Consider the following 229,013-nt stretch of genomic DNA (forward strand, 5'->3'; position numbering starts at 1 on the left):
CCTTTTAAGGGGCGCGGGACTGTATCGATTTGCGGCTCCGCCGCGTGGGCGCGACCAGCCACGATGGCGCCGCAGCCAACCCGCCACAGTCAGCTCACGTATCGCACTCCAACACGGTGCGACACAACCCGCACCGCGCCCGAACCCGCCCCCGCACCGGCACCCTGATCTTCTGATGACAGGTAGGACAAGGAAAGGAGACCCGCAGCCCCCCGGCACCCCCATCAGGCGTGAACGCGTAGGACGAGCCGGCCTGCGGAACATGAGCCCGCCGGTCACGGGCATACCGCCGCCGCCCAGCCCACCCCGCCGCGGTCAGCGGAGGCTGCTGCTCATCCTCCCGAGCCTTCGCCATCCCCTTCACATACGCCGTATAGGCCTGCGCACTGGTGAACCACACCGACGGATCCTCACCGAACACCAGCGACCGCTTCGCCAGCACGTACCCGAACTCCTCCGGCGTCAGATACCCCAGCTTCTGCGAGGACGCCGCGTCCTCCCGGTACGCGTCAAGGAGCAGCCACCCAGCGCCCAGATACGTCGACGCCGTGTCCGTGAGGATCTCGTTCTCCCTGATCCCCGGGAACGACAGATCGAGCCGGTGCAGATAGACATGCATCACCTCGTGCGCCAGCGCCGCCCCGATGTCCCGGCGATGGGTACGGAAACGGTCGTTCAACTCCACGAAGTACTCGGGCCCCGCGGCCAGTTCGACGTTCGCCGCATGCGTCATCTCCCGGAAGCCGACGATCATCCGCGCGTCGGGGAGCCGGTAGTGCCGCACCAGCTCACGGGCCACCCGCTGCGCCCCCAGATGGAGATCGTCCGTGTCGCAGAACGCCACGTCGGCGGGGGCCACGCTGGTCGAGAACGTCTGGACGGTGTCGTACGACAGCCGTTTCCAGAGCGCGGTGATCGAGGCCCGCACCGTCTCCAGATGCGGGTAGCCGTGCTCGACCGGTCCGTCGTTCGCCACGCCGGTACCCCCAAGACGCCCTGAACCCGACTCCACTCTACGAGGGTGCGGGCGGATTTTCCCCGGCGGACGGCCGCCCTGGCATACTCCCGGCCGTGACCATCGAACCCGGGACCTCCCTGCAGGTCGGCGACAAGGACGACGTCCTGGAGCAGCGCCTCGACGACGAACTCACCGCCTTCAACGCCGAGGCGACCGGCGCCGGAACCCCGGCGCCCCTCACCGTCCGTGCCACCGACGCCGACGGAGAGCTGGCCGGCGGCCTGACCGCGTGGATCTGGGGCTCCTGCTGCGCCGTCGACATGCTGTGGGTGCGCGCGGACCAGCGCCACGCGGGCTGGGGGACCCGGCTCATGGGCGCCGCCGAGGAGGAGGCCGTGCGGCGCGGCTGCACCGAGATGATCGTCTCCTCCTTCACCTTCCAGGCCCCCGGCTTCTACAAGGGCCTCGGCTTTCGCGAGACCGGCCGCACGGAGGGCATCCCCGGGGGCCACCAGGACGTGCACCTGCACAAGGTCATCGGCTCCTGAGCCGTGGCGCCCGGTCGGGCGCCGCCTTCTCGAACTCCAGCACCCATACGTCGTTGACGCCCTCCCGCAGCACCGGGCCGGGCACGTACAGCGCCTGCTGCGGGCCCGCGGACCAGTAGCGGCCCAGGTTGAAGCCGTTGACCCACACGAACCCCCGTGTCCAGCCCGGCAGTTCGAGCAGCGCGTCCCCCGCGCCCCGCACGGTGAGGGTGCCCCGGTAGAGACCCGGGGCGCCTTCTTCGGGAAGCGGCCGGAAAGGCACCCCGTCCACGTCCTCCAGAGCGTCCAGGCGCAGCCCACGCGCGCGTACCCCGTGCAGATACTGCCGTTCGTGCAGCAGCCCCCCGGTGATCCCTTTCGCCTCCCCGGTCCGCGGCCCGTAGTTGACCCGCCCCAGGGACTCCACCCACAGCTCCACGCGCGCGTGCCCGGCCACGGGCTCCTTCAGCCGCTCGTCCTCCTCGGTGAGCACCCCGGCCCGCTCCCCGTCGACGTACACCACCGCCAGATCCCGCAACCCGCGCGCGATCAGCGGATACGGCTGCCGGGGCCCCGGGACCGTCACCTCGTAACGCACCAGGCCCCGGTCGACGTCGAGTTCCTCGAAAGTCGGCGGCACAGGGGACGTGGTCTCCGGACCGCCGAGCGTCTCCAGTACGTCGCTCAAGGGCGCCCAGCCGGTGAGGTGGGCTTCGATACCCGCCCCCAACTGTGCGGGCATCGGCGGAAGTTCCGGCAGCGGGCCGTCCGCGTACTCGGCCAGCACCTCACGGAAACGCCAGAACTTGTCCGTCGGACATCCGAACTCATCGATCGGCGCGTCATAGTCGTACGACGTCACATCCGGCTCGAGCACACCGTCGTGCAGATCGCCACCGCCCCGGTTCGCGCCCGACCACCCCGCGAAGCTCGTCCCGCCGTGCGCCATGTAGAGGTTCACGGAGGCCCCGCACTCCAGGATCTCCCGCAGGGCCGCCGCCGCGTCCCGGGGGTCCCGTACGACGTGCTCGGCGCCCCAGTGGTCGAACCAGCCGCACCAGAACTCCATGCACATCAGCGGCCCGTCAGGGCGGTGCCGGCGCAGCGTCTCGAAGGCCACGCGCGCGTGGGAGCCGAAGTTGACCGTGGCGAGGACACCGGGGAGCGAGCCGCCGGTCAGCATGTGGTCCTCGGGGCCGTCGGAGGTGAACAGCGGGACCGTGACGCCCGTCTCGCGCAGGAGAGCGGCCAGCCGGCGCAGATACTCCGCGTCCGAGCCGTAACTGCCGTACTCGTTCTCGACCTGCACCATGATCACCGGGCCGCCGCGGTCGATCTGCCGGGCCACGACCTGGGGCAGCAGCCGACAGAACCAGCGCTCCACGTGCCCCAGATACTGCGCGTCGCCGGTGCGCGGCCGCCCCGTCAGCCAGTGCGGCAGCCCGCCGTTCTCCCACTCGGCGCAGATGTACGGCCCCGGCCGCACGATCGCCCACAGCCCCGCCTCCCGCGCCGCGTCCAGGAAACGACCGAGGGCCTCCACATCGTCGTAGGAACCCGGCCGCGGCTCGTGAAGATTCCACGGGACGTACGTCTCCACGCAGTTCAGGCCCATCGCCCGCACCATCGCCAGCCGGTGCCCCCACTGCGCCTCGTGCACCCGGAAGTAGTGCAGCGCACCGGACAGCAGCCGCACCGGCCGCCCGTCCAGCAGAAAGTCCTTTTCCCCCGCCGTGAACTCGCTCATACGCCCCACCCTCACCTCTGGCGCAGGTCAGGGTCCATGGACAAAGATCGGCGCAGCTTGGACGGACGAAACGGGGCCTGTCGATGTACCACACCTGGATGCGGTTCCTCACGCCCGGCCCCGCCCACCACCGCCTCGGCCTCGTCTGCCTCGGCGTCGGCCTCCAGTACGGCGCCCTGCCCACCGTCGGCCCCCGCACCCTCGACCACCACGTCGCCGTCGTCATCAGCACCGGCGGCGGCTGGTACGAGGACGCCCGCGGCCGCCGTACGACCGTCACCGCGCCCGCCCTGCTGTGGCTCACCCCCGGCGTCCCCCACCACTACGCGCCCGACCCCGGCACCGGCTGGGACGAGGGCTTCGTCGACTTCACCGGACCCGCCACCGCCACCTACACCGAACTCGGCTACATCGAACCCGACCGGCCCGTCGTCCCCCTCACCGACGCCACCGGACCCCGTGCCGTCATCGGACGCATGGCCCGCGCCGCCCGCCGCGACAACCCCCTCCTGGAGGTCGAGACCGGCGCCGCCGTCCACGAACTCCTCGTCGCCCTGCGCCGCGCCCGCGCCGACCTCACCCCCGACGGCCACCAGGTCCTCAAGGCCCTCGCCCGCGACGCCTTCACCCCCCTGTCCGTCGCCGACCACGCCGCCCGGCACGGCATGACCCTCGCCGAACTGCGCACCGCCGTGCGCCGCGGCGCCGGCTGCAGCCCCAAGGACTACCTCCTCGGCATCCGCCTGGGCCGCGCCAAGGAGCTCCTCGCCGCCACCGAACTCCCCGTCGCCGCCGTCGCCCGTCGCGTCGGCTACGACGACCCCGCCTACTTCTCCCGCCTGTTCACCCGCCGCGTCGGCACCGCACCCGTCCGCTTCCGCGCCCAACAGGGCCGCGCCGTCCCCGGCGGCTGGAGCGACCAGGTCCCCGACCCCGACGACCCGCCCCGACTCCCCGGCACCACGTAGGACCACGACGCCCGCCTCCGTCCCCACCGACGCGACTCCGGCGAATCCCCCGGATGACGAGGCCCACGCCACAAGGCGCCCCGGGCTGGCCTGACGATCGGGTTGGCCTGACGCCCGACCCGGCCCGACGATCGAGCCGGCCTGACGCCCGAGCCGGCCTGACGCCCGACCCGGCCCGACGATCGAGCCGGCCTGACGATCGAGCCGGCCTGACGCCCGGGCTGGCCTGACGCCCGCGCCGACCCGACGATCGGGCTGACCGATACCCGGGCTGGCCTGACGCCCGCGCCGACCCGACGATCGGGCTGACCTGACGATCGGGCTGGCCGATACCCGGGCTGGCCTGACGCCCGACCCGGCCTGACGCCCGACCCGGCCTGACGCCCGACCCGGCCTGACGCCCGACCCGGCCTGACGCCCGACCCGGCCTGACGCCCGACCCGGCCTGACGCCCGACCCGGCCTGACGCCCGACCCGGCCTGACGCCCGACCCGGCCTGACGCCCGACCCGGCCTGACGCCCGACCCGGCCTGACGCCCGACCCGGCCTGACGCCCGACCCGGCCTGACGCCCGACCCGGTCCGACGAGCCGGCCCGACGCCCGGGCTGGCCGACGACCGACCCGGCCCGACGACCGGCCGGAGCCGCTCCCGTGCGCCTTCGTGGGCGGCCGGCCGCACGCACCGGGCCCGAGCGCGGACACCTCGACGGCGTTGCCGCGCTGCCACGTAGGGTGGTCGCCCATGACCACCAGCACCAACGGAACCGGTGACGTCGACCCCGCCGTGCGCGAGGAGCTCGCCCGGCTGCGCGACAGCATCGACAACATCGACGCCGCCGTCGTCCACATGCTCGCCGAACGCTTCAAGGCCACCCAGCAGGTCGGCCACCTCAAGGCCCAGCACCAGCTGCCGCCCGCCGACCCGGCCCGCGAGGCCCGCCAGATCGAACGGCTGCGGACCCTCGCCGAGAACGCCAAACTCGACCCGGCCTTCGCTGAGAAGTTCCTGAATTTCATCATCGCCGAAGTGATCCGCCACCACGAGCGGATCGCCGAGAGCGTGGAGAACACGATCAACGGCACCTCGTCACAGGCCAACTGACCTCGGCCGACACCAAAAGGGCGTGACACGCGCGCCCGCGCGAGGCACGCTGCGCTGTGCACCCCTTGTCAGCTGGCGAGCACTCCCCGTCAGCTCCTCGGACATAAGCTGGTTGTCCCACGCGGGAGGGACGTCGGGCCATGCCGTCGGATGCCAAGATCCTCATCGTCGACGACCACGAGGACACGCTGTACGCCCTGGAGAGCACCCTCGCCCCGCTGGGGTACCGGCTCAGCCGCGCCACCAGCGGCGACGAGGCCCTCAAGCAGGTACTCCGCGGGCAGGTCGGCCTGCTCCTCCTCGACGTCCGCATGCCCGGCGTCAGCGGCCTCGACGTCGTGCGCTACATGCGCCGCCTGGAACAGACCCAGCACATCCCCGTCGTCCTGCTCACCGGCTTCGGCACCGACCACGAACTCACCTCCACCGCCTTCGGACTCGGCGTCGCCGACCTGATCACGAAACCCGTCGACCCCTGGGCGCTGCGCACCAAGGTCCGCTACCTCTACGACGCCCACCGGCGCCAACTCCTCCTCCAGGAGGAGATCCGCGAACTGCGCGCCCTCGTCAAGAACCACGGCGAGACCCACGACCGCCCCGCACGCCCCGCCCTGCCCCACCCGGACACCCGGGTCCCGCTCCAGCGCGCAGAAGGGGCGCACCACGGCAGTCTCGAACAGGACCGGACATAGGCCGCGTACCGATCCGCCCCTGTGCCCGGCCGGTCCCATCAGGCAGCATGTCCTGCATGTCCGTACTGACGCGCGACGAAGCGCAGACCCGTGCCAAGCTCCTCGACGTCCACCGGTACTCGATCGCCCTCGACCTGACGACCGGCGACGACACCTTCGACTCCCGCACCGTCATCCGCTTCACCCTGCGTACGGACGGCGACACCTTCGTCGAGCTCAAGCCCGCACAGCTGCGTTCCGTCGCCCTCGACGGAGAGCCCCTCGACCCGGAGTCCCTGGACGGCGACCGGCTGCCCCTGAAGAACCTCACCGCCGGCGAACACGAACTCCACATCGGCGCGAGCATGCGCTACTCCCGCACCGGCGAAGGCATGCACCGCTTCACCGACCCCGCCGACGGCGAGACCTACCTGTACACGAACCTGTGCATGGACGACGCCCCCCGCGTCTTCGCCGCCTTCGACCAGCCCGACCTCAAGTCCGTCTTCGAGCTGACCGTGAAGGCCCCCGAGCACTGGACCGTCCTCGCCAACGGCATCGCCGAACACCTCGGCGACGGCCACTGGCAGACCGCCCCCACCCCGCGGATCTCCACCTACCTCGTCGCCGTCGCAGCCGGCCCCTACCACTCCGTCACCACCGAACACCGCGGCCTGCCCTTCGGCCTGCACTGCCGCCGCTCGCTCGCCCCCTACCTCGACGCGGACGCCGACGAACTCTTCGAGGTCACCAAGCAGTGCTACGACCGCTACCACGAGAAGTTCGAGGAGCCCTACCCCTTCGACTCCTACGACCAGGCATTCGTCCCCGAGTTCAACGCCGGCGCCATGGAGAACCCCGGACTGGTCACCTTCCGCGACGAGTTCGTCTACCGCTCCGCCGTCACCGACACCGAACGCCAGACCCGCGCCATGGTCATCGCCCACGAAATGGCCCACATGTGGTTCGGCGACCTCGTCACCCTGCGCTGGTGGGACGACATCTGGCTCAACGAGTCCTTCGCCGAGTACATGGGCTACCAGACCTGCGCCGAAGCCACCCGCTTCGCCGACACCTGGACCGATTTCGGCGTCGCGCGCAAGGCCTGGGGCTACGAGGCCGACCAGCGCCCCTCCACCCACCCCGTCGCCCCCGACCCCGAGCTGGTGCCCGACACCGCCTCCGCCATGCTCAACTTCGACGGCATCTCCTACGCCAAGGGCGCCTCCGCACTACGGCAACTGGTGGCCTGGCTCGGCGAGAAGGACTTCCTCGCCGGCATCAACACCCACTTCGCCCGCCACAAGTTCGCCAACGCCACCCTCGCCGACTTCATCGACTCCCTCGCGAGCAGCACCGAACGCGACGTCCACGCCTGGGCCGAGACCTGGCTGCGCACCACCGGCGTCGACACCCTCAAGCCCCAGGTCACCCCCGGCGACGAAGGCACCTACACCCTCCAGGTCGAGCACACCGGCAGCCGCCCGCACCGCATCGCCGTAGGCCTCTACGACCGGACCCTGGCGGAAGGCGCGACCGACGAGGGCCGCCACCTCGTCCTGCGCGAACGCCTCGACCTCGACATCCCGCAGACCGCACCCCAGCCCATCGGCAAGCGCCCCGCCCTCCTGCTCCTCAACGACGGCGACCTCAGCTACGCCAAGGTCCGCTTCGACGCCGACTCCTTCGACACCGTCCGCGCCGCCCTGTCGGGCCTGCCCGACCCACTCACCCGCGCCGTCGTCTGGAACGCCCTGCGCGACGCGGTCCGCGACGGCGAACTGGCGGCCACCGCCTACCTCGAGGCGGCCCGCACCCACCTTCCGCACGAGACCGACCTCGCCCTCGTCCAGGGCGTCCTCGCCTTCGCCTCCGTCCAGGTCGCCGGCCGCTATGTGACCCCCGAGGAGCGCCCCGCCGCCCTCGCCACCCTCACCTCCCTGTGCCGCGACCTCATCCGCCGCACCGAGGACGGCGACAACCCCGGCCTGCGCCTGATCGCCGTACGCCACTTCATCGACGTCGCCGCCCACCCCGACACCATCGCCGCCTGGCTCGCCGACGGCACCGTCCCCGGCGGCCCCGAACTCGACCCCGAACTGCGCTGGCGCGTCCTGGCCCGCCTCGCCGCCCTCGACGCCACCGACGAGACCGCCATCGCCGCCGAACTCGACCGCGACCCGTCCGCCACCGGCCAGGAGGGCGCCACCCGCTGCCGCGCCGCCCTGCCCGACGCAGCCGCCAAGCGCACCGCGTGGGAAGCCATGTTCGCCCACGACGACCTGTCCAACTACCTGTTCACCGCCACCGCCCAGGGCTTCTGGCAGCCCGAACAGGCCGAACTCCTCCAGGAGTACGTCCCGCGCTACTTCGAGGACGCCGTCGCCCTCGCCGCCCGCCGCGGCCCCGCCATCGCCGACGCCGCCGGCCGCTACGCGTTCCCCGCCCACGCCGTCGACGCCGACACCCTCAGCCACGGCGAACGATGCCTGCGCAACGCCGACCCCATCCCGGCCCTGCGCCGCAAGCTCGCCGACCAACTCGACGACCTGGCACGCGCATTGCGAGTGAGGGAGGCCTAGGACCTCAGACGTAGGCCGCGGTTGCTCCCGGGAGACGACGCGGGAAGGCGATCGTCCGCTCTAGGCTACGGACAGTCAAGGACGATCAACCCTGGGAGACAGACCCGTGATCTTAGTAACCGGCGCCACCGGAAACGTCGGCCGTGCCCTCGTCGACCGCCTCGTCGCCGCAGACCGACCCGTACGCGCCCTCACCCGCGACCCCCAGAAGGCCGCACTGCCCGACGGGGTGGAGGTCATGCGCCTCCACCCCGACAAGGCCGTCTTCGAAGGCGCCACCAAACTCTTCCTCTACGTCCAGGCCGCGAACGCCGACCTCCTCACGGCCGCCCGCGAAGCCGGCGTCCGCCACGTCGTGTTCCTGTCCGCCGGATACGTCAAAGAAGACGCCGACGACAACAACCCCCTCCGGGTCATGCACGCCGACGCCGAACGCGCCATCCGCGACAGCGGCCTGGAATGGACCTTCCTGCGCCCCCACGCCTTCGCCGTCAACGCCCTCTCCTGGGCGGGACAGATCCGCGCCGGCGACACCGTCCGCGGCGTCTTCGCCGACGCGATGAGCGCACCCATCCACGAGGACGACATCGCCGCCGTCGCCGAACGCGCCCTCCTCGACGTCGGCCACGAAGGCGCCGTCCACGTCCTCACCGGACCCGCGGCGACCAGCAACGCCGACCAGATCGCCGCGATCGGCCGAGCCCTCGGACGCGACCTGGAGTACGTCGAACTCCCGCCGGAACAGGCCGCCACCGAACTCTTCTCCCACATGCCGCCCCACCTCCTCCAGTTCCTGCTGAAGAGCTGGGCCGCCACCGTCGGCGCGACCCCGGAGATCACCGGCACCGTCGAGAAGATCACCGGCACCCCGGCCCGCACCTTCGAGCAGTGGGCCCGCGACCACGCCGAGGACTTCCGGGGCTGACCCCCGCCACGTTTCCCCCGCACGGAAGTACCCCCTTTCGGGTCTGAATCGCTGAACCTCTCGGGCGCGCCCACGCAACCGCGTACAAGCTGGCACCATGCGCACCCCGCCACTGGCCTCAGGACCCGAAGGCCCCCGCGCCCTGCGCCCGTTGCTCGACACCGTCCTCGAAGCGCTACGAGACGGCGCACAGGAGCGCGGGGGACCACTTCCGGCGGGAGGCCCGGAGACGGTCGCAGCACGAGTACGGGACGCGCTGGGCGACGTACTCCCGGACGAGGGCGACCCGGAGGCCCTACGGCACCTGGTCCGGTCCTTGGCGCAAGGCTCAGCAGATCCGGCGGACCCTTTGTGCGCCGCCCACTTGCATTGCCCACCCCTCGCGGTAGCGGCGGCAGCCGACCTGGCGGCGTCAGTCCTCAACCCGTCCCTGGACTCCTGGGACCAGGCACCAGCAGCGTCGGAGCTGGAGCGACTGCTGATCCGGGTACTTGCAAACGAGGTCTACGGGGACCCACGTAGGGGCGCGGGGAACTGCGCGACAAGCCACAACGGCGCCGCAGCCGACAACGCACCCGATGCCCTGGTGACAACGGGCGGCACCGAATCAAACCAACTGGCCCTCCTCCTGGCCAGAGAAGCCTTCGGCGCCGGTGTCCGGCTCATCCACGGAGCCAACGCCCACCACTCACTCCCGCGGAGCGCCTGGCTCCTCGGCCTCCCCGACCCGGTGACCGTCCCCGCCCCCACAGGCACCCTCGACCCCGCCGCCCTGGACGCCACACTCACCGACCTCCCCGGCCCCCACCTCGTCGCCGCCACCGCAGGAACCACCGACGCGGGCCTCATCGACCCCCTCCCCGAGATCGCCGCGGTCTGCCGAACCCACGGCGCCCGCCTCCACATCGACGCGGCATACGGCGGAGGACTCCTCTTCAGCACCCGGCACCGGGACAAGCTCACCGGCCTGAGCTCCGCAGCCACCGTCACACTCGACCTGCACAAACTCGGCTGGCAACCGGTCGCCGCCGGCCTCCTCGCCGTCCAGGACGCCCGCGACCTCGCAGCCCTCCGACAGCGCGCCGACTACCTCAACGCCGACGACGACACCGAAGCCGGCCTCCCCGACCTCCTCGGCCGCTCCCTGCGCACCACCCGCCGCCCCGACGCCCTCAAGATCGCCGTCACCCTGAAAACCCTCGGCCGCACCGGACTAGGCCGACTCGTCGACCAAGTCTGCGCACGGGCAACGGACTTCGCCGAACTCATCCAGGACCACCCCGGGTTTGAACTCCACGACGCGCCCACCATCAGCACGGTCCTGTTCCGGCCGGTCCACGCCACCGACGACGACATCGCCGCCGTACGCCGAAAACTCCTCACCGACGGCCGCGCCGTCCTCGGCCGGGCCCGCCTCGACGGCCGGCTCTGGCTCAAGGCCACCCTCCTCAACCCCCACACCCGGCCCGACGACCTGGCCGCACTCCTGAAAGTCGTGGAAGGAACCACCCGCAGATGACCCCCACCCCGCCCCACCAGCAACCCGACGCACCCCGCGACCTCGTCGGCATCGGCATCGGCCCCTTCAACCTCTCCCTCGCCGCCCTCGCCCACCCCCTCGCCGAACTCGACACCGTCTTCTACGAACAACGCCCCGCCTTCGACTGGCACCCCGGACTCCTCATCGACGGCGCCAGAATCCAGGTCCCCTTCCTAGCCGACCTGGTCACCCTCGCCGACCCCGCCAGCCCCTGGACCTTCCTCAACTACCTCAAGAGCCGCGACAGACTCTTCCCCTTCTACTTCGCCGAGCGCTTCCACATCCAGCGCGCCGAATACGACGCCTACTGCCGCTGGGTCGCCGAGAACCTCCCCGGACTCCGCTTCGGCCACCAGGTCGACGCCGTCCGCTGGAACCCCGAACGCGACCTCTTCGAAGTCGACTTCACCCAGCTCGACACCGACGGAGAAGCCGACGCCCTCGGCCGGACGTACACGAAGAACATCGCCCTCGGCGTCGGCACCGAGCCCTACATCCCCGAACCCCTCAAACCCCTCGTCGAAGCCACCGGCGTGCCCGTCATCCACGCCGCCGACTACCTCGCCCACCGCGACGCCTTCCAGCGCGCCGCACACGTCACCGTCGTCGGCACCGGACAGACCGGCGCCGAGGTCTTCCTCGACCTGCTCCGCACCCGCCCCGCAGGCCGCGAAGGCCTCCACTGGCTCGGCAGCACCAAGGCCTTCGCCCCCATGGAGTACTCCAAACTCGGCCTGGAACACTTCAGCCCCGACTACACCCGCTACTTCCACGCCCTCCCCGAAGCCGAACGCGACCGCCTCGTCACCTCCCAATGGCAGCTCCACAAAGGCATCGACGCCGACACCATCGCCGCCATCCACGACGAGCTCTACCGACGCACCCTGCACGGCGGCTGGCCCGACACCGTCCTCACCCCCGGCGTCCGCGTCCGCACCGCGGGCCGCGTCGCCACCACCAAGGTCGAACTCCACCTCGAACACACCGAGCAGCGCACCCGCTCCCGCCTCACCACCGACGCCGTCGTCCTCGCCACCGGCTACCGCGAACGCCCCCTGAACCGCATCCTCGCCGGACTCGACCCCTACCTGCGCCGCGACAGCCGCGAACGCCCCCGCGTCGACGAACAGTTCCGCCTCGTCCTCGACCCCTCCGTCACCGGCAGCCTCTACGTCCAGAACGCCGAACGCCACACCCACGGCGTCGGCACCCCCGACCTCGGCCTCGCCGCCTGGCGCAGCGCCACCATCCTCAACTCCCTGACACAAAAGGCCCCCTACCCCCTCCCCACCCGAACGGCCTTCACCACCTTCGGCCTCGACCAGCAGCCCCAGATCCCCGCCGCACGCCAGGCCCAGACACTCACCCCCCTCGTCGAGGGACGCTAGGAGAAGAGCACGCACGCCAACGGCGCCGACGTGAAAACCCCGCCGACGCCGTGGACACAACTCTGCTGAGCCTTTCGAAGGCTGGACCTAGAAGACCGGCGTACCGTTCCGCGTCAGCTTCCAGTCCACCGACGCGAAGTCCGCCGGGTTCAGCACACCCTTCGCCGTCACCCACTCCGCGATCCGCGTACGGATCTCCGTCGACTCCGCCCACAGCTCCTTCGCCGAAGCCACATGCGGGAACGCACCACCACCATTGGCACGGTAGTTGTTCACCGCGAACACGAACTGCTGCGCGTCATCCAGCGCCGCACCGTTGTAGGTGAGGTTCTTGATCCGCGAACCCGCCGCCTGCGCGATGTCGATCTCGTACGACAGCCCCGACACATAGTCGTAGTTGTAGTCCGGACGGCTCTCCGCGTTCGTCAGCTTCTCCACGTCCACCGCGGCATCCGCCGCGGTCCGCACGAAGTACTGCGCCGAGTACTCCAGGTACGCCCTGACCTGCGCACCCGTCAGCAACTTCGCGACCAGCGTGTTGTCGTACACATACAGGCTCGACAGGCCCCGGATCGTCACATCGCCCGCCGGGATCTCCGACGTACGGGAAAACGGCGAGGCCTGCGAGAGGACCGGCAGCGCGGCGTACTCGGTGCCCGCCAGCGCCGCCTTGACCACGTCCTCCTGGACCTTCGTGATCAGGTCGATGATCGGGGCGTCCTTGTAGCGCGCCTCGACCGTCGTCAGCGTCTCCGTCGCCGTACCGACGACCTGGTTCACGTACTCCACCACGATGTCGTGGTCGGCCTTCAGCAGCTTCGTGATCTTCGGGTCGTCCGCGACCGTCTTCGAGTCACGCACCGTCGCCTTCACCGACTCGACCGTCCAGCGACCCTTCGCGAAGACCAGCTCGAAGTCGAACAGGGACAGCCGCTGCGCGTACGCCAGCGGCTCCGACAGCACGACCGTCTTGCCGGTCTTCTCGTTGGTGACCAACAGCTCCGCGATCTCGATGTGCGCGTGGCCGACCAGGATCGCGTCGATGCCCGGCACCTGCTGGGCCACCAGCGCCGCCGAGTTCTCGATGTATGGCAGCTGATCACCGTACGAGGAGGTGCCCGAGGAGCCCGAGTGCGCCGACACGACCACCACGTCCGCACCCATCGACCGCAGCTTCGGCACCCACTTCGCCGCCTGCTCCTCCAGACCCGGGAACACCAGCTTGCCCTCGACATACGCCTTGTCCCAGATCGCGATGCCCGGGTTCGTCAGACCGAGCACGGCCACCTTGACCGGCGGGAGACCGGGCGGGCAGATCTTCTTGATGAAGTAGGGCGGGAAGGCCGGCTTCAGCGTCTTCGCGTCCAACGCGTTCGCACCGAGCAGCGGGAAATGGCACTGGTCCTCGAACTTGCGCAGCGTCTCGATGCCGTAGTTGAACTCGTGGTTGCCCAGCGCCACCGCGTCATAGCCGATCGCGTTCATCGCCGCGGCCATCGGATGGACCGGACCGCCCTTGGCGGTGATCGGGTCCACCTTCGCGTAGTAGTACGTCAGCGGCGTGCCCTGGATCGTGTCGCCCGCGTCGATGAGCAGCGTGTTGCGGCGGCCCTTCTCCGCACGGACCTGATCGACCAGGGTCGAGACCCGGGCCAGACCCTTCGCGTTGCCCTTGGCGTCCGTGTACTCCGTGTCCTTGAAGTAGTCCCAGTTGAAGATGTTGCCATGCAGATCGGTGGTGCCCATCACCGTGAAGGAGTACCGCTTCGCCGGCTTCTGCCCCTTCTTGGCCTCCGCCGCCTCGGCCGCCGGAGCCCCCACGGCACCGGCCAGCGCGACGCCCGCACCGGTCACGGCGGACTTCTCCAGGAACTTCCTGCGGTTCAACGGCATGTCTTGATCTCCTCGGGGAACGGTCAACAACGCGCGTAGATTCTGACCCGCACACGCCGAACCGCAACACCCCCTACAGGTTTCGATCTGATGACCCAACCCGTCACCCGACCAGCCGACAACACGCCACAAAGTGACAGAGTGGGTCGTATGACCACACCAGCTGCGGACGACGCCCAACACTTCCTGCCCTACGGCACCCCCGACGCACCCCGCATCGCCGTCCGCGGCGAAGCCCGCCTCGAAGTCGACCCCGAAATCGCCCGCATCGGCGTCAGCGTCGCCGCCCGCGGCAAAGACCGCCGCACCGCCCTCGACGACCTCACCCGCCGCAACGCCACCGTCCTCGACCTCATCAAGACCTACGGCGACGCCGTCGAACGACTCGAGACAGGCGCCTTCTCCATCACACCCCAACTCAAGGAGAAAAGCCGTGGCGAACGCGTCCACGCCTACCACGGCCGCGTCCACGTCACCGCCGAACTCACCGACTTCACCGCACTGGGCGAACTCACCACCCGGCTGGCCGACTTGGACCTGACGCGAGTGGACGGCCCGTGGTGGGCCCTACGACCCACCTCCCCGGCCCACCGCCAAGCCCGCCAGCAGGCCGTCAAGGAAGCCGTCCAGCGAGCCCGCGAATACGCCGAGGCGCTGGGCACCACACTCGCCGCCCTCGTCGAGCTCGCCGACATCGGCGCCGAGAACGCCCAACCCCTCGCCCCCGCCGCCCCCGGCAGCCGCATGCGCTCCATGTCCTACGCCGCAGCCGAGGACACCGCCGCCGCCCCCCTCGACCTCGAACCCCAACGCCAACGCGTCTACGCCCAGGTCAACGCCCGCTTCACCATGGCACCGCCGAAGCTGTGAAACCGCGCGTAATTCGCACAAGGAAACGCTCATCAGAGCCCCCCGGCGCACAAGTCAACTCTTGTCAATAACCCGTCACCCAAAGGTTGTTGAGTAGTCACCGCCCACCAAATCCCTACCCACCGGTAAGCCCTAGGGTCAAAACATGCGCCGAGCAAAGATCGTCTGCACCCTGGGCCCCGCCACCCACTCATACGACCAGATCAAGGCACTGGTCGACGCCGGAATGGACGTAGCCCGCTTCAACCTCAGCCACGGCGGCTACGCCGAACACGAGGAGCGCTACCACCACGTCCGCAAGGCCTCCGACGAGACCGGCCACAGCGTCGGCATCCTCGCCGACCTTCAAGGCCCGAAGATCCGCCTCGGCCGCTTCACCGAAGGACCCGTACTCCTTGAACGCGGCGACACCTTCACCATCACCGTGGAAGAAGGCGCCGAAGGCGACCAGCACTCCTGCGGAACGACCTACGCAGGCCTCGCCGACGACGTCAGCGCGGGCGAGCGCATCCTCGTCGACGACGGCAAAGTCTGCCTCGAAGTCACCGCCGTCGACGGTCCCCGCGTCCACACCACCGTCATCGAAGGCGGCGTGATCTCCGACAACAAGGGACTGAATCTGCCGGGCGTCGCGGTATCGGTGCCGGCCCTGTCGGAGAAGGACGAGGCCGACCTGCGCTGGGCCCTACGAACAGGCTTCGACGTCATCGCCCTGTCCTTCGTCCGATCCGGCCACGACATCGACGACGTCCACCGCATCATGGACGACGAAGGCCGCCGCCTCCCCGTCATCGCCAAGGTGGAGAAGCCCCAGGCCGTCGACGCGATCGAGGACATCGTCGCCGCCTTCGACGGCATCATGGTCGCGCGCGGGGATCTGGGCGTCGAAATGCCCCTCGAACAGGTCCCCATCGTCCAGAAACGCGCGATCAAGCTGGCGAAGCGCAACGCCAAGCCGGTCATCGTCGCCACCCAGATGCTCGACTCGATGATCGAGAACTCCCGCCCGACAAGGGCCGAGGCGTCGGATGTCGCGAACGCGGTCATCGACGGCACGGACGCGGTCATGCTCTCCGGCGAGACCAGCGTCGGCAAATACCCCATCGAGACCGTCCGCACCATGGCGAAGATCGTCACCGCCGCAGAGGAGGACATCCTCGCCAAAGGTCTCCCGCCCCTGACCGAACGCAACAAGCCCCGCACGCAGGGCGGTGCGGTCGCGCGAGCGGCGGCGGAGATGGGCGACTTCCTGGGAGCCAAATTCCTGGTCGCCTTCACCCAGTCGGGAGACACCGTCCGCAGGCTCTCCCGCTACCGCTCCCCGATCCCCCTGCTCGCCTTCACCCCCGAGCCGGCGACCCGCTCCCAGCTGAGCCTGACCTGGGGAGTGGAGACCTTCCTCGGCCCCCAGGTCGACTCCACGGACGCGATGGTCGACCAGGTGGACGAGCTGCTTCTGAAGTACGGCCGCTGCGAGAAGGGCGACATCGTCGTGATCACCGCGGGTTCGCCGCCCGGGGTTGCCGGGTCGACGAACCTCGTCCGCGTCCACCACATCGGGGAGGACGACAGCCCGAAGTAGTCAGTGTTTTGGGCCTACGTGGGTGTCCATGAGGGCGACTGAGGCTTTGCGGGCGATCGAGATGTTGCGGAGGTTCGCCTGCCGCCATTCGACGCCTACGTGGTCGAGGGTCGTGGTGAAGAGGCGGATGATGTCGCCGGACAGGTTGGTGAAGAAGTACCGGGGGTATTCGTAGCGTTTCCGTTCACCTGCCACGAGGCGAGTTGCCCAGTTGGTGATGCGGCATCCGTCGGAGTGGATGAGGCCGCGGATGAATTCCCAAGGCTGGGCGTCGACGATTTCCTGCTGCCAGGGTTCGAGGGCGATGAGGCGTTCGTGCTTCTTGCCGGGGCCGTGCTGCGGGAAGAGGCAAGGCCAGTGCTTGCTGTGAGAGGTGACGTACTGGCAGCCCTGGCTCTGGACGCGGGACACTTTGTTGCCGGGGCTCACTGCATGCACGGCTTCTGCGCAGGCGTCGATGAGGCCGGGCCAGGCGTCGGCGCATGCGATTCGAAGGAAGTGCACGTCTCGCCGGGACGTACTGATGCAGCCGTCCCCGAGGTAGAGGCCGAGCAGGTAGGCGTAGGCGACGTGATCGAGAGGGCGGTCGTCGCATCGGGGGCACTTCGGGGGTTTCCTGCCGGGGCACTCGCCGCGCCTTGATCGGTCCAGGTGTAGCCATTTGCCGATTGTCCCGGCGGGGATGTTGAGCTGGCGGGCTACGTCTGCGTTCCTCGCTCCGTTACGCAGCAGCGTGAGTGCCTTCTGTCGAACTTCAGTGCCGTGAGCGTTCATATGAACACCCTGAGTCACTCATCGTTCCTGTGTGTAGCAAAAAGCGGATGTTCACGAGAACGTGAGCATCCGCTTCTTCCTGATATGTGCCCGGTGTGGGATTCGAACCCACATGCCCTAAGGCACGGTGGTTTGAGCACCGCGAGTCTGACCAGTTCCTCCAACCGGGCAGGCTGGTGAGCTGTCGGGAAGTGTACCGGGTGACCGCAGGTCCCCGCCTCTAGGTAGGCTTCCTTACGCAGCAGTACCTGCCCGGCCCGCAACAAGGAGCCCCCGTGACCGCCCCCGAGTCGCCCCAGCCCGTAGACGCGCCCGACGACGACAAGTCGCACGTGCCTCCGCTGACGACCCGTGTCGTCATCGCCGAGGACGAGGCCCTCATCCGGCTCGACCTCAAAGAGATGCTGGAGGAAGAGGGCTATAGCGTCGTCGGCGAGGCCGGTGACGGTGAGCAGGCCATCGAGCTGGCCCGTGAGCACAAGCCGGACCTCGTGATCCTCGATGTGAAGATGCCGAAGATGGACGGCATCTCCGCGGCCGAGAAGATCGCCGAGGAGCGCATCGCCCCCGTCCTCATGCTGACCGCCTTCTCGCAGCGCGACCTCGTGGAGCGCGCTCGTGACGCCGGTGCGATGGCCTATCTGGTGAAGCCGTTCAGCAAGAGTGACGTCGTACCGGCGATCGAGATGGCCGTGTCCCGGTTCACCGAGTTGAAGGAGCTGGAGGCCGAGGTCGCCGACCTCACTCTGCGTCTGGAGACCCGCAAGCTCGTCGACCGGGCGAAGTCGATTCTTCAGACCGAGTACGGGCTGACCGAGCCGGCCGCGTTCCGTTGGATCCAGAAGACGTCGATGGACCGGCGTATGTCGATGCAGCAGGTGGCCGAGGCTGTCATCCAGGACGCCGATGAGAAGAAGGCGGGGAAGGGCTGACCTTCCCCGGCCGCGTTCATGCGAGAGGCCCGCGTCCCCAGCTGGGGGGGCGCGGGCCTCGTCGTAGAGCCGTAGCGGCAGGGACTCAGTCCTCGCCGAGGTACGCCTTGCGTACCGACTCGTCGTGCAGCAGGTCCTGGCCGGACCCTGACAGCACGATCTTACCGATCTCCATGACGTGGCCGTGGTCGGCCAGCGACAGTGCCGCTTGGGCGTTCTGCTCGACGAGGAGGATCGTCGTGCCCTGGGACTTGAGTTCGGCGATGGTCGCCATGATCTTCTGCATCATGATCGGCGAGAGGCCCATGGACGGCTCGTCCAGCATGAGTAGCTTGGGCTGGGACATGAGCGCGCGGCCCATGGCCAGCATCTGCTGCTCGCCGCCGGACAGGGTGCCGGCGGCCTGCTTGCGGCGCTCTCCGAGGATCGCGAAGAGGTCGTAGGCGCGCTGGATGTCCTTCTCGATGCCCGCTTTGTCGTTGCGGAGGAAGGCGCCGAGGCGGAGGTTGTCCTCGATCGTCATGCGCGGGAAGATGTGCCGCCCCTCGGGGGAGTGGGCGAGGCCGAGCGAGACGATCTGGTGGGCCGGGGTCTTCTTGAGGGACTTGCCGTCGAACTTGATCTGGCCGCCGACCGGCTTGAGCAGGCCCGAGAGGGTGCGCAGGGTCGTGGTCTTGCCGGCGCCGTTGGTGCCGATGAGGGTGACGACCTCGCCGGCCTCGACCTTGAACGAGATGCCCTTGACGGCCTCGATCTTGCCGTAGGCGACCCGGAGGTCCTCTACTTCTAGCAGTGCGGTCATCGGTCGTTCTCCTTGCCCGGCGCGGCGTCGGTCGTGGTGTCGGCCTGGGCCTCGGCTGCCTGGACCTCCGCGATTTCTTCGTCGCCGGGGGCGTCCTCGAAGGGTTCTCCGAGGTAGGCGGCGATGACGCGTTCGTCGCCCTGGACGGTGGCGCTGTCGCCTTCGACGAGTTTTTCGCCTTGGACGAGGACGGCCACGCGGTCGCAGAGGTTGAAGATGAACCGCATGTCGTGCTCGATGACGAGGACGGCGATGCCCTTGTCGCGGATGGCGAAGACCAGTTCTTCGGTGGCTCGCGTTTCCTGGGGGTTCATGCCGGCGGTGGGCTCGTCGAGGAGGAGGAGTCCGGGTTCGCTCGCGAGTGCTCGGGCGATTTCCAGCTTGCGCTGTTCGCCGTAGGGCAGGTTGCGTGCGAGGTGTTCGGCCTTGTTGGCGAGGCCGATGAACTCCAGGAGTTCCATGGCGCGTTCGCGGGAGGCCTTTTCGGCGCGGTGGAAGCCGGGGCCGCGCAGGAGTGCGGACCAGAGGCCTTCCTTCGTCCTGGTGTGGCGGCCGACGAGGACGTTTTCCAGGACCGTCATGTTGGCGAACAGGCGGATGTTCTGGAAGGTGCGGGCGACGCCGGCGGCGGTGACCTTGAAGGACTTGGGCGGCAGGATGTTGCCTTTGTAGCGGACCTCTCCCTCGGTGGGGATGTAGAGGCCGGTGAGGCAGTTGAAGAAGGTGGTCTTGCCGGCGCCGTTGGGGCCGATGAGTCCGACGATCTCGCCGCTGTTGACGGTGAGGTCGACGTTGCGTACGGCGGTGAGGCCGCCGAAGCGCATGGTGACGCCGCGGGCGTCGAGGACGGTGGTCCCGAGGGTGGTGGTGTCGGTGGTCATGTGTCAGGCCCCTGTCTTGCCGAGGACTGTGGGCGCTTCGGCCTCTTCGTGGAATTCGAGCTGGCGGCGCCGGTTCGGGATGAGGCCCTCGGGGCGGAAGCGCATGAGGAGGACGAGCGCGAGTCCGAAGGCGAAGAGCTGGTAGTCGCCGAGGAACTGGAGCTTGGCCGGGATGAGGTAGAGGAGTGCGGCGCCGACGAGGGGGCCGGCGATGGTGCCCATGCCGCCGAGGACGACCGCTGCGAGGAGGAAGGCCGAGTTGGGCGGTACGACGTGGGCGAACTGGTATTGCTCGGGGGTCACGGTGTAGGTGACGTGGGCCTGGACTGCGCCGGCGAGGCCGGCGAGGGAGGCGCCGAGGGCGAAGGCGATGAGCTTGACGCGGAAGCCGTTGATGCCCATGGCGAGGGCGGCGGTCTCGTCTTCGCGGATGGCGATCCAGGCGCGGCCGATGCGGGAGTCGCTGCTGCGCTGGAAGACGACTACGACGATCAGCGTGATGAGGAGCATCAGCAGGAAGTAGTTGGCGAAGCGCGCGATGGTGAACCCGAGGAAGGTGTGTTCGGCGCCGAAGTCGAAGCCGAGGATGTTGAGGTTCGGGATCGAGGAGATGCCGTTGGAGCCGTTGGTGATGTCGGGTCCGGAGGTGCCGTCCATGTTGAGGACGGTGATGCGGAAGATCTCACCGAAGCCGAGGGTGACGATGGCGAGGTAGTCGCCGCGCAGTCGGAGGGTGGGGGCGCCGATGAGGACGCCGAAGACCATGGCGACTGCGGCGCCGAGGATCGCGGAGAGCCAGAACGGCAGGTGGACGTCGAAGGGTGAGGAGGGGGAGCCGGAGACCATGGCCGCGGTGTAGGCGCCGACGCCGAGGAAGGCGACGTATCCGAGGTCGAGGAGGCCGGCGAGGCCGACGACGATGTTGAGGCCGAGGGCGACGGTGGCGAAGATCAGGATGTAGACGCCGATGGTCGCGTACTGGTCGTCGGACTGGGTGAAGGGGAAGAGCGCGGCGGCGATGAACGCGCCGAACATGGTGATGGTGCGGTGCTTGCCGGTGATGGCCGAGACTCGGGCCACGAGCCCGGCCTTGGCGAGGGCGGCGAAGCCGAAGCCGACGATGATGAGGAAGCCGACGAATTGTTCGTCGTATTCGGTGCCGATGCCGTAGGTGAAGACGATCAGGCCGACGGCCATGGCGGCGACGATGACGAGGATCTCGGCGAAGGCGGGGAGCGTGGGTGCCTTGCTGGGGGTGCCGGAGGCGATGGACGCCTTGAAGACGGTCCACTTGTGGCGTGCGTTGTGCTTGGACTGCTCCCAGCCGGTGTCATCGGGGTCGATGGGGTCGGGCTCGGGTCGTACGAAGGGCAGGGAGAAGGCACCGAGGACGCCGGCCAGGGTCACGATCGCGACGATGTAGCCGCCGGGTTCCAGGTTGACGATGCCGCCGAGCTCGACGGTGATCGCGATGACCGTGTACCAGGCGGTGGTGAAGGTGCCGAGCGAGGCGAGTTTGAGGGCGCTGTCGGCGCCGGCGGGGGTGAGCCAGCCCAGGCCCGGGACGCCGTAGGAGGCGAGGCCGAAGAGGGCGGTGAGGGCGCCGCCGATGAGGACGAGGACCTGGAGGCCGCCGGGGTAGCCGGTGACGGTGAGGTCGCCGGGGAACTCGCTGGTCCAGGTCCAGGCGAGGAAGGTGGAGACGATGGCGAGGACGCCGCCTGCGGTGGCGAGGGCGCGGCCGACGTTCTCGGGGAGGCCGATGAGGCCCTTGGCGTTGCCGTCCTTGTTGACGGGGGCGCTGGGGGTTTCGGTGGTCTGTGTGGTCATCGGTGTCACGCCCTGTCAGCGACGCGCTCGCCGAGCAGGCCTTGTGGCCTGACGAGGAGTACGAGGATGAGGAGTACGAAGGCCCAGACGTTGGCCCAGGACTGGCCGCCGAGCAGGTCGAAGCCGGGGACGTCGGAGATGTAGGCGGTGGCCATGGTTTCGGCGAGGCCGAGGACGAGGCCGCCGAGCATGGCTCCGTAGATGTTGCCGATGCCGCCGAGGACGGCTGCGGTGAAGGCCTTGAGGCCGAGGATGAAGCCCATGCGGAACTGGACCTGGCCGTACTTGAGGCCGTAGGCGACGGCTCCGACGGCGGCGAAGACGGCGCCGAGGGCGAAGGCGACCACGATGATGCGGTCGGTGTTGATGCCCATGAGCTTCGCGGTGTCGGGGTCCTGGGCGGTGGCCTGCATGCCGCGGCCGGTGCGGGTCTTCATGACGAAGTAGGCGAGGATCGCCATGCTGATGGGGGCGGCGATGAGCAGGAAGACGTCACCGGTCTGGATGGTGACGCTGCCGATCTCGAAGGGGCCGCCGGGGATCTCGGGGAAGTTGATGGATTCCTTGGCCCCGGGGTACCAGGCCCATACCGCCTGCTGGAGGGCGAGGGAGAGGCCGATGGCGGTGATGAGGGGGGCGAGGCGTGGCGCGGTGCGCAGCGGGCGGTAGGCGAACCGTTCCGCTCCTACGGCGACGAGGACTGCGGCGATGATGGCTCCGAGGAGCATCAGTGGCAGTGCGAGCCACATGGTGGTGCCGTCGGGCAGTACGTACAGGTAGACCGTGAGGGCGCCGAACCCTCCGATCATGAAGATCTCGCCGTGGGCGAAGTTGATGAGCTGGACGATGCCATAGACCATCGTGTAGCCGATGGCGACCAGCCCGTACATGGATCCCAGTAGCAGGCCGTTGACCAGCTGCTGCGGCAGTTCGTTCACCGCATGTCCTCCGAGACTTCGGATTGGTTTCGACGGATGTGTGGCCGGATGCGAGTCCGCGCGGGGCGCCAGTGGAACAGCGCCCCGCGCGGCTCGTTCAGGTGGTGCTGCGGGTCTCGGTCAGCCGGTGTAGGTGCCGGACTTGACGGCCTTCCAGGCGCCGTTCTCGACGGCGTAGACGGTGAGCTGCTTGTTGGTGGCGTCACCGTACTCGTCGAAGGAGACCTTGCCGGTCACACCGTCGAAGGACACGTTCTGGACGGCGGCGGTGATCTTCGCGCGGGCGTCGGACGGCAGCTTGCCGTCGTTGTCGTCGACGACCTTCTTGACGGCGAGGATGATCGCCCAGGCGGCGTCGTAGGAGTAACCGCCGTAGGCGGCGTACTCCTCCTTGTAGTTGGCCGCCTTGTAGTCGGCGACGAACTGCTTGGCGGAGGGGAGTTCCTCGACGGGGGCGCCGACGGAGGTGGCGAGGTCACCGGCGCTGCCGGCGCCGGCCAGTTCGACGAAGGTCGGGTCGAAGATGCCGTCACCGCCGACGAGCGGGATCTTGGCGCCGGACTGCTTGATCTGCTTGCTGAGCGGGCCGGCCTGCGGGTACTCGCCGCCGTAGTAGACGACGTCGGCGCCGGAGTTCTTGACCTTGGTGGCGACCGCGGAGAAGTCCTTGGTGTCCGGGTCGATGTGGTCGGTGCCGACGACCTTGCCGCCGAGCTTCTTGAACTCCGCGGTGAAGGTGGAGGCCAGGCCGGCGCCGTAGGTCTTCTTGTCGTCGATGACGAAGACCTTCTTCTTCTTGGCGTCGTTGAAGACGTACTGCGCGGCGAACGGGCCCTGGATGGCGTCCGTGGTCGCGGTGCGGAAGTACGACTTGTAGGTGCGGACCTTCTCCTTCTGCCAGTTGACGCCCTGGGTGAGGCCCGGGCCGGTGTTGGCGGGGGAGATCTGGACGAGCTTGGCGTCGTCGAAGACCTTCTGCATGGACTCGGCCACGGAGGAGTTCAGCGGGCCGACGGCGCCCAGGACGGACTTGTCGCTGACGAGCTGGACGGCGTTGGCCTGGCCCGAGGAGGGCTGGGCCTGGTCGTCGAGGGCTTTGATCTCGAAGGTGACGCCGTCTACGAGCTTCTGCTTGTTGGCGGTCTTCGCGGCGAGGTCGACGGAGTTCTTGATGCCGAGGCCCAGTGCGGACAGGTCGCCCGTGAGGGGGGCGTCGACGCCGATGACGACCTTGGTGCCGTCCGCGGAGTCCGAGCCGCCGTCGTCGTCGCGCGAGCCGCAGGCGGTGAGGGTGAGTGCTCCCGCCGCCAGCGCGGCGGTGATGCTGATGAGCGAACGTTGACGCACGATTCGTCCTTTCACTGGCGCGGCGCTTCCCCCTGGAAGCGGCCGAGTCGTTGCGCTGGGTCCCTGACGTGACAATCCGGTGGCGCGGTGACTGGCCGTGACTCTAGGCGGGTGTGGGGATCGTGGAGGAGGGTCCGGGCCAGGCTGTGACGCTCTTGTTATGACACGTCGTAATGCAGAGCGGTACTGAGTGGGCGGAACAGTGGAATTAAGCCCGATTCGCCCGGTCCGCATTGTGAGAACCCGCAGGACCCGACCTGGACGGTTCAGGTGTCTCAGCGGTTTTGGTGATTACTCAGAATTGTTGCTGCAGGCGACTTGTAGCGACTCTGAGAGCTGCTGTGCATAGCGCTGTCCGAGGATGAAACTGTGGACTTCTATTGCACGCGTATTACGTAGAGTTACGTCGAGGAAAGGGAGTCCGGCGTTCCACGGCACTTTTCTGCATTGCGTCACGTGCATGGTCACGATGATCTTGCGGCTTGAGCCCGCTGTCGTCCGGAAAGGGGCCATTGGGGTCGATTTCACGGACAGGCCGGCGTACGGCTGGGAGATCCGGGTCACGGTGACCGGAGGGCCGGCCAGCACGGTCAGCTCCACCCCCAGGCTGAAGCTCCGCCTCGGCGCACCCTCGGGCGTCGGCTCCCAGCTCAGGTAGTGCACATCGGTCACCTGGGAGGGGTACGGCGGGGGGAGTGCCGCCGGCGGCTGGGGGCGGGTGGCGTAGAGGTAACCGCCGCCCGCGACGAGTACGGCACACGCGAGACTGCCGAGGGCGGCACGCCGGTGCCTGCCGTACCACTCGACGACCCGGCCTCGCGGACGCCGTACGACCGGCAGGGCCTCGAGAGCGTCCCACGCGTGCGTGCCTTCCCCGGGCTCGACGGGCCCTACGCCACTCACCGGCGGCCCCTTTCGCCGACGACGGGCGGGGGGCTCACGCCGATGGGCGGCCGGGGTTTCACCTCGACGGGGCACGCGGACCTTGAGCGGCGGCCCGACGTGAGCCTCGCGCCGACGATCAGCGGGGGCGTCGGGCCGGTGGGAGGACTGGGCATCGCGTCGACGGTCTGCGGTGGGTCCCTGTCGACGGTCGGTGAGGGCGTTGCGGTGGCTGTCGGGGTGGGCCTTGCGTCGGCGGGCGCGGTGGGCTTCGCGCCGACGGTCTGCGGAGAGCCCGCGTCGACGGTCGGCGAGGGCGTTGAGACAGCTGTCGGCGAGGGCCCTGCGCCGGCGGTCGGCAGAGGCGTTGCGCCGGTCGGCGGCGTGGGTGTCGCATCGACGGTGGGTGAGGGCTTTGAAGCGGTGGGACGCGTGAGCCTTGCACCGGCGGTGGGTGGGGGCGTCGCGTCGGTGGGCGCGGTGGCCTTTGAGCCGGTGGGTGGCGTGGGCTTCGTGTCGGCGGTGGGTGAGGGCTTTGAAGCGGTGGGACGCGTGAGCCTTGCACCGGCGGTGGGTGGGGGCGTCGCGTCGGTGGGCGCGGTGGCCTTTGAGCCGGTGGGTGGCGTGGGCTTCGTGTCGGCGGTGGGTGAGGGCTTTGAAGCGGTGGGACGCGTGAGCCTTGCACCGGCGGTCGGTGAGGGCGTCGCGTCGGTGAGTGGCAGGGGCCTTGCGTCGGCGATCTGCGGAGGGGGCGCGTCGACGGTCGGCGAGGGTGTCGCGTCGGTGGTCGGCGGGGCCGTTCCGCGTCGGAGCTTCGGGGGTCCTCCCGTTCTCATGCCCCGACGCTAGGCCCTGGGGGGTGGGTCGGGCCAGAGTCCGTTGGGGCGGGGGGAGTTGGGTGTGGCCTCGTGGGGCGCGGAGGTGCGAGGGTTCCGGGGGCGTGTGGCCCCGGGGCGGCGGGGGCTGGGGTGTGGGGCCCGGGGCGGTCCCGGGCCGGTGTCCCGGCGGGGTCAGTTGGCCGCCACGATGTGGGCCGCGTCGCCGGGGTTCACGTCCCGCAGCAGACACGTCAGCCGTGCGCTGCACACCCGCCGTCCCTCCTCGTCGCTGATCACGATCTCGTACGTCGCCGTCGACCGCCCCCGGTGCACGGGCGTGGCCACGCCGGTCACCAGGCCCGAGCGCGCCCCGCGGTGGTGGGTGCAGTTGAGGTCGACGCCCACGGCGATCTTGGAGCTGCCGCCGTGCAGCATGGAGCCGACCGAGCCGAGCGTCTCGGCCAGGACGGCGGAGGCGCCGCCGTGCAGCAGCCCGTACGGCTGGGTGTTGCCCTCCACCGGCATCGTCCCGACGACCCGGTCCGCGGACGCCTCCACGATCTCCACGCCCATGCGGGTGCCGAGGTGACCCGCGGAGAACAGTGCCGGCAGGTCGACGCCGAGCGCGGCGTACTCGTCGATGACCTCTTGCGGGAACTTCACGTGCTGCTGCTCGCCCATGGGGCCCGGCTCCGTTTCGTCGGGATCACTGCTCGGCTGAGCAAACGCTCAGTCGGTCGCCGATTGTTCCAGACGGACGACGACGGACTTGCTGGCCGGGGTGTTGCTGGTGTCGGCGGTGGCGTCCAGCGGCACCAGGACGTTGGTCTCCGGGTAGTAGGCCGCCGCACAGCCCCGTGCTGTCGGGTAGTGCACGACCCGGAAGCCGGGCGCCCGCCGCTCCACGCCGTCCTTCCACTCGCTCACGAGGTCGACGTAGGAGCCGTCGGCGAGCTTCAGCTTCCGGGCGTCCTCGGGGTTGACCATGACGACCCGGCGGCCGTTCTTGATGCCCCTGTAGCGGTCGTCCAGGCCGTAGATCGTGGTGTTGTACTGGTCGTGCGAGCGCAGCGTCTGCAGCAGCAGCCGGCCCTCGGGCAGCGCGGGGTACTCCACGGGCGCGGCGGTGAAGTTGGCCTTGCCGGTGGCGGTCGGGAAGCGGCGCTCGTCGCGGGGGGCGTGGGGGAGGGCGAAGCCGCCCGGGTGGGCCACGCGCGCGTTGAAGTCGTCGAAGCCGGGGACCACGCGCGCGATGCGGTCGCGGACGGTGGCGTAGTCCTTCTCGAACTCCTCCCACGGGGTGCGGGAGGCGGTGCCCAGCACGCGGCGTGCGAGGCGGCAGACGATGGCCGGCTCGGACAGCAGGTGCCTGCTCGCGGGCTCCAGGCGACCGCGGGAGGCGTGCACCATGCCCATGGAGTCCTCGACGGTCACGAACTGCTCGCCGCTGCCCTGGAGATCGCGCTCGGTGCGGCCCAGGGTGGGCAGGATCAGGGCACGCGCGCCCGTGACCGCGTGCGAGCGGTTGAGCTTGGTCGACACGTGCACGGTCAGCCGGGCGCGCCGCATGGCCGCCTCGGTGACCTCCGTGTCGGGGGAGGCGGAGACGAAGTTGCCGCCCATCGCGAAGAAGACCTTCGCCTTGCCGTCGCGCAGCGCCTGGATGGCCCGTACGACGTCGTAGCCATGCTCGCGCGGCGGCGCGAAGCCGAACTCCTTCTCCAGGGCGTCCAGGAAGGCGGGCGCGGGACGCTCGAAGATGCCCATCGTGCGGTCGCCCTGGACGTTGGAGTGACCGCGGACCGGGCAGACGCCCGCCCCGGGGCGGCCGATGTTGCCGCGCAGGAGAAGGAAGTTGACCACCTCGCGGATGGTCGGCACGGAGTGCTTGTGCTGGGTGAGGCCCATGGCCCAGCAGACGATGGTGCGCTGCGAGGCGAGGACCATGCCCAGGGCCTGCTCGATCTCCTCGCGGGTGAGGCCGGTCGCGGTGAGTGTCTCGTCCCAGTCGGCGGCGCGGGCCTGGGCCGCGAACTCCTCGAAGCCGTGGGTGTGTTCGTCGACGAAGGCCTGGTCGATCGCGCCCTCGGTCTCCAGGATCAGCTTGTTGAGGAGGCGGAAGAGGGCCTGGTCGCCGCCGATGCGGATCTGCAGGAACAGATCGGTAAGGGCGGTGCCCTTGAGCATCCCCTGGGCGGTCTGGGGGTCCTTGAAGCGCTCCAGGCCCGCCTCGGGCAGCGGGTTGACGCTGATGATCTTCGCGCCGTTGGCCTTGGCCCGGTCCAGGGCGGAGAGCATGCGGGGGTGGTTGGTGCCGGGGTTCTGGCCGGCGACGACGATCAGGTCGGCCTTGTAGAGGTCCTCCAGCAGGACGCTGCCCTTGCCGATGCCGATCGTCTCGTTCAGGGCCGAGCCGGAGGACTCGTGGCACATGTTGGAGCAGTCCGGCAGGTTGTTGGTGCCGAGTTCGCGCGCGAACAGCTGGTAGAGGAAGGCGGCCTCGTTGCTGGTACGGCCCGAGGTGTAGAAGAGGGCCTCGTCGGGGGTGCCGAGGGGGGCGATCTCCTCGGCGACGATGTCGAAGGCACGCTCCCAGGTCACCGGTTCGTAGTGCGTGCCCCCTTCGGGGAGGTACATGGGGTGGGTGAGCCGCCCCTGCTGCCCGAGCCAGTAGCCGCTGCGCGTGGCGAGGTCGGTGACCGGGTGCGCGGCGAAGAACTCGGGGGTGACCCGGCGCAGGGTGGCCTCCTCGGCGACCGCCTTCGCGCCGTTCTCGCAGAATTCCGCCTTGTGCCGGTGGTCCGGCTCCGGCCAGGCACAGCCCGGGCAGTCGAAGCCGTCCTTCTGGTTCACGCGCAGGAGGGTGAGCGCGGTGCGCTTGACGCCCATCTGCTGCTGGGCCATCCGCAGCGTGTGTCCGATGGCCGGCAGCCCCGCCGCCGCGTGCTTCGGCTCGGCGACCTGCGGAGCGTCCTGAACCGGATCACCCTTGGGCGGCTTGGTGGCCATCGCACACTCTCCTTCGCGCACACATGTGAGGTACGTCTCCGATCCTCGCACGCGGGGGTGACAACGGCGTTCGCCGGGCGTGGGACTCGGTGAACACGGCCTGCCGGCACCCGACCGCGGAGGGTCACGGAGGCGCCCAACTCCTCGTCCCGGTCAACCTTTCGCCATGGCCGCCGCAGGCTCGCGCCGGCGGGAGGGCGGTGCCGAACCAGCCCGGGCCCCGGATGGCGGCCGACTGTCAGTGCGGCGTGGCAGGATCGGGGTCGTGGCAGAGACAGCAGCGAAGCAGACCGACAACAGCCCCGGCGGCAGCCGCCCGCGCCTGATGCTCATGGACGGGCACTCGCTTGCCTACCGTGCGTTCTTCGCGCTGCCCGCGGAGAACTTCACGACCGCGACGGGCCAGCCGACGAACGCGATCTACGGCTTCGCCTCGATGCTGGCCAACACCCTGCGCGACGAGGCGCCCACGCACTTCGCGGTGGCCTTCGACGTGTCCCGCAAGACCTGGCGCTCCGAGGAGTTCACGGAGTACAAGGCCAACCGCTCCAAGACCCCGGACGAGTTCAAGGGCCAGGTCGAGCTGATCGGCGAGGTCCTGGACGCGATGCACGTCTCGCGGTTCGCGGTCGACGGCTTCGAGGCCGACGACGTCATCGCCACGCTCGCCACCCAGGCCGAGGCCGCGGGCTTCGACGTGCTGATCGTCACCGGTGACCGCGACTCCTTCCAGCTCGTCAGCGAGCACACCACCGTGCTCTACCCGACCAAGGGTGTCTCGGAGCTGACCCGGTTCACCCCGCAGAAGGTGTTCGAGAAGTACGGTCTGACGCCCGCCCAGTACCCGGACTTCGCGGCCCTGCGCGGCGACCCGTCCGACAACCTGCCCGGCATCCCCGGCGTCGGCGAGAAGACCGCCGCGAAGTGGATCAACCAGTTCGGTTCCTTCGCGGACCTCGTCGAGCGCGTCGAGGAGGTCAAGGGCAAGGCGGGCCAGAACCTCCGCGAGCACCTGGAGTCGGTCAAGCTCAACCGCCGCCTGACGGAGATGGTCCGCACGGTCGAGCTGCCGAAGACGGTCGCCGACCTGGAGCGGGCGCCGTACGACCGCAAGAGCCTCGCGATGATCCTCGACACGCTCGAGATCCGGAACCCGTCCCTGCGCGAGCGCCTGCTCGCCGTCGACCCGGGCGCCGAGGAGGCCGAGCCGGCCCCCGCCGCGACGGCCGGCGTGGAGCTCGACGGCACCGTGCTCGGCACCGGCGAGCTGGCGGGCTGGCTCGGCGAGCACACCACCGGCACGCTCGGCGTCGCCACGGTCGACACCTGGGCGCTGGGCACCGGCTCGGTCGCCGAGATCGCCCTCGCGGCGTCCGGGGGAGTGGCCGCCTGGTTCGACCCCACCGAGCTCGACGAGGCCGACGAGACGGCGCTCGCCGCCTGGCTGGCCGACGCCGGCAAGCCCAAGGTCTTTCACAACGCCAAGGCCGCGATGCGCGTCTTCGCCGAGCACGGCTGGAGCATCGCCGGCGTCTCCATGGACACCGCGCTCGCCGCGTACCTCGTCAAGCCGGGCCGCCGCTCCTTCGACCTGGACGCCCTGTCCCTGGAGTACCTGCACCGGGAGCTGGCGCCCGCCGCCTCGGCCGACGGCCAGCTCGCCTTCGGCGCGGACGACGGCGCCGAGGCCGAGGCCCTCATGGTGCAGGCCCAGGCCATCCTCGACCTCGGCGAGGCCTTCACCGAGCGCCTCGAAGAGGTCGGTGCGACGGACCTCCTGCGCGACATGGAGCTGCCCACCTCCGCGCTGCTGGCCCGCCTGGAGCGGCACGGCATCGCCGCCGACCGGGCGCACCTGGAGGCCATGGAGCAGATGTTCGCCGGCGCCGTCCAGCAGGCCGTGAAGGAGGCCCACGCCGCCGCCGGACACGAGTTCAACCTGGGCTCGCCCAAGCAGCTCCAGGAAGTCCTCTTCGGCGAGCTCGGCCTGCCCAGGACGAAGAAGACCAAGACCGGCTACACCACCGACGCCGACGCTCTGGCCTGGCTGGCCACGCAGACGGACAACGAACTGCCGGTGATCATGCTCCGCCACCGCGAGCAGGCCAAGCTCCGCGTCACCGTCGAGGGCCTGATCAAGACGGTCGCGGCGGACGGCCGTATCCACACCACGTTCAACCAGACCGTGGCGGCGACCGGCCGGCTCTCCTCCACCGACCCGAACCTGCAGAACATCCCGGTCCGCACCGACGAGGGCCGGGCGATCCGCCGCGGGTTCGTGGTCGGCGAGGGCTTCGAATCCCTGATGACCGCGGACTACAGCCAGATCGAACTGCGCGTGATGGCCCACCTGTCCGAGGACGAGGGCCTCATCGAGGCGTTCACCTCCGGCGAGGACCTGCACACCACGGTCGCCTCGCAGGTGTTCGCGGTCGAGCGCGCGGACGTCGACGCGGAGATGCGCCGCAAGATCAAGGCGATGTCGTACGGGCTGGCGTACGGCCTGTCCGCCTTCGGCCTCTCCCAGCAGCTGAACATCGACGCGGGCGAGGCACGTGCCCTGATGGACACGTACTTCGAGCGCTTCGGCGGTGTGCAGGAGTATCTGCGCCGGGCCGTGGACGAGGCCCGGGCGACCGGCTACACGGCGACCCTCTTCGGCCGCCGCCGCTATCTGCCCGACCTCAACAGCGACAACCGTCAGCGCCGCGAGGCCGCCGAACGCATGGCCCTCAACGCGCCCATCCAGGGCACGGCGGCCGACATCGTCAAGATCGCCATGCTCAACGTCGACAAGGCCCTGCGGGAAGCAGACCTCACCTCCCGCATGCTGCTCCAGGTCCACGACGAAATCGTCCTGGAGATCGCCCCGGGCGAGCGCGAGGCGGTGGAGGAACTCGTCCGCAGGGAAATGGCGGACGCGGTCCAGCTCACGGTCCCGCTGGGCGTCTCGGTCGGGGTGGGCCCGGACTGGGAGTCGGCAGCGCATTAGCCTCCGGCGGCCGGGTGTGGGGGTGGGCGAATGCCGGGCGGCTGGCCATCGGCGGCTACGCCAGCTGCCCCAGGGGCGCGGGGAACTGCGAAATAAGCCCCCACACACCCGGCCGCTGGGCGTCTCGGTCGGGGTGGGCCTGAGCTGGGAGTCGGCGGCGCACTAGCCTCCGGCGGCCGGGCGTGAGGGTGGGCTGAATGCCGGGCGGTTCGCCATCGGCGGCTACGGCGGCCGACCTAGGGGCGCGGGGAACTGCGCGACCAGCCCCCACACACCCGCACCCGCCCACGAACCCGCCCCGGCCACCTGTTTGTGGCGGGGGTGAAGGGGGCGCAGCCCCCTGGAGATGGGACGGGCAGGGGCGGCGGGGGCGAGAACAGGCCCCCCGCCCCGTCACCCACGTGGTCCCCGACAACACGCTCCCCATCCCCCGGCCCGTGAAGATGCGGACATGGGTATACGCACGCTCCACCGCCACACGGCTCCGGCGCAGGCGACCACCGATGCGACCGCGTCCACCCCACCGCCGTCGGTCCCGCCCTTCGCGGCAACGGCCAGTACCGTCCGCATCCCGGCCGACCTCGCGACGGCCCTGCGCAAAAGGGCCGCGGACCTGCGTCACCGGCTCACCCGGAGGGACTGGCGGCGCACCGCCGACCGGGCCCGCGGCCGTCTCGCACTGCTCCTCACGGCACTGCCCCGCTCCCGCCGGGTCCGGACCGCCACCGTGTTCCGCGTGACCGCCGCCGCGGTCAGCGACCGCCTCGACGGCTCAGCTCCCGGCCAGGACCGGGCACCGGGACCGGACGCCACACCCTGACGCCCACGGCGTACACCAGCACCCCCAGCACGAGCCCGGCGCCCACCCCGAAGCACAGCGTCGGGATCAGCTCCCACGGCTTCGCGGTGGACCCCCAGTAGGCCCACCACCGCGAGGCCCGCTGCACCGCCCCGACCAGCGCACAGCCACCGATGACGACAGCGGCCCACCACCGGTCCGCGCCGATCAGCACAGGCACCCCCACCGGCTCGGCGACAGCGCCCCGCACCCGCCGCAGGGCGTACCCCAGGAACACCGCGATCACGACCGCGGCCACCGCCGAACTGCCGTACTGCAGGTACCAGTACAGCGGCGAGCCCGCGATCGTCTCGCCCAGGACGGGGAACACCCGCATCCCCCACCGGTCGAAATGGGTGAACGCGTCCCACACGACATGCGTCAGCGCACCGAGCGCCGCCGACACATACCAGCGCGCCACCAGCGACGGCCGGACACGCGCGCGTGGCACCCCGCAGCGCAGCAAGGTCGCCGCCCGTGCCTGCCGGCGCCGGGGCAGCAGCGCCACCAGTGGCTCGCGGATCAGCAGCCACAGTCCCACCAGCGCCCACGCGACGAGCACGTCGACGGTGAAGACGCCCGCGAAGGAGTGGGTGAAGGTCCCGAACTCCATCGCCTCGGACAGGACACTCGCCGCGAAATAGGTCATGTCGGGGGCGAAGGAACCCGCCACCAGTACCGCCGGCACCAGCGAGGCGCGGCCGGTTCCATCGGTGCGTAAAGCGGGCAGTACAGCGGCCGCGTGGCTCAGCGTGAACGGCAAGAAGGCCCCCGGGTTCGGTGTGGTCGGACCGGCCCAGTATGGCCAACTGGTGAAAACCGGGCACGAACGGGTGCCCGCGCAAAGCAAGTTGTCGTAGGGTCGCCTGGGTCGCCGTGCCGGGGAGCGCGGTCGAACAGAAGTACACGGCACTGAATGGGTCCACGAGGGCAACCTGCACCGCGGGTCGATCGTCACACCATGGCGAGCACGTCGAACGGAGACGGGCGCTCGGGCGTCCACGGGAGGGATTCACTTTATGTCGGCGCAATTCGGCAGGAGGCTGCGCAAGGGAGCGGTGGCCACCACCGTCGCCGCGGCGGCTGTCGCGGCACTCTCAGCGTCCCAGGCACCCGGCGTGACGGTCGACGACAGTGGCAGATCGACCGCGGCCGACGCCCAGCCCTCTCCCGACGCGACCGGCGACGACAGCGGTGCGACCGGCAACTCGCCGTACTACACGGACCTGCCGCCGCTCAACAGTCCGAGCCCCGCACCGACCGTCGGCACTCCCGCCGCCACCGGTTCGACCGAGGCCGGCATACCCGCGACCGTGCTGGACGCCTACAAGCGGGCCGCGTCCTCGCTCCAGTCGTCCAAGCCCGGCTGCAACCTGCCCTGGGAACTCCTGGCCGCCATCGGCAAGGTGGAGTCCGGCCAGGCCCGCGGCGGCCGCGTCGACGCGGACGGCAACACCATCGGCAAGATCCTCGGCCCCAAGCTGAACGGCGTCGGCTTCGCGCACATCAGCGACACCGACGGCGGCGCGTACGACGGTGACAGCGTCTACGACCGGGCCGTCGGCCCCATGCAGTTCATCCCCTCCACCTGGGAGTGGGCCGGCCGCGACGGCAACGACGACGGCAAGAAGGACCCCAACAACATCTACGACGCGGCGCTCGCCGCCGGCCACTACCTGTGCCGCTTCGGCTGGGACCTGTCCACCCAGTCCGACCTCAACAGCGCGATCCTCAGCTACAACAACTCGCAGGACTACCTGAACACGGTCCTGTCGTGGCTGGAGTACTACCGCAAGGGCACCCACGAGATCCCCGACGGCACCGGCTCCATTCCGGACAACCGCAGCGACGAGAACGACAGCGCGAGCCCGACGCCGTCGCCCACCCCGCCGTCGACCCCCGGTACGCCCAGCACGCCCGGCAGCAACACCCCCAGCCCCACACCGCCGCCTTCGGACAACCCGAGCACGCCGGGCACCCCCACGCCGAAGCCCACCCCCACCGACACGGTCGACCACCTCGAGGACGCGGGCACCGCCAAGCTCACCGCGCAGGCCGGCGACACCTTCACCAAGAGGATCAGCACCCGCGCCGAGACCTCGGCCGGCAAGGCCGTCGGCAAGGTCCGGATCCGCTTCACGATCGTCGGCGACACCGACACCACCTTCACGGGCGGCGAGAGCGTGGCGACGGTGGTCACGAACAGCTCCGGCGTGGCCGTCGCGCCCACTCTCAAGGCGGGTGAGACGACGGGCGAGTTCACCGTCCGCGCCACCGTCGTGGGCCGCTCGGTCACCGGCCTCGACTACAAGGCGTCCGTCACCGAGCGCGTCGCCGACACCCTGGCCCGCACCAGCGACACCGCGCTGACCTGCACCCCCGGCGGCGAGTTCGCCGACCAGGTCGTGGTGAAGGCGACCTACGCCGGTGCCGTCGCGGACCGGGTCGCCGCCACCGCCACCCTGATCACCTCGGCGGACGACGCGACCGCGAACACCAAGGGCCCCTACTTCAAGGACGCGGACGGCAAGACCGTACGCACCCTCACGGGCCTGGAGACGGACGCGGACGGCCTGCTCAAGCTGCCGAAGCTGTACGCGGACGACACCACCGGCACGTTCCTGCTCCGCATCAACACCTCCGGCGGCGCGACCCTGACCGTCGAACTGACCGTGGCTGCGGCCGCCGAGACGTCGGAGTCCCCGAGCCCGTCGGCCAGCCCGAGCGCGTAACGGCTCGTTCCTGTCGTACGACCATGGCGGCGCCCCTCGTGAGGAGGGGCGCCGTCGTCGTGTGCAACGTGTTCTCATCTCGCCCACCCGTTGCTACGGTGCCGAACCTGACGACCTATCAGTTCCAGTCCGTCGGGAGGCCCGCATGCGTGCTCTGATCGCCGCCGCGATCGGCCTGGCCGTCGCGTTCGCCCTGGTCCTCACGATCACCGCGATGGGGTCGCCGGCCGGCGAGACATCCCCGAAGCCGCTGCTGACGACGGTCCCGTCACACCCGTAACCACCCGGGAGGGAGGCCGAGATGCGCCGCAAGACCAGCCTGATCCTGCTCGCTCTCGCCGTGTTCTTCGCCGCGCTGTCCCCACTGCTGCGCTGGTACGCCTTCCCGCGCCTGGCCAAGATCCCGGCCGGCCAGTACCAGGACATGGTCCTGGAGGCGAAGGACGCCACCCTCATGAACAACGCGATGCAGGTCGAGAAGGTCTCCAAGGTCACCATCGTGCAGACCCTCAAAGGCAACGTCGAGGCCTCCGAGAAGATCGAGAAGACACTCGGCCGGGACGTCGTCGTCTGGGACGGACTGTCCTACGCCCAGGGCCCCGACGGTCAGCAGGTCGCCTACATCCCCGAGCGGTACATCTTCGACGCCCACACCCAGGAACCGATCCACGCCACGGGCGAGATGGTCGACGGCGACCCGGTGAAGCGGGAAGGCCTCGAATTCAAATGGCCCTTCCTGACGGAGAAGCGGGACTACGAGTACTTCGACGCCCAGACCCGCACCTCATCCCCCATCCACTACAAGGGCACGCAGGACTTCCGCGGCCTGGAGGTCTACTACTTCGAGCAGACCGTCCCCTGGACCCAGGTGAAGTGGCCCAAGAAGCTGCCCATCGCGGGCGTCACCCCCGAGCAGCTCGCCAAGACCGGCACGACCCGCTGGTACACCACGGTCCGCAAGTTCTGGGTCGAACCCGTCACCGGCGCCCCCGTCTACGGCGAGGAGATCCACAAGGAGGAACTCCGCGGCGGCACCCTCCTCGGCGACCGCGACAAGGTGACGGCGTTCGCCGGCCACGTGAAGATGCGCGAGGACTACATCGAGCACACCGTCGACCTGGTCAAGTCCAACCGCACCCTGGTGCTCCTGATGACCTCGTACCTCCCCTGGGGCTTCGCGACCCTGGGCGTGCTCCTGCTGGCCCTCGCCCTGTACCTGGAGGCCCGCGGCCGCCGCCCCGACGAACCGGAACCCGCCACGGACTCCGCGCCCGAACCGGTCACCGCCTGAGCCGCGCGTTCGTATACCGCGTCGGCTCGGCATCTGCCGGATCCTCGGGCCACGGATGCTTCGGATACCGGCCCCGCAGCTCCGCCCGCACGCCCTTGTAGCCGTCCTTCCAGAACGACGCGAGATCGGCGGTCACGGCGGCCGGGCGCCCGGCGGGGGAGAGCAGATGGACGAGCAGCGCGACCCCGGCGACCGTTGGCCCCTCGTGCAGCCCGAACATCTCCTGCAACTTCACCGCGAGAACGGGCTGCTCGGGGTTCGCGTAGTCGATCCGGATTCTGGACCCACTGGGCACGGTGATCCGCTCGGGAGCGAGTTCGTCGAGCCGCGCGGCATCCCCCGAGGCCCACGGCAGCAGTCGGCCCAGCGCGTCCCCGGCGTCGATCCGCGCCAGATCGGCCCGCCGCCGGGCACGACCGAGCTCCGGCTCCAGCCACTCGTCCACGCGCGCGTGCAGTGCTGCGTCGGAGACGTCCGGCCACGGCTCCCCGAGGTGCAGCCGCAGAAAGGCGAGCCGCTGCCGCAGCACGTCGGCCTCGGGCGACCAGCGCAACAGACGCAGCCCGTCCTGCCGCAGCCCTTCAAGAAGAGCGTCGCGTACGAGAACGGGGTCCGGGTTCCGGAGCGTGCGCACCGCCAGCTCCACGGCTCCCAGCCGCTCCACACGCCGCGCCACGACGTCGCCGTCGGCCCAGTGGACCTCGTCCCGCTCGTCGAGCAGCGCCCCTGCCGCCTGCCGCGCGGTCTCCTCGTCGACGACCGCACCGAGCTGCACGCGTGCGTGGCCCTTGCCGACGGGGCGGTCCGCCACGGCGACGGCGATCCAGGGCGCCCCGCGCAGAGCGGTGGCGTCACGGACCTCGGCGCGGGTCCCGGACACCATGAGATAGGAACCGCCGTCGGCCCTGGCGACCCGCTCGGGGAAGGCGAGGGCGGCGACGAGCCCGACGAGGGCGTCCTCCGTGAGAGAGGACGCGCGGGCCGGCTCGTCGGCGAGGCCCTGCAGGCGTCGCACCTCGGTACGCCAGCGCCCCGCATAGGCATCACCCCCACGCCGGGCCGTGCGCACGGCGGCCGCCAGATCGTCGCCGTACTCCCGCGGCGGCTCCTCACCGAGCAGCGCGACCACCTCGGCCACCTCCCGCGAGGGTCCCGCGTCCAGCAGGGCCCGCCCGAGGCGGGGATGCAGTCCCAGCCGGGCCAGCCGCGCCCCCCGCTCGGTGGCCCGCCCGGCGGAGTCCACCGCGCCGATCGCCGACAGGACACTCCGCGCGGCGGCCATCGCCCCGGTCGGCGGCGGATCCAGCAACGCCAGCCCGGAAGCGTCCGGATCGCCCCAGCAGGCCGCCTGGAGGGCGAACGCCGTCAGGTCGGCCACCTTGATCTCCGGGGCCGGGAAAGCCGGCAGCCGGACGTCCTCCGCCTCCGTCCAGCAGCGGTAGGCCACACCCGGCGCCTCACGCCCGGCCCGCCCCAGCCGCTGATTGCCCACCGCACGGGAGGCCCTGACCGTCGTCAGCGCGCTCAGCCCGCGCGCGTGGTCCACCCGCGGCTCCCGCGTCAGCCCCGAGTCGACGACGACCCGCACCCCGGGCACCGTCAGCGACGACTCGGCGACGGAGGTCGCCAGCACCACCCGGCGCCGCTCGCCGGGCGCCAACACCGCGTCCTGCACGGCGGCCGGCGCCCGCCCGTGCACCTGGAGCACGTCCACGTCGCCCAGCCCGCCCAGCTGCCCGGCCACCCGCGCGATCTCGCCCACACCCGGCAGGAAGCACAGCACGTCCCCCTCCCGCTCGGCCAGCGCCCGCCGCACCACCGACGCCACATGCGTCAGCAGCGCGGGATCCACCCACATGCCGTGCGAGGGCCGCACCGGACGGGCCGGGGGAGCCCAGACCACCCCGACCCCGTACGCCCTCCCGTGCGCCTCGACCACCGGCGCCGCGCCCAGCAGCCCCGACCAGCCCTGCGCATCGGTCGTCGCCGACGCGGCCACCAGCCGCAGCTCCGGCCGCAGCGCCTGCCGCACGTCCCACAGGAACGCCGCCGCCGTGTCCGCGTCCAGATGCCGCTCATGACACTCGTCCAGGACCACCACGTCGACGCCCGCGAGCTCTTGGTCCCGCTGAAGCCGCTGCAGCAGGACACCCGTCGTCACGACCTCCACGCGCGCGCGGCGCCCGACGACCCGCTCCCCGCGCACGGTGTAGCCGACGCTCCCACCGACCTTCTCGCCCAGCAGCCACGCCATCCGCCGGGCCGCCGCACGGGCCGCGATCCGCCGCGGCTCGGCCACCACCACCCGCCGCGCGGGAGCGTCACCGCCCAGCAGCCCGGCCAGCGCCAGCGGTACGAGGGTGGTCTTGCCGCTGCCGGTCGGCGCGACCAGAACGGCGGTGCCGTGCGCGTCCAGGGCGTCGGACAGGGCGGGCAGGGCACCGCGTACGGGAAGGGCGTCCAGAGCGTCGTAACGGATCACGCCCCCAGTGTCGTACGGCCGCGCGCACGCCCCGCCACGCGCGCGTGCTCTTCTTTTCAGCCACGCACGCGCGTGTGCGTGGCTGTCAGTCCCGCTCGCACACGAAGATCGCCGACCCCGGGATCAGATTCCCGCGCAGCGGCGACCAGCCGCCCCACTCCGAGGTGTTCCAGGACGGCCACTCCGGCTCGACGAGGTCCACCAGGCGGAAACCCGCGGCGACGATGTCCCGGACGCGGTCCCCGATGGTCCTGTGGTGCTCGACGTACACCGCGCTGCCGTCCTCGGCCTGCTCGACGTACGGCGTGCGGTCGAAGTACGAGGCGGAGACGGTCAGCCCCTCCGGGCCGGGCTCGTCCGGGAACGCCCAGCGGATCGGGTGGGTGACCGAGAAGACGAAACGTCCGCCCGGCCGCAGCACCCGGCGCACCTCCGAAAGGACCAGCACCGGGTCCGCCACGAACGGCATCGCCCCGTAGGCCGAGCACGCCAGGTCGAAGGAGGCGTCCGCGAAGGGCAGCGCACCGGCGTCCGCGCAGATGAGGGGAAACGATCCGCCGATGCGCAGCGCGTGCTGGAGCTGGCGGTGGGAGAGGTCCAGGGCGACCGGGCGGGCCCCCTGCTCGGCCAGCCAGCGCGAGCACTGGGCCGCGCCGGCGCCGATCTCCAGGACGTCCTTGCCCTTCAGCTCCTCCGGCGGGCCGAGCAGCTCGGCCTCCACCTCGTCCAGGCCTTCGGGGCCCCATACGAAGCGGTCGTCGCCGAGGAACGTGCCGTGCTCGACCTGGTACTCGTCCGCGTTGCGGTCCCACCAGCCCCGGTTGGCCCGGGAGCTCTCCGCGACATCGGCGTCACGCCGGGTGGCCTCGGACTCGGAGTCCGATGTGACGTTGGGCTCGGACGCTACGGGCTCTTGGATGATCGGCTCCCTCGTCGTACTCTTCCCTCCAATCCGTCCCCTCGGGGGTGTCACGGAGGAGGTGTCTCGGGGCCCGGATGGCCTCCAGAGACAGTTCTTGTGCCGGGTATGCGGCGATCCGCCCCGGGTGTGCGCCTTCGCGCATTGACCCTGTCCGGCTGCCCCCGTATGCTACAAGTTGCGCTGTGGGCCTGCGCACCTCAGACGTAGCAGGCTGCGCTCGCATCTGTTGTATGTCCCCTCGGTTTCCGAGGCGCCACCGGCATTTTGCCTGGTGTGGTGCTTCCTTGGCTGTCCGGCTTCTTCAGAGCGATACGGGCTCCCGGCGTAGCAGTACCTACGACTTTCTGTCCGTAACCGGAGCCCTTTCCCACATGACGAGCAGCACCGAGACCACCGCCACCACCCCGCAGGTTGCGGTCAACGACATCGGTGACGAGGAAGCATTCCTCGCCGCTATCGACGAGACGATCAAGTACTTCAACGATGGTGACATCGTCGACGGCGTCATCGTCAAGGTTGACCGGGACGAGGTTCTCCTCGACATCGGTTACAAGACCGAAGGTGTCATCCCGAGCCGCGAGCTCTCGATCAAGCACGACGTCGACCCCAATGAGGTCGTCGCCGTCGGTGACGAGATCGAAGCCCTTGTTCTCCAGAAGGAGGACAAGGAAGGCCGCCTGATCCTCTCGAAGAAGCGCGCCCAGTACGAGCGCGCCTGGGGCACCATCGAGAAGATCAAGGAAGAGGACGGCATCGTCACCGGTACCGTCATCGAGGTCGTCAAGGGTGGTCTCATCCTCGACATCGGCCTCCGTGGCTTCCTGCCGGCTTCCCTTGTCGAGATGCGCCGCGTCCGCGACCTTCAGCCCTACGTGGGCAAGGAGCTCGAGGCGAAGATCATCGAGCTGGACAAGAACCGCAACAACGTGGTCCTGTCCCGCCGTGCCTGGCTGGAGCAGACCCAGTCCGAGGTGCGTCAGACGTTCCTCACGACCCTCCAGAAGGGTCAGGTCCGCTCCGGCGTGGTCTCCTCGATCGTCAACTTCGGTGCCTTCGTGGACCTGGGTGGCGTCGACGGTCTGGTCCACGTCTCCGAGCTGTCCTGGAAGCACATCGACCACCCCTCCGAGGTTGTCGAGGTCGGCCAGGAAGTCACCGTCGAGGTCCTCGATGTCGACATGGACCGCGAGCGTGTCTCCCTGTCGCTGAAGGCGACCCAGGAAGACCCGTGGCAGCAGTTCGCCCGGACCCACCAGATCGGCCAGGTCGTGCCCGGCAAGGTCACGAAGCTGGTTCCGTTCGGTGCGTTCGTCCGCGTGGACGAGGGCATCGAGGGTCTGGTCCACATCTCCGAGCTGGCCGAGCGCCACGTGGAGATCCCGGAGCAGGTCGTCCAGGTCAACGACGAGATCTTCGTCAAGGTCATCGACATCGACCTCGAGCGCCGTCGCATCAGCCTCTCGCTGAAGCAGGCCAACGAGGCCTTCGGTGGTGACCCGGCCTCGGTCGAGTTCGACCCGACGCTGTACGGCATGGCCGCGCGTCGTACGACGACCAGGGCAACTACATCTACCCCGAGGGCTTCGACCCCGAGACCAACGACTGGCTCGAGGGCTTCGAATCCCAGCGTGAGGTGTGGGAGACCCAGTACGCCGAGGCGCAGACCCGCTTCGAGCAGCACCAGCAGCAGGTCATCAAGTCCCGCGAGGCCGACGCCGCTGCTGCGGCCGAGGGCGGCGACGCCGCGGGCGCGGCTCCGGCCGCGGGTGGCGGCGGCGGTGGCGGTTCGTACTCCTCCGAGGGTGCGGACACCTCCGGTGCCCTCGCTTCGGACGAGGCGCTTGCCGCGCTGCGCGAGAAGCTGGCCGGCGGCCAGAGCTGAACGGCTGCCGCTGAGGCTTAGCGACTGACTGAGGGGCCGTACCTTTCGAGGTACGGCCCCTCAGCCTTTTGCGCCGGGTGCCCGCCGGGTATGCACAGGGGGACGTCGACCACTCCACCACTCCATCGTCGTGTAAGAGGTGCCTGATCAGAGGCGTGGGCGGGAATGCCCACGTGGCAAAGGGCGTTGTGCAGTACGAACACGAGGAGGAGCGGTCACTGTGCTTGATCCGCAAGGTTTGTACGCATGGGAGCCGAAGGGCCTGGCTGTCGTCGACATGGCGCTCGCCCAGGAGTCGGCCGGCCTGGTCATGCTCTACCACTTCGACGGATACATCGACGCGGGCGAGACCGGCGACCAGATCGTCGACCGGCTGCTGGACACGCTGCCCCACCAGGTCGTCGCCCGGTTCGACCACGACCGGCTCGTGGACTACCGCGCCCGCCGTCCGCTGCTGACGTTCAAGCGCGACCGGTGGACGGAGTACGAGGAGCCCACCATCGACGTGCGGCTCGTCCAGGACGCCACCGGGGCGCCCTTCCTGCTGCTGTCCGGACCCGAGCCGGACGTGGAGTGGGAACGCTTCGCCGCGGCCGTCCAGCAGATCGTGGAGCGGCTCGGCGTACGCCTGTCCGTGAACTTCCACGGCATCCCGATGGGCGTCCCGCACACCCGTCCCGTCGGCCTCACCCCGCACGGCAACCGCAACGACCTCGTGCCGGGCCACCGCAGCCCCTTCGACGAGGCGCAGGTCCCCGGCAGTGCCGAGGCGCTCGTCGAATACCGCCTCATGGAGGCGGGCCACGACGTCCTGGGCGTCGCCGCGCACGTGCCGCACTACATCGCCCGCTCCCCCTACCCGGATGCGGCGCTGACCGTCCTGGAAGCCATCACGGCGGGGACCGGCCTCGTCCTGCCGGGCATCGCACACGCCCTGCGCACCGACGCCCACCGCACCCAGACCGAGATCGACCGCCAGATCCAGGAGGGCGACGAGGACCTGGTCGCGCTCGTCCAGGGCCTCGAGCACCAGTACGACGCGGCGGCGGGCTCCGAGACACGGGGCAACATGCTCGCCGAGCCGGTCGACATTCCCTCGGCGGACGAGATCGGGCTGGAGTTCGAGAAGTTCCTGGCGGAGCGGGAAGGCGACAACTGACCTCCGCCGGGTGCGCTGTCCGTGGCAGGCCCTAAGCTTCCGGTCATGCTGAAGGTTGGCCTGACCGGCGGGATCGGCGTCGGCAAGAGCGAGGTGTCGCGGCTGCTCGTCGAGCACGGGGGCGTGCTGATCGACGCGGACCGTATCGCACGCGAGGTCGTCGCGCCGGGCACGCCGGGGCTGGCGGCCGTCGTCGAAGCCTTCGGCCGGGACGTGCTCGCCGAGGACGGCGGTCTGGACCGGCCGAAGCTGGGCTCGATCGTGTTCGCCGACCCCGACAAGCTCGCCGTACTGAACGCGATCGTGCACCCGCTGGTCGGCGCCCGCTCCCGCGAGCTGGAGGCGGCAGCCGCCGCGGACGCGGTCGTGATCCACGACGTCCCGCTCCTCGCCGAGAACGCCCTCGCCCCGCTGTACGACCTCGTGATCGTCGTCGACGCGAGCCCCGAGACCCAGCTCGACCGGCTGGTGCGGCTGCGCGGCATGACCGAGGAGGACGCACGCGCGCGTATGGCCGCCCAGGCCACGCGCGAGAAGCGCCTGGAGATCGCGGACATCGTCATCGACAACGACGTACCCCTCGACGACCTGCGGCGACGCGTGACGGACGTATGGGCCGATCTCGCACGAAGAGCCCGCGCCCCGCACGGCTCGTCCCGGCCGCCGCAGGAATAGCAGGCCCCGGTCCGGGCGTTGAACCCTTCCAGTGAGGGAAGGACTCTGCCGTGCCCCAGACCAGCGGTTCGACCGGACGTACCCCGGAGACGCATGTCATCGACTTCCGTGCCGCCGAGCAACTGCTCGCCGCACGGGACCCGCAGGGCGCGGTGAAGCTGCTCGACCAGGTCATCGCCGCGCACCCCGAGAACACCGCCGCCCGCCTGCTGCGCGCGCGTGCCTTCTTCGCGGCCGCGCAGCTGCGTCCCGCGGAGCTGGAGTTCACGATCGTGCTGGAGCGCGAGCCGGACAACGCGTTCGCGCACTTCGCGCTCGCCCGCACCTACGAGCGACAGGCGCGCCCCGACCAGGCCAAGCGCCACTTCCGGCTGGCCGCCGCACTCGACCCGAATCCGCAGTACCTGAAGGCGGCGCGGTTCGAGTCGTGAGCCGGCACTAGGGGCGCCGGCGCCGGTTCTCCGGCGGCCGGTACGGCGGGATGTCCGGGCCCGGCTGGTAGTGCGGGCCCTGGCGGATGTGCCGGACGATCAGCGTCAGATCCACGGTGATCACCAGCCACAGCACTCCACAGGCGATGGCCCAGCCGGGACGTCCCGCGAGGGCGAACGCCGCTGTGCCGAAGACCGCCCAGACCAGCCCCCACACGCTCAGCCAGAAGCGCGTGCGCAGCGCACTGCGCGCGGTCGTCGGCTCACTGCCCGTACGCATCGGGATCACCACTCCTTCTTGAAACGTACTCTTCGGTGCGACGTTCACCAAAGGCTCCGAGCAGGGGGAGGACCACGTGCTTCCGGATACCGACGAGCTGGCCGAGGTGCTTCTGGACCTCGCTGTACCCCACCAGGACATCAATGAACTGATCGCGTCGCGCCGGACGCTGACGGCGGACTCCGGGGCGATGCGGCTCCTGGCGGAGTGCACCGAGGAACTGGTCCGCGACATCGGGAAGATCGTCGACTACGGCGACGGACTCCAGCTGGGCGAAAGGGTCGCCGAGGCGCCGGCGGCGCTGCGCCGCTTCTTCGCCGCGTACGTGTGCGTCGCGGCGCTTCCGCACACGCGCGCGTACCACCGCGCACTCGGCATCCCCGCGGACGTCTCCCGGCGCACCCTCGCCGACCTCGGGCGGAACATGGTCGTCCACCGCCGACGGCACGGCAGGGCAGGCGTGCAGTCCCCGCAGTGGCTCACGCTCCATTTCCGCGGCGAGCTGTACCAGTTGGGGCGGTTGCAGTTCCAGCGGGCGAACCTCTGGACGGGCGCGCAGTCGGTGCTCGCGCGGGCCGGGTTCGACGGGGCTCCGGGCACGCCCTGTCTGGACATCCACATCCCCGAGTTCCTCGGTGGGCTGACCCCGGCGGCCTGCGACCGGTCCGTGGCGCTGGCCCGGGAGTTCTTCGCCCTGCACCATCCCGAGGAGCCGTATCGGGCGGCGATGTGCCATTCCTGGCTGCTCGACCCGCAGTTGAAGCGCTATCTGAGCGCCGACTCCAACATCGTCCGGTTCCAGGAACGGTTCCGGATCGCCCGCCGGGGCGGCGAGCCCGCCGACACGGAACCGGTCCAGTTCGTGTTCGGGGACCCGGAGCTGGCGGTGGCGGGGCTGCCGCGGCGGACGTCGCTGGAGCGGGCCGTGGGGGACCACCTGCGGGCGGGTGGGCACTGGTACATGGGGCACGGCTGGTTTCCGTTGTGACGCAGGGCCGGGCGGCCGGTAGCCATGGGTCTGCTGTCGATGGAGGTCTGCTGTCGATGGAGGTCTGCTGTCGCTCGGACGGGTGAATCTGTGCGAGGGGGGAACGGGCGTGCGGAGGTGGGCCGTTGGACGGGCATGGAGCTGAGAATGCGTGAGGGGTACGAGGGGACCGGGCCCGGTGCGATCACTCCCGACGGCTGTGCGGTGGAGCTGTACGCACGGCTGCCGGTGAGGGACGAGCCGGACATCATCGCCGCGGCCGTGCCGGCGGGGGCGCAGATCCTGGAGCTGGGCTGCGGTGTGGGGCGGATGACCCATCCGCTCCTGGAGCGGGGCTTCACGATGACCGCGGTGGACGAGTCGCCGCAGATGCTGGAGCGCGTCCGCGGGGCCCGCACGATATGCGGCCCGGTCGAAGACCTCGACCTGGGCGAGACGTTCGACGTGGTCATGCTCGCGTCGTTCCTGGTGCACGCCGGGGACGTCGAGGTGCGGCGGGGGCTGCTGCGCGCCTGTGCGCGGCATGTCGGGGAGGGCGGGTGCGTGCTGATCCAGCGGGAGGGCGCGGACTACCACACCGACCTGCCGCGCGAACGGGTCGATCCCAGCGGCTTCACCGTCCGGATGGTGTCGGCGGAACCGGTCGGGGACGGGGTGAACTCGGTGCGCGCGGAGTACGAGTTCCCGGACGCGGTGTGGACCCAGACGTTCCTGGCACGTCCGCTGACGAAGAAGCAGTTCGAGGAGGCGCTGGGGGAGGCGGGTCTCGCGGTGGACAAGTACCTGACGGAGGACGGGACATGGGTGAGGGCGGTGCGAGTGGACTAGATCGGGAATTCGGTCCCCGCGCGGCGATGAATTTCGGAGTGGGCCCCGGTCTACCTCTCTGACAGCAGCACGGACCGCTTCCCACAGGAGACCCCGATGTCCGAGACCACCCTCCCCGTCACCGCCACCGCGTCCGCTCAGTCCGGCACCGTCGTCGCCGAGTCCGCGACCGTGCGCGGACGCCGTGCCCGGATCGCCCTGCGCACCCTCCAGGTGGTGCTCGCCCTGTTCTACGCCGTCGCGAGCGCGCTGCCCAAGCTGATCGCCCACCCCTCGGCCTCCGAGGGCTTCGCGGAGATGGGCTGGGGCGACGCCGGGATGTACACCATCGGCGTGCTCGAACTGGCCGGTGCCGTCGCCCTGTTGATCCCGGTGCTGCAGTCGGTGTCCGCGATGGCGCTGAGCGCGCTCATGGTGGGTGCGTTCGTCGTCCAGGTCTCCGTCTTCGACGGGGAGAACGCCGCGACACCGCTCATCCTGATCGTGCCGCTCGCCCTCATCGCCTGGGCCCGGCGGGACCAGAACGCGCGACTGCTGGGACTGGTACGCCGGCGCGCCTGACCCCCGCCGTGCGACGACGCACGGTGAGGTCGGGTATCAGCACCGGCGCACAGGGCGGTGGCGTCCGGAGAGCCTTGAGGGCTTGCCCCGGACGCCACCGCCGTGTGCGTCGGTGGGATGTGTGGTCAGTGGCCGCCGGGGCGTCCGCCGGCTCCTCGCAGGCGTTCCATTTCGCGTCGGTCCCGTTTGGTGGGGCGGCCTGCGCCGCGGTCGCGGATGCCGGCGGGGGCGACGGCCTCGCGGGGCGGGGGCGGGGGGCTGTTGTCGACGTAGCACTGGACGGCGACCGGGGCGCCGACCCGCTTGCGGATGAGGCGCTTGACGATCACGATCCGCTCGCGGCCCTCGTGGACCAGGCGTACCTCGTCGCCGACGCGGAGGGAGTGGGCGGGCTTGACCCGGTCGCCGTTGACTCGTACGTGGCCGCCCTTGCAAGCGGTGGCGCCGGCGGAGCGGGTCTTGACCAGGCGTACGGACCAGATCCAGCTGTCGACGCGGACGGTCTCGCCGTTCTGCGGCCCTGCGGCCTCGGCGGCGGCCACCGCGGCGGCGACCTTCGGATCGACGGCCACGGCTGCCTTCGCGTCTTTGCCGGCCGCGTCCTCGCCATTGCCGTCGGCGGAGGAGCCCTCGGCGCCGGCCGCGCGGCCGGCGGGCGCCTCGGACTCCGTCCCCGGCACGGCGGTCCGAGCCCGGGGGTTCGTGTCCGCAGCCTCACCCACACCGTCATCAGCACGTTCAGCAGCCATGCCCCGACGATAGTCGCCGCGCACACCAGACCCGACAGGATTTCCACGGGGAGCCCGCCTCCCGCGCGGTTCGTGCGGCCGCTGCTCGCACGGGGGGCGGCCTGGACACCGTCGTACGGTTGAGGCGTGGACCCTCTCGCTGAGCTCGACCGGCGCATCGCGGACTGCCGTGCCTGCCCCCGGCTGGTCGACTGGCGCGAGGAGGTGGCCCGTACCAAGCGGGCGGCCTTCGCCGACCAGACGTACTGGGGCCGTGCCGTGCCCGGCTTCGGACCGCCCGACGCCCGCCTGCTGATCGTCGGCCTCGCGCCGGCCGCGCACGGTGGCAACCGCACCGGCCGTATGTTCACCGGCGACCGCTCCGGAGACGTTCTGTACCAGGCGCTGTATGACATCGGCCTCGCCTCCCAGCCCACCGCGGTGAGCGCGGACGACGGCCTGGAGCTGCACGGTGTCCGCGTCACCTCGCCCGTCCACTGCGCCCCGCCCGCCAACAAGCCTACGCCGGGGGAGCGGGACACCTGTCGCCCCTGGCTGGTCCAGGAGCTGAGGCTGCTGCGGCCGACCCTGCGGTCCGTGGTCGTGCTCGGCGGCTTCGGTTGGCAGGCCACGCTGCCCGCGCTGGCGGAGGCGGGGTGGGACGTGCCCCGCCCGCGGCCCGTGTTCGGGCACGGGGTGCGGGTGCCGCTCGACGGGATCGACCTCTTCGGGTGTTTCCACGTCAGCCAGCGCAACACCTTCACCGGCCGGCTGACCCCGGAGATGCTGCGGGAGGTACTGCGTTCGGCGGCAGGTCTCTCTTGAGGGGACCGGTCCGCCGTACGCGGGTTAGGGTCGCCGGATGCCTCTCTACCCGGACATCGAACCGTACGACCACGGCATGCTCGACGTCGGTGACGGCAACCGCGTTTACTGGGAGACCTGCGGGAACCCGCGGGGCAAGCCCGCGGTGGTGCTGCACGGCGGGCCGGGGTCCGGCAGCGGACCGTACTTCCGGCGGCTCTTCGACCCGGACGCGTACCGGATCGTGCTGCTCGATCAGCGGGGCGCCGGGCGTTCGACGCCGCCCGCGAGCGCGTACGACACCGACATGAGCGTCAATACGATGCCGCACCTCATCGCCGATCTGGAGCTGCTGCGGCAGCACCTCGGGATCGAGCGGTGGCTGGTGTGGGGCGTGTCGTTCGGCTCGGTGCTGGGGCTGCGGTACGCGCAGACGCATCCGGCGGCCGTGAGCGAGCTGGTGCTGACGGGGGTCGCGACCGGGTCGGACGCTGAAGTCGCCCTGCTGACCAGGGGACTCGGGCAGATCTTTCCGGAGGCCTTCGAGCGGTTCGTCGGCGAGGTGCCCCTCCTCGAACGGTCCGGAAACCTCGCCGCCGCCTACAACCGGCTCGTCGAGTCGCCCGATCCCGAGGTGCGGGCGCGGGCGGCGCGGGCCTGGACCGACTGGGAGACGGCGACCATTCCGGCGCCGCCCAGGTCGGTCGAGCGCTTCGAAAACCCGGAGTTCCGGATGGGTTTCACCCGCACGGTCACCCACTACTGGGGCAACGGCCACTTCCTGGGCGCGGACGAGGCCGTACTGCGCGACGCGCCTTTGCTGAAGGGCATCCCGGGCACGCTGGTGCAGGGCAGCCTCGACTTCGGGAACCTCGCCGGGATCGTCTGGCGGCTCCATCACGCCTGGCCGGGCAGTGAGTTGGTGGTGATCGACGAGGTCGGGCACAACGCCGGGGCGCCGGGGGTGGCCGAGGCGATGGTGGCGGCGACGGACAAGTACGCGGGTCGGGGGGAGAGCTCGGCCAGGTGAGTCCGGCTAGGTGAGTTCGGCGTCCTCGCCGAACAGCTGGCGGACCGTCGACTCGTAGTTGGTCCGTACGTGCGCGAGCGCGTGCGCGCGGGCCCGCTCCGGGTCGCCGGACGCGATGGCCTCGTACAACTCCCGGTGCTCGACGAGGAGTTGGGGCCACTCCTCGTTGCGTCGGGTCATCCAGCGCAGCCGGCCCGCGACCGGTTCGAGGGCCTGTGTCAGCAGGCTGTTCCCGGCCATGGCCACGATCCGGTCGTGCAGCCGGCTGTTGATGTCCGTGATCGTCTCCGCGTCGCCCGCCTCGGTCGCGGTGGCCGCCTGGTCGAGGAGCTGCTCGACCTCGGCCAGATCCTGCGGGGTCGCGCGGGCCGCGGCCAGGGCGGCTGCGTAGACCTCCAACGCCTCGCGCAGTTCGAAGAGTTCCTTGACGTCCTTCGGGGTCAGCCGTCGCACGACGGTGCGGCGGGGCGTCTCGAAGTGGACGAAGCCCTCGGTCACCAGCGCCCGGATCGCCTCACGGACCGGCACCCGGGAGACTCCGAAGCGCTCTGCCAGCTCCCGCTCGACCAGTCTGTCGCCCGGCCGCAGCTGGCCCGCGATGATCTCCTGCCGCAGTGTGACCAGGACACGCTCACGGACGGCGCCCAGGGGTTCGATCTTCGTCGTGGAGCTCATGGAGCAATCTTCGCCGACTCCGGAGGTGTTTTACGGAGCGTTAACGAAGGCGACATCGGTCGGAACGCTTGACGGGAGGACTATGACCGCAGTTTGGTATACCAAAACTGGTGCCAGGCTACCGCCGCCCTCCCTCCTCCCCGTCCCTGGAGGCCCCCGTGTCCCTCGCCGACCACGCCGAAGCCACCGGCGCGCCAGCGTTCGTCCCCGACCCCCGGCTCACCAACGAAGACCTCGCGCCCGCGGGCAAGCGGAACTGGAAGGTCTTCGACCTCTTCGCCATGTGGATGTCCGACGTCCACAACCTCGGCAACTACACGTTCGCGGCGGGCCTGCTCGTCCTCGGCATGAATGTGTGGCAGGTCTTCACCTCCCTGCTCGTCGGCTTCGTGATCATCTACATCGGCATGAACTGGATGGGGAAGATCGGCCAGCGCCACGGCGTGCCCTTCCCCGTCGTCAGCCGCATCAGCTTCGGCGTGTGGGGCGCGAACATCCCGGCGCTGATCAGGGCCGTCATCGCCATCATGTGGTACGGCATCCAGACCTACCTGGCGTCCGTCGCGGTCAACGTGATGCTGCTGGCCGCCTGGCCGGGCCTGGAGTCCTGGACGCACAGCTCCTTCCTCGGCCTGGACGCGCTCGGCTGGGTCTCCTTCCTCTCCCTGTGGCTCGTCCAGGCGCTGATCATCAGCCAGGGCATGGAGTCGGTGCGCAAGTTCCAGGACTTCTGCGGACCGGCGATCTGGCTGGTGATGATCGCGCTGGCGATCTGGGTCCTGTCCAAGGCCGGCTGGACCATCTCGCTCACCTCGACCCCGCACCCCGTCCCGGTGGGTGAGCAGTGGCGGCAGTGGTTCGGCGCGATCGGCCTGATCCTCGCCACCTACGGCACGCTGATGCTCAACTTCTGCGACTTCTCGCGCTTCGCGCCGGACTATCGCACGGTGCGGCGTGGCAACTTCTGGGGCCTGCCCATCAACTCCACGGCCTTCGTGGTGGTTTCCGTCATCGTCACCGCGGGCTCGCTGGAGGTGTGGGGCGAGGCCATCACCGACCCGGCGGAGCTGGTGGCCAAGGTCGGCAACACCTGGGTCCTGGTCCTCGGCGCGCTGACCTTCGCCATCGCCACCATGGGCGTCAACATCGTCGCCAACTTCGTCTCCCCGGCGTACGACCTCGCCAACGTCTGGCCGCAGAAGATCACCTTCAGGGTCGGCGGCATGATCAGCACGGTGGCGGCGCTGCTCGTGACCCCCTGGAACCTCTTCTCGAACCCGACCGTCGTCAACTACTTCCTCGGCGGACTCGGCGCCTTCCTCGGCCCGCTGTTCGGCGTGATCATGCTCGACTACTACTGGGTCAAGAAGGGCCGCGTGGACGTGAACGAACTGTTCGACGCCACGCCCGGCTCCCGCTACTACTACCGCAAGGGCGTCAATCCCAAGGCCTTGTGGGCGTTCCTGCCTGCGGCGGGGGTCGCGGCGGTGCTCGCGCTGGTGAAGACGTTCAGCGATGTGGCGCCGTACTCCTGGTTCATCGGCACCGCGCTGGCGGCGGGACTGTACGCGCTCCTGTGCCGGAGCGAGCGGACTGCTCCCGAGGCGGCGGGGATCTGAGCGGAGTGCGGATCGTCGTCACCAACTGCAACACCACGCAGGAGATGACCGAGGAGATCGTACGAGGTGCCCGGGCCGCGGCAGGCCCGGGCACCGCCGTGACCGGGCTGACGCCGCGGTGGGGGCCCGAGTCGGCCGAGGGCTGGCTCGACAGCTACCTTTCCGCGGCCGCGGTGATCGACCTCCTGCGGACATACGAGGGTCCCGCGTACGACGCCGTCGTCATGGCCGGCTTCGGCGAGCACGGGCGCGAAGGCGTCCGGGAGCTGGTGGACGTCCCGGTCGTGGACATCACCGAGGCGGCGGCCCATCTGGCCTGCCTCCTCGGCCGCCGGTACGGGGTGGTCACCACGCTGGAACGCTCCTGCGGCCAGATCGAGGACAGCCTGGAACTGGCGGGCGTGGGCCGCAACTGCGCCGCCGTGGTCGGCACGGGACTGAACGTGCTGGACCTCGGGGACGCCGCGCGTACGGAGGCGGCGTTCCTCGCCGCCGCGAAGCGGGCCCGTCGGGCCGGTGCCGAGGTGCTGGTGCTGGGCTGCGCCGGGATGACGGGGCTCCAGCGGGTGGTGGGGGAGAAGCTGGGGCTGCCGGTGGTCGACGGGGTGGGCGCGGCGGTGAAGCTGGCGGAGTCGCTGGTGGGGCTGGGGCTGCGGACCAGCAAGGTGGGAGGTTATGCGGGGCCGCTGCCCAAGGGGCGGGTCTGGGGGCGGGGAGCGGAGTGACCCGGGCGGCGAGACGGCCTCCGCCCGGGTCGCCCTGAGAGCGTCCTGTCCTGTCCGGTGCTGTCGCCGGCCCACACCACCGGCGGCCGAAGCCGCCCGTGCCCTACGGCTGCCAGTCGTACCGGACGTCCGGCTCCCGCTCCTCGTTCCCGCTGCCGTCCGTGTGTTCGACCGCGACGAAGCCGTGCCTCTCGTAGAAGCGGTGGGCGGGCTTGTTGACCTGGAAGGTCCACAGGTGCAGGCCTTGCGGACTGCGCTCCTTGGCCAGCTCGACGAACCGGTCGCCGATGCCGCGCCCACGCCAGTCGGGGGCGATATAGAGCTGGGACAGAAGCTCGCCGTCCAGCACCATCACCCCCACGATCCCGTCCGCGTCCGCCACCCAGGTCTCCCGCAGCGGCACGACGACCTCCCGGAAGTAGTCCCGCACGTCGTCGTCGGACCGGGGCCGGACGACGGTCGGCAGCGCGGCGGCGAAGGAGCGGAGCCAGACGTCGGCTGCCGCCGCGGCGTCGGGGGCGGTCGCCCGCCGCAAGGTGATCGTGGAGTCGTATGAGGTCACCCGACGGGATCCTGCCAGGGCACCGACGGTCACCGCACCGCATTTCCGCGCCGCGCGACTAGGGAACGACGGCCGTCGCCGTGATCTCCACCAGCTGTCCCGAGTACCCGAGGCAGGCCACCCCGAGCAGCGTCGACGAGTGCGGGCCGGTGCTGAGGCCGGACGCCTCCACGACCTCCCAGACGGCGGAGAGCACCGACGTCTCACCGCTCACGACGTACACGTCGGTGTGCAGGACGTGCGCCAAGTCGCTCCCGACCGCGCGCAGTTGCTCCTGGAGGTTCGCCATCACCTGCTCGGCCTGCCGCACCGGGTCCCCCTCGCCGACGATCCTGCCCTCGGCGTCGAGCGGCACGGAACCGGCGAGAAACGCGAGCTTCGTGCCGGCCTCCACGACGGAGGCGTGGGAGTAGGTGGGCGGCGGGAAGAGGGCGGGGACGGTGACGCGACGGATCACGAGGGCTCCCGTGGTGGGCGGAGGACGGTCAACTTCGCGATCATCCAAGCCCTGTTCCAGGGCCGCATCCGATTTTCCCGGCGCGGGATCCTCCCCTCTCCGAGACGCCCGCGAGTGCCTGCGAACGGTCCGGCACCGCTCTTCTCGCCAGGCCGGAGCGGAACTCATGGCTCTGCTCGGCCGCCTCGACCCGCTCCAGCCGGTACAGACGTACCGGGATCGAAGCCCGGACACCCGGATCGACGCTCAGTCGGTGAGGCGGCCCCGAGCAGCCGGTGCACCAAGCCCCCGGCCGCCCACCCCCGCATCCGCAGACCGGCGAGCGAGACATACCGCCGCCCGTCCTCCTCGTACTCCCCGCGACCCCTCACCATCGCTACCTCCCCCATGGCACGCCGCCTCGACCGCGCCATCAGTAACTCTCCGTGCCGGCACATCCCATTGAAGCGCAGCCCATCGACAATCGCCCGCGACGGACTCCGCCTGTGGATAACCACTCGACAGCACGGCCCGCGACTGCCAGCCTCCCGCTATGCGCGACAAACACCTGGGACGTTTCACGGCGGCGGACTTCTAGCACCCCACCGGACACTCCGGTGGGCCGCGGAAGGTCTGCCATGTCACGCACCGTCCACCACGTCCCCAGCCGCCACCGCACCCTGCCCGCCTTCTGGCCACTCGGCCTGCCGGGCCCCTGGACGGGCCACGCCCTCACCGAACTCCGCTACCCCGAAACGGAGTTGACCCGCTCCGGGCGCGAGGGGCGCCGCCCCGCGCCGAGGCTCGTCAGGCGGACCTTCATCTCGTACACGTACTCCCGCGCCGTGAACGAACGTCGGTACAGCCCCTACGAGCGCCGTTCCAGAGCCGCCCTCCAGGTCTTCCGCACCTCCGCCCGACGGCATCTGCGTGCGGCTCCCGCGGGTGCGCTGCCGCTGTGGGCCGAGGATCTGGACCACCCGCCGACCCGTCACCGGCATCGCGATCTGTGGGAGGCGTGACGAATGCCGCACGTCACGCCCGCGGCGGACCGAACTCCCGTTCGCGCAGCTGCCGTTCGCACTCCTGCGCAAGGTCCGGGTACGCCTCGGCGATGGCGGCGTAGACCCTGCGTCGCAGCAGCTCCTCCGCGGCCGCGCGGACGGTGCGTCCACGCACCCCGGCGAGCAGCTCGTCGAGCAGTTCCGCGTGGCGTGGCAGCTGGTGACGCAGATAGTCGACCTTCCACCGGGCCGGCGCTTCCGGTGCGGCGCTCTCGGGCGTGGCGGGACCGGGTGCACGGTCCCGACGCCCTTGCGCTCGTTGCCCTTGCGCTCTTTCCTCGTCCCGTCGACGGCGATGCGCGACGGCCGCCGCCGACAGCCGGTCGGGAGGCAGCCGCGGGACGTCGACGGGCTCCGCGGCGATACGCGCCAGCACCTCCCGCCGCCTGCGCTGCGCGGCGGCCTTCGCCGCGACGGACCGACGGACGGATGCCGCCGCCACCGCTCGGAACTCCTCGCTCGTCTCCACCGCTTCGACCCGCTCGACGCGGTAGAGGCGGGTCTGCGGAGCCGTTCGCACATACGGGTTGGCGCGGAGCAGATCGGGCTCGCCGAGCAGCTGTCGCACCATCCTGGCGGTCCAGCCGCGGGCGCGCAGACCGGCCGCGGAGAGGTGGGTGTCGCGCGGTGGGCATGCCTTGTCGTGCGTCATCGTGAAATCCCCCGTCGTTACACTGAGTGACGAGTTCATTGATAACGCGTGCCACTGACAATCGGGCGCGGCCCGCTTCAGCGCTGGGAGCCCTCCGGGCTCACCCGGCCGGCGGGAGCCGTGGTTTCCGGCGAGCGCGGTGCCGGAAGGTTGATCAGATCGCTGACGTCCGCCACCTCCCGCAGGTTCTCCGCCAGCGAGGCGAGGGTCACGCGCACCTCGGCGATCCGTGCGCGCAGCGCGTCCGCGTGGTCCCACTGCTGTTCCCAGGCCACCGGATCCACTCCTTCCGGGCGCCGGGACTCGTACGCCGTGAGGCGCGGATGCCACGACGAGAGCAGGGGCCGCAGCACGCGGTTGAGGACCGTGACGGCGAGGACGCCGAAGCTGACGTGCCCGGGAGCCAGTGGAGGGGCGACCTCGGGGCCGTAGCGGCGCAGGATCTCGCGGGTGGTGTCGAAGAACGTGTAGAGGGACGACAGTGCCTCTCGCAGGAAGCCCCCCTCGGCGTCCAGCTCCTCGACCGACACGCGCGTGACGAGCTCCAGGTACAACTCCCAGGCCGCACTGCGCTCCGCGTCGGCCGGTTCCCATGTGCCGGTGATGTCGCCGACGAACGGGATCGCCAGCCTGGCCGTGATCTGCGTCGGACCGCCGGGCCGTCGCCGCTTGCGCTGCCTGATTCCCATGATCACTCTCCCCGTACCCACAGTAGGGCAAGTCGCCGTGGGGGACGACGACTTCGGCCGTCGATGTGAGGGCGCGCAATTGCGTGGAGCCACGTCACCCGCCCACCTACGCTGCCGCCCATGCCCACTCTCCCCGACCCGGTCGTCCCCGACCCCGTCTTCCTCGACGCCACCGCCGACCGTCTCGCCGCCCTCCCCACCGTCCACGCCGTGGCGCTCGGCGGCTCGCGAGCCCAGGGCACGCACCGGCCGGACAGCGACTGGGACCTCGCCGTCTACTACCGCGGCCCCTTCGACCCCGCCGACCTCCGTGCCCTCGGCTGGGAGGGCGAGGTGTCGGACGTCGGCGGCTGGGGTGGTGGCGTCTTCAACGGGGGCGCGTGGCTGACCATCGACGGGCGCCGAGTCGATGTGCACTACCGCGATCTCGACGTCGTGGAGCACGAGTTGGTGGAAGCGCAGGCGGGACGCTTCCGGGTGGAGCCGCTGATGTTCCATCTCGCGGGGATTCCCAGTTACCTGGTGGTGGCGGAGCTGGCCGTCAACCAGGTGCTGCGCGGCGAACTGCCGAAGCCCGCCGCGTATCCCGAGAAACTGCGGGCCTCCGCCCCCGAACGCTGGCACGGCACCGCCCGGGCCACCCTCGCCTACGCCAAGTCCGCCCACGCCCCGTCCGGCCGCGTCACCGAACTCGCCGGCGCCATCGCCACGGCCGCCATGCAGGCGGCGCACGGGGTGCTGGCGGGGCGGGGGGGAGTGGGTGACCAATGAGAAACGGTTGTTGGAGCGGGCGGGGTTGCGGGGAGTGGACGGTGTCATCGCCTCACTGTCCAAAGGGAAGGGCCCGGCCGCGCTGCACCAGGCGGCCGATCACGCTCAGGCGCTCTTCGAGCAGGCCGGTGGGCAACAGCGCGCGGATGCCTAGGCGCCCGTTCCTGCCGGCCTCCGCTTGCGAATAACCCTTCGAAATGCGGCCGGTGTCGCTGGTAACGTCCCTGACGTGGCGAAACTCAATCAGATCATCGCAGTCGAGAAAGGCGTCAAGTCCAAGGCGCACCAGGACCTGACGGCAGCTCACCACGGGCTGCAGAAGCCCGCGTTGCTGGCCGGTATCTCGCGTACGTATCAGCCGAAGGACGAGGAGGGCGAGCAGTTGCCGCCCGAGTCGACCCGGGTGCAGGTGAAGGCGGAGGACGTGCTGCGGGACACCGCGGCGACGCTGACGCGGCTGTTCGATGTGACCGCCACCAAGGACTGGGCCAACTGCGACGCGCGGGCGGACGTGAAGGTGGACGGGCGGGTGCTCGTCGCCGATGTGCCGGTGTCGTATCTGCTGTTCCTGGAGAAGCAGCTCGTCGATCTCAACACGTTCGTGCGGAAGTTGCCCGTGCTCGACGCCTCCGAGGGGTGGGTGCAGGACCCGTCCACCGACTCCTGGAAGACCGAGCCGGTGCGGACCCTCCGTACGAAGAAGGTGCCCCGCAACCATGTGAAGGCCGAGGCGACCGAGAAGCATCCCGCTCAGGTCGAGGTCTATTACGAGGACATCCCGATCGGATACTGGACCACCGTGAAGTTCTCCGGTGCGCTTCCGGCGCGGCGCGTCAATGAACTCCTCGACCGGGTCGAGAAGTTGCAGCAGGCCGTGAAATTCGCCCGGGAAGAGGCGAACGGCGTGGATGTCGTCGATCAGCGGGTCGGGGACGGCGTGTTCGGTTACCTCTTCGGGTAATCTCAGAGAATCCCCGGTCCTTTGCGGCCGGGGTGCGCGAGGAGCGCAAGCTGAAGCTGAAGCTTGTCGTGACTGCGCGGTTCCAGTGGAGGTTCGAGTCCTCCCCGCGGCACTATCACGCGCCGCGGTAGCCCAACCGGCAGAGGCAGACCGCGATCAATCTCAGACTCTTGCTCCAGATTCAGTATTCGCCGTCGATCGCCGGATCGACCGGGCCCAGACCCAGGGCGTCGAGATGCTGGTTCAAGTCCAGTCCGCACAGCTCGATGTGCGGTGGTCCAAAGGCAGGACGCGACGACATGACGACTGATCTGGGTTCTCAAGTGTGCCGGCGTGCGAAATGGACGGCATTCACAGGGCCCGGGGGCAGGCTACGCCCTCGGGCCCGCTCCCTTTCCGTCATGCGCCCAGCGGTCCGCCGCGAGTTGTGTTCATAAAGAACCCGCCTCTCCGGCCAACCGTCACATCCCCGAAATACGACGGCCCCATCCTCTCCAAAAACGCGATCTAACGTGGACACCGACAGCCCGGCCACCGTCGCCCGAAGGCAGCCCCCCGCCCTCGACCAGCCGACAGGAGCCCTGTGTCCCGCGCCACCCCGCGATCCCTTCCGCCCTGGCTCGACCACACCCTGCGCGCCCAGCGCGGCCCCGTCCCATGGAGTGCCGTCACGCGGGGCGCGCTGTCCGCCGGGCTGCTCCTCCTCGCCGCCGTGCTCGCCGGCCGTACCTCGCTCGGTGTCGTCGCCGCCATCGCCGCCATGCTCGCCGGCATCAACGACCGCCCCGGCAGCCGACGGACCTCCGTCAAGCGGCTCGGCATGCCGGCCCTGGCCGGAGCGGTCGGGCTGTTCGCCGGGACGTACGCCGGTGATCATCTCGGGGCCGTGACGCTCAGCCTGCTCCTCACCGGCGTCGGGCTCGTCGCGGGCGGGGTGAGCGCCATCGGACCCGTCGCCTCCGGAGCCGGTACGCAGTTGCTCGTCGCGTGCGCCATCGGCGCCGGGATGCCGTTGCCGGACGAGGGGTGGCAGCGCGCCCTCGCCTATCTCGTGGGGGCCGGCTGGCTGCTCGGGCTGCGGCTCGCGCTGCCGACGCCCGGTTCCCTCGCCGGGGACTTCCGGTTCGACGGCGAGCGGGAGGCCGTGGCGGTGGTCTACGACGCCGTCGCAGAGCTGCTCGACGCCGTCGGCACCCCGCACGCCACCACCCGGCGCGTCGCGCTCACCGCCGCTCTCGACCACGCGCAGGACGCCTTCGCCGGACCGCGGCTGCGCCGCTACGCCAGCTCCTCCGCCGAGCGGCGGCTGCACGCGCAGTACACCGCCGCGCTCCCGCTCGCCGAGGCCGCGACCGCGCTCGCGTGGGCGGGAGAGGACGGTTCCGGGCGGGCGGCCGCGGGACCCCGACGGCTCGCCACCGCCGTACGGGAGAACACGCACACCGGACCGCTGCCCGCGCCCACCCGTTCCGCACCCGCCCTGCGGGCCCTCGACGACGCCCTGCTGCGCGCCGCCGAGGCCTTCGACCAGGCCGAGGGGAGCGACCTGCACACCCGCCGGCGTACCGGAAAGGACCTGTTGCGGGCCGTCTTCGGGGCCGGTGGGCGCGAGTACGGGCTGCGGGTCGCCCTCTGCTTCGGGGCCAGCGCGGCCGTCGCACAGGCCCTGCACCACGCCCGCTGGTACGGGCAGCACGAGCACTGGTACTGGCTGCCCGCCACCGCGGTCTTCCTCGTCAAGCCCGACCTCGGACCGCTCGCCTCCAGGGTGCTGTGCAGGGCCGCGGGGACCGTGCTCGGTGCGCTCGTCTTCGCCGGGTTCGCCGCGGTGCTGCCCCGGCCCGAGGGGCTCATCGCGCTCGTCGCCGTCAGCGGGGCCCTGATCCCGGTCGCCACCCGGCACTTCGCCGCCCAGACCGCCGTCGTCACCGTCCTCATCCTGGCCCTGGTCATGGTCGGCGGCGAACCGCAGGCCTCCGCGGGGCGGATCGGCGAGACCCTGCTGGCCTGCGCGATCGTCCTCCTCGTCGGCCACCTCCCGATGCCGGGACAGCGCGGCGGGACGGTGCGCGCCCGGCTCACGGCGGCGAGCCGCGCGGCCCAGGCGTACCTCGACCACGTGCTGCGCGAGGCCCACACCGACCTGCGAGGCGACTTTGACCCCCGCGCCCTGCGCTGGACCCTCCGCCGAGAGGCCTACCGCACGCTCGCCGAGGCCCGTACCGCCATAGCCCTCGCCGCCGCCGAACTCCCCGCCCTCGCCCGGCACTCGGAAGGCGCGGACCACATCGTCACCACCCTCGAACGCCTCGTCGACACCACCACCGCCTGCGCGGTCCACCTCGACGACTCGGGCCGCCTCACACCCCGCCACACCGAACGCCTCAACGAATTGCTGGGCGAACTGGCCGAGGACCGCGAACGGGTGGGACTACGCCTCCCCGAACTGCCCTTGGCTGTATGACACCGGGCCGGGAAACGCACCTAAGGGGCGCGGGGCTGTATCGATGTGCGGCTACCGCCGCGTGGGCGCGACCAGCCACGGCGGGCCCGCACCCGCCAATGTCGAATCGGCCCCACGACGCCTCTGCGCCCCGCCAAAGCCGCGCTACGCGACCCGTACCCACACCGGAGCGTGATCCGACCCCGCCACCCCCGCCGCAGCGACCCCTCACCCGGCAACCCCGTCCCCGCCGCCGTCACCCGGCCGACCAGCCGACGACTCAGCAACAGGTGGTCGATCAACTCCCGCCGCCCGGAGTTGACACGGGAGAAGCGCTGCTCGGCCGGGATCTTCGGAGCCACGTTCCACAGCCGTACCGCATCGCCCCCGTCGGGCCGGTCGAAGGCGGAGGTGCCGAGTTCGGAGCCGGGCGGGCCGAGCAGGATCTGTGTGGTCGCCGCCTGGACCTCGTCGTTGAGGTCGCCCAGCACGACCACGTCCCGCTCACGGCCGTCACCGTCCAGCAGTTCGTCGGCCAGCGCGCGCAGGGACGCCGCCTCCGCCGCCCGCCGGTACAGCGCGTACGCACCGAACCGGGCCCGCTCGCCCTCGTCGCGCGGCTGGAACCGGCCGCCCGGATACGACAGCAGCTTCGACTTGAGATGGCACACCGCCGCCCGCAGCGGCCCGCTCTCCACGGCCGCCTCCACCGCCAGGAAGCCGCGGCCCGCCTCCGCCACCTCGAGCCCCTTGTCGTCCCCCTGCACCGGGCGCAGCTTCACCGGGAACCCCTTCGTGTCGTGCAGCACCTCGAACGGCATGCGACTGAGGAAGCCGACCCGGATGCCCCGGCTGTCCGCGTGCCGGGAGAGCGCGGTGTGCCAGTCGCCGCCCAGCATGCCGACCAGGTCCCGCAGCGCCTCCGGCTCCCCGACCTCCTGCACGCCCAGCAGCGTCGGATCGAGCTCCGTGATCACCTCGGTCAGAGCGGCCAGCTTCGTCTCGTACGCCGCCTTGTCCCTGGGGCCGAACGGGCCGCCGGGCCGGTACAGGTTCTCCAGGTTCCAGGTGCCGATGAGCATGCCGGACCCCCTTCCAGATGCCGTGGTGAGGCCAGGGTGCTCGTCCGGCCGACCTCACGACAGAGTCGGGACAGGATGCGCGGTTCGGCTCACGCGGCGCGAGGACCCCGTCGTACGTTGGCGTGATGACCGACTCTCCCGCCGACCTCGTCATCACCGGATGCACCGTTCTCGTGCACGACGATCAGGAGCGCGTCGGGTTCGAGGAGAACGCCACGATCGTCGTACGAGACGGAGTCATCGAGTCCGTCACGACGTCCCCCGAGAGCCCGCCCGCCGTCGAACACCTCGATGCCCGTGGACAAGTCGCGCTCCCCGGACTTGTCAACTGCCACACCCATGCCCCGATGGTCGCCCTGCGCGGCGTCGCCGAGGATCTGCCCACGGAGGAGTGGTTCAACGACGTCGTCTGGCCGATCGAGTCCAACCTCACCGCGAGGGACGTGGAGTTGGGCGCGCGGCTCGCCTGCGCCGAGATGATCCGCGCCGGTGTCACCTGCTTCGCCGACCACTACTTCTCGATGGACACCGTCGCCTCCGTCGTCGAGGAGTGCGGGATGCGTGCTCATCTCGGCGAGGCCTACTTCTCGTCCCAGGGCCCCCAAGGGCGGGAGAAGTCACTGGAGTTCGCGCTACGCCACCGAGGCGCCGCCGGTGGCCGCGTCACCACCGCCCTCGCCCCGCACGCCCCCTACACCGTCACCGACGACGACCTCGCCGCCACCGCCGCACTCGCCCGCGAGCACGGCCTGCCCGTCCACCTCCACGCCTCCGAGAACCGCGACCAGGCGGAGACCAGCCTCGAACGCCACGGTGTCACCCCCATCGAGGTCCTGGCACGCACCGGCATCCTCGACGCCGACGTCCTGATCGCCCACGGCACCGGCATCCTCGACCGCGACCTGCCCGTTCTCGCCGGTGCCTCCGGCCGCGTCGCCGTCGCCACCGCACCCCGCGGCTACCTCAAGTTCGCCTGGCCCACCACCACACCCGTAGGCGCCCTGCGCGACCTCGGCATCCCCGTCGGACTCGCCACGGACGGCGCCGCCTCCAACAACTCCCTCGACGTATGGGAGTCGATGGCGCTCACCGCCCTCGTCCAGAAGTCCACGACCGGCGACCCGCGGTGGCTGACCTCCCGCCAGGCCCTGCACCACGCCACGCTCCAGAGCGCCCGCGCGGTCGGACTCGGCGACACCCTCGGCACCCTCGCCCCCGGCCGCCGCGCCGACATCGTCCTCGTCGGCCTCACCGGACCGCACACCCAGCCCGTGCACGACCTCGCCGCCACCCTCGTGCACAGCGCCCGCTCCTCCGACGTCCGCACGACGATCGTCGACGGCCGGATCCTGATGCGCGACCGCGAGCTGCTGACCCTCGATGTGGCCGAAGTCGTCCGGGAGTTGGGCCGGCGGATGCCCGCCCTCCTCGACCGCGGCCACGGAAAGCGCATTCAGGACTACGACACGTAAAAAACTTGCGGTACGGCGATGAGTTCCGCCTCCGCCTCCGGTCAGCACTCGGAACGGACCGTCGCAGCAGGAGGGGCCATGTCGCTTCCGGAGGTCGTCTCGCGCGAGCAGTGGCGCGCGGCGCGCGGGGAATTGCTGGTCAAGGAGAAGGCGGCCACGCGCGCGCGTGACGCGCTCAACGCCGAGCGGCGCGGGCTGCCGATGGTGGAGATCGACGCGGAGTACGTCTTCGAGGGCGGGGACGGGAAGGCCACGCTGGTCGACCTGTTCGAGGGCCGGGACCAGCTCGTCGTCTACCACTTCATGTTCGCGCCCGAATGGGACGCGGGCTGCCGCAGCTGTTCGGCGTTCCTGGACCAGATCGGGCATCTCGCGCATCTGAAGGCACGCGGGACGACCTTCGCGGCCGTGTCCCGGGCGCCGTACACCAGGATCCTGCCGTTCCAGGCGCGGATGGGATGGACCGTGCCCTGGTACTCGTCGTTCGGCGGCGACTTCAACCACGACTTCGAGGTGACCCTGGAGCACGAGGGGGAGCCCTTCGAGCGGCCGGGCATCAGCTGCTTCCTGCGGGACCGCGACCGGGTCTTCCACACCTACTCGACGTACGAACGAGGTCTCGACGGACTCGGCTCCACCACCAGCCTCCTGGATCTCACCGCGCTGGGCCGGCAGGAGGAGTGGGAGGAGCCGAAGGGGCGCGCGTCAGCGCTGGGGGCGCCTGCGGGGAGCGAGTGCGTTCGCTATCACGATGAGTACGAGGAATGACACGAACGGTAAGGGAAGTGACCGTTCGGTAACCGACTTCTCACGCTGCGCGCTGAATCCGTGTCAGCTACGTCTCAGTCCCGCAACTCACCGAGCCGTTCAGGCTCTCCAGAGCGTTAACTCCTGAAAGGAACGACGCTCTATCGGAGGTGCAGGATGGTGAACGGGCGAACCGTGCTCGGACGCTTTTCCGCAGGTGGGCCGCGAGGCTCGTGGCCGGCGGAGGAATTCGCGCACGCGCGACGACTTGAAGGACTGGCCGCCGAGGTCGTGATGGACCTGGCGACGGACGCGTTCCTGGTGATCGTGCGGGGCGCCGAGGTCACCGCCGTGGCGTGAGCGTCAGCTCGCCTTCGGCGCGGTGAACTGGTCCGCCTGGAGCGAGTACAGCTCCGCGTAGACCCCGCCTGTGGCCAGCAGCTCCTCCGGTGTGCCGGACTCCACGAGCCGGCCCTGCTCCAGGACGTGCACCAGGTCCGCGTGGCGCACGGACGCCAGCCGGTGGGTGATCAGGACCACCGTCTGTCCCGTGCCCGCCAGGGCCCGGATCTTCTCGAAGACCTCCAGCTCGGCCCGGGCGTCCAGGGCCGCCGTCGGCTCGTCCACGATGAGGATGCGGCCGCGCCGGTACGCGGCCCGGGCGATACCGAGGCGCTGCCACTGCCCGCCCGACAGCTCGTGCCCGCCGCTGAAGTGGCGGGCCAGCAGCGTGTCCAGGCCGCGCGGCAGATCGGCCACCACCTCCTGGGCCCCCGCCTCGGCGACCGCCTCGGCCAGCCGCTCCTCCGTCAGGGGCGCGGCCGAGCGGCCCACCGCCACATTGACCCTGGCCGTGAACGGCCACCTCTTGAAGTCCTGCGCCACCATCGCGATCCGCTCGGCGAGCAGCCGCCGGTCCGCACCGGCCGCGTCCACCCCGTCCCACAGGATCCGGCCCCGGTCGGGCGTGTAGAGACCGGAGAGCAGCTTCACGAGGGTCGTCTTGCCGGAGCCGTTCTCGCCGACGAGCGCGACGATCCGGCCGAGGGGGAGAGCCAGGGTGATGTCGTCGAGGGCGGGCCGGGTGGACTCACCCGGATAGCTGAACGTGACGTTCTCGAAGCGGATCTCCCGGGGATCCTCGGGCAGCTCCCGCCCGCCGACCGGGATCGCCCGCTTCTCCGCCTCGACGTACAGCCGCTGCAGATCGCCCACGAACAGGGCCTCCTGGTGGAGCTGGTTCAGCTCCAGGACGAGACTGTCGAGGCTGGAGGAGCCGGAGCGGATCGCGATCACGGCCGTGCCCGCGACGGACAGTGCCATGGCGCCGGCGAGCAGCAGACCGCCGAGTGTCGCGTACGTCGCCACCGTCGCGATCCCGGTCCAGGACGCCGCGATGAGTCCCGTGCGGGCCGCGAGCCGGGCCAGTCGGGCCTGCTCCGCCTCCGCGACCTCCGACATCGCGCGGTAGTGGTGGAGCAGGAAGGGTCCGACGCCGTGCAGACGGATCTCCGGCGCGGACTCCGGCTCGGTGAGCAGCCCGCTGAGGAGGTGGCCGGCGCGGGCGTGCTGCACCCAGGTGTGGAAGGACTCGTACCGGCGGCGCGCGACGGTCAGGGCGCTCCAGGCGCTGGGCAGCGTCATGGTCACCAGCAGCGGGAGCAGGGCGGGGTGCAGCACGGTCAGGACACCGGCGGCCGCGATCAGGGAGATCGCCGCGTTCATGACCCGGGTAGCGTAGGCGATCATGCGGCGGGCGGAGCTGGCGCCGTACTGGGCGGTGTCCAGCAGCTTGTGGAAGGCGTGGTCCTCGATGGCGGCCAGCTCCACGGCAGCGGCCCGCTCCAGATACCGCTCGGTGGCGACGCGCTCGACCTTGGGTTCGAGGCGGCCGGTGGCGTACGTGGACGCGGCCCGCAGCAGCGCGGCGACCAGCATGACGCAGGCCATGGCGACGAGGGCGGGTACGGCACCGTGCAGCCGCTCCTCGATCGATCCGCCGCCCATCAGCCGGCCCAGCACGCTGTTCACGGCCAGCAGACTCACCGCCTGCGACAGACCCCGGCCCGCCTCGGCGCCGAGCACGATCCGCGCGGCCGTGCGGTCCGCCTGCCAGGCCAGCCGGAAACTCAGCGCGAGCAGCGCCGGCAGCTGGCGCACCATGGCCCGGAAGCTCAGCTGCAACCGGGCCTCGGAGTGACTGTTCCACCCCGTGTCGTACCGCAGGGGCCCACCGAAGAGCAGCCGCTCCGACTCGGACAGCTCGGGCTCCCTGACGTCCCGCTTCTTCCTCACCGTCGACCTCCCCCGCTCGTGGGCCACTATCGCGGGAGGGGGATGCCGGGGGCAGGGCGCAGACGGATGTCCGACGACGCGCGGGCGTACGCCCTGGGCCGGAGAGCCCCCTGGCGGGGCTTGCGCCCCGGACACCTACCTCGGGGGCCCACGCCCCGCAGCGCGAATGCCTGGCGGCGGACCTGCCGAAGGCGTACGGCGATCCCGGGCCGGCCTGCCTCGCAGACTCCCGCGGTCCGCGCCCCGATGCGCGATCGTCCGGCCTAGCGGCGGACCTGCCGGAGGCCTGCGGCGATCCCCGGCTGGCCTGTCTCGGAGGACTCCCGCGGTCCGCGCCCCGATGCGCGATCGCTCCCCCCTCACGGCCGACCGGCCGGAGGCCTACGGCCGGGCCGCCTCGGAGGCTCCCGCGGTCTGCGGCTCGCTGCGCGATTGCTCCACCTAGCGGCGGACGCGCCGGAGGCCTGAAGCGATCCCCAGCAGGCTTGCCTCGGAGACTCTCGTGGTCCGCCCGCGCCCCGATGTGCGATCGCTCCGCCTCACGGCCGACCGGCCGGAGGCCCACGGCCAGCCCCGGCCGGCCCTCTTCGGAGGCTCCTGCGGTCTGCATCCCGATGGGCGATCGTCCGGCCTGGCGGCGGACCTGCCGGAGGCCTGCGGCGATCCCGGGCCGGACTGTCTCGGAGGACGCCCGCAGCCCGCGCCCCCATGCGCGATTGCTCCGCCTCACGGCCGACCCGCTGGAGGCCTGAAGCGATCCCGGCCGACCTGCCTCGGAGGACTCCCGCAGCCCGCGCCCCCATGCGCGATTGCTCCGCCTCACGGCCGACCCGCTGGAGGCCTACGGCGATGCCCGGTCTCGCCTGCCTCGCGGGCTCCCGAGGTCCTCAGTCTTCTCGGTCGACCGTCGGAGACCTACGCGCTGATCGGTCGCGACCAGGTCGGTGTGGTCCCCGTGACCCGGCACAGTGCCAGATACAGCGGTATCGGCGGCGTGTACGGAAGCTTGCCCGCGGGGCGGTGGATGAGGTCGGGGGCCACCGGCGCGTCCGGAACGATCGCGCCGGTGGCGTACTGGGCCGGAGTGGGCCACTCCAGGGCGTAGTCGGAGTCCGACGGGACGAGCCACCACCAGTGCGTGTCATCGGCGTAGACGCACCCCGCACGGGGCAGCCGGGGCATGAGCAGCGGACCGAAGCGGGCGGGTATCGCCACCGCGTCGCAGCCCAAGGGGGTGGTCATCCCGTCGGGGACAGGGAGGCGGTGGGGTGCGGCCGGGGTGTGCAGGCCGCGCCGGAGGCGGACCAGCGTGTCCAGGGTCAGTACCTTGCCGCCGGTCGCGGGCCTCACAGGCATGGACCCCCCGTCCCGTGATGCCGCGCCGTCCCGTCGTGTCGCGCGTCCGCGTCGTCGTGCTCGCCGCCCGAGCCGTCGGCGGGGCCGGGCTTGGGGCGCGCTCCCCAGCCCAGGTCGTTGCAGGGGCCGCAGTCGTGGCGCGGGGCGTCGGCCTTGCGCGGGAGCTCCGCCCAGACCAGCAGACCGGGGCCGTGTTCATGGGCTCCCCAGGCGTGACAGAGGGCGTCGACGAGAAGCAATCCCCTCCCGTGCTCCTCCTCGCCCCGCTGCGCCACGGACGGATGGACCTCGCCCGGCGCGCAGCCTTCGTCACGCACGGCTATTCGCACCAGCTCATCGCCGTCGTGGAGTTCGCACACTATGTGGCTGCTCGCCGTGTGCACGATCGCGTTGGTGACCAGCTCGGTGACCACCAGGGCCGCCGAATCGCAGATGTCCTCGCAGACCGACCAGCCGTTCAGCCGGGCCCGCGTCAGTCGTCTGGCCTGGGCGGGAGAACCCGGATGGGCGGCCAGCTCAAACCGGAACCGGCGCTCGGCAGCGACCCCACCAGGGGTTGCTCCCGGAGCAGCGCCGAGGCTGTGGGGGCCTGCGGCGGCGTCTGTTCCTAAGGGCGCGGACGGAATCACGCTTGCCACTATCGCCCCGCCGTGAACACTTGGCAAGTGTCACTCTGAAAAATGCAGAGTGCTGTGTGACGGTCTGGAAGGCCGTGGCACACTGCTCGCAACAGCATGTCGAGCGGCGCCAGTTGAGATCACCGGAGATCCGACCAGGTCTTCGAATAGGTCTTCGAATGGCGCCGTCCGGCTGCCAGGATTCTTTTGCGCAGGTTTTTACGGGTCTTCGGACCTTCAGGGACGTCCGGGAGGTGGAGGGTGAGCGAGCCGCGGTCCGCGCCGACGGTCGGCCAGGTCGTCCTCGGCCGGCGCCTGCTGGACCTGCGCGAACGCGCCGGTCTCAAGCGTGAGGAGGCCGCCCGCGTCCTGCGTGTCGCCCCCGCCACGGTCCGCCGGATGGAGATGGCCGAGGTCGGTCTCAAGATCCCGTACCTCCAGCTGCTCCTGAAGTCCTACGGCGTCTCCGAGGAGGAGGCCGACGCCTTCGTGGAGCTGGCCGAGGAGGCCAACAAACCCGGTTGGTGGCAGCGGTTCCACGACATCCTGCCCGGCTGGTTCTCGATGTACGTCAGCCTCGAGGGCGCCGCCGGCCTCATCCGGTCCTACGACCCGCACTTTCTGCCCGGACTGCTCCAGACCGAGGAGTACGCCCGCGGTGTCCTGAAGTCGGGGGCCATCGGCCAGACCAGCCCGGACGACATCGAACGGCATGTCGCACTGCGAGTACAACGCCAGGAACTGCTCACCCGTCCCGACGCACCGCGGTTCTGGGCCGTGGTGGACGAGACCGCGCTGCGCCGCCCCGTCGGCGGCCCGGAGGTGATGCGTGCCCAGATCGACAAACTGCTCGAGGCCACGAAGCTGCCCAACGTGACCCTGCAGGTCGCGCCGTTCGCCAACGGGCCGCACCCCGGCACGTACGGGCCCTTCGTGCTGTTCCGATTCGCCGTGCCGGAGCTTCCGGACATGGTTTACAGCGAGTACCTGACCGGCGCCGTCTATCTCGACGCGCGTCCCGAGGTGGCGACCTATCTCGAGGTCATGGACCGCATGGCGGCGCAGGCCGCTACGGCGCATCGCACGAAGGAGATCCTCCGGGATCTCCGCAAGGAGCTGTGAATGGATCGCATCAAACCGCGCATACCGGTCTACAACGGCATGCCCGCGCGGGAGTTGGGCAGCGAGGGCTGGCACAAGCCGTGGAGCGGCGGCAACGGCGGCAACTGCCTGGAGGCGATGAAGCTGGCCGACGGGCGGATCGCCGTCCGTCAGTCGACGGACCCGGACGGGCCGGCGCTGATCTACACCAGCGACGAGATGACGGCCTTCATCGAGGGCGCCAAGGCCGGGGAGGCGGACTTCCTGCTGTCGTGAGGTGTTGCTGTGAAGTAGGCCTGTTTAAGCAATGGTTGAGATCGACACCGGCAGTCTAGAACCAGGACGCGATGCGCCGGGGCGCGTCCACCAGCCGGCTGACCGCCACCACCGGCAGCGGCGGCTGTGCCGCCTCTTTTCGGCTGAGGTTCAGCCCGTAGTAGATCTGCTCGATCGACGGCGGTCCGACCGCGAGATTGCGCCGGACCGCCGCGGCGGACGACTCCTCGCCGGTCTGCACGAGATACGCCGCCGCCATCGTGCCCGTGCGGCCGACTCCCGCGCCGCAGTGCACGAACACGGGTCCTGACGACTTGGCGACGATGTCCAGGAGGCGCCGGACCTGCTCGGGCTTCGGCGTCTGACCGTCACGGATCGGCAGTCGTACGACGTCCAGACCGGCGTCGGCCGGCCCGGCGGCCTGGTGCGCGCTGAGGTCCTCGGCGCGCAGGTCGACGACCGTGGTGAAGCCCATGGCGGCGAGCGTCCGGTACCCGGCGGGGGAGGGGGCGGCGCCGCGCCACAGGTGGCCCGGCGTGTCGACCGGCTGGAAGTTGTGGACGCCCTGCACGGTGCGGGTTCCCGCCGGGGCCGGGGTCTCCTGGCGCGTCCAGTACGACAGGGCCAGGATGCCTCCGGCGCCGGCCGCCCACAGGATGGCGTAACCGAGGAGGAGGGTCAGCAGGATCCGCACGGTGCGGCGCCGGAGCGGGCGCTGGAGGGCGGCAGGGCGGGGGAGGGCGGCGGTGAGGACAGCCATGAGCGACCAGGGGGACTAGGGGACGTAGGCGCCGTGGCAGCGTAACCCGAGGCCCTCTTGGCCGTCTTGTCCGTGTACACAAGCAAATGTGTCCTTCATGCCTGATCAGTCGTCGTCGGAGTCCGCGTCGCCGATGCCCATCACCGTGAGGTGGGCGCGTTCCACGGTCGCGTCCTCCAGGCAGCCCCGCAGCCGCATACGGTCGTGCTCGGTGAGGGCGGGGTGGACGACGCCCGCGAAGAGGCCGTCCCCCAGGTCGTGTATCCGACGACGAGCCCGTCGTACGCCGGCGGGGCGGCCTCGGACCGCTCGGTGCCGGGCGGGCAGCCGCAGGTCTGAACGGCGTGGACGAGCGGAGCCGAACGAGGGAGGGGCCGGCGGGCCGTGGCGCCCGCCGTCGCCGTCCGCGGCTTGGCCCGGCTACACCGTCATCGGCCGGTCGTACGGCCCGATCGGCGCCGGCAGTCGCGAAGTGCCCGTCAGATGGCGGTCGACCGCCGCCGCCACCGCCCGCCCCTCCGCGATCGCCCACACGATGAGCGACTGCCCCCGGGCGGCGTCCCCCGCGGCGAACACCCCGGGAGCGCTCGTCGCGAAGTCGGCGTCCCGGGTGATCGTGCCGCGCGGCTCCATCGCCAGCCCCAGCTGATCGACGAGCCCGTCCTCCCGGTCCGGCCCGGAGAAGCCGAGGGCGAGCAGGACGAGATCGGCGGGGAGCGTCCGCCCGGTGCCCGCCACCGGCCGCCGCTCGGCGTCGACCTCGACCAGATGCAGCGACCGTACCTGCCCGTCCGTGTCGCCGGTGAAGCGGAGCGTGGACGCCGCGAACAGCCGCGCGTCCGCGTGGGCCGCCGGCGCGGTCCTGAGGTCGCCGGCCTCCTCGTGCGCGGCCGACAGCCGGTAGATCTTCGGATACGTCGGCCAGGGTTCGGCGTCCTCGTCGCGCTCGGCGCCCGGCTGGGCGTAGATGTCCAACTGGCTGACGGACGCGGCACCTTCACGCACCGCCGTCCCCAGGCAGTCGGCCCCCGTGTCACCACCGCCGACGATGACGACATGCTTCCCGGCGGCGGAGACAGGGGAGCGCTCCAAGTCCCCCTCGCACACCCGGTTGGCCAGCGGCAGATACTCCATCGCCTGATGGATGCCCGCCAACTCTCGCCCGGGTACGGACAGTTCACGCCACGCCGTGGCCCCGGTCGCGATCACCACCGCGTCGTACCGGGCCCGCAGTTCCGCCGCCCCGATGTCCCGCCCGACCGCCGTCGACGTACGGAACTTCGTGCCCTCGGCCCGCATCTGCTCGATCCGCCGCTCAAGATGGTGCTTCTCCATCTTGAACGCGGGGATGCCGTACCGCATCAGCCCGCCGAGGCGGTCGTCCTTCTCGAACACCGCGACCGTGTGCCCCGCCCGGGTCAGCTGCTGTGCCGCCGCGAGTCCGGTCGGCCCCGACCCGATCACCGCGACCGTGCGCCCGGAGAGCCGGTCCGGCGGTCGCGGTGGTGCGAACCCCAGCTCCCAGGCCTGGTCGGCGATCGCGACCTCGACGTTCTTGATGGTGACCGCGGGCTGGTTGATGGCGAGCACACACCCTGCCTCGCAGGGCGCCGGGCACAACCGGCCGGTGAACTCGGGGAAGTTGTTCGTGGCGTGCAGCCGGTCGGCGGCCTGTCGCCAGTCGTCCCGGCTGACCAGGTCGTTCCACTCGGGGATCAGATTGCCCAGCGGACACGCGTCGTGGCAGAAGGGGATGCCGCAGTCCATGCAGCGGTCCGCCTGCTTGTTGATGATGGGCAGCAACGCCCCGGGGACGTACACCTCGTCCCAGTCCCCGACCCGTTCCTGGACGGGCCGGCGGGGCCACTCCTGGCGGGGGGTGGTCATGAATCCCTTGGGATCGGCCATGGCCGTCTTCCTTGCGTGGGCATCGACGGGCCGTGCGTCATCGGCGGCACCCTTTCGGCCACGATACGTCCCGTCGGCCACTCGCGCAGGGGGGAGGCCAGGGTGAGGGGACAGCGCTTTCGGACGGCTCCTCGGGCTCCTCGGGGCTTTCCCCGTGCCTGCGCCGCTATGTGAGGGCCAGCACGTACGCCAGTGCCGCGGCGCCCGAGGCGACCATGCGGACGTGGTTCCAGACCGTCCACTCGCGCACGTACTCCGGCCAGTACGCGGCCGCTTCGGCCGTCCCCGCGTCCAGCCTCATCAACGTGTCGTTGCGCGGCACGTTCGCGACCATCGTCACCCCGAACGAGCCGAACAGATACAGTGCGCTGCCCAGCAGCAGCTCCACCGTCCCCTCGTCCGGCCACAGCACGAACGTCACCACCGCGATCACCGCGCACAGCACCGCCGACCCGGCGAACACGAGCATGAACGCGGGCCGCAGCGCGGTCACGTTGATCGCCTTCATCGCGGCGACGCCCTGCGACGGCGGCAGCTCGGCGAGCCCCTTCATCACGAAGGTCGAGAAGGCGCAGAAGACCCCGGCCACCAGACCGGTGCCGAGCACACCCAGCACCGTCAGTGCGAAGTACGGTCCCTCGATCATGTCGTCAACTCCCGCATCGAGCCGAGATCCTGCCCGGCACCAACCGTCACCACAAGTGAATTCCCCTACGGGAAGGGTCACCATGGCCGAAGGTCGCGGGGGCATACGCCGGCGTCCAAAGAGGAGAACCTCCCCCTGCCGCCGTCCTCCGCATCACCGGTCTCCTCCCGGGCGCGGCGGCACGGGAGCACAGCCCGGCGGTGCCGTGGGACCGCGGCCTCGCCCTCAACCGGCCTCGGCCTCCGTCGCCCGCCATCCGCCCAGCACCCTCTCCACGGCCGCCGCGATCCGCCTGCGCGCCTCGTGCCGCGGCACCCCGCTCATCAGCAACTGGTCGTACGGCGTGTCCAGATGCCGTACGGACGCCACGACCGCCGAGAACACCGCCCCCTCGGACAACGCCCGCCCCGCCGCACTCCGCCCCACCCGCCCGCTGCCCCGCACCGAGGCGTGCGCCGCGATCCCCTGCGCCCGCTCCGCCGGGCAGCCGGGAAACAGCCGCCGTATCTCCGCAGCGAACGTGTCCGTGAACCGCACGTCCTCCGCCGCCCGTCGCCGCGCGTCCCGCGACCGGCGCCGCCGCCGCGCCTCGGCGTCCGCGAGGCACCGCATCTCCGCCCGCGTGAGCGCCTGTTCCTCGACGAGCACGCCCTGCCGCTCGTATCTCGCCTTGCGCCGGTTGAACCGGACGACCACCGCCGACAGCGCACTCTCCTCCCGCGCCCTGCGCGTCAACGCGGTGTCGCCGCGCGGCAGGAAGACCAGATGCCCGAGATCGGCGCAGTCCAGACACCGCGGCGCCCCCTCCTCCAGCACCAGCAGCGACAACGGCCCGCCCCGGCACTCGGCGCACTGCTTCCGCCTGAGAGGCTGGACGACGAGAAGCCCGGTGCGGCGCGGGGGAGTCGCGAGGCGAGACATACCGGGTTCATTCCCGCGAGCGGGCCGTGAACCACGGCCTTGTCCTCCTCGGCCTCCTATGCGCCGTCCTGCTCGGCGGCGACCACCGACACCCGCGTCCGATGCGCCGTGGGCCGCTCGATCTCGTCGACCACCGCCACCGCGAGGTCCGCGTACGACAGGACACGTGTCCCCACGGGCGCCTGCTCCCCGCCGAGCACATAACGCCCGGTGCGCGGAGCGCTCTCCTCCAGTCCGCCTCCCGGTGTGAGCATCACCCAGTCGACCAGGGCGCCGTCCCCCTGCGCCCGCAGCCGGTTCAGCCCCGCCGTGTGCGCCAGCGCGAACGGCCGGATCTCCGGCGGGAACACCGCGGGGTCGTCCATCACCGGCCGCCCGTCCGCCCCGAGCAGATCCGCGAACAGTCCCACGGCGACCAGCCTCTGCACCCCCGCCGCGGTGAGCCCGCCGAGCAGCGCGTCCGCCGCCTTCACGAAGAAGTCCGGGTCGAGCGCGTCGAAGCCCTGCTCCGGCCCGCTGAACGGCGACACCGCGTGCACGGCGGCCAGGTGCCCGCCCGCCACGGAACCGACCGAACCGGGATCCGTCACATCACCCCGGACCACGCTGACACCGTCCGCCCCGAGTTCCGGGTAGCGCGCCGGATCCCGCACCACGGCCGTCACCTCGAACCCACGCCGCCGGGCTTCCCTCGTGACGGCCCGCCCTGCCCGCCCGCCCGCTCCGAAGACGACGATCCCCCTCATGCCCGACCTCCTTGCCACGCACCGCGGTTCGATGCCTGACCTGGACGCTAGAGGCGCAGGGGCCGGCTACTTCAACGGTATCGGCGCTAACCTCGACCGATGACCGACTCCCCGGACGGCATCCCTTCGGCTCCGCTGGACCCCGACATGTTCGCCCCTGTCTGCCCTTCCTCCGTGATGCCCTTCAGGGTCGGGGAGAAGTGGACCGGTATGGTCATCCGCTGCCTCGAAGGGGGCCCGCGCCGCTTCAACGAACTCCGGGCCCCGCTCAGGGCCGTCACCCCCAAGGTCCTCGCCGAGACCCTGCGCGCGATGGAGCGCGACGGCCTCCTCACCCGCACCGCGTACGAAGAGAACCCACCCCGCGTCGAGTACGCCCTCACTCCTCTCGGCCGCACCCTGATCCCTCTGCTCGACGCCGCCCGCGCCTGGAGCGAGACCCACCTCCCGCAGCTGCTCGCCGCCCGCCGGCTCCATGAGCGGGACGCGTCCTGACCGTCGGCTGACGCATCATGGGCCGTGTGCGACTCGAAGCGATCACCTGGGAGCGGCTCGGCGACGTGCTGGCCGACCGCCTGCTCGACCTGAAGCCGACCGACGACAGTCCCTGGCCGCGTGTCGCCTTCGACGGCCCTCCCGCGGCCCGCCCGCAGGATCTCGCCGAGCGCGTCTCCGAGGCGCTGCGGATACGCGGCCGTCCTTCGCTCGTCGTCGGCACCCAGGGCTTTCTGCGTCCCGCCTCGCTCCGCCTGGAGTACGGCCGCCAGGACGTGGAGGCGTACTACGACGGCTGGTTCGACACCGGTGCCCTGTGGCGCGAGGTCTTCGGCCCCCTCGAACCGGGCGGCGACGGCCGCGTCCTGCCCGACCTGTGGGACCCCGACACCGACCGCGCCACCCGCAGCCCCTATGTCCGGCTTCCGCCCGGCGGCGTCCTGCTGCTGCACGGTCCCCTCCTGCTGCGGCACTGGTTCCCCTTCGATCTGTCCGTCCACGTCCTCCTCTCCCCGGCCGCCCTGCGCCGCCGCACCCCCGAAGCCGACCAGTGGACCCTGGAGGCCTTCGAGCGCTACGCGGACGAGACCGACCCCGCCGGCACCGCCGATGTCCTGGTGAGGGCCGACGACCCCCGGCACCCGGCATGGGGCGGTTGATCCGGGGTGGTTGACCCGGCACTTCCGGCCGTTCTCCGGAGAAGATCCACTAAACCACTTTTACATGCGCGTGCATCTAACTAGGATGGGTGCCATGACGACCTCCCTGAGCGATCACCTCTCTTTCGACGACTCCGTCCGCGCCCTCCTCGACGGCAAGAACTTCGCCAGCGTCGCCACCCTCGGCCCCGACGGCTCCCCGCAGAACTCGGTGGTCTGGATCAAACGCGAGGGCGACACCGTCCTCTTCTCCTCCGTCGACCACCGGCAGAAGGTCCGCAACCTCCGCCGCGACCCTCGGATCAGCGTCTCGGTCTACGACCTCGCCAACCCCTACACCTCGGTCGAGATCCGCGGCACCGCCGAGATCCTCCCGGACCCGGACAAGCGGCTCCCGCACGACCTGTCGCACAAATACCTCGGCATCGACCCGCCCGCCGAGAACGAGGACGAGGTCCGCGTGATCATCCGCATCCTGCCGCGGAAGATCGTCGGATTCTCGGCCTGAGCGGCTCCCCGGCTTCCGGGTGCGGGGGCCCGGCGGCGCGGCGAGAATGTAGGGCGCCGGGACTAGCGGTGCGCCCCGCGCCGCGCCGGCCGTCCGGCACCGGGAGGTACTTCATGACCACCGCCGGAGACATCATGCACCGCGGCGCCCAGTGGATCCCCGCCCACGAGACCCTGGACCGCGCCGCCCAGCTGATGCGTGAGCTCAACGTCGGAGCGCTACCCATCAGCGACGAGAACGAACGGCTCTGCGGCATCCTCACCGACCGCGACATCGTCATCGGCTGTGTGGCCGTGGGACACGACCCCGCCAAGGTCACGGCCGGTGAGATGGCCCAGGGCACCCCGCGCTGGATCGAGGCGGGCGCCGACGTCGGCGATGTGCTCCGCGAGATGCAGGACCACCAGATCCGCCGGCTTCCCGTCATCGAGAACAAGCGTCTGGTCGGCATGATCAGCGAGGCAGACCTGGCCCAGCACCTGACGGAGGACCAGATCCACACCTGGGCGGAGAGCGTCTACGCGAAGAGCCCGATGCGCTGACCCGCGAGGCGCGGTCGGGGGTGGGCGCGCTGGGGTGGGTGAGAGTGCGCCCGCCTCCGACGGGTGGAGTCCGCCCCGTTCGCCCCTGGCTCCCTCTCCGCCCCCGCTTCCTCCTCGGTTTCAGAGCCAGCCGTTGCGCCGGAAGCCGCGGTACAGCGTCAGACACGCGACGGCTATCACGCCGAGGACCAGGGGATAGCCGAACGCCCAGCGCAGTTCCGGCATGTGCTCGAAGTTCATGCCGTACACCCCGCAGACCATCGTCGGCACGGCGACGATCGCGGCCCAGGCCGTGATCTTCCGCATGTCCTCGTTCTGTGCGACCGAGACCTGGGCGAGGTGTGCCTGAAGGATCGAGTTGAGCAGTTCGTCGAAGGCGGCGATCTGGTCCTTGGCCCGCAGCAGGTGGTCGGACACATCGCGGAAGTAGGCCTGTATCTCCGGGGCGACCGCCCGTATCGGCCGGGTGGAGAGCTCCTCGATGGGCCGGGTCAGCGGGACCACGGCCCGCTTCAGCTCCAGGAGTTCGCGCTTGAGCTGGTAGATGCGCCCCGGGTCGAGCCGTGCGCCGTTCTCGGAGAAGACGTCCGACTCGACCTGGTCGAGGTCGGCCTGCACCAGGTCGGTGACGTGCAGATAGTCGTCGACCACATGGTCCGCGATCGCGTGCAGCACCGCGGCGGGGCCCTTGGCAAGCTGTTGCGGGTCGGCCTCCAGTTCCTCGCGCAGCGGGCCCAGCGAGCCGTGCATGCCGTGCCGGACCGTGATCACGAAGTCCTCGCCGACGAACACCATGATCTCGCCGGTGTTCACCACCTCGCTCGTCGCCGTGAGTTCCTCGTGCTCGACGTAGCAGACCGTCTTGAACACCGCGAACAGCACGTCGTCGTACCGCTCCAGCTTCGGCCGCTGATGCGCCTCGACCGCGTCCTCGACCGCCAGCGGATGGAGCTCGAAGAGTTCCGCGATGCCCGCGAACTCCTGGTCCGTCGGTTCGTGGAGACCGAGCCAGACGAAACCGTCGCCGTGCTTGCGCACCAGCTCCACGGCGTCGACCAGATCGCTGCCGCCCTGGACACGTCCGCCGTCCCGGTACGTCACGCAGTTCACCACGGAGGAACCCAGAGGGGATCGGGCCGGGTGGCTCAGGTCGACGCGTCGGCGCCGCCGCGCCAGCCGCGCCACCTTGCGGAGGCCACCGACCCTGCTGAGGCTCGTGACCTTCCGCAGATTCCCTGCCATGGACATCTGGATCTCCTAGCGTGGATCCCCGCTCACCGCATCTCTGCGCCCTGGCCGGCCAGTCTGCCAGCTCGGGGTGAAAGGCGTGCAAGCCTGTGGGAACAGGATGTTCCGCTTTGTTCCCGCCTGTGGATGACGGGCTTCGGTCGCTGTGACGGCGGAGTGAGGGCCGGTGGTTCCGGCGTGCGTCGTACGGTGGCGTCGGGGCGCCGGAGCGTCGACCCGCAGGGACACGACAGGCAAATGGGATGATCGCGGCATGATGCGAACCGACGGGTATCTCCTCGACAACCAACAGGCCGAGGCCGCAGAGCGCTTCGCCGCCTTCGCCGCCCTCTTCGACCCCACGACGTTCCGCCACCTCGAGTCGTTCGGCATCGGACCCGGCTGGCGCTGCTGGGAGGTCGGCGCCGGCGGCACGTCCGTGGTGTCCTGGCTGGCCAAGAAGGTCGGCCCGACCGGACGGGTCGTCGCGACTGACATCGACACCTCGCGGCTCGCCGCGGCCGCCCGCCCGCCGGTCGAGGTCCGGGTCCACGACGTGGGCACGGAGGAGTCGCCGGGGGAGGGCTTCGACCTCGTCCACGCCCGGCTCGTCCTCGTCCACGTGCCCGACCGGGAACGGGCGTTGCGGTCGATGGCAAAGTCCCTGCGCTCCGGCGGCCGTCTCCTGATCGAGGACGCCGACCCCGCCCTCCAGCCTCTGACCTGCCCCGACGATCACGGCCCCGCCGAGCAGTTGGCGAACCGTCTGCGCCAGGGCTTCCGCCGACTGCTCGCCGACCGCGGCGCCGACCTCTCCTACGGCCGCCGCCTGCCGCGCCTGCTCCGTGAGGCGGGCCTGCACCGCGTGGAGGCCGACGCGTACTTCCCGCTCAGCTCACCCGCCTGCGCGGCCCTGGAGTCCGCCACGATCCGCCAGATCCGCGACCAACTCGTCACCGCGGGCCTCGCCACGGACGACGACATCGACCAGCACCTGGCGAACGTCGCGGCGGGCGGCATGGACCTGGCCACGGCGCCGATGATCTCGGCGTGGGGGCGCAAGGCGTAGGGCGGGGCGGGAATCGGCGTGCGGGAGGGGCCGGAAGCCGCAGCCCATTCGGCTGACGGCGGTCGGAAACGGTCGGCGACAGGTAGCGGCGGGTCGGGCGCCGACAGGGGCGGGAGCCGGGCAGTGAGGGCGGCACCGCTCGGGTCCGGGAGCCGGTGTGGACCGGCCCAGGGCACCGGCCCACCACGGGCCACCACCTCGGCACCATGAGGGATCGGCGGTCCGCTCGGGTCCGGGAGCCGGTGTGGACCGGCCCAGGGCACCGGCCCACCGCGGGCCACCACCTCGGCACCATGAGGGATCGGCGGTCCGCTCGGGTCCGGGAGCCGGCGTGAAGCGGCCCACGGCACCGGCCCACCACCGGCCACCGCCCGCCGCCCGCCGCCCTGAGGGATCGGCGGTCCGCTTCCCACGAGCCGCCACCCCGGTGGCCGGACGTCAGCCGGTCACGGTCGGCGGTCTGCCGCCCAGCCGCTCGACCGCCATCGCCCCCGCCCGGCACCCCTCCCGCGCCGCCGCCTCGGGCTCGGCACCCGTGAGGAGAGCGGCGAGGAACGCGCCCGTGAACGCGTCGCCCGCGCCCGTGGTGTCCCTGGGGGTCGCCGGTACGGCCGGGACCTGGGCGAGCACCTGACCCGAGCGGGCCACCAGCGCACCGTCCGCCCCCTGTTTGGCGACCACCAGCGGGACGTGACGGCTCAGCTTGGCCGCCGCGTCAACCGGGTCGGGCAGCCCGGTCAGCAGCCGCGCCTCGTCACGGCTGGGCAGCAGGACGTCGATCCCTTCCACCAGCGCCAGGAAACGGTCGACGCCGAGTTCCACGAGGAACCCCGTCGACGCCGGATCCAGGCTCACCGGCACACCACGCGCGCGTGCGGCGGCCAAGGCCACTTCCACCAGCGCGCGGCTCGGCTCCGAGAACAGCAGATAGCCCGACAGATGCAGGCGGGCCACCCCGTCGAGCAGCGCGTCCGACCAGTCGTCCGGCTCGAACCGCAGGGCCGCGCCGCTGTCCGTGAGGAACGTCCGCTCGGCCGCGGCACCCGTGTCGACGAGGCAGATCACCGTCCCGGTCGGCGCCTGCGTATCGATGACGAGTCGGGGCCGTACCCCGGCGGTCACCAGCTCCCGCTCGTGCCATGCGGCCGCGTCCGCGCCCACCCGCCCGAGCAGCCGTACCTCGACGCCGCCCCGACGAGCCGCCCAGCAGGCCACGTTGGCCCCAGCGCCGCCCGGCAGCGTCCGGATCGCCGCAGCTGTGTCGGTGCTCGGCGCGAGTGGCCCCCGGTGCCGGGCCACGATGTCGGTGACGACGTCACCGACGACCAACAGCGCACCACCCGGCACCGGTTCGGCCCCGGAGCCGTCCGCCGCGACCGTCACGCCCCGGCCCAGGCCGCCGCGATCCGCCCCGCCAGCCGGACGTTGCCCCGCACCGCCGCCAGATTGGCGCTCAGGGAGGCGCCGTCGGTGTGCCGTACGAGGTAGGAGAGGAGGAACGGCGTGACCCCCTGACCGGTGACCCCCGCCTCCTCGGCGGCACGCAACGCGTCCGCGAGTACGCGCGCGTGGAGCTCCGGGTCCAACTGCTCCGCCTCGGGGACCGGGTTGGCGACGATCAGCGCCGACCCGGGTCCGTCCAGGACGTCCTGAGCCCGCATCACCTCCGCCACCTGCTGCGGGGAGTTCAGAGTCCAGTCCACCGGATGCCCCGAATCGGACAGGTAGAAGCCGGGGAAGCGGTCCGTGCCGTACCCGGCCACCGCCACGCCCAGCGTCTCCAGGCGCTGCAGGGTCGCCGGCACGTCGAGGATCGACTTCACGCCCGCGCAGACCACCGTGATCCGCGTGCACGCCAGCAGCCCCAGGTCCGCCGACTCGTCCTGCGTCACCGTCCACTCCCGGTGCACCCCGCCGAGCCCGCCGGTCGCGAACACCCGCACACCCGCCAGCGCCGCCAGCTGTGCCGTCGCCGACACCGTGGTCGCCCCGCTAGCCCCGGCGGCCACCGCGAGCGGCAGGTCACGATGGCCCAGCTTGCGGATCCCGTCCTCGTTGGCCACCCGCTCCAACTGCTGCTTGTCCAGGCCGACATGGGGCCGTCCGTCCAGCACCGCGATCGTCGCGGGTACGGCACCCTCCTGCCGTACGACGTCCTCCAGCTCCAGCGCCACCTGCAGGTTCCGCGGCCGCGGCAACCCGTGGGCGATGATCGTGGACTCCAGGGCCACCACGGGTCGACGCGCGTCGACCGCCTCGCGCACTTCCTCCGACAACACCAGCACCACGCGCCTGCCTCCTGTCGATGGGTCCTCCCTGATCTCTGGCGGGCAGCACACCCGGCCAAACCCTTGCGGGCCGTGGGGGAGGACATCAGCCTGGGGACATGACGGACAACGCCACACGTCTCGACCATGTCGTCCTCTGGGTGCACGACCCGGTGGCGTCGGCCGACTTCTACGAGAAGGCGGTCGGCATGGAACCACTGAGGATCACCGACTACGCCGCGGGAGCGGTGTCCTTCCCCTCCGTACGACTCAATGACGAGACCATCTTCGACCTGATGCCGCTCACCATGACGGAACGCATGACGATGCTCCCCGGCGCCACCGAGAGCTCGGGCCATCCCGTCAACCATGTCTGCCTGGCCCTGCCCGGCGACGACTTCCAGGCACTCCGCGTCCGCCTGGAGGAACAGTCGGTCCCCGTCTCGGACTTCTCCTACGACTCCTTCGGCGCCCGTGGCATGGCCCGCCGCAGCTTCTACTTCCGCGACCCCGACGGGAACGTCTTCGAGGCCCGCCACTACGAGTAGCGAAGCACGGCGAGGGGGCTCACCCGTGCGCGGCCCCCTCAAGAGGTGTCAGACCGCCCGAGCCCGAGCCGCGGCTTTCGCCGGCCTTCGCGCGGGGACGGATCCGTCACGCTCTCCGGTTCAGAACAGCGGTTCAGAACAGCGGTTCCGGAAGCACCCCTTCCAGGGCGAGCAGCTTCCGCTTGGTCTCCAGACCGCCCCCGAACCCGCCGATGCCGCCGTCGCGCTCGACGACGCGGTGGCAGGGCACGACCACCGGCAGTGGATTGGCGCCCATCGCCGCCCCCACGGCCTGGGCCGCCCCCGGCTGGCCGACCCGTCCGGCCAGGTCCCCGTATCCCACGACACTGCCGAACGGCACCCCGGACGCCAGCTCGCGCAGCACCTCACGGTTGAAGCCGGAGATCAGCGACCAGTCCAGCGGCAGCTCGAAGTCGTGCCGCGCGCCCGCGAAGTACGCCTTCACCTGGCGTATCGCCTCGGCCAGCAGCGGGGAGCCGGGTGCTTCCACGGGCTCGGTGCCCAGCCGGGACGCCAGCCGGTCGAGTGCGCGCTCGCGCACCGCCTCGGTGGCGTGGAACACGACGTTGACCAGACCCTCGCGGGTCGCGGCCAGCAGCAGCGGACCGATGTCGGTGTCCATCACGGCCCACACGACCTGCTGCTCGGACTGCCCATGGCTGTTCATGCGACCCACCGTACGACCCGCCACTGACAACGCCCGGCGTGCGCCCGGAGCACGGCACCCCCGGGCGGGACAGCTCTCAGGGCGCTCCCACCGCGTTCCGCACCACGTCCGGCGTGTTCGTGATGATGCCGTCGACGCCGTACCTCGCGACCCGCCTCGCGGTGGTGGCGTCGTTCACGGTCCAGGTGAAGACCTCCAGCGGCTTGCCGTGCGCCCCCGTGAACGCCTGGACGGCGGAGACGTACCCGGTGGAGATGGTGCTGTGCGACGGGTTGATCTGGTCGGTGAACTGCGCGTAGCCGGGCAGGTCCGCCACGTTCGGCGTGCCGAGCAGACCGGTCCTGACGTCGGGCTTCAGCTTGTGGACAGTGCGCACCGTGTCCGCGCTGAAGCTCTGCACGATCAGCTTGGACCGGTGCTGCCGGTCGAGCCAGCTCTCGTTGGCGAGGACCTTGAGGGTCTGCTGCTCGATGCCCGGGTAGAGCTCGGGATTCTTGATCTCCAGCAGCAGCTTCTGGTGGTTGCGGTCGACGCGGCGCACGTACTGCTCCAGGGTCGGCACGCGCGTGCCCGCGTAGGCGGGGCCGAACCAGCTTCCGGCGTCGAGGCGCGCGATCTCGGCCGCTGTGAAGTCCTTCACCTTCCAGGGCGCCCGGTCGGGGAAGACCTCCTCGACGTCGGTGGTGCGCCGCAGGTTGTCGTCGTGGATGACGACGAGCTTGCCGTCCCGGGTGCGCTGGACGTCGTTCTCGACCCAGCGGATGCCCAGCCCGGCCGCCTTGTCGACGGCGGCCAGGGTGTTCTCGGGGGCGTAGGCGGACCCGCCCCGGTGGGCGATGACCGTCGGCGGGTCGCCGACCTCGACGGCGCGGACGTCGGAGGCGGGGAGCAGGAGAGTGGCAGTCCCCAGGAGCGCGGAGGTCGTGGCGGCAACTGCGCGCGCGTGCATGCTGACTCCTTGCGGCGAGCGATCACGGACAGCTCAACTGTGACAGCAGAGGGCCAACAGCAGGGGGGTACAGAATGGCCACAGATTGAATGAGGTTGCCCAACTCCGCTCACTGGTGCCGCACAACTGCGGCAGGGACGTGTTTCTTTGCAGGAAAATCGTTCGACCATTCCGGTGGGGGTCATACTCTCTGCCTCGGCCCTGACCGCTCGGGCGGTCCTGGGAGGGGGCGCATTTCAGCACATTCGGGGACGCAAGAGGGCGGGAAGGACACCGCGCATGCAAGGCACGGTCGACGGATTCAGCTACGGACTCGTCACACCGCTGGTGGCCTACCTCATGGCTTGCCTGGGAGGTGCCCTCGGTCTGCGCTGCACCACCCGGTCCATGCTCGTCTCGAACTCCTGGAGACCCGGCTGGCTGGCCCTCGGATCCGCGGCCATCGGTTCCGGCATCTGGACCATGCACTTCGTCGCCATGATGGGCTTCACGGTCAAAGGCGCGCCGATCCACTATGACAAGCCGACGACCTTCGCGAGTCTCGGCGTCGCCATAGTCATGGTGGGCGTCGGGATCTTCATAGTCGGCTACCGGGGCGCGAGCGGAACGGCCCTGTTCACCGGCGGCACCATCACCGGCCTCGGGGTCGCCTCCATGCACTATCTCGGCATGGCCGGAATGCGGTTCAACGGAAAACTGGAATACAACACGCTCACCGTGGGCGCCTCCGTCGTCATAGCCATGTGCGCCGCCACCGCGGCCCTGTGGGCGGCCGGCCAGGTCAGAGGCTTCCTGTGGAGTGTCGGCGCGAGTCTCGTCATGGGGCTCGCCGTCAGCGGTATGCACTACACCGGCATGGCGGCCCTCAGCGTCCACCTGCACGGCGTCGGCGGCGCCCCCTCCTCGGGCGACTCGCCCGCCGGGCTGCTCGCGCCCATGATGGTCGGCCCCCTGGCCTTTCTGCTGATCGCCGGCGTCGTCGTGATGTTCGACCCGCTCATGGTCATGGGCAAACCCGAGTGGACCCCCACCGAGAACAAGCCGGGCATCCCGGCCCACGCCGACGCCCCGCACCCCCCGCGCGGTGCCGCGATCCGCCCCCGCCGAGGCGTCGGCCACCGCAGCTCCCGCACCCCGCAGAACCGCTGATCGGACCGCGTTGTCAGTGGGGGGTCGTACGGTGGACTCCATGCGGCCCGTTTCCCAGATCGAACGCACGGTGGCGCCTTTCGAGGTCGTCAGTCCCTACCAGCCCAGCGGTGACCAGCCGGCGGCCATCGCCGACCTGGCCAAGCGCATCGAGGCCGGTGAGAAGGACGTCGTCCTCCTCGGTGCGACCGGCACCGGCAAGTCCGCCACCACCGCGTGGATGATCGAGAAGCTCCAGCGGCCCACCCTGGTGATGGCCCCGAACAAGACCCTGGCCGCCCAGCTGGCGAACGAGTTCCGGGAGCTGTTGCCGAACAACGCGGTCGAGTACTTCGTCTCGTACTACGACTACTACCAGCCCGAGGCCTACGTCCCGCAGTCGGACACCTACATCGAGAAGGACTCCTCGATCAACGAGGAGGTCGAGCGCCTGCGCCACTCCGCGACCAACTCGCTGCTCACCCGCCGTGACGTCATCGTGGTCGCCTCGGTCTCCTGCATCTACGGCCTCGGCACCCCGCAGGAGTACGTGGACCGCATGGTCCCCCTCAGGGTCGGCGACGAGATCGACCGCGACCAGCTGCTGCGCCGCTTCGTGGACATCCAGTACACGCGCAACGACCTGGCCTTCAGCCGCGGCACCTTCCGCGTCCGCGGGGACACCATCGAGATCTTCCCGGTCTACGAGGAACTCGCCGTCCGCATCGAGATGTTCGGTGACGAGATCGAGGCCCTGTCCACCCTCCACCCGCTCACCGGCGAGATCATCAGCGACGACCGGCAGCTGTACGTCTTCCCGGCCTCCCACTATGTCGCCGGCCCCGAGCGTCTGGAGCGGGCCGCCAACGACATCGAGAAGGAGCTGGGCGAGCGCCTCACCGAGCTGGAGAAGCAGGGCAAGCTGCTGGAGGCCCAGCGTCTGCGCATGCGAACGACGTACGACCTCGAGATGCTTCGCCAGATCGGCTCCTGCTCCGGCGTCGAGAACTACTCGATGCACTTCGACGGCCGCGAGCCCGGCTCCCCGCCGAATACCCTGCTGGACTACTTCCCGGACGACTTCCTGCTCGTCATCGACGAGTCGCATGTCACGGTCCCGCAGATCGGCGCCATGTACGAGGGCGACGCGTCCCGCAAGCGCACCCTCGTCGACCACGGCTTCCGGCTGCCCTCCGCCCTCGACAACCGCCCACTGAAGTGGGAGGAGTTCCAGGAGCGGATCGGACAGACCGTCTACCTGTCCGCGACACCGGGCAACTACGAGCTCTCCCGCGGGGACGGCGTCGTCGAGCAGATCATCCGCCCGACGGGCCTCATCGACCCGGAAGTCGTCGTCAAGCCCACCGAGGGCCAGATCGACGACCTGGTGCACGAGATTCGCAAGCGCACCGAGAAGGACGAGCGTGTCCTGGTCACCACGCTCACCAAGAAGATGTCCGAGGACCTCACCGACTACTTCCTGGAGCTCGGCATCCAGGTCCGCTATCTGCACAGCGACGTCGACACCCTGCGCCGCGTCGAACTGCTGCGTGAGCTGCGCTCCGGCGAGTACGACGTCCTGGTCGGCATCAACCTCCTGCGCGAGGGCCTCGACCTGCCCGAGGTGTCCCTGGTGGCCATCCTCGACGCCGACAAGGAGGGCTTCCTGCGCTCCGGCACCTCCCTGATCCAGACCATCGGCCGCGCGGCGCGCAATGTCTCCGGTCAGGTCCACATGTACGCCGACAAGATCACTCCGGCGATGGCGAAGGCCATCGACGAGACCAACCGGCGCCGGGAGAAGCAGGTCGCGTACAACACGGCGCACGGCATCGACCCCCAGCCGCTCCGCAAGAAGATCAACGACATCGTGGCGCAGATCGCCCGCGAGGACATCGACACCGAGCAGCTGCTCGGCTCCGGGTACCGCAAGCAGAAGGACGGCAAGGCCGCCAAGGCCCCCGTGCCCTCTCTCGGCGGCAAGGCGGCCAAGGGCACCAAGGGCAAGGCCAAGGAGACCGTGCCCACCGACCGGCCCGCTGCCGAGCTCGCGGGGCAGATCGAGGAGATGACCGAGCGCATGCGCGCCGCCGCCGCCGACCTCCAGTTCGAGATCGCGGCCCGGCTGCGCGACGAGGTCTCCGAGATGAAGAAGGAACTGCGTCAGATGAGGGAGGCCGGCCTGGCCTGACGGGCGCCCCGCTCCCTCTCCCGCCCCGCCGCGAACGCGCTGTGTTGCAAGACCGACACAAAGTGCGGACCTGGGTAGCGGCACTGTCAGTGCCACTGCGTAGGGTTCTGGTCAACCGCGGAGCCCGCGGTAACAGGGGACAGTTCGAGAGGGGAATCAGCGCGTGACCGTCAACATGACCAAGGGTCAGGCCATCAGTCTGCAGAAGAACGATGGCGGCAGCCTGACTTCGGTGCGCATGGGTCTCGGCTGGCAGGCGGCTCCCCGTCGCGGCCTGTTCGGCTCGCGCACCCGGGAGATCGACCTCGACGCCTCCGCTGTCCTGTTCGCGGACAAGCAGCCGGTCGACGTCGTCTTCTTCCGCCACCTGGTGAGCGACGACGGCTCGGTGCGCCACACCGGCGACAACCTCGTCGGCGGTGTCGGCCAGGGTGGCGACGACGAGGCGATCCTCGTCGACCTGGCGCGCATCCCGGTCCACATCGACCAGATTGTCTTCACCGTGAACTCCTTCACGGGCCAGACCTTCCAGGAGGTGCAGAACGCGTTCTGCCGCCTGGTCGACGAGACCAACGGCCAGGAGCTGGCGCGCTACACGCTCGCGGGCGGTGGCGCCTACACGGCCCAGATCATGGCGAAGGTGCACCGCACGGGCCCCGGCTGGACGATGACGGCCCTGGGTACCCCGGCCAACGGCCGTACCTTCCAGGACCTGATGCCGGCGATCCTGCCGCACCTGTAAGCCGCGCGAGCGGTACCCGACACCGAACAGCGACACAGGGGGACGAAGGCATGACGGCCGAGCTGGTGCGGGGGCAGAACCACCCGCTCTCCCAGGCCCGTCTCGAGATCCGGGTCTCGGCCGACAAGCCGATCGTGGCCGGAGCCGCGTTGAGCGACGAGCACGGCAAGGTCCACGGTGCGGAGTGGGTGGCCCACCCGGGCACACCCACCCTGCCGGGCCTGGAGGTCTCCCGGCAGGCAGCCGCCGACCACCGCCTCGCGGTGGACCTCGGCGCCATGCCGGAGGCGGTGCACCGGATCAGTGTGCTGCTTGCCCTGCCCACGGGAGTGGCGGGCCCGGTCCGCTTCGGCGGCCTGGCCGCCCCCTTCGTCGCGGTCACCGGCCTCGACGGCAGCGAGGTCGCCAGCTACACCATCACCGGCCTGGAGGCGGAGTCCGCCGTCGTCGCCCTGGAGCTCTACCGCCGGCAGGGCGCCTGGAAGGTGCGCGCCGTCGGCCAGGGGTACGCCGGCGGCCTCGCCGAACTCCTGGCGGACCAGGGCATGCCGGAGGCCCACACGCTCGCCGGCAGCATCAACGAGGCCGTGGTCCAGGGACTGGCCCGCTCCGTACCGGCCCCGCCGCGCACCGCCGACGGCGACCGTACCCGGCAGACGGCCGCCCCGGCACCCGGCCCGGACCAGGGGGGTACGGCATCTCAGGGCGCCGTACCACCGCAGCCGCCGACATCGCCCTACGGCGCCCAGGGGCCCGGCCAGCCCACCTCTCCCTACGGCGCGCAGGGCGCCCAGCAGGGCTCCACGGACCCGTCCGGGGCCACCCAGCCGTCCACACCCACCGCGGGCGGCCCCGTCGACTACAGCCACCCGAGCCGGCAGACCACCGCACCGCCGCCGCCCCCGCCGATCGCGCCCCCGGCCCAGCCCGGGCAGCCCCAGCAGCCCGTCGCGGGGGACGCGACCGGCTGGTCCATGGACGAGCGGCTCTACAACCAGGTGTGGGGCATGTTCGAGGACCTGGCCCGCAGCATGGCCGCGTACCGCAGCGCCGTCGACTTCGCCGAGTCGCGCATGGAGAAGGAGCTCGACCAGGTCCTGTCCGACCCGCGCAGCCGGATCGGGGGCCAGGGCGACGCCGCGCGCGAGGCGGCCCGCGCCAAGCACGCCCAGCTCGTCGACCAGGCCCAGGCGGTCCTGGACCGCGACCTCGCGCAGCTCGCCGCCGAGGCCGATGTCGTGGAACCCGCACTGCCACCGGCGTACGCCCGCTGGGACAACCCCGTCTGGCACGGCTACCGGGTGCCGATGGAGATCCCCATGGCCCTGCGCCTGGGCGACCTGCACCTTCCCGAGGCCCCGCAGGTGAGCATCCCGATGCTGGTCAGGCTTCCGCTGGAGCGCGGACTGTGGATCGACAGCGGGCGGGCCGGCACGATCGACGGCTCGTACACCGACTCCCACGAAGTGAAGCGTCTGGCCATGGACACCGCGGTGGCGGTCGCGGCGCGGCTGCTCGCCGTCTATCCCGCGCGCGAGTTCACCGTGCATGTCATCGACCCGGCGGGCTCGGGCGGACAGGCGCTGGTGCCGCTGGTGCAGAGCGGTGTGCTCGCGGCCCCGCCCGCCGTCGGCGCGGCGGGTGTGGCGGACGTCCTGGCCCGGCTCACCCAACGGGTCGACCTGGTGCAGATGGCGGTGCGCGGCGGTGCGCCCGACGCGCTCCCGCCCGGCTTCGACACCGCCGAGCAGCTCCTGATCGTCAACGACTTCCCGCACGGCTTCGACGACCGTGCCGTGACCCAGCTGCGCTACCTCGCCGACGAGGGCCCGGCGGTCGGTGTCCATCTGATGATGGTCGCGGACCGCGAGGAGGCCTCCGGGTACGGTCCGCTGCTCGACCCGCTGTGGCGTTCGCTGATGCGACTCACACCTGTTCCCGACGACCATCTCGCCGACCCGTGGGTGGGGCATGCCTGGACGTACGAGCCCTCGCTCGTGCCGGCGGGCAGCCAGGTGCTCCAGCAGGTGCTTCAGCAGGTGTCGGCAGCTCGCACCAAGTACACGTAAAGTCGCCTGACCAGGCACCTTGACCTTTCTTTTGCCAATCGCTTTACCTTTCCTTGGTGATTGGGGTACCGTCTTCCTCACGGAGGGGAGTACTCCCTGTCGATGCGGCGTACCCGTCAATACGGATCGGATCCGATCCCGGGGCGTCGGCCCACCTTGGGTGGAAGAGACCTCCGGCAGCGCGACGACGCTGGTTATTTGCCGTTACGTAATGCCGGAGGCGCAGCAATGGATGTTTCCGTGACCCTGTGGGTCCTGACGATCGTGGGCCTCGCGGCCCTCATCGCGGTCGACTTCTTCATCGGCCGCAAGCCGCACGACGTGTCCATCAAGGAAGCCGGAATCTGGACCGTCGTCTGGATCGCCCTGGCCGGCCTCTTCGGCCTCGGCCTGCTCATCTTCGGCGGTGGCCAGGCCGGCGGAGAGTTCTTCGCGGGCTTCATCACCGAGAAGTCCCTGAGCGTCGACAACCTCTTCGTCTTCGTCCTGATCATGGCGAAGTTCGCGGTCCCGTCGCAGTACCAGCAGCGGGTCCTGCTCGTCGGTGTCCTCATAGCCCTGGTGCTGAGGGCCATCTTCATCGCCGCGGGCGCCGCGATCCTCGCCAGCTTCGCGTGGGTGTTCTACATCTTCGGCGCCTTCCTCATCTGGACCGCCTGGAAGCTCATCCAGGAGGCCCGGGCCGACGAGGATGAAGAGGAGTTCGAGGAGAACAAGCTGCTCAAGGCCGCCGAGCGCCGCTTCGGTGTCGCCGACCGGTACCACGGCACCAAGCTGTGGATCGAGGAGAACGGCAAGCGGGTCATGACCCCGATGCTGGTCGTCATGCTCGCGATCGGCACCACCGATGTGCTCTTCGCCCTGGACTCGATCCCCGCGATCTTCGGCCTGACCCAGGACCCGTACATCGTCTTCACAGCCAACGCGTTCGCCCTGATGGGTCTGCGTCAGCTGTACTTCCTCATCGGCGGCCTGCTGAAGAAGCTGGTCCACCTCAGCTACGGCCTGTCGATCATCCTCGGCTTCATCGGCGTCAAGCTGGTGCTGCACGCCCTGCACGAGTCCGGCGTCCACGTCCCGGAGATCTCCATCCCGGTCTCCCTCGGCGTGATCTGCGCGGTCCTGATCGTCACCACGCTCACCAGCCTCCGTGCCTCCAAGAAGCAGGCGGCGGCCGAGGCGGCGCAGGCGCAGAGCGATGGCGCTCCGAAGGACAGCATCGACGTCTGACCACGTCGGACGTAGGAACAACCAGCACCGGGAGCGCCGCGCGGCCAATTGCCGCCCACCGCTCCCGGTGCTTCCGTTGTGTGCGGAGCGTCTCCCGCCCGGAGACGCCATGACCGGGTGGAGGCACCATGGACGCACCCATGAAGTTCGTGCAGATCATCGACTACGAGACCGACCGCATCGAAGAGATGCAGGCACTGGGCCGGCAGGCGGAGGAGCAGTTCGCGGGCCGCACCGACGGCCCCACCCACCGCATGGTGCTGAGGGACCGCAGCAATCCAAACCGCTACCTCGTCGTGATCGAGTTCGACTCCTACGAGGAGGCCATGCGCAACAGCGGCGACCCGGAGACGGGCAAGTTCGCGGAGCGGATGGCCGCGCTGTGCACCAAGGCACCGACCTTCACGGACTGCGATCTGGTGGACGTCACCGAGCTCAAGTGAGGCCCGCGGGCCCCGTCCCGCCAGGGTGCGGGGCCCCACCCCCTCTGCGACGATCGCCGCATGATCACTCGGCTCAGGTCGCTCACCACCCAGTGGACGATCCTCGTGCCGGTGCTCGCCGTCGTCCTCCTGGCCTTCACCTGGGGGCGCGATCTGCCGGGCGTGATCGTCGCCCTGGTGACCCTGGTCCTCGCGGGCGCCGTCCTGGCCGCCGTCCACCACGCCGAAGTGGTCGCGCACCGGGTCGGCGAACCCTTCGGCTCCCTCGTCCTCGCCGTCGCCGTCACCATCATCGAAGTCGCCCTCATCGTCACCCTGATGGCCGACGGCGGCGGCAAAAGTTCCACGCTCGCCCGGGACACGGTCTTCGCGGCCGTGATGATCACCTGCAACGGCATCGTCGGCATCTGTCTCCTGGTCGCCTCGCTGCGCCACGGCATCGCCGTCTTCAACCCCGAGGGCACCGGTGCCGCCCTCGCGACCGTCGCCACCCTGGCCACCCTCAGCCTGGTCCTGCCGACGTTCACGACCAGCAAGCCGGGCCCCGAGTTCTCCGGCGTCCAGCTGACCTTCGCCGCGCTCTCCTCACTGGTCCTGTACGGCCTGTTCGTGGCGACCCAGACCGTGCGGCACCGCGACTACTTCCTCCCGATCACCCGCCAGGGCGTGGTCGTCACCGTCGACGACCACGCCGACGCGCCGTCCTCCCGCACCGCCCGGATCAGCCTCGGGCTGCTGGGACTGGCCCTGATCGGCGTCGTCGGCCTGGCCAAGGGCGTATCGCCCACCATCGAGTCCGGGGTGTCCGCGGCCGGACTGCCCCATGCCGTCGTCGGCGTGATCATCGCCCTGCTGGTGCTCCTCCCCGAGACCATCGCCGCACTGCGCTCCGCGCGCCGCGACCGCGTGCAGACCAGCCTCAACCTCGCGCTCGGCTCCGCGATGGCCAGCATCGGCCTCACCATTCCCGCCGTCGCCCTGGCCTCCATCTGGCTCGACGGCCCGCTCGTCCTGGGCCTGGGCGCCACCCACATGGTGCTGCTCGCCCTGACCGTGGTGGTCAGCTCCCTGACCGTGGTGCCGGGCCGGGCCACCCCGCTCCAGGGCGGCGTACACCTGGTGCTGTTCGCGGCCTACCTGGAACTGGCGATCAATCCGTAGACCGGCCTGTCGACTGATCCAAGGACCGATTCCCCGGATCAATCCATGGCCGGCTCCGGCTCTGCCGCGGCGGCCACCGGCACCGGACGCGTCTCCGGCAGCAGCGCGAAGCACCCCAGGCTCAGCAGTGCGATCCCCGTCAGATACGCCCCCACGCCCCACGGCACCCGGCCGCTCCGCTCGGCGAGCGCCGTCGCCACGATCGGCGTGAGCGCGCCCCCGAGGACCCCGCCGAGGTTGTAGCCGACCGCGGCGCCCGTGCAGCGCACCCTCGGCTCGTACAGCTCCGGCAGATACGCGGCGATCACGGCGAACATCGTGATGAACGCGAGCATCGCGCCCAGGAACCCCAGGAACATCAGCAGCGGCTCGCCGGTCGCGAGCAGCGCGACCATCGGGAACATCCACACGGCCGCCGCCGCGCACCCCGCCAGACACAGCGGCCGCCGCCCGTAGCGGTCGCCGAGCAACGCCACCACCGGCGTCAGCGATCCCTTCACCACGACCGCGACCATGATGCAGGCCAGCATGACCGTACGGCCCACGCCCAGCCGCTCCGTCCCATACGCGAGCGACCAGGTCGTGACGGCGTAGAAGATCGCGTACCCGACCGCGAGCGCCCCGGCCGTCAGCAGGACGAGCCGCCAGTGGTCGCGCACGACCTCGACGAGCGGCACGCGCGCGTGGTCGTCGATCTCCAGGAAGCTGGGACTCTCGGCGAGCGACGACCGCAGCCACAGCCCCGCCACGGCCAGCACCCCCGCCGCCCTGAACGGCACCCGCCACCCCCACGCGGCGAACTGCGCCTCGGTCAGCGACGCCGACAGGACCAGCATCACGCCGTTGGCGAGCAGAAATCCCACCGCGGGCCCGATCTGGGGGAAGCTCGATCACAGGGCCCGCCGCTCGGGCGGCGCGTGCTCGGCCGTCAGCAGCACGGCCCCGCCCCACTCCCCGCCGAGCCCCAAGCCTTGCAGGAACCGCAGCACGAGCAGCAGCAGGGGAGCGGTCACCCCGATCGATTCGTACGTCGGTACACAGCCGACCGCGACCGTGGCGCCGCCGGTCAGCAGCAACGAGGCGACGAGGACCGGCCGCCGCCCGCGCCGGTCCCCGATGTGTCCGAACAGCACCGAACCCAGCGGTCGCGCCACGAATCCCACACCGAACGTGGCGAAGGCGGCCAGCGTCCCCGCCAGCGGCGAGAACGTCGGGAAGAACAGCGGCCCCAGGACCAGCGCCGCCGCGGTCCCGTAGACGAAGAAGTCGTAGAACTCGATGGCCGTCCCGGCGAGCGAGGCGGCCGCGAGCCGCGGCATGGAGGGCGCCTCTACGGTGGGTACGTCATGCATGCCGCGTCAACTACCCAGGGTGACGACGGGTTACGGGGGCGTGCTGGCGCGTCAGTAGGTGACCGTGATGCGCCGGGCGGGACCGTCGACGCGGACGAGACCGCCGTAGGGGATGACGAGTTGGGGGTCGGTGTGCCCGAAGTCGACGTCGAAGACGATCGTGGTGTCCGGGGCATAGTCCCGCATGGCGCGCAGTACGGCCTCACGCTGTTCGGACCCGTAACGAGCGGCGCCCTCCGGGCTGTTGGGACGCTCGAAGGACCAGGTCTTCGCGCGCCCCATCAGCAGCGCCGAGAAGCGGTGCAGCAGCCCGCGCTCGCCCATGTTCCGGAGCGTCCAGAAGACCTCTGTGGCGCTGGGCATGTCCTCTGAGGTCTCCAGGATCAGCACTGCGCCGTCGTACTCGCTCAGGTCGTGCGAGACCTCGCGGTCGGCCATCAGCAGCCATCCCACGATCTCCAGACAGCCGCCCCACGTCCTGCCCTCGATCACGCGGTCGGCGTTCACCCAGGTCCAGCCGCTGCCGGGCCTGGTCTCCGGCTCCGCTTCGAAGGTCGCCGGGTCCGCCCAGTCGCGGTTGACGTCGTTCCAGCGGTCGGCGGGCCTCAACTCGTACTCGCCCGAGGTGAACAGCGCGGCCCGCAGGGAGTCCGCGGTCTGCGGGTTCATGGCGCCGGGGCGGCCCAGCTCGCACATCACCGTCGCGCCGTGAAAGCCGACGATCCCCGTGTTGCGCAGATACACGAGCAGGTTCGTGTTGTCGCTCATCCCGAAGAACGGCTTCGGGTTCGCCCGGATCAACTCCCGGTCCAGATAGGGCAGCACGGTGATCTGGTCGTCGCCGCCGATCGACGCGATGACCGCCTTGATGTCCGGGTCGGCGAAGGCGGCGTGGATGTCGGCGGCGCGCTCTCGCGGAGTCGTGCCCATCTTGCGGGTCGTCGGGTACTCGACCGGGATGAGGTCGTAGTCCTCGCGCAGTCGCTCCAGGCCCAGTTCGAAGGGGCGCGGGAAGAGCTCGGGCAGGCCGGCGCCGGCCGAGATGACGGCTATGCGGTCGCCGGGGGAGGCCTTGGGCGGGTACGAGATCGTCGTCATCCGTGGAGGGTACGGCTGTCCATGCTCTGGCTGCACCGTGATAAACCGGGGTCTGAGCAGCGGTCTTCAACGGATCGCGCACCCGCCACCGGACCGGAGGAACCGTGCCCCGCACCCTGGCCAACGCCCCGATCATGATCCTCAACGGCCCCAACCTGAACCTGCTCGGCCAGCGCCAGCCGGAGATCTACGGTTCCGACACCCTCGCCGACGTCGAGGCCCTGTGCGCCAAGACCGCGGCCGCGCACGGCGGCACCGTGGACTTCCGGCAGTCCAACCACGAGGGCGAGCTGGTCGACTGGATCCACGAGGCGCGGCTGAACCACTGCGGGATCGTCATCAACCCCGGCGCCTACTCGCACACGTCGGTCGCGATTCTGGACGCACTCAACACCTGCGACGGACTGCCGGTCCTCGAGGTCCACATCTCCAACATCCACAAGCGCGAGTCCTTCCGCCACCACTCCTATGTCTCCCTGCGCGCCGACGGCGTCATCGCGGGCTGTGGTGTGCAGGGATACGCCTTCGGCGTGGAGCGGGTCGCGGCGCTGGCGGGGACGGGACAGACCGAGGCGTAAGCCCCGCCCTCCTGGCGGACGCCTGTTACAGGCGCCCGGCCTCCACGATCCGCCGCAGGAAGCGCTGTGTGCGCTCCTGCTGCGGGTCACCGAAGAACTGCTCGGCCGTCCCGCTCTCCAGGACCACACCTCCGTCCAGAAAACAAACCTGGTCGGCGACATCGCGGGCGAAGCCCATCTCGTGCGTGGCCAGCACCATGGTCATGCCCTCGCCCTTCAGATCACGGACGACGGTGAGCACCTCGCCCACGAGCTCCGGGTCGAGGGCCGCGGTGATCTCGTCGAGGAGCAGCAGCCGAGGACGTACGGCCAGAGCGCGCACGATCGCGACCCGCTGCTGCTGACCGCCGCTGAGCCGGTCCGGGTACTCGCCCGCCTTGCCACCGAGCCCGAGCCGCTCCAGCAGCTCCCTGCCGCGCTCCTCGGCCTCCGCGCGGTACACCCCGTGCACACGGCGCGGGGCGAGCGTGATGTTCTCCAGGACGGTCATGTGCGGGAAGAGGTTGTACGCCTGGAAGACCACGCCGATACGGCGGCGTACCGCGTCCTGGTCGGCCCGCGGGTCGGTGATCTCCTCGCCGTCCAGCCAGATCGCGCCGTCGTCGATCTCCTCCAGAAGGTTCGCGCAGCGCAGCAGCGTGGACTTGCCGGAACCCGAGGCGCCGATCAGCGCGGTCACCGTGTGCGGGGCGACCTCCAGGTCCACGTCGCGCAGGACGACCGAGTCGCCGAACGTCTTGCGGACGGACTCCATCCGCAGCACCGGTGCGTCGGTCATGTGGTCCCTCCCTGGGCCCGCTGACGGTCCATCCGGGCCGTCACCCAGTCCGTGAACCGGGTCATCGGAATCGTCAGCGCGACGAAGACCAGGCCCGCGACGATGTACGGCGTGTAGTTGAGGCTGCGGCCCACGATGATGTCGGCGGCCCGTACGGCGTCCACCGCACCGCCGATCGACACGAGCCCGGTGTCCTTCTGCAGCGACACCAGGTCGTTGAGCAGCGGCGGTACCTGGCGTCGTACGGCCTGCGGCAGCACCACGTGCCGCAGCGCCTGCCGGTTGGAGAGGCCGAGCGAGCGGGCCGCGGCGCGCTGCGAAGGGTGGATGGACTCGATGCCGGCGCGGAACACCTCGGCCACGTACGCGGAGTACGTCAGCGTCAGCGCCGTGCCGCCCAGCAGCACCGGGTCGACGGTCACGCCCTGGAGCCGCAGCGCCGGGACGCCCAGGACCACGATCATCAGGTTGATGATGAGCGGGAGGCCCCGGAAGAAGTCCGTGTAGGCGGCGGCCAGCACCCGCAGCGGGAAGAAGACCGGGCCGCGCAGGGTGCGGGCGATCGCGATGAGCATGCCGAGGACGAGCACGGCCACACCGCAGATCAGCAGCAGCCGGAGGTTGAGCCACAGCCCTTCGAGGACCTTGGGGAACGCCTCGCGCGCGTACTCCCCGTTGAAGAAGGTCTCCTTGGTGCGCTGCCAGCCCGGCGCGTTGACAACGACCAGGTAGAGGACGGCGGCTGTGACGAGCGTCGAGAGCGCGGCGATCGCGGTGGCACGGCGGGAGCGGGTCCGTTTGTGGCGTTCCCGCTCGAGCCGCCGCTCGGAGGGCGTGTACGTGTCGACCGAGACCGGCGACTCCGCGCCGGACTCGTCCTTCGTGAGCGTCACTTGAGCACCGGGGCGTCGACGGCGTCGGACAGCCACTGCTGCTCGATCTTCGCCAGCGTGCCGTTCTCGCGCAGGGTGTCGACCGCGTCGGTCACGCAGGAGGTGAGCGCGCTGCCCTTGTCGAGGACGAGACCGAACTGCTCCGGTGTGCCGCCCTGGTTCTCGAACTGGCCGACGATCTCGGCGTCGGTCACCTCGGCGGCGGTGATGTAGAAGGCGGTCGGCAGGTCGACGACGATGGCGTCCACCTGGCCGTTCTTCAGGGCGGACTTGGCCTGGTCGTTCTTGGCGTAGGCGGCGGCCTGCCGCGTCGGCTTCACCACGTCCTCGATGTAGTTGAGGCTGGTCGTGCCGACCTGGGCGCCCAGCTTGAGGCCCTTCAGGTCCGCGATGCTCGTCGCCTTCGCCGCCTTGGTGCCCTTGAGGGCGATGACGGCCTGGCGCACGTCGTAGTAGCCGGACGAGAAGTCCACGGCCTTCTTGCGCTCGGCACTGATCGACACCTGGTTGATGTCGAAGTCGAAGGTCTTCTCACCGGGCGCGAACGCCTTGTTGAAGGGAACGCTCTGCCAGACGACGGCGCTCTTGTCGTAGCCGAGCTGCTCCGCCACGGCGTAGGCGACCGCGGACTCGAACCCCTTGCCGTTGGCGGGCTTGTCGTCCTTGAACCACGGCTCGTACGCGGGCTCGTCGGTGGCGATCGTCAGCTTGCCGGACGTCTCGGTGGCCAGCTTCCCCTTGGCGCACGTGGTGCCGGTCGAAGACCCCGAAGGCTTGGCGGCCGAGTCCTCCTCCGGCTGCGGTGCGCAGCCGACGGCGGTGGCGAGCAGGGCTATGGTCGCGGCGGCGGCAGCGCGGCGCAGGGCGCGAGGGGCGAGGTGCATGGCGGGAGATTGACAGCAGGGCGCCCTGTTTGTCGAGGTCACGGCGGTATCTGTCCGCATACTGGGAACGGGTGTTGCGTTCTTGTGAACGCCCCCTGTGCAGGTCGCCGGGGCCGCCGGCCGAGGGCGGGGATCGGAAGACCGGCGGCCCTTGCCGCGCAGGAGCCGTCATCCTGTGCGGGGCTGCTACCAGTTGACCGCGCAACCAAGTGCGCGGGGAGCGTGCGTGGGACACCGGCGTGTGTGAACGGTTCACACGGGGCGCGTGCGGAGGCATGCGCGCCGGGGGCGCGAAGACGCGGCGCGTAAAGGTGTGTTGTGCGCGGGGCGCGAGAGGGTCGTTATGCCCCGGGCGGGCACGAGTGGGTCACGCGCCGGTGCGCAGGGATTCGTCGAGCACCCCCTCGTTCACCATCCGCGCGCGTGCCACTCCGGCAACTGCGGACGCTCGGCGCCGAGCGAGGTGTCGTCGCCGTGGCCCGGGTAGACCCACGTCTCGTCCGGCAGGACGTCGAAGATCTTCGTCTCCACGTCGTGGATCAGGCTCGCGAACGCCTCAGGATCCTTGCGGGTGTTGCCCACGCCGCCGGGGAAGAGACAGTCGCCGGTGAACACGTGGGGGTGGCCGTGCGGGTCGTCGTAGACGAGGGCGATCGACCCCGGCGTGTGTCCGACCAGATGGCGCGCGGTCAGCTCCACATGCCCCACCCGGAGGATGGCGCCGTCGTCGACGAGGACGTCGGTCGGAACGGGGATGCCGGCCGCGTCCTCCCGCCCCGCGTACGTACGGGCGCCGGTGGCGGCGACGACCTGGGCGAGGGCCTGCCAGTGGTCGCCGTGCTGGTGCGTCGTGACGACGGACGCGATGCCGTCGTCACCGATCATGCCGATCAGCGTCTGCGCGTCGTTGGCCGCGTCGATCAGCAGCTGTTCGTCCGTGGCCCGGCAGCGCAGCAGATAGGCGTTGTTGTTCATGGGACCGACCGCGATCTTGGTGATCATCAGGTCCTTGAGTTCGTGCACGTCCGCCGGGCCGCCGACCGTGACCTGTCCGCTGTACGTCATGGCGGTCAGTCTAGGGCGCCCCTACAGCGGAGGAAGCTGCGGCAGCCTTCCGCCCTCCACGCTCAGCGCCGATCCGTCGCGGCGCCCGGCGAGCCAGCCGAGCAGGTCCGCGGGGGATCCCGTCACCGTGACCACGATCGCCTCCGCCCCCCGGCCCGTGGTCCACACGCGCGTGTCGTCCGTCAGGCGCGTCGGCGGTACGTCGGGGTGCCCGGTGAACCGCTCGGCGAGGAAGGCGATCTCCCGGCCCGCGAACTCCGCGGGCACGTCCTCCAGCTCGTACCCGATCCCGAGGTCCACATGGTGCAGCTCCACCTCCACCCACCGCCGGAACGGCACCCGGGCCGCCGAGTCGGTGACCCCGTTGCGCAGCTGCACGATGCGCGACCAGTCGGCCGGGGCGGCTCCCGCCTCCTGGAAGCGGGCGGCGCTGTCACGGACGTCCGTGAGCTGGATGTCTAGGGGGCGTGGGGCGTCCCGGTCGATCTCGGCGTCCCGGGCCTCCCCGGAGACGTACATGGGCCGGCCCTCCAGAACGTTCACCAGGGCGTCCGCGTTGCGGGCGAGGTGGGCGAGGATGTGGCCGCGGGTCCACCCGGGGAGCCGTGACGGCTCTGTCACAGACGCGTTGTCCAGTTTGGCGGCTGCGGTGAGCAGCCGCTCCGTCGCGTCACGTACAGACGCCAGGTCATGCGCGTGATCAATCATGCTGCTGACATTAGTCCCGCCACACCTTTGGGTGAAGGTGGTGAAGCAGTGCCGTAAATCGAATGCACGTGCTATATGGTCGACAGTGGCGTCGGGCATGCTGGATAGCCGGGGATTGTTATGCATCCGGGAATCCGACCGGCGTTGTCAGTGGCTCCCCCTAGTCTGAAAAAGCACGGGGGCCCCGCCCCTGTCACTTCTTCTCAAGAAAGGTGCGGACCGGCGTGGCCGACCGTCTCATCGTCCGTGGCGCGCGCGAGCACAACCTCAAGAACGTCTCGCTCGACCTGCCGCGTGACTCGCTCATCGTCTTCACGGGCCTGTCCGGGTCGGGCAAGTCCTCCCTGGCCTTCGACACGATCTTCGCCGAAGGTCAGCGTCGGTACGTGGAGTCGCTCTCCTCGTACGCCCGCCAGTTCCTCGGCCAGATGGACAAGCCGGACGTCGACTTTATCGAGGGCCTCTCGCCCGCGGTCTCCATCGACCAGAAGTCGACCTCTCGCAACCCGCGCTCGACGGTCGGCACCATCACCGAGGTCTACGACTACCTCCGGCTGCTCTTCGCGCGGATCGGCAAGCCGCACTGCCCCGAGTGCGGCCGCCCGATCGCGCGCCAGTCGCCGCAGGCCATCGTCGACAAGGTCCTGGAGCTGCCGGAGGGGAGCCGGTTCCAGGTGCTGTCGCCGCTGGTGCGCGAGCGCAAGGGCGAGTTCGTCGACCTTTTCGCCGACCTCCAGACCAAGGGCTACAGCCGCGCGCGCGTGGACGGCGAGACCATCCAGCTCTCCGAGCCGCCCACACTGAAGAAGCAGGAGAAGCACACCATCGAGGTCGTCATCGACCGCCTCACGGTGAAGGAGTCCGCCAAGCGCCGGCTCACCGACTCGGTGGAGACCGCCCTCGGCCTCGCCGGCGGCATGGTCGTCCTCGACTTCGTCGACCTCCCCGCGGACGACCCCGAGCGCGAGCGCCTGTACTCGGAGCACCTGTACTGCGCGTACGACGACCTGTCCTTCGAGGAGCTGGAGCCGCGCTCCTTCTCCTTCAACTCCCCCTTCGGCGCCTGCCCCGAGTGCAGCGGCATCGGCACCCGCATGGAGGTCGACGCCGAGCTGATCGTCCCCGACGAGGACAAGTCCCTCGACGAGGGCGCCATCCACCCCTGGTCGCACGGGCACACCAAGGACTACTTCGGCCGGCTGATCGGCGCCCTCGCGGACGCGCTGGGCTTCCGGACCGACATCCCCTTCGCGGGCCTGCCCCAGCGCGCCAAGAAGGCCCTCCTCCACGGCCACAAGACGCAGATCGAGGTCCGCTACCGGAACCGGTACGGACGCGAGCGGGTCTACACGACGCCCTTCGAAGGAGCCGTCCCCTTCGTCAAGCGCCGGCACAGCGAGTCCGAGAGCGACGCCAGCCGTGAGCGCTTCGAGGGCTACATGCGCGAGGTGCCCTGCCCCACCTGTGAGGGCACCCGGCTCAAGCCGATCGTCCTCGCGGTCACGGTGATGGGGAAGTCCATCGCCGAGGTCTCCGCGATGTCCATCAGCGACTGCGCGGACTTCCTGGGCGAGCTGAAGCTCAACACCCGCGACAAGAAGATCGCCGAGCGGGTGCTGAAGGAGGTCAACGAGCGGCTCAAGTTCCTCGTCGACGTCGGCCTCGACTACCTCTCGCTCAACCGCGCGGCCGGCACCCTGTCCGGCGGTGAGGCCCAGCGCATCCGCCTGGCCACCCAGATCGGCTCCGGCCTCGTCGGCGTGCTGTACGTCCTGGACGAGCCGTCCATCGGTCTGCACCAGCGCGACAACCACCGGCTGATCGAGACCCTGGTCCGGCTGCGCGACATGGGCAACACGCTCATCGTCGTCGAGCACGACGAGGACACCATCAAGGTCGCCGACTGGATCGTCGACATCGGCCCCGGCGCCGGCGAGCACGGCGGCAAGGTCGTGCACAGCGGCTCCCTGAAGGAGCTGCTCACCAACGACGAGTCCATGACCGGCCAGTACCTGTCCGGCAAGAAGGCGATCCCGCTCCCCGACATCCGGCGCCCGCAGGACCCGTCCCGCCGGCTCACGGTGCACGGTGCCCGGGAGAACAACCTCCAGGACATCGACGTCTCGTTCCCGCTCGGTGTGTTCACCGCGGTCACCGGCGTCTCCGGCTCCGGCAAGTCCACGCTGGTCAACGACATCCTGTACACCCACCTGGCCCGTGAGCTGAACGGCGCCCGGAGCGTCCCGGGACGCCACACACGGGTGGACGGCGACGACCTCGTCGACAAGGTCGTGCACGTCGACCAGTCGCCCATCGGCCGCACCCCGCGGTCCAACCCGGCGACGTACACCGGCGTCTTCGACCACGTCCGCAAGCTGTTCGCCGAGACCACCGAGGCGAAGGTCCGCGGCTATCTGCCCGGCCGCTTCTCCTTCAACGTCAAGGGCGGCCGCTGCGAGAACTGCTCGGGCGACGGCACGATCAAGATCGAGATGAACTTCCTCCCGGACGTGTATGTCCCGTGCGAGGTCTGCCACGGTGCCCGGTACAACCGGGAGACCCTGGAGGTCCACTACAAGGGCAGGTCCATCGCCGAGGTCCTGAACATGCCCATCGAGGAGGCCATGCACTTCTTCGAGGCCGTCCCGGCGATCAACCGCCACCTCAAGACGCTCAACGACGTCGGTCTCGGCTATGTCCGCCTTGGCCAGTCCGCGACCACTCTGTCCGGCGGCGAGGCCCAGCGCGTGAAGCTCGCCAGCGAGCTTCAGAAGCGCTCCACCGGACGCACGGTCTACGTCCTGGACGAGCCGACCACCGGTCTGCACTTCGAGGACATCAGCAAGCTGCTGAAGGTCCTCGCCGGCCTGGTCGACAAGGGCAACACGGTCATCGTCATCGAGCACAACCTCGACGTGATCAAGACCGCCGACTGGGTCGTCGACATGGGCCCCGAGGGTGGCGCGGGCGGCGGTCTCGTCGTCGCCGAGGGCACCCCCGAGGAGGTCGCCGGGGTCCCCGCCAGCCACACCGGCAAGTTCCTGCGGGAGGTCCTCGGCGCCGACCGGATCAGCGACGCGTCCTCGGTGAAGGCCCCGCGCAAGGCGACGGCCAAGAAGACCGTCGCCGCCAAGACCGCGGCGAAGAAGACGGCCACGGCGAGGACGACCGCGACCAAGGCCGCCGGCACCGCGGCGACCAAGAAGGCGGCACCCGCGAAGAAGGCGACGCGGGCCCGCAAGGCCTGAGCCTCATGGGGGACAGGTCCTGAGAAATACGGAAAAGTTCGGCGCCCCGTGGGAACTCCCCGCGGGGCGCCGATCGTTGCAGGATCAGCCGCCCGATCCCTGCGGCCGCGACGCACCTTGACTCCTGAACAGTGGAATCGGCGGAAGGCCGAACGCCCCCTACAAGCCCCCGAGTTCGGAGGCGTACGGCGGTTCCGCCCCCGCCCGGGAGCAGGTGATCGCGGCTGCCCGCGCCGCGAATCGCAGCAGCCTCGTCCAGCCGTCGGCGCCCAGTCCCAGGAGCGCCTCGGCGGACAGGGCGTCCCGGACGGACAGGCCGTGCAGGAGCGCCGCGTTCACCGTGTCACCGGCCCCGATCGTGTCGACGACGTCGACCTTCTCGCCCGGCACGGAGTGCACCGAGCCGTCCCGGGTGAACGCGGTCAGACCGTCACCGCCCCGAGTGATCACGACGGCCGAAGGTCCCGCGGCCAGCCACTCGCGCGGGGTGCCGCCCAGCCACAGTGCGTCCTCCTCGGAGAGCTTGAGCAGGGACACCGACGGCAGCCAGCTCTTGAACCGGGCCCGGTAGGCGTCCGGATCGGGGATCAGCCCGGCCCGGATGTTCGGGTCGAGCGCGGTGAACACGCCCTGCGCGGCCGCGGTCCGCATCAGCTCCTCGTAGGCGCTCGCCCCCGGCTCCAGGACGAGCGAGCAGGTGCCGAAGGACACCGCGCGCGTACCGGCCGGGAGCGCGGCGGGGGCCGCGAACAGCCGGTCGGCGGTGCCCTCGACATAGAAGGAGTAGGCGGCCGAGCCACTCGCGTCGATCGTGGCGACCGCCAGAGTGGTCGGCTCCGGCCCGCGCTGCACCGCCGACACGTCCACCGACGCCCGCCGCAGCCCGTCGAGCAGGGCCTCGCCGAACGCGTCGGACGACGTACGGGAGCAGAAGGCGGCGGGGGAGCCGAGGCGACCGAGGGCGACGGCCGTGTTGTACGGGCCGCCGCCGAGCGCGGGCGTCAGTCCCGCCAGGGCTCCCGTGCCCTGCGGTACCAGGTCGATGAGAGCCTCACCGGCGACGACGATCACGAACGTGTTCCTTTCTCGGACTTGCGGGGCTGTCCCGCGGTTCGGGCACGGGTGGCGGAGGCGAGGGCAACCGCCCCTCGGGCAGCCCCTGTTGGGTGCTCCCGGCCGCTTCGGGCAGCCGCTGCCGTGACACCCCGGCGACTTCGGCCGGCCGCCGGAACACCTCGGCCCCCTCCGGCAGCGGTCATCCGGACACCACCGCCTCCTCGGGGCACCCGCACGACGTGCGATGCACGAGGGCACAGGGCAGGCGGACCGTCCGGGCCGGCCGGTCCGGATCGGCCAGGCGGTCCAGGAGGACCCGCACCGCCCGGGCGCCGATCTCCTTGCTGGGCTGGGCGATCGCGGTGAGCCGGGGGGAGAAGAGGTCGGCCCAGGCGAAGTCGTCGAAGCAGCACAGGGCGATGTCGCCGGGCACGGCGAGACCGTGGTCGCGCAGGGCGCGCAGCGCGCCGATGGTCATCGCGTTGTTGGCGGTGACGAGCGCCGTCGGCGGTTCGGGCAGGGCCAGCAGCGCCGCTGTGGCCCGCTCGGCACCGGCCGACGCGGAGTCGCCGTGGACCACGAGCCGTTCGTCGTACGGCAGCCCGGCGGCAGCGAGCCCGCCACGGTACCCGGCGACCCGCTCACCGCTGGTGCTGAGCCCGGGCAGCCCCGCCACCAGCCCGATCCGCCGGTGGCCGAGCACGGCGAGATGGGCGACCAGCTCGCTCATCGGCGCGGTGTTCTCGGCGCAGACCTGGTCGAAGGGCGGCGCGGCGTCGACGACACGGTCGAGGAGCACCGTGGGGACGGCATGGCGGCCGAGGTAGGCCAGCAGCTCCGCGGGGTCCGCGGAGGGCGCGACGATCATGCCGTCCACCCGCCGCTCGTGCAGCAGCTGGACGACCTTGCGTTCATGGGCGGGGTCGTCGTGCGGATCGGCGATCAGCAGGCTGTAGCCGCGTTCCAGGACCTCCGCCTCGACGCCCTGGAGGATCTCCGTGAAGTACGGATTGGTGATCGCCGACACCGCGAGCCCGATGGAGCGGGTGCGGGAGGTCACCAGGGAGCGGGCCAGGGTGTTGGGGGTGTAGCCGAGCTCGTCGATGGCGTCCAGGACGGCCTGGCGCGTGTGCGGGAGCACCGGCCGGGTGTCGTTGAGCACATGCGAGACGGTCGCCACGGACACGCCCGCACAGCGCGCGACATCGGCCATGGTCGGCATGACGCTCCTCCTGGACAGCCCTCGGGCGACATGCCTCGGCGGACACCGCTCAGGCCAGGAACGTATCCCATCCGACGCCTCACGTAAACGCTTGCGCAAGCGTTTACGTCAGGCGGGCCGCAGGCGGCTCACTCCCAGTCCCAGCCGATCCCCACGATCCCCGTCCGCACCCGCGGCTCGACGATGTGCACCGACCGGTGCGTCCCGGTGAGCGCCAGTTCCTGGCGCCCACTGCGCGGGGCCGCCGCCGAGTGCTGGGTGAACCGGTGGCAGCGGGCCGGCAGCGCGCTCTCGTCGAAGCGCACCTGGAGCGCGTACTGCCCGCCGGACGGGCCGAACCCGCGGATGTACTCGCGGGAGACACCCGCCGTGCCGTCCTCGACGCCGTAGCGGAACAGAAAGGTGTCGCCGGCCCGCAGCCGGGTGTCGAAGAGCAGCTCGGCCACGAACACGCCGGTCCCGTGGTGGGAGCGGACGCGTCCCGTGCGGCAGTTCTCCAGGGCATGCACCTGCATGCGCTCCGGCACGCACCCCGGGTCGCCGTGGTGCACGGCCACGAACCGGTCGACGCCGTCCTGGTGGGCGCGCACGATGTGGTGCGACTCGCGCCCGAGAAGCTCCCGACGTCCCCCTATCCGTACCCGCTCGTGGTGCCCGAGGGTGTGCAGCCCGCCGTCCGGCGGTGAGTCCAGCTCGGCCAGCAGCCGCTCCAGTACGCCGGAGGCCTCGACGAGGGAACGGTAGGAGCGGACGGCGGGGCGCTGGCCGGCCGCGTGTGCGTCGGCCTCGGCGAGCAGCCGGATCAGTGACTCCTCCGGCAGCTGGAGGATCTCCTCCAGGGCCCGCACCGCGCGCAGCGACTCGGGGCGCTGGGGGCGGCGCGCACCCTGCTGCCAGTAACTCAGGCTGGTCACGCCGACCTTGACCCCGTAGCGCGACAGATGGTGCTGCACGCGCTGGAGCGGCAGTCCGCGGGCGGCGATCGCCGCCCGCAGGGCGACATGGAAGGGGCCGCCTCGCAGGGCCGTGTCCAGTTCCGCGTCGGCGACGGCGGAGACGTCCCCGTGCTGTGTGGCGTGCGGCATGCAGGGGCCTTTCTGTGTGGTCACGACGGCTGGTCAGACCGTTCGTGCGGATTCGCACCGGGGCCGGGGCGTCTTCACATCCGTACGCCGTTCTTCACGATCCCGAGTTCCCCCGCATTGAAGCGTGTTGACCAAGTCCCGACAACACCTCATGCCCAACAGTCACGCGCTCCTGGCCGGGATGCGGCCTGGAGAAGTCAAGTCGGCGCGCTTGAGCCGTCGTTGCCCAGTACGTCTCTGATCGCCCGTGCGGAGAGCGCGGACTTGTGAAGGAAGCCGCGCGCCGGGCTGGCGGCCACGAGTTCCTCGAAGTCGTCCAGGGAGTGTGTGGAGATCAGGATGATCACGGACGTGACAGTGCCGGCGAGCTCCACCGCGAGGTCGAAGCCGTTCTCCCCGTTGAGGTCGAGATCCACCAGGACGATGTCCGGGGCCAGCTCGGTGGCCCGTGCCAGAGCTTCCGAACCTGACATGGCGACGCCGACGACGGGTATCCCGTCGCGCTCCAGCAGAGTGCGCGCGGCTTCCAGGAATCGAATGCTGTCATCGACGAGAAGACAGCTCATGGACATGCCCCACAGGGTCCCAACAGGCAGGTGATTGCGCTTTCCGGCTACCCGGAAGGAGTCGACGCGCGTTGCTTCCGGGCAGCTGGAATGTGCTGAAAGTCCCTTGCCGAATCCACCGGTTCCCGCTCACTCAGCGCAGCGGCACGTCACCGGGGGTAGCATATGAGCTGCCCTGGGGAGGCCGCTGAAGCCCGGTCGAGTGGGGGTGCGCGATGCCTGCGTGGCTCAGCAACGTCGGAGCGGATGTGCATCATCGCGCCCTGACCGCAAGGTTGCTGGGGGCCGCCCTGCTGCTGGCCGCGTGCGGCGGGGGAGGCGAGGACGACGGCACGGGTGGCGAGGCGCGCGGTGACACGACCTGCGACGGCAGGATCGAGGGCACCGAGCATCTCACCATGTGGTTCCACGCCGGGCCGAGCGGGGAGCTCAGCACCCTGCAGCAGCAGGTCGCGGAGTTCAACCAGGCACAGAGACAGGTGCGGGTGGAGCTCGTCACCCTGCCCGAGCACCGCCCGTACACCGACCTGGTGAACTCCGCCGCGGCCAGCGGCGACCTTCCGGACCTGCTCGACATCGACGGCCCCAATCTCTACAGCTATGCCTGGTCCGGCAAGCTCAAGCCGATCGACTCCTGCGTCCCCGACAGCGTGCGGAGCGATCTGCTGGCCTCGATCCGCCAACAGGGCACGTACGCGGGGAAGCTGTACGGCATCGGCACCTTCGACTCCGGACTGGGGCTGTATGTGCGCCCCTCGGTGCTGCAGAAGGCCGGCATCCGTATCCCCCAGGGCGTCGACGACGCCTGGACCTCCGACGAATTCACGGACGTGCTGCGCACCCTGCGCGAGGCGGGCCACCAGACCCCCGTCGACATCGGGCTCGTCCACGCGCAGCCCGGCGAGGAGTGGAACACCTACGGCTTCGCGCCCGCGGTGTGGTCGGCGGGCGGTGATCTCATCGAGCCCAGGACGTTCCGCACGGCCGACGGCTTCCTCAACAGTCCTGAGTCGGTCAAGGCGCTCACCACCCTGCAGACCTGGGTCAAGGAGGGGCTCGTCGAGCCCGGCAGGACCGACGACCAGGCGTTCAGCGAGGGCCGTAGCGTCATCTCCTGGACCGGCCACTGGTGGTACCCGGACTACAGCAAGGCGCACCCCGGCGATGTGGCGATCGTGCCGCTGCCCGACTTCGGCCGGGGCACGGTGACCGGGATGGGCTCCTGGCAGTGGGGCGTCACCTCCGGCGCGGCGGACGGGGACGCCGTCTGGCGCTTCCTCGCCTACCTGTTGAGGCCGGACCAGGTCCACCGGATGAGCGAGGCCAACGGCGGGATCCCGGCCACGCACAGCGCGGTGGAGCTCTCGTCCGCCTACGCCACCGGAGGTGCCGAGCGCCTGTTCATCGAGCAACTGACGCGCGGCGTCGCCCGGCCCCGGCCGCGGACGCCCGCCTACCCGGCGGTCACCGACGCCTTCTCCCGGGCCTTCGCCAAGATCATGTTCGACGAGGCGCCGGTGCGGGCCACACTCGACGGGGCGGTGCGGGCCATCGACAAGGACTTGGCGGACCACCAGTACTACCCGCCCACCGGGCGCTGAGGAACGAACATGCGCGGCGTGGGACCGACACGGACGGAGCGCCCCCCGCTCCTGGCCCGTCTGCGCGTCGGACGCAAGCTGATGCTTCTCGTGCTGCTGCCGGTGACCGGACTGCTGGCCTTCATCGCCTTCAGCGGCGTCGCCCAGTGGCAGGAGGCGCGCGACCTGCGGGCCTTCCACACCACGACCGAGGTGTCGTTCGCGCTCACCGAGGTCTCCGACGCCGTCGCCCGGGAGCGGATCGCCGCCGTACAGGCCAGGCTGCGCCCGGGCACGGTCACCCCGGCGGCCCGTACCGCGGCCGAACGGACCACGGACCAGGCCCTGGAGCGGGCCGTCGACCGAACCGCCGGCTGGACCGGGGCCGACGCCGCCGGAGACCTCGACGCCGCCGGACGCCGACTGCACGCGCTGCGCGTCCAGACGGGCACCGCCTCGCTCACCGCCCCCACGGTGGCCCAGGACTACGCGGGCATCGAGGACGCCCTGCTCGACCACGTCGCCGTGTTCGAATCGGGGAGCCCCACCCGGACCTCGGGCCGTGCCGCGGACGCCCACATCGCCCTCGTACGGGCCATCGAGGCCGCCGAACGCGAGCGCGTGGAGCTGGCGATCCTGCTGGACGCACCCGCCGGGCAAGGCCCCACCGCCGCCGGACGCTGGCCCGAGCTGGAGGCGGCCGAACTGGACACGTTCCGGCAGAACACCTCGGACGACCTGCGGGGCGAGCTGTACAGCACCCAGTTCGAGGCGCCCGGCCGGGCCGTCCGCAAGGTCCGCGACACGCTCGCCGCACCCGTCCCCGAGACCGTCCGCCTGCCGTCGTACGAGAGCTGGCTGACCCACTCCACGGCCCGCATCGACTCCCTGCGCGGCATCCAGGACCGGGCCGCACATGCCCTCGAGGTCACCGCCGCGCGCGACCGCCACAGCGCGGAGACCCGCGTACGGCGCGACCTCGCCGTCTCCCTGGCCGTCCTCGGCGTCGTCACCGTCCTCGCGCTGGCCCTGCGCCGCTCCATCACCCGCCCCCTCAGCGAGGTCTCCCAGGGCGCGCGGGCCCTGTCGGACGGCGATCTCTCGTACGACATCCGGTATGCCGGCCGTGACGAACTCGGCGATGTGGCCGACACCTTCCGCGAACTGCGCGTCACCACCGAGCGGCTGGCCGGCGAGATCCGCGCCATGAATACGGCGATCGACGACAACCGGCTCGGACACCGCGCCGACGTCGCCCCCTTCGACGGCACCTGGGCCCAGCTGCTCGGCGGAATGAACGGCACCATGGCGTCCTTCGCCGCGGCCCACGGGCGGCGTGAGAAGGCCGAACAGGAAGTGGCGAGCATTTTCAACCTCTCCCTCGACCTGCTCTGCATCAGCGGCGTCGACGGCTACTTCAAGCGGGTCAACCCGGCCTTCGAGAGGACCCTCGGCCATTCGGGCGAGGAACTGCTGTCCAAGCCCTACCTGGAGTTCGTGCACGCGGACGACCGGGAGGCCACCCGCGTCGCCCTCGACCGGCTCGCGAGCGGCGCCGATGTGGCCGAGTTCGAGAACCGCTACCTGCGTGCCGACGGCACCGAGTGCTGGCTCCAGTGGAGCGCCCGGCCGGTCCCCGAGGAGGGCCTCGTCTACGCCACCGCGCGCGACGTCACCGAGAGCCGCCGGGCCGCACTGGAGCAGGCCGCGCTGCGCCGGGTCGCCACCCTGGTGGCCCGCGGAGCCCCGCCGTCCGAGGTGTTCACGAGGGTGGCGGAGGAGGTCGGGGCCCTGCTGAACACGACCGTGGCCGTGCTGCGGCAGGAGCCCGACGGCAGCCGGACGGTCCTCGGCACCGTGTACGGGATCCCGGAGGAGCTCGAGCGGGCCGGCCACGAGGAGCGTCGGCAGGCGGGCCTCAAGGCGATGCGCGAGGTGTCCGGGACCCGGCGCGCGGCTCATGTCGGACAGGTCGTGGGCGCGCCCATCGTCGTCGAGGACCGGCTGTGGGGCTTCGTCCTCGCGGCCTCCCCGCTGGACGCCCTGCCCGCCGGCACCGAGTCGCGGCTTGCCGACTTCACCGAGCTCATCGCCACCGCCATCGTCAACGCCGACAGCCGCGCCCAGCTGACCGCGTCACGCGCGCGCGTGGTGGCCGCCTCGGACGCCTCCCGGCGCAGGATCGAGCGCGATCTGCACGACGGGGTCCAGCAGCGGCTCGTCGCCCTCCAACTGGACCTGAGACTGGCCGAGTCCCTGCTGACGGACCCGTCCTCCGAACTCGCCGAGCAGCTCGCCCATGTGGGCAAGGGCCTCGACGACGCCTTCCAGGACCTGCTCCAGGTGGCCCGCGGCATCCACCCGGCCATCCTCTCCAAGGGCGGCCTGGGCCCCGCCCTGCGCTCCCTGGCCCGCCGCTCCGCCGTCCCTGTGGAACTCGACCTGAAGCTGCCCGCGTCGCGTCTCCCGGAGCAGCTGGAGGTGGCCGCGTACTACGTCACCTCGGAGTGCCTCACCAACGCGGTGAAGCACGCCCACGCGCGCGTGGTGGAGGTCGGGGCCGAGATCCGGGAGGACCGGCTGGAGATGGTCATCCGCGACGACGGCGTCGGGGGAGCCGAGCCCGGCCGCGGGTCCGGGCTGATCGGGCTCATCGACCGCGTCGAGGCGATCGGCGGCAAGCTGGACGTCAGCAGTCCGCCGGGCGAGGGCACCACCCTGGAGGTACGGCTGCCGCTGAGCCCGCCGCCGACGAACGTGTGACCGCCCGACGCGCACGCGGGGGGAGTTGTCCGGGCGGGGGGACCTCGGACTCGGTGACGTCGCGTACGCGCCGGGCGGTCGTGTCGGACGGAGAGGCTGCCGTCCGGTTCTAGGGGCGGTGGGTACCGCCGCGGTGCGCCGACTGCAGGCGCTTGGCGCGCACTATGTCGGGATCACGGGGGTCGAGGGCCTCGCCGAAGCCGTACGTGTCCCCGGTGCCGGGGCGGGCACGGGTCGACCGCCTCGCCTTCTCGATCCGTGTCCGTCGCATGTCCCGCAACCCTTCGGTCCCGCGACCCGTCGCCTCTCACCCGAAGTGACCGGTCGCTCTGCATCGCACTGGTACGAGAATCGCTCGCACCCGCCCGTGTGTCGTCACGGCAGGACCCCAATTCCGCTTCCGGCTAGCCGTAATCCGGCCGGTGGGGCAGGCTGTTGGGCGCGCAGCAGATCGGTCGGGCAAGGGGGGCCGGGGCCATGGACGACGCATCGCGGCGGCAGGTGCGGGGACGGGTGGTCCTCGCCGACGACGACATCCTGCTCCGGGAGGGACTGGCGAGTCTCTGCCAGAGAGCCGGGTACGAGGTGGCCGGCCAGGCGGGTGACGCGGAGCGGCTTCTGGAACTGGTCCATGAGGAGCGCCCCGACATCGCCGTCGTCGACATACGGATGCCGCCCGACCACTCCACGGAGGGTCTCAAGGCGGCCCGCACCATCCGGGAGCGCCACCCCGGCACCGGCATCCTCGTCCTGTCGGCGTTCGTGGAGGTCGAGGACGCCCTGGAACTGCTGGCCGGCGGGCGCGGGGTCGGCTACCTGCTGAAGAGCCGGGTCACGGTCGTCGACGAGTTCATCGAGGCCCTGGACCGTGTCGGCAAGGGCGGCGCGGTGGTCGACCCCTCCCTGGTCCACGAACTCTTCACGGCCCAGCGCCGCGACGACCCCCTGTCCCGCCTCAGCTCCCGTGAGAGGGAAGTCCTGGCCCTCATGGCGGAGGGCCGCTCCAACGCCGGCATCGGCCGCCGTCTGTGGGTCACCGAGGGCACGGTCGAGAAACATGTCCGCAGCATCCTCGGCAAGCTCGGCCTGACGGAGGACACGGACGACCATCGCCGGGTCCTGGCCGTCCTGACGTTCCTGGAGTCCAGGTAGAGGTCGCCCGGCCCTCGTCCCCGGCTCGTCCCCGGCCCCGTCGGACTGTCAGCCCCCGCCAGTAGGGTGGGAGACATGGCCGACCCCTCCAGCTACCGCCCCAGGCCGGGACAGATCCCGGACTCTCCCGGGGTCTACCGATTCCGCGACGAGCACCGCCGGGTGATCTACGTCGGAAAGGCGAAGAGCCTGCGCCAGCGCCTGGCGAACTACTTCCAGGACCTGGCGAGCCTGCACCCCCGCACCCGCACGATGGTGACCACGGCCGCGTCCGTGGAGTGGACGGTGGTGTCCACGGAGGTCGAGGCCCTGCAGCTGGAGTACTCCTGGATCAAGGAGTACGACCCCCGGTTCAACGTCAAGTACCGCGACGACAAGAGCTACCCGTACCTCGCGGTGACGATGAACGAGGAGTTCCCGCGCGTGCAGGTGATGCGCGGTCACAAGAAGAAGGGCGTCAGGTACTTCGGGCCCTACGGACACGCGTGGGCGATCCGCGACACCGTCGACCTCCTGCTGCGCGTCTTCCCCGTCCGCACCTGCTCCGCCGGCGTCTTCAAGAACGCCGCCCGCACCGGCCGCCCCTGCCTCCTCGGCTACATCGGCAAGTGCTCCGCGCCCTGCGTCGGCCGCGTCTCCGCCGACGAGCACCGCGAACTCGCCGAGGATTTCGGCGACTTCATGGCAGGCCGGACCGGGACGTATCTGCGCCGCCTGGAGAAACAGATGACGGAGGCGGCCGAGGAGATGGAGTACGAGCGGGCGGCCCGCCTGCGCGACGACATCGAGGCCCTGAAGAAGGCCATGGAGAAGAGCGCCGTCGTGCTCGCCGACGCGACCGACGCCGACCTCATCGCGGTCGCCGAGGACGAACTCGAAGCCGCCGTGCAGATCTTCCACGTCCGCGGCGGACGCGTGCGCGGCCAGCGCGGCTGGGTCACCGACAAGGTCGAGGAGATCACCACCGGCGCCCTCGTCGAGCACGCCCTCCAGCAGCTCTACGGCGAGGAGACCGGGGACTCCGTCCCCAAGGAGGTCCTCGTCCCGGCCCTGCCCGACCCCGTCGAGCCGGTCCAGGAGTGGCTCACCGGCCGCCGCGGTGCGAACGTCTCGCTGCGCATCCCGCAGCGCGGCGACAAGAAGGCGCTGATGGAGACCGTGCAGCGCAACGCCCTGCAGACCCTCGCGCTGCACAAGACCAAGCGCGCCTCCGACCTGACCACGCGCTCGCGCGCACTGGAGGAGATCGCCGGGGCCCTCGACCTGGACAGCGCGCCTCTGCGGATCGAGTGCTTCGACATCTCGCACCTCCAGGGCGACGACGTCGTGGCCTCCATGGTCGTCTTCGAGGACGGTCTGCAACGCAAGAGCGAGTACCGCCGCTTCCAGATCAAGGGCTTCGAGGGCCAGGACGACGTCCGCTCGATGCACGAGGTGATCAGCCGCCGCTTCCGGCGCTATCTCGCCGAGAAGGAGAAGACCGGCGAGTGGGTGGAGGACGGCCACGAGGACGGGCTCGCCGGTGAGTCCGGCAACGGCCTCAAGGACGACGACGGCCGCCCCAAGAAGTTCGCCTACCCGCCCCAGCTCCTCGTCGTCGACGGCGGACAGCCCCAGGTCGCCGCGGCCAAGAAGGCCCTGGACGAGCTCGGCATCGACGACATCGCCGTCTGCGGCCTCGCCAAGCGCCTGGAGGAGGTATGGCTGCCCGACGAGGACGACCCGGTGGTCCTGCCCCGCACCAGCGAGGGCCTCTATCTGCTCCAACGCGTCCGCGACGAGGCCCACCGCTTCGCGATCACCTACCAGCGCGCCAAGCGGGCCAAGCGGTTCCGGGCGAGCACCCTGGACGACGTCCCGGGCCTCGGCGAGACACGCAAGCAGGCGCTTCTCAAACATTTCGGCTCGTTGAAGAAACTTCGATCTGCCACCATCGACCAGATCTGCGAGGTCCCCGGCATAGGCCGCAAAACGGCAGAGACCATCGCCGTGGCCCTCGCCCAGGCGGCACCCGCCGCGCCCGCGGTGAACACAGCTACTGGAGAGATCATGGAAGAGGAACCCGACACCATGGGTTCCGGTGGGGAGCCCGTGACGGCGGGCACCCCGGACGAACGACGGGGGCAGGAGACATGAGTGTGAACGAGAACGAAGGCCAACAGAGCCAAGACGGAGACGGAGCACAAGTGAGCACGGGCACGACCGGCGAGCCGGCCGGACTCCCCGAGGCGGCCATCCCCGAGCTGGTGATCATCTCCGGCATGTCCGGAGCCGGCCGGTCGACCGCCGCCAAGTGTCTGGAGGACCTCGGCTGGTTCGTCGTCGACAACCTGCCGCCCGCGCTGATCCCCACCATGGTGGAGCTCGGCGCCCGTTCCCAGGGCAACGTCGCCCGGATCGCGGTCGTCGTCGACGTCCGCGGCCGCCGCTTCTTCGACAACCTGCGCGAATCCCTCGCCGACCTCGAGGCCAAGCACGTCACCCGGCGGATCGTCTTCCTGGAGTCCTCCGACGAGGCCCTGGTCCGCCGCTTCGAGTCGGTGCGCCGCCCGCATCCCCTCCAGGGCGACGGCCGCATCGTCGACGGCATCGACGCCGAGCGCGAGCTGCTGCGCGAGCTGCGCGGCGACGCCGACCTGGTCATCGACACCTCCAGCCTCAACGTCCACGAGCTGCGCGCCAAGATGGACGCCCAGTTCGCCGGCGAGGAGGAGCCCGAGCTGCGGGCCACCGTCATGTCCTTCGGCTTCAAGTACGGCCTTCCGGTCGACGCCGACCTGGTCGTGGACATGCGCTTCCTGCCCAACCCGCACTGGGTCCCGGAGCTGCGCCCCTTCACCGGCCTCAACGAGGAGGTCTCGGCGTACGTCTTCAACCAGCCCGGCGCGAAGGAGTTCATCGACCGCTACTCCGAGCTGCTCCAGCTCATCGCCGCCGGCTACCGGCGCGAGGGCAAGCGGTACGTGACGATCGCCGTCGGCTGCACCGGCGGCAAGCACCGCTCCGTCGCCACCTCCGAGAAGCTCGCCGCCCGTCTCGCCTCCCAGGGCGTGGAGACGGTGGTCGTACACCGGGACATGGGACGGGAATGACAGGACGTTCTCCGCGGCTGAGCAGGCTGCGCCGGGTCGTGCCCGAGGGACGCGCGACCCGCCCCGTGGAGGCCCGCGGCGCCAAGCCGCGCCGCCGCGGTGCCCAGCCCAAGGTCGTCGCCCTCGGCGGCGGCATGGGCCTGTCCGCCTCGCTCGCCGCGCTGCGCCGGATCACCGGCGACCTCACCGCCGTCGTCACCGTGGCCGACGACGGCGGCTCCAGCGGGCGGCTCCGCGACGAGCTGGGCGTCCTGCCGCCCGGAGATCTGCGCAAGGCGCTGGCCGCGCTGTGCGGCGACGACGACTGGGGCCAGACCTGGGCCCGTGTCATCCAGCACCGCTTCCAGTCCAAGGGCGACCTGCACGACCACGCGGTCGGCAATGTGCTGATCGTCGCCCTGTGGGAGCAGCTCGGCGACCCTGTCCAGGCCCTCGACCTGGTCGGCAGGCTGCTGGGTGCGCACGGCCGGGTGCTGCCCATGTCCGCCGTACCCCTGGAGCTCCAGGCCCTGGTCAAGGGGCATGACCCGGAGCGGCCCGAGGACGTGGACACCGTCCGGGGACAGGCGACCGTCGCCCTCACCCCCGGCGAGGTGCAGTCCGTGCACGTCGTCCCGCACGACCCGCCCGCCGTCCCCGAGGCCGTCGCCGCCGTCCTCGACGCGGACTGGGTGGTGCTCGGACCCGGATCCTGGTTCTCCTCGGTCATCCCGCATCTGCTGGTGCCCGAACTCCTGGACGCCCTCACCCAGACGAAGGCGCGCCGGGTGCTCTCGCTGAACCTCGCACCGCAGCCCGGAGAAACCGATGGCTTCTCCCCGCAGCGTCATTTGGAGGTTTTGGGACGACACGCCCCTAAACTCGCCCTGGACGTGGTGCTGGCCGACCAGGCCGCCGTGCCCGACCGCGATTCCCTGACCGATGCCGCCAAGCGGTTCGGTGCCGCGGTCGAGCTGGCGCCGGTGGCCCGGCCCGATGGGACCCCGAGGCACGACCCGGAGCTGTTGGCCGCCGCGTACGACCGTATTTTTCGGATGCATGGAAGGATCGGCCCATGGCGATGACGGCAGCGGTGAAGGATGAGATCTCCCGGCTCCCCGTCACCCGTACCTGCTGCAGAAAGGCGGAGGTCTCCGCCATTCTGCGGTTCGCCGGCGGCCTCCACCTGGTGAGCGGGCGCATCGTGATCGAGGCGGAGCTGGACACCGCGATGGCGGCCCGTCGGCTCAAGCGGGACATCCTGGAGATCTTCGGCCACAGCTCCGAGCTGATCGTGATGGCTCCGGGCGGACTGCGCCGCGGTTCGCGTTACGTGGTGCGCGTGGTCGCCGGTGGTGACCAGCTGGCCCGGCAGACCGGACTGGTCGACGGCCGGGGCCGCCCGATCCGCGGTCTGCCCCCGCAGGTCGTCTCCGGGGCCACCTGCGATGCCGAGGCCGCCTGGCGCGGGGCCTTCCTGGCGCACGGCTCACTGACCGAGCCCGGCCGTTCCTCCTCGCTGGAGGTGACCTGCCCGGGTCCGGAGGCCGCGCTCGCCCTGGTCGGCGCCGCCCGCCGGCTCTCCATCGCCGCGAAGGCCCGCGAGGTGCGCGGGGTGGACCGGGTGGTCGTCCGCGACGGCGACGCGATCGGGGCGCTGCTCACCCGCCTCGGCGCCCATGAGTCGGTGCTGGCCTGGGAGGAGCGCCGGATGCGGCGCGAGGTGCGGGCCACGGCGAACCGTCTCGCCAACTTCGACGACGCCAACCTGCGTCGCTCGGCGCGTGCGGCCGTCGCCGCCGGCGCCCGGGTCCAGCGCGCGCTGGAGATCCTCGGCGACGAGGTCCCCGAGCACCTCGCGGCCGCCGGACGCCTCCGCATGGACCACAAGCAGGCCTCCCTGGAGGAGCTCGGCGCGCTCGCCGACCCGCCGCTGACCAAGGACGCCGTCGCCGGCCGGATCCGCCGGCTGCTGGCGATGGCCGACAAGCGGGCCCAGGATCTCGGCATTCCGGGCACGGAGTCCAGCATCACCGAGGAGATGGCCGACAACTTCGCAGGCTGACTCACCGTCACCACGCCGGTGTCGATACTCCATCGGAGTGTCGGCACCGGCGTTTGCCCGTCCTTGAGGCCCCCTTGACTGGATCATGAACTGTCATGAGCCTGGCAGCTGTTCGCTGCTGTGGCGGACACACGCAAGGGGGGCACATGAGACGAAGAGCGAGACCGATCCTCGCTGTCGGCGCACTCCTCCTGGGCGGTGCGGGAATCGCACCCATCGCCCAGGCGGCGGAGAGCGCGGGCTCTCCCGATTCCGACCAGATCAAGGTCTTCCGGGCCGAGGTCACCAACCAGCAGGTACCCCTGCTGCTGGCGGCCGGGCAGGACGGCCACGAACTGAGCGAGCAGGTACCCGCCAAGGGCACCGCGACCGTCGAGGTCTACCTGACCGACCAACAGGCGGACAAGCTCGAGAAACAGGGCGTCGACCTCACCGAGCACACCCTCTCCGCCAAGGCGGAGAAGCGCGTCGAGGCGGCCGCCGACGGTGTGTACCGCCCGTACAGCGGGGCCGGGAACCTCAAGGAGGAGATCCTCCGTACCGGCCAGCAGAACCCCGGCCTCACCAAGGTCGTCTCCATCGGCAAGACGGTCAACGGCCAGGACATCCTCGCGCTCAAGCTCACCAAGAACGCGAAGAAGACCAAGGACGGCGCCAAGCCCTCCGTGCTGTACATGTCCAACCAGCACGCGCGCGAGTGGATCACGCCGGAGATGACCAGACGGCTGCTCCACCACTACGTCGACAACTACAAGTCCGACAAGCGCATCAAGAAGATCGTCGACTCGACCGAGCTGTGGTTCGTCATCTCGGCCAACCCCGACGGCTACGACTACACCTTCCAGGGCGACGACTCCCGCCTGTGGCGCAAGAACCTGCGGGACAACAACGCCGACGGCACCATCGCCATCGGCGACGGCGTCGACCTCAACCGCAACTTCTCCTACAAGTGGGGCTACGACAACGAGGGTTCGTCACCCACCCCCACCAGCGAGACCTACCGCGGCACGAGCCCGGGCTCCGAGCCCGAGACCAAGGCCATCGACGCCTTCCAGAAGCGGATCGGCTTCACGTACGGCATCAACTACCACTCCGCCGCCGAGCTCCTCCTCTACGGCGTCGGCTGGCAGGTGGCCACCGACACGCCGGACGACGTCCTCTACAAATCGCTCGCCGGAACCCCGGACAACTCCGCGATCCCCGGCTACCGGCCCCAGGTCTCCTCGGAGCTGTACACCACCAACGGCGAGGCGGACGGCCACGCGTCGAACGTCAACGGGCTGGCGATGTTCACCCCCGAGATGTCGACCTGCCAGACCGTGTCGGACCTCTACCCCGACGATCAGTGGAACGCGGTCGACTGCCAGTCGGTCTTCAACTTCCCGGACGACGAGAAGCTGATCCAGCAGGAGTTCGAGAAGAACATCCCGTTCGCGCTCTCCGTCGCCGAGTCCGCGGCCCGGCCCGACCAGCCGAAGTCCTCGCTCGGACTGAAGGCCGCCGACTTCACCCCGAAGACGTTCAGCACGTCGTACTCGCGCGGCGCGGACCAGGAAGTCTCCGTCGTCGCCCGCAAGTCCGTGCGCGACAAGGAGCTCAAGTACCGCGTCAACGGCGGCCGTGTCGAGGACATGGCGCTCAAGGCCTGGAAGGGCGGAGAGACGTTCGGCGGTGAGGACAACCTCTACTTCGACGAGTACCGCGCCAAGGTCGCCGACGGCGACCCGGGCGACAAGGTCGAGGTGTGGTTCACCGGCGAGACGCGGAGCGGAAAGCGCACCTCCAGCGAGCACTTCACGTACACCGTGGCCGCGCGGCCGCGCGCGGACGTGCTCGTGGTCGCCGAGGAGGGCGCGGCCGCCACACAGGCGCAGACCTACGTCGACGCCCTGAAGGCCAACGGCCGCAAGGCGATCGTCTGGGACGTCGCCACCCAGGGCACGCCCGACGCGCTCGGCGTGCTGGACCACTTCAAGACGGTCGTCCACTACACCGGCGCGAGCGTCCCGGGCAACGCCACCCAGCTCCAGCTGCGGGCCTTCCTCAACGAGGGCGGCAAGCTGATCGAGGCCGGCGAGCGGGCCGGCGGCAACGTCGACCTCGGCGGCGGCACCCTGTCGAACGACTTCAGCCAGTACTACCTGGGCGCCTACACCCGTACGTCCCTGCCGGGCACCACCGCCTTCCAGGGCGTCGGCAAACTCGCCGGAGCCGGCGGAGCGCTCGGCGCGGCCCCGGGCAACCCGCTCGACACGGCCGGGTCGTTCAGCGTCACCTCGGACACCCTGCCGGTCGCCACGTTCCCGCAGTTCGCGAGTGCGGGCGGCGGCACCTACCCCGGCACGGTCAACCCGTACGGCCCCTACGAAGGCGCCTCCATGGCGGCCGTCACCCACAGCGACTACGCCTGGAACCGTCTCACCCGCACCATCGACCTCACCTCGGTGACCGCCGCCCAGGCACCCACGCTCAGCACCCGGCTGCTGTGGAGCACCGAGGAGGGCTACGACCACGCCGTCCTGGAGGCCCACACGGCCGGGGCCGACGACTGGACCACGCTCCCCGACAAGAACGGCAAAACCAGCACCACCGTGCCCGCGGAGTGCGACGCCGGGTACTTCATCGCGGCCCATCCCGCACTCAAGCGGTATCTGACCCTCGGCGACGGCGGCTGCACGGCCTCCGGCACCAGCGGCCAGTGGAACAGCTTCACTGGGGCGTCGGCCGGCTGGCAGGCGGTCTCCTTCGACCTCTCCGCGTACGCCGGCAAGAGGGTCGAGGTCTCCCTCAGCTACATCACCGACCCCGGATCCGGCGGCCGCGGCGTCCTCGCCGACAACACGTCCGTGGTGATCGGCGGCAACGCCGTCGAGACCGAGGGCTTCGAGACGTCGCTCGGTGCCTGGAGCGTCCCCGGACCGCCCGCGGGCAGCCCGGCGGTCGTCAAGGACTGGGGGCGCTCCGGAGAGCTGTTCAAGACGTACGGCGCGGTCACCACGGACGACACCGTGCTGCTGGGCTTCGGCCTGGAACACGTCACCGCGGCGGCCGACCGCACGACCCTGCTCGGCAAGGCGCTCGCGGCTCTCGGAAGGTGAACACACCGGTCAACGGTGACTGACTCTCCGTAACCAATTCGAGCGACAGGGCCTTCCGGCCCGGGCGGTCCGTACCCCTACTGGCGGGTACGGACCGCCTGCCCGTGTATGCGGCATCTCGATGTCACTGCGGGAGCTTCCGGGAGGTAGGGTCGTAGGCGGTCGGGGACATCCCAAACAGAGCTCGCCGGCATCGCATAGCCGGCGTACCAACGAGGAGATCGGTTCGTGACGATCCGCGTAGGCATCAACGGCTTCGGTCGTATTGGTCGCAACTACTTCCGCGCACTGCTGGAGCAGGGTGCTGACATCGAGATCGTGGCTGTCAACGACCTGGGTGACACTGCGACCACCGCTCACCTGCTGAAGTACGACACCATCCTGGGCCGCCTCAAGGCCGAGGTCTCGCACACCGCCGACACCATCACGGTCGACGGCCACACCATCAAGGTGCTCTCCGAGCGCAACCCCGCGGACATCCCGTGGGGTGAGCTGGGCGTCGACATCGTCATCGAGTCGACCGGCATCTTCACGAAGAAGGCCGACGCCGAGAAGCACATCGCCGGTGGCGCCAAGAAGGTCCTCATCTCGGCTCCGGCCAAGGACGAGGACATCACCATCGTGATGGGCGTCAACCAGGACAAGTACGACGCGGCCAACCACCACGTCATCTCCAACGCCTCCTGCACCACCAACTGTGTGGCGCCGATGGCCAAGGTTCTGGACGAGAACTTCGGCATCGTCAAGGGCCTGATGACGACGGTCCACGCGTACACCAACGACCAGCGCATCCTGGACTTCCCGCACTCGGACCTGCGTCGCGCCCGCGCCGCCGCCGAGAACATCATCCCGACCACGACGGGTGCCGCCAAGGCCACCGCCCTGGTCCTCCCGCAGCTCAAGGGCAAGCTCGACGGCATCGCGATGCGCGTCCCGGTCCCGACCGGCTCGGCCACCGACCTGGTCGTGACGCTGCAGCGCGAGGTCACCAAGGACGAGGTCAACGCCGCGTTCAAGAAGGCCTCCGACGACGGCGACCTCAAGGGCTTCCTGACCTACACAGAGGACCCGATCGTCTCCTCGGACATCGTCGGCGACCCGTCGTCCTGCACCTTCGACTCCTCCCTGACCATGGTCCAGGAGGGCAACACGGTGAAGATCCTCGGCTGGTACGACAACGAGTGGGGCTACTCCAACCGACTTGTCGACCTCACGGTCTTCGTCGGCAACCAGCTCTGACCGACAGAGCAGGCACGTTGATGTGAGAGCAGGGCTCGGGCGGCGCAACGACGCGCCGCTCGGGCCCTGACTCACGTACAGACCAGCCCTCTTAGGATCACGAGCACCACCAGTCCTCTCGGGAGCCCTCTCAATGAAGACGATCGACGAACTTCTCGCCGAAGGCGTCGCAGGCAAGCGGGTCTTCGTCCGCGCCGACCTGAACGTGCCGCTGGACGGCACCGCGATCACCGACGACGGCCGTATCCGCGCCGTGCTGCCCACCGTCAAGGCACTGGCCGAGGCGGGCGCCCGCGTGGTCGTCGCCTCCCACCTGGGCCGCCCCAAGGGCGCCCCGGACCCGGCCTTCTCCCTCGCTCCCGCCGCCGCGCGCCTTGGTGAACTCCTCGGCGCCGATGTGGCCTTCGCGACCGACACCGTCGGCGAGTCCGCCACGGCCACCGTCGCCGGCCTCGCCGACGGCCGGGTCGCGGTCGTGGAGAACCTGCGCTTCAACGCCGGCGAGACGTCCAAGGACGACGCCGAGCGCGGCGCCTTCGCCGATCAGCTCGCCGCCCTCGCCGACGTGTACGTGGGCGACGGCTTCGGCGCGGTGCACCGCAAGCACGCCTCGGTCTTCGACCTTCCGGCCCGCCTGCCGCACTACGCCGGCTACCTCATCGCCACCGAGGTCGGCGTCCTGAAGAAGCTCACCGACGAGGTGCAGCGTCCCTACGTGGTCGCCCTCGGCGGCGCCAAGGTCTCCGACAAGCTCGCCGTCATCGACCAGCTGCTCGGCAAGGCCGACCGCATCCTCATCGGCGGCGGCATGGCGTACACCTTCCTCAAGGCCAAGGGCCACGAGGTCGGCGCGTCGCTTCTCCAGGAGGACCAGATCCCGGCCGTCCTCGAGTACATCGAGCGCGCGGAGAAGACCGGCGTCGAGCTGGTGCTGCCCGTCGACGCCGTGGTCGCTCCCGGGTTCCCGGACCTGAAGACCAAGGCTCCGGCGGGTGCCACCACCGTCGCCGCGGACGCCATCCCGGCCGACCGGATGGGCCTGGACATCGGTCCGGAGTCCAACAAGCTGTACGCCTCGAAGATCACCGACGCCGCCACCGTCTTCTGGAACGGGCCGATGGGCGTCTTCGAGCACCCCGAATTCGCCGAGGGCACCAAGGCGGTCGCCCAGGCACTCCTCGACTCCCAGGCCTTCACGGTCGTCGGCGGTGGCGACTCCGCCGCGGCCGTCCGCATCCTGGGCTTCGACGAGAACGCGTTCGGCCACATCTCGACCGGCGGCGGCGCCTCCCTCGAATACCTCGAGGGCAAGACGCTCCCCGGCCTCGCCGCACTGGAGGACTGACCCCGCATGACCACTCGCACGCCGATCATGGCGGGTAACTGGAAGATGAACCTCAACCACCTCGAGGCCATCGCGCACGTCCAGAAGCTCGCTTTCGCCCTGGCCGACAAGGACTACGAGGCCGTCGAGGTCGCCGTCCTGCCGCCCTTCACCGATCTGCGCTCCGTGCAGACCCTGGTCGACGGCGACAAGCTCAAGATCAAGTACGGCGCCCAGGACATCTCCGCGCAGGACTCCGGCGCCTACACCGGCGAGATCTCCGGTGCCATGCTCGCCAAGCTGAAGTGCACGTACGTGGCGATCGGCCACTCCGAGCGCCGCCAGTACCACGCCGAGACCGACGAGATCGTCAACGCCAAGGTCAAGGCCGCCTACAAGCACGGGCTGACCCCGATCCTGTGCGTCGGCGAGGAGCTGGACGTCCGCGAGGCGGGCAACCACGTCTCCCACACGCTCGCCCAGGTCGAGGGCGGTCTGAAGGACCTTCCGGCCGAGCAGGCCGAGTCCGTCGTGATCGCCTACGAGCCCGTGTGGGCCATCGGCACCGGCAAGGTCTGCGGCGCCGAGGACGCCCAGGAGGTCTGCGCCGCCATCCGCGGCAAGATCGCCGAGCTCTACACCCAGGAGCTGGCCGACCAGGTCCGCATCCAGTACGGCGGCTCCGTGAAGTCCGGCAATGTCGCCGAGATCATGGCGCAGGCCGACATCGACGGTGCGCTCGTGGGCGGTGCGTCGCTCGATGCCGACGAGTTCGTCAAGATCGTGCGCTTCCGCGACCAGTGAGCCGTAGGGGCGCGGCCGGTGTCGAGAGGCCGAGCGCGCGGAGGCCCGAAGGGCTGAGCACGGTCGGCCTCTCGACACCGGATCGGAGCGCCCCGGAGGCGATCCGGCAAGCGGTGAGTATGCGGTAAGCGGGATCCGTCGTACCCTTGCGGGGGCACAGCCCTGAGGCTGTGCCCCTGTCGTCCATCCAGATCCGAGGAAGTTGGTCCAGCCGTGGTTATGGGGTTCTCGATCGCCCTGATCGTCTTCAGCGGCCTGATGATGCTGCTGGTGCTCATGCACAAGGGCAAGGGCGGCGGCCTCTCCGACATGTTCGGTGGCGGTATGCAGTCCTCCGTCGGCGGCTCCTCGGTCGCCGAGCGCAACCTCGACCGGATCACCATCGTGGTCGGTCTGCTGTGGTTCGCGTGCATCATCGTGCTCGGCCTTCTGATGAAGGTGAACAACTGACCGGCACGCACATTCCGTACGTAAGGCCCCATGTTCGGTACGCGCACCTGAGCGCGGCCTATCATGGGGCTTGCGTCTAGGTGTGAGGGCTGTAACTCCAATCACTGGACGTGCGTTGGGCCTTACGTAGACTGAGGCGCTCGCAACGAAGCGAAAACGCCGACTCGCTTCGCGGCACCATCACGCAGGGAGTTACGACCGTGGCAAGTGGCAACGCGATCCGAGGAAGCCGGGTCGGGGCGGGGCCGATGGGCGAGGCCGAGCGTGGCGAGTCCGCGCCACGGCTGCGCATCTCCTTCTGGTGCTCCAACGGGCACGAGACGCAGCCCAGCTTCGCCAGCGACGCGCAGGTCCCCGAAACCTGGGACTGTCCGCGCTGCGGCTTCCCCGCCGGACAGGACCGGGACAACCCGCCGGACCCACCGCGCACCGAACCGTACAAGACGCACCTCGCGTACGTACGGGAGCGGCGCAGCGATGCGGACGGCGAGGCGATCCTCGCCGAGGCGCTCGCCAAACTGCGGGGCGAGATCTAGGAATTGACAGCCGGCCGGGCACCGAGAGGTGCCTGGCCGGAGCTGTTCTCACGTTATCCACAGGCCCACCGCGATGTCAGTGGTGACCCCTACGGTTTGGGCATGCCGCAAGGCGTGCGAACCGTGAGGGGGAAGCTGTGGTGACGGTCGAGGCTGCGGGTGTGCGGGTGCCCGCGTGGCGTGGGGGGTTCGGGCGGCTGTGGAGTGCCGCCGTGCTCTCCAGTTTCGGTGACGCGCTGCGTACGGCGGCACTGCCCCTGCTGGCCGCCACCCTGACCGACGAGCCCCTGGCCATAGCGGCGGTCACCGCCTGCGGCTATCTGCCCTGGATCGTCTTCGGGCTGCTCGGCGGAGCGGTCGCCGACCGGGTGGACCAGCGGCGCGCGATGTGGACGGTGGATGCGCTACGAGGGCTGCTGGTCGCCGGTTTCGCGGTGGCCGTGGCGCTCGGGCAGGCCTCCGTCGGGCTGCTGATCGCGCTGGCCTTCGCCCTGACCACCCTCCAGACCCTCTTCGACAACGCGTCCACCGCCCTGCTGCCCGCTCTGGTGGACGACGAGGCCCTCGGCAGTGCGAACGCCCGGCTGATGACCGGGCAGAAGATCGCCGGCGGTCTGCTCGGCGCCCCCGTCGTACCCCTGCTGCTGGTGGTCGGCGCTCCCGTGCCCTTCGTGGCCGACGCGGCGACCTTCCTGGTGGCGGCGGCGCTGGTGGCCTCCCTGCGGACCGGCGCGCCCACGCGGAAGCCGAGACCGGCGGGCAGCACCCTGCGCCGGGAGATCGCGGAGGGGCTGCGCGCCCTGGCCGGGGACCGGGCCCTGCGCGGGCTGTGCGCGGCAACCGCCCTGTGCAATGTCGGCGTGGGCGCTCTCATCGCCACCATGGTGCTGCTGGTGACCGACTGGATCGGCGCGGGACAAGCCGGGTTCGCGGCGGCGACGACCGCTTACACCGTCGGTTCCCTGGCCGGGGGAGCGCTCAACCGCCGGCTGGTCTCCCGTATGGGACAGGTGCGGGCGGTACTGCTCGCAGGCACCGTGCAGATCGGCGCGCTCGTCGTGATGGGGACGGTGCGGAGTCTGATCGCGATGGTGGCGGCGATGGCCGTCTTCGGACTGATGGGCATGGTGTGGAACGTCAACACCACGACCCTCATGCAACAGCGCAGCCCCGCCGACATGCTGGGCCGGGTCAGCTCGGCCTTCCGGACCCTGGCGGTCGCGGGAGCGCCCCTGGGCGCGCTCCTCGGCGGTGTCGTCGCCACGGTCTGGGGGCGGGGCACCCCGGCGTTGCTCGCGGCCGGCTTCTTCGTTCTCTCCGTCGCCTCGTTGACACCTGCGCTCAAGCCGGACGTACCTGTTGTCGCACCGCAGGACGGCGCCGCGACAGCTCATGTCACGCGCTGATCAATTAGGTTGGACCAGCTGGCACAGGCACGAAAGAAGGCTGAAGTCGGACATGAACGCAGACGGCCGTACGAGGCTCAACCAGACACCCGAGTGGACCGCTCTGGCCAAGCACCGCGAGGAGCTCGGCGAGGTGCGACTGCGCGAGCTGTTCGCCGCTGACCCGGGTCGCGGCGCCGGATACACGCTCCAGGTCGGGGACCTGCACGTCGACTACTCCAAGCACCTCGTCACCGAGGAGACGCTGCGGCTGCTGCGCGAACTGGCGGCCGCCACCGATGTCTTCGGCCTCCGGGACGCCATGTTCGGCGGCGAGAAGATCAACACCACCGAGGACCGGGCCGTCCTGCACACCGCGCTGCGGGCCGCCCCGGACGCGGTGGTCGAGGTCGACGGGGAGAACGTGGTCCCGGGCGTGCACGCGGTCCTCGACAAGATGGCCGGCTTCGCCGAGCGCGTCCGCTCCGGGGAGTGGAAGGGGCACACCGGCAGGCGCATCAAGAACGTCGTCAACGTCGGCATCGGCGGCTCCGACCTCGGCCCGGCGATGGCGTACGAGGTGCTGCGCAGCTTCACCGACCGCGACCTCACGGTCCGCTTCGTGTCCAACGTGGACGGCGCCGACCTGCACGAGGCGACCCGCGACCTGGACCCGGCCGAGACGCTGTTCATCATCGCCTCCAAGACCTTCACCACCATCGAGACGATCACCAACGCGACCTCGGCGCGCCAGTGGCTGCTGGACGCGCTCGGTGACGAGGCCGCCGTCGCCAAGCACTTCGTGGCGCTGTCGACGAACGCCGAGAAGGTCGGCGACTTCGGTATCGACACGGCCAACATGTTCGAGTTCTGGGACTGGGTCGGCGGACGGTACTCGTACGACTCGGCGATCGGGCTGTCCTTGATGATCGCCATCGGCCCGGACCGCTTCCGGGAGATGCTCGACGGGTTCCGGCTCGTCGACGAGCACTTCAGGACCGCGCCCGCCGAGTCCAATGTGCCGCTGCTCCTTGGCCTGTTGGGCATCTGGTACGGCAACTTCCATGACGCCCAGTCGCATGCGGTGCTGCCCTACAGCCACTACCTGTCCAAGTTCACGGCGTACCTCCAGCAGCTGGACATGGAGTCCAACGGCAAGTACGTGGGCCGGGACGGCGTTCCGGTGGAGTGGCAGACCGGGCCCGTGGTGTGGGGGACGCCGGGGACGAACGGGCAGCACGCGTACTACCAGTTGATCCACCAGGGCACGAAGCTGATCCCGGCGGACTTCATCGGCTTCGCCGAGCCCGTCGCCGAGCTGAGCGACGAACTCAAGGCGCAGCACGACCTGTTGATGGCGAACTTCTTCGCGCAGACGCAGGCCCTCGCGTTCGGCAAGACACCGGACGAGGTACGGGCCGAGGGGGTGGCCGAGGAACTCGTCGCGCACAAGACGTTCCAGGGCAACCACCCGACCACGACGATCCTCGCGCGCGAGCTGACGCCGTCGGTGCTCGGACAGCTCGTGGCGCTCTACGAGCACAAGGTGTTCGTCCAGGGAGCCGTCTGGAACATCGACTCCTTCGACCAGTGGGGCGTGGAGCTCGGCAAGGTCCTCGCCAGGCGCGTGGAGCCCGCGCTGACCGAGGGTGCGGACGTTCCGGGTCTCGACGCGTCGACCAAGGCTCTGGTGGCCAAGTACCGGGAGCTGCGCGGCCGTTCGTGACCGCAGATCGCGGAAAGCGGGCGGCGAGGTGCCGTCCGCTTCCCGTAGAATCCCCGGCGATCATGGAAGCCATGGCTCGGGGGAGTGCACAGTGGCTGGTTCACAAGGAAGCTGGACGGGCGGCGCGCTGACGGCGGGGTCGCTGTGGAAACCGAAGTACGCGGCACGCGCCGTGTTCCATCCGGCGTGGATACCGGAGTCCGTCGACCCGGCGGTGGAACAGCTGAAGAAGATCCGTCTCATCGCCGGGACGGTCGCGGCGATCGGTGTGTACACCTTCGTCGAGGGCGGGTTCGCCTTCGACGAGATGCTGGAGAACATGCTGACGGCCTCCGTCGTCCTGCTCCTCATCACACCGCTGACGGTCGGCATCATGCTCTTCGTGTGGCGGCGGCGCGGCTCGGTGAGCGGGCTGAAGCCCTCGCTGTTCAACTCGCTGAAGCTGCTGCTGCTCTTCGTGGGGACGATCGTGCTCACGGTCGTGCTGCTGCAGTCGGCGGGCGGCGCGGGGTTCTTCATCCTGGTCCTCGGCCCTGCCGTGCTGTGGCTGATCGGTTTCGTGGCCCGCGGGGCCTGGCACGTGGGCGCGAACTTCTTCGGCACCGCGGGCGTGCACCGCTGTCTGCCGCCGCTGCTCGCCGCGGTCACGTCCTGGCTGATGGCCCTCCCCGACCTGCTCACGGGCGACCTGCACGGGCTCAGCCTCGGGATGGGCGTCCTGTTCATCCTGGGCGCACCCCTGACGGTCACGGGGATCGCGCTGCTGGAGATGCGGCGACTGGAGCAGCGCTACGGCATCCGGCTGGCGGCCCACCCGGCCACCCACCCGCACCTCACCCCGCCGCCCCCGCCGATGCCGCCGAACGCCCCTCCGGCGCCGCCGTACCTGCCGCCGCAGGGCAACCCGTACGGGCCGGGCACGGGACAGCCGTACCACCCGGGCAACCCGTACGGGCCGGGCGCAGGGCAGCCGTACCCCCACGGCAACCCGTACGGGCCGTCGGCCGGGAACCCCTACAACCAGGGCAATCCCTACGGGCACTGACGGGCCCCGGCTCCGCCGCGGCAGCGTGCCGTGAACGCGAGACGGCCCCAGGTCATCGACCTGGGGCCGTCCGGCAGTGCGCTCAGGGTGACGCCGGTGGATACAGCGCGCGCGGCAGTTGTGAGGCCGCTGCCGCGTCCAGGAGCCACAGGGTGCGCCGACGGCCCTGTGCGCCGGCCGCCGGAGCCTGGATCTCGCCCGCGCCCGAGAGGGCGATCGCCGCCGCCTGGGCCTTGTCCTCGCCGGCCGCGAGGAGCCAGACCTCACGGGCGGCGCGGATGGCGGGCAGCGTCAGGGTCACGCGCGTCGGCGGGGGCTTCGGCGCGCCGTGGACACCGACCACCGTGCGCTCGGTCTCGCGGACCGCCGGGAGCTCCGGGAACAGCGACGCGACATGCGTGTCCGGACCGACGCCCAGCATCAGCACGTCGAAGGTCGGCACCGAGCCGTGGTTCTCCGGGCCCGCCGCACGGGCGAGCTCCTCGGCGTAGGCGGCCGCCGCCGCGTCCACGTCCTTGCCGTACGGGCCGTCCGAGGCGGGCATGGCGTGCACCCGCTTCGGGTCGAGCGGCACCGAGTCCAGCAGGGCCTCGCGGGCCTGTGTGACATTGCGGTCCGGGTCGCCCTCGGGCAGGAACCGCTCGTCACCCCACCACAGGTCGAGCCGGCCCCAGTCGATCGCGTCCCGTGCGGGAGCCGCCGCCAGCGCGGCCAGCAGGCCGTTGCCGTTGCGGCCGCCGGTGAGGACCACGGACGCGTAACCACGGGAGGCCTGCGAGTCCACGATCTTCGTGATCAGACGGGCCGCGGCGGCCTGCGCCATCAGCTCCTTGTCGCGGTGCACGACCAGCTGCGGAGTGCTCACTTGGCCGCCGCCTTCTTCACCGGGCCGGGCTTGGCCGTCGCCTTCTTCGCGGGAGCCTTCGCCGCCTCCTCCACCGGAACCGCGACCGGTTCCTCGGAAGCGACCGGAGCCGGAGCCGCCGGAGCGGCCGCGCCCTGCGCCGAAGGGTTCAGCCGCTCCACCCCGAACCGCAGCGCCGAAGCGTACGTGTCGTCCGGGTCGAGCCGCCGCAGTTCCTCAGCGATCAGCTCGGCCGTCTCCCGCCGCTTGAGCGCCACCGCACGGTCCGGCTGGCCCTCGATGGACAGCGTCGCCAGCGAGCCGTCCGCGCGGTCCAGGGTGATCGGACCGTGGCTGGTGTCCATGCGGACCGCGGTGAGGCCGGGACCGCCCGACAGTGAACGCTTCACCGGGACGTCCAGCCGGTCCGCGAGCCACATCGCCAGGAGCTCGCAGCTCGGGTTGAACTCCTCGCCCTCCACCTCGACGGCGTTGACGTCCACGGTGACCTGGTCCAGGGCCGCGGCCAGCATCGAGCGCCAGGGCGTGATGCGGGTCCAGGACAGATCGGTGTCGCCCGGCGTGTAGGTGTCGGCGCGGGCGCCGAGGTCCCGTACCGGCTGCTCGGAGGCGTAGGTGTCGGTGACCCGGCGCTGGGCGAGGGCGCCCAGCGGGTCGTTCGCCGGGTCGATCGGTGCCTCCACCGGCCACCAGACGACCACGGGGGCGTCGGGCAGCAGCAGCGGCAGGACGACCGACTGGGCGTGGTGCACGACATCGCCGTACAGCCGCAGGACCACCGTCTCGCCGGTGCCCGCGTCCGCGCCCACCCGCACCTCGGCGTCGAGGCGGGACTGGGTGCGGTCGCGGGGAGTGCGGGAGACGCGCTTGATGACCACGAGCGTGCGCGAGGGGTGCTCGCGCGACGCGTCGTTGGCGGCCTTCAGGGCGTCGTACGCGTTCTCCTCGTCCGTGACGATGACCAGCGTGAGCACCATGCCGACGGCCGGTGTGCCGATGGCCCGGCGGCCCTTGACCAGTGCCTTGTTGATCTTGCTGGCGGTGGTGTCCGTGAGGTCTATCTTCATGGCCGGCGCCAGCTCCGTCCCTCTCGTTCGAGCATTTCGTCCGCCTCGACCGGCCCCCAGGTGCCGGACGGGTACTGGGCCGGCTTGCCGTGCTCGTCCCAGTACTCCTCGATCGGGTCGAGGATCTTCCAGGACAGCTCGACCTCCTCGGTGCGCGGGAAGAGATTCGAGTCGCCGAGCAGGACGTCGAGGATCAGTCGCTCGTACGCCTCGGGCGAGGACTCCGTGAAGGACTCGCCGTAGGCGAAGTCCATCGACACGTCCCGGATCTCCATGGAGGTGCCGGGGACCTTCGAACCGAAGCGGACCGTGATGCCCTCGTCGGGCTGGACGCGGATGACGATCGCGTTGGAGCCCAGCTCCTCGGTGGCCGTCGAGTCGAAGGGGGAGTGCGGCGCCCGCTGGAACACCACCGCGATCTCGGTGACCCGGCGGCCCAGGCGCTTGCCGGTGCGCAGGTAGAAGGGGACGCCCGCCCAGCGGCGGTTGTCGACCTCCAGCTTGATGGCGGCGTACGTGTCCGTCTTGGACTTGGGGTCGATGCCCTCCTCCTGGAGGTACCCGACCGCCTGCTCACCGCCCTGCCAGCCCTCCGCGTACTGTCCGCGGACGGTGTCCCGGCCCAGGTCCTTCGGCAGCTTCACCGCGCCGAGCACCTTGGTCTTCTCGGCGGCCAGCGCGTCCGCGTCGAAGGAGGACGGCTCCTCCATGGCGGTGAGGGCCATGAGCTGGAGGAGGTGGTTCTGGATGACGTCACGGGCGGCGCCGATGCCGTCGTAGTAGCCGGCCCGGCCGCCGACGCCGATGTCCTCGGCCATCGTGATCTGCACATGGTCCACGAAGGACCGGTTCCAGATCGGCTCGAACATCTGGTTGGCGAAGCGGAGCGCCAGGATGTTCTGGACGGTCTCCTTGCCGAGGTAGTGGTCGATCCGGAAGACCTGGTCCGGGGCGAAGACCTCGTGGACGACCTTGTTGAGGTCCTCGGCCGACTTCAGGTCGTGACCGAAGGGCTTCTCGATGACCGCACGTCGCCAGGAGCCGGCGGACTGGTCGGTGAGCCCGTGCTTCTTCAGCTGCTGGATGACCACCGGGAAGGAGCGCGGCGGCACCGACAGGTAGAAGGCGAAGTTGCCGCCCGTGCCCTGTGCCTTGTCGAGCTCCTCGATGGTGCCGCGCAGCCGCTCGAACGCGTCGTCGTCGTCGAAGGTGCCCTGGACGAAGCGCATCCCCTGGATGAGCTGCTGCCAGACCTCCTCGCGGAACGGCGTACGGGCGTGCTCCTTGACGGCGTCATGGACCTCCTGCGCGAAGTCCTCGTGCTGCCACTCGCGGCGGGCGAAACCGACCAGCGAGAAGCCCGGCGGCAGCAGACCCCGGTTCGCGAGGTCGTACACCGCGGGCATGAGCTTCTTCCGGGACAAATCGCCCGTGACGCCGAAGATGACGAGCCCCGACGGCCCCGCGATACGCGGGAGCCGTCGGTCGGCGGGGTCACGCAGCGGGTTGCTGCTCGACAAGGTTTCAGCCCTCCGAGGGGGCGAGGCGCTCCAGCTCTGCCTCGGTCGACTTGAGCAGGTCGTTCCAGGACGCCTCGAACTTCTCGACGCCCTCGTCCTCCAGCAGCTGCACGACCTCGTCGTAGGAGATCCCGAGCTTCTCGACCGCGTCGATCTCGGCACGGGCCTGCTCGTAGGTGCCGGAGACGGCGTTGCCGCGGATCTCGCCGCTCGCCTCGGTGGCCTGAAGAGTGGCTTCCGGCATGGTGTTCACCGTGTTCGGCGCCACCAGCTCGTCGACGTAGAGGGTCGGCTTGTAGGCCGGGTCCTTCACGCCGGTCGAGGCCCACAGCGGGCGCTGCTTGTTGGCCCGCGCCTTGTCCAGCTCCTGCCAGCGGGAAGAGGAGAAGACCTCTTCGTACGCCTCGTAGGCCAGACGCGCGTTGGCGACGCCCGCCTTGCCGCGGGCGGCCTTGGCCGCCTCGGTGCCGAGCGCGTCGATCCGCTTGTCGATCTCGGTGTCCACGCGGGACACGAAGAAGGACGCCACGGAGTGGATCAGGGAGAGGTCCAGGCCCTTGGCCTTGGCCTTCTCCAGACCCGCGAGGTACGCGTCCATGACCTCGCGGTAGCGCTCCAGCGAGAAGATCAGCGTGACGTTGACGCTGATGCCGTTGCCGATCACCTCGGTGATGGCCGGCAGGCCCGCCTTGGTGGCCGGGATCTTGATGAGGGTGTTGGGGCGGTCGACCAGCCAGGCCAGCTGCTTGGCCTCGGCGACGGTCGCCTTGGTGTTGTGGGCCAGGCGCGGGTCGACCTCGATCGACACACGGCCGTCCTGGCCGCCGGTGGCGTCGAAGACCGGGCGCAGGATGTCGGCGGCGTCACGGACGTCCGCCGTCGTGATCATGCGGATGGCCTCTTCGACGGTGACCTTGCGGGCGGCGAGGTCGGACAGCTGCTGGTCGTAGCCGTCGCCCTGGGAGATCGCCTTCTGGAAGATCGACGGGTTGGTCGTGACGCCCACGACGTGCTGCTGGTCGATCAGTTCGGCGAGGTTGCCGGACGTGATCCGCTTGCGCGACAGGTCGTCCAGCCAGATCGCGACGCCTTCTTCGGAGAGGCGCTTGAGTGCGTCTGTCATGGAATTACATCTCCTACGTGTCGTATGTGAGCGTCAGCGCTGGGCAGCGGCGAGGGATTCCCGCGCCTTCGCGGCCACGTTCTCCGCAGTGAAGCCGAACTCCTGGAAGAGGACCTTGCCGTCGGCCGAAGCACCGAAGTGCTCCAGGGAAACGATGCGGCCCGCGTCCCCGACGTACTTGTGCCAGGTGAGACCGATACCGGCCTCCACCGCGACACGCGCCTTCACCGACGGCGGCAGGACGCTGTCCCGGTACCCCTGGTCCTGCTCCTCGAACCACTCCACGCACGGCATCGACACGACGCGCGTCGGCACACCGTCGGCCTCCAGCCGCTCGCGCGCCTCGACGGCGACGTGTACCTCGGAACCCGTGGCGATGAGCACGACCTCGGGGGCGTTGTTCGACGCCTCGAAGAGGACGTAGCCGCCCTTCACCGCGTCCTCGTTGGACTCGTACGTCGGCACGCCCTGACGGGTCAGCGCCAGACCGTGCGGGGCGCCCTTGCCGAAGACCTTCGTGTAGCGCTTGAGGATCTCGCGCCAGGCGATGGCGGTCTCGTTGGCGTCGGCCGGGCGGACCACGTTCAGGCCCGGGATGGCGCGCAGCGAGGCCAGGTGCTCGACCGGCTGGTGGGTGGGGCCGTCCTCGCCGAGACCGATGGAGTCGTGCGTCCATACGTACGTCACCGGCAGGTGCATCAGCGCCGACAGCCGTACCGCGTTGCGCATGTAGTCGGAGAAGACGAGGAACGTACCGCCGTAGATACGGGTGTTGCCGTGCAGCGCGATGCCGTTCATCTCCGCGGCCATGGAGTGCTCGCGGATGCCGAAGTGGATCGTGCGGCCGTACGGGTTCGCCTCCGGCAGCGGGTTGTCCGCCGGTAGGAAGGAACTGTTCTTGTCGATCGTGGTGTTGTTCGAGCCGGCCAGGTCGGCGGAGCCGCCCCACAGCTCGGGGATCACCGCGCCGAGGGCCTGGAGCACCTTGCCGGAGGCGGCACGCGTGGCGACACCCTTGCCGGGCTCGAAGACCGGGAGCTTGTCCTCCCAGCCCTTGGGCAGCTCACCGGCGACGATGCGGTCGAACTCGGCGGCGCGCTCGGCGTTGTTGTTGCGCCACTCCTGGAGCTGCTTCTCCCACTCGGCCTTGGCCTGGCGGCCACGGTCCAGGGCGCCCCGGGTGTGGTTGATGACCTCGTCGGAGACCTCGAAGCTCTGCTCCGGGTCGAAGCCCAGCACCCGCTTGGTCGCCGCGACCTCGTCGTCGCCGAGCGCCGAGCCGTGGGCGGCCTCGGTGTTCTGCGCGTTCGGGGCGGGCCAGGCGATGATCGAGCGCATCGCAATGAAGGACGGCTTGTCCGTCACCTGCTTCGCGGCCTGGATCGCGTCGTAGAGGGCGTGCGGGTCGAGGTCGCCGTCCGGCTTCGGGGCGACACGCTGCACATGCCAGCCGTACGCCTCGTAGCGCTTGGCGGTGTCCTCGGAGACGGCCGTCTCGGTGTCGCCCTCGATCGAGATGTGGTTGTCGTCCCACAGAAGCACGAGGTTGCCGAGCTTCTGGTGGCCGGCCAGCGAGGACGCCTCGGCGGAGATACCCTCCTGGAGACAGCCGTCACCGGCGATGGCGTACACGAAGTGGTCGAACGGGGACTCGCCCTCGGCGGCCTCCGGGTCGAACAGGCCGCGCTCGTAGCGCGCGGCCATCGCCATGCCCACCGCGTTGGCGACGCCCTGGCCGAGCGGGCCGGTCGTCGTCTCGACGCCCTTGGTGTGGCCGTACTCCGGGTGGCCGGGGGTCTTGGAGCCCCACGTCCTGAACGACTTCAGATCATCCAGCTCCAGGCCGAAGCCGGCCAGGTAGAGCTGGGTGTAGAGGGTCAGGGACGAGTGGCCCGCGGACAGCACGAAGCGGTCACGTCCGACCCATTCGGGGTCGGCGGGGTCGTGCCGCATCACCTTCTGGAAGAGGGTGTAGGCGGCGGGAGCCAGGCTCATCGCCGTACCGGGATGGCCGTTGCCGACCTTCTGTACGGCGTCGGCGGCCAGGACGCGGGCGGTGTCGACGGCCCGCTGGTCCAGCTCGGTCCACTCGAGGTCTGTGGTGGTCGGCTTGGTGCTCACCCTGGGTCAGGGCTCCTCTCCACATGTCACGCATGTCGAATGCCGGTGCACGGGGCGCCCCGGCCGTTGTCGAGCCTACCCCCGTAAGTACGTGCGTTTTTTCGCGTCATTCCAGACTGCCGGGAGTCATGACGATCCGCCTCCTGACTGGGCCGATTCGCCATTCGGCAACTGAATACGGACGCGCTCGTTCGAGTGCTCAACCGAGTGTCGAACGGCTCGTCCGGGGGCGCTGGTCCCCTCTTGCGGGGGTGCTGCCCAACACGACCCCACCCCCGCGAATATCGGGGTATGGGCAACGTCTACAGTGGCGTGGTACGCGCGAGCCTTTACCGGGACTTCACACGGGAGGGGTTTGCTGGGATGTCTCTGTAGGGGTGTGCGTGACGGCCGTCGAATCCCGTCCAGCCGGGGTGCTGGGGGAGAGCAAGAGCTCGGGTCACCGGCCGTTCGGGGCCCGTGTCAAGGCATTCGTGGCGCTGACCAAGCCCCGGATCATCGAACTGCTCCTGATCACCACGGTCCCGGTGATGTTCCTCGCCGAGCAGGGGGTGCCCGACCTGACGCTGGTGCTCCTCACCTGCCTCGGCGGCTACCTCTCCGCGGGCGGCGCCAACGCGCTGAACATGTACATCGACCGCGACATCGACGCGCTCATGGACCGCACCTCGCAGAGACCGCTGGTCACCGGCATGGTGTCGCCGCGCGAGTGCCTTGCCTTCGGCATCACCCTCGCGATCGTCTCCACGCTCCTGTTCGGCCTGGCCGTCAACTGGCTGTCCGCCTGGCTGTCGCTGGGTGCGCTCCTCTTCTACGTCGTCGTCTACACGATGATCCTCAAGCGGCGTACGTCGCAGAACATCGTGTGGGGCGGCATCGCCGGCTGCCTCCCGGTGCTCATCGGCTGGTCGTCCGTCACGAACTCCCTGTCGTGGGCGCCGGTCATCCTCTTCCTCGTCATGTTCTTCTGGACGCCGCCGCACTACTGGCCGCTGTCCATGAAGGTGAAGGAGGACTACGCGCGCGTGGGCGTGCCCATGCTGCCGGTGGTCGCCTCCAACAAGGTGGTCGCCAAGCAGATCGTCATCTACAGCTGGGTCATGGTCGCCGTCTCGCTGCTGCTGACCCCGCTCGGCTACACGGGCTGGTTCTACACGCTGGTGGCGCTGCTGGCCGGCGGGTTCTGGCTGTGGGAGGCGCACGGACTGCAGAACCGGGCCAAGGCCGAGGTGACGGGCGGCAAGCTCAAGGAGATGCGCCTGTTCCACTGGTCGATCACGTACGTGTCGATCCTGTTCCTCGCGGTCGCGGTCGACCCCTTCCTGCGCTGAGCGCCCGTGAGGGACGCGGGGGACCGCGCGACCGGCGCGTGGTCAACACCACGTGACCCGGCAGTCGCAGTACCGGCTACCCGTCGGTAGCATCCTGGTCATGGCAGACACCAAGCAGGCGGCCCAGGCCGAGCGCCGAGCGACCCGGCTGGCCAAGCAGATCAGCGCCTTCTCCAAGGCACACGGCGGCGCCGAGGGCCAGGTGGCCTACCTGGGCGACCTCGGCGCACGGATCGCCCTCGTCGGCGAGGACGGCGACTGGGGCAACCTGGTGGCCCCGACCGTCGAGATCGCGCAGAAGGCGGTCGAGAAGGCCGGCATCACCGTCCACGAGGACTTCGACGGCGAGTTCGCCGCGAAGGTGCGCACGGGACCGTACGAGTGGACCCGCATGGCGGGCATCCAGGTGGGCGGCCCGAAGAACGGCTGACGCACACGGCTTTCACACCGGGTGCGCGACAGCAACACCTGACACCCCGTTCACCCGTTAGGCCCCGTAGCAAGGACACGGTCCAGCACGGGAGCCCGGATGATCGAAACGCCGTCCCTCGTGGACCAGTACTGCCACGGCGTACTGAGAACAGAGCTGGGCCTCGGCACCTTCGAGGCCCAGCTGGCCCGTACCGAGGGGCCGCCCGCCCCCGGTACGACCCTCTTCGACACCCAGACCGGTTTCGCCGTACGGCGCCTGTGCCCCCCGCTCCTCGGTCTGGAACCGCACTGCCCGCCCGCCCGCTATCTCGCCCGGCGCCGTGAACTCGGCGTACTGGAGGCGGCCCGCAGACTGCTGCGGGGCAGTGGCATCACGACATACCTCGTCGACACGGGCCTGCCCGGCGATCTGACCGGCCCCGGCGAGATGGCGACGGCGTCGGCCGCCGAGGCCCGCGAGATCGTGCGGCTCGAACTCCTCGCCGAACAGGTCGCCGACACCTCCGGCACGGTCGAGTCGTTCCTCGCCAACCTCGCCGAGTCGGTGCACGGGGCGGCGGTCGACGCGGTCGCCTTCACCTCGGTGGCGGGGGTACGGCACGGACTGGCGCTGGCGCCCGAGCCGCCGGGGCCGGGGGAGGTGCGGGGCGCGGCCGGCCGCTGGCTGGCGGGCCGCCGGGTGGGCGGCGAGCTGTCCGATCCGGTGCTGCTACGGCACCTGCTGTGGATCGCGGTCGCCTCGGGGCTGCCGCTCCAGCTGCACGCCGGGCTCGGTGAGCCAGGGCTGCGGATCGACCGTACGGACCCGGTCCTGCTCACGGACTTCGTCCGCGCCACCGCAGGGCTCGGCACCGACCTGATCCTGCTGCACGGCTACCCGTACCACCGGCACGCAGCCCATCTCGCCGGTGTCTTCCCGCATGTGTACGCCGACTCGGGCGCCGCTCTGGTGCGTACGGGCGCCCGTGCGGCGACGGTCCTGGCGGAGATCCTCGAACTCGCCCCCTTCGGCAAGATCCTCTTCTCCAGCGGTGCCCAGGGCCTGCCCGAACTGCACGTCGTCGGCGCGCGGCTGTTCCGCGAGGCGCTGGCCCGGGTGCTGGGCAACTGGGTCGCCGAGGGGGCGTGGTCGCTGGCGGACGCACAGCGGATCGCGGGCCTGATCGCGGCGGGGAACGCGCGCCGGGTGTACGGACTGGAGTGAGCCGGGGGCGGGCGCCGGTCCGGGTGCGCCCGGACAGGGTGCGGGGAGGGTGTACGGGACGGGTGTACGGGACGGGTGTACGGGACGGGTGTACGGGACCGGGTGAGCTGTACAGGATGGGGGTATGCAGACCGACGCGTTACTCGACCGCTTCCTCACCGGCCTCGAACCGCTCGCGCCGCTCGCCGTCTGGGCCCATGGCTCCCTCGCCGGCGGCGACTACCAGGAGGGCCGCAGCGACCTGGACCTGATCGTCGTCCTGGACCGTCCGATCTCGCCCCGCACGACCTGGCGGCTGGCGAAGGTGCACGCCCGGCTGCGGCACGAACCGCTCGCCCCGCATCTGCACTGCACGTATCTGACGCCGGATGCCGTGGAGAACTCCGCCCGGCCGCACCTGACCTGGGCGCACGAGCAGCTGTTCAAGCGGCCCGTGACGCCGGTGACCCGGCGCGAACTGCTCACGTTCGGGCGGGTGCTGCACGGGAAGGCCCCGGCCGGACTGCTGCCTCCGGTGCCGGACCTCGAACTCGACGAGTTCGTCGTCCGCGACCAGCGCGACTTCTGGCGCCCCACGCTGGAGAAGGCGGAACTCTGGCGGCAGGTCCCCTGGGTCGACGTCGGCCTGACGACCTTCGCCCGCGCGACCGCCACCCTGCGCGACGGGCGGCTCATCACCAAGCGGGAGGCGCTGGAGCTGCTGCCGGAGCTGGGGGCGCCGGCCGAGGTGGTGGAGGACATCAGGCGGCGGCGGTACGAGGACCCCGCGCCGCCCACCGAGGAGTGGACGGCGCGCAGGGGTGAGCTGACCCGGGGCTACCTGGGACCGGCGATCGACCGGCTCGTGGCGGCGTACGCCTGACCGGCCGCTCGCGGTGTTACGGGACGGAGGGTCAGATCCCGGCGGAGAGCGATGACGTGGCCTGCGCCGGGAGCGGCACCTCGGTGTCCGTCTCCGGCCGCTCCCGCAGCGCCAGCAGCACCCGCAGGACCGCGATCCAGACCAGGCACGAGCCGAACATGTGCAGACCGACCAGGAGCTCGGGCAGATCGGTGAAGTACTGGACGTAGCCGATGACACCCTGGGCGAGCAGGACCAGGAAGAGGTCACGGGTGCGGTGCAGGGGGCCCTTCGGCGCGTCGACCGCCTTGAGGACGAACCACAGGGCGAACGTCAGCGTCACCACGATCCAGGCGAGGACGGCGTGCAGCTTGCTGACCGTCTCCCAGTCCAGCGGCATCCGCTCGACCTCGCTGGAGTCGCCCGCGTGCGGTCCCGACCCGGTCACCACCGTGCCCACCGCGATCAGCAGCACGGACGCGGCGACCAGGAACCACACCAGCTGCCGCACCGACGTGCCGACCAGCGGACGCGCCGGCCCGTCGCCCTCCCGGGTGCGCTGCCACATCACCGTGGCCACCGCGATCAGCGCCGTCGACAGCAGGAAGTGCGCGGCGACCGTGTACGGGTTGAGGCCGACCAGCACCACGATGCCGCCGAGGATCGCGTTGCCCATCACGACCCAGAACTGCGCCCAGCCCAGCCGGGTGAGGCCCCGCCGGTAGGGCTTCTCGGAGCGCGCGGCGATGATCGCCCAGCCAACGGCGGCGCACAGCACGTACGTCAGCATGCGATTGCCGAACTCGATCACACCGTGCACGCCCATGGCGCTCGTGGTGGTCAGCGAGTCGTCGGTGCACTTGGGCCAGGTCGGGCAGCCGAGGCCCGAGCCGGTGAGCCGCACCGCGCCGCCGGTGACCACGATGACCACCGACATGACGAGAGCGGCGAGAGCCGCCCGCTGTACCGTCCGGGGGTCCGGGGTCCAGCGTGCGGCGATGAAGGCGAGCGGGTTGCGCACGGCGGCTGCGGCGTCGGCGGGGGCGTCGGCGGGGGTCAGGTTCGGCACGTGTCCCATCGTAGGCCGCCGCTTGTGCACGCTTTCACGAGGGTCCGGCACGGGCCTACTCCCAACGGAAGAACCTGCCCGCCGCGGCCAGCCCCACGACCGCCCACACCGCCAGGATCCCCAGGTCGCCCCACGGCATGCCGGCCCCGTGCTGGAGCACGTCCCGCAGTCCGTCCGACAGGGCGTTGATCGGGAGCAGCGCGAGTACGTCCTGTGCGCCGGGGGGGAACTTGTCCATGGGCACGATGACGCCGCCGCCGACGAGCAGCAGCAGGAAGACGAGGTTCGCGGCGGCCAGGGTGGCCTCCGCCTTCAGGGTGCCCGCCATCAGCAGGCCCAGGCCGGAGAAGGCGGCGGTGCCCAGGACCAGGAGGAGCAGGACGGCCACGGGGTTGCCGTGCGGCTCCCAGCCCAGGGCGAAGGCGATCACCGTCAGCAGGACGATCTGGAGGATCTCCGTGACCAGGACCGACGCCGTCTTGGCCGTCATCAGGCCCCAGCGGGGGAGCGGGGAGGCGGCCAGCCGCTTCAGGACGCCGTAGCGGCGCTCGAAGCCCGTCGCGATCGCCTGGCCGGTGAAGGCCGTGGACATGACGGCGAGGGCGAGGATGCCGGGGGTCAGGAAGTCCACCGCCTCACCCGCGCCCGTGTCGACGATGTCGACCGAGCTGAACAGGACCAGCAGGAGGGTGGGGATCACGACGGTCAGCAGGAGCTGCTCGCCGTTGCGCAGCAGCATCTTCGTCTCGAGCGCCGCCTGTGCCGCGATCATGCGTCCCAGGGGAGCCGCGCCCGGCCTCGGGGTGTACGTGCCGGTCGTGGTCATGAGCGCAGCTCCTTGCCCGTGAGCTCCAGGCTGTGTCTTCCCGGGGGCTGTGACATCAGCGGCTGCCGCCGCGGGCCCCCGGACCCCCAGCAGATCATTGTCCGAGCCGGCGTCATGAGCGCAGCTCCTTGCCGGTGAGCTCCAAGAACACGTCTTCCAGCGTGTGCCGTTCGACCGAGATCTTCTCCGGCATCACCCCGTGCTGCGCGCACCAGGAGGCCACTGTCGCCAGCAGCTGGGGGTCGACCTTGCCGCCGACCCGGTAGGAGCCCGGCGTCAGTTCCGCGGCCGTGCAGTCGGCCGGGAGGGCCTTCAGCAGCGAGCCCACGTCCAGGCCCGGGCGGCCGGTGAAGCGGAGGGTGTTCTCGGCGCCGCCCCGGCACAGTTCCTCGGGGGAGCCCTGGGCGATGACCTTGCCCGCGTCGATGATCGCGACGTCGTCGGCGAGCTGTTCGGCCTCGTCCATGTAGTGGGTGGTGAGAACGACGGAGACGCCGTCGGTGCGCAGATCGCGGATCAGGTCCCAGGTTGCGTGGCGGGCCTGCGGGTCGAGCCCGGCGGTCGGCTCGTCCAGGAACACCAGCTCCGGGCGGCCGACCACGGCCATCGCGAGGGCGAGCCGCTGCTGCTGGCCGCCCGACAGCCGGCGGTACGTCGTTCTGCCGCAACTGCCCAGTCCCAGACGCTCGATGAGCGCGTCCACGTCCAGCGGGTGGGCGTGCAGTGTGGCGACATGGCGCAGCATCTCGTCCGCCCGCGCACCCGAGTACACGCCACCGGACTGCAGCATCACGCCGATCCGGGTGTGCAGCTCGCGGGAGTGCCGAACCGGGTCGAGGCCCAGGACGCGCACCGTGCCGGAGTCCGGCTTGCGGTACCCCTCGCAGGTCTCGACCGTGGTCGTCTTGCCCGCCCCGTTGGGACCGAGTACGGCGGTCACCCCCGCCGTGGCCACCAGGTCGAGGCCGTTCACCGCGGTCTTCGTGCCGTACCGCTTCACCAGGGCCTGGACCTGGACCACGGGCTCGCTTCGCATGGCTCAAGAGTCTAGGTACGCGATGCGCGCCTCAGACGGGCGGGTGCAGGATCTCCTCCTCACGGGGGCGGTGCGCCGCCAGCCACCGCTCGGCGTAGGACACCGCGTCGGCCACCGGGAACAGCCGTGCGTCGGCCGCGCCCACCTTTCCCCGTACGACGGGACGGTCCCGCTCGAAGTCGTGCCCGAGCTCGTCGAACTGGTCCGAGGTGATCGACACCTCGGTCACCGTCTCCCAGCCGGCCGGGCCCGGCCGGCCCACCTTCACCAGGGGCGAGGGGATGCGGTACTCGGCGAGGTGGAAGCTCGTGCAGGTGTCGTAGCCGGCGCCGAGCAGGAGCACGCGCGCGTCCAGGTCCTCGAGGCGGGCGAGGGGGCTGTGCTCGCCGAGGCGGCAGTCGGTGGCGTGTCCGTCGGTGATCTGACGGGCGCGGCGGCCGATCGCCGCGAACGACGTCTGCGGGTGCGCGCTGCGCAGGGCGCCCGGCCAGGTGCGTACGGTCTCCGGGAGCACGCCGACGCCGCGCGAGGGCGTGACCTGGGGGTCGTAGACCGGCATGGAGGTGCGGATCGTGTCCCACCACTCCTCGGGGACCGGCGGGTTTCCCCACAGGGCGGGGTCCGAGAGGTCTCCGGTCTGCGTGGGGACGACGAGGGTGCCGTCCGGGCCGAGAACGTCCAGAAGTCCCTGGACGACGGCTACAGGTCCGCCACAGACCCAGCCGAGCGACTTCAGGGAGGAGTGGACGAGGAGGGCCTCGCCGTCCCGGACGCCCAGCTCGCGCAGCTGTGCGGCCACTGCGCCGCGGGTGACAAGAGGGCCGGTCGGAGGGGGTATGGGCATGGTTGAGGAGTGTCCCGCAAGAGGCCCGGCGATGCCACCGAATTGATCGATCAAAGATCGTTCCCGCAGGTCAGGTTAGCTTTGCCTAAGTGATGCACTGCACCGTCCATCGGCCGGACGCGGGTTGCCCGCCTCTGAGGAATTACGCAACAATGGTGTTGTGAAAAACGTCGGCGAGGCTCAGGAAACCCCCACGGGGGCCCTGCAGGAGCTCACGACCGGGGAGCGGTCAACCCGCAACCGGGTCGCGCGGTCCATCCTGGACCACGGGCCGTCGACCGTCGCCGAGCTGGCGGGTCGTCTCGGCCTGACCCAGGCCGCCGTACGCAGGCACCTGGACGCGCTGGTCGTCGACGACGTCGTGGAGGCACGCGAGCAGAAGATCTACGGCGCGCGGACGCGGGGGCGTCCCGCCAAGGTCTTCGCGCTCACCGACTGCGGCCGTGACGCCTTCGACCAGTCCTACGACAAGCTCGCCGCGGACGCCCTGCACTGGATCGCGGAGCGGTTCGGCGGGGACGAGGCGGTCGTGGCCTTCGCCCGCGCGAGGATCGCCGAGCAGGCCACCGCGTACCGCAGGGCGATCGAGGCCGCCGCCCCCGAGGCGCGCACCGAAGCCCTGGCCAAGGCCCTGAGTGCGGACGGGTACGCTGCTACGGCGCGCAGCGCACCGGTCGGCGAGCAGCTGTGCCAGCACCACTGCCCCGTCGCCCACGTCGCGGAAAAGTTCCCCCAGCTCTGCGAGGCGGAGACCGAGATCTTCTCCCAGCTGCTCGGAACGCACGTCCAGCGACTGGCGACCATCGCGCACGGTGACGGCGTCTGCACGACGTTCATCCCAAAGATTTCCCACACCACACATAACGCATCTGCAAGCACGGCCGGGAGGAACCCCGCATGACTCTCCCCATCGAGGAGACTGCCCACCCCGAGCTCGAGGGCCTGGGTAAGTACGAATACGGCTGGGCGGACTCCGACACGGCTGGTGCTTCCGCGCGGCGCGGCATCAACGAGGACGTCGTCAAGGACATCTCCGCGAAGAAGTCCGAGCCGGAGTGGATGACCAAGCTCCGCCTCAAGGGCCTGCGCCTGTTCGACAAGAAGCCCATGCCGAACTGGGGCTCGGACCTGTCGGGCATCGACTTCGACAACATCAAGTACTTCGTGCGCTCCACGGAGAAGCAGGCGGAGTCCTGGGAGGACCTGCCCGAGGACATCAAGAACACGTACGACAAGCTCGGCATCCCCGAGGCGGAGAAGCAGCGCCTCGTCGCCGGTGTCGCGGCCCAGTACGAGTCCGAGGTCGTCTACCACCAGATCCGCGAGGACCTGGAGGAGCAGGGCGTCATCTTCCTCGACACCGACACCGCGCTGAAGGAGCACCCGGAGCTCTTCAAGGAGTACTTCGGCACCGTCATCCCGGTCGGCGACAACAAGTTCGCGTCGCTGAACACCGCGGTGTGGTCCGGCGGCTCCTTCATCTACGTGCCGAAGGGCGTGCAGGTGGAGATCCCGCTCCAGGCCTACTTCCGTATCAACACGGAGAACATGGGCCAGTTCGAGCGGACCCTGATCATCGTCGACGAGGGTGCCTACGTGCACTACGTCGAGGGTTGTACGGCCCCGATCTACAAGTCGGACTCCCTGCACTCCGCGGTCGTCGAGATCATCGTCAAGAAGAACGCCCGCTGCCGCTACACGACCATCCAGAACTGGTCGAACAACGTCTACAACCTGGTCACCAAGCGCGCCGTGGCGTACGAGGGCGCGACCATGGAGTGGATCGACGGCAACATCGGCTCCAAGGTGACGATGAAGTACCCGGCCGTCTACCTGATGGGCGAGCACGCCAAGGGCGAGACCCTCTCCATCGCCTTCGCGGGCGAGGGCCAGCACCAGGACGCCGGCTCCAAGATGGTCCACATGGCGCCGAACACCTCCTCCAACATCGTCTCGAAGTCCGTGGCGCGTGGTGGCGGCCGTACGTCCTACCGCGGTCTCGTCGAGATCGGCGAGGGCGCCCACGGCTCCAAGTCGAACGTGCTGTGCGACGCGCTGCTCGTCGACACCATCTCCCGCTCGGACACGTACCCCTACGTGGACGTCCGCGAGGACGACGTGTCCATGGGCCACGAGGCGACCGTCTCCAAGGTCAGTGACGACCAGCTCTTCTACCTGATGAGCCGGGGCATGACCGAGTTCGAGGCGATGGCCATGATCGTGCGCGGCTTCGTCGAGCCGATCGCGAAGGAACTCCCCATGGAGTACGCCCTCGAGCTCAACCGGCTGATCGAGCTGCAGATGGAAGGCGCGGTCGGCTGAGACCGGTCTCCCCAAGCAGCTAGCGAAATCTGACGTAGGAAGAGAGCAGACCGACAGCCATGGCTGAGGCTCAGAACATCCCGGTGGGCAGCACGACCGCCGGCCAGATCGCGGTGGCCGCCGAGTCGACCGTCGCCACGCGCATGAGCGCCCCCCCGTCCTTCGACGTCGCGGACTTCCCGGTCCCGCACGGCCGTGAGGAGGAGTGGCGGTTCACCCCGCTGGAGCGCCTGCGCGGGCTGCACGACGGCACCGCCGTCGCCACCGGCGAGGGCCTGAAGGTCGACGTCGAGGCGCCCGAGGGCGTCACGGTCGAGACCGTCGACCGTGACGACGCGCGCCTGGGCAAGGCGGGCACCCCGGTGGACCGCATCGCCGCCCAGGCGTACTCGGCGTTCGAGAAGGCCGGCGTGATCACCGTCCCCAAGGAGACGGTCCTCACCGAGCCGATCCGGATCGCCGTGCACGGCGAGGGCGGCACCGCCTTCGCCCACCAGGTGATCGAGCTGGGCGCCTTCGCCGAGGCCGTCGTCGTCATCGACCACACCGGTGACGCGGTGCTCGCCGCCAACGTCGACTACCTCCTGGGCGACGGCGCCAAGCTGACCGTCGTCTCCGTCCAGGACTGGGACGACAAGGCCGTGCACGTGGCCCAGCACAACGCGCTGATCGGCCGGGACGCCACCTTCAAGTCCTTCGTGGTCACCTTCGGCGGCGACCTCGTACGCCTCCACCCGCGCGTCACCTACGCCGGCACCGGTGGCGAGGCCGAGCTCTTCGGGCTCTACTTCACGGACGCCGGCCAGCACCAGGAGCACCGCCTCCTGGTCGACCACAACGAGGCGCACTGCAAGTCCAACGTCGCCTACAAGGGCGCGCTGCAGGGTGAGGGCGCCCACGCGGTGTGGATCGGCGACGTGCTCATCGAGGCCAAGGCCGAGGGCACGGACACCTACGAGATGAACCGCAACCTGGTTCTGACCGACGGTGCCCGCGTCGACTCGGTGCCGAACCTGGAGATCGAGACCGGCGAGATCGTCGGCGCCGGCCACGCCTCGGCGACCGGCCGCTTCGACGACGAGCAGCTCTTCTACCTGATGGCTCGTGGCATCCCGGCCGACGAGGCCCGTCGCCTGGTGGTGCGCGGCTTCTTCGCCGAGCTCGTCCAGCAGATCCGTGTCGCCGACATCCAGGAACGACTGCTCGCCAGGATCGACGAGGAGCTGGAGGCGTCGGTCTGATGACTGCCTCTTCGACGTACCTGCGCGCCTGTGGGCTGAGCGAGCTGGAGGAGGACACCCCCAAGCGGGTGGAACTCGACGGCACGCCGGTCTCGGTCGTCCGCACCGAGGGCGAGGTGTTCGCGATCAACGACATCTGCTCGCACGCGAACGTCTCGCTCTCCGAGGGCGAGGTGGAGGACTGCCAGATCGAGTGCTGGCTGCACGGCTCCGCGTTCGACCTCCGCACCGGCAAGCCGTCCGGCCTTCCCGCGACGCGCCCTGTCCCCGTATACCCCGTAAAGATCGAAGGGGACGACGTGCTCGTCTCCCTCACCCAGGAGTCCTGAGGAACCCATGGCAACGCTTGAAATCCACGACCTGCACGTCACCGTCGAGGCCGACAACGCCACGAAGGAGATCCTCAAGGGCGTCGACCTCACCGTGAAGCAGGGCGAGACGCACGCCATCATGGGCCCCAACGGCTCCGGCAAGTCGACCCTCGCCTACTCGCTCGCGGGTCACCCGAAGTACACGATTACCAGTGGCACCGTCACCCTCGACGGCGAGGACGTCCTGGAGATGTCCGTCGACGAGCGCGCCCGCGCGGGCCTCTTCCTGGCGATGCAGTACCCGGTCGAGATCCCCGGCGTCTCGGTCTCCAACTTCCTGCGCACCTCCGCCACCGCCATCCGCGGCGAGGCCCCCAAGCTGCGCCTGTGGGTGAAGGAGGTCAAGGAGGCCATGCAGCGCCTCAACATGGACCCCGCCTTCGCCGAGCGCAACGTCAACGAGGGCTTCTCCGGCGGTGAGAAGAAGCGCCACGAGATCCTCCAGCTGGAGCTGCTCAAGCCGAAGATCGCGGTCCTGGACGAGACCGACTCCGGCCTCGACGTGGATGCGTTGAGGATCGTCTCCGAGGGCGTCAACCGCGTCCGCGAGAGCGGCGAGGTCGGCACCCTGCTGATCACGCACTACACGCGCATCCTGCGCTACATCAAGCCCGATCACGTGCACGTGTTCGCGAACGGCCGTATCGCCGAGTCCGGCGGCCCGGAGCTCGCCGACCAGCTCGAGGCCGAGGGCTACGACAAGTACGTGAAGGGTGGCGCATCCGCGTGACACAGCTGCCGGGCCTCCTCGACACAGAGGCGATCCGCAAGGACTTCCCCATCCTGGACCGCCAGGTCCACGACGGTAAGAAGCTCGTGTACCTGGACAACGCGGCGACCTCGCAGAAGCCGCGCCAGGTCCTGGACGCCCTGAACGAGTACTACGAGCGCTACAACGCCAACGTCCACCGCGGTGTGCATGTGCTCGCCGAGGAGGCCACGGCGCTGTACGAGGGCGCGCGCGACAAGGCCGCCGCGTTCATCAACGCGCCGAGCCGCGACGAGGTGATCTTCACCAAGAACGCGTCCGAGTCGCTCAACCTCGTGGCGAACATGCTGGGCTGGGCCGACGAGCCCTACCGCGTGGACCACGAGACCGAGATCGTCATCACGGAGATGGAGCACCACTCCAACATCGTGCCGTGGCAGCTGCTCTCGCAGCGCACGGGCGCGAAGCTGAAGTGGTTCGGTCTCACCGACGACGGCCGCCTCGACCTCTCCAACATCGACGAGGTCATCACGGAGAAGACGAAGATCGTCTCCTTCGTGCTGGTGTCCAACATCCTGGGCACCGTGAACCCCGTCGAGGCGATAGTGCGCCGTGCGCAGGAGGTCGGTGCGCTCGTCTGCATCGACGCCTCGCAGGCCGCCCCGCACATGCCGCTGGACGTGCAGGCGCTGCAGGCCGACTTCGTGGCCTTCACCGGCCACAAGATGTGCGGTCCGACCGGCATCGGCGTCCTCTGGGGCCGCCAGGAGCTGCTCGAGGACCTGCCGCCGTTCCTGGGCGGCGGCGAGATGATCGAGACGGTGTCGATGCACTCGTCGACCTACGCTCCCGCCCCGCACAAGTTCGAGGCGGGCACCCCGCCGATCGCGCAGGCGGTCGGTCTGGGCGCGGCGATCGACTACCTGAACTCGATCGGCATGGACAAGATCCTCGCCCATGAGCACGCGCTCACCGAGTACGCGGTGAAGCGGCTCGGCGAGGTCCCGGATCTCAGGATCATCGGCCCGACGACGGCCGAGGACCGGGGCGCGGCGATCTCCTTCACGCTCGGCGACATCCACCCGCACGACGTGGGCCAGGTTCTGGACGAGCAGGGCATCGCGGTCCGCGTGGGCCACCACTGCGCCCGCCCGGTCTGCCTGCGCTACGGAATTCCTGCGACCACGCGAGCGTCGTTCTATCTGTACTCCACGCCGGCCGAGATCGACGCTCTGGTCGACGGGCTGGAGCACGTACGGAACTTCTTCGGCTGAAGGGCGTGAGCTGAGATCGTGAAGCTGGATTCGATGTACCAGGAAGTCATCCTGGACCACTACAAGCACCCGCACGGGCGCGGTCTGCGGGATGGCGACGCCGAGGTGCACCACGTCAACCCGACGTGCGGCGACGAGATCACGCTGCGCGTGAAGTACGACGGCGAGCAGATCGCCGACATCTCGTACGAGGGCCAGGGCTGCTCGATCAGCCAGGCCTCCGCCTCCGTACTGAACGACCTCCTGGTCGGCAAGGACCTCGCCGAGGCGCGGAAGATCCAGGAGACCTTCCTGGAGCTGATGCAGTCCAAGGGGAAGATCGAGCCCGACGACTCCATGGAGGAGGTGCTGGAGGACGCGGTCGCGTTCGCCGGTGTCTCCAAGTACCCGGCCCGGGTCAAGTGCGCCCTCCTCAGCTGGATGGCGTGGAAGGACGCGACGGCCCAGGCCCTGGGCGGGGCCGACGCCGAAAGGAAGACGGCATGAGCGAGACCCTTGAGATGAAGCCGGCCTCCGAAGAGGAAGTCCGCGAGGCCCTGTACGACGTCGTCGACCCCGAGCTGGGCATCGACGTCGTCAACCTCGGCCTCATCTACGGCATCCACATCGACGACGCGAACATCGCGACGATCGACATGACCCTCACCTCGGCGGCCTGCCCGCTGACCGATGTCATCGAGGACCAGGCCAAGTCCGCCACCGACGGCCTCGTCAACGAGCTGCGCATCAACTGGGTCTGGATGCCGCCGTGGGGCCCGGACAAGATCACGGACGACGGGCGCGAGCAGCTTCGGGCGCTCGGGTTCAACGTCTGAGACCGACCGCGTACGAAGAAACGGCGACGTCCTCGTGGACGTCGCCGTTTTCCGTGCGTGTGCTCAGGTCAGCCCGTCGACCAGCTGGAACGCCGAGTCCGACCGGTACAGGTCGCTGTACTGGTACGGGTCCAGCTTCAGCTGGAAGTTCTGGTGGCGCAGGAAGCGGCCCGGGTAGTTCACCGACTCCAGCATGATCGCGCCGTACACCGACGAGGAGCGGGCGCAGAAGGTCGCGTCCTGCTTGAACAGGGACGAGCCGTCGTTGCGGTCGGCGATCAGGACGAAGCTGCGATGGCGCAGGTAGTTGCCGTCGTGGGTGGCGAAGGAGTAGCAGGAGCTGTCCGCAAGGCCCTTGACCAGTTTGAAGGTGGAGTCCTCGCGGGATTCCGGGCCGCGGACCGCGTCGAGCTTCACGTAACCGCCGCTCACATGCCAGTAGCGCTCGGGGTAGTTCGCCGAGCGGACCGAGCGCCACGTGACCGCCGGCTTCGGGGACGACGGACTCGGCTTGGACGACGGTGACTTGGAGGCCGGATCCGGGGCGGGCGAGGGGGAGGAGCCCTGTTGGCGCGCGGCGGAGGTGCTCTCCTCGGAGGTCGCCAGGCCGCTCTTGCCCTTCGGGGGGACCGTCGTGGTGTCGGACGGACTGGCGTAACCGGCCAGCCCCGGTATCGTCCCGCCGTCCGAGGGGGGCGCCGACTTCGACACGGCGTCAGGAGGGCTGCCCGTCATGGATATCGCCGTGACGCAGGCGACGACCGTGGCCACGGCGAGGACACCTGCGAGATAGAGACGGCGGGTTCCGGGTGCCCGGGTGGTGTCGGGTGCCCAGCCGGTCTCCCACGGTCGGTCATGTGGAGGCTGGGACTTGGTGTCTGGCATGCGCAGTTCCTCTGGCGGAGCCCATGGGGGGAGGCCGCAGCCGTGACGGCGCGGTGGATGAACGGTGAAGCAGATCGCACAGTAGTGGACCTCGCGCTCTTCGAGCAGCCGTTTGTGCGAGCGGTTTCCGCATCGTTCTCTCAGCATCGCGCTCGAGGAGACCCTGCGGCTCTTCCCGGCGCGCGGTTCGTACACCTCGTGACCCGGCACCGGCGTACGCGCGGCGCCGCAGCGTGAGCGCTGTTATGTACACTCGTACACATGGGATATGTGCTGCTCGCCGGAGCGATCGCCGCCGAGGTGGCCGCGACGACCGCCATGAAGTACAGCGAGGGCTTCAGCAAGCTGCTGCCCTCGCTGCTGACCGTCCTCGGGTACGCCCTGGCGTTCGCGCTGCTCGCGCAGACGCTGAAGACCGTGTCCGTCGGTACGGCCTACGCGATCTGGGCGGGCGTCGGCACCGCGGTGATCGCCGCGATCGGGTTCACGTTCCTGGGCGAGGGGATGAGCCCCGCCAAGGCCGCCGGGATCGTGCTGATCATCGCCGGGGTGGTCGTGCTGAACCTGGGCGGTGCGCACTGATGGCCCGCCGCTACGACCCCGAGCGCCGCCAGCGGATCATCGACGCGGCGATCCGGGTCGTGGGCCGCCATGGCCTCGCCGGGCTGAGCCATCGCTCCGTCGCCGCCGAGGCCGATGTGCCGCTCGGCTCGACGACGTACCACTTCAAGACCCTCGACGAGCTGATGGTCGCCGCGCTGCGGCAGGCCAACGAGGGGTTCGCGAAGGTCGTCGTGGCGCGGGGCGGGCTGGAGGACCGGGGCGCGGACCTGGCCGCCGAACTCGCCGGTCTGCTGGGTGAGTGGCTCGCGGGTGACCGTACCGGCGTGGAGCTGGAGTGCGAGCTGTATCTCGCCGCCCTGCGGCGCCCCGCGCTGCGGCCGGTCGCCGCGGAGTGGGCCGAGGACCTCGCCGAGCGGCTGGGCCGCCGCACCGACGCGGTCACCGCGCGGGCGCTGGTGGCGCTGATGGACGGGATCTGTCTGCAGGTGCTGCTGACCGACGGGGTGTACGACGAGGAGTATGCGCGGGAGGTCCTGGGGCGGGTCATTCCTGCGGGCCCTCACTCAGGGGAGGGTGGGGCGGGTGGGGGCTCTTGAGGGTCTTCTTCGCCCCCGCCGCCCCTACCCGTCCCATCCCCAGGGGCTCCGCCCCAGACCCCGATCGGCCCTGAAGGGGCCTCGTCCTCAAACGCCGGACAGGCCGAGTTGGTGGACCGTCGTTGAGAAGCGGGACCGGCGCCCAGGGGCGCAACACCTGTGGGTGGGTGGGGGATGCTCCGAGTCCGTTCTCGCCCGGCGCGGCGGTTCGGTACCTGAGATGGTGTCTTGGCTGGTTGGCCTCTGTGGGTGTGGGGCGGTTAGGTTGCCCTCATGACCGATACGACTGCTTCTCGTACCACCGGCGCCGTGGCCGCCGGCCTCGCCACGATCGCCGCCGACGGCACTGTTCTCGACACCTGGTTCCCCGCGCCCGAGCTGACCGCGGAGGCCGGGCCGTCCGGTACCGAGCGGCTGTCCGCCGAGCGGGCCGTGGAGCTGCTCGGTGAGGGTGCCGCGAAGGCGATCGGGCCGGACGCCCGGCGTGGCGTCGAGGTGGTCGCGGTCCGTACGGTCATCTCCTCGCTGGACGAGAAGCCGACCGACACGCACGACGTCTACCTGCGCCTGCACCTGCTCTCGCACCGCCTGGTCAAGCCGCACGGCCAGAGCCTGGACGGCATCTTCGGCCTCCTCGCCAACGTCGCCTGGACCTCGCTGGGCCCGGTCGCCGTCGACGACATCGAGAAGGTACGGCTCAACGCCCGCGCCGAGGGGCTGCACCTCCAGGTGACCTCCGTCGACAAGTTCCCGCGCATGACGGACTACGTGGCGCCCAAGGGTGTCCGCATCGCCGACGCCGACCGCGTCCGCCTCGGTGCCCACCTCGCCGAGGGCACCACCGTCATGCACGAGGGCTTCGTCAACTTCAACGCCGGCACGCTCGGCACATCCATGGTCGAGGGCCGTATCTCCGCCGGTGTCGTGGTCGGTGACGGCTCCGACATCGGCGGCGGCGCGTCGACGATGGGCACGCTGTCCGGCGGCGGCAACGTCCGTATCGTCATCGGCGAGCGCTGCCTCATCGGCGCCGAGGCGGGCGTCGGTATCGCGCTGGGCGACGAGTGCGTCGTCGAGGCCGGCCTCTACGTCACCGCCGGCACCCGCGTCACCATGCCCGACGGCCAGATCGTCAAGGCCCGCGAGCTCTCCGGCGCCTCGAACATCCTCTTCCGCCGCAACTCGGTCACCGGCACGGTCGAGGCCCGGCCGAACAACGCGGTGTGGGGCGGGCTGAACGAGATCCTGCACAGTCACAACTGACGTCCGACGTCACGGTGAGCGCCCTTCCGCCGAGTGCGGGAGGGCGCTCGCCCATGTCCGCAGTGCCGTGAAGTCGTCCTCGCGCAGGCCGAGTCGGGGGTCGACGTGGTGGAGGAGGGCGGGGGCCGGGTGGTGACCGGTGACGTAGGTGGTGTCCGCCGGGGTCTGCTCGTCGTCGACCCAGGCGAAGGGGCGGCCTTCGGCGTACGCCACGATGGCCTGCGTCTTCCAGTGGATTCCGTCGGGGCGGTGGACGAGCAGGGAGTCGCCGAAGTCGACGTAGGGCAGCCGGGGGAGGCCGATGACCGGGGCGATCCACCGGTTGGCCGCGTCCATCCAGGTCGTCGCCCAGCACAGGTCGTAGGGGAGCGCGAGGAGGGCCGCGCCGTGGGACGGGTTGAGCCACACGCGCAGGGGGCGGCCCGGGTGCACGGACGCCCTGATCGTCGTACAGCCCTCGGGGCGGCGCTCGGGCTTCGCCGCGTACGGGTTGAGGGGGCCGTCGACGTCGAGGAAGAGGAGCGGGCGGGGGCGCGGGCGGCTCATCGGGTCACCGTACGGGAGGGGTCCCCGTGGGGCGGTCGAATTTTCTCGTACGCGCAGACATAGCGGGGTGCGGTCCCGCGCGTCACAAGGGGCACAGGGGGGCGGACATCGGGTCCACCCCGGGGGAAGAGAAGGTGACGATGGATGCCGAAGCGCAGGACAGCTTCCGGGAGTTCGTGGAGCACCGGTCGTCCGCGCTGCTGAAGACGGCCGTGCTGCTCAGTGGCGGGGACCGGCACACCGCCGAGGACCTGCTGCAGAACGCGCTGATCAAGGCGGCGGGCCGCTGGCACCGCATCGACGAACCCGAGGCGTACGTACGGCGGATCCTCTACCGGCAGCAGGTCAGCCGCTGGCGGCTGAAGTGGCCCAGACGTGAGCTGAGTGTCGCCGAGCCACCGGAGGGACGGGCGGACGCGGACGCCTCGTCCGCCGCCGAGCTGCGGCTCGTGATGCGCGGCGCGCTCGCCCGCCTCACCGCCCGGCAGCGCACCGTGCTCGTATTGCGCTATTTCGAGGACCTGCCCGAAGCCGAAGTGGCCCGCGTCCTGGGCTGCTCCGTCGGCACCGTACGGTCCACCGCCCACCGCTCGCTCGCCCGGCTGCGCACCCTCGCGCCCGAACTGGCCGCCCTGAGCGGTGGCGAGGACGTCCGGCAGCCGCCGGCTCATGACTGCACACCCGTGGAGGTACGTCCGTGAACGTCGAGGAACTCGTGCGTGACTCCCTGCGGGAGCTGGCCGTCGAAGAGGCGTCGGCGGGCCCGGGGTTCGCCGACCGGGTGCTGGCCGTCCGCCGGCGCCGCCGCACTCGCCGGCTCGTGGCCGTCGCCGTCGCCACCGCGGCCGTGGTGGCCGTCTCGGTGGCGGTGCCGCTGCTGAACGAAGGACGCGACGACGCACGCCCCGCGGGTGTCACGCAGCAGGACGGGATCAGCGCCCACCCCGACCAGTCGCCGCCGAGCGACCTGATCGCGGCCGGACGGTCCGCGCTCGCCGCGTACTGCACGACGGCGCTCGTGGCGAAGAACAAGAAGGAGGCGACCTACGAGCGGACCTACTGGCTGCTCGATCCCGACACCGGCAAGTACAAGAAGGACACCCGGTGGTCCTTCGTCGCCGTGGCACCGGGTCTGAAGACCGCCGCCGTGCTGGAGCGGACCCTGCCCGCCGCCCGGATCGGACTGCTCGACCTCGCGACGGGGGAGGTCGAGCGGTGGATCCCGGCCGGAAGGGGCGTCGCCGGGCTGGCGTTCTCGAACGGCGGGACCGAGCTGGTCGCCACGACGTACTCCGAGCACCCCGACTCGCTCGAGAAGTTCAAGAACGCCGAAGACAGCGAGGGCGCGTGGATGTCCACGCACAGGGTGAGCCGGACCGGGTTCCTCCTCCTGGACCTGGCTGAGGGGGGCGGGGGTATCTGGCACCGGGTCCCGAGTTCCTCCGCGGGTGGCCGCGCCGACTTCGCCTTCACTCGTGACGACAGGCACCTGTTCGCGGCCGGCGGAGGTCTCAGCACCCTCGTCCGGCCGAAGTTCTACGACCTGTCGGGCAAGGAGACCGCCGCGCCCGTGAACGAGAAGTACCTGCGCTGGGACGTGCCCGCGCGGCTGTCCCCGAACGGCAAGCTGGCCGCCCTCGGTCTGGCGGAGGAGGTCGAACCTGCCATCGCCCCGGGGCACAGGACCACGGCCGGCAAGTCGTACTCCTTCATCAAGGATCCCCTCACCGGCAAGGAGATCACCAAGGTCCGCGGCGCCGAACTGCTCGCCTGGGTCGACAACCAGCGGCTCATCGCCTGGGAGCGGACCAGCGGTCTGGACGAGGCGTACGAGGACCGGCTCGTGCTGGTCACGATCGGCAGCGACAAGGTCGTACCGCTGAGCGGAGTCCGCGAGCATCCGGAGACCGACCCGGAGCCGTGGGAGGCCGTCTTCGCCGAGCGCTGATCAGCCGGCCGTCAGCTCCTCGTAGGCCGCCCGCAGCCCGTCGACCGCATCCCGGCCGGCGGGCAGCAGGGGTGCGCGGACCGGGCCCGCGGGCAGGCCCAGGTCGTTGAGGAGGGCCTTCACGGTGACCGTGCCGGGCAGGCCCGCCGACATCGTCAACTCGACGAGGGGCGTGGCGCGTTGTTGGAGACGGGCCGCCTTCGCCGTTTCGCCCGCGTCGAACAGGTCGAGGACCGCGCGGAGTTGAGCGGGGACGAGGTTCGCGACAGTGCTCACATAGCCCGCACCGCCCACCGCGTACAGGGCGAGGTTGTGTTCGTCGCAGCCCGCGTAGTACGCCAACTCCGTGCGGGAGATGACCTTCTGGGCGGCGAGGAAGTCGTAGGAGCAGTCCTTCACCGCCACGATCCGGGGGTGTTCGGCGAGACGGATCAGGATGTCGGGCTCGATACGGGTGCCGGTCCGGCCCGGGATGTCGTAGAGCGTGATCGGCAGACCGGTGGAGTCCGCGATCTGGCGGAAGTGCGCCTCGATCGCCTCCTGCGGGGGCTTGCTGTAGTACGGGCTGACCACCAACAGGCCGTCCGCGCCCGCCTTTTCGGCCTCCAGGGCGAGTTCGACGGTGTGCCGGGTGTCGAAGGTGCCGACGCCCGCCAGGACCGACGCCCGCTCGCCCACCGCCTCCCGCACCGCCCGGACGAGCTGCGCCTTCTCGGCGTCCGTCGTCGTGGGCGACTCACCGGTCGTCCCGGAGAGCACCAGCCCGTCGCAGCCCTCCGCCACCAGCCGCTCCGCGAGCCGCTGGGCACCGTCCAGGTCGAGGGAGCCGCCCTCGGTGAACGGCGTGATCATGGCGCAGAGGGTGCGGCCGAAGGGAGGGGCGGGGGGAGGGGTGGAGGCAGAGGAGTACGTCATGGGGGTAGTCTCGGCGGAGCCATCGTGAAGCTCCACTTAATTCTTCTACGATGTATTGATAAGCGATACTAAGGGGTTGCTGGTAGTGAGCGATGCCGGGGCCCTATGTCCAAATCGGCACTTCATGGGTCACCATGGCCAGGACGGTCATCGGCCCCTGGTCATGGGAGGCGTCATGAAGCTCGGTAAGGCACTCGCCACCGGAGTCGCGGAAGAGCGGCCGCAGGCGCACGAGCAGGAACCCGAACTCGAACTTCCCGAAGAGATCAAGGAACTGAAGGCGCCCGAAGAGGTCCCGGCCGCCCGATGAGGCTGCGGCTTCCGGAGGAACGCCCGACGGAGCCGCCGACCGGATACAAGATCGCCCACCCGGTGCTGTCCCACGACGGCACCCGGGCCGGGTTCACCGGTGTGTCGCTGGGCGGCGCGCTGCCGTACGGAGTCGTGGCCGACGCGTCCTGCGTCTACGGCCTGCGGCACCAGGCGCCGCACCGTCGCTGCGACTGCGGCTTCCACTGTGTGCACGACCGCTCGACGGCCGAGTCACTGCTGTGCACGGCCGAGCACCGGGCGGCCGTCCTGCTCGAGGTCTCGGTCATCGGCCGCTACCTCCGTTTCGAACGCGGCTTCCGCTATGCCCGCCAGCGGATCCGGGTCGCCACCGTGGGCCCCTGCACCTGCGGCACGGTCGCCTCGGCGCTGGCCGACGCCGGCTGGGGCCGCCCTGGCTGGCGCGCGCTCGCGCCCTCGTGTGCGGGGTGTCTGCGGGGTCGTACGTCCGTCTCGCTCGCGTCGTTCGCGCGGCTGGCGGGGGAGGGGCTGCGGGTGGTGGCGGGGAGTGGGGCTGCGGGGTGTGGGGTGGCGGTGGCGGATGTCGTTGCCGACGGCCTCGGTGTGCCCGAACTCGCTGCGGAGGCGGCCTTGCTGCAGGCGCGGCTGGACTGGTTCCAGAGCCAGCTGGCGAGGCTGGGGGAGCGTGGGAAGGGCGGGGAAGGCTAGAGCGACGGTCCGGTGACCGAACTCGCGAAACAGCGCTTGTGGGGGCCGCAACCGGGTACTCGTCCGCTCCGAACCAGAGAGGAGGCGGACATCGTGACCCACTCCACGGCCCCCGGCCCGACCCAGCACTCCGTGGGTGAACTCGTCGGACAGGCCACCGAACAGCTCTCTCAGCTCGTACGACAGGAAGTGGCCCTCGCCAAGGAGGAGCTGGCCGAGAAGGGCCGGCGCGCAGGCCGCGGCGGCGGGCTGCTCGGCGCCGCCGGCGCATTCGCCTACGCCGGTCTGCTCGCCCTGGCGGGTACGGCGACCGCCGCGCTCTCGCTGGCGCTGGCCGTCTGGGCCGCGGCGCTCATCGTGACGGCGGTGCTGTTCGTGATCGCGGCGGTGCTTGCCGCTCGTGGTCGCGCACAGTTGCGCCGCGCCGCACCCCCCACGCCCGAGGAGACCCTCGGCAGCGTCAGGGCCGATGTCGAGGAGATCAGGGAAAGGGCACACCGATGACGGACAAGACGACGCCGGGCGTGGCGGACGGGGCCAAGAGCCCCGAGGAGCTGCGTCGGCAGATCGAGGAGACGAGGGGCCAACTCGGCGACACGGTCGAGGAGTTGGCGGGCAAGGCGGATGTGAAGGGGCGGGCCATGGCGCGTGCCGCGGATCTCAAGGACAAGGCCGGTGCGATGACCGTGCAGCTGCGCAGCAGTGCGGCTGAGGCCGGTCACGCCGTTCAGGACCGGGCGAGCCGGGCGGGGCATGCCGTGCAGGGCCGGGCGAGCGAGGTCGGGCACACCGTGCAGGACAAGGCGTCGCATGCGGGTCATGCCGTTGAGCACAGTGTGCCGCGGCCTGTTCGTACCGTCGTCCAGGCTGCGCTGCGGAATCCGCGGCCGGTGCTGGTCGTGGGGGCGGTGGTGGGTGCCGTGGTAGTGGAGGAGATGGTACGGCGGCGGAACGGACGCTAGCGGAGCGAGAAGTTGTGTGGCGCTGGCCGGGTGAGTGCAGCCCGGCCGGCGTCGGCGTGCCGGGGTGGCGGTGGGGTGCGCGCCGGGTTCTTCTCGCCCCCGCCGCCCCTACCCGTCCCATCCCTGGGGGCTGCGCCCCCAGACCCCCGCTGTCGGCCCTGAACGGGCCTCGTCCTCAAACGCCGGACGGGCTGGAACACCTGGACCGGCGTTGAGAGGTGAAGCCCCTGTGGGCCTTGGCCTCGGACGCCGGGGATGGTGCGGCCTTGGCCTCGGATGCCGGACCGGCGTTGTGGTCACTGCTCCCGGGCCGCTCGCCACTTCGGGGGCCATTTTCGGGTGTCCCGGGGCTCGACGTACGGTTCCTCCGTCGGGGGGCGGCCGTCGGTGATGGCTCGTTCTCGGGCCAGTTCGGCGTCGAATTCCAGGCCGAGGAGGATGGCGAGGTTGGAGAGCCAGAGCCAGACGAGGAAGACGATGGCGCCTGCGAGGGTGCCGTAGGTCTTGTTGTACGAGCCGAAGTTGGCCGCGTAGACGGCGAAACCGGCGGAGGCCGCGAGCCAGATCAGGGTGGCGAGGCAGCTGCCGGGGGAGATCCAGCGGAAGCCGCGGCCGCGGACGTTGGGGGCGGCCCAGTACAGCAGGCCGATCATCAGCACCACAAGGATCAGCAGGACCGGCCATTTGGCGATGCCCCACAGGGCGATCGCCGCGTCCCCGAGCCCGATCGCCGTGCCCGCCCGTTCCGCCAGCGGGCCGGTGAACACCACGATCACCGCGCTGGCGGCGAGCATGAGCATCAGGGCCACGGTCAGGATCAGCCTGAGCGGCGTCAGTTTCCACACCGGGCGGCCCTCGGGGAGGTCGTACACCGCGTTGGACGTACGGATGAACGCGGCGACGTAACCGGACGCGGACCACAGCGCGGCCAGCAGGCCGAGCAGCGCGAGCACGCTCCCCGTGCCTCCCGAGTCGCTCAGTTGCACCACCGCGTCCCGCAGGATGTCCCGCGCCGGACCCGGGGCCAGGTCCCCGATGTTGTCGAGGATCTTGTCGGTGGCGCTGCGCCCCGCCACCCCCAGCAGGGACACCAGGACGAGCAGCGCGGGAAACATCGACAAGACGCCGTAGTACGTCAACGCGGCCGCGCGGTCGGAGAGTTCGTCGTCCAGGAACTCCTTCACCGTGCGCCGCGACACCGCCCGCCAGGAACGCGCGGGCAATTCGGAGGGGCTGTCCTTGTCGGCCATGAGCAGGCGGGTCTCCTGAAATTCCGTGGCCAAGCACGGGCTTGACCTGAATCTTGGTTGAGGTTGGAGGGTGGGGCCCACACCGATCGCGAGCGATCACAAGCGATCACGAGTGAGGGAGTCCGCCATGACCCGTCGTACCCTCGACCACCCCGCCCTGACCGACCCCCGAGTCGGCGCCCCCTTCTTCAGTACCTGGCGCGTGGGCAGCCCCGAGCGGCAGCGCGACACCGTCGAGGCCATCGCCCGCACCTGGGAGCGCAGGCCCTGGCCGACCCCCGATCTGCGCTCGTACCACGTCTACACCGGCCATGACACGGGCACGCTGCTCCACCACTCGCAGTGGACGAGCGAGGCGGCGTACGAGGCCTTCGTCAAGACGCACCGGCAGGAGCGGGTCGACGAGATCGACACCGCCGTGCCCGGCATCGAGCGCCTGTGGCTCGGCCGCTACCGGCGCTACCGCAGTGCCGTCCGGGAGGGCGACGCGCGGGTGCCGGGGTGCATCGTGATCGTCGACGTGGAGTTCGAGCCGAACCCGCACCCCGGAGGCATCTCCGGCCACTTCCACCTGAGCACCGACGGCACCCGGGTCCTGAACTACGCCGGATGGGAGAGCGCCCGGGCCCACATCGACGCCATGGCCGCCCCCGGGGACGGCATCGGCTCGGCGAGCGCCCTCTGGGAGCGCGTCCAGACCTGGCCGGGGCTCAAGAGCAGCACGGTCAGCCGGTACGACCACGCGCTGGGGCTCGTACCCGAGTGACCCGGCTGACGGGGACCATCACCGAAGACTATTCTCTCCTGGACAAAAAAAGTTTTCGGTGAGACGGTGGACGCATGCTGGACGTGACCGTGATCGAGGACCCCGAGGCCGCAGCCGTCTCGCTGGACCCCATAAGGGCCAGGCTGCTCGCCGAGCTCGCCGCCGGACCCGCGTCGGCGGCGATGCTCGCCGGCAAGGTCGGGCTGCCCCGGCAGAAGGTGAACTACCACCTCAAGGCGCTGGAGCGGCACGGCCTGGTCGAGCTGGCCGGGGAGCGCCGCAAGGGCAACGTCACCGAACGGCTGATGCGGGCGACGGCCGCGTCGTACGTCATCTCGCCGCTCGCGCTCGCCTCCGTGCAGCCGGACCCGGACCGCTTCCGCGACCAGCTCTCCGCGCGCTGGCTGCTCGCGCTCGGCGCCCGGCTGGTGCGGGACGTCGGGCAGCTGATCACCGGTGCGGCAAAGGCGCGCAAGGGGCTCGCCACCTACGCCCTTGACGGCGAGGTGCGGTTCGCGTCAGCCGCCGAACGTGCCGCGTTCATCCAGGAGTTGACCGCAGGAGTCACCGCGCTGATCCGCAAGTACGACGCCCCGGAATCCGAGGGCGGCCGGGACCATCGGATCGTCGTGGCGGTCCATCCCACCCTCAAGCAGACCGAGTTGGAGTAGATCATGTCCAAAGAGTTCGAGATCGTCCGCGAGTTCGAGGTCGACGCCACCCCGCAGCAGGTGTGGGACGCCGTCACCACGGGCACCGACGGCTATCTGTGGCCGATGGAGCCACCAGAGCCCAAGGTCGGCGGCAAGGGACCCTTCGGCTCCACCGTCACCGCCTGGGACCCGCCCCACCGCTACACCAACCGGGTCGAGAACGTGGACGGCATCTCCGAGCAGACCATGAACCAGCTCGACTACACCGTCGAGCCGCGCGACGACGGCCGCCGCGCCTGGGTGCGGTATGTGCACAGTGGGATCTTCGTCGACGACTGGGACAACCAGTACGACGGCGCCGCCAAGCACACCGACTTCTATCTGCACACCCTGCGCGAGTACCTCACCCACTTCGCGCCCCGGCCCGCCGCCTTCGCGACCTTCGACGGACCTGAGGCGTCGAAGGCCGCGGACGCGCTGGAGGCCGTCGCTCGGGCGCTCGGGCTCGGGGAGGGCGTGGCCGCCGGGACCTCGGTGCGGGTCCACGGGCCCGACGAGTTCGACGCCGTCGTCGACTTCCGCAACCCCTACTTCATCGGGCTGCGCACCGAACGGGGACTCACCCGGATCTTCGGACGCAACCACTGGGGATACCCGGTCGGTGTCTCCCTGCACGACTTCACGCCGGGTGACGACATCAAGGAGTGCGAGGCGGCCTGGCAGGACTGGTTGAACGGGTTGTTCAACCAGTCCTGAGCCCTGATGACTTCATGGGCTACGGCGCTTACGGCTGGAAGCGCAGCACCTGCGGGTCGTGGTCGCTGATCTGGTCGTTGAACTCCGAGTTGACGTGCACGCTGTCGTACTCGAAGTCGCAGGACTTCCGGATCGAGGGGCTGACCAGGATCTGGTCCAGGACCTGGGCGTTGCCCTGGTAGACGTACGAGTAACGCTCGCTCTTCGGCAGCGACTTGATCGCCGACCAGAGGGCGCCGTCGCTCTCCAGGATCTTGGCGGTGTCGGAGAACTCGAAGTCGTTGATGTCGCCGAGGGCGATGACGTCCGCGTTCTTCTGGGTGGCCAGGACGTCCTTGACGAACGCGTTCACCGCGGTCGCCTGGAGGTGGCGCTGGGTCTCCGAGCTGCGCGGCACCGGCTGGTACTGCGAGGTCAGGCCGTAGTCGCCGCCCTTGGAGTTGAAGTGGTTGGCGATCACGAAGACCGTCCTGCCACGGAAGACGAACTCGCCGACCAGCGGCTTGCGGCTGTTCGCCCAGGCCGCGTCGGCCGGGTCGATACGGCCCGGGGAGACCGTCAGCGCGGCCTTGCCCTTCTCCTTGGTGACACCGACGGCCGTGGTGGCGTCGCCGCCCGCGCGATCGGTGAAGGAGACCCGCTCCGGGTTGAAGAGGAACACCTGGCGGATGTTGCCGCCGGGCTCGCCGCCGTCGGTGCCGTTCGCCGGGTCGATGGAGCGCCAGTCGTACGCCGGGCCGCCCGCGGCGACGATGGCGTCGATCAGCTTCCGCACCGTCTGGTCGGCGGCGACCGTGCCGTCGTTCGTCGCGCCGTTGTTGTCCTGGATCTCCTCCAGGGACACGATGTCGGGCGACTGGAGGTTGTGCACGATCGCGGCGGCGTGCTCGGCGAAGGTGTTGTCGGACGGGTCGAGGTTCTCGACGTTGTACGTCGCGACCGCCAGCTCGCCCTTCTTCTGCTTCTCGGTCGTCTCACGGGCCACGCCGGCGCTCTTCAGTGTGCCGATCGTGTTGGCGACGAGCGTGTAGCCGCCGAACTGGTTGTAGTCCAGCGGGCCGGAGGTGGCGCCCGTCAGGACGTCACCGACGTTCGCCTTCGGGAAGGCGGAGGTCGCGCCGAGGGACTGGATCTGGATGCGGCCCGTGTTCTGGGAGTCGTAGGAGCCGTAGACAGTGCCGCCGCGGCGGTTGGCGTTCTCGCTCGGCTTCACCGTGACCCAGAGCTCGGTGTACGGGTCGGTGGCGCCGGTCACGCGGGCGTCGGCGACCTGGACGTTCTCGCCCTCCAGGGACTCGTAGTAGTCCAGGGCGTACTTCGACGGCTCCAGGGTCAGGCCGTTGACGGAGTTGTTCGCGGCGCTGTCGCCCGCCGGGGCGTACGCGGCCGGCACCGACTTGGCGCCGATGACCTTCGCGGCCGGGACGGCGTTGCCGCTGGAGACGACGGTGAACGTCGGCTTGGTGATCTCGGTGATCGACTGGTTGCCGGAGGCGGCGCCGGCCGGGACGAACTCCGAGACCGTGCCCGAGACCGTGACGAGGTCGCCGACGGCGACGCCCTTCGGGGTGGAGCTGGTGAAGACGAAGACGCCCTCACTGGTGGCCGGATCGGCGTCGGCGTTCGGGTCCTGGATCCAGAAACCCTTGGAGGAGCCGTAGGTGCGGATGCCGGTGACGATTCCGGACACATCCGTGACGGCCTTGCCCGCGTACGGGGATATGCGCGTGGTGCCCTGAATGTCATGGATGGCCACGGAGTCCGCGTGCGCGGGAGAGGTCAGGACGATGGTGGACGCCGCGGAACATACGGCGGCGACGGTGAGCGCGGCGAGGCGCGCAGAGGACTTGCTCGGCAACGGAATCCCTCCGGGGACGTGCATAGCGCCGGGACGAGGGTGAAACGTGTGTGGAGCCGAACCGGTGGGGCGGTGCGACGCGCGTAGAAAATTACAGTGAACACATGTCCAGCAGATTTCTACGCGCGTAATCTCCTGCCTGGTCAGGCCACTTGTCAAGGTTTCGGCCATGTACGCGGCCCGACGGGTAGATGAACCGGGCGGCATGGGTGGAAATCCGTCTAGGCTGAGCGGCTGAGTGGTCACGCCGCGTCTCTAGGAGAACCAGCCGATGTCAGACAGCTCCCCCTTGCCGCCGGTGCGGCTGCATCCCGAAGCGGAGCTGGCGCGGGACGCGTTGTCCACGCCGTTGCTGTCCCGGGCCGCCCGGCTCGCCCGCTGGGCCGGCCCCGACACCCGCGTCGACGCCGGCGGCGAGCTCGTCGAGGAGCAGCTGCCCGCCGCCGCCGAGCTGCTCGGCCTGACCGGGGACGACGCCGCCGCCTGGGCGAGCGAGGCCTGGCGGGTCGCCCTCGACACCGGGCTGGTCGAGATCACCGACGAGGAAGCGGGCACCGTCGCCGCGGGCGAGGAGCTCGGCCTGCTCACCGGCGGCGCACCGCACGACGTGCTCGCCGTGTGGCAGACGGCGCTGGAGACGGTGCTCGCCGACGCGAGCGTGCCCGACCTGGACGACCTGGTCGACGCGGTGAACCCGGAAGAGGGGGTCACGGAGATCGACTTCTCCTCGCTGGACTGGGACCCGGAGGCGGAGGCCGAGTTCCTCGACGGTGTGCTCGGCAACCTGTATCTGCTGAGCGTCAACGAGGAAGGGCCCGGCGACGGACCCGTGCCGCTGCCCGCGCTCGCCGCCTCGATGATCGTGCCCAGCGACATGGGGGAGCCCACCAACGACGTCCTGGAGCAGGTCTCCGACGCGATGATGCGCCTCGACGACCAGTTCCGGCTCCTGGAGCCGGTCGGTCTGGTCGAGTACCAGCCCGTCGACGAGGCGCTCATGGCCGACGCCGACGAGGAGCCCGCCGCCCCGGTCGACGACACCGACGTGTCCCGGTACGGCATGGTGCGGCTCACCCCGCTCGGCCTGTACGGGCTGCGGGCGCGGCTGCAGGAGGCCGGATTCCCGGCGCCCGCCGTCGGGGACCTCGCCGACAAGGGCGCGGACGCGCTCCTCGACGGCACCGCCCACTTCCCGCCCGCCGCCGCCCAGGCCGAGACCGAACAGTGGCTGGCGCGACGCGAACCCCTCGCCGCGGCACGGGAGTTGCTGGCGGCCGCGCGGGGCGGGGACGCCGGGGCGCCGCTGCGCAGGCTGCGCTGCCAGCAGGCGTTGTCGCTGGTGGGCGCTACTGCCGAGCCCGCCCTGCGGGAAGTGCTCGAGGACGCGGAGCTCGGCGGTCTGGCCCGGGTCTGGCTGAGCGAGCAGGGCGCCTCCGACGTTCCGCCGCCGTCCGAGGCGATGATCTTCTGGCTGACCGTGGACACGGTTGCCGCGCAGCTCGCGGCCGAAGGCAACTCCGATGAACTGAGGGCGCTGGTCGAGGGGCTGGCCCAGCAGCACAGCGGGTTCTTCTCGGCGGCCTGGCGGGTGGATCACCCGGCGACCGCGGATGTGCTGGAGGCGATGGGGCGGCTGCATCCGGACAAGAAGATCGCGAAGGAAGCGCGGAAGGCGGCCTTCAAGGCGCGTTCCCAGCAGGGGAGTTGACGCGGCTGTGGCGGGGAGGTCGCTGACCTCCCCGCCACCGCACTCAGTCGTTCACCGCTTCAGCGGTTCACTGCCTCAGCAGTGGTACCTCGTCGTGTGCTTGAACGACGACGTCGCCCCGTTGAAGCCGTACGTACCCCGGTAGGCGGGCGGGTTCTGGAACTCGCCGACGAGGGTCATCGTGTTGGCGCAGGAGCCCTGGCCGGTGCGCTTCGCGTCCAGGCGAATCGTTTCGCCCACGAAGCCGCCCGTGATGTCCCAAGGGGCGCCGCAGATACCGGAGGTGATCTTGCCGCCGGTCACGACGTGCGGGTAGGTGTTGGGGTTGTACTTCACCTCGATGCCGAAGGTCACCGCCCCGTTGTGCAGTTCCAGCTTGGCGGACGTGGAGACCGCCTCGGCGGACACGTCCTGCGGTGCGGCGAACGCCTCGTCACGCGTCTTGACTTCCGCGCCCTGGGGATTGTGGAAGCGGTGTTCGGAGCCGGCTTGGCTCTTCTGCCGCTTGGCCTGCGTGGTCATGCTGATTCCCTCTTCCCGTACGGGTATTGAGTGACCGTCAGGCCAGCTGCTCGGCGATTTCCACCCGCAGCAGTGCGCGAACGTTCTCGATGTGGTTGGCCACGGTGACGACCGAGGAGCCCGCGAAGAGCAGACCGGTCGCGACGTTGTCGAGGGAGGTCACCAGCGAACCGGAGTCGCCGCCCGCCGAGATGGTCGTCGTCAGGATCTGGTCCTTGAACCGGGCCGTTCCCGCCGTGCCGTAGTTGACGTCGATCGTGGCGTCGGTCGCGATGATCCGGCCGAAGCTGATGTTCGTCGTACGGCCGGTCTTCTTCACCAGATCGCCGACCGCGACGTTGGCCTTGCGCCGCCAGGCGCGCGGCGTACCGCTGAAGTACTGCTCACGGGTGGCGTCCTGGAACTCCACCGCACCGAGCGCGCAGTCCACGACGTTGTTGTGGCGCTCCACCGGGATCTGCGGCGCGAACTGGATCGGGATGAACCGGTCCAGGGTCGCGATCCGGTCCGCCGGGTCCGTGCCGCCGTCGAACGCTCCGGGCTGCAGGATCGAGCTGCCCAGCTGCGCACGGTTGGAGTCGGCCAGCACGTGGTTGTTGGAGAGGATGTAGAACTTCGACGGTGTGCCGAGGCCGGGACCCGGCGGGTCCACGGAGGCGCCCGGCAGGAAGTCGTACACCACGCTGCCCAGCGTGCCCGCGGTCACCCGTACGTTGCCGACCGAGAAGCCGGAAGGGGACGGGCGCATACGGCGCTTGAGAAGCTGCGGTTCGAACTGTCCGAGTCCGCTGAGCTCTTCCAGCAACGGCTGTGAGAGGCCCGCGAGTTGCTCGGCCACGCTGCCGTCGGACCGGTAGGAGGCGCTGCGGTCCTCGGAGCGGCCCGAGGCCCTGCGCTGCTGCTGACGCTGCGCGGCGACATGGCCGACCGCGATCACGTCGGTGGGGGTGCCGTCGTCCATCACCTGCGGGATGACATCCCGCTCGGGAAGCTGGGACTCCGGAACCTTCTGGGTCACGAACACCAGCACGGCTGCCTCGCCCGTGGGCTGTCCGTCGATCCACTTCACGCCGTGACCGAAGCCTACGACGTTGGCCAGCGGCGACTGCGCCCGCAGGAAGTCTGAATTCGCTTGCTGGCGGGAGCTGTCACTCAGCTGACCACCAGTCGGTCCTCGCATCATTTCGGGCTGGCTCACGCCAGGCCACCTCTTCAGTTTTCGTCTCTGGGTTCCTTACGGGCCGGCGGCGCGGTGACTCAGCGCACAAGGCTCACAAGTCCTCTCCCTGGGCGCTCACTTCACCGATCGCGAGCACGCGCACCGGTACGCCGTCGAGCTCGTCCGGAACCACGTCTTCTTGAAGGAGCCGGGCACGGGGCACTTTCCGGGTGACGAAGACGATGATCACGTCCTGTCCCGAGTGCTCGTCCCTCCCGGTGCCGACCCCACTCACATTGGCCAGCTTCATGAGCCGGCCGTCATGGAGGCGACTCACCCGCTTTGCGTCCATCGGGCTCGCCTCCCCTTCGGGTGGTGTGCACTTCCGGTCTATGTCCCGGGGCTTCGAGAGTCAAGGCATTCTGAAATGAATCACGAATTTCGTTACGATTCACCCCTGTTGACCTTTATTACGAAGATTATTCCGCCCATTGGCTCGAACAGAGGCGGTCTGGCGGATTCACGGAAGCGGGGCCCTCGCCGCCGCCCCCTGTTCAGCTTCCGTTCAGACGCGGGCGAAACGGTGGCGCCGACCGAGGTCCCCCACCCTCCAGGCCACCCACCGTCACAGGAGACACCATGTCGCTCACCCGCAGGGACTTCGCCGCGAAATCCGCGCTCACCGGCGCCGGGGTCGCGCTGGCCGGCAGCGTCGGCGCCCTCGCCACCGCGCCCAACGCACTCGCGGCCACCGACATCGAGAGCCAGGGAGCGGAGGCCGCGGGCGGCCACGGCGGTGTCGGCTACGGGCCGCTGATCCCCGACCCCGGCGGCATCCTCGCGCTGCCCGCCGGATTCAAGTACCGCGTCATCACCTACAGCGGGAAGACCAAGCTGGAGTCCGGCGAGACCACGCCCTCCAACCACGACGGCACGGCCACCTTCGCGGGGCCCCGCGGCACCACCCTCCTCGTCAACAACCACGAGCTGAAGGGCCCGCGCGCCAACTGGAAGTACCCCGTGCCGCTCACCGAGGGGCTCGTCTACGACCCCGCCGCGTCCGGTGGCTGCACCGTCGTCGAGGTCCGCCCCGACGGACAGATCGCCGAGTGGGTCGGCATCGCCGGCACCTCCACCAACTGCGCGGGCGGCACCACCCCTTGGGGCACCTGGCTCACCGGCGAGGAGACCGAGGACAAGGCCGGCCAGAACGGCATGACCAAGGACCACGGCTACGTCTTCGAGGTCGACCCCGCCGACCGCCGCGCCAACCGCGACCCCCGGCCCGTCAAGGCGTTCGGCCGGTACGCCCACGAGGCGGTCGTCATCGACCCCAAGCGCGGCCACGCCTACCTCACCGAGGACGCCTCGGGCCCGAGCGGCCTCCTCTTCCGCTGGACCCCGCCGGAGGGCTTCCGGCACGGCCGCGGCAAGCTGCGCACCCTCGCCGACGACGCCGGCGTCCTCCAGGCGTTCAAGTGCTTCGACTCCGGCGGCAAGTTCGTCGACGACCTCTCCCGCGCCACGAAGACCGGCACGGTCTACGGCGTCGACTGGATCGACGTCCCCGACCGCGACGCCAAGGCGGTGCCCGTCCGCAAGCAGTTCACCGACGGCCAGGTCACCCGCGCCCGCAAGCTGGAGGGCATGTGGTGGGGCGACGGCGGCACCTACATCGTCTCCTCCTACGCCCGTGACGAGAGCCCCGTCCAGCACGACGGCCAGGTCTGGTTCTACGACCCCAAGCGCCGCACCCTGATGTTGAAGGTCCTGCTGGGCGTCAACCCCGACCCCGCTGATTCGTCGGCGGTTGGCGCCTTCGACGGCCCCGACAACATCACCGTCTCTCCCTACGGCGGCCTCGTCATCGCCGAGGACGGCGAGGGCGTCCAGCATCTGTTCGGCGCCACCGACAGCGGCCGCACCTACCCCATCGCCCGCAACGAACTCAACATCGGCACCGAAGAGGAGCCCGAGTACAGCGAGTTCACCGGCGTCACCTTCTCGCCCAGCGGCCGGACCCTGTACGCCAACATCCAGACGCCCGGAATCATGCTCGCCATCACCGGACCCTGGAAGCGCCAGAAGCGCGGGTAATTAATTCGCTCGCCCGTTCCGCGGCCGCCCTCCTACAGTGATGAACGTCCAGGTGCGAAGGCAGGACCTACTTCCACTGATAATGGGGCGGCCGCGGGTTCGAGTCCCGCCACCGGTACAACGCGCCGGTGTAGCTCAGGGGTTAGAGCACCTAATGTCGGTTCCGCCGACCTGAACTCTGGACACCACAACTTCATGCACCTCCCGGTGCGAAGCATTTGATCTCGGGGAGGCGCAGCTCAAGGTGGGTGCCCGGTGCGCAGGCAGCGGATACTTCGGGAACTGGTGGGGGCGAGTCCCTCGTGCGGGTTCGAATCCCGTCATCGGCCCAGGGCCGGTGTGGCGGAACGGAAGACGCGCCAGTTAAAGCAACCGCAGTCGACTTCGACCTCGGACACCCTCCTTTTGTTGCGCCTCCCTCCGAAAAGACAATGAATTCGGGGGAATTCACCATGGCGCGATTCAACAAGAAGGCGGCACGAGCTCAGCCCACCTCGCGTGTCACCTCCACCGGACGAGTGCTCCGGTCGTACGAGGGCGGCCGCGGTCATGAGCGGGACGCGCGTTCCGAACTCTTTCTGCTGGCGATCGCCAACTTCGTCTCGCAGCAGACCTTCTACGAGTCCGGCGCCGACCGTGACGACCGTTACGTGCGCCTCGTCCGGCAGCTCGCCGTCGAGGACCCCGCGTGGACGGCCGGCCTGCTCGGCTGGCTGCGCGGCGAGGGCAACCTCCGTACGGCCTCGATCGTGGGCGCCGCCGAGTACGTCAAGGCACGCCTGGACGCGGGCGTCACCGACGGCCCGGCCAACCGGCAGGTCATCGCCTCGGTGCTGCGGCGCCCGGACGAGCCCGGCGAGCTGCTCGGGTACTGGACGGCGACGTACGGCCGCGCGGTGCCCAAGCCCGTCAAGCGCGGAGTCGCCGACGCCGTACAGCGTCTCTACAACGGCAAGTCGCTGCTGAAGTACGACACCGCGTCCAAGGGCTACCGCTTCGGCGACATCCTGAACCTGGTGCACGCGGCGCCCGACGCGGACAAGCCGTGGCAGGGCGAGCTGTTCCGGTACGCGCTCGACCGCCGGCACAACCCGGACACGGCCGTGCCGCCCGCGTCGAACACCGTGCTCACCGCGCACCGCGAGCTGATGGCGCTGCCGGTCGAGCGGCGGCGTGCGGTCGTCACGTCCGAGGGCGGCGCCGAGCGGCTCGCGGCGGCCGGGATGACGTGGGAGGCGCTGGCCGGATGGCTCCAGGGCCCGATGGACAAGGCGGCCTGGGAGGCCGTGATCCCGTCCATGGGCGCCATGGCGCTCGTCCGCAACCTGCGCAACTTCGACCAGGCCGGTGTCTCGGACGAGGTCGCGGCCCAGGTCGCGGCGCGCATCAGCGACCCGGCCGAGGTCGCGCGGTCGCGGCAGTTCCCCTTCCGGTACCTGGCCGCGTACCAGCACGCGCCCTCGCTGCGCTGGTCGTACCCGCTGGAGCAGGCGCTCGGCCACTCGCTGGCCAATGTGCCCGCGCTGGCCGGCCGGACGCTGGTCCTGGTCGACCGTTCGGGCTCGATGTGGGCGCGGCTGTCGGACCGCTCGGAGCTCAACCGGGCCGACGCGGCGGCGATCTTCGGCACGGCGCTGGCGCTGCGGGCCGAGCAGGCGGACCTCGTCGAGTTCGGTACCACGAGCCGGAACCTGGCGTACGACAAGGGCGAGTCGGTGCTGAAGATCCTGGGCCGCTTCGGTGACCTGGGCGGCACCGACACCACCTCGGCGGTCCGTGCGCACTACCGGGGGCAGGACCGGGTGCTGATCGTCACCGACGAGCAGTACACGTTCAACCGGCACGGTGACCCGACCCAGCAGGTCCCCGCCCATGTGCCGGTCTACACCTGGAACCTCGCCGGCTACCGCGCGGGCCACGGCCCCTCGGGCAAGGCGAACCGGCACACCTTCGGGGGCCTGTCGGACGCGGCTTTCCGGATGGTGCCGTTGCTTGAGCGCGGGGTTTCTGGCCGTTGGCCATGGCTTGAATAGAATTTCGTGCGCCCATATGTTCGTGGGCCATGAATAAGAGTGTCTGCTCCATCGCCGGTTGTGTCCGGCCTCGAAAGGCGCGCGGCTGGTGCGGTGCGCACTACCGGCGATGGGCGGTCCACTGAGACCCGAACAAGAAAGTGAAGGCTTGGACGCCGAAGGGGACCCCGTGCGGCTTCGACGGTTGCGAACAAGACCGCCGAGGGGGCGCGCGGGGGGTACTGCCGTAGACACTATGCCCGGCTCATGCGTCGAGGTGAACTGGCAGCTGTCGGAGCGCAACATGGTGGTCAGGAGATGCGACTGTGCAAGCGCGATGACTGCGGAGAGCGCTTCAGTATCCATCGTTCCTCGAACAAGCGCTACTGCTCTCCCGGTTGCAGATGGTCCTGTCCCAAACTGCGCATGCTGCTGCAGCTAGGCACGGCGAAGCACCGGCTGTCGGACGTTGATGAGACTGCACGTAAAACGATCTGCTCAGTATGCGGCCCCACTCCAATTCGGCGGCGGACAGCGATCGAAGGCGCCGAGGTGGAGGCACGTTGGCGATGCCGAACCGCAGAAAGAGCGCGGGAATGGGCTCGTGTACGAGGGGAAGTCCATGGCCGGCCTCGTCGATCTCGTGGAGCGCGGGGAGATCGGGCGGGACTCCACCGTCCTGTACGCCCACCTGGGCGGGCAGCCCGCGCTGAACGCCTACAGCGCGCTCTTCTGAGCCGCGACGGGCTGCGGTGGACCGGATCGGCGGACCGGATCGGCGGTCGGGTCCGGCCGGGGGAGGACGCCGGCCGGACCCGTGACGACTAAAGGGCCTGAGCGGCCGGCTTCACCATTCCGCGGACCGTGCGGGACTTCACGAAGTCGCCCATCGCCGTCATCTCCCACTCGCCGGAGAACTGGCGGATCAGCTTGGCCATCATCACGCCGGTCTGGGCCTCGGCGCCGGTGAGGTCGAAGCGGACGAGTTCCTCGCCGGTCGTGGCGTCCAGCAGCCGGCAGTAGGCCTTGGCGACCTCGGTGAACTTCTGCCCGGAGAAGGAGTTGACGGTGAAGACCAGTCCGCTGACCTCCTGCGGCAGCCGTCCGAGGTCGACGGTGATGACCTCGTCGTCGCCGCCGCCCTCGCCGGTGAGGTTGTCGCCGGAGTGGCGGATGGCGCCGCCCACGATCTGGAGTTTGCCGAAGTAGCAGCTGTCGACGTGGTTGCGCTGCGGGCCGTACGCGATGACCGAGGCGTCCAGGTCGATGTCCTTGCCGCGGTACGCCGGCTCCCAGCCGAGGCCCATCTTGACCGAGGAGAGCAGGGGGCGGCCGCCCTTGACGAGGGACACCGTCTGGTTCTTCTGGAGGCTGACGCGGCCCTTGTCGAGGTTGATCTTCCCCGCGCCGGGCGCGTGCGCGGGCGGCGGCGGGGTCGCCGGAGTGGTCATCGGCGGGGCGGGCGGGGTCACGGGGGTCTGGACGGTGGGCTGCGGCGGGGCGACGGGGGTGACGGGGGCGGCCGGCTGGGGCGGAGCCACGGGGGCCGGTTCCTCCACGCTCACGCCGAAGTCGGTGGCGATGCCGGCCAGGCCGTCGGCGTAGCCCTGGCCCACCGCGCGTGCCTTCCACGCGCCGTTGCGCAGGTAGATCTCCACGACCACCAGCGCGGTCTCGGCGGCGAGCTGCGGGGGAGTGAAGGTGGCCAGGACGGCGTTGTCGTCGGCGCTGCGGATCGTCGCCGTCGGTTCGACGCCCTGGAAGGTCTGGCCGGCGGCGTCCGGGCTGGCGGTCACGACGATCTTCTCGATGCCGGGCGGGAGCGCGGCGGTGTCGACGACGATCGCGTCCGGGGCGGTGCCGCCGCCGGAGCGGTACGTCACGCCCGGGCCGTTGGGCTGGTTGTAGAAGATGAAGTCGTCGTCGGAGCGCACCTTGCCGTCGGCGGTGAGCAGCAGGCCCGATACGTCGAGCCGCACCGGGGCGGCGACGTCCACCGTCACGCGCGCGGTGGAGAGAGGGATGTTCGAGCCGGGGGTCATAGCTGTCATGCCCGGTGAACGATCGAGCCCGCTTTGCCGTTCCCTTACCTGCGACCGATCGGGTCAGCGGCGGTTTCTGGGGTGGTTGCGGGCGGTGCGCTCATTTCCTCGCTTGTAGTTTCCGGTCCAGCGGGCCATCACGAGCTGGGGATCGGAGGAGGACTCGACCTCGGCGAGGAACTGGGCGGCTCTGGGGCCGTGGAGGGTGGTGGCGGGGCGGTGGTGGTGGGTGATGTGGACGGTTCCGTTGGTGTGGGCCTCGTAATGGAATCCCTGGGGGCTTGGCATGCCGGGATGGTAGGGGGCCGGTGGGGGCGGGCCCCAACGGTTTTTCGCCCCCGCCGCCCCTACCCGTCCCGTCCCTGGGGGCTGCGCCCCCAGACCCCCGCTGTCGGCCCTGAACGGGCCTCGTCCTCAAACGCCGGACGGGCTGAAAAACAAAGAACGGCACGCCCCTGGGGCGGGGACGGGTAGGGGCTACGGCACCACCACGATCTTCCTGCCCACGCCCGCCGCGAACTGGCTCAGTGCCTCCGGGTACCGGTCCAGGGGGATGCGGTCGCTGATGAAGATCTCGGGGTCGAGGACGCCGTTCGCGAAGAGTTCCGCCGCGCGTTCGAAGCTGTGCAGGACCGCCATCGAGCCGGTGATGGTGATCTCCTGGTTGTAGATGCGGTACGGGTCGATCGTGACGCGCGTCGCGTAGTCGGCCACGCCGAACTGGAGGAATGTGCCCGCCTTGGCCACCCGCTCCAGCCCGTCCTGGATCGCCGCCGCGTTGCCCGTCGCGTCGACGACCACGTCCCAGCCCTGCGGGCGCTCGAGCTCGTCCGCGTTCGCCGCCGAGGACGAGACGCCCAGCCGGCGGGCCGTCTCCAGGCGGGCCGGGTTCACATCCACCACGTCCACGCTCGCCGCACCGGTCCGCTTCGCCAGCTCCAGCATCATCAGCCCCATGGTTCCGGAGCCGTAGATCAGGACGTGGGCGCCGAGGCGGGACCGCAGGACGTCGTAGCCGCGTACCGCGCACGACAGCGGTTCCACCAGGGCCGCGTCCTGCGTGCGGACATGTTCGGGCAGCTTCACGCAGTTCGCCACCGGGGCCACCGCGTACTGCGCCGCGCCTCCTGCCGTGGTCACACCGATCGCGGCCCACCGTGCGCAGAGGTTGTTGTGGCCCGTACGGCAGTACCGGCACTCGTAGCAGTACAGCGAGGGATCGACCGCTACCCGGTCGCCGACCGCGACCTCCGTGACCTGGGTACCCACCCCCACCACCTCGCCCGCGAACTCGTGCCCCGGCACGATCGGCAGCTTCGGCGCGAACTCGCCCTGGAGGATGTGCAGGTCGGTACCGCACAGACCGCACGCGGCGACCTCGACGACGACCTCGCGCGGACCCGGCGTCGGGTCCGGGACCTCGGCGACGACGGCACGGCCCACGGACTCGATGACGGCGGCCTTCATTTCACGGCTCCCAACGACAGACCCTGGACCAGCTTGTCCTGGGCGGCGAACCCCGCGGCGAGCACCGGCAGGGAGATGACGAGCGACGCGGCGCACACCTTCGCCAGGAACAGGCCCTGGCTGGTGATGAAGCCGGTCAGGAAGACGGGGGCGGTCTCCGCCACCACGCCGGTCAGGACCCTCGCGAACAGCAGCTCGTTCCAGCTGAAGATGAAGCAGATCAGCGCTGTCGCGGCGATTCCCGGGAGGGCGATCGGGGCGACCACGCGCGCCAGGATCGTCGGGAGCCGCGCGCCGTCCACCCTGGCCGCCTCGATGATCGCCACCGGCACCTCGGCCAGGAACGACTGCATCATCCAGACCGCGATCGGCAGGTTCATGGAGGTGTAGAGGATGACCAGCAGCCAGATGTTGTCGAGCATGTCCGTGTTCTTGGCGAACAGGTAGATGGGCAGCAGCCCCGCCACCACCGGCAGCATCTTCGTCGACAGGAAGAAGAACAGGACGTCCGTCCACTTCTTCACCGGGCGGATCGACAGCGCGTACGCCGCCGGGAGCGCCAGGAGCAGGACGAAGGCCGTCGACGCCAGCGACGCCACCGTCGAGTTGATCAGCGAGGGCCAGGGGCTGGCGCCGCCGCCCGTACCGAAGAACTCGCGGTAGCCGTCCAGGGTGAGGGCGGCTCCGAAGGAGGGGGGATTCGTCGCCGCGTCCGTCTCCGAGTGGAAGGACGTCAGGGCCATCCATGCGATGGGGAGGAAGAACGCCACTCCCAGGAACCAGGCCAGCAGGCCCAGGCCAACGCCCTTACGGCGTACGGTCGTTGCACTCATGCCCGACCCGCCTCCTCACGGAACAGGGACGACACCACGCGCAGGGCGAAGGTCGCGATGATGATCGAGCCGATGACCACCAGGACGCCCGCGGCCGAGGCGAGGCCGTTCTCGTGGGCCTGGTAGAAGCTCTGGTAGACGGTGTAGGGGAGGTTGGCGGTGCCGAGGCCGCCCGACGTGATCGTGAAGATCGCGTCGAAGTTCTGGACGATGTAGATCGAGCCCAGCAGAGCGCCGAGTTCGAGGTAGCGGCGCAGGTGCGGGAGGGTCAGGTAGCGGAACATCTGCCACTCGCTGGCGCCGTCCACCTTCGCCGCCTCCATCTGCTGCTGGTCGCGGCTCTGCAGGCCGGCCAGCAGGATCAGCATCATGAACGGCGTCCACTGCCAGACGAGAGAAGCTTCGACGGCGAGCAGCGGGGTGGTGGAGATCCAGTCGGGCTGTGGGCCGCCCACATAGTGCAACAGCCCATTGAGCAGACCGTATTCAGGGTTGTAGAGCACATGCTTCCAGAGCAGTGCCGCGGCCACGGGGACCACCAGGAAGGGGGCGATGAGGAGGGTGCGGACCACGCCACGGCCCCGGAACTTCCGGTCGAGGAGCAGTGCCAGAGCCAGGCCGAGCACCAGGCTGACCAGCACCACGGTGGCCGTCAGCAGGACCGTCGTCCACACCGAGCGGCGCAGGGCCTCGTCGGTCAGGACCTGTTGGTAGTTGTCGAGGCCGGTGAAGTGCCGGGCCTTCGGGTACAGGGCGTTCCAGTCGAAGAACGAGATCACCAGCGTGGCCACGAACGGGAGCTGGGTGACCACGATCATGAAGATCAGGGCGGGCAGGAGCGGGGCCCGGGTGGCCCAGTTGCGCAGACGGGCCGACGGCTGACGGGTGGTGCGTACGGGAGTGGCGGCTATCGGAGCCGTTGTCGTCGCTGTCATCGTCCCTCGTACTCCTCGGAGATCTTCTCGGCGAGCCGCTGGGACTTCTTCAGCGCCGACTCGACGGACTGGCGTCCGGCGATGGCCGCGCTGATCTCCTGGGAGACCTTGGTGCCGAGATCGGTGAACTCGGGGATGCCGACGAACTGGATGCCGGGCGCGGGACGCGGCTGCACCCCCGGGTCGTTGGGCCGCGCGCCTTCGATGGCCTCCTTGGTCATCTCCTGGAAGGCGGCGGCCTCTTTGACGTACGCCGGATTCGTGTACGTCGACGCGCGCTTGCCGGCCGGGACGTTGGACCAGCCGATCTGGTCGCCGACCAGCTGTTCGTACTGTTTGCCGGAGGCCCAGGACACGAACTTCCAGGCCTTGTCGGGGTTGCGGGAGGCGTCCTGGATGCCCCAGGCCCAGGTGTAGAGCCAGCCGGAGGACTGCGTCTCCTCGACGGGGGCGGGGGCGTAGCCGATCTTGCCCTTGACGGGGGAGTCGTTCGCCTCCAGGGAGCCGGCGGCGCTCGTGGCGTCGTACCACATGGCGACCTTGCCCTGGGTCATGTTGTTCAGGCACTCGGCGAAGCCGGACTGCGGTGCTCCCGACTCGCCGTGCTCACGGACGAGGTCGACATAGAACTTGGTCGCCTTCTCCCACTCGGGGGAGTCGAGCCGGGCCTTCCAGTTCTGGTCGAACCAGGTGCCGCCGAAGGTGTTCACGACGGTCGTCAGGGGCGCCATCACCTCGCCCCAGCCCGGCAGTCCGCGCAGACAGATGCCCTTCATGCCGGACTCGGCGCCGTCCGCCTTCGCGGCCAGGTCGGCCACCTGGGTCCAGGTGGGGTGGGCCGGCATCGTCAGGCCCGCCTTCGCGAAGACGTCCTTGCGGTACATCAGGAAGGAGGACTCGCCGTAGAAGGGCTGGCCGTAGAGCTTGCCGTCGTCGCCGGTCAGGGACTGGCGCATCGGCTTGAGGACGTCCTGTTCGTCGTATGCCGGGTCCTTGGCGACGTAGGAGTCCATCTCGTGCAGCCAGCCGTTGCGGGCGTAGATCGGGATCTCGTAGTTGGAGAGGGTGGCGACGTCGTACTGGCCGGCCTGGTTGGCGAAGTCCTGGCTGATCTTGTCGCGGACGTCGTTCTCGGGCAGGACGGTGAAGTTGACCTTGATGCCGGTCTCTTCGGTGAAGCGGGGGGCGAGTTTCTGCAACTCGGTCATCTGGGGGTTGTTGACCATGAGGACGTTGATCGAGTCGCCGCCCGCCCCCGCCCCGCCGGCTCCGACCCAGCAGCCGGAGAGCAGCGGGGTGAGCAGCGTCCCTGCGGCGGCCAGGGCGAGCGTGGCTCGCGGTGGCCGTCGTCGGCTCTGGGTTCGCATGGATCGCTCCTGGACTTATGGGGAGATAAAGGGCACGGCAAGGTGTGGCGTGCCGTATTGAGCGGTGAGTTGGTTTTTCAGACGCGGATGACCTGGGGCCCGAGCAGTGAGTAGCGGTGGGCCTCGGACGTGGGGAGCAGGGTGCTCGTGACGATCGTCTCCAGCGCGCCGATCTCCGCGAACCGGCAGAAGCTGACCGCCCCGAACTTGGTGTGGACGCCCGCGAACACCGTGCGGCGCGCGGCCCGGATCGCCTGTGCCTTGACCTCGCTGACCGCGGGGTCGGGGGTGGTGAGGCCGTGTTCGCGGGAGATGCCGTTGGCGCCGATGTAGGCGAGGTCGAGGACGAAGCCGGCGAGCATCTTCGTCGTCCAGTGGTCGACGGTGGCCAGGGTGCCGGAGCGGACCCGGCCCCCGAGCAGCAGGACCGAGACGCTGTCCGCCTCGGCGAGGGCGCCCGCGACCGGGAGGGACGCGGTGACCACGGTCAGGGGACGGTCCCGGGGCAGGGCCTCGGCGATGAGCTGGGGGGTGAAGCCCTCGTCGACGAAGACCGTCTCGGCGTCCCCGAGCAGTTCGGCCGCGGCGGTGGCGATGCGGCGCTTCTCGGGGACGTGGCTGGTGGCGCGGAAGGCGAGCGTCGTCTCGAAGCCGGCACTCTCCACGGGGTAGGCGCCGCCGTGGGTGCGGCGGATCAGGCCGTGGTCCTCCAGGGCGCGGAGGTCTCGGCGGACGGTTTCCTTTGCCACGCCGAGTTGGGTGGCGAGGGTGTTGACGTCCACGGCGCCTGTGGTGCGGGCGGCCTGCACGATGTGCCGCTGGCGGTCCTCTGCGGTGCCGGTCATGTCGTCACCCGCCTTCCCCGGTGGTGCTGCCCGTTCGGGCCCTATGGAGGAAGTTCTACAGCGGGTGGGTGGCGGTGACCAGGTCTGTTACGGCGGCGATAGTGACCGGGTGTGCCCGTTCGGGCGGAGCGGGCCCACGAGCTCGGAGGGTGCGGCTGGGTGGCGGCCGCGGGCTCGTCGTGGCTGGTCGCGCAGTTCCCCGCGCCCCTTGGGTGGCGCCGGCGTGCCACGTCGATCGCCGCCGCCCTTGCCCGGATACGCCTGCGGGCGGGCCCGTTCGGTGCCCGCCCGCCTCGGAAGTGCGACTTAATACGGCCAGATCGGCGGGTCGCTCACGAAGTGGCCGCCCAGGTAGGCGTGGGCGATGTTCTCCGGGTCGAGATCGCCCTGCTCGGCGATGATCTTCTCGGCGTACTGCTCGGAGTCGTCCTGGGGGTCGTAGCCGATCGCCCGGGCGGTGCTGAGGTCCCACCACAGGCGGGTGTTGGCGGAGGAGCCGTAGACGACGGTGTGCTGGACGTTCTCGGCGGTCAGGGCCGCGTGGAAGAGGCGGGCGCCGTCGGCCGGGCTCATCCACACCGAGAGCATGCGGACGCTGCTGGGCTCGGGGAAGCAGGAGCCGATGCGTACCGACACGGTCTCCAGGGCGTGCTTGTCCCAGTAGAACTGGGCGAGGTCCTCGCCGAAGGACTTGGACAGGCCGTAGAAGGTGTCCGGGCGGTGGGGGGTGTCGATCGGGATCAGGGGGGCGTCGCCCTGGGGACGGGGGGTGAAGCCCACCGCGTGGTTGGAGGAGGCGAAGACGATCCTCGGTACGCCCTCCTCGCGGGCGGCCTCGTACAGGTTGTAGGTGCCCTCGATGTTCGCCCGGAGGATTTTCTCGAAGGAGGCTTCCAGGGAGATGCCCGCGAGGTGGATGATCGCGTCGACGCCCCGGACTGCCTCGCGCACGGCGTCCTTGTCGGCGAGGTCCGCGACGATCGCGTCCGGTTCGCCCTCGATGGGGAGCAGGTCGAGGAGGCGCAGCTCGTAGCCGTACCCGGGAAGCAGGTCCCGCATCAGGGTGCCGAGCCCGCCGGCGGCGCCGGTGAGCAGAACGGTGCGGGGCGTTGCCATCCTCGGTTCTCCTTGAGTCGACGACCGTAAGACTGCTCAGTATTCACATTCGTGGACAAGTTAAGGATCATCACCACTCCTCGTCAAGGGTGGCGCTACGCACGTTCAGAAATGTAAACTCTGATCAGAATCCCGCACACCTCTGTTCATCGACCCCAGGGAGAGCCCGTGACGACTGCCGACCTCGCCACCCGACTCGGCATCCCCAGCGGGCCGCTGTTCTTCCCCGTCACCGCCTACGCGCCCGACGGCTCGGTCGACCTCGACGTCTACCGCGCGCATGTGCGCCGCGGGGTGGAGGCCGGGGCCGCCGCCGTCTTCGCGTGCTGCGGCACCGGGGAGTTCCACGCACTGACGCCCGAGGAGTTCGAGGCGTGCGTGCGGGCGGCCGTGGAGGAGACCGCCGGAAGGGTGCCGGTCGTCGCGGGCGCCGGGTACGGTACCGCGCTCGCCGTGCGGTACGCGAAGCTGGCCGAGGCGGCCGGCGCGGACGGACTGCTCGCGCTGCCGCCGTACCTCGTGATCGCCGGGCAGGAGGGACTGCTGCGGCACTACAAGGAGATCGCGGCGGCCACCGCGCTGCCCGTCGTCGTCTACCAGCGCGACAACGCCGTGTTCACACCGGAGACCGTCGTCGAACTGGCCCGCACCGAAGGGATCGTCGGCCTCAAGGACGGACTCGGCGACCTCGACCTCGTCCAGCGGATCGTCAGCGCCGTGCGCACCGAGGTCCCCGGCGACTTCCTCTACTTCAACGGCCTGCCGACCGCCGAACAGACCCAGCTCGCCTACCGCGCGGTCGGCGTGCCGCTCTACTCCTCCGCCGTGTTCTGCTTCGCCCCCGAGGTCGCCCTCGCCTTCCACCGGGCGCTGGAGTCGGGCGACTCGGGGATGGTCAACCGTCTCCTGGACGGCTTCTACCGCCCGTTCGTCGAGTTGCGCGCTCAGGGCCGCGGTTACGCCGTCGCCCTGGTCAAGGCTGGTGTACGGCTGCGGGGGCTCGACGTGGGGGAGGTGCGGCCGCCGCTGCACGAGCCGACCGAGGATCATGTGAAGCAGCTCGCTCAGATCATCGAGCGTGGGTACGCGCTGCTGGAGGAGGACACCAAGTGAAGGCGTCGATATTCGTCTACCCCTGGGACGTCAACGGGGACCCGGAGGCCGCCGCGCGCATCGCCGCCCTCGGCGTGCGCCAGGTGACGCTCGCCTCCGCGTACCACTCCACGCGCGCGTTGACGCCCCGCCACCCGCGCCACCGCATCGTGACCGCCGAGCACGCGTCCGTGCTCTACCCCACCGACGACCGCTGGCGGGGACGGGAGCTGAGCCCGTACCCGGCCGGCGACTGGGCGCCCGGCGACGCCTTCGGCGAGGCGGCCGCCGCGCTGACGCGGGCCGGTCTGGAGGTGCACACCTGGGTGGTCCTCGCCCACAACTCCCGCCTGGGCGCGGAACATCCGGACACCTCGGTCGTCAACGCCTACGGCGACCGCTACCCGTGGGCCCCCTGTATCGCCCAGCCCGCCACGCGCGCGTACCTCGTCGACCTGGCCGCCGAGGCCGCGGTACGCCCGGGCGCGCGCGGCACCGAACTGGAGTCCCTCGGCTGGTACGGCCTCCAGCATCTGCACGCCCACGACAAGACGGGCGGGGTCGGCCTCGGGGACGCCGGCATGTATCTGATGGCGCTCTGCTTCTGCGCGGTCTGCCGGGAGGGCTACGGCGCCCAAGGCCTGGACGCCGACGAACTGGCCGCCGCGGTACGGGACGCGCTGGAGCCGCTGTGGCAGGGGGCGCCGGACGACGGTGACTGGATGGGGGTCGAGAAGCTCCTCGGTGCCTCGGTGGCGGCGGCCACGCGCGCGTGGCGCGACGAAACCGCCCGCACGCTCCAGGAGGCGGCGGTCGGCGCGGTGCGCGCGGCGGCTCCCGACGGTTTCCAGATCCTGCTGCACGCCGACCCGGTGACGTACCACGTCGGCGCGAACCCCGGCGTGGACCCCGCGCACATCCTCTCCGTCGCGGACGGCGTGGTCGTGCCGTGCGCGGGCGGACCGGGCCTGCTGACGCCGTTCGCCGAGCAGGGCCGGACGGACGCGGTGATTGCCGCCAACTTCGGCGTGGTCTCCGGGATGGGCGGCAGCCCCGGCACGCTCGCGACGGACGCGGCACGCGCGCGGGAGCTGGGCGCCACGGAGATGCGGCTCTATCACGCGGGGTTGGCGTCGGACGGGGATCTGAAGCTGGTACGCGCGGCGCTCGCCGGCCTCTGAGCCGGCCACGCCGCCGTCAGCAGCCACACCCCGCCCAGGACGACCAACAGCGGCTTCTGGTCGACCAGTTCGACCAGGACCGCCCCCGCGGCCAGTCCGAGGACGTTCGGTGCGAACACCAGCGTGTTGGCCGTGGCGACCGTGCGGCCCAGCAGTGCGTCCGGTGTCTCGCGCTGTACGCCGGTGAGCGCGGCGATCAGCACACAGGGCAGCCCCACCCCGCTCGCCGCGCTGCACGCGAGGGCCACCGGATCGGACGGCACGGCCCGCAGCCCCGTCGCGACGGCCGTCAGGGCGATGCCGTACGCCGCGAACCGGCGGGCGCCCAGGAGCCGCAGTCCGGGTCCCGAGAGCAGCCCGAGCACCACGGAACCGGCGCCCTGGACGGCGTAGAGGACACCGGCGTACGCGGGGGAGTGCCCGAGGTCGTCGATGACGGCGTAGAGCATCGCACCGTTCAGACCGGCGAAGAGCATGGTGGTGCCGCCGGCCAGGACGAGGGGGCGCAGGAGCGGGTGGGCCCGCAGATGGCGGACGGCCTCGGCGGCCGGGGCGCGCCGCGACGGCCTCAGCCCGCTCTCCCGGACGCGGAGGGTGGCGTACAGAACCGTGGCCAGCACGAAGGTGAGGGCGTCGAGGAGGGCGACGGCCGGTCCGCCGTACGCGGAGTAGAGTCCCGCGCCCGCCAGCGGGGCCACGAGTTTCATGCCCTCCGTGATCGCCGTCCGCAGCCCGTTGAACGCGCCGAGCAGGGACGGGTCGACGGCGGCGGCGACCAGGGCGGACTCGGCCGAGTCATGGACGACGCCGGCCGCGCCGTAGACGAAGAGGACCGCGTAGAGAAGCCAGAGGCCATCGGCGGAGTCGACGGTGAAGAGGGCGGGCAGCAGGGCGGCCAGAAGCAGGTTCGCGCCGATCAGCAGCGGTTTGCGCCGCATACGGTCGGCGAGGGTGCCCAGGAACGGGCCGAGCAGCGTCGGCGACCACATGACGAGCAGGCACAGCGCGGCGAGGCCGTCCGAGCCGGTGAGCTCCTTGACCCAGACGCCCGAGGCCAGCCAGAGCGCGGAGGTGCCGAAGCCGGAGACGACGACGGCGGTGAGGTAGAGGCCTGCGTCGCGGTCGCGCAGGACGGTCCGAAGAGGTGCCATGCCTGTTGATCGTGGGACTGAGGAGGGGGTGCGGGGATCGGGCAGATGCCCTGGAAGGAGATGCGTTTCCGCGGACGGCGATGAGTTCCGGGAGGCCTGTCGGTCTACCTCCTGAAGGGCACCCATCCCGGAGGAGCACGCATGACTTTCGAGCTCGGCCCCCAGACCCGCACCCTGGCGCGCCTCGCCCAGGCCGTCCGGGACGACCAGCTGACGGACCCGACCCCCTGTCCGGCGATGGCGGTCCGCAATCTGCTGGGCCACCTGCTGGGCCTGTCCGTCGCCTTCCGTGACGCCGCCCGCAAGGACCTCGGCCCCACGACGAACACCGATCCCGCCTCCGCCGTACCGGATATCGGCCCCGGCTGGCGCGAGGAGCTGCCGAAGGTCCTCGACGAACTCGCCGACGCCTGGCGCCACCCGTCGGCCTGGACCGGGATGACCCGCGCGGGCGGCGTCGACCTGCCCGGCGAGGTCGCCGGAGCGGTCGCGATCGACGAACTCGTCGTCCACGGCTGGGACCTGGCCCGCGCCACCGGCCTCCCGTACGACCCGGACCCCGCCGCGCTCCAGGTGTCGTACGACTTCCTGCTCGCGGCCGCCAAGGAGGACGACCAAGGCGGTGGCATCTTCGGTCCCGTGGTCCCCGTGCCGGACGGCGACCCGCTGCTCGACCGGGCCGTCGGGCTGAGCGGGCGGGATCCCGAGTGGCAGCGGCCTTGATCGAACGGCCTTGATCGAACGGCCTTAATCAGAGGCGTGTGCCAGGCACCCGGATCTACGCTCCCCGCATGTCTCTCACCCTCACCGTTCTCGGCACCGCCTCCCCGCACCCCGGCCCGGACACCCCGTGCTCCGGTCATCTGGTGCGGGGAGGCGGTGCCGAGGTGTGGGTGGACGCCGGGACCGGGACCTTCGCCGAGTTGCAGCGGCACACGGACCCGACGCGGCTGAGCGCGATCTGGATCTCGCATCTGCACGCCGACCACTACGCCGACCTCACGGCCGCGTTCTACGGCTTCGCCTACGGCGGGCTCACCCTCCCCGCGCCGATCCCGGTGTACGCGCCGCGCGACTGCGCCGCACGCCTCGCCGGATTCTTCGGCCGACCGGACACCGGGTTCCTGGGCGGTGCCTTCGACTTCCGGCCGCTGTACGACGGGCACACCGTCCGGCACGGCGATCTGACGCTCACCGCCCGCGAGGTCCTGCACGACGTCGAGGCCTACGGACTGCGAGCCGAGAGCGGCGGACGGGCCCTGGCGTACTCCGGGGACACCGGGCCCTGCGACGGACTGCCGCGTCTCGCGGGCGGAGCGGACCTGTTCCTCTGCGAGGCCGACATCGATGTGCATCGCGATGGCGAACAGGTTCATCTGACGCCCGAGGACGCCGGCGGCGTGGCGCGAGCAGCGCGGGCCCGACAGCTGCTTCTCACTCACGTCGGTCCCACCCTCACCCCAGAGAACGCCACCGCCCGCGCCGCCTCCGTCTTCGGCGCTCCCACCGCCGCCGCCCGTGTCGGAGAGACGTACACCGCCTGAACTCTCCGATCGGCAACCTCAACTTCCTTTGTCGGAAGCATTGACGAAACACGGGCCCCCTCCTACGTTCAACCCGTCGTACTTCGTACGTCATATATGAGACGCGATACGTGAGATCCGATACGCGAGATCCGAGAGGCGCGCATGACCTCTGTGCCCACGCCGATCCCCTCCCGCACGCAGTACGTGCTCGAGGAGATCAAACGCCGCATCCTCACCGGCCAGTTGACGCCGGGGCAGGCTCTGGTCGAGACCGAGCTCGCCGCGCAGTTCGGGGTGTCCAAGACCCCGGTGCGCGAGGCGCTCAAGACCCTGGCCGGCACCGGTCTCGTCGTGATGAACCAGTACAAGGGCGTCACGGTGCGCATGGTGGACGCGGACATGGCGCGCGAGGTCTACGACGTCCGGCTGCTCCTGGAGCCCGAGGCCCTGAAGCGGGCGGTGAAGCGCGGCGCCTCCCTCGACGAGGCCCGTGACGCGCTGACCCGGGCCGACCAGGCCACCGACACCGCCGAACGCTCCCTCGCCAACCGGGAGTTCCACCGGTCTCTGTATCTGCCGTGCGGCAACCCGCTGCTCGGCCGGATGCTCGACGAGGTCCGTGACCAGGCGGCCCTCGTCTCCGCCGTCGCCTGGGCGGCCTCGCCCTCGTGGGAGCGGGAGGCCGGTGAGCACCGGGAGATCCTGCGGCTCGCGCTCGACGGTGACGCCGACGGCGCGGCCCGCGCCCTTCACGCGCACATCGCGTCGTTCGTGCAACGGGCTTTCCCGGACGCGGAGTCCGAGGCCCAGGGAGAGGACGGTCAGGCATGACAGCGACGTTCGAGACCCAGCGGGCGGCCCTGGCCGACGTGGTGGCGATCCCGGTGACACCGTTCGCCGAGGACGGCACCGTCGACCAGGACACCCACCGGGCCCTGCTGCGTCGTCTCCTCGACGGTGGGGTCACGACCCTCACCCCCAACGGGAACACCGGCGAGTTCTACGCCCTGACCCCCCAAGAGCGCCAGCTCGTCACCGAGTTGACGATCGACGAGGCCGGCGACCGTGCCGTGATCCTCGTCGGCGTCGGCCACGACGTGCCCACCGCCGTCGCCTCCGCGCAGCACGCCCGTGAGCTGGGCGCGGCGATGGTGATGGTCCACCAGCCCGTCCATCCGTACGTCTCCCAGGGCGGCTGGGTCGACTACCACCGCGCCATCGCCGAGGCCGTGCCCGAGCTGGGCGTCGTGCCGTACATCCGCAACGCGCAGCTCGGCGGTGCCCGTCTCGCCGAACTCGCCGACGTCTGCCCGAACGTCATCGGGGTGAAGTACGCCGTTCCGGACGCGGCGAGATTCGCCGCCTTCGCCCGGGACGCGGGCCTGGAACGCTTCGTGTGGGTGGCCGGCCTCGCCGAGCCCTACGCCCCCTCGTACTTCTCCGCGGGCGCCACCGGTTTCACCTCCGGACTGGTGAACGTCGCCCCGGCCGTCTCGCTGAACATGATCGAAGCGCTGCGGTCCGGCGACTACCCGGCCGCCATGAAGGTCTGGGAGCAGATCCGCCGCTTCGAGGAGCTCCGCGCCGCCAACGGCTCCGCCAACAACGTCACGGTCGTCAAGGAGGCCCTCGCCTCCCTCGGTCTGTGCCGCCGCGAGGTGCGTCCGCCGAGCCGGACGCTGCCCGAGGACGAGCGGGCCGAGGTCGCCGGGATAGCCGCCGGGTGGTCGATATGACCGACAGAGAACGCAAACGCCCCGAGGAGCTCCGGAGCCACCAGTGGTACGGCACCGAGGGCCAGTTGCGCACCTGGTCGCACAACGCCCGGATGCGCCAGCTGGGTTACGAGGCGGAGGAGTACCGGGGCCGCCCGGTGATCGCCGTCCTCAACACCTGGTCCGACATCAACCCTTGCCATGTCCATCTGCGCGAGCGCGCCGAGGCGGTCAAGCGGGGCGTGTGGCAGGCCGGGGGATTCCCGCTCGAGTTCCCGGTCGCCACCCTCTCGGAGACCTACCAGAAGCCGACCCCGATGCTCTACCGCAACCTCCTCGCGATGGAGACGGAGGAGCTGCTGCGGTCGTACCCGATCGACGCGGCGGTGCTGCTCGGCGGCTGCGACAAGTCGACGCCGGCGCTGCTCATGGGCGCCACCTCGGCCGATGTGCCGTCGCTCTTCGTGCCCGCGGGGCCGATGCTGCCGGGGCACTGGCGCGGGGAGACCCTCGGGTCCGGCACCGACATGTGGAAGTACTGGGACGAGCATCGCGCGGGCAATCTGACGGACTGCGAACTCCGCGAACTCCAGGGCGGGTTGGCGCGTTCGCCCGGTCACTGCATGACCATGGGCACCGCGTCCACGATGACCGCGGCGGCGGAGGTCCTCGGCATGACACTGCCGGGCGCCTCCTCGATCCCGGCCGTCGACTCCGGGCACGAGCGGATGGCCGCCGCCTCCGGGCGCCGTGCCGTGGAGCTCGCCTGGACCGCCCTCAAGCCGTCGGAGATCCTGACCCGACAGGCCTTCGAGGACGCCGTCACCACGGTGCTCGGACTGGGCGGCTCCACCAACGCGGTGATCCACCTGATCGCGATGGCCGGTCGGTCCGGGATCAAGCTCGGCCTCGACGACTTCGACCGCATCGCCCGTACCGTCCCGGTGCTGGCGAACGTACGTCCCGGCGGACAGACGTACCTCATGGAGGACTTCTACTTCGCCGGCGGTCTGCCCGCCTTCCTCACCCGGATCACCGACCTGCTGCACCTGGACCGGCCGACCGTCAACGGCACGCTGGGGGAGCAGCTCCAAGGTGCCGTCGTGCACAACGACGACGTCATCCGCACCCGTGAGAACCCGGTCGCCGACGAGGGCGGTGTCGCCGTCCTGCGCGGCAACCTCTGTCCGGACGGCGCGGTCATCAAGCACATCTCCGCCGAGCCGCACCTGCTCAAGCACACCGGTCCCGCGGTCGTCTTCGACGACTACAAGACCATGCAGCGGACCATCAACGACCCGTCGCTGAACATCACCGCCGACAGCGTGGTGGTGCTGCGCAACGCCGGGCCCAAGGGCGGTCCGGGCATGCCCGAGTACGGCATGCTGCCCATCCCCGACCACCTGCTCAAGCAGGGGGTGCGGGACATGGTCCGGATCTCCGACGCCCGGATGAGCGGCACGAGTTACGGCGCGTGTGTGCTGCACGTCGCGCCCGAGTCGTACATCGGCGGACCGCTCGCCCTCGTCCGCAGCGGTGACCGGATCACCCTGGACGTCGAGGCGCGCGCCCTCCATCTCCATGTGGACGACGAGGAGTTGGAGCGCCGCAGGGCGCAGTGGACGCCGCCGCCCGTCCGTTACGAGCGAGGCTACGGCGCGCTCTACAACGAGCAGATCACGCAGGCCGACACCGGCTGCGACTTCGAGTTCCTGGCCCGTCCGGGCAAGGCGACCGACCCGCACGCCGGCTGAGCCGCAGCAGCACCACAGCGCACCCGCATGTCCAGAGAGAAAGCGCTTCCCGCAAGACGTACCAAGACGTACCGAGATCGGAGAACAGTCATGGCCCAAGCCGCAGCCGTGGCGAAACCGCCAGCGCCACCCCGGCGGCGCCGTGCCTCCGCCACCCCACGCAAGCTCCCCTATCTGCTGATCGCACCGGCCGGTCTGCTCATGCTGGGCTTCATCGCCTACCCGGTCATCAGCGTCTTCTACTACAGCCTGCAGAACTACAACCCCACGAAGCCCTGGCGCAACGGATACGCGGGCTTCGACAACTTCGTCCACGCCTTCACCGAGGACCCGATCTTCTGGGACACGTTGATCTTCAGCGCCAAGTGGGTCTTCGTCGAGGTCGGCCTCCAGCTGCTCTTCGGTCTCGCGCTGGCGCTCATCGTCAACCAGAGCTTCGTGGGCCGGGCCATGGGACGCGCCATGGTCTTCTCCCCGTGGGCCGTCTCCGGTGTGCTGACCTCCGCGATCTGGGTCCTGCTCTACAACTCCCAGACGGGCATCACCCGTTACCTCGCGGACATGGGCATCGGCTCCTACGGCACGAGCTGGCTGTCGGACACCTCCACCGTGTTCCCGGCGGCGATCGTCGCCGACCTGTGGCGCGGGGTCCCCTTCTTCGCGATCCTCATCCTCGCCGACCTCCAGTCCGTCTCGAAGGACCTCTACGAAGCCGCCGAGGTCGACGGGGCCAGCCGGTTCAAGCAGTTCCTGCACATCACGCTGCCGCACCTGAAGGACGCGATCATCCTGTCCACGCTGTTGCGGGCGGTCTGGGAGTTCAACAACGTCGACCTGCTCTACACCCTCACCGGCGGCGGACCCGCGGGCGAGACGACGACCCTCCCGCTCTACATCGCCAACACCAGTGTCGACGCCCACAACTTCGGCTACGCATCGGCCCTGACCACGGTGGCGTTCGTGATTCTGCTCTTCTGCTCGATGGTCTATCTGCGCCTGAGCAAGTTCGGAGGCGACGACAAGTGATCACCAAGGAAGCCACCCCGGTCGCCCCGGCCCCGCAGGCCGCGGATCCCGCACCGCCGCGCCCGAAGAAGCACCAGCGTGCCTGGGACGAGGTCCCCCGCTGGCACATCTACCTGCCGCTGTCGATCTATCTGGTCTTCACCCTGATCCCGTTCTACTGGATCCTGCTCTTCGCGCTCCGCCCGTCCGGCTCGACCTCGCTCGTACCGTGGCCGATGACCTTCGACCACTTCGAGAAGGTCTGGACGGAGCGGTCGTTCGGCACCTACTTCGAGAACAGCGTCCTCGTCGGCGTCGCCACCCTGGTGATGACGACCCTCGTGGCGCTGGCCGGCGGCTACGCCCTCGCCCGGTTCAACTTCAAGGTCAAGCGGGCCTTCATGCTCGGCCTGCTGTGCTCCCAGTTCGTGCCGGGCGCGCTGCTCCTGGTGCCGCTGTTCGAGATCTTCGCCGAACTGCAGATGATCAACTCGCTGACCAGTGTCATCATCGCCGAGACGGTCTTCCAGCTGCCGCTGTCGATCATCCTGATCAGCAACTTCATCAAGAACGTGCCGTACTCCCTGGAGGAGGCGGCCTGGGTCGACGGCTGCAACCGCTTCACCGCGTTCCGGATCGTTGTCCTGCCCCTGCTGCGGCCCGGTCTGATCGCGGTGGGTTCCTTCGCCTTCGTGCACTCCTGGAACCACTTCCTGTTCGCCCTGATGTTCCTCAACAACCAGGACAAGCAGACGATCCCGGTTGGCCTCAACACCCTGATGGGCGCGGACAGCGTCGACCTCGGCGCGCTGGCCGCCGGCGGCATCATTGCGGCGGTGCCCGTGGTGATCGTGTTCGCCTTCATCCAGAAGTGGCTGATCACCGGCTTCAGCGCGGGGGCGGTGAAGGGATGAGGCACCGCCAGAGCGTGGAGGAGGGCGCGCGGCCGGATTCCCTCGGGACCGTGGAAGCAGGCGCTGGGCCGGATCTCTTCCGGTGCACCGACCGCGTGGCTGACCGAGACATCCGCCGCGGCATCCCGGCGGCAGCCGAACGGGACGGCCGGGCCCGGACGAGGGTGGCATCCGCTACCAGCGTGAAGGCACGGGAGGTACGAGCGTGAGACTCCGTCACATCGCCGCTTCCGCAGGCGTGCTGGGGCTCCTCTGTGTCCCCGCCCACGCCGAGGCCCGTGACATCAGCCGCGACACGCTGCCGGCGAACGACGGCTGGGCGGCCGAGGGGGCGGGCACCACCGGTGGCTCCGCCGCCGACGACGCCCATGTCTTCACGGTCACCGACCGCGCCGAGCTCGCGGCGGCTCTCGACGGCGGCAGCGCCACCCCGAAGATCATCAAGGTCGCCGGGACGATCGACGCCAACACCGACGACGACGGCGACCACCTGGACTGCGCCGACTACGCCACCGGCGGCTACACCCTGAAGAAGTACCTCGCCGCCTACAACCCCCGCACCTGGGGCCAGGCCAAGCCCAGCGGAGCGCAGGAGGAGGCCCGCCAGGCCTCCGCGGCCCGGCAGGCCGAGCGGGTCACGCTGACCGTCGGCTCCAACACCACGATCGTCGGACTCCAGGGCGCGGTCCTCAAGGGCGCGGGCCTCCAGGTCAAGAACGCCTCCAACGTCATCATCCGCAACCTCGACCTGCGCGACGCCTACGACTGCTTCCCCGTCTGGCAGCCCAACACCGGCGGCCTCGGCGACTGGAAGACCGCGTACGACGCCATCTGGCTGACCGGCTCCCACCACGTCTGGGTCGACCACGTCACCCTCAGCGACAAGGGTCACCCGGACGAGAAGGAACCCACCCTCTTCGGCCGCAACTATCTGCGCCACGACGGCCTGCTGGACATCACCAACGGCTCCGACCTGGTCACCGTCTCCTGGAGCCGGTTCGTGGGCCACGACAAGGCGATGCTCATCGGCAACGGCGACGCGGTGACGGGCGACCGCGGCAAGCTCCGGGTCACCCTGCACCACAACCAGTTCGAGTCGATCGTCCAGCGCGCCCCGCGCGTCCGCTTCGGCCAGGTGCACGTCTACAACAACCGCTACGTCGTCCCCGAGGACGCCCACGACTACCGCTACTCGATCGGCGTCTCCACCGAGTCCGCCATCCACGCCCAGAACAACGCCTTCACCACTCCGGGCCATGTAGAGGTCGCCGACCTGGTCAAGAGCTGGAACGGCACCGCCCTGCATGACGAGGGCACCCTCTTCAACGGCTTCCCGGTCGACCTGCTGCCGATCTACAACGCCTACAACTCCGGCAGCGAGCGTGACCTCACGGCCGACGTCGGCTGGACGCCTACCCTGCACACAAAGATCGACAGCGCCGAGGCGGCCGACCGAGAGGTGGCACGCGGCGCGGGCGCAGGGAGGATCCCATGAGCACCGTAGACATCGTCCTGGCGGGAGCGCGCGGCCACGGCCGCTGGCACCTGGAGAACATCCGCCGGCTCCAGGACAAGGGGATCGTCCGCCTGGCGGGCATCTGCGAGCTGACGCCGCTGACCGCGGGCGAGCTCCCCGAGGGCCTCGGCACGCCCGAGCAGTCCGCCGACTTCGGTGCCCTCCTGGACTCCACGGGCGCCCGGATCGCCGTGATCTGCACGCCGATCCCGACCCACACCGACCTGGCGCTCGAAGCGGCTCGCCGGGGCGTGCACATCCTGCTGGAGAAGCCTCCGGCCCCGTCGTACGCCGAGTTCCGGCGCATGGCCGAGGGGGTCGCCGCGGCCGGGGTCGTCTGCCAGATCGGCTTCCAGTCGCTGGGCTCGCACGCGGTGCCCGCGATCCGGCAGCTGATCGCCGAGGGGGCCATCGGCGAACTGGTCGGCGTCGGGGGCGCCGGTGCCTGGGCGCGGCCGGAGTCCTACTACACGCGGGCCCCCTGGGCGGGCAAGCGGCGCCTGAACGGCGTCGACGTGATCGACGGCGCGCTGACCAACCCGCTCGCGCACGCCGTCGCCACCGGTCTCGCCCTGAACGGCTCCACGCGCGCCGAGGACGTCACCCGCATCGAGACCGAGCTGCTGCGCGCCAACGACATCGAGTCCGACGACACCTCCTGTGTCCGGATCTCCACGGCACAGGGCCGCCCGGTCACCGTCGCGGCGACCCTGTGCGCCGAGGACCCGGACGACCCGTACGTCCTCGTGCACGGCACGCGCGGCCGGATCACCTTCTGGTACAAGCAGGACCGCGTCCTGCTCCAGCGCGCGGACCACGGCCCGGAGGAGTACGACCACGGCCGTACCGACCTGCTGGAGAACCTGGTCGACCACCTCACCGACGGCACCGACCTGCTGGTCCCGCCGGACGTGACCGGCGCCTTCATGAAGGTCGTCGAGGCGATCCGGACGGCTCCCGACCCGGCCCCGCTGCCCGAGAGCGCCTGGCACCGGGTCCCCGGCGAGGACCGCAGGGTCGTCCCCGGCGTCGACGGGCTCGTCGCGGCCTCCGCGGACACCCTCGCCCTCTACTCCGAGCTCGACACGCCCTGGGTCGTGGATGCCCTACCGAAAGAGGTGAGTACCTGATGACGACCCCCGACTCCCCGGTCCTGCGCGTCGCGGGCCGCCCGGTCGGCCGCTATGTCACCCGGCCCGAGCTGCCCGCGCGGCTCTCCCCGCGCCCCTATCTGCACCCCGTCACCACCCTGGCCGGCACGGCGGTCACCGAACTGAGCCCCGCCGACCACCTCCATCACCTCGGCGTCGGTGTCGCCGTTCCCGACGTCGAGGGATTCAACTTCTGGGGCGGACGCACCTACGTCCGCGACCAGGGCCCCACCGAGCTCGACAACCACGGCGCCCAGCGCCACAGCTCCTTCCAGCTCCGCGACCCGGACGGCTTCGTGGAGGAACTGCGCTGGATCGCCGCGGGAGCCGAGCTGCTGCGCGAGCGCCGTACGGTCGCGGCCACCGAACTCACCGACGTCGCCTGGGCGTTGGACTTCACGTTCTCGCTCACCAATGTCACGTCCGGCCCGCTGTCCATCGGCAGCCCGGCCACCAACGGCCGCCCGGGCGCCGCGTACGGCGGCTTCTTCTGGCGGGCCCGCAAGGAGGACCGGGCGCCGGACGTGTTCACCCCGAGCGCCGACGGCGAGTCCGAGGTGCACGCCCACCGCGCCGACTGGCTCGCCCTCGCCGGCTCCACCTGGACGCTGGTCTTCGCCGGGGCCACCGAGCAGACCCGCCGCGACCCGTGGTTCGTGCGCGCCGGCGAATACCCCGGTGTGGGCTCGTCATTGGCGCACACCGAGCGGGTACCGATCGCCCCGGGCGACACCCTCGTCCGCCGTGTCGTCACGGTCGTCGCCGACGGCCGCCTCGACCGCGGCGGGGCCGCAGCCCTGATCCGCAAGGCGGTGAGCCTGTGACCGCAAAGACGTACACCAACCCGGTGCTCGACGCCGACTGGTCCGACCCGGACGTCCTGCGCGTCGGCGACGACTTCTACCTCACCGCGTCCAGCTTCGGCCGCGCCCCCGGCCTGCCGCTGCTGCACTCCCGCGACCTCGTCAACTGGACCCTGGTCGGCCACGCGCTTCAACGGCTGGAGCCCGCGGCCGAGTTCAAGGCACCCCGGCACGACTGCGGTGTCTGGGCCCCGTCGTTGCGCCACCACGACGACCGGTTCTGGATCTTCTGGGGCGACCCCGACCAGGGCATCTTCCAGATCAACGCCCCCGAGATCAGGGGTCCTTGGACCCGGCCGCACCTCCTCAAGGCGGGCAAGGGCCTGATCGACGCCTGTCCGCTGTGGGACGACGAGACCGGCGAGGCCTACCTGGTGCACGCCTGGGCCAAGTCCCGCTCCGGCGTCAAGAACCGGCTCACCGGCCACCGGATGCACCCCGACGGCACCGAACTCCTCGACGACGGCAAGGTGATCGTCGACGGTGACCGGATACCGGGCTGGTTCACCCTGGAGGGCCCCAAGCTCTATCTGCACGACGGCTGGTTCTGGATCCTGGCTCCCGCCGGGGGAGTGGAGACCGGCTGGCAGGGCGCCTTACGCTCACGCGAGTTCTTCGGGCCGTACGAGGAGAAGGTCGTCCTGGAGCAGAAGGACACCGACGTCAACGGCCCCCACCAGGGCGGCTGGGTGCGCACCCCGTCCGGCGAGGACTGGTTCCTGCACTTCCAGCAGAAGGGCGCCTACGGCAGGGTCGTCCACCTCCAGCCGATGCGCTGGGGCGATGGGGGCTGGCCGGTGCTCGGGGACGACGGCGCCCCCGTCGCCGTACACACCAGGCCCGACCTGCCGCCGCAGCCGCCCGCCGCGCCCGCCACCGACGACGACTTCCCCGGCGGACGCTTCGGCCGCCAGTGGAGCTGGACCGCCAACCCGCGGGACGGCTGGGCCACCCATCACTCCGGCGACGGGCTCCGCCTCACCTGCGTCCGCTCGGCCGACGCGCACGACCTGCGCAGACTGCCGAACGTCCTCACCCAGCGGCTGCCCGGCAAGCCCTCCGCCGTCGAGGTGGAGCTGCGCCTGGACAGCGAGGAGCCGGGGGCGCGGGCCGGGCTCGCGGTCCTCGGGGACGCGTTCGGCTGGATCGGGCTCCAGCGGGACGAGGACGGAACCGTTCAGGTGGTGCACCGGTTCGCCGAGGCGGTCGCCGAGCGGGAGCGCGACGCCGCCCACCCCGTGATCGCCCCCGAAGGACGGGTGCGGCTGCGGATCGAGATCGGCGCGGGGGCGCGGTGCCGCTTCTTCTACGACATCGGCGACGGCCCGCGTCCGTCCGGTCCCGTCTTCGCGGCCACACCGTGGCGCTGGGTCGGCGCTCTGCTCGGTCTCGTCGCCCTCGCGCCCACCGGACAAGGTCACGCCGGCGCGGCAACCTTCACGAAGTTCAGGATCGACCAGCTGTAGCACACCTCTTCTTGTACGCCTGTTGGGAGCCGCAATGACGCACCTCCATAGCAAGCGCTTGTCGGGACTCGGTCCCGGCAGAGTCCTGGCCACCGTCGTGGGCCTGCTCGCCGCCCTCGTGCTGGGGGCGAGCGGGGAAGCCGACGCCTCGGCAGGACCCTCGCCGGTGGCCGCCCCGCGCTGGACCGACCAGCCGCACGGCTTCGCCTCCCTCGCCGGCGGCACCACCGGCGGGGCGGGCGGCAGGGTCGTCACCGTCACCGACCAGGCCTCGCTCGCCCGGTACGCGGCGGCCGAAGAGCCGTATGTCATCCGGGTGTCGGGGGCGATAGCCGTCGAGCCGTTCGGCTCGGACATCGTCGTGGCCTCGAACAAGACGATCATCGGCGTCGGCGACACCGGCGAGATCGTCCACGGTGAGCTGCACCTCAACCCCGGCACCAGCAACGTCATCATCCGCAACCTGACGATCCGGGACTCCTACGTCGAGGGCGACTGGGACGGCAAGACCACCGACTTCGACGCGATCCAGATGGACACCGCCGACCACGTCTGGATCGACCACAACCGCTTCACGCACATGGGCGACGGGCTGCTCGACATCCGCAAGGACAGCCGGTACATCACCGTCTCCTACAACCAGTTCACCAACCACAACAAGGCGTTCGGGATCGGCTGGACGACGAACGTCCTGACCGAGATCACCATCGACCACAACTGGTTCACGGGGACGAAGCAGCGCAATCCCTCCGCGGACAACTGCGCCTACGCCCACCTCTACAACAACTACCTCGCGGCCCAGGTCGCCGACGGGGACCCGACGTGGACGTACGGGAACTGGTCCCGCGGCAGGACCAGGATGGTCATCGAGAACAGCTACTACGACGGCGTCCAGCACCCCTACCAGGCCGATGCCACGGCCGAGTTGGTGCAGCGCGGCTCGATCCTGAAGCACACGACCGGGCGTACCGACGCATGGGGTACGGCATTCGACCCCCGGGACTTCTATGCCTACCGGCTGGACCCGGCCGCCGCCGTCCCGGCGCTGGTGACGCGGTTCTCCGGGCCCCAGAAGCAGATCGGCGGGGTCACCCTGCGCGTCCCGGCCGACTACGCGACCGTGCAGGCCGCCGTGGACGCCGTGCCGGACGGCAACACCGTGCCCGTGACGATCGCCGTCGCGCCGGGGACGTACCGCGCCAAGGTCTTCATCCCCGCGAGCAAGCCGAACATCGTGCTGCAGGGGACTGGACAAGATCGGTCCGACACCGTCATCGTCTACGACACGCCCGCCGAGTACGGCGGTTCGACCGGCAGCGCCACCGTGCGCATCGCCGCGAACGACGTCACGGCGCGCAACCTCACCTTCAGCAACGACTTCGACGAGGCCGCGGTCGAGCTGAACGGCGAGCAGGCGCTGGCGATGAAGACGACCGGCGACCGGATCGTCTTCGAGGACACCGCCTTCCTGGGCAACCAGGACACACTGATGACCGACAGCCCCAAGCTGACCACCGTCAGCCGGGTCTATGTCCGCGACTCGTACATCGAGGGCGACGTCGACTTCGTCTACGGACGGGCGACGACGGTGATCGAGCGGTCGGTCATCAAGGCGCTGAGCCGGGGCTCGGCGACCAACAACGGCTACATCACGGCGGCTTCGACCTGGACCGGGAATCCCTACGGGTTCCTGATCACCGACTCCAGGATCGTGAGCGACGCGCCGGCCGGGAGCTTCCACCTCGGCAGGCCCTGGCATCCGGGAGGGGAACCGGAGGCCGTCGCCCAGGTCCTGATCCGCGACACGAAGCTGCCGGCCGCGATCAAGGCCTCCCCGTGGACCGACATGAGCGGTTTCTCGTGGAGGGACGCCCGGTTCACCGAGTACCGCAACTACGGGCCCGGTGCCGAAGTCACCGCGGACCGGCCGCAGATGAGCGACGCGGACGCCCGCGCCCACACCGTCGCCGACTACCTCCGCGGCAGCGACGACTGGGCTCCCCACGCCCGCCACTGACCCCCACAACTTCATAGCTCCACACAGCAGTTCACATCTCGATCCAGCTGAGATTGACCCAGAAGAGAGAGCCGACCAATGAAGATCAGCATCCGCAGAAGCAGGCGAGCCGCCGTGGCGGTCGCCCTGGGCTCCGTCCTCGCGCTGACCGCCACCGCCTGCGGTGACGACGGCAGCAGCACGGGTGACAAGGGCAACGAGGGCACCGGCACGGGCAAGATCGTCTTCTGGGACAACAACGGTGGCGTCCGCACCGACATCTGGAAGGAGGTCATCGCCGACTTCGAGAAGGCGAACCCGAAGATCGACGTCGAGTACGTCGGCATCGCCTCCACCGACTACCAGTCCAAGGTCGACACCGCCATCCAGGCCGACAGCCTGCCGGACGTCGGTGGCGTCGGCGCGGCGATGCTCGCGAGCTTCTCCGCCCAGGGCGCCCTGGAGCCGCTGGACAACCGGCTCGCCAAGTCCTCGCTCAACGGCAAACTCAACGAGGACATGGTCGAGTCGCTGACCGCCGCCGGCGGCGGTGACGGCCGGCTCTACTCGATCCCCACCTCCGCGAACAACGGTGTGCTCTACTACCGCACCGACCTGTTCAAGAAGGCGGGCCTGGACGAGCCGACCACCTGGGACAAGTTCTACAAGGCCGCGGACAAGCTCACCAACGCCGGCAAGAACGAGTTCGGCTACACCATCCGCGGTGGCGCCGGGTCCATCGCGCAGGCACTGGACGCGATGTACGGGCAGTCCGGGATCACGTCGTTCTGGAACGGCGACAAGACCACGGTCAACGACCCGAAGAACGTGGCGGCGCTGGAGAAGTACGCGGCCCTCTTCAAGAAGGTCACGCCGGCCGCCGACCTCAACAACGACTTCACCAAGATGGTCGCCCAGTGGGATTCCGGCACGATCGGAATGCTGAACCACAACCTGGGTTCGTACCAGGACCATGTGAAGGCGCTCGGGGTCGACAAGTTCCGGGGTATTCCGCAGCCGACCGGGCCCGACGGAAAGCGGGTCCAGGTCTCCAACCCCGTTGACGGCATCGGCCTGTTCAAGACCTCCAAGAACAAGGACGCGGCCTGGAAGTTCATCGAGTTCGCGCTGTCGAAGGCGGAGAACTCGAAGTTCAACGAGTCCGCGGGGCAGGTGCCCGCGAACAACGACGCGGCGCAGGACGCGTGGATCTCGAAGGCCGAGCCGACCAAGCTGGCCGCGGCCGCGCTGACCGACGGTTCCACCAGCATCGTCCAGCTGCCGTACTACCTGCCCGACTGGGGCACCATCTCGAAGGCCGACAACGAGCCGAACTTCCAGAAGGTGCTGCTCGGAAAGATGAGCGCGAAGGACTTCCTCGACACGCTGGCGGACCAGCTGAACGAGGCCCAGACCGAGTGGAAGTCGCAGAACGGCTAAGAGCCAAGAGCACGGGTGGTTCGGGTAGTGGGGAGCTGCCGGCCGGTTGGGGCCGGTCGCGCAGTTCCCCGCGCCCCTGGGTTGGTCAACGAAAGGCTTTCCTGTGTCCCTTACCCGCAGACAGATGACCACGGCGGCCCTTGCCGCTGTTCCCCTCACCATTGCGGCCTCCGGTACCGCTTCCGCCGGAATCCGCCGCCCCCGGACGATTTACATCGCCGGTGACTCCACCGCCGCCCAGAAATACGCCGACGCGGCCCCCGAGACCGGGTGGGGCATGGCGCTTCCCTTCTTTCTGCACAGAGACCGGCCCGTCGCCAACCACGCGGTGAACGGGCGCAGTTCGAAGAGCTTCGTCGACGAAGGCCGGCTCGACACGATTCTCGGGCTGATCCAGCCCGGCGACTTCCTCCTCATCCAGTTCGCGCACAACGACGAGAAGTCCGCCGACCCCACCCGCTACACCGAGCCCTGGACGACCTACCAGGACTATCTGCGGCTGTACATCGACGGCGCCCGTGCCCGTGGTGCGCGGCCCGTGCTCGCGACCTCCGTGGAGCGCCGGAAGTTCGACACGGCCGCCAACGCCGTGCCGACCCACGGCGACTACCCGGCGTCGATGCGCGCCCTCGCCGAGCAGGAGCGGGTCGCGCTGCTCGACATCCAGGCGCTGTCCCTCGCCCTGTGGCAGAAGCTCGGGGTCGAGGAGACGAAGACGTACTTCAACTGGACCGCGACCGAGCAGGACAACACGCACTTCAACCCGCCCGGTGCGATCGCCGTGGCGCGGCTCGTGGCGCAGGAGCTGCTGCGCACCCGGGTGCTGCGCCCGCAGGACGTGCGACGGCTCGACCAGGAGATCCCCACGTCCTGGATCACCTGGCCCGAAGCCACCGCGTAACCACCCCTGAACCGGAAGAGAGAGCCGCACCATGAGCACACAGAAATGGCATGGGCATGACATAGCAGCCAAGGTGGCGCGTGCCGCCGCCGTCGTCGGCTGCACCGCCCTCGTGCTGACCGTCACCGGGCCCGGCGCCCAGGCGAGCGATCGTGACGTCGCCCGGCAGAGCCTCCCGGCCGGTGACGGCTGGGGTTCCTACGGGACGGGGACCACCGGTGGCGCCGCGGCCGACGCCGCCCACGTCTACACCGTCTCCACCTGGGCCGAGTTCAAGGCCGCCCTGGCCGCCGGCGGAGACGCGCCGAAGATCATCAAGGTCAAGGGGACGATCGACGCCGTCTCGGAGGGCTGCGACGCCTTCGCCGCCGCCGGGTACGACTTCGACGCCTACCTCGCCAAGTACGCGCCGGAGACCTGGGGGCTCGACACCGACCTCAGCGCCGAGCCCGACGACAGCCCCGAGGGGCTGCGCCGCACCTCCGCCGCCAACCAGGACAAGGCCATCAAGGCCAACGTCCCCTCCAACACCACGATCATCGGCATCGGCAGGAACGCCGGGATCAAGGGCGCCAGCCTCCAGATCAAGGCCGTCGACAACGTCATCATCCGCAACCTCGCCTTCGAGAGCCCCATCGACTGCTTCCCGCAGTGGGACCCGACCGACGGCGCCAAGGGCAACTGGAACTCCGAGTACGACACCGCCGTCGTCTACGGCTCCACCCACGTGTGGATGGACCACAACACCTTCACCGACGGCTCCCACCCCGACAGCGCCGCGCCGACCTACTTCGGCATGCTCTACCAGCAGCACGACGGGGAGCTGGACATCGTCCGCGGCTCCAACTACGTCACCGCCTCCTGGAACGTCTTCACCGAGCACGACAAGACGATCCTGATCGGCAACAGCGACAGCGAGTCCACGGCGGTGGGCGACCGGGGCAAGCTCAAGGTCACCTTCCACCACAACCAGTTCTCCGACCTCGTCGAGCGCGCCCCGCGCGTGCGGTTCGGACAGGTCGACTCCTACAACAACCACTTCGTGGCCAACGAGGACTACGCCTACAGCTTCGGCATCGGCAAGGAGTCCCAACTGGTCGCCGAGCACAACGCGTTCACGCTGCCGGAGGGGGTCAGCGCGGCCAAGGTGCTCAAGCGCTGGAACGTCTCCCCGGTCACCGCCGCCGACAACTACGTCAACGGCCGGCTCACCGACCTGATCGCCGTCCACAACGCCGAGATCCCCGCCGAGACCCTCCAGTCCGGCGCCGGCTGGACGCCGACCCTGCGCACGAAGATCGACCCGGTCAAGAAGGTCCCCGGGATCGTCGGCCGCGGCGCCGGCGCCGGCCGCGTCTGCTGACACCCGCCCCCTGAACGGCCGGGGCGGCCCGCACCGCACTCACCACCCCGAGTGCGCCCGCCCCGGCCCCCCACGGCGAGGAAACACCACGCACATCCCCGCAGAGCCGCACAGCCAAGGAGCATCGCCATGCCCTCGCCCCACCGCCAACTCCCCCTGTCCAGAAGGGGATTCCTGACCGCGAGTGCCGGTGCGGCCGCCGCGCTCGGCCTCGCGTCCGCGCCCGCCTCCGCCGGCGGTCGGCGCCCCTTCGGCCGGTTCGGTTCCCCGGCCGCCCGGCTCACCCCGACCACGCTCTACGTCGACGCCCGGGGCCGCGGCGACTTCACCACCGTCCAGGCCGCCGTCACCACGGTCACCACCACCGGGTACACCCTGGTCCTCGCCCCCGGCGTCTACCGGGAGACCGTCGCCGTCGCGGCCACCGCCACCGAGCTGACCTGGATCGGCGCGAGCGAGGACCCGCGGCACGTCGTCATCGTCTACGACAACGCGGCCGGCACCCCCAAGCCCGACGGCTCCGGCACCTACGGCACCACCGGCTCGGCCACCACCCTGGTCCGCCCCGACGGCTTCACCGCCCGCTGGATCACCTTCGCCAACGACTGGCTGCGCGCCGACCACCCGGGCGTCTCCGGCACCCAGGCCGTCGCCATCAAGGTGCTGGGCGACCGCTCGGCCTTCCACCACTGCCGCTTCCTGGGCCACCAGGACACCCTGTACGCCGACTCCACCTCCCTGGCCGTCTTCGCCCGCCAGTACTTCTCGCACTGCTACGTCGAGGGCGACGTCGACTTCGTCTTCGGCCGGGGCACCGCCGTGTTCGAGCAGTGCCACTTCCGCACCCTGACCCGCACCGACCTGGCCTCCGCCCCGTACGGCTTCGTCTTCGCGCCGTCCACGGCGGGCGCCAACCCGCTCGGCTACCTGGTCACCAGGAGCCACATCAGCAGCGAGGCTCCCGACGCCCACTACAAGCTGGCCCGCCCCTGGGTGCCCAGCTCCGACCCCACTGCCCGCCCCGCCCTCACCGTCCGGGACAGCCGCCTCGACGCGGGCATCGACGCGGTGGCGCCCTACGCCAACATGTCGGACAGCTTCCCCTGGCAGAACCAGCGTTTCGCCGAGTACCGCAACACGGGACCTGGCGCGGTGATCACGGTCCCCGAGAACCGGCCCCAACTCACCGACGAACAGGCCGAGTCGGCGACCCGCGCCGCCTACCTCGGCGACTGGCAGCCGTGGAAGCGGGGGTGCTGAGATGCGCCGACGCACCCTTCTCACCGCCGGTGCGGGCCTGTTCGCCGCAGGGGCCGCCACCCCGGCCTCCGCCACCGGTGCCCGCCGGGTCCTGCACGTCCGCCCCGGCGGCTCCGTCCAGGCGGCCGTGGACGCGGTCGACGGTCCGGGCTGGACGATCGTCGTGCACCCGGGGACGTACCGCGAGTTCGTCGACGTGCCCGCCGACAAAGCCGAGTTGACCCTGCGCGGCGCCTCCCGCGACCCCCGCGACACCGTGATCGTCTACGACAACGCGAACGGCACGCAGAAGCCCGACGGCTCCGGAACGTACGGCACCGCGGGCTCCGCCACCTTCACCTCGGCCGCCCCCGGCCTCACCGTCCGCGACCTGACGCTCGCCAACGACTGGCTGCGCGCCGACCATCCCGACATCACCGGGACCCAGGCGGTCGCCTCCTACACGTACGGCGACCGCACCCACTTCGACAACGTCCGGCTGCTCGCCCACCAGGACACCGTCTTCGTCGAGACGACCGCGCTCACCTCCTTCGACCGGCAGTACTTCCACCGCTGCTACATCGAGGGCGACGTCGACTTCGTCTTCGGCCGGGCCACCGCCGTCTTCGAGGAGTGCCACTTCCACACCCTCCAGCGAGACGTCACCTTCACTCCGAAGGGCATGGTCTTCGCCCCGTCCACCGCCCGCGCCAACCCCCACGGCATCCTCGCCCTGCGCTCCCGCATCACCTCGGGCGCCGAGGAGGCGGCGTACAAGCTGGCCCGGCCCTGGGTCCCGTCGTACGAGACGACCGCCTGGCCGTCCCTCGTCGTGCGGGACACCCGGATCGGACCCGGCATCGACCCCGTCGCGCCCTACACCAACATGCGGGAGGCATACCCCTGGCAGACCATGCGGTTCCGGGAGTACCGCAACTCCGGCCCCGGCGCGGTGATCTCGGTTCCGGAGAACCGGCCTCAACTGACCCGGGACCAGGCCGAGTCGCACACCAAGGCCACGTATCTCGGCGACTGGTGCCCGCGTGCGTAGGGCTGCCGCCGCCCTCCTTGCCTGCGTGTGCCTGGCCTTCGGCTGGGCACCGCAGGCGGCCGCCGCGACCGAGCGCGGTCCCGTCGGCTGGGCCTCCGCCGGCACCGGCACCACCGGCGGGGCGGGCGGCACCGTCTCGACGGTGCACACCCGTGCCGAGCTCAAGGAGGCCCTCGCCAACGCCGGCGATCCCACCGCACCCAAGGTGATCCGGGTCGTCGGCGACATCAACGGCCATGAGGCGGAGGACGGTTCACTGCTCGGCGAACAGGACTACGCGCCCGGATACGACCTCGCCAAGTACATGTCCTGCTTCGGCGAGGACGGCACCACCTGGTCCGACACCCGCCACGACTACTGCAGACAGCAGCGGCAGCTGCGCCAGACCGGGTCGAACAAGGCGAAGGCACAGATCCAGCTGACCGTGCCGAGCAACACGACACTCGTCGGTGCAGGCCGGGAGGCCCGGCTGCTCGGTGTCTTCCTGACGGTCAACACCGGCACGAACATCATCGTGCGCAACCTCCGCCTCGAGGCTCCCGTCGACCACTTCACCAGCTGGTCGCCCGACGACGGCACCCAGGGCAACTGGAACGCCCGCTTCGACGCGATGACCGTCATCACCGGCAAGAACATCTGGGTCGACCACTGCACCTTCACCGACGGCCGCTTCCCGGACCGCGAGGCACCGCTCGGCTTCCACGGCGAGCACGTCCAACGGCACGACGGACTGCTGGACATCGAGGACGGCTCCGACTTCATCACCGTCTCCGACAGCCGGTTCACCGACCACGACAAGGCGCTCCTCATCGGGTCGGGCGACGGACGCGGCGACCGCGACCGGGGGCACCTCAGGATCACCTTCGCCCGGAACCTCTTCACCGACATCATGCAGCGCGGCCCCCGCGTCCGCTTCGGACAGGTGCACGTCGTCAACAACGTCTACCGGGGCCGGGCACCTCTCTACGCGCTGGGCGTGGGCGTGGAGTCGGCGATCTACTCCGAGCGCAACGTCTTCCGATACGACCCGGGCCTCGCCCTGGCCGCCTACGGCGGCGAGCACTTCCACGACACCGGCTCCTGGTCCAACGGCCGCCCGGCCAGGCTCGACGCGGTGGCGAGCGGCCTCGGACTGACCGACGACGTCGGCTGGGACCCGGCCGACGTCTACGACTACCGGCCGCTCAGGTCCCCGGCGGCGGTCGAGCACCACGTCCTGACCCACGCCGGCACGGGGAGACCGTATGGCCACTCCTGACAGCCTGTACCCGGAGTTGAGGAAGGAGCTCACCTTCCCGCTCGCCTGGGGCACGTCGCCGGTCCGGGACTTCAGCGACTGGCGGCTCCTGGCCCGGGCCAAGGTCGAGAAGCACCTCCTGGTGGAGCGGCAGGACGAGACACCGTACGCGCCGGAGTACGGCGTGCCGTCCCGAACCGACTCCTGCACCCGGGAGTTGGTGACGCTCTCCCTCACCCGGTACGAGCGCGTGCGGGGTGCCCTCCTCACCCCGCGCGGCCCCGGCCCCTTCCCCGCCGTGCTCCTCTTCCACGACCACGGGTCCGAGTTCGGCATCGGCAAGGAGAAACTCGTCCGGCCCTGGTACGACGAGACCCGGCTGGCCGCCGCCCAGGCGTGGGCCGACCGGTACTACAGCGGTCGGTTCGTGGGCGACGAACTGGCCCGGCGCGGATATGTCGTGCTGTGCCTGGACGCCCCGGGCTGGGGGGACCGCGGCCCGATCGCCTACGACCAGCAGCAGGCCCTGGCGAGCAACTTCTTCCATCTCGGCTCCTCGCTCGCCGGACTCATGGCCCGCGAGGACGCCCGCGCCGCCGGCTTCCTGGCCGGCCTGAAGCGCGTGCGCCGGGTCGCCGCCCTCGGCTTCTCCATGGGCGCCTACCGCGCCTGGCAGACCGCCGCGCTCAGCCACGACATCGCGGCCACCGCCGCCGTCTGCTGGATGACCGGTCTCAGGGAAATGATGGTGCCCGGCAACAACACGCTGCGCGGGCAGTCGTCGTACTACATGCTCCACCCGGGACTCTCCCGGTTCCTCGACTTCCCCGACGTGGCGAGCATCGCCGCCCCCAGGCCGATGCTCTTCTTCGACGGCGGGCTCGACCCGCTGTTCCCCGCCGACGGCGTCCGAGCCGCGTACGACACGCTGCGCGCCGTCTGGCACTCGTGCCACGCCGAGGAGCGGTTGCGTCTGAAGACCTGGCCCGATCTCGGCCATGTCTTCGTCGACCGCATGCAGGACGAGGTCTTCCACTGGCTCGACCACGTCCTCTGACCCACCGTCCCCCTCCCCATCCGTACGAGAAAAGGACCGCACTCCATGTCTCGTCGTACCGCTCTGATCGCCACGACGGCCCTCGCCCTCGGCACCGCCGTGGCCGTCCTCCCCACCCAGGCCCAGGCCGCGACCGTGGTCGTGGACACCTCGGCCGAGCTGAGCAGCGCCATATCCGGCGCCATCGCCGGCACGGTCATCCAGGTCCGCGGCGGCACCTACTACCCGACGGCCACCCTGCAGTCCACGGCCAACGGCACCTCGTCCTCGCCGGTCCAGCTCACCGCCTACGGCTCGGAGACCGTCAAGATCGACGGCTCGAACCTGCCCGCCGGCGACTGGATCTTCAAGCTGACCGCGGACTACTGGAACGTCTCCAACATCACCTTCCAGAACTCCCCGGACAGCGCCGTCGTCTGCCAGTCCTGCACCGGCACGGTGTGGAACAACATCAAGACCATCAACGGCGGCGACTCCGGCTTCACGCTCACCGGCGACGGGACCGTCAACAACACGGTCAAAAACATCGACTCCTACGGCCACTACGACGCCGCCAACCACGGCGAGAACGCCGACGGCATCGCCGTGAAGTTCGGCTCCGGCACCGGCAACCTGATCACCGGCGCCCGCCTCTACAACAACTCGGACGACGGTCTGGACTTCTGGTCCTTCTCCTCGCCCGTCACCGTCGAGCACACCTGGGCCATGGGCAACGGCGTCAACCGCTGGTCCGACTCGGCCTTCGCGGGCGACGGCAACGGCTACAAGCTGGGCGGCGACGGCGAGGTCGTCGCGCACGTCATCAACAACTCGGCGGCCTGGGGCAACGCCGGCAACGGGTTCACCGAGAACTCCAACAAGGGCGCGATCGTCATCAACCGCACCACCGCCTACGCCAACAGCAAGTGGGGCTACTACTTCGCCACCGGCGCCGCCAAGCTCGGCAAGAACCTCGCCGTCAGCAACAGCGGCGGCTCGGTCAGCAAGGGCTCGTCGGTCACCTCGTCCGGCAACAACTGGGACTCCGGCATCGCGACGCCGGCCTTCATCTCCACGAACGCGTCGACGACGTACAACGCCCGCAGCTCCAGCGGCACCCTGCCGGCCACGACCTTCCTCACCACGGGGTCGACGACCATCGGCGCCACCATGAACTGACCTTCCGGGGTGCTTGACCCGTTTTTTGCCCGGCGGGTCTCGCGCCCACCCGGGTGACGCGCGTAGAACGTTTGTCATGCATAAGCCACTGCGTATCGCGGCGATCGCCGCAGCGTGTGCCGTCACCGGCGCCGCCCTCTACGGCGCCGGTGCGGCCACGGCCGGCCAGTCCACCGCGAACAGCACCCACGAGCCCTACAACATCGGGCTCCTGGTGAAAGACATCGACACCTACTACGGCACCACGCTCGACGCCAACGGCGTCTACCAGGCGTCCACGAGCAGCCAGTACGCCAAGGACCTGGCGAAGCTCGACGCGGCCGCCAGGAAGCAGATCGACAAGTCGGCCCGCAAGGCGCTGAAGAAGGGCGACAAGCCCGCGGTCGTCTTCGACATCGACGACACGCTGCTGCTCAGCCTCGACTACGAGAAGAAGACCAACTACACGTACAACGCCACCACGTGGGCCGACTACGTGAACAAGGCCGACCGCCCGGCCGTCTTCGGCAGCCCCGAGCTGGTCCGGTACGCCGAGTCCAAGGGCGTCGAGGTCTTCTACAACTCGGGTCTGTCCGACGCGCAGCGCTCCGCGGCCGTCGAGAACCTGAAGAAGATCGGCGCCGATGTGAACCTCGACGCCGACCACGTGTTCCTCAAGGACAAGGCCAACCCGCCGTCCTACCTCAGCGCCTGCGCCACGCCGGGCACCTGGACCTGCACGACCGTGCAGTACAAGTCCGGCACCCGCAAGCACATCGAGCAGGACCTCGGGTACGACATCGTCGCCAACTTCGGTGACCAGTACTCCGACCTGGACGGCGGCTACGCCGACAGGACGTACAAGCTCCCGAACCCGACGTACTTCGTCAGCTAGTTCTTCCTGACCGGCTTGATCCCCTCCAGGGTCGGCACCACCGGCAGAATCGATCCGTCGGCCGCGAACTCCATGCGGTCGACGGTCGTCTCCCGGTGCATGCCGTCCCCGCCCGCCTTGCCCGGCCCGTTCAGGGCGAACCGGTGGTAGACGATGTACCAGTCGTCGGTGCCGGGCGTGTTCACCACGGAGTGATGGCCGGTGGCGAGGATGCCGTACTCGGGACGCTTGGACAGGATCGTCCCCTTCTTGGTCCACGGGCCGAGCGGGGACGGTCCCGTCGCGTAGGCGACGTGGTAGTTCTCGCTGCGGGTGTCGTCCTCGGACCACATGAAGTAGTACGTGCCCTTCCGCTTGATCACGAAGGATCCCTCGCGGAAGTTGTCCGGGGTGATGTCCTTGACCTCCGTCGGGTCGTACGAGGTCATGTCGTCGTTCAGCGGCACGACGTATCCGTGGCCGTTGCCCCAGTAGAGATACGACGTCCCGTCGTCGTCCGTGTACACGGCGGGGTCGATCATCTGGCCCTGGAACGATCCGCCCTTGGCCACCAGCGGCTTGCCCAGCGCGTCCTTGAACGGGCCGGCGGGGGAGTCGGCCACCGCCACGCCGATCTGCTGCTCGGCACAGAAGTAGAAGTAGTACCTGCCGTCCCGCTCGGCGATGGCCGGTGCCCAGGCGTACTTGTCCGCCCAGGTGACGTCCGGACCGAGGTCCAGGATGACGCCGTGGTCCTTCCAGTGGACCAGGTCCTTGGACGAGTACGCCTTGAAGCGGGTGCCGCCCCAGCCCTGGAAGCCGTCCGTCGTCGGATAGATCCAGTACTCGCCGTTCAGATAGTGCACATCCGGGTCGGCGTTGAGCCCGGGCAGGACGGGACTCCCGGTCCGTACCGCCTCCACCGTCCAGGTGCGCCTGGTGCCGTCGGCGGCCGTCACGGTGTACGTCTGCGGCTTGCGGAAGTCGCGGCGGGTACCGGACCGGGGGCTGGCGGTGGCACCTGCACCGATCGCGAGCTTCGGTGCCAGGCGCGCGAGGTCCGCGTCCGGCCGCATCGGCAGCACGACCTTCGAGGCGGCCTCCGTGACGATGGCGTACCCCTTCTGGTCCTTCGCCGTCACGTCGACGACCGAGGTGGGGGTCGACGGGTAGGCCGCCAGCAGCCGGTCGTACTCGTCCTGCGTCACCGGAAGTACCGTTCCGTGCCGGGGACTTGCCGGGAGCTGGTAGTCCGTCGACGGCGTCCACCGGCCCGAGTCGAGGTCGGTCGTCTCGAAGGGGACGTACCCGCGACCGCCGTACTCGTCGATGAAGAGGTACCACTTCTCCTCGGTGTTCGACTTGAACACCGTCGGCCCCTCGCCGCGCGACATCGCGCCACTGCCGACACAGTCCGCGACGAAGTCGTACGTCGTCGAGGTCAGGGAGGTCGACTTCTCCGCGGTGATGAACTTCGAGCAGGGGCTGGAGGAGCTGGGGTCCCGCTCGTCCTTGGTGTAGCGGTAGTAGGTGTCCTTGTGCTTCACCACCGTCGAGTCGATGACCGAGTAACCCGGGTCGTCCCAGACCTTCGGCTCGCTGAAGGTGCGGAAGTCCTTCGTGGTCGCGTACAGCATCTTGTTGTACGTCGATCCCGTGTGGTCGGGGTCGTCGTCGGCGTACAGCTTCGACGCCCAGAAGACGACGTACTCGCCGAGGGCGTCGTCCCAGTAGGCCTCCGGCGCCCAGGTGTTGCCCGCGGAGTCGGGGGAGACCTTCACCAGGCGCTGGTCGGTCCAGTGGACCAGGTCGGTGGACTCCCAGACCATGATCGACTTGCTGCCGTGCCGCTGGACGTGGTCCCAACTGCCACTGCTGTTGCGGTACATGCGCAGGTCGGTGGCGATCAGATAGAACTTGTCGCCCTTGGGGGAGCGGATCACGAACGGGTCGCGCAGCCCCTTCTCGCCGGTCGTCGAGGTCAGGACCGGCTTTCCGGCGTTCAGCTCACGCCAGTGCAGCGGGTCGTTGCCACGGCTGAGGGCATAGCGGATCTGCTCGCCGTCGGCGGTGCCCTCGCCGGTGAAGTAGGTGAAGAGATATCCGGCGTACTTGGGCTTGTTCACGGGTGGAGCTCCGGAGTTGGCGGTACTGGGCGGGGCCGACAGCAGGCCGAGCAGAAGGGCGAGGAGGGGGAGCAGGAGCGTGCGAGCGGTGCGGGGGCGCATGACACATCCTGTGTGAGTGTGGGGGTTTGTGTTCGATCGGAGTGTCATCGGTGGGGCGGGACGCGTCAATCGGTGTGCGGGGGATGGGCGACACCGAAACTTTCGATCGATCTTCACGCTCCGCGGCAACTTTTACGGGCGCGGCGGCGACCTGGATGCAGAAACGGGCCGGGGCGGCCCCTCCGGCCCGTTTCGCCTCCATCGCCTAGGAAAGGAACGCCCCGTGCGTCAGAGCACCGGACGCCACCGCAGGACCCGAACGCTCTCCGTCGCCGCGGCGGTGGCCGTCGCCGCGGGGGCGGGCGGCGTCTACCTCGGCCTGTCGAACGGCGACGCCGAGGCCGCTTCGTCGACGGTCACCGTGACCACCACCGCACAGCTCGAAGCAGCCGTGAAGAGCGCCGCCGCGGGCACCACCATCCAGCTCCGCGCCGGCACGTACTACCCGACGGCCACCCTCAAGTCGACCGCGAACGGGACGAGTTCGGCGCGGATCACACTCCAGGCGTACGGCAGCGAGAAGGTCAAGGTCGACGGCTCCAAGCTGGCCGACGGGTCCTGGCTGGCCGGGATCTACGGCGACTACTGGACCGTGCAGAACCTGACCTTCCAGAACTCCCCGGCCCAGGGCTTCGTCGTGACCTCGTCCGTGGGCGGCGTCTTCAAGAACCTCGTCACCGCGAACAACGGCGACTCCGGGTTCACGCTGCGCGGCGACGGCACGACGAACAACCTCGTGCAGAACCTGGACAGTCACGGCAACTACGACCCGGCCGGGCACGGGCAGAACGCCGACGGCATCGCGGTCAAGTTCGGCTCCGGCACCGGCAACAGGATCACCGGAGCCCGTCTCTACAACAACTCGGATGACGGTCTCGACCTCTGGCAGTTCTCCTCCCCCGTCACCATCGAGCACTCCTGGGCCTTCGGCAACGGCAAGAACCGCTGGAACGACTCGGCCTTCGAGGGCAACGGCAACGGCTACAAGCTGGGCGGCGGGGGTGTCACGGTCGCGCACGTCGTCAACAACAACGCGGCCTGGGACAACACGCTGAACGGGTTCACCGAGAACTCCAACCCGGGCGCGATCGTCCTGAACCGCAACACGGCGTACGCCAACGCCGAGGCGGGCTTCTACTTCGCCACGGGCAAGGCCCGCCTGGCGCGGAACCTGGCCGTGGGCAACAAGGGCGGCCTGTCCAAGCTGGGCTCGTCGACGGTGTCCGCCGCGAACAACTGGGACGGCGGGGTCTCGACGCCGTCCTTCAAGTCCACGGACGCCACAACGGCGTACAGCGCGCGGAAGTCGGACGGTTCGCTCCAGGCCACCACCTTCCTCACCACCGGCTCGACCGCCATCGGTTCGACGATGAACTGACCGCGGGAAACGGAACGCCCCGCCTGTCGTCACAGGCGGGGCGTTCTCTGTGCCGGCCGAGGGGGGCTCGGGCCGGCTACTGCTGACCGAGGGGGGCTCAGGTCAGCAGGTCCATGCAGTCGAACGACGTGCCCGGGCTGAGATAGGCCGTGCCCGTCGAACCACTGACGATCTCGAGCTTCAGGACGTTGTCCTGGGAGGTGTCCGTCTGCCACGCACTATTAGGGACGTTGAAGGTGAACGAATGGTTGTTCCCCCGGTATGAACCTGTGGTGAGAGAGCGGGTGTTGGGCTGAGCGGGGGCCGTGGGGACGGCCGAAACCCAGTCGTTCACGGTGACGCGCGGACGGCCGTTGAGGAAGGCGTCAGTGACACCGACCCTGAGAGTGTGCGCGGACGCGGCTTGTGCCTTGGTCAACTTGAAGTAGACCAGGATGCCGTCGTTGACGTCCTTCCAGATGTACGCGGGGAAGGACGCCGCCTCACTGCCGCCGCCGATCGTGACGTTGCCGGTCCACTTGGCCGCGCGGGCGTCGGACGGGTGCGCGTACGTCATCAGCTCGGCGTTCTTGAACTCCCCGGGCGTGCCGTCCCAGTCGCCGAGCCGCCAGATCGCCGAAGCGGTCGACGGGTCGCCCGTGACGGTCAGGCTGTTCAGGGCCGTCGTACCGCCCGCCGTGACCTTCACCGACGCGGTGTGCACGGCGAGTTCGCCCTTGTATACGGTCAGCGTGTACGTCCCCGGCAGCATCCCCTTGCAGGAGAACCCGCCCGTGCCCGCCGCGGCCTTCGCCCAGTACTGGGCGTCCGCGTTGGCGAAGCCCACGGTGTACGGGTACCTGGCGTCCATCCCCTTCAGCCCGACGCCCGCCACCTTGCCGCGGCCGGCCGCGCCGACCCAGCCGGTGATGCCGAGGCCGTCCACCCAGGAGGTGTCGAGCCTGGCGTGGAAGAGGGACGACGGGGGTGTACCGCCGTCGGTGAAGGCCAGCACGTACGGGCCCTGGAGGCCGAAGCGCTGGGGCTCCGTCTGGGCCTGGTTGTAGTGCAGGATCTCGTAGAGCCCGGCGCCCAGGTCGTTGGAGTGGCGCAGCAGCGAGCGGTAGAAGGGGCCGCCCGAGGCCTTCTCGTGGTTGGAGCGCACCAGGTACAGACCGACCGAGCCGGTGGTGAAGCCGACGTGGTCGTAGTCGATGACGCGCTTGCCCGAGTAGTGCTTGGAGTGGGTCGTGCCGTCGCCGCGCTTCCAGACGTCACCGGCCTCGATGACCTTGTCGGAGGCCTCGATCCAGGAGTCCGAGCCCTCGTTGGGGAACATCCCGGGCTTGAGGCGGACGAGGTAGCGGGTCGCGGTGAAGGAGGCGTCCGCCTTGTTCGTCCAGGCGTAGACGTTGTTCTGGCCGCTGCGGGCCGCGTACCACTGGGTGATCGCACCGTGGGCGACCTTCACCAGGATCGTCGACCCGGACCGCTTGATCGTCACGGTGGAGGCGCCGAGGCCGGACTCGACGTGCGAGTGCTTGCCGCCGTAGCCCTCGTACTCCTTGCCCTTGTAGGCGAGGGAGGTGATGTCGCCCGTCGACTTGGAGACCTTGAACACGAGCGAGGCACCGGTGTCGATGACGTAGTTCTTGCCGTCGTCCTGGTAGCCGAAGGCCGCGGCGGACGCCGACGACAGCAGTCCGGTGCCGCCCGCGACGGCGGCGCCGGTGGCGGCGACGCCGATCGCGGATGCCCCGAGCACGCGGCGGCGTGTGAGGTGTCTCTTGTGCGTGCTCAAGGGGATCGCTCCGTCATGCTTGAAGGTTCACTCACTCGTACGAAATGTCAGAGGAAGAGAATTTGCAGAAGGTTCCGTCGGCACCGGTACCGATCTGGGTCGGTTCGGCGCCCGTGTTGTTGCCCTTGAAGCGGACACAGGTCTTGATCTTCTTGCCGCTGTCGCCGTGGATACGGACCTTGCGCAGCGCGGCGGTGTCGCCGTAGTTCGTGTTGATGCCCACGATCGCGTTCATCGGCGCGGTCACGTCCACGTCGTTGAGGATGATCGTGCGCTTGTACTGCGTGGAGCAGTTGCCGCAACTGCGCACCAGCTTGCCGGAGTTCTCGACCTGGAACTTGGAGACGACCAGCTTGCCGGCCCCGTTGAACTGCAGGACCTTGTCCGAGCCGTTCTTCGCGCCGCCGCCGTAGACCGTGTACACGGACGAGGAGGACTTGCCCTTGAAGGTCGCCGCGTCCTCGCCGACATCCGTCCACCACACGTTCTGCAGCGTGCAGCTGCCCAGGCAGTGGACGCCGTCCGCGGCCGGGGTGCCGATGATCACGTTCTTCAGGACGGCACCGTCCGCCAGCTGGAAGACCGGGTCCTGGCCCTCGTCCTGACTGTCGCCGCCGAGGGCGCCGCTGCCGTAGAACTGCTTGTAGCCGCCGTTGTAGGTGCCCGTGACCTTGATGGTGCTGCTCACGGCCTGCTTGCCGGTGGCGGTCGGCCAGGAGGACGCGGCGCTCGCGGAGGACAGCATCGTCGTCGTGACGATCGCCGCACCCGTGAGACCGAGAGCCGAGGCTCCGGCGATCACCGCCCGGCGCTTGGAGGCCTGGCGGCGGTGGCGGACGCGCTGTTCAGCTCGTGCAGTCATGCCCATTCCTCGCGTGGGAGAGGATCCTTACGGCTCCTGGTCGCCACGGGTGAAGGAAAGGGTTGCCGGGTCTGCGGATTTTCTTTACGAATCCCCGTCGGAGGACGCGTCGTCGCCCGAGCGGGAGGCGAAGTCGCCCTTCACCGCGAGCCGTTCGCCGCCCGCGGTGCCGGTCGCGGTGTACCGGTCGTCGGCCGCGTCGCGGCCGCCGCGCTCATGGTCGTACTGCCCCGCGAACACCCACTCGCCCTTGGCGACCTTGCGGCCCTCCTTGAGCGTCCAGGTGTAGACGAGGAAGCCGTCCTTCTCCTCGGTCGTCAGCGTGAAGTCGTCCTCGGGCAGCGAGCGCCAGGCGCCGGTCGAGGTGATGCCGCCGGTCTGCGCGACCTTCAACTGCACGGTGAGCGCGGTCAGTTCCTCGGAGGTCTTCAGGGTGATGTTGCTCTGCGCCCAGAAGTCGTTGCTGTGCGGGTCGACCGAGCCGTCCGACCAGAGGGGGCCGTCCTCCTCGCCGGCGGCGGTGACCGGGGGCTGGGCGGTGGGGGTCGCGGAGGGCTGCTGCCGCGTGGGGGTGCCGTTGGGCTTCCTGGTCTCCTGGGCCTCGCCCGGCGACGGGTCGGCGGGTTCGACCGGCGCCCGGCTCGTCGCGTCCGGCGACGGCTCGGGGGTCGCCGTGGTCGCCACGGTCTGCTGCGGGGCGTCGTCCTTCACCGCCGAGGCCACCGCGTAGCCGCCGACGCCGAGCACACACGCGACCGCGGCCGTGGCGCTGACCACCCGCACCCAGCCGAACACCGGCGGACGGGTCGCCCGGTGGTCCGAGCGGACCTCCTCGGCCATGCCGCGCTCGATCCGCGCCAGGATGCGCGCGCGATCGGGCTCGTGCTGTCCGGCCGCCTCGTGCAGCCGGGCGCGCAGCTCGTCGTGCACGTCCTGCTGCCTCATCGGTTCCGTCCTCCGGTCTCGCCGCCGCGCGCCATCGCCGCGTGCATCCTCTGCGGTACGCCCTGGGAGCCGAGCAGTCGCTGCAGTTCCGCCATGCCCTTGGACGTCTGGGACTTAACCGTACCCACGGAAACACCGAGGGCGAGAGCGGTGTCCTTCTCCGACAGGTCGAACGCGTGCCGCAGGACCACGCACGCCCGTTTGCGGAACGGCAGTCTGCGCAGCGCCCCTTGGACGTCCACGACACCCGCTATGTCCGGGTTCTCGGTCTTCTCCTCGCGCTGCGACCAGAACAGGGCGATCCGTCGGCGCTCACGGACCGCGCTGCGGATGCGGGTGCGGGCCAGATTGGCGACGACACCGCGGGCGTACGCTGCCGGATGGTCGGCCGCTCGCACCCGGTCCCAGCGGTTCCAGAGCGCGAGCAGCGCGTCCGCCGCGAGATCGTCGGCTGCGTCCGACTCGCCGGTCAGCAGATGGGCGAGACGGGACAGTTCGGCGTAGTGACGCTCGAAGAAGGCATGGAACTCCACGGAGGCTGCGTCGTCGACGACCGTGCCCACGGGCGAAACCTCCCTGTGTCTGTCATGTGAATGACATGTGATCATCCGGAGGTGGCCCGGACGAGATCCGGAAGCGTAGCAGTGATCAACCTCGTGGTTCGTACAGGGCTTCGAACGCAGTCTGGCCCACCGGACCTCGTTTCCGTAACACGTTGAAAACCTGAAACGCGTTCAACACGGGAACAATCCAGCCAGCATCCGCGCACAGATCAATCAGGCAACAAGGAGCAACAGCCATGTCCGACACGCAGAAGGTGGCCGACCGGCCGAGCGGCCCGCCATCAGCGGCGAACGGCGTCGACCGGTACTTCAAGATCTCCGAGCGGGGATCCACCTTCGCCCGCGAGATACGCGGCGGCTTCGCCACATTCTTCACGATGGCCTACATCCTTGTCCTGAATCCCATCATCCTGGGCAGCGCCAAGGACAAGTTCGGCGACACTCTCGACCCGGTCCAACTCACCACCGCCACCGCCCTGGTGGCCGCGGTGATGACGATCATCATGGGCGTCGGCGGAAACCTGCCCCTCGCGCTCGCCGCGGGCCTCGGATTGAATGCAGTCGTCGCCTTCCAGATCGCCCCGCTGATGAGCTGGGACGACGCGATGGGCCTTGTCGTCCTCGAAGGCCTGCTGATCTGCGTCCTGGTGGTGACCGGTCTGCGCGAGGCCGTCATGCACGCCATCCCGCAGCCGCTCAAGCAGGCGATCAGCGTCGGCATCGGTCTGTTCATCGCCTTCATCGGCTTCGTCGACGCCGGCTTCGTCAGCCGGATCCCCGACGCCGCGAACACCACCGTGCCGGTCCAGCTCGGCGGCACCGGCACCCTCTCCGGATGGCCGATTCTCGTCTTCTGCCTCGGCGTGCTGCTGACGATCGGACTGCTCGCCCGCAAGGTCAAGGGCGCCATCCTGATCAGCATCGTGACCATGACGATCATCGCGATGATCATCAACTCGGCGGCCGACATCAAGAGCTGGGGCCTGACCACGCCCGCCTGGCCCGACAAGCTCGTCGACACCCCGGACTTCGGGCTGATCGGTCACTTCAGCCTCTTCGGGGCGTTCAGCGCCGCCGACGTCAGTGTCATCACCGTCGTCCTGCTGATCTTCACGCTGATCCTGTCCGACTTCTTCGACACCATGGGCACGGTCGTCGGCATCAGCGCGGAGGCGGGCCTCCTCGACGAGCAGGGCAAGGTCCCGAACCTCGGCCGGGTGCTGCTCATCGACGGTGCGGCGGCGGTCGCGGGCGGCGCGGCGTCGTCGTCCTCCGCCACGTCGTACATCGAGTCGGCGGCGGGTGTCGGCGAGGGGTCGCGCACCGGCTTCTCGAACCTGATCACCGGTGGCCTCTTCGGCCTCGCCCTGTTCCTGGGCCCGCTGCTCACCATCGTCCCGCTCCAGGCGGCCGCCCCCGCGCTGGTCGCCGTCGGCTTCCTGATGATGACCCAGGTCAAGCACATCGACTGGGAGAAGTACGAGATCGCCATCCCGGCGTTCCTCACCATCGCCGTGATGCCGTTCACGTACTCGATCACCAACGGCATCGGTGCGGGTTTTCTCGCCTACGTCGTGATCAAGACGGTTCTCGGTAAGGCGAAGGAGATCCACTGGCTGTTGTGGGGGACGTCGGTGCTGTTCCTGATCTACTTCGCGATCGACCCGATCGAGCAGATCCTCGGCGCGAAGTGACGTGAGGGGTGGCCCTTGCCAGGGCCACCCCTTCCGCTAGTTCTTGAGCGCCGCTTCCATCATCGCCTTGGCCACCGGAGCCGCCAGCCCGTTGCCGCTGACCTCCGAGCGCTCCGCGTTCGACTGCTCCACCAGGACCGCGACGGCGACCTCCTTGCCGTCGGCCTTGCCGTACGAGGTGAACCAGGCGTACGGCGACTTGCTGTTGTTCTCGCCGCGCTGCGCGGTACCCGTCTTGCCGCCGACGGTCGCACCGGCGATCTGCGCGTTGGTGCCGGTGCCGTCCTTGACGACCGTCTGCATCGCGGACTGGAGCTGCTCGGCGGTCTCGGAGCTGAGGACCTCGGTCGTCGACGCCGCGTCGTCGTAGTTCTCCAGCGCATCGCCGCCGTTGTCCGTGATCTGCGACACCATGTGCGGCGAGACCAGCTTGCCGCCGTTGGAGATGGCCGCGGACACCATGGCCATCTGGAGCGGCGTCGCGGTGACATCGAACTGGCCGATGCCCGTGAGGGCCGTCGACGAGTCGTTCATGTCCGACGGGTAGACGCTGGTGTACGCCCGCACGGGCACGTCCTGCGACTCGTCGTTGAAGCCGAACTTCTCCGCCATCGCCCGCAGCTTGTCCTGGCCGAGATTGAACGCCATCTTCGCGAACACGTTGTTGCACGAGTACTGGAGCGCGGTGCGGATCGAGGCGTTCTCGCAGGGCGCGGACTTGTTCTCGTTCTCCAGATCGGTCACCGTGCCCGGCAGCCGGTACGGGTCCGGGCTGTCGGTCTTCTCGTCCACCGACGAGTACAGACCGTCCTCCAGCGCGGCCGCCGCCACGACCAGCTTGAACGTCGAACCCGGCGCCACCGGCTGCCGCAGCGCGCGGTTGGTCAGCGGCTTGTCGGAGTCCGTGGTGAGCTTCTTCCAGGCCGAACCGGCCGTGTTGGCGTCGGTCAGCGAGGACGGGTCGTACGACGGGGTCGACACGACGGCCAGGATCTTGCCGGTCGCCGGATCGATCGCGACGGCCGCGCCCTGCTTGTCGCCGAGCGCCTCATAGGCCGCCTTCTGCACGTCCGGGTCGATCGTGGTGACCACGTTGCCGGGCTCGGCGCGCTGGTTGGTCACCGTGTCCATGACGGACTTCAGCCGGCTGTCCGAGCCGTTGAGAAGGTCGGTGTAGATGCCTTCCAGCTGGGTCGGGGCGTAGGCCTGCGAGGCGTAGCCCGTCACCGCGGCGTACAGCTCACCGTCCTTGTAGGTGCGCTTGTATCTGAGGTCGCTGCCCTTCGTCTGCGCGGAACCGGTGATCGACTCACCGGCCACGATGATGTTCCCGAGCGGCGACGAGTACGTCTCGATCGCATTCCGCCGGTTGTCGTTGTCGTCCGCGAGCGCCTGGCCGTCGTAGAACTGCACCCAGGTCGCCCGCACCAGCAGAGCGAACACCAGCAGCAGCGCGAAGACCGAGGCGCGCCTGATCGTCTTGTTCATCCCGCTCAGGTAGACGAGCAGAGCACCGCGAATCGTTCCCGTGCGTCCGCGTTTCTCATGGGACGTTCATACGCGGCGCCGTCGGCCGTCCAGCGTCAGGACGACCTCGTCGATCTCCTCGCCGCGGGCGTTCGCGTACCCCCGCGCATGGGCCGTCAGCCGGAACCCGCACTTCGCCAGCACGCGCCGGGAACCGGCATTGTCGGCGGCGGCGCGGGCGTACAGCGGGCGCTCGGGCACCTGGGTCACCAGCTCGCGCAGGGCCGCCGTGGCGATGCCGCGGCCCCAGTACGCGCGGTCGATCCAGTACGTCACCTCGCGCTCGTTCGGTTCGCCGTACACCGACGCGCTGCCCACCACGTCCCCGTCCGCCAGGACCGTGCGATGTACGGCGTCGGAGGCCCGGATGCGTTTCCAGTGGGCGTCGAAGGCGTCCCGGTCGGTCGGGTCCTTCGAGGTGAAGGCCGCCATGTGCAGGGCTTCGGGATCGTTCATCTGCCGGAAGAACACCGGCAGATCGCTGTCGTGGACCTCTCGGAGCGTGATCTGCATGCCTCAGAGCCTACGGGTGGCCAGTGTCAGCCGGTCCCGTGCGTCGAACAACGCGTCCTTCACCATCTGTTCGTGCGCCGGCGTGAGCCGGGCCACCGGCACCGAGCAGCTGATCGCGTCCCGCGCGGGGGTCCGGTAGGGGATCGCCACACCGAAGCAGCGCAGCCCCAGCGTGTTCTCCTCGCGGTCCACGGCGAAGCCCTGCTCCCGCACCAGGTACAGCTCCTCGATGAGCTTCTCCCGGTCGGTGATCGTGTTCTCGGTGAGCGCGGGCAGTGTCTCCGGGAGCATCTTGCGGACCTGCTCGTCGGTGTAGGTGCTCAGCAGCGCCTTGCCGAGGGAGGTGGAGTGCGCCGGGAGCCGGCGGCCGACCCGGGTGAAGGGCCGCAGATAGTGCTGCGACTGCCGCGTGGCCAGGTAGACGACGTTCGTCCCGTCCAGACGCGCCAGGTGGATGGTCTCGGTCGTGTCGTCCGACAGCCGGTCCAGCGTCGGACGCGCCGCCGCGACCACCTCGTCGCCGTCGATGTACGACGTGCCGACCAGCAGCGCCCGCACCCCGATGCCGTACCGCGTGCCCGTCGCATCCGTCTCCACCCAGCCCAGCTCCACCAGCGTGCGCAGCAGCATGTAGAGGCTGGACTTGGGATATCCGACGGCCTCCTGGACCGCCGCGAGGGAGTGCATGCCGGGGCGTCCGGCGAAGTATTCGAGCAGTTCAACCGTCCGTACCGCGGACTTGACCTGCGCCCCGCCGCCCGTCTCGCCTGCCGACATCGCCCTTGACCCCTTCGTTGGACGGGAAATAGTCTCCAACAGCATATTCATCATCAGAGACAGCGTTCAGTATATCGAACGACCCTGGTGGATGACCTAGGAACTGTGTGGAGGGACCCGCGGTGGCAGCAGCACCAGTCTGGAGTGTCGACCCCCGAACCGGGAAGCAGCGTGAGCAGGTTGCCGTGGAGGCTACCGCCCAGGAGGTGGACGCCACCGTCCGGGCTGCGCACGACGCCCGTGGCGCCCTCGCCGACCGTACGGTCCGCGCCGCTTTCCTGCGTACCGCGGCCGACAAGCTGCAGGACGCCAAGGACCAGCTCGTCGAGGCCGCGGACGCCGAGACCGCGCTCGGCCCGGTCCGGCTCACCGGCGAACTCGCCCGCACCAGCTATCAGCTGCGGGCCTTCGCCGACATCGTCGACGAGGGCGCCTTCCTCGACGTCGTGATCAACCACCCCGACGACACCGCGACCCCGCCGATCCCGGACCTGCGCCGCTACAAGGTGCCGCTCGGCGTCGTCGCCGTCTACTCGGCCTCCAATTTCCCCTTCGCGTTCTCCGTCGCCGGCGGTGACACCGCGAGCGCGCTGGCGGCCGGCAACCCGGTCGTCGTCAAGGCACACCCCGACCACCCGGGCCTGTCCGAGCTGGTCGCGGCCGTCCTGCGCCGGGCCGCCGCCGAGCACGGCATCCCCGAGAGCGTGCTCGGTCTCGTGCACGGCTTCGAGGCGGGCATCGAGCTGATCAAGCACCCGCTGGTCGCCGCGGCCGGCTTCACCGGGTCCATCCGTGGCGGGCGGGCCCTCTTCGACGCGGCAGCCGCCCGTCCGGTCCCGATCCCCTTCCACGGCGAGCTGGGCTCCCTGAACCCCGTCGTCGTCACCGAGGCCGCGGCCGCCGAGCGCGCCGAGGCCATCGGCACGGGCCTCGCGGGCTCCATGACGCTGGGTGTCGGCCAGTTCTGTGTGAAGCCGGGCCTGGTGCTGGTGCCGTCGGGCGCCGCCGGTGACGGTCTGGTCAAGTCCCTCACGGACGCCGTCAGCGACACCGACGCGGGCGTGCTGCTCGACCACCGGATGCGGGACAACTTCATCGCCGGGGTCGCCGAGCGCGCCGGACTGGCCGACGTGGAGACGCCGGTCACGCCGGGCTCCGGCGGTGACCACACGGTCAGCGCGGGCTTCCTGACGGTGCCGGCGGACAAGCTGGCCGCCGAGGGCGAGCACGATCTGCTCCTGGAGGAGTGCTTCGGTCCGGTGACGGTCGTGGTGCGCTACGACGACGACGCGCAGGCGCGGGCCGTGCTGTCGCGTCTGCCGGGCAACCTCACCGCGACGGTGCATCTGTCGACCGAGGAGACCGAGGGCAAGGGGCGTGGCACGGAGATCCTGGCGGAGCTGACGCCGCTGGCGGGGCGTGTGCTGGTCAACGGGTGGCCGACCGGGGTTGCCGTGGCGGCGGCTCAGCATCACGGTGGTCCGTACCCGGCTACGACGTCGACGTCCACGTCGGTCGGTGGTACGGCTATTGAGCGGTGGATGCGGCCGGTTGTCTATCAGACGACGCCCGAGGCTCTGCTGCCGGTGGAGTTGCGGGACGACAACCCGTTGGGGCTGCCTCGTCGGTTCAACGGTCAGCTGGAGCGATAGCGCCGTAGGGGGTGCGGGGATTTCGGCGGCTGCGGGCTCGTCGTGGCTTGTCGCGCAGTTCCCCGCGCCCCTGGGTGGGTGCACTCACCCTGCGATAATCAGTTGATGGACGTCTTGCTCCCCGAACTGCCCTTTCCCCTCCGCACTTACGGCCCTGACGGGCACTGGTCCTACGAGGACGGTGTGCTCAGCGGGTGGGCCGGGCCTCGGCAGGACCGGTTCGTGCCGCCCACCGCCGAAGGGCTCGATCCCGCCTCAGACGCGCCGCGGCTGCTCGGTGCGCCCGAGGGGGACTTTCAGCTCATCGCTCGCGTCACCGTGGGGTTCAACGCGTCCTTCGACGCGGGTGTGCTCTACGTCCATGTCGGCGACCGGGCCTGGGCCAAGCTCTGCCTGGAGTACTCCCCGGACGTGGCCACCATCTGCACGGTGGTCACCCGGGGGCACTCCGACGACGCCAACTCCTTCACCGTGGACGGCAGTTCGGTCTGGCTCAGGGTGAGCCGCACCGGCCGCGCCTTCGCCTTCCACGCCTCCCGGGACGGCGAACGCTGGATATTCGTCCGGCTGTTCACCCTCGATGACGAGAAGAAGAGCGACGCCGCCCTCGTCGGCTTCATGACCCAGTCCCCGATGGGGGAGGGCTGCGTCGTGACGTACGACCACCTGGAGTTCAGGCCCGACTGGCCGAAGGACCTGAGAGACGGAAGCTGAACAGCCACGTCACCGCGAACAGGGCCGCGCCGATCCCGAGGCTCTCCCGCATCCCCTCGACGAACCCGTGGGAGACCAGCGTCCCGAACACGGCGATCCCCAGCCCTCCCGCCGTCTGACGGGCGGAGTTGAGGACGCCGGCCGCCAGCCCGGCCCGCTCCGCCGGCACCGCCTCCATCATCAGGGACGTCAGTGGCGGCACTGTCAGCGCGCAGCCGACGGACAGCGGGATGAGCAAGGCCGCCACCAGAGTCGCGGGGGTCCCCTCGTCGACGCACACGAGCAGCAGCAGGAGACCGGCCGTCGCCAGTCCCTGGCCGATCAGGATCGGCACCCTCGGCCCGTAGCGCCCCGCCAGCCGTCCCGCGGACACGTTGGACGCCGCGATCAGCCCCGACATCGGCAGGAACAGCAGCCCGGCGTACAGCGCCGAATGCCCCTGGACCTGCTGGAAGAAGAGGGAGAAGACGAACACCACCCCGTAGAAGGCCACACTGCACGCCACCCCCGCCGCGACCGCCACGGAGACGGCCCGGGTACGGAACAGGCCCGGCGGGACCACCGGATGCGCCTGCCGCGCCTCGACCCGCACGAAGAGAACGCCCGACACCACCGCCACCGCCAGCGCCACCAGCCCGGTCGCCCCACCCTCGATCACCGCGAACGTCATCGCCGTCAACGTCACGATCGCCGTCAGCTGTCCGGGCAGGTCGAGAGGGGCCGGCCGCCGCTCCGACCGAGGGGCCCGCACCAGCAACGCCAGCGCCACCGCCCCCAGCGGCAGGTTGATGAAGAAGATGCCCCGCCAGTCCCAGGCCGTCGTCAGCGCACCGCCCGCCACCGGCCCTAGGGCGACCGCCACCGAACCGCCCGCGGCCCACGCGGCCACCGCACGCGCCCGGCGCGCGGCATCGGGATACGCCTGCCGTACCAGGGCCAGCGACGCCGGAAGCACCACGGCCGCCGCGACGCCCTGCACCGCCCGGGCACCGATCAGCACCGCCAGGTCCGGTGCCAGCCCGCAGGCCGCCGAGGCGAGGGTGAAGAGCAGGATGCCGATCGCGTACGCCCGGCTCGCCCCGGCCCGGTCCGAGAAGGCGCCGGTGGACAGCATGAGCGCGGCGAAGGCGAGGGTGTAGGCGTCCACCACCCACTGAAGGCCCGCCATCTCACCACCGAGCGCCGAACCGATGGCCGGGAGGGCCACGTTCACCACGGACGCGTCGAGGGTGATCAGCGCGAAGCCGAGAAGCGCGGCGACCAGGGTGGTGGCGGGAGAGGTCCTCATGGACTGCGACTCCCCAGAAGGAGCGGTGAGTTGACGTTTCCTGGCCAAGTGATTACCGGACATGCCCCCATGCTGCGGATCTCCGCCGACATACAGTAGTGGCCTGAATGCCATACGTCCGGAGGTTCTGGCCATGCCCCGCACTCCGCACCGTGTCGTCGTCATCGCGCCGTCGCCGGTCTCGATGTTCAACCTGGCCATCCCCGAGATGCTCTTCGGGAAGGTCGAGGTGGACGGCGGTCAGGGCTACGAGGTCGTCGTCTGCACCCCGGACCCGGGCCCCGTCGCCACCACCGGCGGCCTCGCCCTCCACATCGACCGGGATCTGGACGCGGTCGGGGGCGCCGACACGGTGGTGGTGGCCGGGACGGGCCACCACTACGCCCCCGACCCGCGCACCATCCACGCCGTGCGCGAGGCGGCGGCGGCCGCCAGGCGCGTGACCTCCATCTGCAGCGGCGCCTTCGTCCTGGCCGAGGCGGGCCTCCTGGACGGCCGCAGCGCCACCACGTACTGGCAACTGGCCGACGAACTGCGCGACCGCTACCCGTCCCTGGACCTCCAGGGCGACGTCCTGTACGTACAGGACGGCCAGATCCTCACCTCCTCCGGCTACGCGGCCGGCATCGACATGTGCCTGCACATGATCCGCACCGACTACGGCGCCGCGGTCGCCAACGAGGTGGCCCGCCTCTCCCTGGTGGCCCCGGTACGGCCGGGCGGCCAGACCCAGTTCACCCAGACCCCGCTTCCCCCCGAACGCGGCACGGCCTGCGCCGACACCCGGGGCTGGGCCATGCGCCACCTCGACAGGCCCCTCACCCTCACCGACCTCGCCCGCCACGCCGGCGTCTCGGTACGCACCCTCACCCGCCGCTTCCACGCGGAAAGCGGCGTCAGCCCCCTCCAGTGGCTCCTGCACCAGCGCATCGAGCGCGCGAAGGAACTCCTGGAAACGACCACCCTCCCCATGGACCAGGTGGCCCGCTCCTGCGGCCTCGGCACCGCCGACTCCCTCCGCGCCCACCTGGTGCGCCGCACCGGTCTGACACCGAGCGCCTACCGGGCCCAGTACACCCGCCTGGGAACCGGGCCGACCGAGGTCACGTCCTCCGTTGCATGATCCATGACAGGGCCGTAGGAGCCCGGGTGATCCGGACCGCCGTACCCGCCGAGGCGGAGGTGGTCGCCGCGCTCCACGCCCGCGCCCGGGCCACGTACTACCCGGACGGCGTCCCGGACGACGGCACCGACTGGCTCGCCGCCTGGCAGGGCGCCATCGCCCGGCCGGACGGCCATGTCCTGTGCCTGGTGGACGACGGGCGCATCGTCGCGCTCGCCTCGTTCCGGACCCCCGAGGGTGCCCCGGCGGAGACGGTCGAGCTCTTCCAGTTCCACGTCGACCCCGGCCGGTGGCGCTCCGGCGTCGGCACCGCCCTGCACACGGCGTGCGTCGAGCAGTGGCGGGCCGACGGCAAGCGGACCGCCGCGCTGGGGGTGCATGTGGACAACGCGCGGGCACAGGCCTTCTACACGCGCCAGGGCTGGACCCGTCACCCCCTCGAACCGGGGCACCACCATCTGCGCATGACCCTGGCGGTGACCGGGGAATGATCCCCACTCCTTGAACGTTCACCGATTAATCGGAGGCCGTCTCCGTACCCCGTGCGACCTGGAAAGAGCCGAAGACATGCGCGTCGAGATCTGGAGCGACATCGCCTGCCCCTGGTGCTACGTGGGCAAGGCCCGCTTCGAGAAGGCGCTTGAGGCCTTCCCGCACCGTGACCAGGTCGAGGTGGTCCACCGCTCCTTCGAGCTGGACCCGAACCGCGCCAAGGGTGACGTCCAGCCGGTGATCAGCATGCTGACCAAGAAGTACGGCATGAGCGCGGCGCAGGCCCAGGCCGGCGAGGAGAACCTCGGCACGCAGGCCGCCGCGGAGGGCCTGGAGTACCGCACCCGGGACCGCGACCACGGCAACACCTTCGACATGCACCGCCTGCTCCACCTCGCCAAGGCGCGGGGCCGGCAGGACGAGCTCATCCAGCTGCTCTACCGGGCCAACTTCGCGGAGGAGCGCTCCGTCTTCGCCGAGGGCGAGGAGCGGCTCGTGGAGCTGGCCGTCGCCGCCGGTCTGGACGCCGACGACGCCCGCAAGGTCCTGGCCGACCCGGACGCCTATGCCGACGACGTCCGCGCCGACGAGCGCGAGGCCGCCGAACTCGGCGCGAACGGCGTGCCGTTCTTCGTCCTCGACCGCAAGTACGGCATCTCCGGCGCCCAGCCCGCCGAGGTCTTCACCCAGGCGCTGACCCAGGCCTGGGGCGAGCGCCCGCCGCTGACGCTGATCGAGGACAACGGCGCGGAGGCCTGCGGCCCCGACGGATGCGCGGTACCGCAGCAGCACTGAGACGGCGATGGTCGAAGCGGCCCTGTAAGGGATCTTCAGGGGAGCCGCGTAAAGATTCGCGCGTCGTCGTCCGTGATGCTGAAGGCGGCCATGGATAGGTGGTGGGTGGTCGGTGAAGGTGTGATCACTCGGATGGGTGATCGTGATCGATGGTGTGCACGGTCGGGGAACGTGTGGCCTAGCTTCGTGGCATGGCGCGGTTTCGGATGTACCCGACGAGTGAGCAGGAGCAGCGGATGCTGCTGCACTGCGCGCACGCGCGCTACGTCTGGAACCTGGCCGTCGAGCAGCACGCGCACTGGAGGCTGGGCCGGAGGCCGACGCCCGGATTCGTCGAGCAGTGCCGTCAGCTCACCGAGGCGCGGCGGGAGAACGAGTGGCTGGGTGCTGGGAACGCGGATGTGCAGCAACAGGCGCTGAGGGACTTCGCGAAGGCCAAAAGCGCCCGTTTCACGTCCGGGTTTGGCGAGCCGACCTGGCGCAAGAAGTTCAAGCACGAAGGCTTCCGGGTCATCGGGACTGACCGGGTGCCCGAGTACCACGCGGACGGCACGCCGAAGCTGAACGCGAAGACCGGCGAGCAGGTGATGGGCCGGGCGGTGGTGGTGGACCAGGTCAACCGGCGGTGGGCGCGGGTCAAGGTGCCCGGCTGCGGCTGGGTGCGCTTTCGTCTCAGCGCCCGGGGCAAGGGCGCTGTGCCGCCGGATGCCAAGACGTTCCGCATCACGCTGAAGAACGGTCAGTGGCACGCTGCGTTCGCCGTCATCCCCGACTCCGTCGACGCACCCGGCACCGGCGGGGTCATCGGCATCGACCGGGGCGTGACCATAACCGCCGCGCTCTCCGACGGGCGGAAGCTGAACTGCCCGCAGCTCACCGTCCGGGAGCGGGCCCAGGTCCGCAAGCACCAGCGGCGCGCCGCCCGGGCACCGAAGGACAGCAGCCTGAAGACGGCTGCCTACGCGAAGGCCGCGAAGCTCAAGGCGCGGGAGGCGAACCGGCGTAAGGACTGGTGCGAGAAGACGTCAACGATGCTTGCCCGGACCTGCGATGTGATCCGGTTCGAGAAGCTGAACATCAAGACCATGACCCGCTCTGCCAAAGGCACCTTGGAGGAGCCTGGCCGACGGGTCGCCCAGAAACGGGGCCTGAACCGGGCGATCCTCGCTCAGGGTTGGGGTCTGCTGCGGCAGCGGACCGGGCACAAGGCGCCCGGCCGGGTCGAGGACGTACCCGCTCCGTACACATCTCTGCGGTGCAGTGCCTGCGGATGGATCGACAAGAACTCGCGCAAGAGCCAAGCCGAGTTCGTCTGCTCCTCCTGCGGCTTCACCTGCAACGCGGACACCAACGCCAGTATCAACGTCGCGGCAGGACAGGGCGGTATACCCCGCCCCCGGCGCACAGCCGGTGCCGGAGGGACGACACCGCCCACGCGGTCCAGGAGCGTCCGTGAACCTCAGCCCGTATGGGCTGGAATCTCCTTCTTAGAGGGGGAGGATGTCAAAGTGGACCCATGGAGACCTCCTTCGAGAGCCTCGTCCGTTCCGAGTTCGCCCCGAAGAACACCTATCTGAACACCGCGTCCAGCGGTCTGCTCCCCGCCCGCACCGTGACCGCCCTGACGGAGGCCACGAGGATCCGCGCCGAGGGCAGGCCGCTGGACCCGCTGTTCGAGGACGTGGAGGCGGCCCGCGCGGCCTTCGCCCGGCTGGCCGCGGTGCCGGCGCACCGGGTGGCGGCCGGCGCCTCCGTCTCCACCTACTCCGGCCTGGTCGCGGCCTCGCTTCCCGCGGGCGCCGAAGTCCTCACCGCGGAGGACGACTTCACGTCCATCGTGAACCCCTTCCACGCCCGAGGCGACCTCAAGGTCCGCATGGTCCCCCTGGAGCGGCTCGCCGAGTCGGTCCGCCCGGAGACCGCCCTCGTCGCGGTCAGCGCCGCCCAGTCCGCCGACGGCCGTATCGCGGATCTGCCCGCGCTGCGCGAGGCCGCCCGGACGCACGGGGCCCGGACCTACGTCGACTTCTCCCAGGCCGCCGGATGGCTGGCCATGGACGCGACCGAGCACGACTACACCGTCTCCACCGGCTTCAAGTGGCTGCTCGGCCCGCACGGCGCCGCCTTCCTGGTGGTCCCGGAGGACTTCGGGGCCCTGACCCCCCTGCTGGCCGGCTGGGTCGCGGGCGAGATCCCTTGGAACAGCTGCTACGGCCCGATCGCCGAACTCGCCCACTCCGCCCGCCGGTTCGACATCAGCCCCGCCCTGTTCACCTACGCCGGCCTGCGCGCCTCCCTCTCCCTGATCGAGGAACTCGGCGTGGCCGCCATCCACGCCCACGACCTCTCCCTGGCCGACCGCTTCCGCGCGGGCCTCGCCACCCTCGGCCACGAACCGGTGCCGGCCCCCGGCTCGGCGATCGTCTCCGTCCCCGGACTCGGCGCGCAACAGCCCGCGTTGAGCGCGGCGGGCATCGAGGTCTCCGACCGCGCGGGCAATCTGCGCGCCGCCTTCCATCTCTACAACACCACCGCGGACGTCGACCGCCTTCTGGACGCCCTGTCCGTCTGACCTACGGCGCGCGAATCATTGGCCATGGCCTGTTGTCGTGAATCGCTGGCGCGGGCCCGGCGAGGACGCTAGTGCCGCGGCAGGCAACGTTTGCCCGTCAAGGAGCGGCGTCCGGTGCGTGCTCTCGGCGTGCCGGCCGGAAGCCCTCGTACTGGACGTACTTGGGCTTTCGGCCGGTGCGGCGAGAGTGCGTGCCGGGCGTCGCGACGGGGCAAACGTTGCCTGCCGCGGCACTAGGAAAGGCACCAGGGGTGGTGGTGCCGGTGGAACACGCGGGCGACACGTCCGTGGGGCCTCCCGTCGACACGGAGCTGCACAGGCGGCTGGTGTACGGCGACGAGTCCGCGCTGACCGAGGCGTACGAGGCGTACGGCGGCCTGGTCCGGCGGATCGCCGTACGGGTCACCCGCAGCCCGGGCGCCGCCGAGGACGTGGCGCAGGAGGTCTTCACCCACCTGTGGAGCAGGCCGTACGCCTTCGACGCGGAGCGCGGCACCCTGCGCACCTGGCTCTCCATGCTCGCCCACCGGCGGGCCGTGGACTGGGTGCGCGGCGAGGCCCGGCACCGCAAGGCCGCCGGTGCCGACGACTCCGCGCTCCAGGCC

The 229,013-nt window shown here is 70.2% G+C and carries 208 protein-coding genes, 1 tRNA gene and 5 pseudogenes (1 of these 214 cut by a window edge); 130 read left to right on the plus strand and 84 right to left on the minus strand.

Translation table 11 applies throughout. The features are described from left to right. Positions 1–94: 94 nt before the first annotated feature. Positions 95–976 (minus strand): hypothetical protein, encoded by an 882-nt coding sequence (locus QF037_RS34735; RefSeq protein ID WP_307032097.1) that lies wholly within the window; start codon positions 974–976, stop codon positions 95–97. 95 nt (positions 977–1,071) lie between these two features. Between QF037_RS34735 and QF037_RS34740 the strand changes: the two genes are divergently transcribed. Then, positions 1,072–1,506, plus strand: a complete 435-nt coding sequence (locus QF037_RS34740) for a GNAT family N-acetyltransferase (RefSeq protein ID WP_307032098.1) — start codon at positions 1,072–1,074, stop codon at positions 1,504–1,506. On the opposite strand, the gene QF037_RS34745 is transcribed toward QF037_RS34740, so the two are convergent. Continuing rightward, positions 1,493–3,232 carry a glycoside hydrolase family 35 protein gene (locus QF037_RS34745; protein WP_307032099.1) on the minus strand — a complete coding sequence of 580 codons (1,740 nt, stop codon included), beginning with the start codon at positions 3,230–3,232 and terminating at the stop codon, positions 1,493–1,495. The two genes, QF037_RS34740 and QF037_RS34745, sit on opposite strands and share 14 nt — an antisense overlap. 83 nt (positions 3,233–3,315) lie before the next feature. On the opposite strand from QF037_RS34745, the gene QF037_RS34750 reads away from it, so the two are divergent. From QF037_RS34750 to QF037_RS34780, 7 genes are all read left to right on the plus strand, one after another. After that, a complete protein-coding gene (locus QF037_RS34750; RefSeq protein WP_307032100.1) occupies positions 3,316–4,200 on the plus strand; it encodes a helix-turn-helix domain-containing protein in 885 nt (294 codons plus the stop codon). A gap of 743 nt (positions 4,201–4,943) precedes the next feature. Further along, a complete protein-coding gene (locus tag QF037_RS34755; protein WP_307032101.1) occupies positions 4,944–5,303 on the plus strand; it encodes a chorismate mutase in 360 nt (119 codons plus the stop codon). Positions 5,304–5,443: 140 nt separating this feature from the next. Further along, positions 5,444–5,995, plus strand: coding sequence for a response regulator (locus QF037_RS34760; RefSeq protein ID WP_307032102.1), 552 nt, complete (start codon positions 5,444–5,446; stop codon positions 5,993–5,995). A gap of 56 nt (positions 5,996–6,051) precedes the next feature. After that, positions 6,052–8,556 carry an aminopeptidase N gene (pepN, locus tag QF037_RS34765; protein WP_307032103.1) on the plus strand — a complete coding sequence of 835 codons (2,505 nt, stop codon included), beginning with the start codon at positions 6,052–6,054 and terminating at the stop codon, positions 8,554–8,556. A gap of 106 nt (positions 8,557–8,662) precedes the next feature. After that, positions 8,663–9,481 carry an NmrA family NAD(P)-binding protein gene (locus QF037_RS34770; RefSeq protein WP_307032104.1) on the plus strand — a complete coding sequence of 273 codons (819 nt, stop codon included), beginning with the start codon at positions 8,663–8,665 and terminating at the stop codon, positions 9,479–9,481. 97 nt (positions 9,482–9,578) lie between these two features. Further along, positions 9,579–11,000 carry a pyridoxal phosphate-dependent decarboxylase family protein gene (locus QF037_RS34775; RefSeq protein WP_307032105.1) on the plus strand — a complete coding sequence of 474 codons (1,422 nt, stop codon included), beginning with the start codon at positions 9,579–9,581 and terminating at the stop codon, positions 10,998–11,000. Then, positions 10,997–12,409: a lysine N(6)-hydroxylase/L-ornithine N(5)-oxygenase family protein gene (locus QF037_RS34780; protein WP_307032106.1), complete on the plus strand. Its 1,413-nt coding sequence runs from the start codon at positions 10,997–10,999 to the stop codon at positions 12,407–12,409. The genes QF037_RS34775 and QF037_RS34780 overlap by 4 nt, the downstream gene beginning before the upstream one ends. 87 nt (positions 12,410–12,496) lie before the next feature. Here the strand turns inward: QF037_RS34780 and QF037_RS34785 are convergent, their stop codons facing one another. Beyond that, a complete protein-coding gene (locus QF037_RS34785; RefSeq protein ID WP_307032107.1) occupies positions 12,497–14,302 on the minus strand; it encodes a bifunctional metallophosphatase/5'-nucleotidase in 1,806 nt (601 codons plus the stop codon). Between the two features lie 150 nt (positions 14,303–14,452). Between QF037_RS34785 and QF037_RS34790 the strand changes: the two genes are divergently transcribed. Then, positions 14,453–15,172, plus strand: a complete 720-nt coding sequence (locus QF037_RS34790; RefSeq protein WP_307032108.1) for an SIMPL domain-containing protein — start codon at positions 14,453–14,455, stop codon at positions 15,170–15,172. A gap of 145 nt (positions 15,173–15,317) precedes the next feature. Then, positions 15,318–16,754 carry a pyruvate kinase gene (gene pyk, locus QF037_RS34795; protein WP_307032109.1) on the plus strand — a complete coding sequence of 479 codons (1,437 nt, stop codon included), beginning with the start codon at positions 15,318–15,320 and terminating at the stop codon, positions 16,752–16,754. On the opposite strand, the gene QF037_RS34800 is transcribed toward pyk, so the two are convergent. Both QF037_RS34800 and QF037_RS34805 read right to left on the minus strand, forming a co-directional pair. Further along, entirely contained in the window at positions 16,755–17,528 is a 774-nt protein-coding gene (locus tag QF037_RS34800) for a helix-turn-helix domain-containing protein (RefSeq protein ID WP_307032110.1), read from the minus strand. A gap of 87 nt (positions 17,529–17,615) precedes the next feature. After that, a tRNA-Leu gene (locus QF037_RS34805) sits at positions 17,616–17,698 on the minus strand. Between the two features lie 105 nt (positions 17,699–17,803). On the opposite strand from QF037_RS34805, the gene QF037_RS34810 reads away from it, so the two are divergent. Further along, positions 17,804–18,460, plus strand: a complete 657-nt coding sequence (locus QF037_RS34810) for an ANTAR domain-containing response regulator (protein WP_171147617.1) — start codon at positions 17,804–17,806, stop codon at positions 18,458–18,460. 85 nt (positions 18,461–18,545) lie between these two features. Here the strand turns inward: QF037_RS34810 and QF037_RS34815 are convergent, their stop codons facing one another. The 6 genes from QF037_RS34815 to QF037_RS51100 form a co-directional block, all read right to left on the minus strand. Next, positions 18,546–19,262, minus strand: a complete 717-nt coding sequence (locus tag QF037_RS34815; protein ID WP_307032111.1) for an ABC transporter ATP-binding protein — start codon at positions 19,260–19,262, stop codon at positions 18,546–18,548. Beyond that, positions 19,259–20,143, minus strand: coding sequence for an ABC transporter ATP-binding protein (locus QF037_RS34820; RefSeq protein WP_307032112.1), 885 nt, complete (start codon positions 20,141–20,143; stop codon positions 19,259–19,261). Before QF037_RS34820 ends, QF037_RS34815 begins: the two co-directional genes overlap by 4 nt. Positions 20,144–20,146: 3 nt before the next feature. After that, a complete protein-coding gene (locus tag QF037_RS34825; protein ID WP_307032113.1) occupies positions 20,147–21,973 on the minus strand; it encodes a branched-chain amino acid ABC transporter permease in 1,827 nt (608 codons plus the stop codon). 5 nt (positions 21,974–21,978) lie between these two features. Next, complete coding sequence (locus QF037_RS34830) at positions 21,979–22,911, minus strand: branched-chain amino acid ABC transporter permease (protein WP_307032114.1); 933 nt, start codon at positions 22,909–22,911, stop codon at positions 21,979–21,981. A 120-nt stretch (positions 22,912–23,031) separates the two neighbouring features. Then, on the minus strand, positions 23,032–24,258 hold the full coding sequence (locus tag QF037_RS34835) for a branched-chain amino acid ABC transporter substrate-binding protein (RefSeq protein ID WP_307032115.1): 1,227 nt from the start codon (positions 24,256–24,258) through the stop codon (positions 23,032–23,034). Positions 24,259–24,549: 291 nt separating this feature from the next. Then, on the minus strand, positions 24,550–24,930 hold the full coding sequence (locus QF037_RS51100) for a hypothetical protein (RefSeq protein WP_373463855.1): 381 nt from the start codon (positions 24,928–24,930) through the stop codon (positions 24,550–24,552). Between the two features lie 189 nt (positions 24,931–25,119). On the opposite strand from QF037_RS51100, the gene QF037_RS34845 reads away from it, so the two are divergent. Continuing rightward, positions 25,120–25,989, plus strand: a complete 870-nt coding sequence (locus tag QF037_RS34845) for a hypothetical protein (protein WP_307037838.1) — start codon at positions 25,120–25,122, stop codon at positions 25,987–25,989. 161 nt (positions 25,990–26,150) lie between these two features. Here QF037_RS34845 and QF037_RS34850 read toward each other — a convergent pair whose 3' ends face one another. Beyond that, positions 26,151–26,639: a PaaI family thioesterase gene (locus QF037_RS34850; protein ID WP_307032117.1), complete on the minus strand. Its 489-nt coding sequence runs from the start codon at positions 26,637–26,639 to the stop codon at positions 26,151–26,153. A gap of 48 nt (positions 26,640–26,687) precedes the next feature. Then, positions 26,688–28,967 (minus strand): FdhF/YdeP family oxidoreductase, encoded by a 2,280-nt coding sequence (locus QF037_RS34855; RefSeq protein ID WP_307032118.1) that lies wholly within the window; start codon positions 28,965–28,967, stop codon positions 26,688–26,690. A 265-nt stretch (positions 28,968–29,232) separates the two neighbouring features. Between QF037_RS34855 and polA the strand changes: the two genes are divergently transcribed. Then, entirely contained in the window at positions 29,233–31,959 is a 2,727-nt protein-coding gene (gene polA / locus QF037_RS34860) for a DNA polymerase I (protein WP_307032119.1), read from the plus strand. Positions 31,960–32,410: 451 nt separating this feature from the next. Beyond that, the gene (locus tag QF037_RS34865) at positions 32,411–32,779 is read left to right on the plus strand and encodes a hypothetical protein (protein ID WP_307032120.1); all 369 of its coding nucleotides are present in this window, start codon (positions 32,411–32,413) and stop codon (positions 32,777–32,779) included. On the opposite strand, the gene QF037_RS34870 is transcribed toward QF037_RS34865, so the two are convergent. Further along, a complete protein-coding gene (locus QF037_RS34870; protein ID WP_307032121.1) occupies positions 32,712–33,560 on the minus strand; it encodes a DUF4184 family protein in 849 nt (282 codons plus the stop codon). The two genes, QF037_RS34865 and QF037_RS34870, sit on opposite strands and share 68 nt — an antisense overlap. 256 nt (positions 33,561–33,816) lie before the next feature. Here QF037_RS34870 and QF037_RS34875 point away from each other — a divergent pair, with 256 nt between their 5' ends. The 3 genes from QF037_RS34875 to QF037_RS34885 all read left to right on the plus strand — a co-directional run bounded on the left by QF037_RS34875 (position 33,817) and on the right by QF037_RS34885 (position 36,820). Then, complete coding sequence (locus tag QF037_RS34875) at positions 33,817–35,529, plus strand: lytic transglycosylase domain-containing protein (RefSeq protein WP_307032122.1); 1,713 nt, start codon at positions 33,817–33,819, stop codon at positions 35,527–35,529. A gap of 145 nt (positions 35,530–35,674) precedes the next feature. After that, positions 35,675–35,809, plus strand: coding sequence for an SPW_0924 family protein (locus QF037_RS34880; RefSeq protein WP_307032123.1), 135 nt, complete (start codon positions 35,675–35,677; stop codon positions 35,807–35,809). Positions 35,810–35,830: 21 nt separating this feature from the next. Further along, positions 35,831–36,820: a DUF3068 domain-containing protein gene (locus QF037_RS34885; protein WP_307032124.1), complete on the plus strand. Its 990-nt coding sequence runs from the start codon at positions 35,831–35,833 to the stop codon at positions 36,818–36,820. On the opposite strand, the gene hrpB is transcribed toward QF037_RS34885, so the two are convergent. Then, positions 36,810–39,302 (minus strand): ATP-dependent helicase HrpB, encoded by a 2,493-nt coding sequence (gene hrpB, locus QF037_RS34890; RefSeq protein WP_307032125.1) that lies wholly within the window; start codon positions 39,300–39,302, stop codon positions 36,810–36,812. The two genes, QF037_RS34885 and hrpB, sit on opposite strands and share 11 nt — an antisense overlap. 85 nt (positions 39,303–39,387) lie before the next feature. Beyond that, entirely contained in the window at positions 39,388–40,224 is an 837-nt protein-coding gene (locus QF037_RS34895; protein WP_373463981.1) for a class I SAM-dependent methyltransferase, read from the minus strand. Between the two features lie 371 nt (positions 40,225–40,595). Here QF037_RS34895 and rpsA point away from each other — a divergent pair. From rpsA to QF037_RS34915, 4 genes and pseudogenes are all read left to right on the plus strand, one after another. Further along, positions 40,596–42,106 (plus strand): annotated as a pseudogene (gene rpsA, locus QF037_RS34900) (30S ribosomal protein S1). Positions 42,107–42,326: 220 nt separating this feature from the next. Beyond that, on the plus strand, positions 42,327–43,265 hold the full coding sequence (locus QF037_RS34905; protein WP_307032127.1) for a PAC2 family protein: 939 nt from the start codon (positions 42,327–42,329) through the stop codon (positions 43,263–43,265). A gap of 45 nt (positions 43,266–43,310) precedes the next feature. Continuing rightward, complete coding sequence (coaE, locus tag QF037_RS34910) at positions 43,311–43,940, plus strand: dephospho-CoA kinase (RefSeq protein WP_307032128.1); 630 nt, start codon at positions 43,311–43,313, stop codon at positions 43,938–43,940. Between the two features lie 50 nt (positions 43,941–43,990). Next, positions 43,991–44,371, plus strand: a complete 381-nt coding sequence (locus QF037_RS34915; RefSeq protein ID WP_046263552.1) for a tetratricopeptide repeat protein — start codon at positions 43,991–43,993, stop codon at positions 44,369–44,371. Positions 44,372–44,378: 7 nt separating this feature from the next. On the opposite strand, the gene QF037_RS34920 is transcribed toward QF037_RS34915, so the two are convergent. Continuing rightward, positions 44,379–44,651, minus strand: a complete 273-nt coding sequence (locus QF037_RS34920; protein WP_307032129.1) for a DUF6343 family protein — start codon at positions 44,649–44,651, stop codon at positions 44,379–44,381. A gap of 76 nt (positions 44,652–44,727) precedes the next feature. Between QF037_RS34920 and QF037_RS34925 the strand changes: the two genes are divergently transcribed. From QF037_RS34925 to QF037_RS34935, 3 genes are all read left to right on the plus strand, one after another. Next, complete coding sequence (locus QF037_RS34925; RefSeq protein ID WP_307032130.1) at positions 44,728–45,639, plus strand: acyltransferase domain-containing protein; 912 nt, start codon at positions 44,728–44,730, stop codon at positions 45,637–45,639. Positions 45,640–45,786: 147 nt separating this feature from the next. Next, positions 45,787–46,467, plus strand: coding sequence for a class I SAM-dependent methyltransferase (locus tag QF037_RS34930; protein WP_307032131.1), 681 nt, complete (start codon positions 45,787–45,789; stop codon positions 46,465–46,467). 96 nt (positions 46,468–46,563) lie between these two features. Next, the gene (locus QF037_RS34935) at positions 46,564–47,028 is read left to right on the plus strand and encodes a DoxX family protein (protein WP_307032132.1); all 465 of its coding nucleotides are present in this window, start codon (positions 46,564–46,566) and stop codon (positions 47,026–47,028) included. A 125-nt stretch (positions 47,029–47,153) separates the two neighbouring features. On the opposite strand, the gene QF037_RS34940 is transcribed toward QF037_RS34935, so the two are convergent. After that, positions 47,154–47,777 carry an RNA-binding S4 domain-containing protein gene (locus tag QF037_RS34940; protein WP_307032133.1) on the minus strand — a complete coding sequence of 208 codons (624 nt, stop codon included), beginning with the start codon at positions 47,775–47,777 and terminating at the stop codon, positions 47,154–47,156. 126 nt (positions 47,778–47,903) lie between these two features. On the opposite strand from QF037_RS34940, the gene QF037_RS34945 reads away from it, so the two are divergent. Both QF037_RS34945 and pip read left to right on the plus strand, forming a co-directional pair. Continuing rightward, positions 47,904–48,581, plus strand: a complete 678-nt coding sequence (locus tag QF037_RS34945; RefSeq protein WP_307032134.1) for a uracil-DNA glycosylase — start codon at positions 47,904–47,906, stop codon at positions 48,579–48,581. Positions 48,582–48,618: 37 nt separating this feature from the next. Continuing rightward, on the plus strand, positions 48,619–49,590 hold the full coding sequence (pip, locus tag QF037_RS34950; protein ID WP_307032135.1) for a prolyl aminopeptidase: 972 nt from the start codon (positions 48,619–48,621) through the stop codon (positions 49,588–49,590). A gap of 6 nt (positions 49,591–49,596) precedes the next feature. Here pip and QF037_RS34955 read toward each other — a convergent pair whose 3' ends face one another. Then, the gene (locus QF037_RS34955; protein WP_307032136.1) at positions 49,597–50,265 is read right to left on the minus strand and encodes a GntR family transcriptional regulator; all 669 of its coding nucleotides are present in this window, start codon (positions 50,263–50,265) and stop codon (positions 49,597–49,599) included. Positions 50,266–50,423: 158 nt separating this feature from the next. Here QF037_RS34955 and QF037_RS34960 point away from each other — a divergent pair, with 158 nt between their 5' ends. Both QF037_RS34960 and QF037_RS34965 read left to right on the plus strand, forming a co-directional pair. Continuing rightward, positions 50,424–51,884: an NCS1 family nucleobase:cation symporter-1 gene (locus QF037_RS34960; protein WP_307037521.1), complete on the plus strand. Its 1,461-nt coding sequence runs from the start codon at positions 50,424–50,426 to the stop codon at positions 51,882–51,884. Positions 51,885–51,889: 5 nt separating this feature from the next. After that, a complete protein-coding gene (locus tag QF037_RS34965; RefSeq protein ID WP_307032137.1) occupies positions 51,890–52,609 on the plus strand; it encodes an aspartate/glutamate racemase family protein in 720 nt (239 codons plus the stop codon). Positions 52,610–52,712: 103 nt separating this feature from the next. On the opposite strand, the gene QF037_RS34970 is transcribed toward QF037_RS34965, so the two are convergent. Together QF037_RS34970 and QF037_RS34975 are read right to left on the minus strand one after the other, a co-directional pair. After that, complete coding sequence (locus QF037_RS34970) at positions 52,713–53,171, minus strand: GNAT family N-acetyltransferase (RefSeq protein ID WP_307032138.1); 459 nt, start codon at positions 53,169–53,171, stop codon at positions 52,713–52,715. A gap of 58 nt (positions 53,172–53,229) precedes the next feature. Beyond that, positions 53,230–53,628, minus strand: coding sequence for a RidA family protein (locus tag QF037_RS34975; protein WP_307032139.1), 399 nt, complete (start codon positions 53,626–53,628; stop codon positions 53,230–53,232). A gap of 617 nt (positions 53,629–54,245) precedes the next feature. Between QF037_RS34975 and QF037_RS34980 the strand changes: the two genes are divergently transcribed. Then, positions 54,246–54,629, plus strand: coding sequence for a hypothetical protein (locus tag QF037_RS34980; protein ID WP_307032140.1), 384 nt, complete (start codon positions 54,246–54,248; stop codon positions 54,627–54,629). A gap of 13 nt (positions 54,630–54,642) precedes the next feature. Here QF037_RS34980 and QF037_RS34985 read toward each other — a convergent pair whose 3' ends face one another. Then, complete coding sequence (locus QF037_RS34985) at positions 54,643–55,323, minus strand: hypothetical protein (RefSeq protein WP_307032141.1); 681 nt, start codon at positions 55,321–55,323, stop codon at positions 54,643–54,645. A gap of 77 nt (positions 55,324–55,400) precedes the next feature. After that, positions 55,401–56,012: a hypothetical protein gene (locus QF037_RS34990; RefSeq protein WP_307032142.1), complete on the minus strand. Its 612-nt coding sequence runs from the start codon at positions 56,010–56,012 to the stop codon at positions 55,401–55,403. A gap of 120 nt (positions 56,013–56,132) precedes the next feature. Between QF037_RS34990 and QF037_RS34995 the strand changes: the two are divergent. The 3 genes and pseudogenes from QF037_RS34995 to QF037_RS35005 all read left to right on the plus strand — a co-directional run bounded on the left by QF037_RS34995 (position 56,133) and on the right by QF037_RS35005 (position 60,208). After that, positions 56,133–56,937: pseudogene (locus tag QF037_RS34995) on the plus strand (nucleotidyltransferase domain-containing protein). A gap of 75 nt (positions 56,938–57,012) precedes the next feature. Continuing rightward, positions 57,013–57,744, plus strand: coding sequence for a DUF7873 family protein (locus QF037_RS35000; protein WP_307032143.1), 732 nt, complete (start codon positions 57,013–57,015; stop codon positions 57,742–57,744). Between the two features lie 583 nt (positions 57,745–58,327). Beyond that, positions 58,328–60,208 carry an FUSC family protein gene (locus QF037_RS35005; RefSeq protein ID WP_307032144.1) on the plus strand — a complete coding sequence of 627 codons (1,881 nt, stop codon included), beginning with the start codon at positions 58,328–58,330 and terminating at the stop codon, positions 60,206–60,208. Positions 60,209–60,352: 144 nt separating this feature from the next. On the opposite strand, the pseudogene QF037_RS35010 reads toward QF037_RS35005, so the two are convergent. Then, a pseudogene (locus QF037_RS35010) lies at positions 60,353–61,269 on the minus strand (endonuclease/exonuclease/phosphatase family protein). A gap of 125 nt (positions 61,270–61,394) precedes the next feature. Here QF037_RS35010 and QF037_RS35015 point away from each other — a divergent pair. The 3 genes from QF037_RS35015 to QF037_RS35025 all read left to right on the plus strand — a co-directional run bounded on the left by QF037_RS35015 (position 61,395) and on the right by QF037_RS35025 (position 63,848). Then, positions 61,395–62,741 carry an amidohydrolase gene (locus QF037_RS35015; protein WP_307032145.1) on the plus strand — a complete coding sequence of 449 codons (1,347 nt, stop codon included), beginning with the start codon at positions 61,395–61,397 and terminating at the stop codon, positions 62,739–62,741. A gap of 78 nt (positions 62,742–62,819) precedes the next feature. Then, positions 62,820–63,509, plus strand: coding sequence for a DUF899 domain-containing protein (locus tag QF037_RS35020; protein WP_307032146.1), 690 nt, complete (start codon positions 62,820–62,822; stop codon positions 63,507–63,509). Positions 63,510–63,665: 156 nt separating this feature from the next. Continuing rightward, positions 63,666–63,848, plus strand: a complete 183-nt coding sequence (locus QF037_RS35025; RefSeq protein ID WP_307032148.1) for a hypothetical protein — start codon at positions 63,666–63,668, stop codon at positions 63,846–63,848. Positions 63,849–63,851: 3 nt separating this feature from the next. Here the strand turns inward: QF037_RS35025 and QF037_RS35030 are convergent, their stop codons facing one another. From QF037_RS35030 to QF037_RS35040, 3 genes are all read right to left on the minus strand, one after another. Beyond that, positions 63,852–65,783 carry an ABC transporter ATP-binding protein gene (locus QF037_RS35030; protein ID WP_307032150.1) on the minus strand — a complete coding sequence of 644 codons (1,932 nt, stop codon included), beginning with the start codon at positions 65,781–65,783 and terminating at the stop codon, positions 63,852–63,854. Positions 65,784–66,698: 915 nt separating this feature from the next. After that, positions 66,699–67,139 carry a hypothetical protein gene (locus QF037_RS35035; RefSeq protein WP_307032151.1) on the minus strand — a complete coding sequence of 147 codons (441 nt, stop codon included), beginning with the start codon at positions 67,137–67,139 and terminating at the stop codon, positions 66,699–66,701. Then, on the minus strand, positions 67,130–67,777 hold the full coding sequence (locus tag QF037_RS35040; RefSeq protein WP_307032153.1) for an ATP-binding protein: 648 nt from the start codon (positions 67,775–67,777) through the stop codon (positions 67,130–67,132). The genes QF037_RS35035 and QF037_RS35040 overlap by 10 nt, the downstream gene beginning before the upstream one ends. A 240-nt stretch (positions 67,778–68,017) precedes the next feature. Between QF037_RS35040 and QF037_RS35045 the strand changes: the two genes are divergently transcribed. Both QF037_RS35045 and QF037_RS35050 read left to right on the plus strand, forming a co-directional pair. Further along, the gene (locus tag QF037_RS35045; RefSeq protein WP_307032155.1) at positions 68,018–68,878 is read left to right on the plus strand and encodes a helix-turn-helix domain-containing protein; all 861 of its coding nucleotides are present in this window, start codon (positions 68,018–68,020) and stop codon (positions 68,876–68,878) included. Continuing rightward, positions 68,879–69,133: a DUF397 domain-containing protein gene (locus QF037_RS35050; RefSeq protein ID WP_266828603.1), complete on the plus strand. Its 255-nt coding sequence runs from the start codon at positions 68,879–68,881 to the stop codon at positions 69,131–69,133. 55 nt (positions 69,134–69,188) lie between these two features. On the opposite strand, the gene QF037_RS35055 is transcribed toward QF037_RS35050, so the two are convergent. Beyond that, on the minus strand, positions 69,189–69,893 hold the full coding sequence (locus QF037_RS35055; protein WP_307032157.1) for a protein-tyrosine phosphatase family protein: 705 nt from the start codon (positions 69,891–69,893) through the stop codon (positions 69,189–69,191). A gap of 204 nt (positions 69,894–70,097) precedes the next feature. Between QF037_RS35055 and QF037_RS35060 the strand changes: the two genes are divergently transcribed. Beyond that, complete coding sequence (locus tag QF037_RS35060) at positions 70,098–70,232, plus strand: hypothetical protein (RefSeq protein WP_307032158.1); 135 nt, start codon at positions 70,098–70,100, stop codon at positions 70,230–70,232. An 81-nt stretch (positions 70,233–70,313) separates the two neighbouring features. Here the strand turns inward: QF037_RS35060 and QF037_RS35065 are convergent, their stop codons facing one another. The 4 genes from QF037_RS35065 to QF037_RS35080 form a co-directional block, all read right to left on the minus strand. Next, positions 70,314–71,801, minus strand: coding sequence for a glutamate synthase subunit beta (locus tag QF037_RS35065; RefSeq protein ID WP_307032160.1), 1,488 nt, complete (start codon positions 71,799–71,801; stop codon positions 70,314–70,316). A gap of 166 nt (positions 71,802–71,967) precedes the next feature. Continuing rightward, complete coding sequence (locus QF037_RS35070; protein ID WP_307032162.1) at positions 71,968–72,447, minus strand: anthrone oxygenase family protein; 480 nt, start codon at positions 72,445–72,447, stop codon at positions 71,968–71,970. Positions 72,448–72,672: 225 nt separating this feature from the next. Next, the gene (locus QF037_RS35075; protein WP_307032164.1) at positions 72,673–73,368 is read right to left on the minus strand and encodes a DUF2293 domain-containing protein; all 696 of its coding nucleotides are present in this window, start codon (positions 73,366–73,368) and stop codon (positions 72,673–72,675) included. A gap of 56 nt (positions 73,369–73,424) precedes the next feature. Then, positions 73,425–74,114: an NAD(P)-dependent oxidoreductase gene (locus tag QF037_RS35080; RefSeq protein ID WP_307032166.1), complete on the minus strand. Its 690-nt coding sequence runs from the start codon at positions 74,112–74,114 to the stop codon at positions 73,425–73,427. A 99-nt stretch (positions 74,115–74,213) separates the two neighbouring features. On the opposite strand from QF037_RS35080, the gene QF037_RS35085 reads away from it, so the two are divergent. The 4 genes from QF037_RS35085 (at position 74,214) to QF037_RS35100 (ending at position 76,318) form a co-directional block, all read left to right on the plus strand. Continuing rightward, the gene (locus QF037_RS35085; RefSeq protein ID WP_307032168.1) at positions 74,214–74,609 is read left to right on the plus strand and encodes a winged helix-turn-helix transcriptional regulator; all 396 of its coding nucleotides are present in this window, start codon (positions 74,214–74,216) and stop codon (positions 74,607–74,609) included. Positions 74,610–74,626: 17 nt separating this feature from the next. Next, on the plus strand, positions 74,627–75,268 hold the full coding sequence (locus QF037_RS35090) for a uridine kinase (RefSeq protein WP_307032170.1): 642 nt from the start codon (positions 74,627–74,629) through the stop codon (positions 75,266–75,268). A 94-nt stretch (positions 75,269–75,362) separates the two neighbouring features. Next, positions 75,363–75,776 carry a PPOX class F420-dependent oxidoreductase gene (locus QF037_RS35095; RefSeq protein ID WP_307032173.1) on the plus strand — a complete coding sequence of 138 codons (414 nt, stop codon included), beginning with the start codon at positions 75,363–75,365 and terminating at the stop codon, positions 75,774–75,776. A gap of 113 nt (positions 75,777–75,889) precedes the next feature. Then, complete coding sequence (locus QF037_RS35100; protein WP_307032175.1) at positions 75,890–76,318, plus strand: CBS domain-containing protein; 429 nt, start codon at positions 75,890–75,892, stop codon at positions 76,316–76,318. Between the two features lie 120 nt (positions 76,319–76,438). Here QF037_RS35100 and corA read toward each other — a convergent pair whose 3' ends face one another. Continuing rightward, positions 76,439–77,566 (minus strand): magnesium/cobalt transporter CorA, encoded by a 1,128-nt coding sequence (gene corA, locus QF037_RS35105; protein WP_307032177.1) that lies wholly within the window; start codon positions 77,564–77,566, stop codon positions 76,439–76,441. A gap of 253 nt (positions 77,567–77,819) precedes the next feature. Between corA and QF037_RS35110 the strand changes: the two genes are divergently transcribed. Beyond that, entirely contained in the window at positions 77,820–78,614 is a 795-nt protein-coding gene (locus tag QF037_RS35110) for a methyltransferase domain-containing protein (protein WP_307032179.1), read from the plus strand. Positions 78,615–79,052: 438 nt separating this feature from the next. Here the strand turns inward: QF037_RS35110 and QF037_RS35115 are convergent, their stop codons facing one another. Beyond that, positions 79,053–79,997 carry a carbohydrate kinase family protein gene (locus QF037_RS35115; RefSeq protein WP_307032182.1) on the minus strand — a complete coding sequence of 315 codons (945 nt, stop codon included), beginning with the start codon at positions 79,995–79,997 and terminating at the stop codon, positions 79,053–79,055. After that, on the minus strand, positions 79,994–80,902 hold the full coding sequence (locus QF037_RS35120; RefSeq protein ID WP_307032184.1) for a pseudouridine-5'-phosphate glycosidase: 909 nt from the start codon (positions 80,900–80,902) through the stop codon (positions 79,994–79,996). Before QF037_RS35120 ends, QF037_RS35115 begins: the two co-directional genes overlap by 4 nt. Before the next feature lie 98 nt (positions 80,903–81,000). Between QF037_RS35120 and QF037_RS35125 the strand changes: the two genes are divergently transcribed. Further along, on the plus strand, positions 81,001–81,429 hold the full coding sequence (locus tag QF037_RS35125) for a VOC family protein (RefSeq protein ID WP_307032186.1): 429 nt from the start codon (positions 81,001–81,003) through the stop codon (positions 81,427–81,429). A gap of 133 nt (positions 81,430–81,562) precedes the next feature. Here QF037_RS35125 and QF037_RS35130 read toward each other — a convergent pair whose 3' ends face one another. Both QF037_RS35130 and QF037_RS35135 read right to left on the minus strand, forming a co-directional pair. Further along, positions 81,563–82,117 carry a methylated-DNA--[protein]-cysteine S-methyltransferase gene (locus QF037_RS35130; protein ID WP_307032188.1) on the minus strand — a complete coding sequence of 185 codons (555 nt, stop codon included), beginning with the start codon at positions 82,115–82,117 and terminating at the stop codon, positions 81,563–81,565. Between the two features lie 76 nt (positions 82,118–82,193). Beyond that, positions 82,194–83,066, minus strand: coding sequence for a glycerophosphodiester phosphodiesterase (locus QF037_RS35135; RefSeq protein ID WP_307032190.1), 873 nt, complete (start codon positions 83,064–83,066; stop codon positions 82,194–82,196). A gap of 279 nt (positions 83,067–83,345) precedes the next feature. Here QF037_RS35135 and QF037_RS35140 point away from each other — a divergent pair, with 279 nt between their 5' ends. From QF037_RS35140 to QF037_RS35170, 7 genes are all read left to right on the plus strand, one after another. Continuing rightward, positions 83,346–84,215 carry an MHYT domain-containing protein gene (locus QF037_RS35140; RefSeq protein WP_307032192.1) on the plus strand — a complete coding sequence of 290 codons (870 nt, stop codon included), beginning with the start codon at positions 83,346–83,348 and terminating at the stop codon, positions 84,213–84,215. A gap of 40 nt (positions 84,216–84,255) precedes the next feature. Continuing rightward, positions 84,256–86,385 carry an excinuclease ABC subunit UvrB gene (gene uvrB, locus QF037_RS35145; RefSeq protein WP_307032193.1) on the plus strand — a complete coding sequence of 710 codons (2,130 nt, stop codon included), beginning with the start codon at positions 84,256–84,258 and terminating at the stop codon, positions 86,383–86,385. A 163-nt stretch (positions 86,386–86,548) separates the two neighbouring features. Beyond that, the gene (locus QF037_RS35150; RefSeq protein WP_046263565.1) at positions 86,549–87,127 is read left to right on the plus strand and encodes a TerD family protein; all 579 of its coding nucleotides are present in this window, start codon (positions 86,549–86,551) and stop codon (positions 87,125–87,127) included. Positions 87,128–87,177: 50 nt separating this feature from the next. Then, positions 87,178–89,196: a TerD family protein gene (locus tag QF037_RS35155; protein WP_307032195.1), complete on the plus strand. Its 2,019-nt coding sequence runs from the start codon at positions 87,178–87,180 to the stop codon at positions 89,194–89,196. 228 nt (positions 89,197–89,424) lie between these two features. Next, on the plus strand, positions 89,425–90,426 hold the full coding sequence (locus QF037_RS35160; protein WP_307032197.1) for a TerC/Alx family metal homeostasis membrane protein: 1,002 nt from the start codon (positions 89,425–89,427) through the stop codon (positions 90,424–90,426). Positions 90,427–90,554: 128 nt separating this feature from the next. Further along, positions 90,555–90,869: a hypothetical protein gene (locus QF037_RS35165; RefSeq protein WP_307032199.1), complete on the plus strand. Its 315-nt coding sequence runs from the start codon at positions 90,555–90,557 to the stop codon at positions 90,867–90,869. A 60-nt stretch (positions 90,870–90,929) separates the two neighbouring features. After that, positions 90,930–92,030, plus strand: coding sequence for a calcium:proton antiporter (locus QF037_RS35170; RefSeq protein ID WP_307032200.1), 1,101 nt, complete (start codon positions 90,930–90,932; stop codon positions 92,028–92,030). A gap of 38 nt (positions 92,031–92,068) precedes the next feature. Here the strand turns inward: QF037_RS35170 and QF037_RS35175 are convergent. Then, positions 92,069–93,349, minus strand: a pseudogene (locus QF037_RS35175) (MFS transporter). An 84-nt stretch (positions 93,350–93,433) separates the two neighbouring features. Continuing rightward, positions 93,434–94,480: a S66 family peptidase gene (locus QF037_RS35180; RefSeq protein WP_307032202.1), complete on the minus strand. Its 1,047-nt coding sequence runs from the start codon at positions 94,478–94,480 to the stop codon at positions 93,434–93,436. A 104-nt stretch (positions 94,481–94,584) separates the two neighbouring features. Between QF037_RS35180 and aroQ the strand changes: the two genes are divergently transcribed. Then, positions 94,585–95,058 carry a type II 3-dehydroquinate dehydratase gene (aroQ, locus tag QF037_RS35185; RefSeq protein ID WP_266893948.1) on the plus strand — a complete coding sequence of 158 codons (474 nt, stop codon included), beginning with the start codon at positions 94,585–94,587 and terminating at the stop codon, positions 95,056–95,058. A 25-nt stretch (positions 95,059–95,083) separates the two neighbouring features. Here aroQ and QF037_RS35190 read toward each other — a convergent pair whose 3' ends face one another. The 5 genes from QF037_RS35190 to QF037_RS35210 all read right to left on the minus strand — a co-directional run bounded on the left by QF037_RS35190 (position 95,084) and on the right by QF037_RS35210 (position 99,386). Next, positions 95,084–95,836 (minus strand): amino acid ABC transporter ATP-binding protein, encoded by a 753-nt coding sequence (locus QF037_RS35190; RefSeq protein ID WP_307032205.1) that lies wholly within the window; start codon positions 95,834–95,836, stop codon positions 95,084–95,086. Further along, complete coding sequence (locus tag QF037_RS35195; RefSeq protein WP_307032207.1) at positions 95,833–96,729, minus strand: amino acid ABC transporter permease; 897 nt, start codon at positions 96,727–96,729, stop codon at positions 95,833–95,835. Before QF037_RS35195 ends, QF037_RS35190 begins: the two co-directional genes overlap by 4 nt. Beyond that, a complete protein-coding gene (locus QF037_RS35200; protein WP_307032209.1) occupies positions 96,726–97,613 on the minus strand; it encodes an ABC transporter substrate-binding protein in 888 nt (295 codons plus the stop codon). The genes QF037_RS35195 and QF037_RS35200 overlap by 4 nt, the downstream gene beginning before the upstream one ends. Positions 97,614–98,021: 408 nt before the next feature. Continuing rightward, positions 98,022–98,678 carry an MBL fold metallo-hydrolase gene (locus tag QF037_RS35205; protein WP_307032211.1) on the minus strand — a complete coding sequence of 219 codons (657 nt, stop codon included), beginning with the start codon at positions 98,676–98,678 and terminating at the stop codon, positions 98,022–98,024. A gap of 21 nt (positions 98,679–98,699) precedes the next feature. Next, positions 98,700–99,386, minus strand: a complete 687-nt coding sequence (locus QF037_RS35210; protein ID WP_307032214.1) for a maleylpyruvate isomerase family mycothiol-dependent enzyme — start codon at positions 99,384–99,386, stop codon at positions 98,700–98,702. A gap of 224 nt (positions 99,387–99,610) precedes the next feature. Here QF037_RS35210 and uvrA point away from each other — a divergent pair, with 224 nt between their 5' ends. Further along, a complete protein-coding gene (gene uvrA / locus QF037_RS35215; RefSeq protein ID WP_307032216.1) occupies positions 99,611–102,634 on the plus strand; it encodes an excinuclease ABC subunit UvrA in 3,024 nt (1,007 codons plus the stop codon). Between the two features lie 159 nt (positions 102,635–102,793). On the opposite strand, the gene QF037_RS35220 is transcribed toward uvrA, so the two are convergent. The 4 genes from QF037_RS35220 to QF037_RS35235 form a co-directional block, all read right to left on the minus strand. Continuing rightward, positions 102,794–103,705 carry a carbohydrate kinase family protein gene (locus QF037_RS35220; RefSeq protein WP_307032218.1) on the minus strand — a complete coding sequence of 304 codons (912 nt, stop codon included), beginning with the start codon at positions 103,703–103,705 and terminating at the stop codon, positions 102,794–102,796. A 184-nt stretch (positions 103,706–103,889) separates the two neighbouring features. Next, positions 103,890–104,912 (minus strand): LacI family DNA-binding transcriptional regulator, encoded by a 1,023-nt coding sequence (locus tag QF037_RS35225; RefSeq protein ID WP_307032220.1) that lies wholly within the window; start codon positions 104,910–104,912, stop codon positions 103,890–103,892. A gap of 128 nt (positions 104,913–105,040) precedes the next feature. Beyond that, a complete protein-coding gene (locus QF037_RS35230; protein WP_307032222.1) occupies positions 105,041–105,997 on the minus strand; it encodes a hypothetical protein in 957 nt (318 codons plus the stop codon). A 197-nt stretch (positions 105,998–106,194) separates the two neighbouring features. After that, positions 106,195–106,569, minus strand: a complete 375-nt coding sequence (locus QF037_RS35235) for a response regulator (protein WP_307032224.1) — start codon at positions 106,567–106,569, stop codon at positions 106,195–106,197. A gap of 209 nt (positions 106,570–106,778) precedes the next feature. Here QF037_RS35235 and QF037_RS35240 point away from each other — a divergent pair, with 209 nt between their 5' ends. Both QF037_RS35240 and QF037_RS35245 read left to right on the plus strand, forming a co-directional pair. Further along, on the plus strand, positions 106,779–108,164 hold the full coding sequence (locus QF037_RS35240; RefSeq protein ID WP_307032227.1) for an ABC transporter substrate-binding protein: 1,386 nt from the start codon (positions 106,779–106,781) through the stop codon (positions 108,162–108,164). Between the two features lie 9 nt (positions 108,165–108,173). After that, the gene (locus QF037_RS35245; protein WP_373463856.1) at positions 108,174–110,906 is read left to right on the plus strand and encodes a nitrate- and nitrite sensing domain-containing protein; all 2,733 of its coding nucleotides are present in this window, start codon (positions 108,174–108,176) and stop codon (positions 110,904–110,906) included. A gap of 109 nt (positions 110,907–111,015) precedes the next feature. On the opposite strand, the gene QF037_RS35250 is transcribed toward QF037_RS35245, so the two are convergent. Continuing rightward, a complete protein-coding gene (locus QF037_RS35250) occupies positions 111,016–111,177 on the minus strand; it encodes a hypothetical protein (RefSeq protein WP_307032229.1) in 162 nt (53 codons plus the stop codon). Between the two features lie 206 nt (positions 111,178–111,383). On the opposite strand from QF037_RS35250, the gene QF037_RS35255 reads away from it, so the two are divergent. From QF037_RS35255 to QF037_RS35320, 14 genes are all read left to right on the plus strand, one after another. Then, positions 111,384–112,058 (plus strand): response regulator transcription factor, encoded by a 675-nt coding sequence (locus QF037_RS35255; protein WP_307032231.1) that lies wholly within the window; start codon positions 111,384–111,386, stop codon positions 112,056–112,058. A 75-nt stretch (positions 112,059–112,133) separates the two neighbouring features. Beyond that, a complete protein-coding gene (gene uvrC, locus QF037_RS35260; protein WP_307032234.1) occupies positions 112,134–114,194 on the plus strand; it encodes an excinuclease ABC subunit UvrC in 2,061 nt (686 codons plus the stop codon). Beyond that, positions 114,191–115,150, plus strand: a complete 960-nt coding sequence (gene rapZ, locus QF037_RS35265) for an RNase adapter RapZ (protein WP_307032236.1) — start codon at positions 114,191–114,193, stop codon at positions 115,148–115,150. Before uvrC ends, rapZ begins: the two co-directional genes overlap by 4 nt. Beyond that, the gene (locus QF037_RS35270; RefSeq protein WP_266828694.1) at positions 115,147–116,214 is read left to right on the plus strand and encodes a gluconeogenesis factor YvcK family protein; all 1,068 of its coding nucleotides are present in this window, start codon (positions 115,147–115,149) and stop codon (positions 116,212–116,214) included. Before rapZ ends, QF037_RS35270 begins: the two co-directional genes overlap by 4 nt. Further along, positions 116,205–117,194, plus strand: a complete 990-nt coding sequence (gene whiA, locus QF037_RS35275) for a DNA-binding protein WhiA (RefSeq protein ID WP_307032238.1) — start codon at positions 116,205–116,207, stop codon at positions 117,192–117,194. The genes QF037_RS35270 and whiA overlap by 10 nt, the downstream gene beginning before the upstream one ends. A 146-nt stretch (positions 117,195–117,340) precedes the next feature. Beyond that, on the plus strand, positions 117,341–120,292 hold the full coding sequence (locus tag QF037_RS35280; RefSeq protein WP_307032240.1) for a M14 family metallopeptidase: 2,952 nt from the start codon (positions 117,341–117,343) through the stop codon (positions 120,290–120,292). 228 nt (positions 120,293–120,520) lie between these two features. Then, complete coding sequence (gene gap, locus QF037_RS35285) at positions 120,521–121,531, plus strand: type I glyceraldehyde-3-phosphate dehydrogenase (protein WP_020120076.1); 1,011 nt, start codon at positions 120,521–120,523, stop codon at positions 121,529–121,531. Positions 121,532–121,664: 133 nt separating this feature from the next. Continuing rightward, positions 121,665–122,876, plus strand: coding sequence for a phosphoglycerate kinase (locus QF037_RS35290; RefSeq protein ID WP_307032243.1), 1,212 nt, complete (start codon positions 121,665–121,667; stop codon positions 122,874–122,876). 6 nt (positions 122,877–122,882) lie between these two features. Continuing rightward, positions 122,883–123,659, plus strand: coding sequence for a triose-phosphate isomerase (gene tpiA, locus QF037_RS35295; RefSeq protein WP_266893987.1), 777 nt, complete (start codon positions 122,883–122,885; stop codon positions 123,657–123,659). 219 nt (positions 123,660–123,878) lie between these two features. Next, positions 123,879–124,109 carry a preprotein translocase subunit SecG gene (secG, locus tag QF037_RS35300; RefSeq protein ID WP_046261782.1) on the plus strand — a complete coding sequence of 77 codons (231 nt, stop codon included), beginning with the start codon at positions 123,879–123,881 and terminating at the stop codon, positions 124,107–124,109. Positions 124,110–124,309: 200 nt separating this feature from the next. Then, positions 124,310–124,645 carry an RNA polymerase-binding protein RbpA gene (locus QF037_RS35305; RefSeq protein WP_003976875.1) on the plus strand — a complete coding sequence of 112 codons (336 nt, stop codon included), beginning with the start codon at positions 124,310–124,312 and terminating at the stop codon, positions 124,643–124,645. 137 nt (positions 124,646–124,782) lie between these two features. Beyond that, a complete protein-coding gene (locus QF037_RS35310) occupies positions 124,783–126,051 on the plus strand; it encodes an MFS transporter (protein ID WP_307032246.1) in 1,269 nt (422 codons plus the stop codon). 52 nt (positions 126,052–126,103) lie between these two features. After that, complete coding sequence (pgi, locus tag QF037_RS35315; protein ID WP_307032248.1) at positions 126,104–127,756, plus strand: glucose-6-phosphate isomerase; 1,653 nt, start codon at positions 126,104–126,106, stop codon at positions 127,754–127,756. A 91-nt stretch (positions 127,757–127,847) separates the two neighbouring features. Beyond that, a complete protein-coding gene (locus QF037_RS35320; protein WP_307032250.1) occupies positions 127,848–128,801 on the plus strand; it encodes a DUF3824 domain-containing protein in 954 nt (317 codons plus the stop codon). Between the two features lie 82 nt (positions 128,802–128,883). On the opposite strand, the gene pgl is transcribed toward QF037_RS35320, so the two are convergent. From pgl to tkt, 5 genes are read right to left on the minus strand one after another with little or no spacing between them, the layout of a single operon-like run. Continuing rightward, positions 128,884–129,666: a 6-phosphogluconolactonase gene (pgl, locus tag QF037_RS35325; protein WP_307032252.1), complete on the minus strand. Its 783-nt coding sequence runs from the start codon at positions 129,664–129,666 to the stop codon at positions 128,884–128,886. Further along, complete coding sequence (opcA, locus tag QF037_RS35330) at positions 129,663–130,733, minus strand: glucose-6-phosphate dehydrogenase assembly protein OpcA (RefSeq protein ID WP_307032254.1); 1,071 nt, start codon at positions 130,731–130,733, stop codon at positions 129,663–129,665. Before opcA ends, pgl begins: the two co-directional genes overlap by 4 nt. Further along, positions 130,730–132,253: a glucose-6-phosphate dehydrogenase gene (zwf, locus tag QF037_RS35335; RefSeq protein WP_307032256.1), complete on the minus strand. Its 1,524-nt coding sequence runs from the start codon at positions 132,251–132,253 to the stop codon at positions 130,730–130,732. The genes opcA and zwf overlap by 4 nt, the downstream gene beginning before the upstream one ends. Positions 132,254–132,257: 4 nt before the next feature. Beyond that, entirely contained in the window at positions 132,258–133,376 is a 1,119-nt protein-coding gene (tal, locus tag QF037_RS35340) for a transaldolase (RefSeq protein ID WP_307032258.1), read from the minus strand. Between the two features lie 33 nt (positions 133,377–133,409). Next, positions 133,410–135,497, minus strand: coding sequence for a transketolase (gene tkt, locus QF037_RS35345; RefSeq protein ID WP_307032260.1), 2,088 nt, complete (start codon positions 135,495–135,497; stop codon positions 133,410–133,412). 377 nt (positions 135,498–135,874) lie between these two features. On the opposite strand from tkt, the gene QF037_RS35350 reads away from it, so the two are divergent. The 4 genes from QF037_RS35350 (at position 135,875) to QF037_RS35365 (ending at position 139,326) form a co-directional block, all read left to right on the plus strand. Then, positions 135,875–136,828, plus strand: coding sequence for a heme o synthase (locus QF037_RS35350; protein ID WP_307032262.1), 954 nt, complete (start codon positions 135,875–135,877; stop codon positions 136,826–136,828). Between the two features lie 100 nt (positions 136,829–136,928). Continuing rightward, a complete protein-coding gene (locus QF037_RS35355) occupies positions 136,929–137,258 on the plus strand; it encodes a hypothetical protein (protein WP_307032264.1) in 330 nt (109 codons plus the stop codon). A 99-nt stretch (positions 137,259–137,357) separates the two neighbouring features. After that, positions 137,358–138,464 (plus strand): amidohydrolase family protein, encoded by a 1,107-nt coding sequence (locus QF037_RS35360; protein WP_307032266.1) that lies wholly within the window; start codon positions 137,358–137,360, stop codon positions 138,462–138,464. Between the two features lie 124 nt (positions 138,465–138,588). Next, positions 138,589–139,326, plus strand: a complete 738-nt coding sequence (locus QF037_RS35365) for a nucleotidyltransferase domain-containing protein (RefSeq protein ID WP_307032267.1) — start codon at positions 138,589–138,591, stop codon at positions 139,324–139,326. A gap of 31 nt (positions 139,327–139,357) precedes the next feature. Here QF037_RS35365 and QF037_RS35370 read toward each other — a convergent pair whose 3' ends face one another. The 4 genes from QF037_RS35370 to QF037_RS35385 all read right to left on the minus strand — a co-directional run bounded on the left by QF037_RS35370 (position 139,358) and on the right by QF037_RS35385 (position 143,080). Next, entirely contained in the window at positions 139,358–140,383 is a 1,026-nt protein-coding gene (locus QF037_RS35370; protein ID WP_307032269.1) for a COX15/CtaA family protein, read from the minus strand. A 46-nt stretch (positions 140,384–140,429) separates the two neighbouring features. Continuing rightward, entirely contained in the window at positions 140,430–141,200 is a 771-nt protein-coding gene (locus QF037_RS35375) for an ABC transporter permease (RefSeq protein ID WP_307032271.1), read from the minus strand. A gap of 112 nt (positions 141,201–141,312) precedes the next feature. Beyond that, positions 141,313–142,236 (minus strand): ABC transporter ATP-binding protein, encoded by a 924-nt coding sequence (locus QF037_RS35380; RefSeq protein WP_307032272.1) that lies wholly within the window; start codon positions 142,234–142,236, stop codon positions 141,313–141,315. A 31-nt stretch (positions 142,237–142,267) separates the two neighbouring features. Further along, positions 142,268–143,080, minus strand: coding sequence for an aminoglycoside N(3)-acetyltransferase (locus QF037_RS35385; RefSeq protein WP_307032274.1), 813 nt, complete (start codon positions 143,078–143,080; stop codon positions 142,268–142,270). Positions 143,081–143,240: 160 nt separating this feature from the next. Between QF037_RS35385 and QF037_RS35390 the strand changes: the two genes are divergently transcribed. From QF037_RS35390 to QF037_RS35425, 8 genes are read left to right on the plus strand one after another with little or no spacing between them, the layout of a single operon-like run. Then, entirely contained in the window at positions 143,241–143,981 is a 741-nt protein-coding gene (locus tag QF037_RS35390) for a helix-turn-helix transcriptional regulator (RefSeq protein ID WP_307032276.1), read from the plus strand. After that, entirely contained in the window at positions 143,978–145,402 is a 1,425-nt protein-coding gene (gene sufB, locus QF037_RS35395) for a Fe-S cluster assembly protein SufB (protein WP_307032278.1), read from the plus strand. The genes QF037_RS35390 and sufB overlap by 4 nt, the downstream gene beginning before the upstream one ends. 59 nt (positions 145,403–145,461) lie before the next feature. Then, positions 145,462–146,643 carry a Fe-S cluster assembly protein SufD gene (sufD, locus tag QF037_RS35400; RefSeq protein ID WP_307032280.1) on the plus strand — a complete coding sequence of 394 codons (1,182 nt, stop codon included), beginning with the start codon at positions 145,462–145,464 and terminating at the stop codon, positions 146,641–146,643. Beyond that, positions 146,643–146,972, plus strand: a complete 330-nt coding sequence (locus QF037_RS35405; RefSeq protein ID WP_266828746.1) for a non-heme iron oxygenase ferredoxin subunit — start codon at positions 146,643–146,645, stop codon at positions 146,970–146,972. Before sufD ends, QF037_RS35405 begins: the two co-directional genes overlap by 1 nt. Before the next feature lie 7 nt (positions 146,973–146,979). Then, positions 146,980–147,744 carry a Fe-S cluster assembly ATPase SufC gene (gene sufC / locus QF037_RS35410; RefSeq protein ID WP_307032282.1) on the plus strand — a complete coding sequence of 255 codons (765 nt, stop codon included), beginning with the start codon at positions 146,980–146,982 and terminating at the stop codon, positions 147,742–147,744. After that, positions 147,741–148,997: a cysteine desulfurase gene (locus tag QF037_RS35415; RefSeq protein ID WP_046261803.1), complete on the plus strand. Its 1,257-nt coding sequence runs from the start codon at positions 147,741–147,743 to the stop codon at positions 148,995–148,997. Before sufC ends, QF037_RS35415 begins: the two co-directional genes overlap by 4 nt. 18 nt (positions 148,998–149,015) lie before the next feature. After that, complete coding sequence (gene sufU / locus QF037_RS35420; protein WP_307032284.1) at positions 149,016–149,483, plus strand: Fe-S cluster assembly sulfur transfer protein SufU; 468 nt, start codon at positions 149,016–149,018, stop codon at positions 149,481–149,483. Then, on the plus strand, positions 149,480–149,812 hold the full coding sequence (locus tag QF037_RS35425) for a metal-sulfur cluster assembly factor (protein ID WP_020130530.1): 333 nt from the start codon (positions 149,480–149,482) through the stop codon (positions 149,810–149,812). The genes sufU and QF037_RS35425 overlap by 4 nt, the downstream gene beginning before the upstream one ends. A 63-nt stretch (positions 149,813–149,875) precedes the next feature. Here the strand turns inward: QF037_RS35425 and QF037_RS35430 are convergent, their stop codons facing one another. Next, the gene (locus QF037_RS35430) at positions 149,876–150,697 is read right to left on the minus strand and encodes an AbfB domain-containing protein (RefSeq protein WP_307032288.1); all 822 of its coding nucleotides are present in this window, start codon (positions 150,695–150,697) and stop codon (positions 149,876–149,878) included. Positions 150,698–150,958: 261 nt separating this feature from the next. On the opposite strand from QF037_RS35430, the gene QF037_RS35435 reads away from it, so the two are divergent. The 3 genes from QF037_RS35435 to dapD all read left to right on the plus strand — a co-directional run bounded on the left by QF037_RS35435 (position 150,959) and on the right by dapD (position 153,120). Further along, positions 150,959–151,279, plus strand: coding sequence for a DMT family transporter (locus tag QF037_RS35435; protein WP_307032291.1), 321 nt, complete (start codon positions 150,959–150,961; stop codon positions 151,277–151,279). Continuing rightward, complete coding sequence (locus QF037_RS35440) at positions 151,279–151,857, plus strand: TetR/AcrR family transcriptional regulator (protein WP_307032293.1); 579 nt, start codon at positions 151,279–151,281, stop codon at positions 151,855–151,857. Before QF037_RS35435 ends, QF037_RS35440 begins: the two co-directional genes overlap by 1 nt. Positions 151,858–152,130: 273 nt before the next feature. Continuing rightward, on the plus strand, positions 152,131–153,120 hold the full coding sequence (gene dapD / locus QF037_RS35445) for a 2,3,4,5-tetrahydropyridine-2,6-dicarboxylate N-succinyltransferase (protein ID WP_307032295.1): 990 nt from the start codon (positions 152,131–152,133) through the stop codon (positions 153,118–153,120). Between the two features lie 9 nt (positions 153,121–153,129). Here dapD and QF037_RS35450 read toward each other — a convergent pair whose 3' ends face one another. After that, a complete protein-coding gene (locus tag QF037_RS35450; RefSeq protein ID WP_307032297.1) occupies positions 153,130–153,666 on the minus strand; it encodes a hypothetical protein in 537 nt (178 codons plus the stop codon). A 140-nt stretch (positions 153,667–153,806) separates the two neighbouring features. Between QF037_RS35450 and QF037_RS35455 the strand changes: the two genes are divergently transcribed. Further along, a complete protein-coding gene (locus tag QF037_RS35455; RefSeq protein ID WP_307032299.1) occupies positions 153,807–154,367 on the plus strand; it encodes a SigE family RNA polymerase sigma factor in 561 nt (186 codons plus the stop codon). Then, complete coding sequence (locus QF037_RS35460) at positions 154,364–155,614, plus strand: WD40 repeat domain-containing protein (protein WP_307032301.1); 1,251 nt, start codon at positions 154,364–154,366, stop codon at positions 155,612–155,614. Before QF037_RS35455 ends, QF037_RS35460 begins: the two co-directional genes overlap by 4 nt. On the opposite strand, the gene dapA is transcribed toward QF037_RS35460, so the two are convergent. Continuing rightward, entirely contained in the window at positions 155,615–156,529 is a 915-nt protein-coding gene (dapA, locus tag QF037_RS35465; protein WP_307032303.1) for a 4-hydroxy-tetrahydrodipicolinate synthase, read from the minus strand. 175 nt (positions 156,530–156,704) lie between these two features. Between dapA and QF037_RS35470 the strand changes: the two genes are divergently transcribed. The 4 genes from QF037_RS35470 to QF037_RS35485 all read left to right on the plus strand — a co-directional run bounded on the left by QF037_RS35470 (position 156,705) and on the right by QF037_RS35485 (position 158,490). After that, the gene (locus QF037_RS35470; protein WP_307032305.1) at positions 156,705–156,839 is read left to right on the plus strand and encodes a hypothetical protein; all 135 of its coding nucleotides are present in this window, start codon (positions 156,705–156,707) and stop codon (positions 156,837–156,839) included. Continuing rightward, entirely contained in the window at positions 156,836–157,528 is a 693-nt protein-coding gene (locus QF037_RS35475) for a hypothetical protein (protein ID WP_307032307.1), read from the plus strand. The genes QF037_RS35470 and QF037_RS35475 overlap by 4 nt, the downstream gene beginning before the upstream one ends. Before the next feature lie 93 nt (positions 157,529–157,621). Beyond that, positions 157,622–158,032, plus strand: coding sequence for a phage holin family protein (locus QF037_RS35480; protein ID WP_307032309.1), 411 nt, complete (start codon positions 157,622–157,624; stop codon positions 158,030–158,032). Continuing rightward, positions 158,029–158,490 carry a DUF3618 domain-containing protein gene (locus tag QF037_RS35485; protein ID WP_307032311.1) on the plus strand — a complete coding sequence of 154 codons (462 nt, stop codon included), beginning with the start codon at positions 158,029–158,031 and terminating at the stop codon, positions 158,488–158,490. Before QF037_RS35480 ends, QF037_RS35485 begins: the two co-directional genes overlap by 4 nt. A 296-nt stretch (positions 158,491–158,786) precedes the next feature. Here the strand turns inward: QF037_RS35485 and QF037_RS35490 are convergent, their stop codons facing one another. Then, entirely contained in the window at positions 158,787–159,740 is a 954-nt protein-coding gene (locus QF037_RS35490) for a YihY/virulence factor BrkB family protein (RefSeq protein ID WP_307037525.1), read from the minus strand. A gap of 127 nt (positions 159,741–159,867) precedes the next feature. Between QF037_RS35490 and QF037_RS35495 the strand changes: the two genes are divergently transcribed. The 3 genes from QF037_RS35495 to QF037_RS35505 all read left to right on the plus strand — a co-directional run bounded on the left by QF037_RS35495 (position 159,868) and on the right by QF037_RS35505 (position 161,915). Further along, positions 159,868–160,506: an antibiotic biosynthesis monooxygenase gene (locus QF037_RS35495; protein ID WP_307032313.1), complete on the plus strand. Its 639-nt coding sequence runs from the start codon at positions 159,868–159,870 to the stop codon at positions 160,504–160,506. 74 nt (positions 160,507–160,580) lie between these two features. After that, complete coding sequence (locus tag QF037_RS35500) at positions 160,581–161,177, plus strand: ArsR/SmtB family transcription factor (RefSeq protein ID WP_307032315.1); 597 nt, start codon at positions 160,581–160,583, stop codon at positions 161,175–161,177. Positions 161,178–161,180: 3 nt separating this feature from the next. Further along, the gene (locus tag QF037_RS35505; protein ID WP_307032317.1) at positions 161,181–161,915 is read left to right on the plus strand and encodes an SRPBCC family protein; all 735 of its coding nucleotides are present in this window, start codon (positions 161,181–161,183) and stop codon (positions 161,913–161,915) included. Between the two features lie 28 nt (positions 161,916–161,943). Here the strand turns inward: QF037_RS35505 and QF037_RS35510 are convergent, their stop codons facing one another. Then, on the minus strand, positions 161,944–163,773 hold the full coding sequence (locus QF037_RS35510; protein ID WP_307032320.1) for an endonuclease/exonuclease/phosphatase family protein: 1,830 nt from the start codon (positions 163,771–163,773) through the stop codon (positions 161,944–161,946). Between the two features lie 271 nt (positions 163,774–164,044). Between QF037_RS35510 and QF037_RS35515 the strand changes: the two genes are divergently transcribed. Beyond that, positions 164,045–165,481: a hypothetical protein gene (locus QF037_RS35515; protein WP_307032322.1), complete on the plus strand. Its 1,437-nt coding sequence runs from the start codon at positions 164,045–164,047 to the stop codon at positions 165,479–165,481. Positions 165,482–165,556: 75 nt separating this feature from the next. Here the strand turns inward: QF037_RS35515 and QF037_RS35520 are convergent, their stop codons facing one another. From QF037_RS35520 to QF037_RS35530, 3 genes are all read right to left on the minus strand, one after another. After that, complete coding sequence (locus tag QF037_RS35520) at positions 165,557–166,003, minus strand: hypothetical protein (protein WP_307032324.1); 447 nt, start codon at positions 166,001–166,003, stop codon at positions 165,557–165,559. A 37-nt stretch (positions 166,004–166,040) separates the two neighbouring features. Beyond that, positions 166,041–167,201: a hypothetical protein gene (locus QF037_RS35525; RefSeq protein ID WP_307032326.1), complete on the minus strand. Its 1,161-nt coding sequence runs from the start codon at positions 167,199–167,201 to the stop codon at positions 166,041–166,043. A gap of 73 nt (positions 167,202–167,274) precedes the next feature. After that, a complete protein-coding gene (locus tag QF037_RS35530) occupies positions 167,275–167,514 on the minus strand; it encodes a hypothetical protein (RefSeq protein ID WP_307032328.1) in 240 nt (79 codons plus the stop codon). A 287-nt stretch (positions 167,515–167,801) separates the two neighbouring features. On the opposite strand from QF037_RS35530, the gene QF037_RS35535 reads away from it, so the two are divergent. The 3 genes and pseudogenes from QF037_RS35535 to QF037_RS35545 form a co-directional block, all read left to right on the plus strand. Beyond that, positions 167,802–169,259 (plus strand): alkaline phosphatase PhoX, encoded by a 1,458-nt coding sequence (locus QF037_RS35535; RefSeq protein WP_307032330.1) that lies wholly within the window; start codon positions 167,802–167,804, stop codon positions 169,257–169,259. 452 nt (positions 169,260–169,711) lie between these two features. Beyond that, complete coding sequence (locus tag QF037_RS35540) at positions 169,712–171,292, plus strand: TROVE domain-containing protein (RefSeq protein ID WP_307032332.1); 1,581 nt, start codon at positions 169,712–169,714, stop codon at positions 171,290–171,292. Between the two features lie 583 nt (positions 171,293–171,875). Next, positions 171,876–172,007, plus strand: a pseudogene (locus QF037_RS35545) (1-aminocyclopropane-1-carboxylate deaminase); the annotation flags it as partial. Between the two features lie 88 nt (positions 172,008–172,095). Here the strand turns inward: QF037_RS35545 and QF037_RS35550 are convergent. The 8 genes from QF037_RS35550 to QF037_RS35585 form a co-directional block, all read right to left on the minus strand. Next, positions 172,096–173,313, minus strand: a complete 1,218-nt coding sequence (locus QF037_RS35550) for a TerD family protein (RefSeq protein WP_307037527.1) — start codon at positions 173,311–173,313, stop codon at positions 172,096–172,098. 63 nt (positions 173,314–173,376) lie between these two features. Then, complete coding sequence (locus QF037_RS35555) at positions 173,377–173,601, minus strand: hypothetical protein (protein ID WP_307032334.1); 225 nt, start codon at positions 173,599–173,601, stop codon at positions 173,377–173,379. A 189-nt stretch (positions 173,602–173,790) separates the two neighbouring features. Further along, positions 173,791–174,780, minus strand: coding sequence for a zinc-dependent alcohol dehydrogenase family protein (locus QF037_RS35560; protein ID WP_307032337.1), 990 nt, complete (start codon positions 174,778–174,780; stop codon positions 173,791–173,793). Further along, positions 174,777–175,613: a carbohydrate ABC transporter permease gene (locus QF037_RS35565; protein ID WP_307032339.1), complete on the minus strand. Its 837-nt coding sequence runs from the start codon at positions 175,611–175,613 to the stop codon at positions 174,777–174,779. Before QF037_RS35565 ends, QF037_RS35560 begins: the two co-directional genes overlap by 4 nt. Continuing rightward, positions 175,610–176,548, minus strand: coding sequence for a carbohydrate ABC transporter permease (locus QF037_RS35570; RefSeq protein ID WP_307032341.1), 939 nt, complete (start codon positions 176,546–176,548; stop codon positions 175,610–175,612). The genes QF037_RS35565 and QF037_RS35570 overlap by 4 nt, the downstream gene beginning before the upstream one ends. Next, complete coding sequence (locus QF037_RS35575) at positions 176,545–177,915, minus strand: ABC transporter substrate-binding protein (protein WP_307032344.1); 1,371 nt, start codon at positions 177,913–177,915, stop codon at positions 176,545–176,547. Before QF037_RS35575 ends, QF037_RS35570 begins: the two co-directional genes overlap by 4 nt. Before the next feature lie 77 nt (positions 177,916–177,992). Further along, positions 177,993–178,760, minus strand: coding sequence for a DeoR/GlpR family DNA-binding transcription regulator (locus tag QF037_RS35580; protein ID WP_307032346.1), 768 nt, complete (start codon positions 178,758–178,760; stop codon positions 177,993–177,995). Between the two features lie 306 nt (positions 178,761–179,066). Then, positions 179,067–179,876, minus strand: coding sequence for an NAD-dependent epimerase/dehydratase family protein (locus QF037_RS35585; protein WP_307032348.1), 810 nt, complete (start codon positions 179,874–179,876; stop codon positions 179,067–179,069). A gap of 168 nt (positions 179,877–180,044) precedes the next feature. Between QF037_RS35585 and QF037_RS35590 the strand changes: the two genes are divergently transcribed. Further along, positions 180,045–180,989, plus strand: coding sequence for a 5-dehydro-4-deoxyglucarate dehydratase (locus QF037_RS35590; protein ID WP_307032349.1), 945 nt, complete (start codon positions 180,045–180,047; stop codon positions 180,987–180,989). Beyond that, positions 180,986–182,149, plus strand: a complete 1,164-nt coding sequence (locus QF037_RS35595; protein ID WP_307032351.1) for a hypothetical protein — start codon at positions 180,986–180,988, stop codon at positions 182,147–182,149. The genes QF037_RS35590 and QF037_RS35595 overlap by 4 nt, the downstream gene beginning before the upstream one ends. Here QF037_RS35595 and QF037_RS35600 read toward each other — a convergent pair. After that, positions 182,086–183,300: an MFS transporter gene (locus QF037_RS35600; RefSeq protein ID WP_307032353.1), complete on the minus strand. Its 1,215-nt coding sequence runs from the start codon at positions 183,298–183,300 to the stop codon at positions 182,086–182,088. The two genes, QF037_RS35595 and QF037_RS35600, sit on opposite strands and share 64 nt — an antisense overlap. Before the next feature lie 141 nt (positions 183,301–183,441). Here QF037_RS35600 and QF037_RS35605 point away from each other — a divergent pair, with 141 nt between their 5' ends. The 21 genes from QF037_RS35605 to QF037_RS35705 all read left to right on the plus strand — a co-directional run bounded on the left by QF037_RS35605 (position 183,442) and on the right by QF037_RS35705 (position 207,526). Then, positions 183,442–184,023, plus strand: a complete 582-nt coding sequence (locus QF037_RS35605; RefSeq protein ID WP_307032355.1) for a TIGR03086 family metal-binding protein — start codon at positions 183,442–183,444, stop codon at positions 184,021–184,023. A 68-nt stretch (positions 184,024–184,091) separates the two neighbouring features. Further along, a complete protein-coding gene (locus QF037_RS35610; RefSeq protein ID WP_307032357.1) occupies positions 184,092–184,844 on the plus strand; it encodes an MBL fold metallo-hydrolase in 753 nt (250 codons plus the stop codon). Between the two features lie 144 nt (positions 184,845–184,988). Continuing rightward, positions 184,989–185,657 carry a GntR family transcriptional regulator gene (locus tag QF037_RS35615; protein WP_046257634.1) on the plus strand — a complete coding sequence of 223 codons (669 nt, stop codon included), beginning with the start codon at positions 184,989–184,991 and terminating at the stop codon, positions 185,655–185,657. Further along, a complete protein-coding gene (locus QF037_RS35620; RefSeq protein ID WP_307032359.1) occupies positions 185,654–186,562 on the plus strand; it encodes a dihydrodipicolinate synthase family protein in 909 nt (302 codons plus the stop codon). Before QF037_RS35615 ends, QF037_RS35620 begins: the two co-directional genes overlap by 4 nt. After that, positions 186,559–188,295 carry an L-arabinonate dehydratase gene (gene araD / locus QF037_RS35625; protein WP_307032361.1) on the plus strand — a complete coding sequence of 579 codons (1,737 nt, stop codon included), beginning with the start codon at positions 186,559–186,561 and terminating at the stop codon, positions 188,293–188,295. Before QF037_RS35620 ends, araD begins: the two co-directional genes overlap by 4 nt. A 90-nt stretch (positions 188,296–188,385) precedes the next feature. After that, positions 188,386–189,321, plus strand: coding sequence for a carbohydrate ABC transporter permease (locus tag QF037_RS35630; protein ID WP_307032363.1), 936 nt, complete (start codon positions 188,386–188,388; stop codon positions 189,319–189,321). Then, positions 189,318–190,214, plus strand: a complete 897-nt coding sequence (locus QF037_RS35635; RefSeq protein WP_307032365.1) for a carbohydrate ABC transporter permease — start codon at positions 189,318–189,320, stop codon at positions 190,212–190,214. Before QF037_RS35630 ends, QF037_RS35635 begins: the two co-directional genes overlap by 4 nt. 205 nt (positions 190,215–190,419) lie before the next feature. Further along, on the plus strand, positions 190,420–191,709 hold the full coding sequence (locus QF037_RS35640; RefSeq protein ID WP_307032367.1) for a pectate lyase family protein: 1,290 nt from the start codon (positions 190,420–190,422) through the stop codon (positions 191,707–191,709). Continuing rightward, positions 191,706–192,860 (plus strand): Gfo/Idh/MocA family protein, encoded by a 1,155-nt coding sequence (locus tag QF037_RS35645; protein WP_307032369.1) that lies wholly within the window; start codon positions 191,706–191,708, stop codon positions 192,858–192,860. Before QF037_RS35640 ends, QF037_RS35645 begins: the two co-directional genes overlap by 4 nt. Next, positions 192,860–193,705, plus strand: a complete 846-nt coding sequence (locus tag QF037_RS35650) for a DUF6807 domain-containing protein (RefSeq protein WP_307032371.1) — start codon at positions 192,860–192,862, stop codon at positions 193,703–193,705. The genes QF037_RS35645 and QF037_RS35650 overlap by 1 nt, the downstream gene beginning before the upstream one ends. Continuing rightward, the gene (locus QF037_RS35655) at positions 193,702–195,210 is read left to right on the plus strand and encodes a glycoside hydrolase family 43 protein (protein WP_307032373.1); all 1,509 of its coding nucleotides are present in this window, start codon (positions 193,702–193,704) and stop codon (positions 195,208–195,210) included. Before QF037_RS35650 ends, QF037_RS35655 begins: the two co-directional genes overlap by 4 nt. 34 nt (positions 195,211–195,244) lie before the next feature. Next, complete coding sequence (locus tag QF037_RS35660) at positions 195,245–197,227, plus strand: pectinesterase family protein (protein WP_307032375.1); 1,983 nt, start codon at positions 195,245–195,247, stop codon at positions 197,225–197,227. A 78-nt stretch (positions 197,228–197,305) separates the two neighbouring features. Beyond that, a complete protein-coding gene (locus tag QF037_RS35665) occupies positions 197,306–198,646 on the plus strand; it encodes an ABC transporter substrate-binding protein (RefSeq protein ID WP_307032377.1) in 1,341 nt (446 codons plus the stop codon). 103 nt (positions 198,647–198,749) lie between these two features. Next, positions 198,750–199,547 carry a rhamnogalacturonan acetylesterase gene (locus QF037_RS35670; protein ID WP_307032378.1) on the plus strand — a complete coding sequence of 266 codons (798 nt, stop codon included), beginning with the start codon at positions 198,750–198,752 and terminating at the stop codon, positions 199,545–199,547. A gap of 31 nt (positions 199,548–199,578) precedes the next feature. After that, the gene (locus QF037_RS35675) at positions 199,579–200,910 is read left to right on the plus strand and encodes a pectate lyase family protein (protein ID WP_307032380.1); all 1,332 of its coding nucleotides are present in this window, start codon (positions 199,579–199,581) and stop codon (positions 200,908–200,910) included. Between the two features lie 129 nt (positions 200,911–201,039). After that, positions 201,040–202,170, plus strand: a complete 1,131-nt coding sequence (locus QF037_RS35680; protein ID WP_307032382.1) for a pectinesterase family protein — start codon at positions 201,040–201,042, stop codon at positions 202,168–202,170. A 1-nt stretch (position 202,171) separates the two neighbouring features. Beyond that, complete coding sequence (locus QF037_RS35685) at positions 202,172–203,200, plus strand: pectinesterase family protein (protein ID WP_307032384.1); 1,029 nt, start codon at positions 202,172–202,174, stop codon at positions 203,198–203,200. Then, a complete protein-coding gene (locus tag QF037_RS35690) occupies positions 203,193–204,458 on the plus strand; it encodes a pectate lyase family protein (RefSeq protein WP_307032386.1) in 1,266 nt (421 codons plus the stop codon). Before QF037_RS35685 ends, QF037_RS35690 begins: the two co-directional genes overlap by 8 nt. After that, entirely contained in the window at positions 204,445–205,494 is a 1,050-nt protein-coding gene (locus tag QF037_RS35695) for a dienelactone hydrolase family protein (RefSeq protein WP_307032388.1), read from the plus strand. Before QF037_RS35690 ends, QF037_RS35695 begins: the two co-directional genes overlap by 14 nt. A 45-nt stretch (positions 205,495–205,539) precedes the next feature. Then, complete coding sequence (locus tag QF037_RS35700; protein ID WP_307032390.1) at positions 205,540–206,652, plus strand: right-handed parallel beta-helix repeat-containing protein; 1,113 nt, start codon at positions 205,540–205,542, stop codon at positions 206,650–206,652. A 76-nt stretch (positions 206,653–206,728) separates the two neighbouring features. Further along, positions 206,729–207,526 carry an HAD family acid phosphatase gene (locus QF037_RS35705; protein WP_307032392.1) on the plus strand — a complete coding sequence of 266 codons (798 nt, stop codon included), beginning with the start codon at positions 206,729–206,731 and terminating at the stop codon, positions 207,524–207,526. Here QF037_RS35705 and QF037_RS35710 read toward each other — a convergent pair. Continuing rightward, complete coding sequence (locus QF037_RS35710) at positions 207,523–209,733, minus strand: family 43 glycosylhydrolase (RefSeq protein WP_307032393.1); 2,211 nt, start codon at positions 209,731–209,733, stop codon at positions 207,523–207,525. The genes QF037_RS35705 and QF037_RS35710 overlap by 4 nt on opposite strands. A gap of 223 nt (positions 209,734–209,956) precedes the next feature. Between QF037_RS35710 and QF037_RS35715 the strand changes: the two genes are divergently transcribed. Next, the gene (locus tag QF037_RS35715) at positions 209,957–211,111 is read left to right on the plus strand and encodes a right-handed parallel beta-helix repeat-containing protein (protein ID WP_307032395.1); all 1,155 of its coding nucleotides are present in this window, start codon (positions 209,957–209,959) and stop codon (positions 211,109–211,111) included. Positions 211,112–211,208: 97 nt separating this feature from the next. Here the strand turns inward: QF037_RS35715 and QF037_RS35720 are convergent, their stop codons facing one another. The 4 genes from QF037_RS35720 to QF037_RS35735 form a co-directional block, all read right to left on the minus strand. Then, positions 211,209–212,891 (minus strand): rhamnogalacturonan lyase B N-terminal domain-containing protein, encoded by a 1,683-nt coding sequence (locus tag QF037_RS35720; RefSeq protein ID WP_307032397.1) that lies wholly within the window; start codon positions 212,889–212,891, stop codon positions 211,209–211,211. Positions 212,892–212,922: 31 nt separating this feature from the next. Continuing rightward, a complete protein-coding gene (locus QF037_RS35725; RefSeq protein WP_307032399.1) occupies positions 212,923–213,753 on the minus strand; it encodes a pectate lyase in 831 nt (276 codons plus the stop codon). Positions 213,754–213,837: 84 nt separating this feature from the next. Further along, entirely contained in the window at positions 213,838–214,698 is an 861-nt protein-coding gene (locus QF037_RS35730; protein ID WP_307032401.1) for a hypothetical protein, read from the minus strand. Then, on the minus strand, positions 214,695–215,261 hold the full coding sequence (locus QF037_RS35735) for a SigE family RNA polymerase sigma factor (protein WP_307032403.1): 567 nt from the start codon (positions 215,259–215,261) through the stop codon (positions 214,695–214,697). The genes QF037_RS35730 and QF037_RS35735 overlap by 4 nt, the downstream gene beginning before the upstream one ends. A 236-nt stretch (positions 215,262–215,497) precedes the next feature. Between QF037_RS35735 and QF037_RS35740 the strand changes: the two genes are divergently transcribed. After that, positions 215,498–216,955, plus strand: a complete 1,458-nt coding sequence (locus QF037_RS35740) for an NCS2 family permease (protein ID WP_307032405.1) — start codon at positions 215,498–215,500, stop codon at positions 216,953–216,955. Between the two features lie 36 nt (positions 216,956–216,991). Here QF037_RS35740 and QF037_RS35745 read toward each other — a convergent pair whose 3' ends face one another. From QF037_RS35745 to QF037_RS35755, 3 genes are all read right to left on the minus strand, one after another. Continuing rightward, complete coding sequence (locus QF037_RS35745; RefSeq protein WP_307032407.1) at positions 216,992–218,443, minus strand: peptidoglycan D,D-transpeptidase FtsI family protein; 1,452 nt, start codon at positions 218,441–218,443, stop codon at positions 216,992–216,994. Positions 218,444–218,509: 66 nt separating this feature from the next. Further along, on the minus strand, positions 218,510–218,995 hold the full coding sequence (locus QF037_RS35750) for a GNAT family N-acetyltransferase (RefSeq protein ID WP_307032409.1): 486 nt from the start codon (positions 218,993–218,995) through the stop codon (positions 218,510–218,512). Between the two features lie 3 nt (positions 218,996–218,998). Continuing rightward, positions 218,999–219,772 (minus strand): IclR family transcriptional regulator, encoded by a 774-nt coding sequence (locus QF037_RS35755; RefSeq protein ID WP_307032411.1) that lies wholly within the window; start codon positions 219,770–219,772, stop codon positions 218,999–219,001. A gap of 122 nt (positions 219,773–219,894) precedes the next feature. Between QF037_RS35755 and QF037_RS35760 the strand changes: the two genes are divergently transcribed. Then, positions 219,895–221,424, plus strand: coding sequence for an aldehyde dehydrogenase (NADP(+)) (locus tag QF037_RS35760; RefSeq protein ID WP_307032412.1), 1,530 nt, complete (start codon positions 219,895–219,897; stop codon positions 221,422–221,424). Between the two features lie 105 nt (positions 221,425–221,529). Continuing rightward, positions 221,530–222,138, plus strand: coding sequence for a DUF1349 domain-containing protein (locus QF037_RS35765; protein ID WP_307032414.1), 609 nt, complete (start codon positions 221,530–221,532; stop codon positions 222,136–222,138). On the opposite strand, the gene QF037_RS35770 is transcribed toward QF037_RS35765, so the two are convergent. Then, entirely contained in the window at positions 222,098–223,426 is a 1,329-nt protein-coding gene (locus QF037_RS35770; RefSeq protein WP_307032416.1) for an MFS transporter, read from the minus strand. The two genes, QF037_RS35765 and QF037_RS35770, sit on opposite strands and share 41 nt — an antisense overlap. Before the next feature lie 133 nt (positions 223,427–223,559). Between QF037_RS35770 and QF037_RS35775 the strand changes: the two genes are divergently transcribed. From QF037_RS35775 to QF037_RS35800, 6 genes are all read left to right on the plus strand, one after another. Then, positions 223,560–224,549 (plus strand): GlxA family transcriptional regulator, encoded by a 990-nt coding sequence (locus tag QF037_RS35775; RefSeq protein ID WP_307032418.1) that lies wholly within the window; start codon positions 223,560–223,562, stop codon positions 224,547–224,549. After that, the gene (locus QF037_RS35780) at positions 224,546–225,040 is read left to right on the plus strand and encodes a GNAT family N-acetyltransferase (protein ID WP_307032420.1); all 495 of its coding nucleotides are present in this window, start codon (positions 224,546–224,548) and stop codon (positions 225,038–225,040) included. Before QF037_RS35775 ends, QF037_RS35780 begins: the two co-directional genes overlap by 4 nt. A gap of 76 nt (positions 225,041–225,116) precedes the next feature. After that, complete coding sequence (locus tag QF037_RS35785) at positions 225,117–225,836, plus strand: DsbA family oxidoreductase (RefSeq protein ID WP_307032421.1); 720 nt, start codon at positions 225,117–225,119, stop codon at positions 225,834–225,836. A 191-nt stretch (positions 225,837–226,027) separates the two neighbouring features. After that, on the plus strand, positions 226,028–227,413 hold the full coding sequence (locus QF037_RS35790) for an RNA-guided endonuclease InsQ/TnpB family protein (RefSeq protein WP_307032423.1): 1,386 nt from the start codon (positions 226,028–226,030) through the stop codon (positions 227,411–227,413). Then, positions 227,353–228,408 carry an aminotransferase class V-fold PLP-dependent enzyme gene (locus tag QF037_RS35795; protein ID WP_307032425.1) on the plus strand — a complete coding sequence of 352 codons (1,056 nt, stop codon included), beginning with the start codon at positions 227,353–227,355 and terminating at the stop codon, positions 228,406–228,408. The genes QF037_RS35790 and QF037_RS35795 overlap by 61 nt, the downstream gene beginning before the upstream one ends. A gap of 251 nt (positions 228,409–228,659) precedes the next feature. Then, on the plus strand, positions 228,660–229,013 hold the 5' portion of the coding sequence (locus tag QF037_RS35800) for an RNA polymerase sigma factor (RefSeq protein WP_307032427.1). 264 nt of this gene lie beyond the right edge of the window; only the first 354 of its 618 coding nucleotides appear in the window; the start codon lies at positions 228,660–228,662; the stop codon falls past the right edge of the window.

Origin of the sequence: Streptomyces canus, assembly GCF_030815415.1 — a bacterium.
Classification (GTDB): Bacteria; Actinomycetota; Actinomycetes; order Streptomycetales; family Streptomycetaceae; genus Streptomyces; species Streptomyces canus_F.

Bases quoted from the DNA above. Each gene is read 5' to 3' on its own strand.
- opcA (WP_307032254.1), bottom strand. From the start codon at position 130,733: ATGAAGATAGACCTCACGGACACCACCGCCAGCAAGATCAACAAGGCA.
- whiA (WP_307032238.1), top strand. From the start codon at position 116,205: ATGGCGATGACGGCAGCGGTGAAGGATGAGATCTCCCGGCTCCCCGTC.
- QF037_RS34780 (WP_307032106.1), top strand. From the start codon at position 10,997: ATGACCCCCACCCCGCCCCACCAGCAACCCGACGCACCCCGCGACCTC.
- QF037_RS35560 (WP_307032337.1), bottom strand. From the start codon at position 174,780: ATGAAGGCCGCCGTCATCGAGTCCGTGGGCCGTGCCGTCGTCGCCGAG.
- QF037_RS35075 (WP_307032164.1), bottom strand. From the start codon at position 73,368: ATGTCTCGCCTCGCGACTCCCCCGCGCCGCACCGGGCTTCTCGTCGTC.
- QF037_RS35500 (WP_307032315.1), top strand. From the start codon at position 160,581: ATGCTGGACGTGACCGTGATCGAGGACCCCGAGGCCGCAGCCGTCTCG.
- QF037_RS34865 (WP_307032120.1), top strand. From the start codon at position 32,411: ATGGGTATACGCACGCTCCACCGCCACACGGCTCCGGCGCAGGCGACC.
- QF037_RS35540 (WP_307032332.1), top strand. From the start codon at position 169,712: ATGGCGCGATTCAACAAGAAGGCGGCACGAGCTCAGCCCACCTCGCGT.
- QF037_RS35665 (WP_307032377.1), top strand. From the start codon at position 197,306: ATGAAGATCAGCATCCGCAGAAGCAGGCGAGCCGCCGTGGCGGTCGCC.
- QF037_RS35080 (WP_307032166.1), bottom strand. From the start codon at position 74,114: ATGAGGGGGATCGTCGTCTTCGGAGCGGGCGGGCGGGCAGGGCGGGCC.
- QF037_RS35130 (WP_307032188.1), bottom strand. From the start codon at position 82,117: ATGAACAGCCATGGGCAGTCCGAGCAGCAGGTCGTGTGGGCCGTGATG.
- QF037_RS35630 (WP_307032363.1), top strand. From the start codon at position 188,386: ATGGCCCAAGCCGCAGCCGTGGCGAAACCGCCAGCGCCACCCCGGCGG.
- uvrB (WP_307032193.1), top strand. From the start codon at position 84,256: ATGCGGCCCGTTTCCCAGATCGAACGCACGGTGGCGCCTTTCGAGGTC.
- QF037_RS35085 (WP_307032168.1), top strand. From the start codon at position 74,214: ATGACCGACTCCCCGGACGGCATCCCTTCGGCTCCGCTGGACCCCGAC.
- QF037_RS35290 (WP_307032243.1), top strand. From the start codon at position 121,665: ATGAAGACGATCGACGAACTTCTCGCCGAAGGCGTCGCAGGCAAGCGG.
- QF037_RS34985 (WP_307032141.1), bottom strand. From the start codon at position 55,323: ATGACGCACGACAAGGCATGCCCACCGCGCGACACCCACCTCTCCGCG.
- dapD (WP_307032295.1), top strand. From the start codon at position 152,131: ATGACCGATACGACTGCTTCTCGTACCACCGGCGCCGTGGCCGCCGGC.
- QF037_RS35165 (WP_307032199.1), top strand. From the start codon at position 90,555: ATGGACGCACCCATGAAGTTCGTGCAGATCATCGACTACGAGACCGAC.
- QF037_RS34940 (WP_307032133.1), bottom strand. From the start codon at position 47,777: ATGGCTGCTGAACGTGCTGATGACGGTGTGGGTGAGGCTGCGGACACG.
- QF037_RS34820 (WP_307032112.1), bottom strand. From the start codon at position 20,143: ATGACCACCGACACCACCACCCTCGGGACCACCGTCCTCGACGCCCGC.
- QF037_RS35380 (WP_307032272.1), bottom strand. From the start codon at position 142,236: ATGCGAAGCGAGCCCGTGGTCCAGGTCCAGGCCCTGGTGAAGCGGTAC.
- corA (WP_307032177.1), bottom strand. From the start codon at position 77,566: ATGTCCATGGCAGGGAATCTGCGGAAGGTCACGAGCCTCAGCAGGGTC.
- QF037_RS35225 (WP_307032220.1), bottom strand. From the start codon at position 104,912: ATGCCGACCATGGCCGATGTCGCGCGCTGTGCGGGCGTGTCCGTGGCG.
- QF037_RS35675 (WP_307032380.1), top strand. From the start codon at position 199,579: ATGAGCACACAGAAATGGCATGGGCATGACATAGCAGCCAAGGTGGCG.
- QF037_RS35200 (WP_307032209.1), bottom strand. From the start codon at position 97,613: ATGCACCTCGCCCCTCGCGCCCTGCGCCGCGCTGCCGCCGCCGCGACC.
- QF037_RS34745 (WP_307032099.1), bottom strand. From the start codon at position 3,232: ATGAGCGAGTTCACGGCGGGGGAAAAGGACTTTCTGCTGGACGGGCGG.
- QF037_RS35795 (WP_307032425.1), top strand. From the start codon at position 227,353: ATGGAGACCTCCTTCGAGAGCCTCGTCCGTTCCGAGTTCGCCCCGAAG.
- sufC (WP_307032282.1), top strand. From the start codon at position 146,980: ATGGCAACGCTTGAAATCCACGACCTGCACGTCACCGTCGAGGCCGAC.
- QF037_RS35370 (WP_307032269.1), bottom strand. From the start codon at position 140,383: ATGGGACACGTGCCGAACCTGACCCCCGCCGACGCCCCCGCCGACGCC.
- QF037_RS35520 (WP_307032324.1), bottom strand. From the start codon at position 166,003: ATGACCACGCAGGCCAAGCGGCAGAAGAGCCAAGCCGGCTCCGAACAC.
- QF037_RS35565 (WP_307032339.1), bottom strand. From the start codon at position 175,613: ATGAGTGCAACGACCGTACGCCGTAAGGGCGTTGGCCTGGGCCTGCTG.
- QF037_RS35230 (WP_307032222.1), bottom strand. From the start codon at position 105,997: ATGCCGCACGCCACACAGCACGGGGACGTCTCCGCCGTCGCCGACGCG.
- QF037_RS35750 (WP_307032409.1), bottom strand. From the start codon at position 218,995: ATGCAGATCACGCTCCGAGAGGTCCACGACAGCGATCTGCCGGTGTTC.
- QF037_RS35435 (WP_307032291.1), top strand. From the start codon at position 150,959: ATGGGATATGTGCTGCTCGCCGGAGCGATCGCCGCCGAGGTGGCCGCG.
- QF037_RS34935 (WP_307032132.1), top strand. From the start codon at position 46,564: ATGTCCGAGACCACCCTCCCCGTCACCGCCACCGCGTCCGCTCAGTCC.
- QF037_RS35440 (WP_307032293.1), top strand. From the start codon at position 151,279: ATGGCCCGCCGCTACGACCCCGAGCGCCGCCAGCGGATCATCGACGCG.
- QF037_RS34855 (WP_307032118.1), bottom strand. From the start codon at position 28,967: ATGGCCACCAAGCCGCCCAAGGGTGATCCGGTTCAGGACGCTCCGCAG.
- QF037_RS35645 (WP_307032369.1), top strand. From the start codon at position 191,706: ATGAGCACCGTAGACATCGTCCTGGCGGGAGCGCGCGGCCACGGCCGC.
- QF037_RS35245 (WP_373463856.1), top strand. From the start codon at position 108,174: ATGCGCGGCGTGGGACCGACACGGACGGAGCGCCCCCCGCTCCTGGCC.
- pip (WP_307032135.1), top strand. From the start codon at position 48,619: ATGCCTCTCTACCCGGACATCGAACCGTACGACCACGGCATGCTCGAC.
- QF037_RS35375 (WP_307032271.1), bottom strand. From the start codon at position 141,200: ATGACCACGACCGGCACGTACACCCCGAGGCCGGGCGCGGCTCCCCTG.
- QF037_RS35140 (WP_307032192.1), top strand. From the start codon at position 83,346: ATGCAAGGCACGGTCGACGGATTCAGCTACGGACTCGTCACACCGCTG.
- QF037_RS35695 (WP_307032388.1), top strand. From the start codon at position 204,445: ATGGCCACTCCTGACAGCCTGTACCCGGAGTTGAGGAAGGAGCTCACC.
- QF037_RS35505 (WP_307032317.1), top strand. From the start codon at position 161,181: ATGTCCAAAGAGTTCGAGATCGTCCGCGAGTTCGAGGTCGACGCCACC.
- QF037_RS35775 (WP_307032418.1), top strand. From the start codon at position 223,560: ATGCCCCGCACTCCGCACCGTGTCGTCGTCATCGCGCCGTCGCCGGTC.
- QF037_RS35110 (WP_307032179.1), top strand. From the start codon at position 77,820: ATGATGCGAACCGACGGGTATCTCCTCGACAACCAACAGGCCGAGGCC.
- QF037_RS35270 (WP_266828694.1), top strand. From the start codon at position 115,147: ATGACAGGACGTTCTCCGCGGCTGAGCAGGCTGCGCCGGGTCGTGCCC.
- QF037_RS35090 (WP_307032170.1), top strand. From the start codon at position 74,627: ATGGGCCGTGTGCGACTCGAAGCGATCACCTGGGAGCGGCTCGGCGAC.
- QF037_RS34815 (WP_307032111.1), bottom strand. From the start codon at position 19,262: ATGACCGCACTGCTAGAAGTAGAGGACCTCCGGGTCGCCTACGGCAAG.
- QF037_RS34825 (WP_307032113.1), bottom strand. From the start codon at position 21,973: ATGACCACACAGACCACCGAAACCCCCAGCGCCCCCGTCAACAAGGAC.
- QF037_RS35490 (WP_307037525.1), bottom strand. From the start codon at position 159,740: ATGGCCGACAAGGACAGCCCCTCCGAATTGCCCGCGCGTTCCTGGCGG.
- QF037_RS35235 (WP_307032224.1), bottom strand. From the start codon at position 106,569: ATGTCCATGAGCTGTCTTCTCGTCGATGACAGCATTCGATTCCTGGAA.
- QF037_RS35065 (WP_307032160.1), bottom strand. From the start codon at position 71,801: ATGGCCGATCCCAAGGGATTCATGACCACCCCCCGCCAGGAGTGGCCC.
- QF037_RS35455 (WP_307032299.1), top strand. From the start codon at position 153,807: ATGGATGCCGAAGCGCAGGACAGCTTCCGGGAGTTCGTGGAGCACCGG.
- dapA (WP_307032303.1), bottom strand. From the start codon at position 156,529: ATGACGTACTCCTCTGCCTCCACCCCTCCCCCCGCCCCTCCCTTCGGC.
- coaE (WP_307032128.1), top strand. From the start codon at position 43,311: ATGCTGAAGGTTGGCCTGACCGGCGGGATCGGCGTCGGCAAGAGCGAG.
- rapZ (WP_307032236.1), top strand. From the start codon at position 114,191: ATGAGTGTGAACGAGAACGAAGGCCAACAGAGCCAAGACGGAGACGGA.
- QF037_RS35600 (WP_307032353.1), bottom strand. From the start codon at position 183,300: ATGGCACCTCTTCGGACCGTCCTGCGCGACCGCGACGCAGGCCTCTAC.
- QF037_RS35660 (WP_307032375.1), top strand. From the start codon at position 195,245: ATGACGCACCTCCATAGCAAGCGCTTGTCGGGACTCGGTCCCGGCAGA.
- tpiA (WP_266893987.1), top strand. From the start codon at position 122,883: ATGACCACTCGCACGCCGATCATGGCGGGTAACTGGAAGATGAACCTC.
- QF037_RS35070 (WP_307032162.1), bottom strand. From the start codon at position 72,447: ATGATCGAGGGACCGTACTTCGCACTGACGGTGCTGGGTGTGCTCGGC.
- pyk (WP_307032109.1), top strand. From the start codon at position 15,318: ATGCGCCGAGCAAAGATCGTCTGCACCCTGGGCCCCGCCACCCACTCA.
- QF037_RS35015 (WP_307032145.1), top strand. From the start codon at position 61,395: ATGACCGACTCTCCCGCCGACCTCGTCATCACCGGATGCACCGTTCTC.
- pepN (WP_307032103.1), top strand. From the start codon at position 6,052: ATGTCCGTACTGACGCGCGACGAAGCGCAGACCCGTGCCAAGCTCCTC.
- QF037_RS35280 (WP_307032240.1), top strand. From the start codon at position 117,341: ATGAGACGAAGAGCGAGACCGATCCTCGCTGTCGGCGCACTCCTCCTG.
- QF037_RS34760 (WP_307032102.1), top strand. From the start codon at position 5,444: ATGCCGTCGGATGCCAAGATCCTCATCGTCGACGACCACGAGGACACG.
- QF037_RS35210 (WP_307032214.1), bottom strand. From the start codon at position 99,386: ATGATTGATCACGCGCATGACCTGGCGTCTGTACGTGACGCGACGGAG.
- QF037_RS35135 (WP_307032190.1), bottom strand. From the start codon at position 83,066: ATGCACGCGCGCGCAGTTGCCGCCACGACCTCCGCGCTCCTGGGGACT.
- QF037_RS35355 (WP_307032264.1), top strand. From the start codon at position 136,929: ATGGCAGACACCAAGCAGGCGGCCCAGGCCGAGCGCCGAGCGACCCGG.
- QF037_RS35535 (WP_307032330.1), top strand. From the start codon at position 167,802: ATGTCGCTCACCCGCAGGGACTTCGCCGCGAAATCCGCGCTCACCGGC.
- QF037_RS35770 (WP_307032416.1), bottom strand. From the start codon at position 223,426: ATGAGGACCTCTCCCGCCACCACCCTGGTCGCCGCGCTTCTCGGCTTC.
- QF037_RS35250 (WP_307032229.1), bottom strand. From the start codon at position 111,177: ATGCGACGGACACGGATCGAGAAGGCGAGGCGGTCGACCCGTGCCCGC.
- QF037_RS35385 (WP_307032274.1), bottom strand. From the start codon at position 143,080: ATGCCCATACCCCCTCCGACCGGCCCTCTTGTCACCCGCGGCGCAGTG.
- QF037_RS35550 (WP_307037527.1), bottom strand. From the start codon at position 173,313: ATGACCCCCGGCTCGAACATCCCTCTCTCCACCGCGCGCGTGACGGTG.
- QF037_RS35360 (WP_307032266.1), top strand. From the start codon at position 137,358: ATGATCGAAACGCCGTCCCTCGTGGACCAGTACTGCCACGGCGTACTG.
- QF037_RS35710 (WP_307032393.1), bottom strand. From the start codon at position 209,733: ATGCGCCCCCGCACCGCTCGCACGCTCCTGCTCCCCCTCCTCGCCCTT.
- sufD (WP_307032280.1), top strand. From the start codon at position 145,462: ATGGCTGAGGCTCAGAACATCCCGGTGGGCAGCACGACCGCCGGCCAG.
- QF037_RS35580 (WP_307032346.1), bottom strand. From the start codon at position 178,760: ATGACCGGCACCGCAGAGGACCGCCAGCGGCACATCGTGCAGGCCGCC.
- QF037_RS35740 (WP_307032405.1), top strand. From the start codon at position 215,498: ATGTCCGACACGCAGAAGGTGGCCGACCGGCCGAGCGGCCCGCCATCA.
- QF037_RS34880 (WP_307032123.1), top strand. From the start codon at position 35,675: ATGCGTGCTCTGATCGCCGCCGCGATCGGCCTGGCCGTCGCGTTCGCC.
- QF037_RS35180 (WP_307032202.1), bottom strand. From the start codon at position 94,480: ATGACGACGATCTCGTACCCGCCCAAGGCCTCCCCCGGCGACCGCATA.
- tal (WP_307032258.1), bottom strand. From the start codon at position 133,376: ATGACAGACGCACTCAAGCGCCTCTCCGAAGAAGGCGTCGCGATCTGG.
- QF037_RS35240 (WP_307032227.1), top strand. From the start codon at position 106,779: ATGCCTGCGTGGCTCAGCAACGTCGGAGCGGATGTGCATCATCGCGCC.
- sufB (WP_307032278.1), top strand. From the start codon at position 143,978: ATGACTCTCCCCATCGAGGAGACTGCCCACCCCGAGCTCGAGGGCCTG.
- QF037_RS34775 (WP_307032105.1), top strand. From the start codon at position 9,579: ATGCGCACCCCGCCACTGGCCTCAGGACCCGAAGGCCCCCGCGCCCTG.
- QF037_RS34850 (WP_307032117.1), bottom strand. From the start codon at position 26,639: ATGGGCGAGCAGCAGCACGTGAAGTTCCCGCAAGAGGTCATCGACGAG.
- QF037_RS35705 (WP_307032392.1), top strand. From the start codon at position 206,729: ATGCATAAGCCACTGCGTATCGCGGCGATCGCCGCAGCGTGTGCCGTC.
- QF037_RS35685 (WP_307032384.1), top strand. From the start codon at position 202,172: ATGCGCCGACGCACCCTTCTCACCGCCGGTGCGGGCCTGTTCGCCGCA.
- QF037_RS35160 (WP_307032197.1), top strand. From the start codon at position 89,425: ATGGATGTTTCCGTGACCCTGTGGGTCCTGACGATCGTGGGCCTCGCG.
- QF037_RS35100 (WP_307032175.1), top strand. From the start codon at position 75,890: ATGACCACCGCCGGAGACATCATGCACCGCGGCGCCCAGTGGATCCCC.
- QF037_RS35780 (WP_307032420.1), top strand. From the start codon at position 224,546: ATGATCCATGACAGGGCCGTAGGAGCCCGGGTGATCCGGACCGCCGTA.
- QF037_RS34930 (WP_307032131.1), top strand. From the start codon at position 45,787: ATGCGTGAGGGGTACGAGGGGACCGGGCCCGGTGCGATCACTCCCGAC.
- QF037_RS34920 (WP_307032129.1), bottom strand. From the start codon at position 44,651: ATGCGTACGGGCAGTGAGCCGACGACCGCGCGCAGTGCGCTGCGCACG.
- QF037_RS35125 (WP_307032186.1), top strand. From the start codon at position 81,001: ATGACGGACAACGCCACACGTCTCGACCATGTCGTCCTCTGGGTGCAC.
- QF037_RS35570 (WP_307032341.1), bottom strand. From the start codon at position 176,548: ATGACAGCGACGACAACGGCTCCGATAGCCGCCACTCCCGTACGCACC.
- QF037_RS35700 (WP_307032390.1), top strand. From the start codon at position 205,540: ATGTCTCGTCGTACCGCTCTGATCGCCACGACGGCCCTCGCCCTCGGC.
- QF037_RS35095 (WP_307032173.1), top strand. From the start codon at position 75,363: ATGACGACCTCCCTGAGCGATCACCTCTCTTTCGACGACTCCGTCCGC.
- QF037_RS35495 (WP_307032313.1), top strand. From the start codon at position 159,868: ATGACCCGTCGTACCCTCGACCACCCCGCCCTGACCGACCCCCGAGTC.
- QF037_RS35785 (WP_307032421.1), top strand. From the start codon at position 225,117: ATGCGCGTCGAGATCTGGAGCGACATCGCCTGCCCCTGGTGCTACGTG.
- QF037_RS35025 (WP_307032148.1), top strand. From the start codon at position 63,666: ATGGTGAACGGGCGAACCGTGCTCGGACGCTTTTCCGCAGGTGGGCCG.
- QF037_RS35450 (WP_307032297.1), bottom strand. From the start codon at position 153,666: ATGAGCCGCCCGCGCCCCCGCCCGCTCCTCTTCCTCGACGTCGACGGC.
- QF037_RS34990 (WP_307032142.1), bottom strand. From the start codon at position 56,012: ATGGGAATCAGGCAGCGCAAGCGGCGACGGCCCGGCGGTCCGACGCAG.
- QF037_RS35530 (WP_307032328.1), bottom strand. From the start codon at position 167,514: ATGGACGCAAAGCGGGTGAGTCGCCTCCATGACGGCCGGCTCATGAAG.
- QF037_RS35430 (WP_307032288.1), bottom strand. From the start codon at position 150,697: ATGCCAGACACCAAGTCCCAGCCTCCACATGACCGACCGTGGGAGACC.
- QF037_RS35485 (WP_307032311.1), top strand. From the start codon at position 158,029: ATGACGGACAAGACGACGCCGGGCGTGGCGGACGGGGCCAAGAGCCCC.
- secG (WP_046261782.1), top strand. From the start codon at position 123,879: ATGGGGTTCTCGATCGCCCTGATCGTCTTCAGCGGCCTGATGATGCTG.
- QF037_RS35425 (WP_020130530.1), top strand. From the start codon at position 149,480: ATGAGCGAGACCCTTGAGATGAAGCCGGCCTCCGAAGAGGAAGTCCGC.
- QF037_RS35650 (WP_307032371.1), top strand. From the start codon at position 192,860: ATGACGACCCCCGACTCCCCGGTCCTGCGCGTCGCGGGCCGCCCGGTC.
- QF037_RS34885 (WP_307032124.1), top strand. From the start codon at position 35,831: ATGCGCCGCAAGACCAGCCTGATCCTGCTCGCTCTCGCCGTGTTCTTC.
- QF037_RS35725 (WP_307032399.1), bottom strand. From the start codon at position 213,753: ATGACTGCACGAGCTGAACAGCGCGTCCGCCACCGCCGCCAGGCCTCC.
- pgi (WP_307032248.1), top strand. From the start codon at position 126,104: ATGAACGCAGACGGCCGTACGAGGCTCAACCAGACACCCGAGTGGACC.
- QF037_RS34980 (WP_307032140.1), top strand. From the start codon at position 54,246: ATGTCACGCACCGTCCACCACGTCCCCAGCCGCCACCGCACCCTGCCC.
- QF037_RS35365 (WP_307032267.1), top strand. From the start codon at position 138,589: ATGCAGACCGACGCGTTACTCGACCGCTTCCTCACCGGCCTCGAACCG.
- uvrC (WP_307032234.1), top strand. From the start codon at position 112,134: ATGGCCGACCCCTCCAGCTACCGCCCCAGGCCGGGACAGATCCCGGAC.
- QF037_RS34800 (WP_307032110.1), bottom strand. From the start codon at position 17,528: ATGAACGCTCACGGCACTGAAGTTCGACAGAAGGCACTCACGCTGCTG.
- QF037_RS34755 (WP_307032101.1), top strand. From the start codon at position 4,944: ATGACCACCAGCACCAACGGAACCGGTGACGTCGACCCCGCCGTGCGC.
- QF037_RS35790 (WP_307032423.1), top strand. From the start codon at position 226,028: ATGGCGCGGTTTCGGATGTACCCGACGAGTGAGCAGGAGCAGCGGATG.
- QF037_RS35020 (WP_307032146.1), top strand. From the start codon at position 62,820: ATGTCGCTTCCGGAGGTCGTCTCGCGCGAGCAGTGGCGCGCGGCGCGC.
- QF037_RS35555 (WP_307032334.1), bottom strand. From the start codon at position 173,601: ATGCCAAGCCCCCAGGGATTCCATTACGAGGCCCACACCAACGGAACC.
- QF037_RS35745 (WP_307032407.1), bottom strand. From the start codon at position 218,443: ATGAACAAGACGATCAGGCGCGCCTCGGTCTTCGCGCTGCTGCTGGTG.
- QF037_RS34750 (WP_307032100.1), top strand. From the start codon at position 3,316: ATGTACCACACCTGGATGCGGTTCCTCACGCCCGGCCCCGCCCACCAC.
- QF037_RS35470 (WP_307032305.1), top strand. From the start codon at position 156,705: ATGAAGCTCGGTAAGGCACTCGCCACCGGAGTCGCGGAAGAGCGGCCG.
- QF037_RS35755 (WP_307032411.1), bottom strand. From the start codon at position 219,772: ATGTCGGCAGGCGAGACGGGCGGCGGGGCGCAGGTCAAGTCCGCGGTA.
- QF037_RS35035 (WP_307032151.1), bottom strand. From the start codon at position 67,139: ATGCCTGTGAGGCCCGCGACCGGCGGCAAGGTACTGACCCTGGACACG.
- QF037_RS34875 (WP_307032122.1), top strand. From the start codon at position 33,817: ATGTCGGCGCAATTCGGCAGGAGGCTGCGCAAGGGAGCGGTGGCCACC.
- QF037_RS35475 (WP_307032307.1), top strand. From the start codon at position 156,836: ATGAGGCTGCGGCTTCCGGAGGAACGCCCGACGGAGCCGCCGACCGGA.
- QF037_RS34785 (WP_307032107.1), bottom strand. From the start codon at position 14,302: ATGCCGTTGAACCGCAGGAAGTTCCTGGAGAAGTCCGCCGTGACCGGT.
- QF037_RS35575 (WP_307032344.1), bottom strand. From the start codon at position 177,915: ATGCGAACCCAGAGCCGACGACGGCCACCGCGAGCCACGCTCGCCCTG.
- QF037_RS35610 (WP_307032357.1), top strand. From the start codon at position 184,092: ATGTCTCTCACCCTCACCGTTCTCGGCACCGCCTCCCCGCACCCCGGC.
- araD (WP_307032361.1), top strand. From the start codon at position 186,559: ATGACCGACAGAGAACGCAAACGCCCCGAGGAGCTCCGGAGCCACCAG.
- QF037_RS34790 (WP_307032108.1), top strand. From the start codon at position 14,453: ATGACCACACCAGCTGCGGACGACGCCCAACACTTCCTGCCCTACGGC.
- QF037_RS35205 (WP_307032211.1), bottom strand. From the start codon at position 98,678: ATGACGTACAGCGGACAGGTCACGGTCGGCGGCCCGGCGGACGTGCAC.
- QF037_RS35765 (WP_307032414.1), top strand. From the start codon at position 221,530: ATGGACGTCTTGCTCCCCGAACTGCCCTTTCCCCTCCGCACTTACGGC.
- QF037_RS35155 (WP_307032195.1), top strand. From the start codon at position 87,178: ATGACGGCCGAGCTGGTGCGGGGGCAGAACCACCCGCTCTCCCAGGCC.
- QF037_RS35515 (WP_307032322.1), top strand. From the start codon at position 164,045: ATGTCAGACAGCTCCCCCTTGCCGCCGGTGCGGCTGCATCCCGAAGCG.
- QF037_RS35190 (WP_307032205.1), bottom strand. From the start codon at position 95,836: ATGACCGACGCACCGGTGCTGCGGATGGAGTCCGTCCGCAAGACGTTC.
- QF037_RS34955 (WP_307032136.1), bottom strand. From the start codon at position 50,265: ATGAGCTCCACGACGAAGATCGAACCCCTGGGCGCCGTCCGTGAGCGT.
- QF037_RS35170 (WP_307032200.1), top strand. From the start codon at position 90,930: ATGATCACTCGGCTCAGGTCGCTCACCACCCAGTGGACGATCCTCGTG.
- QF037_RS35615 (WP_046257634.1), top strand. From the start codon at position 184,989: ATGACCTCTGTGCCCACGCCGATCCCCTCCCGCACGCAGTACGTGCTC.
- QF037_RS35680 (WP_307032382.1), top strand. From the start codon at position 201,040: ATGCCCTCGCCCCACCGCCAACTCCCCCTGTCCAGAAGGGGATTCCTG.
- QF037_RS35605 (WP_307032355.1), top strand. From the start codon at position 183,442: ATGACTTTCGAGCTCGGCCCCCAGACCCGCACCCTGGCGCGCCTCGCC.
- QF037_RS35255 (WP_307032231.1), top strand. From the start codon at position 111,384: ATGGACGACGCATCGCGGCGGCAGGTGCGGGGACGGGTGGTCCTCGCC.
- QF037_RS35405 (WP_266828746.1), top strand. From the start codon at position 146,643: ATGACTGCCTCTTCGACGTACCTGCGCGCCTGTGGGCTGAGCGAGCTG.
- QF037_RS35620 (WP_307032359.1), top strand. From the start codon at position 185,654: ATGACAGCGACGTTCGAGACCCAGCGGGCGGCCCTGGCCGACGTGGTG.
- QF037_RS35730 (WP_307032401.1), bottom strand. From the start codon at position 214,698: ATGAGGCAGCAGGACGTGCACGACGAGCTGCGCGCCCGGCTGCACGAG.
- QF037_RS35050 (WP_266828603.1), top strand. From the start codon at position 68,879: ATGGATCGCATCAAACCGCGCATACCGGTCTACAACGGCATGCCCGCG.
- QF037_RS35055 (WP_307032157.1), bottom strand. From the start codon at position 69,893: ATGGCTGTCCTCACCGCCGCCCTCCCCCGCCCTGCCGCCCTCCAGCGC.
- QF037_RS35585 (WP_307032348.1), bottom strand. From the start codon at position 179,876: ATGGCAACGCCCCGCACCGTTCTGCTCACCGGCGCCGCCGGCGGGCTC.